This is a genomic window from Mucilaginibacter sp. P25 (genome assembly GCF_050859465.1).
Lineage (GTDB): Bacteria > Bacteroidota > Bacteroidia > Sphingobacteriales > Sphingobacteriaceae > Mucilaginibacter > Mucilaginibacter gossypii.
In genome coordinates this window covers 2,758,038-2,988,723 of sequence record NZ_CP193937.1, presented here as the reverse complement: position 1 = coordinate 2,988,723, position 230,686 = coordinate 2,758,038, and the positions used below count along the sequence as shown (strand labels likewise).

Genomic DNA, 230,686 nt, shown 5'->3' with positions numbered 1-230,686 from the left:
CCCGTTATCATGGCATCCAGAAAGTTATTTTGATGGCCCTGTAAAATTTGATGGCCCTATAAAAGGGATCACCCATCAACATGGTACAGTGTATTTTATTTCACAAAATGCCGTTGTTGTAATATCAAATCAGTTCAAACGTCTAAAAGGTTATAGATTCAAGCCTATACGCATGACATCTCTTACCTGGTATAAAAACAGGCTGCTGATAGGTTCACTTTATGGGTTATACCAGTTAATGCCCACTACTGATGATATTACCTATGTGCGGATATTGGCCGATAAAGGAATAAATGTTGTTAAGAGCCTGGCATCAAATAATGATGTATGCGCCATAGGTACCGAAGCTCAGGGGATGTTTTTGCTGGCCGGCGAAAAAATTGTTCAGTTTAGATCTCCTGCTATTTTTTCAGGCGATATCCGTAAACTGGTATGGACAGATGACAATACTTTATGGGTCTGTACCGCAAACGGTGTAAGCATTATCAGCTTCCATAATCATTATCAAAATTACCGCATAAGTTTGCTCAATACCAGTAACGGGCTCCCCTCTGATAACGTTGCCGATGTAGTGCAGAACGGGCATGATTATTACATAGCCACCGATCAGGGCATAGCCGTTACTCAAAATTTAGGAAATACGAGCCTGCCTAAACCGGTGTTGATTAACGACGGGATACCCGGAACTCAAAGCAGCTTTACTTACGGCAGGCCTGTTATATTTAACTGCGTTGCCCTATCCTACAAAAGCATGGGTAAAATACAATACCGCTTCAGGCTTAAGGGGGTTGATAAAAATTGGAGCGTCGCGCCTTCCGGCGAAAAACGGTTCGACCTGCTGCCCCCGGAAACTATGAGTTAGAAGCCGTGGCTGCCGACCGTTTTAACCAGTTAAGCCAGCCGCTCATTTTTAAATTTGACGTTATGCCTTTATGGTATCAACAGTTATGGCTGCAGGTGGTGGCTGTATTAAGTGCCATAATCATCGCTTTCCTGCTGGTACGGAAATATTATCAATCCATCATCGGCTTACAAAAAAAGGACTATGAAAATGCACTTGCCCTGCAGCGCGAACGACAGCGGATCAGCAGTGAGGTGCATGATGATTTAGGGGCAAGCATCTCCGGCATTAAGCTCAGGACCGAATTGCTCAGCCGCAAAACGGCCGATCAGCCCGCTTTTAAGGAGATAGACGCTATTCATGAAGCCATCACCGATATATCTACCCAGGTAAGGTTAATTATCTGGAGTCTTGATGCCGAAAACGACGAAGTAAGCAACCTGGCAGGCTTTATTCATAAACAAGCCATTAAAATATTTGAATACAGCAATATTGACCTTCATGTAAATACCTCCGTTAGCGAAACCCCGGTTACCATCAGCGGCGAAAAAAGGCGCCAGATATACCTCCTTGTTAAGGAAGTATTAAACAATATTGTCAAACATTCGGAGGCACAAAATGCGTTTCTGGAAATCAACCTTTACAAAAACCGGCTGCAGATCAACATCCGTGATGACGGGCGCGGATTTGACCCTGATGTGCGCAAACACGAAACCATGGGCATCCGGAATATTTACGCCCGGGCAAAAAGATTGAACGCCGAACTCAAAATTGATACCGCCCACGGTAAAGGCACCTCCATCAGCCTTAAACTAAACCTTTAGCGTATACCCCATAATAGGTATTAAGAAACCCGGGATAATTTAGGAAATTAGCATTTTATATTTACTGCAAAGCATGCTCCAGATAATTTTGTTAGAGGATAATTTACACTACCGGCGTGGGCTGGAACAGATTATTCATGATATGAGCGGCGTAACTTTAATTGGTTCTTATCCCAATGCCGAAGCCGTATTAAAAAAATTGATCTGCTTAAACCGGATATCTTTATAGTGGATATAAACCTCGAAGGCATGTCGGGCATTGAATTTATACGGCGGGCCAAGCCCTTTGTCCCGGATGCCGAATTTTTGATGTGCACCATCAACGACGACAACACCAATATTTTTGAATCCTTAAAGAGCGGCGCAACCGGCTATATGCTCAAAGAATCTTCGGCCGATGAGATCAGGAATGCCATTATCGAAATCGCGGCCGGCGGTTCGCCCATGAGCGCCTATATCTCGAGAAGGGTCATAGCATCATTCAATGCCGACGCCGATAAACCGCCTGCCCCTGCTGCCGAAAGCCTTACGGACCGCGAGGTTGAAGTACTTAACCACCTAGCCCGCGGCCTCCAGTACAAGGAAATCGCCGACCGCCTTGATATCTCTACCGGAACCGTTAAAAAACACATCCGCAATACCTACATCAAACTGCAGGTACAAAATAAAGTAGAAGCTATTAATAAATTTCGCGCAATCTGATATACCACTTTTTCAGTATTGCAGGGCTTAATGGTTAATGCTAATTTAGCGCTATAAAGAAACTAAAAGGCCTTGTTAAAATTAACTTCCCTGTTGGTGATCTTTAAAGCCTAAACCTTATCACAATTGAAAGATCACACCGTGAAAGATGTCATCTAATTAAATCCTAAAACTACTGCCGGATTTTTTTCTAACAGGACCAATAATTATCACTGCTTTAATCTGCACATTTGCACATCTGTAATTGGCATACCTGCAATGATTATATCTGTCCCGCTCCGTATTATCGACCTGCATGACGACGGTTTCCACCCACTGGTTGAAGTCGTATTGTTTGAAAAAACTTTTATCATGGTGCTGGACACCGGCGCGTCAAAAACTGCTTTTGATCAAACGGTGCTTTCCGAAGCCAATGAAACCATGAACATCTTAGCCAGCGATAAACTCTCCACGGGCCTCGGCACCAATACCATGGAATCTTTTACCGCAACAGTAAGTGACCTCCACATCGGCGACTTGCCTATAGCCGAATTTGAAGTAGCTGTACTTGATCTTTCCACTATTAATGCCGCATACGGCCAAATGGGGCACCCGCAGGTACTGGGTGTTTTGGGCGGAGATATTTTAATGAAATATAAAGCCGTTATTGATTATGGGAAACGGGTGCTAAAACTAAAAAAATCTGTCAAGCAAACGCGGTACCTTATCTATCCGAAGGTAAATTTTAATTGATCAACAGGGTTTGTTCCCAAAACACCCGCTCGGTTAAAACAAAGCTATAATTGCCATAATAGTCAAAATGACAATTATAATTTCGATATTAATCAAATAAAAAGATAATAATTCCTAAAAAGAATATTTTTTTGTTATTTTCTATTATTAAATCCATAACATTTTATTTATATATTGCGTATAAGTTAAAAGCGCTGGCCGGCTGCTGAAATTAATTCTTCTTTTACATCTAAAACGTAACGAAAACAATGAAAAGAAAACTATTATTAGGGATCGGACTAAGCGTGCTTGTCGGAATCTCTGTACTATTCTCCTGTTCAAAAGACAAGGCTGCAAAAACTACAACTACCAGCCCAACCGCTATCCCGGATGATGTACTGAAAAGCATTACAAACTTAGGGTTCAGCACAGATGAAGTGCGCAGGCAGGGCGATGGCTATCTTGTTGAAGGTGATATCCTGCTCACTAAAGCCAATTTAGCCGAAGCAAGCACCAGCCCTACTTTAAGAATTGCCGATGTTGAGCAGTACCGTACCACAAACCTGGTTAAAAATCTGCCCAGAACAGTAACCGTCTCAGTTACAAACCTGCCTACTGTTTACCTTAACGCGGCTACCGCGGCAGTTGCACGTTACAATGCTTTAAACCTCACGCTTAAATTTCAAATGGTTAGCAGCGGCGGCACAATCGACATCATCGGCTTTAACGAGGGGCCAAGCGGTGGTTATATCACCTTAGGTTCATCAGGCTTCCCGACTTCATCGGGCGACCCGTATAACCAGATCCAGATGAACACCAACGAACAAGCTTATGGCACAAACCCTGATCTGGGTTATGTAACATCAGTTATTCAACACGAGTTGGGCCATTGTATCGGTTTCCGTCATACCGACTATATGAACCGCGCGTTCAGCTGCGGCGGCCGACATGTAAACGAAGGTTCGGCAGGCATAGGCGCTATCAACATTCCGGGCACACCAACCAAGGCGGATGCCGGCTCTTGGATGTTAGCCTGCTCAAGCGGTACCGACCGTACGTTTAATGCCAACGATCAGATAGCTTTAAATTATTTATACTAATAACGCCTATAGTTGTTTTTACATTTCAACTAAATAGCTTTATCAATAAAGGGGATGCTGCAGCTCCCCTTTATTGGTTTGATCACATTACCGCCTATGACAAAAAGAATACCTGTTACCGTATTACTCCTTTTTTTATGCTTTAAAGTGTCATGGTCACAAAAACACATGAGCGACGAGGCAATTGTTTCACTTTATAATGCAACATCTTTATCTCCGCAAAAAAATTCCAACCAGTATTACCTTGTAAAATTTAAAGATCCAGCACATATCGATAACCGGAAATACAATATCATCAAACGGGTTTCCTATAACTATTATGTAGTATCATCAGCCTCGGCTATCAAAAGCGATGCTAATATTATAAATAACAGCGCCGCTTCCCCCATCTGGAAAGCTTCGGATAACCTTGCGAAGAACTGGAAGCAGCATCCGGCACGCACACAAGCCGTTGAGGTTGCCGTTACCGCTGTCAATGACACGGTTATCAACCACATCCAACAATCCGGAGCCATTACAGGTCAAACCGGCAACCTAATACGTCTTAACATCAAATTAGAAAACCTGCCTGCCTTACTTCAGCAGGACTATATATTATTTGCCAATGAGGTGCGCCAACCTCATGCAGAACTTGCCATTAGCGATATTGATCTTGGTTTAAATACCATGTCGGCCATAGTGGCTAATTTTCCGGGCATAACCGGCTCCGGCATTAACATTTCGGTAAAAGAAGACCGCTATGATAATGATCTCGACCTGTTAGGCCGTAGCTTTACATCCTTTAAAGCCTCTGATATCACATCGGGCCATGCTACCACCATGGCAACACTCATAGGCGGCAACGGCAACTCATATATCAAAGGCCTGGGAGTTGCTCCTAAGGTAAATTTCACCTCATCATCTTTTGCGCAATTAATGCCCGACAGCACTACCATTTTTAAATCATTCAGAATTTCGGTACAAAACCACTCGTACGGTACCGGCATTGAAAATTATTATGGGGCCGAAAGTGCCGCTTACGATCAGCAGATTTTTGAAAATGATTCGCTGGTGCATGTATTTTCATCGGGCAATATCGGCAATTCGGCACCTGAAAGCGGAGTTTACAGCGGTATAAGCGGGGTAGCCAATCTCTCCGGCGACTTTAAGCAGGCTAAAAATGTATTGGTGGTTGGCGGTACCGGCAGGACGGGTGTCCCCGAATCCTTAAGCTCGGCCGGCCCAGCATACGATGGCCGCATCAAACCCGAATTGATCGCGGATGGTGAAGATGGCACGTCTGGCGCGGCAGCCCTGGTATCAGGCACGGTAGCTTTGCTGCAACAAGCTTATAGAACGCAATACAAACAGATGCCATCTGCCGCGCTTATAAAAAGTGTACTCATCAACTCGGCCGATGAAACAGGCTCATCCGGCCCCAACCATAAAACAGGCTATGGTTCGTTGAATGCATTGGAAGCATTACGCACCATCAATGAAAAACGCATTTTTACCGGTTCGGTTAGCAATGCTACACAAACAGACTATTCCATAACTGTCCCAGTAAATTGCAGGGAGCTTAAAGTTTCGTTAGCCTGGAATGACCCCGCAGCAGCCGTTAATGCACCATGGGCATTGGTAAATGATCTCGATCTTACTGTCACCACACCATCCGGGCAGCAAATTTTACCATGGGTGCTCAGCAGCTTCCCCTCTGCCGATTCGTTATCTGCCCCGGCAAAAAGACGAACAGATACCTTAAACAATGCAGAACAGGTAATTTTACAAAACCCGGCAGCCGGCACATACATAGTGCATGTTAAAGGCAGAAGGATTACTAACAGTGCTCAAAAATTTCATATTGCTCATCAGGAGACCATATCAAACCTGTTCGAATGGATCTACCCCTCGGTTGGCGACCAGCTTTTTGCCGGCGAGGATAATTACCTGAGATGGCAAAGCTCTTTCAATACCACATCGGGCACAATAAGCGTTAGCTACGATCATGGCCAAACCTGGCAGGCCATTAATAATGCCACCCTTGAAAACCGCTATTATACCTGGACAACGCCCGATGTTTTTACCAAAACCATGCTTAAAATGGATATCGGGGGGCAAACTTTTACCAGCGCGGAGTTCAGCATTTCAAAGCCTTTAACACTTGATATAGGGTATAATTGCGTCAGTGGCACACTCCTGCAATGGAAACCCCAGCCAGGAAGCATAGGCTACAACATTTATACAATTAAAGATAACCTGCTTCAAAAACTTGTATCAACAGCCGATACCAGCATCATTATACCCGCGCAACAACAAACTTCAACTTATTTTGCGGTGAGCGCCACAGGTAATAGCTTTGAAGGCCTAAAAAGTTATACCATTAATGCTACCACGCAGGGAGTTGGCTGCTATGTAAAAACACTACTTGCAAACGTGGTTAACAATACCATTGTGCTCAACCTGCAGTTGGGCAGCGTTTATAATCTTAAATCCATCACCTGGGAAAAAACAACAGCTGCGGGCCAATACGTTACTTTAAATACAATCCCGCTTAGTACAGCGGTGGATTACATATACGCCGACAATAATCCCCGACGGGGCAAACAATATTACCGGGCAAAACTCACCACAATTAACGGCGATATCATTTACTCCAACATAGCCGATGCTGTTTATTTACAGCCCAACCAATTTGTTATATACCCCAACCCTGTTGCCGGCCAAATCAATATCATCAGCGGCGATATCAATAATTACGAATTTAAACTATACAGCATCGACGGTAAGTTAACCCTGGTTAAAAGCATCAATGAATTACAAAACACCATCCCCGTAAATCTCGTGGCAGGCGTGTATGTTTATACCATCGAACTAAATGGCAAAGTAGTTTATAACGGTAAGCTGATAAGTAAAAAGCCCTCCGGTTAACCGGAGGGCTTTATATACTTGTTTATTGAAAATTATTGATTAACAAACCTTTTAGCGTTTACTTTACGCTCGTTTTCGGTTAAGTAGATTTTACGTAAACGCATGCTTTGCGGCGTAACTTCGATGTATTCGTCAGCCTGGATATACTCCATCGATTCTTCTAACGAGAATTTGATAGCCGGTGCAATACGAACGTTGTCATCACTACCTGATGCACGCATGTTGGTTAACTGTTTACCTTTAACAACGTTGATCACCAAATCGTTATCGCGGATGTGCTCACCAAGGATCTGACCTTCGTAAATATCAACACCCGGATCAACGAAGAAACGGCCACGGTCCTGCAGTTTGTCAATTGCATAAGCAGTTGTGTTGCCTTTTTCCATCGAGATCAATACACCGTTTGAACGGCCAGGGATTGGCCCTTTCCATGGCTCGTAAGCTTTAAAGCGGTGCGCCATGATAGCTTCACCGGCAGTAGCAGTTAATACGTTGTTACGTAAACCGATGATACCGCGTGAAGGAATTTCAAACTCTAAGTGTTGTAAATCACCTTTTGGCTCCATGATCAACAGGTCACCTTTACGTTGTGTTACCAGTTCAATTACTTTACCGGCAACTTCGCCAGGTACGTCAACTATCAGGGTTTCAACCGGCTCACATTTAACGCCGTCAATGTGTTTAACGATAACCTGCGGCTGACCTACCTGTAACTCGTAACCTTCACGGCGCATAGTTTCGATCAATACCGACAAGTGAAGGATGCCACGGCCATAAACCAGGTATGAATCAGGCGATTCAGTTTCAACAACCTTAAGTGCCAGGTTTTTCTCCATCTCTTTGTACAGACGGTCGCGTACGTGGCGTGAGGTAACAAATTTACCTTCTTTACCAAAGAAAGGTGAGTTATTGATGGTGAACAACATGTTCATGGTTGGCTCATCAATTTTGATCACCTCTAATTGCTCAGGGTTTTCAAAATCAGCAATGGTATCACCGATATCAAAACCGTCAATACCAACTACAGCACAGATATCGCCCGATTTTACTTCGGTAGCTTTTACTTTACCCAAACCTTCGAAAGTGTAAAGTTCTTTGATCCTTGATTTCTGGATAGTGCCATCACGTTTTACCAACGACACCGGCATGTTTTCTTTGATAGTACCGCGGGCAACACGGCCGATAGCAATACGACCTACGAAAGATGAATAATCTAACGAAGTGATCTGCATTTGCAGTGTTCCTTCAGCGATAGGTGCAGGCGGAATGTTTTCCAGGATAGCATCCATCAACGGGAATATATCTTCCGTTGGTTTTTTCCAATCTGTGCTCATCCAGCCTTGTTTTGATGAACCGTAGATAACCGGGAAATCCAGCTGCTCTTCGGTAGCTTCAAGGTTGAAGAATAATTCAAAAATCTGTTCGTAAACTTCTTCAGGGCGGCAGTTCTCTTTATCAACTTTGTTTACAACCACAATTGGCTTAAGGCCTAAAGCCAAAGCTTTTTGAGTTACGAAACGAGTTTGAGGCATGGCACCTTCAAAAGCGTCGCAAAGTAATAATACACCATCGGCCATTTTCAATACACGCTCAACCTCGCCACCAAAATCGGCGTGACCAGGGGTATCAATAATGTTGATCTTAACATCTTTATACCTTACAGATACGTTTTTTGAAACGATGGTAATACCACGCTCACGTTCAAGGTCATTGTTGTCAAGGATTAACTCTCCGGTTTGCTCATTGTCCCTGAAAATGGCACAGCTGTGCAGGATTTTATCAACCAAAGTAGTTTTACCGTGGTCAACGTGCGCGATGATCGCAATATTTCTGATTTTTTGCATGAAAATGCCTCTCTAAATTTGGCGCAAAGGTAAGGTTAAATTATGAGATTATAAAGCATTTAGCGGTTATTGTTTACAATTAACATTGAGTTTACCAAAGTAAGCTTGCAGGGCAGGCTTTGAAGGGTTGATCAGCGGAAATGATCGTAAGATTTTCAGAGATAGCCTGCGAGATAACAAGGCGGTCAAAAGGATCTCCGTGATGATGAGGCAGAGATATTAATTTACTTAAATGATAAGATGCTATATCAAGAACCTCAAATTGCTTCCCTATCAAATAGCTATAAAAATTCCCATAACCAATTTCGATATTAAGCTTTTTTAAAGCAACATTGATAGCCATCTCCCATAGTGATGCCATGCTTATATATCATTGGTTATCGGGGTTTTCAATTGATTGCTTGACTGTATTAGATAGTCTGTCATCAGAAGCTTGACACCAAAGAATTGCTTGTGTATCTATAAGCAATTGCATTACATATAATCTTTAAAATCCTCAAGCGGTTCGTCAAAGTCTTCCGACACCCAAATTTTCCCTTTTAAACTTCCATATCCTCTTATAGTTTGATCGCTGTTTACCAATTCAGCATTAGTAATTTTTTTCAAAAGCCTATCCACATCTTTCTCTATCTGAGTTTGTAAATCAGGGGGCAATTGATCAAGCTTTTTTATAGGTGCAACACTAACCATGTTCTTAAACTTAATTAAGCTGATTTACAAAAACTATACGTTATCTTCCAAAAGCCCAAACCAAAAACTTAGCCATCGCTTTTCGCCAGGTAGCTGTATCATGGGTACCTCCTACTACTTCAACATATCGAATTTCTTCAGGACGTTTAAAGCCTTTAATCTCCATTTCTTTAATCAGGTCGATGGTATCGTCAATGGCATCAATAATGCCGTTTTTATTTCGATCACTGGTTTCATCTTTAGTGCCGGTTTGCAGCCAGGCATTGATAGCCGGCTTGGTTTTGGTTTCCCTGATCACCTGGTGCATCAGCCTGTCGGCATCGGTATAGCCTTTGGCCAGGTCTTTTCCCCGCCACCAAAACGAACCTGAAAAAACGCCCGCTTTATCAAATAACACCGGGTTATTCCAAACAATATCAAAAGCAGATAAACCACCAAGCGAAAAACCAGCAAAAGCTGTTATATCAAACTCATTAAAGCCTGTCAAAGCTTGTAATTGCGGCAGCAATTCTTCTTTTATAAATTGAGTATATAAACCAGCCTTAGCACCCCGGCCTTTAAAATCGGGTTTACCGGCAATGCCATATTCATCCAGGCGGCTATCTCCGGCATGGATAGCTACGATCAGCACCGGCTTAAGGCGATTGGTGTTATATAATGTTTCGAGCGTGGTTTTTAATCCGAGGTTTTCAAGCTCCTGTCCGTCATTAAGCAGCAGCAGGTTTAGCGGTTCGGCGATATCACTGTCTTCCGGCTTTAGGATGGTTAAGGTCACTTCCCGCTCAATCAGCGCAGAGGTTATATTTATTTCATGTTCGGTTATCGTCATTTCAGTATCAAGCCAGCCCGGGTACATCTCTTTCTAAATTAAAATTAAGGGCGCAAAAATAAGTTATACTTTTTACTTTTTGACAGCTAAGGATTAATATTATCAGGCTGTTGCCTATTTCAAACAAACCTCCTAACTTACAGTCATTATAAAAACCACACTGCTTTGACCGAAAAATTTCACCGCTGGCACTCCCCCAACACCAATACCGACCTTGAAATGCTGGTATTCGGCGACCGCGGTTATCCTGTGATCGTTTTCCCTACTACCAAAGGCCGCTACTATCAAAACAAAGATTTTGGCCTGATCGGGAGTGTAAAATGGTTTGTTGATAATGGCCTGGTGAAGATCTATTGCCCCGATACCATCGACGACCGCAGTTGGTACAACAAAAGCATTCACCCGGCCGACAGGGCCAAAACTTATGCAGGGTACGATCGCATGTTGGTAAACGAGCTCATCCCCTGGGCCATGCACGAAACAGGCGTTGGCAACGTAGCTCTTGCCGGCTGTAGTTTTGGGGGCTATCATGCCGCCAATTTCGCATTCAAACATCCTGAAAAGGTTAGGCATTTGTTTACCATGGGCGGCGCTTTTGATATCAAAATGTTTACTGATGGTTATTATGATGATAACATTTTTTATAACAACCCGGTCGATTTTTTGCCGGGCAGCAACCATCATGACCTTTGGCAAATGAATATTGTTCTCGGCACATCCGAGTATGACATATGCAAAGGATATAACATCCAGCTCTCAAACATTTTAAAACAAAAAGACATTAAACACTGGCTGGATATCCGCCCCTTTGCCAATCACGACTGGCCCATCTGGCGCGAAATGTTCCCGCATTATTTATCAACGATTAAATAGAAACAAGAGATCAGGATTCAAGAAACAAGAAAATAAAAGGCAAGAGTTTAAGAGACAGGAAAAAAATGAAAAAATAAAGAGCAAGACTTACATCAACCTGAAACCCAAAGAAAAACAAACATATAAACACCTACTATCATGAAAAAAATCGGTATCTTATTCGGACAGGAAGATTCGTTTCCGCAGGCATTTGTTGACCGTGTAAACCAAAAAGCAGAAAAAGGCATCAGTGCCGAGTTTGTACGGCTCGATAAAGTAATGCAGGCCGAACCGCTTGACTATGCTGTGATCATCGACCGGATTTCGCAGGATGTGCCTTACTATCGCGCAGCCCTAAAAAATGCGGCTATTTGCGGTACAGCGGTAATCAACAACCCTTTTTGGTGGAGTGCCGACGAAAAGTTTTTTAACAACGCCCTTGCTGTAAAAATTGGAGTGCCTGTACCTAAAACCGTAATTCTGCCATCAAAGGAACTTCCTGATGATACCACCAATAAATCATTCCGCAACCTGGCCTACCCGTTAGATTGGAATGGCATTTTCAACTATGTAGGTTTCCCAGCCTATATGAAACCTTTTGACGGCGGCGGTTGGAAAGAAGTTTATAAACTGGAAAATGAGAAAGATTTTTTCAGCAAATACGATAAAACCAAACAGTATGTAATGATGCTGCAGGAAGAGGTTGTTTTTGACGATTACTTTCGCTGCTATTGCATTGGCGGCAAGCATGTGCGCATTATGCAGTATGAGCCGCGCAACCCTCACCACCTGCGCTATGAGCATGGTAAAGCACCTGCATCTAAAAAGCTATTGGACACCATTAAAGATTATGTCATAAAACTAAACCAATATTTAGGTTACGATTTTAATACAGTGGAGTTTGCTGTACGCGATGGCATACCTTACGCTATTGATTTTTGTAACCCCGCCCCCGACGCCGAAGTTACCAGCGTAGGCCAGGAAAACTTTGAATGGGTGGTTGAAACAGCCGCCGATTATGCCATTGAACGCGCAAAAAAACAAAAAGACGGCTTTGACAACCTTACCTGGGGCGAATTTGTAAAAACTTCGGCAGCAAAAATGCCGTTGGTAGCAGTTGCAAAAAAAGCGGCCGTTAAAGCAGATGTTTCCGTGGCTATGGTTGACCATGCTATTGAAGACGAGGGCAAACCGAAGAAAACCAAAACAACCAAAGCACCCGCAGCAAAAGCAGCTATGGCAAAAGAACCGGCGGTAAAAGCTGCCGCAGTGAAAGAAACGGCAGTAAAAACCGCTGTGGTAAAAGAGCCTGTTGCCAAAGCTACAGCCGTAAAAGAAAAAGCAGCGCCTAAGCCTAAAAAGGCAGCTAAGAAATAAATAAAAGGTTGTCATTTCGAACGAGGAACGAGGAGAAATCTCGTACGCGCGATAAGCTATTCGTATAAGATTTCTCCCTACGGTCGAAATGACAACCGTTTTTTTAAGTAATAACCCTAACCAATTATGAACGAATTTACCTTAGGTGTTGAAGAAGAATTTATGGTGATTGACCCGGTATCGCGGGAGCTAAAATCGCATGAGCAAAAAATTGTGGATGCAGCCCAAAAAATCCATGAAGACCAGGTAAAAGCCGAAATGCACCAGGCCGTGGTTGAGGTGGGTACCCATATTTGCCGCAATACCCAGGAAGCCCGCAAGGAGGTAAGTAAGCTTCGTACCACGGTAGCGCAACTGGCGGGTGATATTGGTCTGCGAATTGGCGCCGCGGGTACACACCCGTTTTCGCACTGGCAGCATCAATTGATTACCGATAACCCCAGGTATTTTGAAATTGTGGATGAGATGCAGGAGGCGGCCCGCTCCAACCTCATTTTTGGTTTGCATGTGCATGTTGGCATCCAGTCGCGCGATATGGCTATTCACATTGCCAATCAGGTGCGCTATTTTTTGCCGCATGTGTATGCCCTTTCAACCAATTCGCCATTTTGGGAAGGGCGGAACACGGGCTTCAAATCATTCCGTACCAAGGTTTTTGATAAGTTTCCGCGCACCGGTATCCCCGATTATTTTAGCAGTATAGAGGAGTATGACCGCTACATAAAGCTGCTCGTAAAAACCAATTGCATTGATAACGCCAAAAAAATCTGGTGGGATATCCGGGTACATCCTTTCTTTGAAACTATTGAGTTCCGCATTTGCGACTGCCCTATGCTGGTTGATGAAACCATTGCGTTTACCGCTTTATTCCAGGCTTTATGTGCCAAATTGTACAAGCTCAGGGCGCAAAACATGAAGTTTATTAACTATTCGCGCGCGCTCATTAACGAAAATAAATGGCGTGCAGCCCGGTACGGTATCGACGGCAAAATGATAGATTTTGGTAAGGAAATGGAGGTAAACACCCGTTCGCTGATTTTGGAGCTACTTGATTTTGTAGATGACGTAGTTGATGAGCTTGGCTCACGCGATGACCTTCAATATGTACACAATATCCTGGAGCATGGCACCGGAGCCGACAGGCAGCTGGCTATTTATCAGCAAAACAATAACTTTGCTGACGTGGTGGATTATATCACCTCACAAACATTGAAGGGGTTGTAAGCCCCCTCAGCGACTATATAACAACGTCATTTCGATAAAGCAACCGTGGCTGAGCCGATGGGGCAAAAGAGAAATCTTATACACCATACAAATACATAATTGCTCAGCGCATATTGTATAAGATTTCTCCTCACAACCAACGCTTAATCCCAACTGGTTCTGTCGAAATGACAATTATTTTAAATTGGTAAATACGGAATCCTAAAGCAAGGATAATATTAGAAAGATGCAGCAGATGACTGAGAAACCGGAAATAAAAGTAGCCATACTTGACTTGTATGATGGGATAGCGAACGAGGGAATGCGTGGTTTCCAGGATATTTTAAAACGTTACAGGGCTGAACACAATTTAAATTTAAGTTACCAGATCTTTGATGTACGCCGTAAATGCGAGATGCCGGGCACCGGTTTTGATATTTATATTTCAAGCGGAGGCCCGGGTAACCCATTGGAAACAGAAGGTACCGAATGGGAGAAGAAATACTTTAACCTGGTTGATAAGCTGGAAGATCATAACCTGTCCAACAACAGCAACAAAAAACATGTGTTCTTTGTGTGCCACTCGTTTCAGTTAATGTGCCGTCATTACAAGCTGGGCGATATCAATATGCGGCGCTCCCCGTCATTTGGCGTACTGCCGGTAAATAAAACCGGGCTTGGATTAAACGAGCAATTATTTAAAGGTTTAGGCGAACCATTTTATGCGGTTGATTCCCGCAGTTGGCAGGTAATCAACCCGGATGAAAAACGCTTTAAAGAGCTGGGTATGCAACTGGTGGCTATAGAAAAAGAACGGCCGCATGTTGATTTGCCAAGAGCGATGATGGCCATCAGGTATAATGATTATTTCTTTGCTACACAATTTCACCCCGAAGCCGATGCCGGAGGGATGAAGGGGATGTTGCTTCGCGAAGAAAAAAGGACGAAGTGATCAGCGAGCACGGAGAGGTTAAATATCATGAGATGCTTGAACGCCTCGACGATCCGGATAAAATAACGTATACTCAGCGTACACTGATCCCTAATTTTTTGGATATGGCGGTTAGCCCCACCCAACCCTCCCCTAAAAGCAGAGGGCTTTTAGAGGTTAAAGAAGAATAAATAGTTTATTATAAATTATAATAAGAAAATCTCCCATGAAAGGGAGATTTAGAGGGGCTAATCATGAATCCATCAATCAGAAAAGTATTCAACGAAAAGTTTAGCACAGGAAAGTACAGCCAGTTTCTTGATAAACTCAATAGTGACTTAAAAGAACCCGTTCCTTTCCGTGTTGCGGAAACCCCCGTTTTTTTAACTGCTGATTTCCGTGATAAGCTTATCTCCGCCGGCAATGATATTGTTGATACTATCCTCAAGCCCAATTTCAAAGAACTTACAGAGCGGGCCATACCTGATTTTTGGCGGGTATCCAATGAAAATGATCATCCTCATTTTATCGCACTTGATTTTGGGATCTGTAAAGATGAGCAGGGTAATATCGTGCCAAAACTTATTGAATTGCAGGGATTTCCTTCACTTTACAGTTTCCAGGTGCATCTGGGAGATATTTATCAGGAGGTTTATGATATCCCCGCGGATGAAACCATCTTTTTTGGGGGACTGAAGGAGGAAAGTTACCTCGATCTGCTCAAAAAAACTATTCTTGGCCCTTACCAGTCCGATGAAGTTGTATTAATGGACGTAAACGCCCCAGAACAAAAAACAGCAGTTGATTTTTATCTCACACAAAAATACATTGGTACGCCGGTGATATCGTTGAGCGACCTGATCCAGGATGGCAAAAAGCTTTATTACATGGCAGGCGATCAAAAGAAGCTAATTAAGCGCATCTACAATCGCCTTATTTTTGATGAAATAGCCGGTGATCCGGATATTTTTACCAAAGTGGCAGATATCAGGCAGCCCCTTGAGGTTGAATGGATTACACACCCCAACTGGTTTTATCGGGTCAGTAAATTCACCATGCCTTTTTTAACAGGCAATTACATTCCCAAAACTCAGTTTTTGCACCAATTAAAGCAAATCCCTGCTAATTTGGAAAACTATGTGCTTAAACCATTGTTCTCCTTTGCAGGTCAGGGTGTGATTATCGATATTAGTAAGAAAGACATAGAAACCATTACAGATCCTGAAAACTGGATCTTACAGGAAAAGGTGAATTACGAGCCTGTTGTGCAATCGCCGGAAGGCGGTGTAAAGGCCGAGATCAGGTTGCTTTATCTCTGGCCCGATGGGGATAAAAAACCCACACTTGCAATAAACCTTGCACGGTTAAGCCGTGGAAAAATGATAGGCGTACGTTATAATAAAGATTACAACTGGGTTGGCGGCACGGTTGCTTTTATGCCCCGTTAAACTTTGTACTAATTACCCTGTCTGTACGTATATATTAAATAATGCTTAATTTTGTCTTTATGAATATGCAGATCATCATTATCGCGATACTTTTTGCAGGCGCTGTTTTTTACATTGGCCGTATGATGTACAGGGCGCTTACTACTAAAAAAAGCTGCGGCGGCAATTGCAAATGCGGTGTTGATTTTTCAGGTATCGAACCCGGAAAAACCACCAAATAATGGCCAATTCTTATTTCATACAATCTTCATAAGTAACCTATACTTTTAATAAAGTAATTTTTCTTAATGTCATCAAGCAAGCAAGTTTTTCAGGCTGATAATCCCGGTAGGTGGAACCGTTTTAAATGGTTGAGCCGTGTACTACTGGCTGCATTGATTATTGGTATAATAGCCGTTATTGTTACCATCCGCTCAACCTATTACCCCGAGCTTCCCAACCTTAACCCTGCGCCCAAAAAAATGACCAGGGAGGAGCTCGAGCAATTAAAAAAGTCAACGAAGTTCAAATCGTTCAAAATTCAAAAATCTGAAATAGAAGCACTTGAGAGGGCTAAAAAATTACACCAGCTTAAACAACCTAATAATAAAGACCGTATAAACGCCGCTTTTTATCGTGCGTGGGAACCTCAGGCTTATAACTCGCTGGTGGTGAATATTGGCCACCTGGATATGGTAGTGAGCGAAGGCTTTTCTATATTACCTAAAACTGATACCGTTGTAACCAAGCTCGATACCGGGCTGATGAACCTCAATAAAAAATACAACAAGCCGATTATTGTATCACTGTCAAACTACGTAAACTACAACAACACACATGGCGGCTATGATACTAAAGATGTAGACCGTATTGTTAACAATAAAACGCTTCGTAGTAATTTTATTAACAGCATAGCTAACTCGCTTACCAAAAACAAGTTGAAGGGTGTCAATGTTGATTTTGATGAGCTAAGGGACCGAAACAGTAAAAATTACATAGCCTTTCAAAATGAGCTTTATACAACCTTGCATGCCAAAGGTTTCCTGGTTACTCAAAACGTAGTGCCGGAGGATGAAAGTTTTGATATCACAAAGCTCCAGCATGTAAACGATTTCCTGTTCATCATGGCTATTGATGAACATTATGAAGCAACCAATGCCGGCGATCTTTCAAATCAGCGCTGGGTTGAGCAAATCCTCGATGATGTATGTTCGAAAGTTCCGTCAGAAAAAATAATTTTAACATTCGCAGGCGGCGCCTATGACTGGCCCGAAGGCAGTGTAGGTAAAACTATAGGTTATCAGCAGGCTATCAGTACGGCCGAAGAGCAAAAAAGCAAAATCACCTTTGATCCAAATTCGGCAAATTTACACTTCACTTATATGGACAAGGACAGCCTTGACCATACCATTTACTTTACAGACGCGGCAACAAACTTTAACGTAATCCGCATGGCCGACGACTGGGCTACCGGTGGCGTGGCTTTATGGCGTTTAGGTGCCGAAGATCCGCGTTTGTGGACATTTTTCCAGAAAAACCTGTCGATAGACTCATTGAAAAAAACAGGTGTGGATATGCGGAAACTTACATCTGTAGGTTTAAACAACCGTGTAAATGTTGACTACGATGGTGATGGCGAGGTGCTTGACCTCATTACCACGCCTACCACCGGGGTAATTAATGTAAAAATGGATACATCTACGTTTACCATTCTCGATCAGCATTATATAAAACTTCCCACTAAATATGTGATCCGCAGGTATGGTTATGCTCCCAAGAAAGTAGTTTTAACTTTTGATGATGGCCCCGACCCCGATTTTACCCCACGTATTTTAGATATCCTTAAAGCCGAAAAGGTACCGGCAGCATTCTTTGTTGTGGGTTCCATGGCCGAAAAAACATACAGTTGCTGCGGCGCGAATACGAAGAAGGCTATGAAATAGGCAATCACACGTTTTTCCACCCCGATATTTCAACCATCAGCTTAAAAAGGGTGATCCTGGAGCTTAACTCCACGCGCAAACTTATTGAATCGGTAACCGGCCGAAGCACCATCCTGTTCCGCCCGCCATTTAATGCCGATGCCGAGCCGCAAACCCTTGCCGAGGTTATTCCGGTTGCAGAAAGCCGCCGTCAAAGCTATATTACCATCGGCGAATCTATCGATCCCTGGGATTGGCAGCCCGGCGTTACTGCCGATAGCATTATTGCCCGCACCATAAGGCAAAAAGATAACGGATCAATGATATTACTGCATGACGCAGGAGGTGATACCCGTGAAGAGACTGTTAAAGCCCTTCCTGCAATCATTCATTACTTTAAATCGCAAGGATACCAGTTTACCACTATTGCCGATGTGCTGGGTAAAACTAAGGATGATCTGATGCCGCCGATTAAACCGGATCCTAGCACAGGCATTTTCGGGCCCGCCTATGATGTTTTTATTCATGGTTATTACTATGTAAACTGGGCGCTGATCTATATATTCCTGTCGGCCATATTCCTGGCTATTGGCCGCATTGTGCTTATTGGTATTTTGGCTGTAAGGCAGCGAAGCGTGGATAAAAACTCCAAAAAGCTTAATCGCAATACCGATGTGATGCCTGCCGTGAGCATTATTGTGCCGGCCTATAACGAGGAGGTGAATGCAGTTGCAACAATACAAAGCTTGCTTAAAACTGATTATCCATCATTCGAGATTATTTTTGTTGATGACGGATCAAAAGATAAAACATTTGAGGTTGTAGAATCCGCCTATAAAGGTAATCCGTTCATCAAGATCCTAACCAAACCAAACGGAGGTAAGGCATCAGCGTTAAACTTTGGTATCACCCATGCCCAAAATGATTTTGTGGTTTGTATTGATGCCGATACCCAACTCAAAACAGATGCGGTTTACCAGCTCATGACCTACTTTACCGATGAGGAAATTGGCGCGGTTGCCGGAACCGTTAAAGTTGGAAACGAAACAAATATCATTACGCGCTGGCAGTCGATAGAGTATATCACTGCGCAAAATATGGACCGCCGCGCGTTCGACCTCATTAACAGTATTACCGTTGTTCCCGGGGCCATTGGGGCATTCCGTAAATCGGCCATTTTCCGTGCGGGCGGCTTCACTTACGATACCCTTGCCGAAGATTGCGACCTTACCATGCGCATACTTAAACAAGGCTACGTGGTGCGTAATTGTGCCGAAGCCATTGCATATACCGAAGCGCCCGAAACAATAAATATGCTACTGAAACAGCGTTTCCGCTGGAGTTTTGGCGTAATGCAAAGCTTCTGGAAAAACCGGGATGCATTGTTTAACAAAAAGTACAAGTTTTTTGGAATGGTGGGGATGCCTAACATCCTGATTTTCCAAATCATATTACCGCTGTTCTCCCCTCTGGCAGACTTGATGATGCTATTCGCCCTGTTCGGTGAGAAACCCGAAAAGATGCTGCTTTATTACGTAGCATTTGTGGTGGTTGATTTTATAGTGGGTATCATCGCTTTCCGGATGGAAAAGGAAGACTACAAGAAACTCATCTATATCATTCCGCAGCGTTTTATGTGGCGGCAGTTAATGTATTACGTGCTGTTTAAATCGCTACGAAAAGCATTGAAAGGCGAATTGAGCGGATGGGGAGTGCTTAAGCGCACCGGTAATGTGAAAGTTGATGGCTCGGGAAGCAAAAAAGCACAGCCGATATATATGGTAATTGGCGTAGCGATAATTGCGGCAATTGTGTATTTATTGTATAAGCATTACAGTTAAACAAACAGCCTTTGGCTTACAAATACATAGACTGAGTTTGCTGCGTGCAAACTCATCAAAATTGGTGACCAACTAAAAACTTTAGTTCGCTACCAGTTGTTTATATCTCTGAGAAAAGACGTTATAACACAGTTAAAACCTTATACCGATTTTACCGATCTGATTTTTGATTGCCTCGGACAATCAAAAATCAGACATTGTTAATCTGAATAAAGTCAATGAGTTGAAATTTTTTTTGAAGAGCTAAAACACAATATAGTAGTAAAAAAAGCCATAATAAAGGTATAGCCATGGAGAACAGCTTCATTAATGCCTTATTTAAGTGCCGTACTCCTTTTCAATCAAACAAACCGCATAAGCCACAACACCTTCTTCACGGCCTATAAAACCCATTTGCTCGTTTGTGGTAGCTTTAATGGAAATATCTTCTTCGCTAATAGCCGCAGCTTCGGCTATGTAAGTTTTCATTGCAGGGATATGCGGGTTGATCTTCGGAGCCTCAAGGCATACCATAGCATCGATATTGCCAATAACAAACCCTTTTTCTTTGATCAGGGCAACAACATGCTGTAAAAGGACCAGGCTGCTAATACCTTTCCATCTGTCATCCTTATTTGAAAAGTGAAAGCCTATATCGCGCAGGTTTGCCGCCCCCAGCAGGGCATCGCAAATGGCGTGTAACAATACATCGGCGTCTGAGTGTCCATAAGCACCGGCATGGTGCTCAAGTTTAACTCCGCCCAAAACGAAGGGGTGATTTTCTTTTAACTGGTGTACATCAAACCCAAAACCTACCTTAATTTTACCCATTATCTTTTAGAAGCATTTGTTGTACCGCCAAAATTTGCCGACAAAGTGAAGCGCAAAGTATTGGCCAGGGCACTATTTTGCTGGCTGGCTGCCAGGTACGAAAAATCAAAATCAAAAACACTGTACTTAAACCCAATACCCATGGTAACATAATGCCTGTCGCCTTTGTTGGGGTTTTCATAAAAATAGCCTGCCCGTACAGCAAACTGTTTGTTGTACCAATATTCAACACCCGGCGAAAAGCTGATCTCTTTCAGCTCTTCACTGAAACCACCCGGTGCATCGCCAAACGATTGAAAAAGACCCGCCGGCACCGATACATTATCATCCTTGCCTTTGATGATCTTACCATCCTGATCGCGCAGCGGCGGGGTTGGTACCAGCAGTTTGTTGATGTCAAAGGTTGCTGTAAACTCATTAACATCATCTAACTGCCAGGTGTTAGCCACACCTAATTTCAAGTTGGCCGGCAAAAAATACTTGTTGCCCACATCGCTGTAGCTGATTTTTGTACCAATATTTGAAATGTGTGTTCCAAATGCAAAAGTATTGCCATCACCATAAGGCGCTGTATAGTACAATGAAACATCTGCAGCAAAGGCATTCCCCGCCTTTGCTGCCTGGCTTGAGCCAGTAGCGAATGAGATACTTGATATATTAGAATGAATGTATCTCGCAGTAAGGCCTAACGAAAAATTATCCCCAAACTTACGGGCAAATGAAACATCGAACGAATACTCGTTTGGTGTGTAAGTACCCTGGTCGTTTGTATTATCGTCGGTAAGCTGAATGGAACCATAATTAAAATACCTGAGCGAAGCGCCTATTGTATTCCGCTCATCAATTTTATGGGCATAACTCAGGTATGATAAGCTGATATCAGGAACAAGGTGCCTTAACCAGGGGCTGTATGATACAGACAACGCATCATTACTTTCTAAAAATGCAAGCTTTGACGGATTCCAAAAATTTGCATTTACATCCGGCGACAAAGCCACGCCTGCATCCCCCATAGCCCCCGAACGCGAATCAGGTGAAATATTTAAAAAAGGCACTTCGGTAGGAATTGCATTGATATTACTTCCGTTAGGATTTGTTTGCGCAGTTGCAGCAAGTGGCAATAAAAATGGGGTAATAATAGCAAGGCCTCGAAATGTAAAAAACTTCATTTGTAGGAGTTAGGTTTTAACAATTTGTATTTTATAAATATAGGACCATGACTTGCTTCACATTTTCAAGTCTGCACTTTTGCTGAAAGTTAAATCAAAAATTTAAATCAACGCAACTAATTTCATTAATTTTTCGTTAAAACCCCCGATAATTGTAGTATTTATTTCTAAATAATGGTTCATTAGCATAAGCACTGTATCCATTTTTTTATAAATTTACCACTTAATATAACTGTAAAAATATGAAAATACTTTTTACTAAAACTGCTCTGGGATTGTTGGCTTTAGGTGCCGTGATGAGTAGCTGCAGTAAACGTGAGCAATCACAAAAAACGGGTATAACTTATAACGATAAAAACAACGGCGGTTATGAGCGTTTCAGGCAAAGCCATCCATCTCCGGGCCCAGGACTGGTGCCTATTGAGGGTGGTACTTTTGTTATGGGAGGCAGTGCCGACCAGGACATAACTTACGATTATAATAATGTACGCCGCAGGGTTACCGTACCCTCTTTTTACATGGACGAAACCGAAGTATCAAATCAGGATTGGCTTGATTACCTGCATTGGATAAACATTACTTTCCCGCAGGATCGCGAGTTATATTACAATGCGGTGCCTGATACATTGGTTTGGCGCCATCCCTTATCTTATAATGAGCCATATGTAGATAACTACCTGCGTCACCCTGCTTTTCAGGATTATCCTGTTGTAGGCGTAACCTGGGACCAGGCACAGGATTATTGCTCATGGCGCACCGACCGTACCAACGAAAATATTTTACGCGAAACCGGAAAAATGGTAGCGTGGAAAGATATGGGCAAAAAAGGTGGTGGCGGTGACGCCGGCATTGCAGCGAACGGACAACCTTTTAATACTGATATTTACCTGAACGGCCAGATGACCGGGGCAGGCATTGATGGTAAAAAAATGATGCCTAACCTGAGTCCTAATGCCCAGGCAGGTACAGGTAAGGGCGGCAAAGCCGTTAGGCCTGTACGTATGGAGGATGGGATCCTTAAGCAAGCATATCGCTTACCATCAGAGGCCGAATGGGAATATGCAGCATTGGCCCTTGCAGGAAACACCCAGTTTGAAAACATCGATGATGGCAAAATATATACATGGAACGGTATGGGTGTACGTTCGGCAAAAAAGAAAACACGCGGCCTGATCATGGCAAACTTTAAACGCGGCAACGGTGACAATGCCGGTGTTGGCGGTTACCTGAACGATAAGGCAGACATTACCGCCCCTGTACGTTCATATGCACCTAATGATTTTGGCTTATATAACATGGCGGGTAATGTTAACGAATGGGTTGCTGATACTTACCGCCAAACATCATTTGAGGAGTTTGAAGATTTTAACCCTTTCCGCGGTAATGAGTTTTCAAACAAACGCCTTGCAGATCCAAGCAAAGGACTTTATGCAAAAGATAAATACGGCAAGCCAATTAAAGATCCGGCACATGCTAATAAGAAGCTAAAATACAGCGAACTTTTAGCTTTACAGCAACAGAATAATACCGTCGCGCAAAGCGCCAATCCAAACGCGCCCGTTGCAACTACTCCTCAAACAGGTTCATTGCCGGCTGATTCATTGCTTCCTAAAAACTCGGGTAAAGCTTACAATCCGGATGCGAGGGGCGAAAAAGACGAAGTTAATAAAGCTCTTTACGGTGCAACCACGCTGGTTAACGACCATTCTAAAGTATACAAAGGTGGATCATGGAACGATATGGCGTTTTGGCTAAATCCAGCTACCCGTCGTTTTATGGATCAGGACGAAGCGAGTGCAGAGGTTGGTTTCCGCTGTGCAATGACCTTGGTTGGCGCTCCTGAAATTAACCCTAATGGCAAACCACATTACCCGGTTAAAAAAGCTAAGCCGTTTAAAACACGATAGTTTTTATAACAGATATTTGAAACAAATAAGGCCTTTCAGTAATGAGAGGCCTTATTTGTTTAACCAAAAATGCATTATCACCAATCAGTATAGATCTTGCTCAACAATGGGCTATCCGTCAATCGGCTCAACCCATTGACTTCGCCAGGCCGGGGCTTCGAAGGGATCGGCAAAGTACTGTGTTTCATGTATTATCTTGTCCTCACGAAACTCCATAATGCTTACCGTGTAGACCGGCTTTTCCTGGTAGTTGATCATATACTCCGTGATCCAGGTATCACCTTTTCCCAGAATCCTCTTGACACGGAAACCTGATGGTTTACCGGGATGATGCCCGCGCAAGGCCTGGTAAATTAATGCGCCCAAAAATTCGCTCGCCTGATTGAGGATAATCACAAATAACATCATCATGGTAGATCTCATGTTCTGCGTTGATATCACCAGCGGCCGAGGCCTGCCAATGAGCATTCAGGGCTGCAAGTATTTGTTGTTCGTCCATGGTATTGGATTTTGGATATCTTGATTAACAAAAAATCCCGGTGATTGATAGTCACCGGGATATAAATATCTAAAAGAATACAATTGTTATTGATACCCTTCGTTTTGTGTTAAGTTGGGGTTAGCATCACGCTCACGTTTTGGAATCGGGAAGACCAGTTTTGGCGAGTTCCACTCAAAAGTATCTGCCACATTTCCGTCTTCATCTGTAGTAACTGTGCTCCCTTTGTAGCGTTTTAAATCAAACAACCTGAAACCTTCAAAAGGGAGTTCCACACGGCGTTCATTCTCTACTGCATCACGTAACGCCTGCTTACCGCTTGCAACAGTTGTATTGGCTAATCCGGCCCGGTTCCTTACAACATTCAAATCAGATTTAGCACCTGTAAAATCGGGGGTAGTTTTTTGCGACCTGGCTTCTGATCTGATCAAATACATTTCGGCAAGCCTCATCACAATCACGTTGCCAAATTTATTGTTAAATTTAGCGGTGTAATTATCCCCATCATTATAAAACTCATCAGCCCTTGCGTCCCCCGGTTCATATCGGGCGAAGTGCTGGTCGTTGATTACGGTTTCACCCCTGCCTGCAAAATCAGCACTTGCAAATACCTCGTTTAATGCATTGAAACCTGATTGAGGTGATATCTGGATAGCAAACACATCTTCGCTTGAGTTGAATACGCGTGTCGCCTGTTCATAATTTTGGAACTCGTCCTTAAAAACAGGTACCAAAGAGTATAAACCTGAACTTATTACCTTAGTAGCTTCCTGTTCGGCAAGTTCAAATTTTTCCTGTGTGAGATATATCCGCGCGAGCACCGCTGAAGCATCGGGTGAGTTAGCGAATGATGTTTTATACGTATCCAGTTTTGCTTCGGCGTCTGTAAGATCTTTTATGGCTTGTGCATAAACTTCAGCAACTGTGTTGCGTGAAGGCTTCTGAATACCAGGGATTGAAGTTGTTGGAGTTAATATTATTGGTACAGCCGGATTTGAAGCCGGCGTTCCATCATTCCATGCTTTAGCAAACACCCTTGCCAAATCAAAATAGATCATCCCCCGCAAAAACTTGGCTTCACCCTCCACTCTGTCCTTATTGGCAGCATCAACCAGATTTAAGTTGGCCAAAACGTTGTTGCACACGTTAATAGCATTATACCCGCTATCCCAAACACCTTCAACAAAAATATTATTAACGGTTATCGCTTTATTTGCCAGTTCGGTATATTCTGAAAAAGTTCCGAAATATGAAAAGTCGCCATCGTCAGCTAAAAAGTCGGTGGTTGATTGAAACCGGCCTCCATATAGGCCCCTTAAGCCGGCGGCCGTATAAGCACCAACAAGTACGCCCTGAACATCTTTTGAAGTTTTAATTGCAAGGTCCTGCTCAACAGAATCCTGGGGTTTTATATCCAGTTGCTTTTGGCAGCCGGAACTATATAGCATTGCTAATGTACTCAATGCTATAATTGTATATTTAGTTTTTTTCATTGTTCTTCAGCTTAAATTAAAATCCCACGTTTATACCAAAAGTTATAGTTTTAGCCTGAGGTGCTGCATAAAAATCATACCCTTGGGTAATATTTCCCGAAAATGCATCCGAATTCAGCTCCGGGTCCCAGCCTTTGTATTTTGTCCAGGTGGCCAGGTTAGTAGCTTGAGCGTAAACTCTTAAGCTCGATAATTTAATCTTGCTTATCCAAGCTTTCGGGAAGTTATACCCTAACACAACATTTTTCAAACGCACATATGAACCGTCGTCCAGGAACCTTGAGCTCGGATTAACACCATTTCCACCAAACAAACGAGCTTGGGGTACATTGGTAATTTGTCCGGGCTTAGTCCAGGCCTGCAGCTGATCACGGGTTTGGTTATCAAAACCATTATTAAAACCAACTGACATGTACTGGCCACCGCCGTTATAAATTTGGTTCCCATTAACTGATTGTATCAGAAAACTAAAATCTATACCCATGTAACTGATACTGTTATTTAAGCCTGCGATATATTTAGGATTCGGATTACCAACTACAACAGGAACCGCCTGGTTATAATCATTAGTTTTGGTACGGTCTCGTTTACCGTTGCCTAAATCGGCATTTTTGTAATATAAGGCATCACCATTTGCAGGATCAGCACCGGCAAACTCCGGCGCTACAAATATGCCCAAAGGCTGACCCTCCATAGCGCGGTTAACAGCATCACCACTACCGGTTATTATCTGTCCTTTAAGGTCTGTAATTTTATTGCGGTTGAATGAGATATTAAAGCTTGTATTCCAGGTTACTTTACCCACAAGATTTTTTGAATCTATTTGGATTTCTAACCCCTTGTTCTGCAATTTGCCAAGGTTTTGTGTAATGGTAGTAAATCCGGAAGTTGCCGGTACCTGTACATTCAACAGCAGATCTTTTGTTTTCTTCAGATAAACATCAAACTGCCCTGCTAAACGACCTCCGAGGAAAGCTATATCCAAACCTATATCCGTTTGAGCAGTAGTTTCCCACTTTAAATCGGGGTTTGGTAATTGTGTAGGCCTTGCACCGGCAACACCAGCGTAGCCAAACTCTGTATACAGCCCCCGTGCAGGGAAATTGCCTATTTCGGAATTACCTGTTAAACCATAGCTACCCCTTAATTTTAAATCGGATATCAGCCTCTGCTTTTTCATGAAACCTTCTTCAGAAACTATCCACCCAACAGAACCTGCAGGAAAGAAACCATATCGGTGATCAGCGCCAAACCTCGAAGATCCGTCGATACGACCACTTACTGATAACAGGTACCTATCATGGTATTTATAATTAGCCCTTGCAAAATAAGATAGCAATGAATAAGCTGTTGAAGAAGACAAAGCGCTGGTGATACTTGCCGAACTGGTTAATTTCTTGTAAGCATCACTTGGAAATTGTTCACCATTTAACGAATTCAGATCGTTTTGCTGTCTTTGGTAAGTCATACCGCCAACCGCGTCAATAGTGCTCTTTCCAAAATCTTTTAAGAAATGCAAAAAGTTATTGGTATTGAAATTAATAGAAGTTATGGATGAGTTAAAGCCTACTCCATTATTAGTACCTGAATTACGCGCTGTCAAGCTACCTGAATAATTATCCTCAGTTGAATTTAAAATATCAACTCCAACTTCACTCCTGAAAGTCAAAGACGGTAATATTTTAATCTCTCCAAAAACATTACCGAGATTTCTGTAGTCAGTAGTAATGAAATAGCTATTCTCGGAATTTAACAGCGGATTAAAATATACCGGAAAATTACTATTAGGTAATCCCGTAGCCGGGTCAAGTTGACCACTTAATAAACCGGTACGCGGATCAATTACTGGCGTTATAGGCGACAAGGCTACGATTTGCTCAGGAGTAGAAAAAGCATTGTCATTATCCAAACGATGGTTTTGCGTACGCGAAACACTCAAATTAGCCCCAATTGTCAACCAGTTGTTAGCCTGGTTCTCGATATTTGTACGTAGGCTGTATTGATTGATCTGGTTTTTCAGTATCCAGCCTTTTTGATCATTATACGTGCCAGATATGTAAAACTTTGTTTTTTCAGTTCCTCCCGAAAACACGAGGTTATAGTTTTGAACGGGAGCATGTTGGGTAATCTGATCCTGCCAATTGGTATTTACACTTGTATTTGCATAATCTGTATTTCCTGCTGCATACCTGATTAAGCGGGTCTTCGCATAACTTTCCAAACCACCCGCAACAGCAGCTGATTGAACAAGATTTAGATATTCTTTTGAGTTTAAAAATTCACGCTCACGGGTCGGCTTACTAAAACCATAATATTGGTTATAAGTAATTTTTGTTGAACCTGCTTTACCCTTTTTTGTGGTAACCAAAACAACACCGTTTGATGCTCTGGAACCATATATAGCTGCAGCAGAAGCATCTTTTAAGATATCAATAGACTCAATATCATTTTGGTTCAAATCCACAAGTGGATTGGTGGATGCTCCGTTACTTGAAAAATCATCTACGGTGATCGGTAACCCATCAACAACGTATAATGGCTGGCTGCCCGCTGATACAGAAGATGCACCACGTACCCTGACTTGGATGCCCTGCCCTAATTTACCATTTTGGGCCTGGATATACACACCAGGGCTCCGGCCTTGTATAGCCGATTCAAGGCTTGGTACAGGAATATTCTCTATATCGCCGCCCTTAATTTTTGAAACAGAGCCTGTTAACGAACGCTTGCTTTGTGTACCATATCCTACAACTACAACTTCGTTAAGCACTTTTGAATCGGTGGTTAACTGCACATTTACGTTGGCTCCATTTATTGAAACTTCATGAGGGAGGTATCCCAAAAAGTTAAAAGCCAAAACTTTGGCGGTAGCAGGTACACTTAATTTGTAACTTCCATTAATGTCGGTTTGGGTGCCCACTCCTGTTACGCCTTTTACGGTTACGCTTACTCCCGGTAAGGGCGAGCCGTCTTTCTGGTCGGTTACTTTACCTGTAATAACCCGGTTTTGAGCAAAAACCATAGCCATACAAGAAAACAGTAACATGACTGTTAGTAGATGTTTCTTCATAAAAGTTAATATTGTTAATTAAGAAAGTAAGTTCGTAAAAAAATGTGCAGAAACAACAAAAGCCTTAAAATTACGTTCAGTTCATTGCAAAAATGTTATTATCGCATATTTAAGCGATAACACTTAGTTAAAACGACATTAAGATTTGCCCTTTTTCAACTTTATCTCCTGATTTTATTAATATCTTTTCTACAACAACATCGGCCGGCGATTTAATAATATTTTCCATTTTCATGGCTTCAAGCACAAAGAGATTATCACCTTTTTTTACGATATCTCCTTTATTTACAAATACTTTTAAAACCAAACCTGGCATGGGGGCTTTTATTTCACTAATCCTGGCACTGTTTAAATCACTAAATCCAAGCTTATCAAGTAATATATCAAACTGATCTTTAGCGGTAATATGATAAATATGATTATTAACCTTTACTTCAGCAGTTTTTTCGTCACCGTTAAAATTAACTATCTCGACATTGTATGAGCGGTTGCTTTCAATAACATGATAGATTCCCGGCCTTAACTGTTTAATATCGGCTTCACTTTTAAACCCGTTAATAAGTAAGCCTGCAGCAACGGTTCTTTCAGCTTCAATACTGTAGCGTTCATTAATACTCAATTTATACATAGGATTTGGATTTGAGGATAAGCGGTTTATTTATTATTTGTTTAGGGGATTGGTATAAAGCTAAACATATTATATATAAGCTGAAAGCAAAATGCAAAAAGCTTATTATTATTCAATTGCTTTATATAAAACCTTTAATAAATCCCGTATAATTTCACTTGCAATACAGCAACGAGTAAATTAAACCCTAAACTGATAGTGCTAAAAAGAATCACCGTATGAAAGCTTCAGGTAAGAGCAGCTACTATTGAGTAAAAATATACTGAATTAAATTTGCGCCCATTTTAAGAGCTTTTTGGCGGGCTTCCTGGGTATCGCCGGCATAGGTACCATAATCCTCCCAGCCATTGCCTAAATCGCACTCATAGGTATAAAAGCAAACCAGTCTGCCCTTGTATATCAAACCAAAACCCTGGGCGCGCTTGCCGTCATGTTCATGAATTTTGGGCAGGCCGTTCGGGAAGGCATATTTTTGATGGTAAATGGGGTGATTTACCGGCAACTCAACAAAATCGAGCTCAGGAAACACCTTTTTCATTTGCGGCCGAATATATTGGTCGAGCCCGTAATTATCATCGATATGCAAAAAGCCGCCGCCGGTGAGGTATTTACGCAGGTTACGGGCTTCCTGATCGGAAAAGATCACGTTACCATGCCCTGTCATAAAAGTGAAAGGATAATTAAATAAAGAAGCACTGCCTACTTCAACCACCTCATCATCATCATCAAAATTGGTTTTGAGGTTTTCGTTACAGAATTTGATCAGGTTAGGTAACGCTGTACGGTCGCCATACCAATCACCGCCACCGCTGTATTTGAGGCGTGCAATTTTATAGGCAGGGGCATTAAAGCTGCTCATTGCTATAGCTGCAAATAAAACAACCAATGCTAACCTTATTTTTTTCATCACCTGTTTAAAAAATTCACCTCAAAGCAAGCCTCCAGCGCAGCCGTTTCCGTACGCAGGCGACTTGTACCTAAAGATATCGGTTTAAAATCGTTTTGTAAAGCCTTATCAATCTCAGCCGGAGCAAAATCCCCTTCCGGGCCTATCAATATTAAATAACGCCCCTGCGGGGTTATTTCGTCTTTCAGATTAAATTTCTCTCCGGGCTCGCAATGAGCAATAAATTTTTGCCCCTTAAAAGGTTTATCAAGTAGTTGATTTAGCGTTACAGGCTCATTTAATATGGGGTGATAGGCCTTAAGGGATTGCTTGATAGCCGCCGTAATAATTTTATTTAAACGCTCTGTTTTGGCTTCCTTACGTTCCGACCGCTGGGTGATAATTAATGACACCTCATCAATACCTATTTCTGTAGCTTTCTCTAAAAACCACTCCAGGCGTTCGATATTTTTTGTTGGTGCTACCGCAAGATGCAGGTAATGGTTACGTTTTTCAAACTCGGTGTTTACCGATGTTATTTTTAGAATGGTACGCTTAGGGTGTGCATCATGGATCTGAGCTGTATATAAGCCTCCTCTTCCGTCAATCAATTGTACCTCGCTGCCTGTTTCAAGGCGCAGTACACGTATGGCGTGTTTGCTTTCCTCTTCGCTCAGAAAATATTGGGGATGCGAGGCATCAATATCAGGTGTATAAAAAAGTTGCATTATGAATAAGCAGATTAATGTAAATCTACTGCATCTTCTTCATTTATCAGTAATTCGAGTTTAACTGATTCTATATTCTGGTCAGATTTTTTCAACACGGTGATATTGTACCCGTTGGATTCTTTTTGCTCACCAACATCGGGGATCTTTCCGAAGATATCACCAAGCCAGCCCGATACGGTATCAAAGTCGCCATCTTCAGGTAAATCATGCGGTAAATGCTCATTTACATCATAAATAGATGCAAGTGCATTTACTATAAACTCACGTTCGTTTACCTTTTCAACAATTGGCTTTTCTTCATCATACTCATCCTGGATCTCTCCCACCAGTTCTTCAACAATATCTTCCAATGTAACCATGCCTGCCGTGCCGCCAAACTCGTCAAGTACAATAGCTATCTGGATACGCTTTTGCTGCAATTCGGCCATCAGATCGTTGATCTTTTTGGTTTCGGGGATGAAATACGGTTTGCGGATAATATCTTTCAGTACGATCTCTTCATTACGGGCCAGTAGTGGCAAAATATCTTTGGCGTGTACAATACCGATGATCTTATCTATCACATCGTCATAAACCGGCATCCGCGAATAACCTTCGTTGATGATCATATCCAGCAGCTCTTCTTTGGTTGAAGCGATATCGACTCCCGAGATTTTGGTACGCGGTACCATGATGTTTTTTACCACACGCTCGTTAAAATCAAACACGTTCTGGATCAGTTCGTGCTCATTTGAGTCAAGTGCGCCGGTCTCTTTACCTTGCTCCAACAAGTATTGCAGTTCTTCCGAACTATGATGGGTTTCACTGCCTTCAACGGTGCTTATACCCAATAATTTCAGAATGAAATTTGCAAAATTATTAAGTACCCATATAAATGGCCTGAAAACTACAAAGAAGAACCTGAGTGGCAATGAAACAGCCATCACTGTACGTACCGATTTTTGGATAGCTAACGATTTAGGCGCAAGCTCACCAAAAACAATGTGCATGATGGTAATAACGCTAAAAGCCAGGATATGACTGGCCGTGATATAACCGGGAGAAAGGGTTATGCCGACGCTCAGGAAAGCGCGGATAACGATGTTAGTGGCAACCTCCTCACCTACAACACCGAGCGCCAGCGAAGCAATGGTAATACCCAGCTGTGTGGCAGCCAGGTAACCATCTAAATTATGCAATATGCCCCGGGCAACTTTGGCTACGCCACTGCCGCCTTTGGCCCTAATTTCAATTTGCGAACCCCGAACCCTTACCATGGCAAACTCCGCGGCTACAAAAAAGCCATTGAGTAAAACCAAAAACATGGTAGCGAAAATGTAAAATAAACTAATCTCGTAATGTGCGGGGTCCATTTATTTATGATTGATACACAGGGAACGTAGACTTGTACAGCTCCAAACTCTCGGTTATCACTTTATGCGCATAACGTACACCTAACAAATGTTCGATGGTTACGTTTTTGCCTTCCAATTTTTTGTAGTCTTTAAAAAAGCGAACAATTTCGGTCATGGCATGTGGAGGCAATTCGTTTAAGTCGTTAATATAATTTACCGACATGTCATTTTTAGCCACTGCAATGATCTTATCATCCTGCTCACCATTATCAACCATGTGCATTACACCTACTACCTTAGCCTCAATGATAGACATAGGGAAAACGTCAATTGAGCAAAGTACAAGGATATCCAAAGGATCTTTATCATCGCAATAGGTTTGAGGGATAAAGCCGTAGTTAGCCGGGTACATTACAGATGAAAATAATACACGATCGAGCTTCAGTAAGCCTGACTCTTTATCAATTTCATATTTCGCTTTTGATCCTTTTGGAATTTCAATAATAGCGTTTACTATTTCAGGGATATTATCACCTGGTGAAACCTGGTGCCATGGATGCAGAGTACTCATTTATCTTTATTATATAGTATATAAAATTATTAACTAATCTATTTTTTCGTTTTTTTCACGAAGTTTCTTTTTAACATAAGCAATAACCAGCGGAATTGTTGTAATTACAATCAGTCCCAGTACAATGTATTGCAGATAATCCTTCAGTTGAGGGAACCTTCGCCCTAAAAAAACCGCCCAGCGTAAATACACATACCCAGGCTACGCTGCCAATAAGGTTATAAACTGAAAATCTTTTTACATCAACCTTAACAACACCTGCAAATATAGGAGCAAATGTTCTAACAATAGGGAAAAATCTCCCTAAAATAAGCGCCATCCCTCCATGTTTGTTGTAAAACTCACTGGCCAGTACTACGTAGCGCCGCTTAAAAAATAGTGAGTCGTTTTTATTGAATAATACCGGCCCCGTTCGGTAACCAAACCAATAGCCTGTAAAATTGCCTAATACTCCGGCGCCTATCAATGACAATACCAGCGTAGTTATAGAAACATCAACTTTACCAGCGGCACACAATAAACCAGCCATAAACAGCAGGTAATCGCCGGGCAGAAAGAAACCAAAGAATAAACCGGTTTCAGCAAAAACAACAATAAGCAAGAGATAAAAACCACCCCTGCTTATTATGGATTGTGCGTCAGTTAAATTTTGAAGGTATTCCCAGAAACTTTCCATTCACTATATCTGTAAAACTACAAATATTATATCAATTTGCAGTTATCAATACCGATTATATGAAACGGGCTATAAGATCGGGATAAACACCAATAAGGATTGTGGCGAGAGCTGAAAGCGCGAATACTACTTTATAATAAACCGGCACAGTAAGCTCTGCGCGTTCTGTCGGTACGGAAGTACATGGCGATGATGACCCTGAAATAGTAAAAGATACTAATGATAGCGTTAATCACAGCTATAATAACTAAACCGATATGATAACGGCTTACCGCTCCCGAAAACATGAAGAATTTACCGATGAAGCCCGCAGTAAGCGGAATCCCCGCCAATGAAAGCATGGCTACAGTTAACACAAAGGCAAGGAACGGGTTCTTCTTACCCAAACCATTAAAGCTTTCAAAGTTATCACTTCCACCTTGTTGCTGTACTAATATTAAACCGCCAAACGCAATGATTGAAGCTATCGAGTATGCTGTCGCATATACAAATACCGAATTACCTGAGGCAGCGCCTAATGACACGATTGCAAATAATAGGTAGCCGGCGTGAGAGATACTTGAAAATGCAAGCATCCTCTTAAAGCTTTGCTGATACAACGCGGTGATATTGCCTATAAATAAGGTAATGATAGTAATTACAAGTATTATTGGTGTCCAGAAGTCAGATAATGGCTGGAAACAGGCAGAGAACAAACGCAGGAAGGCTGCGAATCCCGCTGTTTTAACTACTGTAGACATGAAAGCCGTGATCAGCGTAGGCGCACCTTCGTATACATCCGGTGTCCAGAAATGAAAGGGGGCTGCACCTACTTTAAAACATAAACCTACAATGATCAGGGCTATGCCTGTATAAAACATAGGGTCGATATGTGGATGGTTAATTACATACTCCCTGATAGTATCGATATTGAATGAACCCGACGATCCGTACAACAGCGCCATACCAAACAGCAGGAAACCGGTTGAAAAAGCACCCATCAAAAAGTATTTCAAAGCTGCTTCATTTGAAGCGAAATCGCTCTTTTTAATACCCGCCAGGATGTATAAGCTCACCGACATGATCTCGATGCCGATAAACAGCATCACAAGGTTATTAAACGATACCATTACGATTATGCCTGTCAGTGAAAACAGGATAATAGCATAATATTCCGCCGTGTGCCTGCTGATACGCTCAAAGTAACCTTTTGACAGCAACAGGATCAGGATAGTAGATATAATGGTAACGCTTGAAAATACAACCGAGAAATTATTGAACAACAGCATGCCGGTATAAAGCGGCTCAGCTGTATCTTTTGAAGTCCATTGGCAAATTGCAAAACCCAAAGCAGCCAGCAATCCTATAACAGTAACGGGCAGCAAAGCCTTTTGCGCTTTATATAACCCTAAATACAGCAGCACTATAGGTAAAACAGATATGATGATTATAGTATTCATTCTTTTCTTTAAAATCTTAAACCTACATTGTAAACTTTGAACCTATCTGATTTACCAGTTGCGTTACCGCAGCTTCAGAGATATGCAGAATAGGCTGAGGATAAATTCCCAATACAATAACCAGGGCACAAATGATGCACAACGTCAACTTTTCAGTACCGCTAACATCAGCAAAAGTCGCTGTAAGCGGGTTGGTTTCGCCCTGCATTACGTTTTTATAAAGGCGTAACATGTAAACCGCACCAAAAATGATGGTAAGGCCCGCAACGGCAGCCAGTACCAGGTTTACATAGTGCAGTACGCTAAAATCAAATACACCTTTCAGCAACAGGAACTCGCCGATAAAACCATTGGTAAGCGGTAATCCCACTGTACCTAATAATATGATCAGGAAACCTATTGCAAATTTAGGGGCTACCTTCGCGATACCGCCAAGCTGATCTATCTCACGGGTGTTCAGCCTGCGGCTGATGATGTCCCAGATAAAGAACATACCAACAACGTTAATACCGTGGTTAAGCATCTGAATCATGGCGCCCTGAACACCGGCAATATTCCAGGCAAAAATACCCGCAGCAATCAAGCCAACGTGTGCTATTGATGAATAAGCCACCAAACGTTTTCCGTCTTTTTGTTTAAAGGCGATAATAGAAGCATAAACTACACCTATAACCCCAAGGATCATGGCCAACGCCTGGAAATGATAAAAGCCAAGCGGGGCATTAGGGATCATCCAGCGGATAGCACCGTAAATACCCATTTTAAGCATGATACCTGATAACATCATGGTACCGCCAGATGGAGCTTCGGTATAAGTATCAGGCTGCCAGGTATGGAAAGGGAACAAAGGCATCTTGATGGCAAAGGCCAGAAAAAATGCCCAGAAGATCCAGCTCTGATGTTTAACATCCAAAGTCATTTTATAAAAATTGTGGATGTCGAAAGTTTTGTCTGGAGATTGGAGGTACAGGTAGATAATGCCTACCAGCATGAACAACGAACCGGCAAAGGTGTAGATGAAAAATTTAATGGTAATACGGATGCGGTTTTCACCTCCCCAAAGGGCACAAATGAAGTAGATCGGGATCAATGCCGCTTCCCATCCAACGTAAAACAAAAATCCGTCGAGGGCGGTAAATACAACCAGCATACCAGCCTGCATAAACAGGATGAGACCATAAAAGGCACCTTCATTTTTGTATTGATGCTGATAGGTTGTTAAAATAATTAATGGTACAAGCACCGTGGTTAACAAAACCAGGATCATACTGATCCCGTCGATACCGGCACTGAAGTAAATTCCAAAACTGCTGATCCATGGCACATCAATTACAAACTGGGTTGATGCATCCGGAACAAACTTGCTTAAAAATATAAGCGCTATTACCAGTTGGGCAACAGAGAAAAATAATGCAGCATGTTTAGCTATCCCGTTTTTAAGTAGGGCAGTTATAACAGCGGCAACTATTGGCAAAAAAGTAATATACTAACGGTCATTTTTATGTTGCTAAACGCTTATCGTTTATATTTTAGTTAATCCAAATACGCTATATACTAATACCGCGATAATTCCCAGTACCATTACAAATATGTAGAACCCTACGTTACCGGTTTGCAGCAGGCGCAGGCCTTTACTGGTTTCAATTGTTCCTCTGCCAATCCCGTTCACCAAACCATCGATACCTAAACGCTCTATGATGTTATAGAAGAAGGTTGAAAGCCAGTCGAGTGGTTTGCGAACAATCAGGTCATAAAGTTCATCAAGGTAAAACTTGTGGTATGATAAGCTGGTCAACGCCGGACGCTCTTCAGTATCGGCAACAGGCACACTACCATTTTTAGCATATTTAACATAAGCATATGCCATAGCAGCTAAAGCCAATACTACCGAAGTACCCATTAAAGCATACTCAAGTGATTCGGACAAATGATGCTCGCCCAAAATTTCGTTTGATTTATGGAAAACAGGCTCAAGGAAATGTGCCAGTTCATGATGTCCGTGTAATACTTCCGGCACACCTATAAAGCCTCCTAAAATTGAAAGGATAGCTAATACGATAAGCGGAATAGTCATTGTTGGAGGCGATTCATGTAAATGATGCTCCTGCTCATGAGTACCACGGAACTTTCCGTAAAATGTAAGGTACATCATCCTGAACATATAGAATGAAGTTAACATAGCGGTTAATACACCTACGGCCCAAAATATAGGGCTATGCGCGTAAGCATGTGCTAATATTTCATCTTTTGAAAAGAAGCCTGCCAACGGAGGAATACCGGCAATAGCTACAGTACCAATCATCATGGTGGTAAATGTAGTTTTAATCTTGCCTTTTAAGCCGCCCATTTTGCGCATATCCTGTTCGCCGCTCATAGCGTGGATCACAGAGCCTGCACCAAGGAATAATAAAGCCTTAAAGAAAGCATGTGTTAACACGTGGAAGAAAGCACCTGTATAAGCACCAACCCCCAAACCTAAAAACATATACCCTAATTGAGATACAGTTGAATAAGCCAATACCTTTTTAATATCTGTTTGCGTTAATGCAATAAGAGCCGCGATAAGCGCCGTGGCCAAACCTACATAAGCAATGATCTCCATTGTATCCGGAGATAAAGTGTAGAATATGTTTGAGCGGGCAATCATATAGATACCGGCTGTAACCATGGTAGCAGCGTGGATCAAAGCCGAAACCGGAGTTGGGCCGGCCATCGCATCAGGCAACCAGGTAAATAACGGCAACTGCGCAGATTTACCGCAGGCACCAATGAATAGTAAAATGGTAATTATAAACAGTGGACCAGCGCCTGATTTCATAACAGCTGCCTTCGGGAAGATCTCTGCAAACTGGATGCTACCGAAAACATAAATAATGGTGAAGATGCCTAATAAGAAACCAAGGTCACCGATACGGTTCATTACAAACGCTTTCTTCGCTGCATCTGCATAATCAGGGTTGGTAAACCAGAAACCGATCAGCAGGTATGAGCACAAGCCTACGCCCTCCCATCCAATAAACATGATGAGGTAGTTTGAACCTAAAACCAGCAGCAGCATGAAAAAAACGAACAGGTTGAGATAAGCGAAAAATTTCCCGAAACCTTCGTCGTCATGCATGTAGCCAATAGAATACAGGTGGATCAGGAAGCCAACACCTGTAATAATCAGCAGCATGATAGCGCTCAACTGATCTATAAGGAATGCAAAAGGAAATTTTAATGCCCCAACCGCAAACCAGGTAAAGTAGTTGACATTAATAGGAACTCCGGTTGATTTTACCTGGAAAAAAGCTGCAATGCTTAAACCAAATGATACCAGTACAAGCAAACTGCCAATAAAGCCAATTACACTTTTTGATAATGAATTACGGCCAAGTCCGTTTATAACAAAACCGGCTAACGGTAGTATTGGAATAAGCCAGATATATTTATCCATGTTCGATGTTGTACGTTTTACGCGTTACGTTATACGTTTTTAATTATCTAATCGCTATTGCGGGAAAGAGGCAACAACGTTTGTTTTATTACTAATCAGCTATTACAATTCCGAAATTGAAACTCCGAAATCCGAAATAACTGTTACCATTTTAACCTGTTCAGTACGTTGATATCAATTGAGTTTGTATTACGATAGATCATCACGATAATAGCCAAACCAACTGCAACTTCAGCAGCGGCCAGCGCCATGATAAAAAACACGAATACCTGCCCGGTTGCATCACCCCTGTATACCGAAAACGCGGTAAGCAAAAGGTTAACCGAATTAAGCATCAACTCAACCGACATGAAGATCACGATGGCATTACGGCGGATCAATACGCCCATTACGCCTATAGCAAAAATGATTGTGCTTAACAATATGTAATGATTAAGCGGCACGGCGTGCATAGTATTTGTTAAACTTTCCATTATGCTGCTTTAGGTTCTTTTTCTTTAGTAGCCAATAATACCGCACCTACCATAGCTGATAAAAGCAATACAGATGATATTTCAAATGGCAATAAAAATTCGTTGAACAATACTTTACCTAAGTTTTTTACAAGGCCCAGATCAGGGTTCTGTAACAATACCGGGTTTGATGCGCCCATCAGTTTAAGTGAAGATGCAACAGCTACAGCCAAGATGCCGCCGCCAAAAACACCAGCTATTTTAACCATGAAAGGCTTTACAGGCTCCGACTCCTTGTTAAGGTTGATGAGCATCAGCGTATACAGGAACAATACCAATATAGCGCCCATGTACACGATGAAGTTTACAATCGCCAAAAATTGAGCGTTAAGCAAAATGTAGTGAATGGTGAAAGTAAAAAAGGTAAGGATCAGATAAAGGATACTATGTACCGGATTTTTGGCCGAGATTACCAATATCGAAAAGAATATGGACAAAAATGCGATGAAGTAAAATGTACTCATGTTTTTATTTACAAAATACCTTTACCCTTTTAGGCAGGGCAAAGGTATAAAACTTCTTTATTGATTTAAGGGTGCTTCTACTAATTTGTCTTTACCGTAAATAAAATCCTTCCTTAAGTAGTCGGCAGGTACGATATCACCGTCAAGATAAATAGCTTCCTTAGGGCAGGCCTCTTCACATAAACCGCAAAAAATGCAGCGCAGCATGTTGATTTCATAAACAGCAGCGTATTTCTCTTCGCGGTACAGGTGCTCCTCGCCTTTCTGGCGTTCGGCAGCTGTCATGGTAATAGCTTCTGCCGGGCACGATAATGCGCAAAGGCCGCAGGCTGTACAACGCTCCCTGCCATCCTCATCGCGTTTAAGCGAGTGCATGCCGCGGAAATTCTCTGAAAATTCACGCTTTTCTTCAGGATAGCTGATGGTTACCGGCTTTTTGAAAAAGTGTTTCATTGTAGTGGATAAACCGCCCACAATGGCCGGCAGGTAAGCACGCTCTAAAAAATTGAGTGGCTTAACTTCCAGTACTTTTCGTTTATTGCTTAATGATTCCATTTTTTAAAAACTCCAATCTATTTAAGTAATGTACTAATCACGCCTGTCAGCACGATGTTGGTGATGGCCAATGGAATTAATATTTTCCAGCCAAGGTCCATCAACTGGTCATAACGGAAACGCGGGATAGTCCAACGCACCCACATGAAAAAGAAGATAGAGAAGAATATCTTACCAAATAATACAACAACGCCAATAAGCGGTGCAATGGTTGGTCCGGCCTGAGCCGCAACCCAATCCATACCAGGGTAATTGTAACCACCCCAGTACAGGGTAGCCATTACTGCCGATGAAATGAACATGTTGATATACTCGGCAAACAGGTAAAAACCTAATTTCATTGATGAGTATTCGGTGTGATAGCCACCTACAAGCTCGGTTTCGCACTCAGGTAAGTCAAACGGTGAGCGGTTGGTTTCGGCAAAAGCACACACCAGGAACAGCAGGAAGCCAAGTGGCTGTCTCCAAACATTCCAGGCAAAACCATGTTGTTGCTCTGCAATTTCCTTAAGACTTAAAGTACCGGTAAGCATCAGCAATGCGATGATGGATAAACCCATCGAAATTTCATAGCTGATATTTTGTGATGCAGCGCGGATAGCGCCTAATAATGAGTATTTATTATTGGAAGCCCAGCCGCCAATCATAATACCATAAACGCCCAATGATACCACACCAAAAATGTAGAGTACACCTACGTTAATATCGGTAACCTGCAGATCAAACGTACGACCGCCAATTTGGATAGCCGATCCCCATGGAATAACAGCCGAACCGATGCAAGCAGTTAAAATAGCCAGTGAAGGGCCTACAATGAACAGGAAGCCGGTTGCATTGGTAGGGATGATCTCTTCTTTCAAAAACATCTTGCCACCATCGGCAAGGGGTTGTAAAATCCCCCAGGGACCGGCACGGTTCGGGCCTATCCTATCCTGGAAAAATGCAGCAACTTTACGTTCGGCATAGGTTGAATACATAGCCACAACCAGGCTGATAGCGAAAATCACAACGATCAGTACGATCCTGAATATTAAATCGGTAGTTTCCATTATAAGCGGGTCTCCCTTTCAAATTGTTCTTTATTAGCTTCCATCAGTACTGGGTTGGTTTTAACAACCGGCAGCGGTGTAAACTCGTAATGGTTAGCGCTGATCACAGAGTGATGAGATACTTTACGTGGGCCTTCAATAACCCAATCGGCAGTTTTCTTTTTATCGAATCGGCAGGTATTGCAGATAAATTCCTCAACTTCACCATAAACATCTTTACGGCCAGTTACCCTGATCACATCTTCGCCTTTATACCAAAGTGTTACTTTACCGCAGCATTTATCGCAATCGCGGTGTGCTTCAACAGGCTTGGTAAACCAAACACGGTTTTTAAAGCGGAAAGTTTTATCAGTTAAAGCACCTACCGGGCATACGTCAATCATGTTACCCGAAAAATCGTTATCAACAGCTTTGCTGATGTAAGTGGAAATTTCAGAATGATCGCCCCTGTTCAGGATGCCATGTAAACGGGTATTGGTAATTTGATCGGCAGTAAACACACAACGGTAGCAAAGGATGCAGCGGGTCATGTGCAGCTGAATTTTGTCACCTATGTCGATCTTTTCAAATGTACGGCGGTCAAATTCATAGCGAGTTTTAGCTGCTCCATGCTCAAAGCCCAGATCCTGCAAGTGGCATTCGCCGGCCTGGTCGCAAACAGGGCAATCAAGCGGGTGATTGATCAGCAGCATTTCTACCACGCCTTTACGGGCTTCAATAACTTCTGGCGAAGTAATATTTTGTACCTCCATCCCATCCATAACACCGGTACGGCATGAAGCCACCAGTTTAGGCATAGGGCGCGGATCTTTTTCTGATCCTTTGGTAACCTTAACCAAACAGGTACGGCATTTACCGCCGCTACCCTGCAGCTTAGAGTAATAGCACATTGCAGGCGGAACAATATCACCTCCTATTTGCCTTGCAGCGTTCAGGATACTTGTTCCGGGTTCTACATCAACGGTTATTCCGTCTATTGTTACTTTCATTGACATTTAATAATAACGTCGTTTGTTAATTTCTAAAATTCTTCGCCTCTAAATCAATTTTAAAAGCTAAACCACTATGTCATTGCGAGGCACGAAGCAATCTCGTAGCTATTCTTTTCATGCGACGAGATTGCCACGCTCCGCTCACAATGACATATAGTTATATATTTACGCCGTCTCCACAACCTTCAACGGATCAGCATAATGTGCTAAACCATAGTTTCTTGAAGTTGCTTCACTTGCGTTAGTTACATGCCATTCAAACTCATCCCTGAAATGCCGGATAGCACTGGCCACAGGCCATGCTGCCGCGTCACCCAGCGGACAAATGGTATTTCCCTCTATTTTCTTAGATACATCTACCAGCAAGTCCATGTCGCTCATTTTGCCATGGCCATATTCCAAGCGATGTAATACTTTCTCCATCCAGCCAGTACCCTCACGGCAAGGCGAACATTGTCCGCAACTCTCGTGGTGATAAAAACGGGCGAAATTCCATGTATTACGTACAATACAGGCATCTTCATCATAAGCGATGAAACCACCCGAACCCAACATGGTACCGCTTACGAAACCGCCATCTGACAATGACTCGTAGCTCATCAAGCGGGCTTCGTTATTGATAGTTTTCAGGATGAGGTTAGCCGGTAAAATTGGCACTGATGAACCACCGGCAACAACAGCTTTCAGGCGTTTGCCATTGGCGATACCACCGCAATACTCATCAGAATAAATAAATTCTTCAACAGGTACACCGAGTTCAATTTCATAAACCCCAGGTTTTTTCAGGTTACCACCTGCAGAGATCAATTTGGTACCTGTACTTCGACCGATACCTATTTTAGCATATTCGTCGCCACCCTCGTTAATGATAGGTACAACCGCTGCTATAGATTCAACATTGTTTACCACTGTAGGGCAACCATATAAACCGGCAATAGCCGGAAACGGTGGTTTAATACGAGGGTTACCGCGTTTACCTTCCAATGATTCCAATAAAGCAGTTTCTTCACCGCAGATATAAGCACCACCGCCTGGCTGAACGTAAAGCTCAAGATCGTAACCGGTACCTAATATATTTTTACCTAAAAAGCCTTTTGCTTTTGCTTCAGCGATAGCTCTTTCCAGGATCCTTACCTGTGGCATCATTTCGCCGCGCAGGTAGATGTATGATGTATTAGCACCAAGCGCAAAACTTGATACAATCATGCCCTCAATCAGCAAGTGAGGGATATAAGTCATCAGGTAGCGGTCTTTAAAAGTACCAGGTTCCGATTCTGTCACCATTACAAACCAGGTAACGCGCAACGCCTTCGGGCTTAGCCAAAAAGCTCCATTTCATACCGGTAGGGAAACCCGCACCGCCACGACCGCGTAAGCCCGATTTTTTAACCTCCTCAACAATCGCCTCAGGCGACATGGTTTTCAATGCTTTCTCCACAGAAGCATAGCCACCTTTTGAACGGTAAACATCAAATGTGTTAATGCCGGGTACGTTTATATGTTCTAAAAGTAATTTCCGTCCCATAACTTAATTCTTAGCTTTCGCTTTTAAATCACTGATCAATTTATCTACCGACTCGTTGGTCAGGTTTTCATAAAAAGTATACTCAGGGCCAATTTGCAATACAGGGCCAAAACCACAGGCAGCAAGGCACTCCACCCCTCTCCAGCTAAATAAGCCGTCGGGAGTAACTTCACCTTCTTTTACACCAAGGGTTTCCTCTATATGATCCATGATCTTTTCGGCACCTACCAGGCAGCAACCGCTTGTGCGGCAAACTTCCAGCACATACTTGCCCTGCGGGCGTAAAAAGTACATGGTATAAAATGTAGCAACCTCGTATACCTCAATAGGCAGGATGCTTAAATATTCGGCAACCTTATCCATCGCGGGCGCGCTTACCCAACCAAATTCGGCCTGTACCAGGTGAAGGATCGGCAGTAAGCCCGATTTTTGCTTCCCCTGCGGATAACGGCTAACTATTTCATCAAATTTGCTGATCAGTACCGGCGAAAATTCAACCGGTTCCTGAGCTTCGTCAACTCTAAGCATCTAACTCTCCGGCTATAACGTTTAAACTACTCATGTTAATAATAGCATCTGATAATAACATACCGCGGCTCATTGGTGCATACATCTGGTAATTGATGAAGCTTGGCCTGCGGAAATGTAAACGGTACGGTGAGCGGCCACCATCATTAACCAGGTAAAAGCCCAGCTCGCCGTTAGCACCCTCAACCGAATGATAAACTTCGGTAGTTGGGGTTGGAATTTCGCCCATCACAATTTTAAAGTGATAGATCAAAGCTTCCATGTTATTATATACTTCCTCTTTTGGAGGCAGGTAAAATTCAGGTACATCAGCGTGGAAAATATCGCTTGGTTCTTTATCAAGTTTGGCTAAAGCCTGTTCAATGATCCTTAAGCTTTGCCACATTTCTTCGTTGCGAACCAAAAAACGGCTGTAAACATCACCATTGTCGCCTACCGGCACTTCAAATTCAAAGTCTTCGTATGATGAATATGGGTTCATAGCCCTTACGTCGTAATCAACACCGGCAGCACGTAAAAGCGGCCCGGTCCAGCTGTAGCTCAAAGCGGTTTCAGCGCTAACAGCAGCTACGTCCCTGGTACGGTCAACAAAGATCCTGTTACGGTTAAACAGGCTTTCAAACTCTTTAAGGGTTTTAGGAAAGTTCTTTAAAAATGCTCGCAGCTTATCAAAGGCACGGCTGTTGAAGTTACGCTCAAAACCACCGATACGGCCAATGTTGGTTGTAAGGCGCGATCCGCAAACTTCTTCATATATTTCATAAATAGCCTCACGGTGCTCCATCATGTACAGGAAGCCTGTAAACGCGCCGGTATCCACACCTAATACACCGTTACAAATGATATGATCGGCTATACGGGCAAGCTCCATCACAATTACGCGCAGGTAATCAACGCGCTTTGGAGTTTGGATATTTAACAACTTTTCAACTGTCATATGCCAGCCCATGTTATTGATGGGTGATGAGCAATAGTTTAAACGGTCGGTAAGCGGGGTTATCTGGTAAAAAGGCCTGTGCTCGGCAATTTTTTCAAATGCGCGGTGTATATAACCAATGGTTGATACACCGCTAACGATGCGTTCGCCATCAAGCTGAAGCACATTTTGAAACACCCCGTGGGTAGCAGGGTGAGTTGGCCCCAGGTTAAGGGTTGATAGCTCGCTTTGCGGATCGTTATCTGTATATACAGGATGATTTTGCATCAGTATTATTAATTAGAGTCAGGAATTTTTAGAGTCAAGAATCAAGAAATAAAGAGTCAAGACGGGAAACTTCTCCCCCTTCTTACTTTCCTATTTCTTGTTTCTTATGTCTCAATTTCTTGTTTCTATCTATGTATTATCTTCCGAAATAGAAATCCTTCTTGTCAACACGGTTAGGATCTTCCAGCGGAAACTCCTTACGCATTGGGAAAGCGGTCATATCATCTACGTTCAAAATCCTGCGCAAATCCGGGTGACCGTCAAATAGTACACCAAAAAGGTCATAAGTTTCGCGTTCCATCCAGTTTGCACCATCCCAAAGCACCGTAGCAGTTGGGATATGCACATCAGCATCGGCCAAAAATACCTTGATCCTAATGCGGGTATTGGTAGTGAGGCTATGCAGGTGATAAATAACGCCTATCGGCTTTTCCTGTTCAGGGTAATGAATACCTGTAATATCTGTCAGGAAAATGAATTTAAGGGCCGGATCCGTTTTCAGAAAAGTAAGCAGATCAATGATTGTTTCACGACCAGTTTCAACTGTAAGCAGTTCATAAGGTTCACCAACAACCGTTACTGAAGTATCAAATTTATCGGCTATAGCTTTAATAAGCTCTTCGTTAGGTATTTTAGCCATTATTGAATTCCGTATTTAGCTAATAACTCCTGGTACTTAGGCTCATTTCTGCGGCGCAGTGATTCCGTTTTAACCAGTTCCTGAATATTCATAAAACCATCGATAATAGCTTCTGGCCTTGGCGGGCAACCTGGTACATAAACATCTACCGGGATCACCTCGTCAATACCCTGTAAAACCGAGTAAGTATCAAATATACCACCGCTTGAAGCACATGCCCCAACAGCCATTACCCAACGGGGTTCGGCCATTTGCAGGTATACCTGACGCAGTACAGGAGCCATTTTCTTGGCTATGGTACCCATAACCATTAATAAATCGGCCTGTCGTGGTGAAAAACTCAAACGCTCGGCACCAAAACGTGAAAGATCATAGTGAGATGCCATGGTGGCCATAAACTCAATACCGCAGCACGAAGTAGCAAATGGTAAAGGCCATAATGAATTTGAGCGTGCTATGCCTATTACTTTATCAAGCGAGGTAGCAAAAAACCCGGCGCCTTCAACTCCGGCAGGGGCATCAACTAATTGAATATCACTCATTGAACTAAATTGATAGAAAAACCATCACCACTAAATGTGGATAATAGCAGCAAATTTACAATAATAACGATGTAAAAAGTACACTACAGGTATAGAGCGGGTATATTTAGAATCAATCTAAACTTAATCCCAATCTAAAGCTCCCTTTTTTATTACGTAGATAAAACCCAGCAGAAGTGTCGCCATGAAAATAAACATTTCAATAAGACCGGTAGTACCTAAAGCCTTGAAATTTACCGCCCAGGGGTACATAAAAATAACCTCCACATCAAACAGCACAAACAAAATGGCTACCAGGAAATATTTAATGGAAATTGGTGTACGGGCATTACCCACCACCTCAATACCCGACTCAAAAGGGGTCAGCTTATCTTTTGTTTTTCTTTTGGGCCCTATTTTGTGCGTTACAAACATTGTTGTTACCACAAACCCTAAAGCAACCACCATTTGAAATATGATGGGTAAATAATTAACCGGTAAACTTTGTGCTTCCATGCTGCAAATATACTAATGCCTTAATAATAAAAAAGTGTGATTTATAAGGTTGTTAATCATTTCTGCAATTCAGTACTAATCTTGATAACAAATTATTGTTCCAGGTCAATTTTTTAAATTGGGCAAACAAAAAAGGCCTCTTTTAAAAGAGGCCTTTCATATCAATTAAAGTTTATTTATTTGCTTTTACCGGCTCCACCTTTGCGTTGGAAGAAAGCTACCGCCTGTTTGTTGGTCGGATCATTTTCTCTGGCTTTGGTAAAGTTTTCGGTCGCTTTAGCATCGTCTTTTTCTTTGTACTCATAGTAAGTACCTAAGTAAGCATAAGCATTGGCAAGGCTCTTTTTAGCTTTTTCGTCCGGGGCACCTTTAGCAGTTACCAGCTCAATGTATTTTTCATAGAAAGGTTTAGCGTATCCGTTAATGTTATTACGATCTTTTTCTTTCATATCGTTGACATAAGCACGGTACAAGTAGCCATCAGCTGTAGTTGGGCTTTTTTGGTTTACGTAGCTGAACGCTGAATCTGCCCTTACAAGCAGTGAATCGGCATTTGGTTTCTTTTCGTCATAACCAAAGTAGTAGCTGATACCTTCGTAAAAATAATCAGTCAATTTTACGTTACGGCCGGCTTTCAAAGTAACCTGGCGATACGCATCACCTGCCTGCTCATATTTTTTCTGATGATATAATGCTTTGGCAATTTCACCGTAAACATCAGTTTGAGTGCTGTCAAGCTCTAAAGCTTTTTTCAAAGTATTGATACCAACCGAATCCTGCCCTGTAGCCATTTGCAAACGACCCTGATATAAATAGTCACGCGGGATGATACGTTTTGGATCAGCTTTCTGAAACCAGGTATTGATTGCAGTTAAACCGTTTTGATAATCTTTGTTTTCGTAAGCAGCGTAAGCCAAATAACGATAAACCCTTGCATTGGTGCTCGCTGATTTTGACAAATCAGTAGCCACCTGCTGTAAAGTTTTATAATCACCTGCAAGGATCAGGAAGTCGGCATAACGCATTTGAGATTCTACCGACTGATCTGTTAAGCTCAGGTATTGTTTGTAGTGATCAACAGCTTCCTTAATTTTAGCAGAAGCCATTTTAGGGTCAGTTAATGACCAGCGCAGGTCGGTTTCAGCCCACTCGCGGTAAGCAGGGCCATAGTTGGCGTTGATAGCCAATGCGTCTTTAAATTGCTGCTCAGAGCCATCAAAGTTATTAGCAAATTTATACAATACACCGGTTGCAACCTTAGCAGCCGGGTTTTTAGGATCAAGCGTAGAAGCGTCAGAATAGTTTGAGTACGCTTCGTTACTTTTTAACACAGAGCGGTAAGCATCACCTAAAGCGATAAGCAAATCAACATCTTTCGCATTAATAGCTTTTCCTTTAGTCAGTACTGCAATAGCAGCATCTGCATCAGCGGGCGCAACTTTTTTATCGGTGGTAGTAGGCAGCAAATATGATAAACCTACATACGTGTAAGGTTTTGCGTCCTTACCTGCCAAAGCTACAGCCTGATTAAAGTTGGTTGTTGCTCCGGAATTATCCTTATCCAAACGGGCAACAGCACCTAAACCGGCATAATTTAATGCTGATTTTGGATTTGCAGCAATACCTTTATTGAAAACGACTTTCGCCGAATCAGCATAGTCCTGTTTAATGTACACCCAACCCAGATAAAAAAGTTTTCGTCTTTAGTTGGCTGAGTAGTAGTAAGCGTTTTGAGCATCGACTCTGCTTTCTGATATTGTTCGGCGTCAATAGCTTTTTTGGCGTCGGCAAGACTTTGCGCAAAAACTGATGATGAACCTAAAAATACCAGTCCTAATGAAGCCTTAGCTATTTTACTGATCATTTTCATCTTTATTTAGTTATAGTTTACTTTTTTAAAATTATCTCTCTCGGGGGAATTGAATCAGGCAGTAAACCCGATTTCAGTATTATCCGTTGCCCCACATCACTGGCCAGGAACGTAACAAATCCCGCTGCCAAACCATTCTTACTTGAGCAATTGATCAAATATAAACTCCTGCTCAAGGGATACTGTTTTAAGACAAGTGATTCTTGCGAAGGTTTAAAATATTCATTAGGATACTGTTTGTTTCCTTCATCTCTAACCCCTACAACTTTCACTTTTTCAACATAATCCGCATACTCTTTTTCCGGGTTATTAATCCAGCTAAAGCCTATAATGCCTAATGCGTCAGGATGTTCGCTTACATACTTAATAACTTCGATATTTGATTTAAGCGCGTATATATTCTTTTGCTTAAACTCCTTATTACCAGAGAAGTCCTTCAAATACCTTACCAAACTTGAGTTCGGATTATCAAAAACTATAGTTTTATTTCCGTTCCCCTGGCCTTTAAGCTCCTTTTTTAATTGAGCGACAGTAATAGCGGTATCATTTGATGACTTATTAACTATTAATGTAATTGCATCAACCGCAAAAGGTACTACCTCAACACTCAACGTACGGCGCGTTATTATATTACGCTCCGCGGTATCAAGCGTGCGCGATAATACCGCAAGCCTAACACTGTCGTTTAACAACATATTTACAGCCTGGTTTTCTGTTTTATAAATAAATACCGGGTCGGCGTTGGGGTACCGGCTTCTGTAAACATATTCTTCCTGTGCTACTATAGGCGAAAAAGATTCATCGGCTACGAAAGTTGCTCTTCCGGCGTTGAAGCTGTCGGTTGGTACGGATTTTACTTGTTTTTGCTTACAAGCCTGTAAAGCGGCTATTAAAACAATTAAAACCAATACATATACAACCCCTAATTTAATCTTCATACTGATCCTTCTTAAACAATCTCGAAAACCTCAAAATCGCGTATCCTATAATAAACGCACCGAAAAGTAAACGTTGATAATGTTCCAGTTGCAGCGGGAGCGCGTCCCAAAACATGATCATGAGACCTAAAACCACAAAGCAAATAAATGCAGCAGTTCCTAAAATAAGCAAAAACCGCCTTTTGGGCGATTTTTGCTCTTTATTGTAATTAAATGGCATTACTTATTCTTCAGATGCTAAAGTAAAGCTGATTGGAACACTGTATTGTACACGAACCGGACGACCGTTTTGTATACCCGGTTTCCATTTTGGTGAATTTTTCAATACACGAACCGCTTCTTCGTCGCAACCGCTGCCGATGCCTCTTACAACCTTAATATCGGTTAAAGAACCATCCTTTTCCACAACGAATGTACAAATTACACGTCCTTGTGTATTGTTTTCGCGGGCTACGGCCGGATACCTGATGTTTTTGCTCAAATACTGACCAAATTTCTCCAAACCGCCAGCAAATTCAGGAACTTGCTCAACGGAAGTAAAGATCTGGTTAGGATCGGCTTCCACAACCTGCTTAACGTCTGAGTTACCTACCGGCTCATCAATTCTAATGTCTGCGTTAGGATCACCTTTTTGGTCTTTTTGACCCGGATCGGCAACAGCAAGTTCTTTTACTGTTGGTGGATCTTTCTCCTTAACCTCGTTATCTGGTTTTACAACCGGAGGAGGGAAACGTACCTGGTCTACCTTTGGTTTTGGTGGTTCAGGTGGCGGCGGAGGTGGTTTTTTGGTTTGGTCAACCGGTGGCGGAGGTAACAGAACCACGTCTGTTATCTTCACTTTTTCGTCTTTCGCTGGGATAAGACCTTTGATCTTGTTGATGATAGTTGGCAAAGAAACTATAAATACAAAAACCACAATAGCAATGATCAACGACTTGCTGGTGTTTTTTGAATTCTCTTTCCTTAGCTCGTAAGCGCCATAGGCTTTATTACGATTACTAAAAACAACGTCGATCCATTCCTGCTTTAGTATGTCTAATTTTGATCCTAACATCTGTTAAGGCTTTAATGGAAGTTTATAACGTTATTTAATATTATTTATTATCGTTGTACAAGCCGTCTTTTTTAAGCAACTCAATCTCCGGCGCTGTTATATCAACGATACCATAGCTTTGGATATTGGCTATATTGATCTCATCAAGCGTGCTAACCATATTTTTATATTTTGATTTATCGCTTGGTTTAATCACAACAAACATGTATTTGCCTGTTTTTTGCTGTACTTCTTTGCTTTTTTCAATTAACGTTTTACGTAACCCGTTAGGGCCAAAATTGTCAATTGTGGGCGCTGATTTTCCCGGCTCGCCGATGTACCACTCCAATTTATCGTCGCTTCCCAATAAAATGGTCATCGAACGTGAAGCGGCAATATCCATCTGATCTTTTGTTTTCTCATCCTTATCAGGCATGGCCAAGTCCATCGCTTTTGGTTTAGCGAGTGTAGTGGTCATGATGAAGAAGGTGATCAACAAGAAAGCCAGGTCAACCATCGCGGTTAAATCTACACGGGTTGATTGCTTCTTACTGCGAACCTTACCGCCTTTATGTTTGCCTCCCCGGAGGTATCTAATTCTGCCATGGTCTTTTATTTTTTGGAGCACCACCGGCGCTGCCCAAATCCGTAATTAAACTAAACTTGTTAACTTTTTGCTTTTGCAAAATACCGATAACATCCTTTATAACCGGATATTCCTCTTTGCTATCACCTTTAATAGCTAAACGAAGTTCCTTGTTATGTAAGGCTTTGGTAGCTATACGGGCCTGGCGAATCCAGTTGGTAAGTTCTGCCGAAACAGAGTCTCTCGGGATACCCGGCTGTGCATATTTCTTTTGCTGATCAGCAGATAAAGCAATAAACTGTTTCAACTGGTTCATTGGCACGCCAAATGAATTGATAGAAGAAAACCTTGTTTGCTCTTCAGGGGTAAAGGTCATATGATATATCGAACCCATCTGGTTCAACATTTCCTTGCGGATATCAACACCTTCAACACCAAAGAAAGCTTTTTGATCACCTACAGATACTGTAGCAAAATCAGACTCAGGCACTGGCTGCTGGATTGAAGACTTTGGTATATCAATAGGTACCGGATCCTCGGTTTTTACTTTTGCGGTCATGATGAAGAAAGTAAGCAGCAGAAACGCCACGTCGCACATAGCGGTCATGTCAATTGCGGTGCTCTTTCTTGGAACTTTTATCCTTGCCATGTTAAATTTCTTAAAAATATATAGTGTTTCAGTATTAACTATCTTGCCCCTAACTTATTGTGCATGAGGCATAGCACTAATATATTCTTACTTGTTTTTGTGAGATGAAGCAAATGTTTGTACAATGCTAAATCCTGTTTCTGTCAATAGCATAAGTCAACTTATCAATTTTTGACGTAAATACGTTGTACATAACAATTGAAATAGCTGAAGTACTGATACCAAATGCAGTGTTGATCAAGGCTTCAGAAATGTGAGCTGATAATTCAACCTGGTTAGGTACACCGGCAGTTGCTAATGAAGAGAACGCTTTGATCATACCCACAACCGTACCTAACAGACCGGTTAACGTACCGATAGATACCAAAGTAGCGATGATAGTTAAGTTTTGCTCAAGCATTGGCATTTCTAAAGCAGTAGCTTCTTCGATATCTTTTTGGATAGCTAAAGTTTTTTGATCAACGTCAAGGTTTGGTTCAGCTTCCATTTCGCCGTATTTTTTCAGTGCTGATTTGATAACGTTAGCAACAGAACCTTTTTGTTTGTCGCACTCTGCAGAAGCACCTGCAATGTTACCGGCATTTAAAAGAGATTGGATTTTCCTTACGAAGCTATCAACACTACCAGTACCTGAAGCTTTGCTGATAACGATGAAACGCTCGATAGAGAAAACGATAACCATTAATAAGAAACCCATGATCACCGGTACGATAACACCACCACTGTGAACTGTGCCGAAAATGTCTGTTGGGTAAGCGTTAACATCACCACCTTTAAAGTGGCTTGGATCACCTAAAATGAATATAAAGATACAAGTTGTAACAATAAGACAGATTGGAATGGTTAAAGAAGCAAACATGCCAGATGCACTTGAGCTTTCTTTCTTAACAGGAGTAGTTGGTTTTGTTGGTGCGTTTGCCATTACTTTTGAATTTTTAGTTTTTGTTTTTGTTTATTTTATAAGTTAGTTAAAATGCGCTGTTTGTTGGGAATAACAAAAATAGAATTTTATTGAATTAAAAAAACCATTTATGTTATTCTTTACAATTTTTTAATACAGAATATCATTCTGTGTATTGTTGGTGAATATAAACGCAACATTACAATTTTATTGTGTGTTACCAACACAATTATATGCAATGAAAACCATTTTTTTTAAAAATAGCAAGTGATAACACATAAAATTTGTGTTACCAAGCTAAAATAGCCCGTTTTTTTAAGTTTATAAAAGGTATCTGTACCTTTTAACTATGATGCAAGCTTTGTAACAGATAGTTGTGCACTTTGTTTAAAAATGCTTCTTTCAAATAAGTTTGTTAAACTACCGGTTTATAATTGTTTATTTTTTCTCAGATCACCCGCCGGCTTTTTTAGCTTTATAACCGTCGGTTTGTAATAATAGCAGTATTTTATCCCTGAAATCGCCCTGGATCAGTATTTCGCCATCTTTGACAGAGCCACCAACCCCGCATTTCGATTTCAATTTTTTCCCCAACGCTTCCAGGTCAGCATCGGCGCCAATAAACCCCGCAATGCGCGTAACCAGTTTGCTGCCTCCTTTACGGTCAAGATATATTTTAACATTTTGCTGCTGTGGCGGCAATGTTTCGGCCCCTCCCCCACCGGTTTCCTGGTATTGAAAATCGGGGTCGGTTGAGTAAACTACGCCTGTAAAATTTTTCTTAGCCATATTGATCAATTTTTAAATGACGGGCCAACTATAACCTTTAATGATTTTGGCAATATATTAATATCTATGCCCGTACCCGCCACCTGGGGTTCGCCATCCAGGTGAATAGGGCCGGCGTGCTCCCTTTTTATCAGGATCTGCTTACCGCGGATAATTTCTACGTATTTTGAGCTTTCGGTTGCTTTAATCAGCATGCGCATGCTCATCTCCGGAAACCTCCACAGCGGAAAAGGCTTTATCACGCACACATCCAGCAAACCATCCTGCAGGCTTGCTTTGGGCGATATATGCACATTATTGCCGTATTGCGAAGAATTGGCTATACTGAGCATAAATGCCTTATAATCATATTTCTTTCCGTCGATATCCAAGTGATAGTTTTGCGGCTGGTAGCCAACCACCTCTTTTATCGACGATTTTATATAACTGATAAAACCGCGCTTTTTACCATGCGAAAAGATCTCGCTGATGTGAGCGTCAAACCCCATGCCTGCCATATTAAAAAACGGCTGCCCGTTAATCCTGGCCGAATCAATAATTTCGGTACGGCCCGAGGCAAGATTTTTAATGGCATCCCTTGTATCCATAGGGATCCCTAAAAACCTCGAAAGCCCGTTACCTGAGCCAAATGGTACTATACCAAGCGATGTATCTGTATCCACAATGGCCGAAGCCACTTCATTAACTGTACCATCCCCCCAACTGCAACCACTATATCAAATTTGCCAATGGCTTCGGATGCGATAACCCTTGCATGTGCCACGCCGTCACTAAAAGCGATAACCGGCTCAATTATACCGGCATCAATAGTATCTTTAATCAGTTCAGGCACCCCGTCCTTCTTCTTCCCGCCCGAAATTGGGTTTATTATAAATAACGCTTTCCGTTTCAACTATATATATTATTTCAATCTTCAAAAGTAAATGTATTTTCGGCTTTGTGAAATTTGTTTTATTTTTACCGCCCGAATGTGGACTGATTTAATGCTCCCCTTTACACCGGAGCCGGATTGCAACCACGTAAAAAAGTGCTAAAACCATGCTTCTTTTTACTGCCCGATCCGCCTTAAAACCCTCCCAGTCGATTTTTACTTTACTTATTTAAATTTTATGTCATATTTATTTACTTCAGAGTCTGTATCAGAGGGTCACCCGGATAAAGTGGCCGATCAGATCTCGGACGCGCTGATTGATCATTTTTTAGCATTTGATGCCGAATCGAAAGTTGCCTGCGAAACGCTGGTAACCACAGGCCAGGTTTTTTTAGCCGGCGAAGTAAAATCAAAAGCCTATCTCGACGTACAAAAGATTGCCCGCGAGGTGATCAACAGGATCGGGTATACCAAAGGCGAATATATGTTTGACGGCAGTTCATGCGGTGTGCTATCGGCCATCCACGAACAATCGCCCGATATTAACCAGGGGGTCGATCGCACCGCCAAAGAAGAGCAGGGTGCCGGCGACCAGGGCATGATGTTTGGTTACGCCACCGTTGAAACCGACAACTACATGCCGCTTGCCCTTGATATAGCCCACGCTTTATTAATTGAGCTCGCAGCCATCCGCCGCGAAAACAATGAGATCAAATACCTTCGCCCGGATGCAAAATCGCAAGTTACGCTTGAGTACAGCGACGACAACAAGCCGCAGCGTATTGATGCCATCGTTATATCAACTCAACACGATGATTTTGACGACGAACCGGCCATGCTTGCCAAAATCAGCGCCGATATCATCAGTATCCTGATTCCGCGTGTTAAAGCTAAATATCCTAAATACGCCCATTTCTTTAACGACGATATTAAGTACCACATTAACCCAACCGGTAAATTTGTTATCGGCGGGCCGCATGGCGATACCGGCTTAACCGGTCGCAAAATTATTGTGGATACCTACGGTGGTAAAGGTGCACATGGTGGTGGTGCTTTCTCGGGTAAAGATCCTTCAAAGGTCGACCGCTCGGCTGCTTACGCTACCCGCCACATCGCTAAAAACCTGGTTGCCGCCGGTTTGTGCGATGAAGTGCTTGTACAGGTATCCTACGCAATCGGCGTAGCGCAACCAATGGGTATTTACGTAAATACTTACGGCACCGCCAAGGTAGACCTGCACGACGGCGACATTGCCAAAAAAGTAGAAGGCATTTTTAACATGACCCCATACGCCATTGAAACCCGCTTTAAACTGCGCAACCCTATTTACAGCGAAACCGCAGCTTACGGGCACTTCGGCAGGCCAAACGAAATAGTTACCAAAACTTTTGTTGGCCACGACGGCAGCAAGCTCGAACGCGAAGTTGAGCTGTTTACCTGGGAAAAGCTTGATCATGTTGATAAGGTTAAAGCAGCCTTCGGGTTGTAATTAATTACACCTATATAATATACGCAATAGCGACGGGCTTACCTGTCGCTATTGTTGTTTAAGCCCCTCTATATCTCCCCCGGGTTGGGGAGAATTGAAGTCCCTCTCCGCCGGAGAGGGATTTAGGGTGAGGCTCCTTCCTAATTAAATTATAAATACATACATTTATCACCCAAAATCCCCCGAGCCAATTAATGCCCGCTAACACCCGAAACGCCATAACCGCCATCATAAACTTTGCTGCATCAGTCATGATAACTGCATGGTTCATTGAACAAAAGTTTGGTTATGTGGTTACACCCGAGGCTATATTGTTATCCAACGTTGTTGCATGCAGTAAATGGGTGATCATGGTTATAGCGGCTATCATCCTGCTCGAAACCAATAAATGGGTCTTCATCAAGCGTATGAGCTTTGCCAGCCTGACGGGAAGCTGCGCCATGTTTTCTGTTTATGCGTTCAGATATATACCCGTAAGCAGCTGGCAGCAATTCACCTACGCCATGGCTTTTGCCCTGCTGGTAATGACCATATTCTTTTTTAAGGCAGTTATAAATACCCAGCTATCGCTTAAATGGTTTGCGGCATGGTTGGTTTGCCTTGTTATAAGTATTGTATTACAAGTTAAAGTGGTGTTTAGCCTGCACCCCGGAATTGTAACAAATGAGGTGTCCCATTTTTTTGATTCCCGAAAAAAAGTGAAATTTCCTAACCCCTTCTTTTTTTAAAAAACCGGGTGTCCCATTTTTTGAAAGCCGAAACGCGAAACAGGCTTTTCATGAAACACCTTAAAAATCAACTATTTAGCATTTTTGGTGAAACATAGTTAAATATTTGATTATCAACAATTAAAGCTTTTTACCAGTAAATTTAACCGCTCATTAAAGCAGTAGTTCAACCGCGTTTTCATCTTTTATTTTTCACGTTTTTTTGCTGTTTTTTGGGCATTTTTATTTGAACCCTCCATTTTACCGGCAGGTACTGACAAAACAGCGCCACCAATATTGCAAAAACCTAAAGCTAAATTTGGGCCTCGCACAACCCTCTCCTTTGGAGAGGCCTATGAAATTTCCCCGGGGGCATTAAGTCAATAGTTCTGAGTCGGAAGCCATAAGTCGGGGTTATGCCGTAAGTGTTCGGAAGGTTTTTAATTCCCTCCGCTGGGAGCATAGCCGTTAACTTAAGAGGTTAATTCAGCTTAACGCATCAAACTCCCCTCTCGAGAGTAATAGCCCATGAAAAGGCAGGAATAATTTGTATATTTATGATAATGAATATCATAGAGACGATTAAGCGTTTTCCAGATCAGTCCAGTTGCATAGACTATCTTGAAGGATTAAGATGGCAAGGATTGCCAGAATGCCCGTATTGCAACAGCAAACGGAGCAGCAAGCGCCAGGAAAGCCAACGGCATATTTGCAATAGCTGTAACCGCAGCTATAGCGTTTTGGTCGGCACTGTTTTCGAGGGCACCAAACTTCCTTTGCCGCAATGGTTTTTGGCTATTTCATTAATGCTGAATGCGAAAAAGGGGTTATCTGCACGTCAGTTAAGCAGGGATCTGGGATGCAATCGTAAGACAGGCTGGTATTTGCAGATGCGGATACGGGAAGCCATGCGGGACGGCGGGGATGGCGGTTTGTTTAAGGGTATTGTTGAGGTAGATGAGACTTATTTAGGTGGTAAAAAAGCCAATCACTCAAAGAAAAAGCGGCAGGAAAGGCGCGATAATAATTTGCAGGTCACCGGCATGCAGGATAAACAGCCCGTGATTGGGTTATTGGAGCGGGATGGCCGTCTAAAGCTTCAGGTCATAGATAAGGCACATGGGAAAACGCTCAAACCCATTGTTGAACAATCAGTGAGCACAGATGCTACTATTGTAACGGACGGCTTTGGTGGATATGCCGGTTTAAATAAAATATTCCGTGAACATCAGGTATTAAACAAGGAAAAAGAAGAGTATGCCCGGGGAGAGTATCACACCAATACGATTGAGGGCTTTTGGACATTGTTAAAACGGGGGATATATGGTCAATACCATAAAGTATCGCTCAGACATTTGCAATCATACCTGAATGAGTTCACATTTAAATATAACAATAGAGGCAATAACCAGGTGTTTAACTTTTTAATTAACAAAATGGCTACTGCCTCTTGATGGGCTATTACTCTCAAGAGGGGAATCGCGCAATCCTTCGCTTTTTTATTTCTTCTGAACACTTATGCCGCTTTACCCGGGAACTACGACTTTGCCCTAAACACCAAGCTTTAATTTATCAACGACATAACGCTATGATTGAAAAAAATGGACGACCACTGGTTGTGGAAATGATCCGCGCCGATGTGCGCGAGGCGGCGCGAAGAGACGCTAAAAGAGGGATCCGCCCGAGAGTTTATGACCCTGACGCTATCCCTCCCGATGCTTTTATTATTCACCAGGCCAGTACATGGATGGAGATGGAACGCGAACGCCAAACGCCCCGGATGCTGTTCGGCGAATTTTGGCTTGAAGGTGAGCTGTGTATCCTGTTTGCCGATACCAACATGGGCAAAAGTTTACTGGCCGTACAACTGGGCGACAGCATTACCCGCGGCAAAGCCATCACACCTTTTAAAATGGATGCCGAACCCTGCCCGGTCCTCTACATTGATTTTGAACTAACCGGCAAACAATTTGAACAGCGCTATACCGACGGCAGCACCACCCACACCTTTCACGAAAATTTTTACCGGGGTGAGTTTAACCAGATGACCGGCCTGCCGCAAGATTTTAAAACTTTTGATGAGTTTATAACCCACGCGCTTAGTCGCGCTATTAAACGTACCGATGCCAGGGTGCTCATTATTGATAATATTACCTGCCTGCGCAACGGTACCGAACGCAGCAGCCAGGCCCTCTCGCTCATGAAACAGCTCAAACTGCTTAAAACCCGGCATGGCCTCAGCATCCTGGTGCTGGCCCACACCCCTAAACGCAACCCTTCACTGCCCATTACCCGTAACGACCTCCAGGGCAGCAAAATGCTCATCAACTTTGCCGACAGCGCCTTTGCCATGGCCGAAAGCCAAACCCTGCCCTGCTACCGCTACCTCAAGCAGGTGAAACAACGCAGCACCGCTGAAATGTACGGCAGCCATAACGTATGCCTCGGCCGGCTGGAAAGGCTAAACGGCTTTTTGCAGTTTGTATTCTCCCATACCGATAACGAGGTTAAACACCTGCGCCGTTACAGCCAGGTAGAACGCCAACGCCGCGCCGCCGATGTGCTGGCGCTTCATAAACAGGGCCTGAGTCAAAGGCAGATTGCCGGCAGGCTGGAGATGAGTTTATCGGCGGTTAATAGGGTGTTGGGGGTGGCGGAGGGATGATGAATTTTTCTAATTACGCTCCCGCAAGCTTTCCTATGCTATCGCAAGCATCCTCGCTTGTGGGCTTTATGCCATTCTCTGCAATGTGAGCACAGACGTGACGCTTGCTGTAACGGGGTTACTTACACTATATTGCGGTCAAAGATTGACCCTTGACCGGACGATGGAAATTCACTCAGGCATATCCCAGCACATTGATCTGGGCGGGCGTAAAGAAGATCACCGGATGGTCATTCTCCTGCTGCAGCAACAACTGAGAAAAGATGATCTCTTTTTTGAATACCGCCAGCAATAAATGGAAATCGAAGAGTAGGTAGGGATCATTGATGTGCAACAGAATCTCTGGCTGCAATACCTTCGGTGCGTTGTCAGAAAGGATATCGAACAGATCGGCCCGGATAGCGGAAAGGATCACGGAAGGTGAAACCTGGCATCTGCTGATATTGCCGTATTCGTTGGTCATCTCCAGTTGGAGCAACTTTTCACCTGAAAATGAAAACACCCTGCCTGTAAGCTCCTCGGTGACACCCGCGACGATGACTTGGCTGATAATCTGGATGATCTCCGCGTCCGAGAAGGGTAGATTGCGCATGCCTTCCCAAGCCCGACTACAGCACAATTCAATCTTTTTCAGGAAATTACCAACAATTCCTATTATCGGATCGAGATTGAATTTTACCGGCTTCGTCCGGTCGACCTTCCTTTTTTGGAATAGGTCGGCAAGCTGTTGCCCGATGCTTTCCTGCTGTGCCGCAGCCTGTAGTCCATTATCATAGCTCAGTCGCAACCGGACCCCTTTACCGGGATTCCAGCGTTCCACCAGCGGAAGGTCCCAGCTTTTGAATTCCGCCGAACGCCAGCTTTTATGCTTTTGCTTCCTTTTGAAATAGTGATCGAATTCCAGCCCGCCAATATGACTGATCGGCATATTGATTTCTTCGGCGAACTTTCTCATCCGCTTGCCGCCCTTGATGAGTTCCTCCATATTAAAGTAATGATCTAATAGTTGCTCCAGTTCGCTTTTGCGCTGCGGATAGATATGACCGTTGCGGATAGCGGCGTAAGGTTCACTATAAGGGAATAGGATCCGGTCGAAGTCGTAAAAGAATTCGACATGGCTGTACGGCGTGAACATAAAACAACCCTGCTGCGCTTGGAGGCGCCACAGATTGTCGACATCGATTCGGGCGATATAAGGGGTGATCACCTTCTCCTCCTCAAAATATCCCTTCATACCCGACATGAATAACGTCCAGTCCGCTTCATTCAGGCAGATGAGCACGGCATCTTTACCCGGAATATTGTCTTTGGAATTCGTTGCAAAATAGGCGGCCACTTCCGGGCTATCGGTGAAGTCGATATAGTTCGTCTTGAGGCCGTAGTGTTGTGCCACCGCCCAGAACCAATCAATATCAGCCTTGTATTTCCTGAGCGCGGGGCTTGAATCAAAGAACAGGAACAACCGCTCCAATTGCTTTTGGATCTCCGGATCGGGGTCTGGCAACAGCCTGCTCAGCGAAGACATGACCGGCCAGTTCTGGGCCTGCCCGCGGAAAAGATCATAGGTTCCGGCAACTTTAAATGCTTGTGCCATTTGCAGGGCCTCCGTTAAAGAAGCCGCTTGATATATCTCACTCATATAAAATTCAGGTGAGTCGAAGATACAAGCTTTCGCTTATATTCTTTGTGAATAACTGTATTAACAGCAATCATTTATCCATTCCCTAAAATACCCCACATGCTAAGTAACAAGCAATTCCTCGTCGTTATGTCCTTAATACTTAGCAACACCTCTTATCTCACTAAGCTTTATACTTTTCCATTAAGAGTAGCGTATTAATATAACATGCCTAAAGCATTAAAATAAAAACACTTGTAACCTTGTAAATGTTAAATTTTATAATGAGATTTAGTGCATAAACCTTAAAGCCATGAAGATTACCTCAACTTTGCCACTTCCTTTGTCAGGCAACATTTCTATGCTGTCAATAACGGAAAATACCTTTCCTCCACGCCCTCCCCATTTCCGATCGAGAAGTAGTATTTAGTTACTTTTTAATTAATTAACCGGCCAACAATTCACGGGCATACATGTTACTAAAGTGTTGACTAAGAGTAAACAAATAGTATATAGTTACTTTGAAAGACCAAATATTTATTAGATTTGCACACATTAACTGATCAAGACTTTAATGCAATTATTATTAGAAGGTGGTAATCCTTTGTCAAATTTACCATCTTGGGATACAATTTATAAGCAGTATGGGCCGTTCTTAGGATTATCTGTTTTTTTTAATTATAGTACTCTTTTTACAATGGTGGTGGTATAAAAGCAATGTAAAAGATAAAAAAGAGGAAATTGACAGACTTGTTAAAAGGACAACCGAATTAGAAGCAATAAATTTAAAATTGATTGCACAATTAAGATCGAAAGGAAAATAAAGTTATGACAACAGTTACTATTTACGCTATTTTTCTAACCCTAATAGCAGGTTACATAAATTTCAGGCTAAAAAACAAGTATTACATAGATAAATCGATCTATCAATTTCGTCAAAGTAAACACGAACTTACAATGTATATGTTCGAAAATGCTGAAACTATAGATAAGACTCTATACCAGGAATTGAAAGACTTATTACACGTTCATAATCAATCAATTGATCATTTCTCCAAAATACATAAGAAGTTTTTTCCAATTGCTAAGGTAGTAATAACAAATACAATTTATTCCGAAGCAAAATTCGAAAAGAAGATAACCAATTCTAAAACAGAGGAATTTAAAAAGAGTTATGCTAAAGGCGTTTATTATTCACTTGAAACTGTTCCTTTTTTTAAAATGCGACTTCTCTACCTTTTAATAAAAGGTATATTAAAACTATTAGTATTTATCGGGTTATACAGAGTTAAAAATTGGATAAAAAAACTTGATCTGTTCAAGCAAGCAGAGAGCAAATTCGATTCGAGTTGTATGGCTTAAATACTTTTTTCTATCCATGTAAATCATAGGGTAAGTACCATATTCCTTGATATGCACTTCATTAATAAGATGATTGCATATCAAGGAAATATTCATTAAAATATCCAGCCAGGTTCCCTGCTGCCGAAGCCAAATTCGAGACATAGCATATTTACCACAAGGCACAGCCATGCGGTAGCAAAAAAATCGGGAACGCTGCCGCAAGGTTGTGCCTTGTAGCCCGCATGCAAGGTATAAAACAACGCATCTGCAATAAAGTATCAGCCATGCCTCCCCGCCACCGCAAGCAAATCCTAACATAAGCAATAAATATACGTCGCTAAACCGGCGGTTGGTAAACTGCCCAAAAGGTATATTGTCCCGGGCAGGCCCTTTAGCAACATATCAAAATCAGCAGGCTTTATTCCATTCGCATCTGCAGAGAGATTTAACTGTTGCCTACCGAAGATGGCGTAACGCCAAAACGTTGCTTAAATGATCTGCTGAAGTGGGCTGTGGTTTCAAATCCGCTTTCAAAAGCCACGTCGCTTATCGTTTTTTCACTGTACATGCTCAGCAGGCTCCTGGCGTATTGCAGACGCTTTTCTAATAACCACTTGCCGGGCGTACTGTTAAAGGTTGCCTGAAAATCTCTTTTAAATGCCGAAAGACTGCGGTTGGTTAATTGAGCAAATTGCTCCAGTTTTAAATTGTAACGGTAATTGTCTGTCATTACCCTTTCCAGGCTTATTGCGCGGGGCTCGTTCACCAGTGAGCAAAAGTAGGAGAGCAATTCGCTGTTAACGGGATTATCCGCTATAGTTAGGATCAGTTCCTTAAATTTTAATTCTAACAGGGATTGCGCGGGTTCCCTGGCTTCGGCGAAGTAGGAAGCCATGGAATGAAAGAAACCCGCCAGGGTTTCGCTGGAATTCAAAGTGATCACCTGCCTGTGCCCGGCGCTTTTCACAGGCGCGCTAAATTTTTGGCCGAGGGTTTGGCAAATAAACTCGTCGGGAATAAAGAAGAGTACCAGGCAAAATCCTTCGTCAAAAAATTGTTCAAGTACGAATGCCCCTTTCCTGATAAACACGCAGCTACCTGCACCAATATCGTACGATCCTTCGGCGGTATGCCAAATCTTCCGACCCTCCACTACGTAAAACAGGTAATTGTGTTGGGTCCAGAGCGGCGAAAATTTGTTCTTCATCAGGCGTGCTTCGGCGGGGCAGCTGAATATAGTGATCAGCGACTCGTTGCAATTAAACTGACGATAATAGTTGGGGTGTTGCAGCACCCTGTCGTACAAATTATTCATAACGCAATACTATAAGCTAATTTAATTATTTTGAACTTTTAGGTCATTATTCTGGGCTTTTCAGACAAAAATATTCTTATCGCTCTCATTAACTTTGTTTCAATATCATAAACATAACACAATACAAATCAAAAACTTAAACCCATGAAAAATATGAATCCAAACAAAGCACTATGGGAAAAGGGTGATTTCACCCAGGTAGCAGCTACCATGCGCGAAAGCGGCGAGGAACTGGTTAATAAACTGGGAATAACCAAAGGGATGAAGGTACTTGACCTGGGTTGCGGTGATGGTACAACTGCTATACCGGAAGCCAGGCTGGGCGCAGATGTTACCGGCGTTGATATAGCCGCTAACCTTGTTGCAGCAGGTAACGCAAGGGCAAAGGCCGAAGGACTGGGTCAATGCAGGTTTTATGAGGGAGACGCGACCGACCTTCACGAATTAAAAGATGGTTCGTTTGACACTGTGGTTAGCATTTTCGGAGCAATGTTTGCTCCAAAGCCTTTTGACGTAGCTAAAGAAATGGTGCGCGTAACCCGGCCCGGCGGCAGGATAATCATGGGTAACTGGATACCCGGCGACCCTACCCTGGTAGCACAGATCCTTAAGATAAGTTCGGCCTATACGCCGCCACCGCCCGAAGGTTTTGTAAGCCCGATGTTATGGGGTATTGAAGCAAACGTTACAGAACGTTTTAAAAGTGCCGGTATAAATGAAGAAAATATTTCTTTTACCAAAGAATCCTTTACGTTTAAGGCTCCTTACGCTCCGGCCAACTTTGTTCAGGTTTTCAAAAACTATTATGGCCCAACCATGAACGCGTTTGAAGCTGCCGAAAAAAACAACAAAAGTGACGAACTGCAACATGAACTGGAAGCTTTGTTCAATGACCAAAACACGGGCGGGGAGCAAAATACTAATATAAAGGCTACCTTTTTGAAAGTTACGGTAGTTAAGTAGCACGGCTAAGCTTAATTTAAAGGCATCACATTTTTGTGTTGCCTTTTTTGCTGGTGAGAAGCAGAAATGATTTTACGACACTCAGCACATTCCCCACAGCCTTTCGCTGGCGCACGCGTGTCGCGTGTGTCCCGCATGCTAAGTAACACGTCATGCTTGCCTATATATGTGCCTGCATGCTCGATAATCCATTATCCCTCGTCATCTGCATATCTTTATAAGCAAATTAGATACACGCGACACGCGTGCACCAGCCATAAACATGCTTTCAGCAAAATCAATTATGTGTATTAATATTTGAACCTTATTATTGTAGCTTTATACACCTAAAACATCCATGAGTCGCAAATACAAGTTTTTGAACAAAGAAGGATTATACTTTGTAAGTTTTGCCACAGTTTATTGGATTGATGTATTTATCCGATCTATATACAATCAAATTATTATTGAAAGCCTTACCTATTGTCAAAAGAATTTAGGCATGGAACTATACTGCTGGTGTATTATGCCAAGTCATATCCATTTAATTTACAGCGCAAAGAACAACAATCCTGAAATTATTTTAGGTCGGTTTAAAGAATACACGGCTAAACAACTTATAGCAACAATTACATCAAACATCCAGGAATCACGAAGAGACTGGATGTTGTGGATGTTTAAACGCGCTGCTTCAAAAAGTAGTAATGTTAAACAGAATCAATTTTGGCAACATCATAATAAGCCGATCGAACTTTGGACTGCAGCGGTAATTGAACAAAAGGCCGATTATATTCATAATAACCCTGTGGAAGCCGGTTTTGTTACCGAACCTTCATATTGGCGATATTCAAGCGCGATAGATTATGTAGATGGCAAGGGTTTAATCGATATTGAGTTTTTATAAATAGTACATACTTGCAGTCAGGATACACGCGGCACGCGTGCACCAGCGTTCAAAGGTTATTTCTTCAACAAAAAGGCTAATCATCTCTGATCAGCCTTTTCACATAATTACCCCGTTTAGTCTATTACATTTAACATTCATTTTCCTTTGTACTGTGCGCAACAAAAAAACCGCATAATGCACTTGCGCTTAATGCCAATAATAACGTAATCATAGTGTTTAATTTTAGGTGAATAATTAATTAATACTATAATTAGTACGTATAAAACGGGCTATGGTTTTATTAAAAAGCTTGTTTTTAGTACATTCAAAGCACTTTTATAAATCTCATCGCTTGAAGGGATAAACATTATTAATTTATTATTATTACCAGCAAATTTTCGCTACAATTAAAAACATATTTCACTATCAATACACTATTTAGCCGTTAATTGTTATTCATCAACATTTTTTGCCTCTCCCTTCTTCTTGTTTTTCTCTTCACTTTTCTTCTCTGCCTCCTCTTTAGCTATTTGGGCGTTCCGTTCAAAATAATATTCTGTCAAGAATGTCCTCCATATCGCCTTTGCGGTAATCTTTGTTCTTGATTTTTTCCACCAGTCTCGGCTTATCGCTCACTATATCGCTCATAACTTCAATAAAATGTTGGCGGTCGAGCTCAGTAACGTTGTCGGGATCCGGGCCATAGTAATAAGTTCTGTCAAGATTGGAGTAAAACATGGTGGCTCCGCTACCAAAGCCTCCCACAGCAGTTTGATTATAACGCAGGCGTACATATAGTTTGGTTGGCCTATCAATAAGCACCAGCAAAATAGGAAAAAGCTCAAGGTCTTTATTATGCGATACTACGAAGCTATCTATCCCTATTACAAAAGCCCGAAACTGCGCAGTTTTAATCTTTTGTTTATCGCCATCAACAGTAACACGATACAGAAAATCATCACCTACGCCTTTGAAAAGACTACGATTAGGGACATTCCATCTAATAAAGCCGGTTATTTTGTTGTTTTGCAGGTCGTAATAGCTTCCGGGGTTCCATCGGCTAAGTACGCTTTTTTGCTGGGCACCTGCATCCATAAAGGCAGCACACAGTAACAGGAGGGAAAAAATTTGCGCATAAAGCTCAGGTGTTGTTGGTATACAATGCTGTGAAAATACACAAATTACCAATAGCACCCAATAACGATATTACCTGATTTTTCGACCAACAAAAATCATATCTTTAAAATAATTAATTTACCTGGACTTATCTTCCTGCTATGGAACCTATTGCACCAGCCCAAACTATTAACCAGATTATTGAACAGTTAGAGGCCATTATTGCCGATGCTATAAAAACCGACAGCCGCGCCGGATATTTTGCAGCCCTGTACCATAAGGTTACCTGCAAGGTAAGGGAAGGCATCCAGAACGGTGAGTTTGAAAACCCTGCCCGTATGGAACAACTGGACGTGATCTTCGCCAACAGGTACATTATGGCTTATCATTGCTGGCAGCAAAAACAGCCCTGCTCACAGTCGTGGGAGTTGGCTTTTAGCATTTTTGATAAACCGTCGAGACTGGTACTGCAGCACCTGCTCATTGGCATGAACGCGCATATCAACCTTGATTTGGGTGTTGCTGTTGTAGAAGTGGCGCGAAATCTCAACCAACCGCTAACCGAGGTCCATAATGATTTTAATTCCATCAATACTATACTTTCGGCGCTTACTTACGAGGTGATAAGCGAGCTGAACCGGATCTCGCCGCTGCTGTCACTGGCGGGCCTGCATGCGCAAAATAATTCTATCCTCATCCAGTTTGCCCTTGGCAATGCCCGCGATGGCGCCTGGTGCTTTGCCGAAGACCTGTTTACCCGTAACGGGGATGCTTACCCTAAGCAGATTGCCAGCAGGGATAGTGATATCAATAAACTGGGACTTGGCATTGTTAACCCGGTTGGGATGCTGCGTATTACCGTATGGATCATTCACCTGTTTGAAAAACGGGACCCATCCAAAATAACTGAGATTTTGAGTACTTATAAAAAGACTTATTTGAAGGTGAACCCAACTCCCTCAACCTGACAAAGTCAAAATCTATCTCACGTTATTATCTTACCATTCTCTCCACTCGCTGGCTAACCCCTCACCTCCGCCAAAATCTTTAGGATTGAGGCCGCAGGCTATAGTAATTTGATCGACCAGTGCACAAAGATCCTCCCGCTCGCCGGTTTCAATCAGGCTATCGTCTTCAGCGCTTAAATTATTTAATGTCAACACCGCCTTTTTAAAAGCGTTCACCTTCTCAGCACTTTGCGAATGTTCGCCAAGCCTTATTAAATCGCTGATCAAATTATCAAAAATAAGTTTAAACCTATTGCAATTTTCTTCAGTGTATTGTTCAAATCCTTCATTAAATGCTTCGCGCCATCGCACAAACGGGTAATCTGCCTTGCAACTTTTTAATTTTTCCTGATAAGTCATGCTGGCAGAATTATATCGAACCTTGTGTACAGATCCCATATCTGTTTTACTTTTAGTATTTGAATTGCAATTACACAACAGCTGAGCTATAATTAGCAGGAAGAAAACTTTCATTGTTTTGATAAGGCTTTAGATAATACATAATTAAGTAAATTTAAGATGCAACGCAAACTTGCAAATATAATTAAGACACTAATTGGTATTTTTTGTGACCTGCAGGCGCAAACAGACTAACTTTTTGACTCGTCCAAAATTCACTATCTTTGCCGCTCAACCGGTGATAATCACAACAATCGGTGACATCATCAAAAGGAAAGCAAAGTGGAACAGCAAACAATAACAACCTGGGAAAAAGGCTATAACAATTACGGGCCATGGCTTAAGGAAAAATACAAAGGCCATCGCGTGTTTAAAGTAATTGTTGATGGTGGTTTTACCTGCCCCAACCGGGATGGGTCGAAGGGTTACGGCGGTTGTACTTATTGTAATGTTGATTCATTTACGCCTTCCGTAAGCCGTAACGCCCCCACAGTACGCCAACAGGTTGAGGAAGGTATGGAACGTGCCCGTAAAGGCAACAAGGCTGATAAGTTTATTATTTACTTTCAGCCCAATACCAACACCTACGCGCCCGCTCATTACCTCAAAATGCTTTACGACGAAGCCCTGAGCTACGGCACCAAAGATATCGTAGGCCTTTCGGTAGGTACCCGGCCCGATTGTATCGATGCGGAAAAGATTGCTTTATTGGAAAGCTATACCGATCGTTTTGATGTTGACCTGGAAATGGGGATGGAAAGTATCTATAACGATACCCTGAACCAGATTAACCGCGGCTGCAGCCATGAAGAACTGGTAAAAGCCCTGAGTTTGGTCGAAAATTCAAAACTGGACATTTGCGTGCATACCATTTTCGGTTTCCCTGGGAAACTAAAGAAATGATGCTGAAATATGCCGACGAGATCAACCGTTTTAAACAGATCAAGTTTGTAAAATTCCACCACCTTCATATTGTTGAAGGCTCGGTAATGGGCGTAAAATACAAACGCGAACCCTTCCACCTGTTTGGTATTGACGAATATGCCGATTTTCTGTGTGAGCTGTTACCGCTTGTTCGCCCTGATATCGTGATCCAGCGCCTCTTCGGTCTCAGCGACCGCGAACTGCTCATCGCTCCCAACTGGGGTTTGAAAAAATCAGAGATCCAGTATTATATTGATCAAAGAATTTTGAGCAGAGGTGTGGTGCAGGGAAGTGGTCTGAACCTTGATTTATAGGATTTGAGGATTGTCAGGATTTTTTATGCCGTGGTAGTTTTTCAGAAAAAACGAGGTTTGTGCGATTCCCTCTCTGCCGTTGTTGGTGTTGTCACCAACAACATTTAGAATATGATGTATTGAACAAATAGAAGTTGTTGGTGACAACACCAACAACGGCGAGAGATTACTCGGATTTTCAGGTAAAATCCATCAATCCGGCAAATTCCCCAAATCCCGGTTCTGGTTTAACGAATAAGCAAATCAATGCTCTTCCCCCTGCAACTAAAAACTGCCACTGCAACTTAAAATATCACCACTTGTCAGCTGTTACTTTCTAAACATTGGTATCCCTTTTGCAAACATTTACGTATAATTAAATTCATCTGAAAGTTAAATACGTCTATTTTGTCACAAAGAGCACAATCCAATTATATCCCGGCGTTAACCGGTGTAAGGGCCATGGCGGCTTACCTAGTTTTCATATCGCATTTTGCCTATGTGTTTGATGAGAAATTTCCCCACTCTGTGCAACGTTTCTTTAACGAGTTCCATATCGGGGTTACTATTTTCTTTGTGCTTTCGGGCTTTTTGATCGCATTTCGTTATTTTGATAGTTTTAAATTAACAAAAGCCTGGTTTCTGCAATACCTTAAAAACCGGGTGGCGCGCATCTATCCCATGTATGCCTTGCTTACCATTGGCGCGTTCATAGCTTATCATTTTACCCAAAACCAAACAGTAACAGCAGGACAAAACCCGGTGGTTATGTTTTTTATGAATATCGTTTTTGTGCGCGGCTTTTTTGACCAGTTTAAGTTTACGGGCATTGCCCAGGGCTGGTCGCTCACGGTTGAAGAATGTTTTTACTTTTCGGCGCCATTTATTTTCCTTATCGCCACTAAATACAAAAAGTTTTATATCCAGCCTATCGCGGTTACCGGTTTAGGGGCTCTGCTTGTACTCATCTTTAGTCATGTAAACTGGTTCGGCTTCTTCGGCAACTTTACGTTCATGATGCTGTACACCTTTTTAGGCCGATGCTTTGAGTTTTATGCGGGCATTCAGCTGGCGCTCATAGTACGCAAACAAAAGCTGGATGGTACAAGCAAAAGAAGTTCACTTACCTGGGCTTTTTCCTGATCTTTTTTGCGTGTGGATCATGTCTACGTTAACTATCCCGAAAGGATATGAAGCCGGTTTGCATAATCCCTGGGGCATTATAACCAATAACTATCTACTGGCTACCTCGATTGCAATCTTCTTTTATGGCTTGCTTACCGAAACTACCCTCCTTAAAAAGTTTTTAGCACACCCTTTTATTGAACTGCTGGGCAAAAGCTCCTACATATTTTACCTGATCCACTTAGGCTTTATGTACAATTTTATCCATCAGGGCATGAACAGTCTTAACGATTATGTTTTTGAGCTTTATGATAAATGGGGTGTCGACTGGCATTCGCCTTTTGAGTATGATAGTTTAAACCTTTTGTACGCCTTTATCGTTTTAAATATGGTTTCCATAACGCTGTTTAAATTAATTGAAGAACCGCTTAATCACTATATCCGCAAGTCTGATTTCCTGATTAAAAACCAAGCACGCAATCCCGAAAATGAATCAGCTAAGATCAAAGCCTAATTACAACATGCTAAAAAACGCTAACAAACTACTGATCATTACTTTCGCTTTACTGACCTGGTGCGCCGCCCTACCGGCCATGGCCCAGGAAACTGAAAAAGACCCAGCGGAGAATACCGACAAAAGCAGTGGTGATGATGAAGTATCAACGGTATTAACTATCAATAATAAGGATGGTATATTCAGTTCAACCGCCTCGTTCAGCTTTGAAATTAAAAACACTTATGATACTAACCAGGAAGGTAGCATATCATACAATATCACCACCGAAAATGGGCAAATTGTTAAAACCCTGTCAAAGCCGGTAAACCTTAGCAAAAAAAGCACTTCCAAATATGATTTTGAGGTGCCTAACCTAAAAACAGGTTTTTACAAGGTTAACATGATGATCAATGTGAGCGATTATGACGATACCACCCGTCGCGCTTTTGGGATCAGGCCGGATGAAATCCGGTCGCAATATGCCCGGCCGGCCGATTTTGACCAGTTTTGGCAAACCGCCAAAGATGAACTGGCCAAAGTGAAACCCAATTACAAAATTACCGAAGCACCATCCATGAACACCGAAAACCGCAAGGTTTACGAAATAGAAATGAAATCGCTGGATAACCTTACCATCCGCGGTTACATGACGGTACCCATCAGCAAAAATAAAAACAAAAAGTTTTCGGTATTGCTTGGCTTACCTGGCTACCAGGTAAAACTATACCCTATAGTAGGGTCAGACCCCGACCTGGTAATCATCACGCTTAATACCCGTGGGCAAGGTACCAGCCGCGATGTGATCCACACCGAGCGGGATGCCTTTATCTCCTACCATATTGAGGATAAAAACAAATACGTAATGCGCGGTGTAATTATGGATTGCGTACGCGCTGTTGATTTTATTTACGCGCAGCCCAATTTAAGACACGATCAGATCCTGGCAACCGGCGGTAGTATGGGCGGTTATTTATCCCTTGCGCTTTCAGGCGTCGATCATCGTATAAACCTTTGCTCGGCACAAAACCCCATCATGAGCGATATCCGCAATTTGGTGGGCGCTGTTGAATGGCCCATTAACGATATTAAAAAATATGTTTTAAGCAAACCCGGCGTAACCTTTAACCAGGTATTAAACAATCTTGATTATTACGATGCAAAAAACTTTGCAACAACTATAAAATGTCCAACAATTTTAGGCTTGGGCCTTTTAGACCCCTACGTACCGCCCGCCAATGGTTACGCGGTATTTAACTCAATGAATACTGATAAACACGTAATGGTATTTAAAAACCTTGCACATGAGGTGAGCCAGGTATACAAAGATTATGAGGGCCGTTGGATGCGCGATACCTTCGGTTTGTTTTAAAACTTTTAAAATCTTAAACACATGACCTTGAAAAATACTTTATCAAAATATTTGCTTATTGGGATAGTAATATTCGCCATTGCTACGGGTAAAAGTTATGCCGGAGGGTTCCCGGTAAGGCCGGGCAGGATCTCACTATCGCCATCGGCAACTTACTTTTTGCCAATAAAGCCTGGGATGCCGACAGCCATAAAGGTGCCTTTGCCAATAACGGTAAGTTCAGTTCATGGAGCTATTCTTTATATTCGGAAGTTGGTTTAAGTCGCAGGTTTACCCTGTCGGTACTGGCACCTTATGTAATGAATACCTTTAGTACAGATCTGGGCACCAGCAAAAGTTCAGGTTTCCAGGATCTGGAAGTGGGTATCAGGTACTACCTGGCCAATATCAATTATAAATATTACTTCAGCTTACAGGGTACGGCTATTTTACCCATGTACACCAACACCGCGCTGGGCTATAACCAAAAAGGGGCCGAACTTAAACTGGCCTTTGCAGGCAGCGGGCATTTGTTTGGTAAAAACTCATTCTTCATTCTCGAAAACGGTGTACGCGAATATTTTGGTTACGAAAGCGTTTTCCAGGACAGGTACAATGCCACTTATGGCTTAACGCTTGATAAAAAATTCCGCGAGCAAATTTCCTTAAGTGTAGGCGGCTTTTATGCTACCAGTATCAATAAGGATTTTAACGTAAACCCAAGCGCCAGTAAAAATTTTGCCTTTAACCAGGTATCGCTAAGCTACGGCCATGCATTTGCCAAAAGCCTGTCGCTGTTTTTAACCGGCGGCACCTTTATTACCGGGCGCAATACCGGCGCGGGCACCAGCTTTTCGGCATCACTTAATTACCGGATAGATACGAAATAGCCCCTATAAAAGCGGAAGGCAAAAGCTTAAAGCGATAGTTGTCATTATCAAAAAACCTCTGCAAATTATGCTATGCTAAATCTGCAGAGGTTTTTTCCATTTCAAACAGGTTTAATATTTCATCCCAATTGTGAACCCGCACATGTTGGCGTTCGTGTTTATTGTGCTGCGCATTAAACATGATGGCCTTGCCGTTGCAATAGTCAAGGTTTTTACAATGGTCATCTATCATGTAATCGGTATGAATGATGCTTTTATCGCCACACAGCACAATATTACGCCAGCTGATAAACGGGAAATGCTCCTGAAGCCATTCCAACTTTTCGAATAACGACAGCGGAAATTCCGTAGCGGCCGATACGATGTATATCTCGTAATCTTCCATCAGCTTTTTAATTGCCTCAATAGCGCCCGGCATAACGGGCAGTGTGCGGAAAAATCCGGGTAAATTCAACGAAGCCTTCGTTGTAGCATCCAATGGAAAAGCCTCGGCATGTGATAAGCCATCAATAGCCTCAAGGGTTGTAGTGATGCCGTACAACTGTTCATAATATTTGATCAGCTGCGGCTCGACATCGGCCATAACGCCGTCCATATCGATGGCGATAGTTTTTCTTGTTTGCAATTTCATGCAGCAAAACAAAACATTATTGCAATATTTTGCAAATAAATTATAACTTTGCATTATATTGCAAACATGGTAAGAGAAGAAAGACTCCAGATTATTTTAGATCACGTATCAAAAGATAACAAAGTTATGCTTGCCGAACTGAGCGAAAAACTCAATGTTTCGGAAGATACTGTACGCCGCGACATTAAAGTATTGGCCGATCAGAAGTTATTAACAGCAGTAAGGGGCGGCGCGGTCGCCCACTCTCCCATTCCGCACCATTACCGCGCGAGGGAAAAGCATGACATTGCCTCTAAGAAAGTCATCGCATCAAAAGTGTTGAGCTTTTTAAAAGACGGACAGGTTGTACTTTTTGACGGCGGTACATCAACCTTAGCTGTGGCTGAAAGCCTGCCAGATGACTTGAGGATCACCGTAGTTACCAACAGCTTTCCGGTTGCAAGCGCGCTTGAAGATCATCCAACGGTTGAGGTGATATTTGCCGGTGGGCGTCTGTATAAATCGTCCTTTACTACCATCGGCCATGAAACCATCAATGCCTTCCGGAATATCCGGGCCGATCTTTGCATTTTCGGGATTTGCAGTGTGCACCCTGCCATCGGCATCACCACCAGGGATTATGAAGAGGCCGAGATCAAGAAAACCATGATAGAAGTATCTAAAGAAACTATCGCTTTATCCACCTTAGAAAAAATAAATAAAGCCGATTCTTATTACATAGGCCCGGTAACAGAACTGGATACCATCATTACCGATGTATCTCCAGACAATGAAGAACTTTCGGCATACAAGGAAGCAGGCATTAATATCATCTAATATAAAACAACAACGTGAAAAAGAGTTTACTACCGCTAACTTTAGGCGGCCTCGGCATAGGCACTACCGAATTTGTAATGATGGGGATGCTGCCTGATATTGCCAATGATTTTCACACCAGCATTCCGGTTGCAGGACACCTTATTTCGGCCTATGCATTAGGCGTAGTCATCGGAGCACCGCTACTGGTTGCCTTTACCAGCAGTTATCCGCCTAAAAAGATTTTAACAGTATTGATGATCATTTTTACGGTATTCAACGCATGTTCGGCATTTGCCCCTAATCATTACGTTTTGCTGTTTTCGAGGCTATTGGCCGGATTGCCCCACGGGGCGTTTTTTGGTGTGGGCTCGGTAGTGGCCACCCGCCTTGCCGAAAAAGGAAAACAAGCCCAGGCCATATCCATTATGTTTGCCGGGCTTACCATAGCCAATCTGCTCACCGTTCCGCTGGGTACTTATATTGGTCACCATTATTCATGGCGTTATACTTTTGGGATGATTGCAGCGATAGGCTTATTAACGTTAACATTTATCCAACTTTGGTTGCCGCAGCTGGCTCCAAATAATGCTGGAAACATCCGCTCGGAGCTTTCATTTTTCAGAAAAAAACAGGCATGGCTTATCATCGGTCTTACTGCTATTGGTACCGGTGGGCTTTTTGCATGGATAAGCTACATAGCCCCGCTCATGACCGAAGTTTCCAAATTTTCGGCAAGTAGCGTGCCTTATGTTTTGATTTTGGCAGGCCTTGGGATGGTTGTAGGGAATTTCGTTGGCGGTAAACTGGCGGATAAAGCTTCCCCTGTAAAAGCCTGCTTAATACTGATGATCACTATGGCCATATCGCTGGTTGTAATCTTCTTTGTTTCGCAAAATCAAATCCTGTCGCTCGTTATGACATTCATAACAGGTGGTCTTTCAATGGCAGTTGGTTCACCGATACAAACACTAATGATCAATACCGCCAAAGGCGCCGAAATGCTTGGCGCAGCTGCTACACAAGCTGCTTTTAATATCGGTAATGCATTAGGAGCTTTCCTTGGCGGCTTACCCATAGCCTGGGGACTGGGATTTACCTCGCCCGAAATTGTTGGCGTGATCATGGCTACAACCGGTGCATTCTTTGCGTTAACACTCAGCAGGCAAAAGGTTGAGCTTGCTGAAGAGGAAGCTGTGTTGGTTGGTGATTAATTGAGGATTAAATTATAAATCTACCGCGGGCTTTCAGCCCGTGGTTACCATGATTCCGGCTTTGAGCCGGAGAGTGGTAAGCTGAAAGCTTACACCATGCTATACCACGGGTTACGCTGCGCTAAACCCGCGGCAGTTACTTATAATTTCCCAAACATCTCCTCAATCACCTTGGTACGATAATCAAATATCTGCTCCACCTTCCCTTTAACAAAAACAGTGTTTGCAAATCTTCCTATTGCGCCATAAGGAATAGCATAATGTAAAAGATCAGTCATGTGTACACCGCCATCTATTGCTTTAAAATGATGCTGATGATGCCATAATGCATAAGGGCCAAAACGCTGTTCATCAACAAAATATTTTTTCATCAACATGCGTGATCTCTGTCATCCAGTCCATTTTAATACCTAATAACGGCGAGATCTTATAAGTAATGATCATTCCGGGGTACATTTTCGTCTCAGCGGTATAATCAGATGTTACTACGAAGCTCATATCACTGGGTGTGATTTTAGCTAAATTTAATGGCGACGAAAAAAATCCCAGGCTTGATCAAGGCTGATCGGAATGGATTGTTCTTTTTTAAAACGTATGTTCTCACTATGGGATAAAAAATAGTTATAAGTTGAGTTTTGATTTAAAGCTGCTATGTTTCTGTGCGATCACGTCGTTCCTAACAGCAATCGCATTTTATTTTAATTTACCTTTCTTCCTTCCCTATCGGCAAATCCCTTCTTGACCATTCGCTCCATGAGCCCACGTAAAGCTTTGGGCCGCTGATGCCCGCGTAATCCATGCCCAGCAGGGTATGGCAGGCTGTAACACCCGATCCGCAGTGAACTATAACTTCGCTGTGCGCTACATCGCCAATTGCGGCATCGTAGGCCTTACGCAGCTCATCGGCGGGTAAATACTTACCGTCGGCACCGAGGTTGTTGATATAAGGCAGATTTAAAGCACCGGGGATATGGCCGGCTATCAAATCCAAAGGTTCTGTCTGGCCCAGGTAGCGTGGTGTTTCGCGTACGTCAATTACCAGTCGTGAGGGATCCTGTGCAGCTTCTCCAGCCTCCGCTATCTCAACAGTATTTGCATATTCGTGTGTCACCGGGTACGGATCAACGGCAACCGGGGCATAAACTTCAGTGCTCAATGCTATACTTGCATCTTTAGCAGCCTGTAAGCCGCCATTTACTACCTGTACGTTTTCATGACCAATTGCCCGCAGCATCCACCACAAACGCGATGCGCTAAACGCTCCCGACTTGTCGTCATAAACCACTACGTGGCTCTTAGGTGTGATGCCCCAGTTGCCCAGCAATACAGCAAACTCCTGTATATTAGGCAACGGATGCCTGCCGCCAAAGGCCGGGTCATCGGGTTTAGTGGTAAGGTGCTGATCAAGGTCGGCGTAGATGGCGTGGTTTAAATGGCCTGCCAGGTAACGCTGGTAAGAGTCCTGCCCTCCGCGGGCATCAATAAGAATAGTATCCTGTGCGGCTAAAGCCGGGTCGTTGATTTCAATAAGTGGCGACATAGGTATATCTGATATGTTTTAATATCAAATATAGATACACGCTTTGGGTTTCGGCAAATTTACTGCACTATTTTATTGGCGCAGTATGAGCTTGCAAAAGCCTCGGGCTTGGCCTTAAACACAAAACCCATGCTCAGGATGTAACCCATAGCCTCGTGCAGGGCCGCGTTACTTTTAAACATCGGGTTGGTGTTAATGTCGGCATGTACCTCAAGCTCCACATCATACAGGTCGAGCAAATCACAAAGCTTGTAAGCAATGTCGATAGACTTTTGCACTTCGCTCAGCATCCTTTCTTTAATGCTCATTTTTTGCGAAGTGCGTTCCTGGTGTATGAACATAAAAGCGCCGCGTTTTTCGCGCAGAAACACGATCACCGTCGCAAAATCCGTTATGGATCCTTTAACTTGTGAGTCGGTGCCGATACATACTTTAAGCTTGTTACCGAGGAGGGCTTCGCGTTCAATTGCCTTTTCAACCTCTTCCATAATGGGCGATTGGATTACTTCGCCGCTGAATTTTCTCCAGGTCATAAAAATTATTTTAGGTAAATTTTAGGCGACCTCTTTTATGGGTCTATAAAAATAAGCGATAACGTTTCATATTAACGTAAATAACATGTGATTTATTTGTTAACATTTAGCTGATTATTAACAGATTAATTGCATTTCGGATGTCGGATTTTGGATTTGGGAATCTTGGAGGATGAATTTCCCCTATTCATTTGTGTCCGCTTTTACTAGTCGAGTTTAGCGATAGCATAACTTCGTCCCAAAACAGGGCAAGCATTCTGCTTACGGAAGCGGAAAAGTAAATTGATAGTATAGTTAGGCTGAAAGCTTAAGACATTTTTCGTCCCCTCAGGGTCTCTCGCAGAGGACCCTGAGGTTGGCAATCATATTTAGATTCATAAATATATTTAACTATGGCTACCCGAACTTTACACAATGATCCCGGCGAGACCTGGTTTATAACTTTTACCTGTTATAATTGGATTCCTTTATTCGAAATCACACAATCGTATAAAATGCTATATGATTGGCTTCGATTTATAGCAGAGAATTACAAGGTGCAAACTCATGTTTTTGTATTGATGCTTAATCATGTTCATCTGATTATTAAAATGCCCGATACAGAAGTAGGGCTTAACAAAATAATTAGTAATGGCAAAAGATTTATGGCTTATGAACTTGTAAAAAAGCTAACAGCATCAGGCAAAATCGACCTTCTTAATCAACTTTCGGCGGCATGTACCGAAAAAGAAAAAAACAAAGGACAAAAGCATAAAGTTTTTGAACAGTCATTTGATGCCAAGCCCATATACTCTACGGCCTTTCTCTATCAAAAAATAGATTATATTCATCATAATCCGGTATCCGGAAAATGGTTATTATGCGATGATTTTATTAAATACCCACATAGCAGTGCAGCCTTTTATCATTCTGCAAAGCCTCATGAATTTTTAACCATAATAGATTATCGGGATTTTTGGACAGACATAAACCATGTGAGACCGGTGAGGCTACTTTAAACATAGCAGCTGGCATGGCGTAGATCATCAGGGTCCTCTGCGAGAGACCCTGATGGGACGGAAAACTTCGTCCAGGCGAGGGAAAAGAAACTGTTGGTGACAACACCAACAGCGGCATTCAATATCAATTAGGGTAAATAAAAAACCCGAAATCGAAACTCCGAATTCCGAAATCAGGACAGCGCAGCCTTGATCCTGTTCTCGGCTTCCAATACCAGGTCGCCAATCGGGGTTTTACCGGGCTCAATGGGTTCAAGTACCGTCCAGGTCATGGATATAAAAGTATTAAGCGGATAAAAGCCGTATTGTACAACTTTCCAGCTATTTTTTATGGCGATAGGCACCAGCAATGCCTCAGGGCATTTTTTCAGCAGCATGGCAACACCTCCCGGCTGAAAAGACCGTACTACGCCATCTTTGGAGCGGGTGCCTTCCGGAAAGATCACTGCCGACCAGTTATTGGCTTTCATCCGCTCACCTAAACTTGTCATTTCGGTCATGGACTGGCGGGAGTCTTTCCTGTCGATATTAGCACCGCCGCCGTGTTTCAAATTATAACTTATGGAGGGGATCCCTTTGGTAAGCTCTATTTTAGAAACAAACTTGGCGTGATACTTACGCAGGTAATAAATAAGCGGGGGGATATCGAGCAGGCTTTGATGATTGGCTACAAATATAATTGGCCTGCCCATCGGCAAATTTTGTTTATTGATGAAAGTCACCGTATCGCCAATGATATAAAAAGTGCGAAACAGGCATAAGTTCAGGATATCAACCGAACGTTTGTGCGCGGCATAGCCAAAAAAACGAAAGCAGATCCACTGGATGGGCTGAAAAATAACCAGGGCTAAAAAAAGGCAATTATGGCAATAGGCGACAGGATATATCCTAATAACTTTTTCATCAGTAGGCGAAGTTATATTTTTTTCGGCAAAGCGGTAACTTACAAACGGTTTTCTGTTAGTAACAACTGTACTTTAAGCACTGCGGCAACAGTCATGGCATCAGTAATTTCGCCATTACAAACCATGCGGTACATTTCAGCAAAAGGCACTTTTTTGATAATCAACTGCTCGGTTTCTTCAGGCTCGGCTTCAAACTGTTCAAGACCGCGGGCCAGGTACAATATACTGAGTTCATCGCTTACCGAATTACTGAGGTGCAAGCGCTGGATCTCTGTCCACCGTGAAGCTTTCAAACCGGTTTCCTCCAGTAATTCACGTTTGGCTGACTCAAGCGGGTCTGTTCCCTCAGGACCGCCGCCTTCGGGCATTTCCCAGCTGTACAGGTTTAACGTGAAACGGTATTGGCCCACGAGGTAGGTATTTAGTTCTTCATCTAAAGGTAAAATACCTATGGCCAGGTTTTTATAGTGTACTCTGCCATAAATACCGGGATTACCAGCAGGGTTAATCACCTGGTATTCGGTAACGTTGATCCAGGGGTTATCGTAAATGTCTTTTTGAGATGTTATTTTCCAGGGATTATCTTCAGGATGATGCATGGCCTAAAAATAGACATCTTTTTATTAAAAAAATATCATTTCGACAGAGCAGCGCAGGTTGTGAGTAATGGCGCGAAACAGAAATCTTCTACATCAGGCTTTACAACTAAACCTGTAAAAGCCGGGCGCAGAAGATTTCTGCTCACTCATGACACACAAAACCCATCCCTGGTTTGTTCGATTTTTTATCTACTCCGTTACATACTCCAGTTTCACCTGCACGTTCAGGTCTTCATGCATCCGGGCAAACTGGCGCGGGTTGCGGGTAAAGTCAGGATCAGTGTCCATATAAATGTTGGTGATCTTAACCATTTCGGGGTGTTTATCAGTACCTATATTATAGGTAAGCCCCTCGCCGCTTTCTAAACTTTGTTTAAGCTCAAGGTATTGCTTACCGGTTACAATGATCATTTTTTCGGCAGTCATGGATACTATTTATATAAATGGATAAATTACTCAAACCGTGAGTTGATTTGCCCTGTAACATACCGGCGATACAAAATTATCGCTTACCGGGTTCTGTAACGGTTTATTATATTTACCTCAAATATAACTCATATATATCCGCATAAATGATCAGTATTAAAAAATTATTGCCTTTTGCTTTATTATTAAGCGGTACTGCAGCATTGGCGCAGCAAAGCCTACCCATAGCTGTAAACCTGCAAAAAACCTACACCAAAGGAACACGCACCACAACCGGAGCACCCGGCAAAAACTACTGGCAAAACACGGCCGACTATAAGATCAAAATAAATTTCGACCCCAAAACCCGCTTGTTGAGCGGAACAGTTGGTATTGATTATGTTAACAACAGTCCCGATACGTTAAAAAGGGTGCAATTTAAGCTCTATCCCAACTTGTATAAAAAAGGCGTGGCACGTCAAATGCAGGTTTCGGCAGGTGACCTTACCGATGGGGTGCAGATCAAAAGCCTTAGCATAGATAATAAAACACCCGACAGCGCTAAAACCCGCCGTATCAACGGCACAAACATGACGCAGCGTGTTCCCCCTATTGCTCCAAAGCAAAAAGTACATTTTGATATCAGCTATGCATATACATTAAACAAGGGCTCACATATCCGTACTGGTCAAGTTGATACCGGTGCATTCTTCATTGCCTATTTCTTCCCGCGCGTAGCAGTTTATGACGATATTGATGGATGGAACGATTATCCATACGTTGGCTCACAGGAATTTTATAACGATTTTTGCCATTTCAGCGCGGAGATCACCATACCCGGCGACTATAAAGTTTGGGCAACAGGCGATCTGAAAAACGCCGACGACGTTTACGACAGCAGGATCATTAAACGCATCGCCAATGCCGGCGCAAGTGATAAGGTAACGGATATCATTACCGAAGATGATATCAAATCGGGCAACATCACCAAAAATAATCCAACTAACACCTGGAAGTTTGAGGCCGATAGCGTTACCGATTTTGTTTTTGCTGCCAGCAACCATTATTTATGGAAAGCATCGAGCCTGGTGGTTGATCCGAAAACCGGCAGGCGTACCCGTGTTGATGCAGTGTTTAACGAAAAGCATAAAGACTATTATGCGGTAGTTGATTACGCCCGCAAAACGGTTGAGGTGATGAGCTACAAATTTCCGAAATGGCCGTATCCATACCAGCATGAAACCGTTTTTGATGGGTTAGACCAAATGGAGTACCCGATGATGGTGAATGATAATCCGCTGGAAGATAAGGCCGATGCCATTGAGCTTACCGATCATGAGATCTTCCATACCATGTTTCCGTTTTACATGGGTATTAACGAAACCAAATACGGTTGGATGGATGAAGGCTGGGCAACCATCGGCGAATGGCTGGTAAGTCCGGAGATTGATCCTTCCATAGTGGATCCATATGGTGTTGCCGCTGTTGAACAAAGCGCCGGCCACGAGGTTGATGTGCCGGTAATGACACTTACACCAATGCTCACAGGCCCTGCCGGTTTTACCGACAGCTATCCCAAACCAGGCCTGGGCTATTTATATGTAAAAGATATGCTTGGCGATGAACTGTTTACCAAAGCCCTGCATTACTATATTACACAATGGCATGGCAAACACCCTATGCCTTACGATTTTTTTAATTGTATGAACACCGGTTCGGGCGTAAACCTTAACTGGTTTTGGAAAGCCTGGTTTTTTGATAATGGCGTAACGGATCTGGCCATCAGCAAAGTGACTAACGCCGGGTTAAAATATGCTGCCACAATTACTAAAGTTGGCAGTAAGCCCATCCCCGTTAACCTAACCATTAGTTATACCGATGGTACTACCGAACTTATACACAAAAGTATTGCTGTTTGGTGTACCGGTAACAAAACAACCACAGTTAATTTCACTGCAAAAAAAGCGGTTAAAAAGATTGTACTTGGTACTACCTATGATCCAGACAGCAATAAAAAGGATAATGTGTGGGTAAGTGCTAAATAATTGAAAGCTAAAAGCGGAATGCACAAAGCCGAAAGCTAATAATGTGATAAACAAAAAAAGCGTCATTGCGAGGTACGAAGCAATCCCCAATAAGCAGAGCAGCTATGCAGATTTGCCCTGTAAAGTCGGCGATTGCTTCGTACCTCGCAATGGCGATCTTCTTACCGTCCCATCAGGGTCTCTCGCAGAGGACCCTGATGTATGCGCCATGCAGATTTACTATATCCCCTGCTTTTGATACGCCCTCAGCAGTTCATCCACATCAATCCCATTAATTTTCATACCGTTCAAATCGCAATCGGTAATATCAACACCACTTAAGTTGCAATCGGTTATTGTGCTGCCCTGCAGGTCGCAGTTCTCAAATTTAAGGGGGCGTTGTTTCGCAGCAGGATCATAAGCCGGATGACCTTCGGGCGGCATACCTATATCATGGATATAAGCTCCTCCAAGTTGGGCATATTTTATTTCCAGATCGCTTAGGTTGGCATCTTCAATTTTAAGCCCAGTTATACAAACATCCTTAAAGCTTGCATTGTTCATCATCATTTGCTCAAAGCTTGAACCATTAAGCAGAGCGCATTTAACATCAAGTACCTTTTGAGTTTCTTTTATAACAATGATTTCGGGGTTGTTATTTGCTGAGTTTTCCATGATTCATTATTGATTTATTCAAAGATGCTGAAAATGAACGCCAAAGCAAGGTTATACACGCGACAAATGACGGGTGTATTTGCGACAAATGAATACTCACTATCTCGTTTAAAATTTAGGCTAAAGCCAGCTCGGTTCACTAAATACCCGTTGGTTAAAACCAACGGCAATGAATCAAAAACAGACATAAAATATCATTACAACTTCATTGCCGTCACTTTTAAGTGACGGAGAATTAAATGAAGCTTCGGCTTTAGCCGAACCCGTCACTCAGGCTTTGGATTTCCTCCTTTCAATTTGTAACTTCAATTACTTATTTACCACTCATGACCCTGCTCCACCAATTCAAATTGCAGTTACTTATTGTATTATGCATTACTTCTGCTCATAGCATTTTTGGCCAGCAAAAAAACCAGCCTATCACGCATGCTAAATGGTTGATCGGCAGCTGGAAAAATCAATCGGCAAAAACAGTGGATATTGAAACATGGAAAAAGCTTAACGACAGCACCTTTATCGGCAGAAGCTATTCGTTGACTGGTGCAGATACGGTATCATCCGAACATATCCGTATGGAGCAACATAAAGGCCAGCTTTACTATATCCCAACGATAAAAAATCAAAACGATGGAAAAGCGGTAATTTTTACACTTACTTCATCAGATAATAACCATCTGGTATTTGAAAACCCGGAACATGATTTCCCGCAAAAAATAACCTATACCCAAATCACTAACGACTCGTTGGTGGCCGAAATATCGGGGACAAAGAAAGGCAGACAAAAGGCAATACAATTCCCGATGAAAAGGGTCAAATAAGAGAGGAGCAGCTTTATATCTATTGCAAAAATTCGGCTATATCACGACCATAAAATTCTTTGAACAGTTTCCGGAAATAGGCCGGTGTTTCAAACCCTGCTATATAAGATATTTCGGCCACGGTGCGGTATTTACCACTATTGATTGCCTCCATCGACATCAGTAAACGGATTCGCCGGATATAATTATTGGGAGTAATACCCGTGGTGTTTTTTATGCGCCGGTGCAGTTGCCTTTCACTTAAACCCATTTCGTTACTTAACAATACAATGATCAAATCAACTTTTCCAATATATTTTCTTACCAGCGTTTCAAGCTCATAAAGCCAAAGCTGATCGGCAATAGAAAGTTCACTGATTGGCTTTAGATTATGTGTACTTAACTCCGCCCCTCTTTCAATTTCGTTATTTTTTACCGATACGAGTGATACTTTGCTAAATTCTTCCAGTTTCTTTTTGTCGGTAATATTCCTGGCAATAGCAAAAACCAGCTGCTGTTTTTGTACTGGCATCGAGATCCATGAAAGCCATACTATTTCTCCGCTTTTGGTTACATACCTGTTTTCAAAATTATACAGCGGATTGTTTTTCTTTATACTCTCACGTTTACTGGCGGTGATACTTCTGTCTTCGGGATAAACAAATGAATCGATAGGCCTTGCAAACAGTTCGCTTTCGGTATAACCTAAAGTTTTTGAAACAGCCGGGTTAATTTTTTTAAAGTAACCATCAAACCCGGCAACACATAACCAATCGGGCGACAAGCGAAAGAAGTATTCCAGATCAAAAATCTCATTGAAGTTTTCCATATAAATTTCAGTTCCCCTTGTACGGGAACGCAACACATTTGGTAATTAAAAGCAATATAGCCACAGGTTGTGAAAAGGCAAATTCAAAAGAAACCATTTTTTATGATACCCATAAATATTAACATAAACTGGCAGGATTCTTTAGCAAAATGTCAGTAATGTTAACTTTTCCAAACCGGATTTCACATGTTTAAAGCGAAACAGCCGCTATATCCCATTATGCAAAACCTTTGTTATTCATAAACCGGTAGCAATAGTACAACTGAGTGTTTTTTCATATTATTACGGGTAATATGAAAACCCTATACCAAAACACAATTAAACTCATCCCCTTTACTTTACTGGCCTTATCATTACAAAGCTGCATCAAACAGCCGGGAGCATGGCGAAACGACCAGATTCCCGGCGGTAAACGCGACGATTTCCACAAACTTAACGAACAACTGCTCCATGATCTCCGCACCGGCAACAGTGATGATATCAGCAATATGGAATCGCGGGAAATGCTGGACGACAAGTCAAATCTCAGACAAATAGAGTTGGTAGGCAACGCCGTTAAAACTGCCGACTATGATATTTACGACGAATATTACATTGTAAATAAGCACCGCAGTACAGATACAATAGGCAATGCGTCGGCAGGCATCAACAGCTATAAAATGATCTATAATGGTATTACCCATGAAATGTACATGGCGCTTTTTTTGCCAAAGGATAAAAACCTGCCAAACCAGGAAATGATTACCGCCCTGTATGCCAAATACGATTATGGCTGGAAACTAACCTCGGTAAATGTAAATACTTATAAAATTAACGGTAAAACAGCCCCCGAGCTTTATGAGCTGGGAAAAAGAAATACAATAAACAGCATTTTGCCGATGCCCGTTTAACCCTTGAACTTGCTTTACAATGTACCGCCCCTAACGACTACTGGCATTACGAACACGATACCGATGCAGGCAAATTATTCCAGGATGCTGCCGAGGCAACAGTAAAACAATACCGTTTCCCGGTAGTAATTGATGGCGTTGCAGGCGAACCGCGGGTATTCCGGATTGGCAATCAAAAAAACAGCCATGGCTGGTTCCCGGTAATTTATTATACAACCAAAGTAAACATTGCCGATACCAACGCAGTAAAAAGCGAGAATGTGCAGATCGGGAAAGTTATTGACAAACTACTACCGGGTATTACTGAGGATAAGGATTATATTTTCTACTCTGCCTGCAGCAAACTACCGCTGGGTGCCGCAACACGTGTTGAACATTTTGATATGACAGATAAGCTGCGGTAATAATACAAAAGCGTCATTGCGAGGAACGAAGCAATCTCAAACTATGCAGGGCCGACCTGCTAATCGGGGATTGCTTCGTTCCTCGCAATGACGCTTCTTTTAACTAATAACATTACTGGTCGAAGTTACGCTACCGCTAAACTTCGACCTAAAACAATGGAAGCATCCTGCTTCCGAAACTGCGACTATTAATTACTTATTAAGTTAAGCTGAAAGCTTAACCCATTTTAGGTCGAAGTTACGCTACCGCTAACCTTCAACCAGTTCATAAAACGAGAAAGGGAACGACAAGCCGTTCCCTTTCTCGTTTTTATAAGTATCTTATCAAATCGCTTCCAACTGCAGCACCACACTGGTGTGATAAGCGTTGTTTCCGGGATTAATACCCACATTCATCAGGAAATCACCGGTAAAAGTTAAATCCTCTTTGCCTAAAACCGAACCCGCGCCCGGATAAAGGTTAATCTCTTTTACACGGTATTTTTTATTAGGGTCGAGGCCTTTCAGGCGTACAGGTACTTTGCTGCCTGATCCGTAACGGTTATTCACCAAATAGTTGAACATTACTGCCTTTGATTTATCGTCGCTTACATACATGATAGATGCCGCGTCGTTATCCCATGGCGAAGCTAAGCGGTACTGGTCGCCGTGCCAGATCACATCTTTTAATGCATCATAGTTTTTCAACGCCGACTGACAGAAACTCAGCTCGCTTTCACTTAATTTGCCTATCACAATATCAAAACCCATTTTACCCATCATGGCCACATCCACACGGAATTTGATGGGTTGTTTGCCCCAATCGGTAACGTGGTTTGAGCTGGTGATAGCCGGATAGAAGAATGAATACTCCCACTGGATAAATACACGCTCCAGCGGATCGGTGTTATCGCTTGGCCAAAACTCTGTAAAGTATTGCAGTGCACCATAGTCAACCCTGCCGCCGCCGCCCGAGCAAAGCATCAGAGGCACTTTAGGATATTTGGCACGAACGCGTTTCAATACATTGTATAAACCATTCACATAATCAACATAAATGTGCGACTGGTCTTTTTTCAAATAAGCTGAATAAGCGTTATAAATAACCGCATTACAATCCCATTTGATATAAGCCAGGTCGGGATTTTTGGCGAACAGGTTATCAACCACGCCAAATACAAAATCCTGTACTTTAGGGTTGGCCAGATCAAGCACCAACTGGTTCCTGAAATACTTTTCAGGACGGTTCGGCTGTTTAATTACCCAATCGGGATGGGCTTTGTAAAGGTCGCTGGCAGGGTTAACCATTTCCGGTTCAATCCAGATGCCGAATTTTACGCCATTGGCCTGCGCTTCTTTTACCAACGAACTGATGCCATTTGGAAGCTTTTGCTTGTTTTCCTGCCAATCGCCCAAACCTGCATTATCGCCGTTACGCGGGTGGCTGTTGCCAAACCAACCGTCATCCAACAAAAACAGGTCGACACCCAGCTTTTTTGTATCTTTTAACAAGCCTGCAAGCTTGCTCTCATTAAAGTCAAAGTAAGTCGACTCCCAGTTGTTCAACAATGTCAGCCTTGAACCATTACCATCAACAATTTTGTATTGGCGTGCCCAGCTTTGCAGCTTACGGCTGGCATCACCCTTACCGTGGTCGGAGTAAGTGTAAAGGAAAGCTGGCGTAGTAAATTCAACACCTGGTTTCAAATGATACTCGGAAGCAGCATTGTTAATACCTGCAATAATTTTCAGGTTATTGGCCACATCCAGTTCAAAATCAATCCTGAAATTTCCCGACCATTCCATAGCCCCGTAAAGCACTTTGCCTTCGTCTTCGGTAGCAGGTTTATCCATTGAGATGGCGAACATCGAATGTTCATACAGGTTGGCACGGGTACCCAGTTTGCTGTCGATTGTTTTAATACCGTGGGTTAAACGGGCTTCTTCGGGCTGCATTTCCATAGCCCAGTTGCCGTGGTATTGCTTCAGCCAGAAACCGCCGGTAGTATTACCCTTCAGGTTTAAATTGGCCGACGCATATTTATCAAGCGTTACTATCCCCTTTTCGTTATGTTTTATCACCGACCATTGCTCAGTTACATCTTCTTTAAAATAGGTTTTGTAGTACAGCTTTACCTCAAAATCATAAACAGGATCTTTCATGGTTACTACCAGTAATGAAATATCATCATCAACCTTGCTTACCGCATGGCTTACGTAGGTTAGGTTTAATGATTTATTACCATCCGCATGAGTAACTGTAATAGCCGGCTCACCAAGACTGGCTGAGCCTGATGGTGTGTAAGCATCGTTTTGTACGCCCGAATCATCGGCTTGTTTGTACATTTTTGAGATGCCTGCATACTCGGCTGTATTGGCAAGCTTTGCCCCCAGGTATACCATGTTCAGGTGCTTTTCGGCATCGGTTTGTAATACAATAGCGTTGTGCTGTGTTTCAACAGGAATGATTACTTGCTGCGCTGCTGCCCTGCCGGCAAACAGCATTGAGCCTGCGAAAAGCAGGCCCAGTGGTAAAGTTTTTGTTTGAGTAGTTCTCACGTGTGATTTTTGGGTTTAACCGGCTGCTTCGGTAATTTGGTTTATCATGTTTTGATGTATCCTCGCCCCAAAATGCCCGGCATCCAGTTTCAGAACCTCGGTAAAGGCCTTTTGTGCCTGCTCAAAATCACGTAAACCGAGGTATCCCAGTCCCTGTAAAAAATAGCAGTGCACGCGGTTCCTTACCTGCAGATCATCTTCAAAAATGAGCAAATTTGGCAGCGAGACGGCAAAGTAATCAATTTTTACGTTATCATCCATGTGCCCGATACCATAATTAAGCAGTTTTTTGAAGATTCGTTCGGCCGATGTACTGTCACCCAGACATTTTTTTGCCAAACCCTGATAAAAGATCTTATCCGGCTGCTGATCGTTATAAAAAACAGCCGCTGTCGGATCTTCCAAACCTATGGCTGCCTGCTCAAAATAGGCCTTTGCCTGTTCCGTTTGCTGCAGGCCTTCATGGGCCTGGCCCAGCCAGTAAAAGATGTCATTTTCCTGTGTGCCGAATAGTTTGCCCTCGCCTAAATTATGTGGGTAGGTTTGTGCCTGGGTCAGCTGTTCAACAGCTTTTTGATATTTACCATCGCGGATGTTTTGCTTGGCCATTTCAACCAAAGCTGCAACATACTGGCCGGATGCTTTGCCTTCGCCGCCCTCCCATGGGTGGAATGTTCTTTGCATCACCTGTTCAAACGCGGTTTGGTGCTCGCCTAAAAAGTTATACAGCGTTGCACGCTCTAAATAAACATCATCACGAAGTTTGGCAGTCTCCAGGTTAGCTTCAACAAATTTCAGTCGTGCTTCTGTAGAATAGTTCAGCTTTTTGTAAAGCTGGTCGAGTTCCATCAGTACACGGGCATCGGCGGGATCCAACGCAAAGGCTTTTTCAAAACAAATTAAAGCTTTTGCCGGGTCATTACGTTTATTATAATAGGCTATACCCAGATTCCTGAATACGGTTGGGAACGTATCGTCCAGTTTTGCTGATGTTTCCCAGGCCGCGATGGCATCATCATATTGCAGTTTATCATAAAACAGGTTACCTAAATAATAAGGTGCTTTGGCATCGGTGGGCACAAGCTCAGCGGCCAGTTTCAGTATGCTGATCTCTTCCAGCCTATCGGGGAAGCACAGGTACGAATCGGCAGCTGAGGCCTGTTTAAAACATGCAGAAGCCTGTTCATTATTGCCAAACCTGTACGCAAAGTAGCCCAGGTAATAATACACCATCGGACTGGTAGCATCACCGTTCACCGCATAATTCAACAAATCTGCAGCTTCCTGGTACAGGCCGGCATTGGCGTAATCAAGTGCGTATTCAATGTAATTTTGGTAATAACCGCGCGATAGTTTAATGAGTTCATTAAGGGTGGCAGTGCCTTTTTCTTCATCACCAAAAGCTTTGTAAGCATAAACCAGCTCAAACAGAGCGCCCAGGTTAAACGCATCCCTTTTTATTGCCGCTGTAGCTACCTCGACAGCATCTTCAAAACGCCCGAGCTTACGGAAAGCCGCCGAGCGCAAAACATAGGCTTTACTGTTATTGGCATTTCTATCTAATGACGACAGCGAGTGATCAAGCGCCAGTTCGTAATCGCCGTTTTCCAGGTCGATCTGTGCTACCGAAAAATAGCCGCTATCTTTCCAGGCATTGCTCCAGGTAGCTTTATAAAACGCTTTGTACGCATCCTCTTTTTTGCCGAGGAATTTCAACGCCAAACCTAAATTGTAATAACACTCGCTATCGTAAGGATTAGGGTTACGCTGGGTGATGGTTTCAACCGCCTTGCGGAAATAAGGCTCGCTTTTAGCAAACTGTCCGCGACGCAAATACCATAAACCTAAAGCATTATTATTGCGGATATCTTTTGGATCACGGCGTAAAGCTTCCTCATAATAAGGCACCGGGCTATAAGTAGCATGGCGGTACTGCTCCAGGTGCTGGCCCGTTAAAAACAACTGCTCGTTATTTTCTACATCGGCAGGCAGCAGGGCCGGACTGGCAGCTTCAGGGATATTGTTAAGCTTATTGCTTGCCGCATCATATTTAATGAGTTCTTTGCCCGCTGCCGAATGTACGGTAAGCAGCAAAAGGTTCTCGTTAATATCCTTAACGGCTATCTCGCGGGTATAAACTTGTTCTGGTACAATGCAAACTTTTTCGCTCAATAATACTTTGCCATCATGCTGCAGTTTGATGTTCAGGTTGTTTTGCTCGCCGGTTACGTAAACTTTCAATAGTAGTTTGCCCTCTTTATAATCAAGTGCCAGCAGGATATCTTTGGTAGCATTTTTTACTACGCCAAGCTCGCGGTATGGCATAAAGTATTGGGTAAAATGTTTTTCCTCGTGCGGCATCAACCAGGTAAAATCGGGTTGGTTATCGGTAAACATACCTGTCATGAGCTCAATGTACGGGCCATCCTCGTCGGTTAGGTTCCTGTCCCAGGCCAGGCCGAAATCGCTGTGGCCCCAGGTCCACTGTTTTTTGCCAGGCGATACATGATGATTGGCTACGTGCAGCAAACCAGCCTGACTGTCATGCTCATATCCGCCCACAAAATCGTAATTGGAGTTGATAGCCATGTACGACGTTGGCACCGGGATATTTTTATACCTTGAGATATCTGTACCCGGCGAATAATCAACTTTATAGTAAGTACCCGTAGCTATCGGGAATGTTGATACGTCGCGCTTACCATGGTCAAACACCGCGTTCAGATCCGGCGGAAAAACCGACTGGTAATCGTCATTAACTTTCACCGCCGGGTTTGCCCACCATAAAAAGTTTGCGGCAGGGCCGAGCGGTTATAGAGCTTCGCTTTTATTTCGATGTAAGCCTTATCCGGGTGCAGCGTAAAACCGGCCATACCTTTGGTATGGAACATGCGCTCCACTTCATTAACCCAAACGGTTTTGCTGCCATCGGCATTTTCTTCAATTTTATAATCAACCGGTTCAAAAGTGCTTGGGCGATGGTGCTGTGGCCAGTTAAATTCAATACCGCCCGAAATCCAGGGGCCGGTTAACCCTACCAGTGCCGGCTTAATCACCTGGTTATAATAAATGAAATGACGGCCCCTGATTTTGTCATAAGCCATCTGGATACGGCCGCCAAGCTCGGGCAGGATGAGTACTTTGAGGTATTTATTTTCGAGGTAAAGGCCTGCGTATTCTTTATCTTCTTTTTCGTCGTAAATTTTTTCGATAACCGGGTTAGGGTACACCTTGCCGCTGCTACCCTGGTAAACGCGCTTTTCAAAAAACATGGGGTTTTTATCGGGCTTCCCTATACCGTAGGTTGGGATAACTACCTTCTCTTCCCAAACATTTACATACAAATTATTCATGTGGCTTATGATTATTAATGTCTTACTAAATTTTCTTCTAACTCTTCAAGGGTTTGGCCTTTGGTTTCTTTCACTTTTTTAAGTACAAACAAAAAGCCTAAAAAGCAGATCACCGCGTACATATAAAATGGCCCGTAAGTGCCCAGCACCTTAGCCAGTATAGGGAAGGTGAACACCAATATAAAATAGGCAGCCCATAACGATACAATGGCCACTGTTGATGCAGCGCCACGGATCTTATTAGGGAAGATCTCTGAAATAAGTACCCAGGTTATAGGTGCAAGTGAAAGCGCGTAAGTGCTGATGGCCAGCAACACAAATATGGATACCAGCCCGGCCGCCAGGTGATTTTGCAGCAGGTAAGCCAATACAATATAAAATATGGATAAGCCCAATGAACCAATGAGCATCAACGGCTTACGGCCGAGCTTATCAACCTGCCACATAGCCAGCAAGGTAAAAACCAGGTTAACTATACCAATGGATACAGTTTCAAACAATTGCTGGTTTAAGCTTGAACCCACCGAGGCAAAAATGGTTGAAGTATAGTTAAACACCACATTGATGCCACAAAACTGTTGAAACACAGCCAGCGTAATACCTATCAATACGGCAGGGCGTACGCTTTTTTCAAATACGGCGCGGTACGATTGCTTTTTTGCGCCGGTAAGCGATTTTTCAATAGCCTGCTGTGTTGAAGTCACAAACTCTTCGGAGCCTATTTTGTAAAGTACCTTTTCGGCATCAGCGTGCCGACCGGCCTTGATCAGCCACCGGGGGCTTTCGGGCAGGGCTATAACCCCTAATAAAAATACCGCGGCAGGTACCGTGCCCAAACCAAACATCCAGCGCCAGGCATTATCGCCGCTGTCGGCTAAAAAATAGTTGCACAGGTTGGTGATCAGGATGCCCAATACCACGGTAAGCTGGTTGATAGCTACATTACGCCCGCGCACCTGTGCCGGGGAAATTTCGGCAATGTACATGGGGCAAAGCATTGATGCCATCCCTACCCCTATGCCCGCTGCAAAACGCAGAATGATAAAATAAGTGAACCCGGTTGAAAAGGCAATACCCAGTGACGATACCGCGAAAATAAACGCCGCAACCATGAGACCGGGTTTACGGCCGTATTTTTCGGCAATGCGGCCGGCTATGATACAGCCCACGATACAGCCCAGCGCCAGGGAACCGGTAAGGAAGCCCTCCCAAACAGGGTCAAGCGCAAACTCCTTGCGGAGGAACGGCAGCGCACCCGATATTACGGCAAAATCAAAGCCGAACAGGTAACCGCCCAGTGCCGATATAAAGGAGATCCCTATAATATAGCCGCTGTTAAATTTTACTTCTTTTTTAAAATCGATGGTCATTTGATATTGGTTAGTTTCTTCTCTCTGTATAAATTTACTTTAATTAAAGTCCGTTATTAAACAAGCTTTGGGCTTTGGGCCTTCTGCCTTTTGCTTTTAGCTTCATATGGTGCCAAACTTGTATAAAATACTTTGATTGTATACATCGCCTGCCCGCAATACAGCCTGCGGAAAATCAGGATGATTGATGCTATCCGGATAATGCTGACACTCCAGGCACAACGCATCAAAAGGTTTCGCCCCCTGGCCAGTATGTATAGGCGTAGTGCTGCTTAAATAATCACCGGTGTACAGGAACACGCCGGGATAATCCGTATAAACTCTAAGAGCACGGCCCGATGCTCTCGTCGGTTAAAAGAGCGGCATAAATTAAGCCGTTCTCCCCGGCTCCCCTGTTGATAATGTAAAACAGGTTAAGGCCTTCAACATGGTTTTCATCTATATTAAATTTATCGCCCAGCTTGTTATTATTGAAAGCCTTTTGCCCGGCTGGTATAATTGCCCCGCTCGGCGTATAGTCTTCGTGCAAATCCACAATACTATCCGATAGCAGGGTAAGCTTGTGGTTATAGATCTTACTTTTAAATGCCGATAAATTAAAGTAAGCGTGATTGGTAAAATTTGCTATCGTAGCTTTGTCGGTAGTAGCTTTATAATTGATCAGCAACTCATTATCATTGCTCCAGGTATAGATAACCATAAGCTCTAACTTACCGGGATAACCCCCATCGCCATCAGGGCTGGTCAGGGTCATCATTACACCATTATCAAAAGCTTCGGCAGTAAACACCCTATAGTTAAAACCGCTTTTACCGGCATGGTTGGAATTTTTACCTTCATTGGCATCCAGGTGAAAAGTTTCGCCTTCGAGCTGAAATTTTACCCTGCTGATACGGTTGGCGTACCGGCCTATGGTTGAGCCGATGTAGCAGCTATCGGTTAAATACCCGTTCAGGTCAGGAAAACCAACCACCACGTTTTCAAAGTGCTGCAGCCTGTCGGGCACCACAACTGATACAATGGCCGCGCCGTAATTGGTAAGTTCAACATAGGCCCCGCTCTCGTTTTCAATTTTGAAAAGATAAACGTTATGACCGTTATGCTGCCCCCATAAACGGGTTGTGGTGTTAACAGCCATGTACGTTCAGATATTTAAATTGTTTGTTCATAAGTTATCCGCTTCATTAAACAGCCAGGTAATTTGCCTGACTTGTTTTAGCCCTAATTGGTTTTGGTAAACCTACTATGAAACAGGTGTTAAAAAAATGGATATTCTTTAAAAAGTGATGGATAATACTATCATTTACTGACAGCTATTAAAATCTTGCCGGGATAAAAAAATAAATACCTTTAATCGCCAGTTATACAGCAGCGTTATGAATGCGATAGCCGAACCAAAAAAACGGATCAAAGAAGGTTTTATCGGTCAAAAAATGATCGTATTGCCACCAAACATAAAAAAAGCCATCACCAGCAATGCTTTGATCAAAGGCTTTTACCTTACCGCTATCGGCTATTATCCCAAGGCGGCCTTTCATGACCGTGAACGCCGTACAGGCAGTAACGAATATATTTTTCTTTATTGTGTTGATGGAGAAGGCTATGTTTATTTGGGGGGCCAGGGCCACACCCTTAAACCCAATACTTTTTTCATTATCCCCCGTAATGTGGCACACCGTTATAAAAGCTCGGAAATCAATCCCTGGAGCATTTACTGGGTACACTTCAGCGGGCTAAATTCGCACCTGATCTATGAGCGCTCGCTCGAAAACGGGCAGCCTGCGGTACAATCCGTTCCCTACGACAACAGCCGGATTAAGCTGTACGAACAGGTCTACGCCGTGCTTGAACACAGCTATCATGAAAAAGAAATGGAGATTGTTAACATCAACCTGCTCAATTTTATCTCCTCGATGGTGTATTATAAGCAAACCAACCCGGTTGATTATGATAACGATTTTGTGAGCAACTCTATCGCTTATATGAAAAAACACATTAGTCAAAAGTTTGAAGTGATGCATTTGGCGAAACAACAGGGAATTTCAGCATCACATTATTTGCGGCTGTTTAAACAAAAAACAGGCTCATCACCTATTAACTATTTTAACCTGCTCAAGATTCAAACCTCCTGCCAGTACCTGTACTTTACCGACAGGAGCATTAAGGAAATTTGCTCAGAGCTGGGCTTTGACGACCCTTATTATTTTTCAAGGCTGTTTACCAAACTGATTGGCATGTCGCCGTCAAAGTACAGGAAAACACATAAGCGATAGGCCAGCGCGGATTTTGGTTAAAGCCGGTGGCGAGAAATGCCAGGGAATGAAACAGATGACTTAGTTACTCCTCATCCTTTCACTCTCCTCTTTTGAACCGCTTTCCGGTTTCCCCGGCCGGCCGGTCTTGTACTACCAAACGACTTTGAATAAGTAAGTTTAATTACCGGGAAACGTCTGGTTTCGGTATTGACAAGTACATTGCTCTTTATGTCAAAAGCCTCCCGTGTAAGTGTGCCGTACCGCACATGGATCTGCGTAGCACTGAACACATCGGCCACTGATAACTGCAGGCTGCCACCGTTATTTTTCAGCTCTTTTTTGATCCCGGCATTGATCAGCCCAAAACCATCAACCCTCGTTGTGCCATTATACGACAGGGAATTGTACTGCCCCGATACCTCTGCCGAAAAGCTGCCGGGCAGCTTAAACAACTGGTTAAAATTAAAGGAATATCCGAAGTACGATTTGGTTAACGGATGTAAAGTATAATCCTCCTTAAACTGCCTTAGGCCGCCAACAAAGCTATAGGTCATCTCCCACCAGTTACTTACTTTAAACGGCGCATTGGCCTGCAAGGTAAAGTAGTTTTGATACGGCAGATTTTGTGGCGAAATGAACAAAATATCGTGCGCTGGGCTTTCGCTGAGCTGATAGCGGGCTATGGCATTATCATCCCGGCTGTAAAGCAGGGAAAAGCTATAGTCGCCATAGTTATAGCCCAGTTTTATATTATTGGTGATGGTTGGTTTAAGAAAAGGATTGCCGGTGTAAACCGCCGTAGGGTCGCTGTATGCAAAGTATGAGGCCAGGTCGTCATATGATGGACGGCTGATCCTTTTGGTGTAAGACAGCTGCAGTTCGGATCGGTCACCCAACTTTTTGGTGAACAGCACTGTGGGGAACAGCTTTCCCAGTTTACGGTCTACAATGTTGCTGCCGGTTTGTGGGTTATCCATATTGGTATAGGAATATTCATAACGTACTCCTGTATTAAGGCTTATGCTTTTACCAAGCTGCCAATTAAGGGACAGATACGCCGCGCCAATATCTTCCTTCATGTATATGTTCGCAGCGGTCTGCATATTACGCTCCCAGGCCCCATTATTAAAACTTTCGATACCCGATGAGCTTGAACTGCCGGTATGCGCTCCTTTAATACCTGTTTCCAGTTTTAGTAAGGGTGATAGCTGGTTGGCATAATCGGCTTTAAACACGCCTACGTTGATGGCCGTATTGGCAAATCCGCGTTGCCTTTGCGCGCTTACACTGTTGTTGGCGTACACCTGCTCGCCATATTTGTTTACAAAGGACGTATTAACTTCGCTTGGACTGTTATTTCCATAATGGATATAATCGGCTTCCATGCTTATCTTCTCCCCTTCCTTCAGCACATGTTCAATATTGAGCGAGCTGGTGAGGTTATCCCAGTGCGCGTTCCCGTTAATATGCCCAATATACCTGAGCAGTGAATCGGGCAGGATCTTATACCCCGCGTTACTGTATGTATAAGTGGGCGAATGGCTGTTGTTATAGCTCAGGTTACCGCTTATGGTAGTTTTAGGATCCAGCTTAATATCAGTACCCAGGGTGGCATTGTGATTATTGCTGATCCTTTTGGTTTTTGTGTAAAATTCTACCTCGGCATTACCTCCGATAAAAGGCATGTACTGACTTCCGGTAATAAAAAGATCGGTATAGGTCCGGTCGTGCTGAAACGTGTAGGAGCCGTACAGATTGATATTTTTAGTATTATGACTGAGGTTGATGCCGGCAGTGCCTTTTTCGCCCATGCCGTAACCGCCAGTTAAGGAATAGGAGCCGTTTGTTCCCTGCTTTTTGCTTTTCTTCATTACAATATTGATGATGCCGGCACTGCCTTCAGCATCGTATCCGGCGGGCGGGGTGCTCAGCAGCTCTATTTTTTCAATATTATCGGCACTGGTACCATTAAGCAAATTCATGACCTGGGCAAGCGGCATACGCACCAGTTTGCCGTTGATCATTACTGTAGCCCCGCTTTTACCGTTCAGGGCAATACCATTATCCCGGTGATCGATAGTTACCCCCGGCAATCGTTCCAGCACCTGCAGGGCCGTACTGCCTTTGGTAAGCACACTGCTCTCAACATTTACCACTAAGCCATCGCTGCGCTGCTGGTACAATGGCTTATTTGCCCGCACTACCACCTCGCCCAATTGCCGGGTGTCCTCCTTCATCACAATAACAGCAAGATATTTTGCATCCTTGTTCCCGCTGATTTCAAAAGGCGATGAAAACCAGGTTTGATAGCCGATACTGCTTAACCGCAACCGGTAATTACCGGAAGGGGCATCCGCAATATTATAGCCTCCCTGTTCATTGGTAAGCATACTTTTAACTGAAGATGAATCTGCAGTTCTGACAAGCGATACAGTGACATATGGCAAGGGCTGGCTGCCGGCTGTGGTAACCCTGCCCGACACCTGGGCATTTACTATTTGTGCCAGGCAAATAAGTAACAGGCTGATGCATAAAGTTTTCATATGGCGTGTGTAACCTTTCTGGAGGTTATGCCGGCAAATAAAAACAGTGCTTTAAACTTTAAAAAACATGAATGATGAGTGACATGAGATAATTGATGAGATACGCAGAAGCGGGTTAATCGGTTTAAAACCAAAACTATACTGCCTTTTTTACGGCTTATAAGTTAAAGCCTGCATTTGGTCAATTATTTGTGCAGGTTGATATAATAACGAAATATAAATCAGTGCAATTGCTGTATCTTTAGGTAGGATATTGAAAATTTCTACAAACCTGTTCCCCCTCTGGGAGATTTTAGAATTTAATAAACATGTATTAATTGAAGGACAGATGCACCAGAGGTGCAAAAGGTTTGTAGCTCGTAAAGTTATAGAATACCCTTTGCCCCAGAGGGGCAAAACACGACGATTTGCTGGTTAAACGACAAGCAATTTGTGGGTAAACTTAAACTCGCAGAGGACCCTGATGCCTACGCCACGCAGGTTCGCTTTTTTCAATTCGGGTAGGGCGGCGGCCCTCAGGGTCCTCTGCGAGAGACCCTGAGGGGACGGGGAAAATATATTGGGTATTGAGAGGTGTCATCCTGAACCTGTCGATGGACATGCGCAGAGGCCCTGCTCGTCATGCTTCGAGGATCTACCCATGACACCTGTTTTTTATTATTATGATATTTAACATGAACAGTTTATCCGTTGATACATTAAACCAAAACTGGCTGTTTAAATACAAGCTGTACCACATCCCATTTTGGTGTGTGTACCATTATTTTTGGTTTACCATAGCGGTGGCTAACCCTGTGGCAGCGGCCAAATCCATGTTTTTTTCGGCTTATAGTGTCAAGATCCTGGCTTATGTAGTTTTCCAGGCGCTGGCGGTATATTTTAACCTTTACCTCTTAATGCCGCGGTTTATGAAAAAAGAGCGGCTTACCCAATATGTAATTTATCTTTCGCTAACCATCATCGGCACATCATCGCTTATTAACGGCGGCTATTATTTAAGTGCTTTTTTTGCAGGCTGCTCAGTAAAAAAATGTTTGGCGTTGATCCGGGCAATTTTATGAGTTTCTATAATACTTCCTTCCCCTCTACCGTAGCCAGTATGACTTTGGGTATGAGTATCAAACTCACCAAAAACTGGCTGCAAACCCAGCACCGCCAGCAGCTGCTCGAAAAAGAGAAACTGGAAACCGAACTTAAATTCCTGAAATACCAGTTTAACCCGCATTTTTTGTTCAACAGCATCAACTCCATATTTTTCCTGATCCATAAAAACCCCGGTATGGCATCGGCATCATTGGCCAAATTTTCTGAATTACTGCGGTACCAGTTGTACGAGTGCAACGACCAGCAAATCTCTTTAGGAAAAGAGCTTAGCTATCTCGAAAACTTTATCGAGCTGGAAAAGCTTCGGCAAAACAATAATGTGCATGTTGCCTTTGAAGCAGATGAGCCGATGCCCGGTCATTTAGGCATAGCCCCCTTTATATTAATGACCTTTGTAGAAAACGCGTTTAAGCATGTATCCAAAGAGGCGGAACACCCTAACTGGATTGCGATTAGATTGGGATTGAAAAACGATCAGCTCGATTTTCATGTTGCCAACAGCGCATCAAACGACCCGGGAACCGGGCTTGTGAACTTTGGGGGTATCGGCCTGAAAAATGTAAAGCGCCGGCTTGACCTGATTTACCCCGACCTTCATAAGCTGGAGATCCAAAATACCGGAGACCGCTTTGAGGTACACCTGCAATTAACTTTAACCGAACTGGAACAATCATCCGCAACCTTTCAAATGGCCTCACTATGATGAACTGTGTAATAATAGATGATGAGCCCTTAGCCCGCGAAGGATTAGCCAGCTATGTACGCGAGGTTGATTTTTTGAATTTAACCGGCACCTGCGAAAACCCGCTCGAACTGATCAAGCTACTTGACCACCAGGCTATCGACCTAATATTCCTGGATATCCAGATGCCGAAAATGAACGGTATTGATTTTTTAAAGATCATGCAGAAACCGCCGATGGTGATCATCACTACAGCCTACCCCAGCTATGCGCTTGAAGGCTTCCAGCTCAATGTGCTCGATTACCTGCTGAAACCCATCACGTTCGACCGCTTTTTTAAATCGGCCAATAAGGCTAAAGATTATCACCGCCTGCTTAACAATTGGGCCCAGCCCGGCGCACCAAAAACGGAAGCTGATGAAGGTTACTTCTTTATCAAATGTGGTAATAAATACGAAAAGATTTACTTTGATGAGATCCTGTACGTTGAGGGGATGCAAAACTACGTTACCATATTTACCGCCAAAGGCAAATATATCACGCTGCTTAACCTCAAAAGCCTTGAACAAAATTTAGATAACAAACTCTTTATCCGCGTACATAAATCATACATCGTATCAACCGGTAAAATTGATGGTATTGAGGGAAATGATATTTTTATCGGTCAGCACCGCATCCCTATAAGCCGCAATTACCGCGAGCAGGTGATCCGACAGGTTGTTGCTAATAAACTGTGGGATAAAATAAAATTTTCGTGATATATTTATATATCGTTTTTAACCTTTATCCTGCTTAAGCCATGGCCAAAAACACCAATAAAACCACGGAAACCGCAGCAAGCGTAAGCGATTTCATCAATACCATTGCCGATGAAGCCAAACGGGCCGACAGCTTTAAGCTGACCGCGCTAATGGAAGAAGCAAGCGGTCACAAAGCAAAAATGTGGGGGCCGGCCATTGTAGGCTTTGGCAGTTATCATTACAAATATGAAAGCGGCCGTGAGGGTGATGCCCCGCTTATAGCCTTCTCGCCCCGTAAAAATTCTTTAACACTCTATCTTCCAGGCTTTGAGAGCAAGGAACAATTGCTGCAAAAATTAGGTAAGCACAAGCAAAGTGGCTGCTGTACGCATATTGTTAAACTGACCGATGTAGATAATACTGTACTCAGGCAATTACTCAACGAATCATTTAAACACGCGGAAACAACGCGCTGCAAATAGAGATCATTATAAGAAATTGCTTTCTACCTCGCTATGGTGCCTTACTTTCTCAATTTTAAATTCAACACTGATAGTAACGCCCGCCTTATTTTGAACTTTAAAAGTGCCACCCAGTTGTTTACTTAAGGCCTTCATCATTTCCATACCCAATGAGGTTACTGTTTTAAGATCAAAGCCTGCCGGCAGCCCTTTTCCGTTGTCGGCAATGGTTAATATCACTCCGTCTTCGCCTACGCGGTTCAACGCGACGACGATCTGCCCGCCTTCACTGCTAAAGGCGTACTTGATAGCGTTGGTTATGGCTTCATTAAGTATCAGGCCGAACGGAACAGCCTGGGTCAGATCGAGATAAATGGGTTCAACCACCTGCTCAAACCTGATACGACGGGTTACCGAATCAAAACAATCGGTGAGGTTGCGGATCAGATCGGTTACGTATGATGGCATATAAATGCTGGCCACATTATCAGCACTATACAATTTATGGTGTATAAGCGCTATGGCCTGCACCCGGTTTTGGCTTTCAGTGATGGCTTCAATGGCCGCGTTGTTTTCCAGGTATGCCGATTGCGTGCTTAACAGGCTCATCACAATTTGCAGGTTATTTTTAACCCTGTGATGTACCTCTTTTAGCAACCATTCTTTTTCATTAAGTAATTTTTCCTGTTTACTGTTCAACAGCTGCAATGATTGGTTTTGCTTGTTAATTTCGTTTTGCTGAGCCTGTAACCGTACATTGCTGCGCTGCTTTAAACGATAACGATTATAACCAACCCCCAGCGAAAGCAACAACATTACCGAGCCTCCAATAAGCAAATTACGATCGGCCTGTGCTGCTAAAAACCGGCTGCGCTGCAACTGCTCATTGTTTTTAAGCAGTTGGATATCCTTAGCCTGCAGTTGCAGGTCTTTATTCTTCTTATCCGTATCAAACTCAATTTGCAAAAAGGAGGTGTGCTTGGCATTGTTAACCAGGTAAACCGAATCGGTAAGCATTTTGTAGCGCTGATAATGCTTAATAGCACTTTGGTACCTGCCCATCCCCGAGTCGGCCTTAAACCAGTTGAGCTGGTTCTGTGCCAAAAAAGGCAGCACCTTTGTTTTTTGATAAAAACTTTCATTTTCCTGCAAGTAGGGATACGCTTTATTATACTGCCCTATGGCGATATAATAATTAATATATGACCTTAACATCTCGGTATAATTTGCCCCTGCATCTTTTTTTAGCGCCTCCATTTTGTCGATGTACACTTTGGCCATTTTATACTGTTTAAGCTTCAAATAAACCAGGCAAAAATCATAGTAGTTTTCAAATCTTTCCTGCGTTGTTGTAAACAGGTTCATATTTTTGAGCAATTGCAGCCGTGCAAGCGCTTTTTCGGGCTGTTCCATTTTATAGTAGCTCATGGCCAGGTTACCGTTTATTACAACTATTGAAGCTGTGTCATTATATTTTTGGGCAATTTTTACAGCCTTATCAAAATAAATTATGGCATCGCCAAATTTATGCAGCGTATAATACGAAAGGGCAAACCGATTGTATATTGTACACATTTGCAAACTGGTATCACCGCGACCTTCGGCAAGCCTCACCGCTTTCAACTGATACTTCAGGGCGTTATCAGCATCTCCCTGGAAGGTAAGGCAGCCGCCAAGCAGGTTGTACAAACCATCCAGGTCTTTTTCCCTATCGATTGGTATATTGCCAATGCCGTGCGCAGGTTTTTAACAGCAATATCATACGATCCTTTTATGCTTTGCAGATCGGCCATATCTACGATAGCTGTAGCTTCCCTGTCCTTTAAACCCGCTTGCCGAAAAATATCAATGGCTTTTTGATAATAGGCTATTTTTTTATCCAGGTCCTGGCCTTCATTTCCATAATGCTGCCCAATAATGACATAAGCTTCGGCCATACCCGGCAAATCATCTATCGACTTAAAAAATCAAACCCCTCTGGGCCAATGCAGCACCGCCTTTATGATCGCCTTTTTTATTGCTGATCATTGCTGCCATCAACGCAGCGTTCCCCTGCCCTTTAACATCATTAAGCTGAATGCTTAATTGTTCGGCTTGTTTCATAAACCGGTAAGAGCTATCTGTTTCCTTTGCTCCCGCGCCCGATTTGAGCAGGATAACACGGCTTAAAGCAAGCAACAGCTTCACTTTGCCGGTATCAGCTTTGCTTTTTTGAATTTGCGATTGCAACGAGGCTGAAGATTGCGCACACAGCTGTCCTGTCACGCAAACAACAGCAACACATAGCAGTAAAAATTTAAATTTCATGATAAAGGGGATAACCATTAAAACGTGCTGCCGTCTTTTAAAAACAGAACTTAAAATACAATAAAAAATTCAATAAATGCCTTATAGATAACTATTTGGCATAACCATAAATAAAATACTAATTTATTACTAATCAGCCATTCAGAAAAAATTAAGTTTATTTGGTGATGTTGTAGTTCAGGATATAAGGCCATTCACTAATTTCCCCAACACCTTAAAACTATCTTCAACCACCCCGTCAAAAGCTAACCCAAAACTAATGCGGATAAAATTGGTAAACCGCCCGTCTACACTAAAGATCTGGCCGGGAGCTATGCTGATGCTTTGCTCTATTGCCAATTGGTACAGTTCAAAGGCATTTACCTTTTTATCCAGTTCGACCCAAAGCGCATAGCCGCCTTGTGGCCTGCTAATCTTTGTACCTGCCGGGAAGTGTGTTGCGATAGCCTGCGTATACCGCAGGCACTGGGTATATAACGCCTTCCGCAAATGCCTCATGTGCAGGTCATATCGCCCGGTTTCAAAAAAATGACCAATAGCTGCCTGTGTAGGTGTGGCCGAGGCTATGGAATGCATCATTTTAATATTCAGCACCTGTTCTTTAAACCTGCCCGGAACGCACCAGCCTACCCGGTAACCAGGCGCTATTGATTTGGATACCGATGAACAAAGGATCACCCAGCCATCCTTATCATAACTTTTGCAGGTGCGCGGACGGCTTTTTCCAAAATAGATCTCACCATAAATATCATCCTCAATTAAGGGAACTTGCTTTTCAGCAAGCAGGCGCACCAGTTGCTGCTTACGCTCATCGGGCATGCAAACCCCTATCGGGTTACTAAAATTGGTAACAAACAGGCATACTTTTACTGGCACTTCATTCATAGCCCGTTCCAGGTATTCCAGGTCGAGGCCGGTATCGGGGTTCACCGGAATTTCCAATACTTTCAGGTCCAGGCTGAGCATCACATTGAAAATCCCGAAATAAGTAGGGCTTTCAATAGCAATGGTATCGCCGGGCTTGGTAAGCGCCCTTAAGCAAAATATTAAAGCTTCCAGGCAGCCCTGCGTTGTGATCACATCATCTTCGGTAATATTACCACCCCAGTTAAAGGCGTTTTTAGCCGCCTGTTTGCGCAAAGCAATATTACCCTGCGGGTTTTCATAAGTGATATTACCCGATGGACTATTACGTATAGATTCCATCATGGATTTACTGAGCTTTGCCAGCGGAATCAGGCTGAGCGGCGGCGATGAGCGCGAGAGCTGCAAAACGCTGTCTTCCGACATGTTGCGGTAAACCATCGCAATCATTTCGGCAACGCTGGCCTGTTTAACCTTTTTAAGCGGTGGTTTGGTTTCGGGCACGCTGGTAAAACGGGCGGGCAGGTATTTTACATAGTAGCCCGATTTGGTACGTGCCTCTATCAAACCCAGGTTTTCCAGCTCAACATAGGCCTTATAAGCTGTACTCATGCTAATACCCTGCTCCTGGCTCAGCATCCTTACCGACGGCAGCTTGTCGCCGAGCTTAAGCAGATTTTGCTTAATCTGCTTTTCAATCCGGGCAGCAATTTGTGCGTATAAAAAATCGTAATCCTCAGTATGAGCAATGCTTTCCATGCAAAATCTGTTATGCTCAAAATTAACAAAACTACATCTGTTTTTCTATTTCCGAATGTTTTTATTTTGTAATGATCAAATAATTAAGCACATGGAACTACAGGTTATCGATTATCAGCCACAACATGCCCCCTATTTTGAAAAGTTTAACAAAGCATGGCTTGAAGAGTATTTTAGCGTTGAACCTTTTGATAAATGGGTACTGGAAAACCCCGACGAGGCCATCATTAAAACAGGCGGCAGCATTTACTTTATCACTTCGAAACAAAAAATTATTGGCACCGTAGCGCTGCGATATATAGAAGACGGTGTTTACGAGCTTACCAAAATGGCGGTGGATAAAGACAGTCGCGGAGCTGGCGCCGGTCAGTTTCTATGTCAAACCGGTATTGATAAAGCGCGTGAACTGGGTGTAAAAAAGCTGGTACTATTTTCAAACAGAGTGCTTGAAAATGCCATCCACATTTACCGTAAGCTGGGCTTTACCGAAATCCCAGTTGAGCCCGGCACCTACAAACGAGCGGATATCATGATGGAAATAAATTTCACAAATAACTAAACCTGATGGAAAATATACTAAGCGAACAGGAAGTACAGCAACTAAGGGCCGAAACCCGGGGCACAACAAAAACCATCCACTTCAATAATGCAGGCTCGTCCCTGCACCCCGATGTGGTGGTTGATACCGTGATAGATTACCTGTACGAAGAAGCGCAAAACGGCGGCTACGAAACCGAGTACACATACCGCGAAGAGCTTGAAAACACCTACAACCTCATAGCCCGACTCATCAACGCCCGCAAGGATGAAATTGCCATTGTTGAAAACGCCAGTATTGGCTGGTGGCTTGCCTTTAACGGCATTGATTTTAAACCCGGCGATGAGATCATTACCTGCGAAATGGAATATGTAACCAACCTGATAGGTTTGCTGCACGCTAAAAAAACCCTGGGTGTTGAGTTTAAAGTAATCCCCAATGATGAGCGGGGTAATTTCCGGCTGCAGGCTTTGGAAGATGCCATTTCTGACCGGACAAAACTGATAGCCGTAACCCACATCCCCTCAACCGCAGGGAGCATGATCCCGGTAGCAGAGATAGGCAGGATAGCGCGCAAACACAATATTTTGTACCTGCTTGATGCCTGCCAAAGCGTGGGCCATGTGCCGCTGGATGTGCAGGAAATAGGCTGCGATATGCTGGCCGTAACCGGCAGGAAGTATTTGCGGGCGCCGAGGGGTACCGGCTTTCTGTATGTCCGCAAAGAAATTCAGGATAAGCTGAAGCTGTTTTTCATGGACGGCTTCACTACCCAATGGGTAACCGAAACTGATTTTAAACCGCGCAATGATGCCCGCCGTTTTGAGGTGTATGAAAAAAGCCGCGCCTTAACTCTTGGCCTTGGCAAGGCGGTTGAATATGCACTCAACATAGGTGTTGAGCGTACCTGGCAGCGGGTGCAATATTTAGCCAGCTTATTACGCGAAAAACTAAAAAATATTAACGGCGTAACCGTTCATGATTTTGGCGATGAGTTATGCGGCATCGTAACTTTTTCGGTAGATGGCATGGAGGCCGCAACGGTAAAAAACAAGCTGGCCGAAAAGCACATCAATGTATCAGTTGGCAAGGCGGTTTCAACCCTCATTTATATGAACAAAAACAAACTGGGCAATATCGTAAGAGCTTCAGTACATTATTATAATACCGGGGAAGAGATTGATATCTTATGCGAAGTTTTAGAGGAGTTGGTTAGAGTGAGTGTTTAACATTCGCACGATTAAGCGCCCCCGCTATTGTTCGTGTTGTCACCAACAATAGCGGGTTATAGTTCAAGCGAAAAACGCTTAAACTCGCTTGATAAAAGCTGTCAACAAACGGCAGCATCTATTGATGTTTTGTAATTTTTGAGCGCAAACTCGGCCTCATAAAAGTCGTTGTCGCTATAAAAAGCAGAGTATATTTATATTAGTGCCATAAATCATTGGCCATTGAAAGCAATCCGCGATAAAGCAGGTGAATTTTTACTTGGGTTACAGGATGTACGGGAAGATATTCTATGTACGCCTGCCCAGTTTTCTGAATATACCGTTTACCTCGTTCCTGAGGGGTCGGGTATCTTTCATGCAGATTTTGGGGCATTCCCTTTTACAGGCCCGGTGTTGTTGTTTTCAACCCCGTTGCAGATTATTTATGTAGACGAGTGCCGCGCAATAAAAAGCAATATCTTACAATTTCACAGTGATTTTTATTGTATCGAGTACCACCGTGAAGAAGTAGCCTGCAATGGGTTACTATTTAACAACATCTATATTGATCCAATAGTTGCGCTTACTCCGCAGGATGTAAAAGTGTTTGAGCTGTTACTGATGCAGATGAACGACAGATTTATGCAGCCGCAACCATCCGAAATTGTATTGCGGGCCTACCTGCAGCTTTTTTTGGCCAAGGCCAGCAGCATAAAAATAAATGGCATCAGTACCGGTGAGGATAAACCTCAAAAAGATGAAATAATGGAAAAGTTCCGGACGTTGCTTAACCAGCATTATCTTGACCTGCATAAACCATCAGATTATGCCTCGTTACTCGCCATATCTTCTGATAATTTAACCCGGCGTTGTACCAAATACTTTCGCAAATCACCATCACAGCTTATCCAGGAACGGCTTATCCTCGAAGCAAAGAAACAGCTCCATTTAACCCGGCAAAGCATCAAAGAAATTGCCTATAACCTTAAATTCCAGGATGAGTTTTATTTTAGCCGGGTATTTAAAAAGTTCACCAAGGTATCGCCCCAAACTTTTCGCGATAAAACAGGCATCTCCATCGTCGCGGATTTGTACAAATAAAACCCCGTTCTCGTCCATGTTTGCGGGGCTCATAGCGTTGTAGTTTTGCTTTATCAAAAAACAACAACATGAAAACTTCAATCATAAATACCATAGCCGGCCTTGATCAGCTTGGCAAAAAAGCAGTCCGTTTCGGCATCGTAGTCGTATTCCTTTGGATAGGCGGCCTTAAATTTTTCACTTACGAAGCCGATGGCGTTGTGCCCTTTGTGGCCAACAGTCCGGTGATGTCATTCTTTTACAACCATCCAACAGAATACAAAAAACACATCAATAAAGAAGGCGAACTGATTGCTTCCAACCACCAATGGCATATCGAAAATAATACTTATGGCTTTTCTATTGGTCTGGGTATTTTCCTGGTAACACTGGGCATACTGGTTGCACTTTATAAAGTTGTACCAATACCAAGTATGATTGCCAGTATCCTGGTATTTATCATGACTTTGGGCACGCTTTCCTTCCTGGTCACTACGCCCGAAAGCTGGGTACCACATTTAACCGATAACCAATGGGGCTTCCCATACCTGTCAGGCCGCGGTCGTTTGGTTATTAAAGATGTCGTGATCCTTGGCGGTGCCATCATCACTATGAGCGAAACCGCGCAACTTTATCTTAAACGTAAAACAACAAGTAAATAATATTAAACCATAATATAATCATGAAAACTATAAATGTTCCCACCCGCGAACAGGTAAGTGCCGAAGCGCAGGTAATGTTTGATACCTTCACAAAACGCGTTGGTAAAGTACCTAACCTTTATGCCACCATGGGCTATTCGGCACCTGCACTTAAAATGTTTATGGATATGGAAGATGACATGAGCAAAAGCGTGTTTACCCCCAAAGAAAGGGAAGCCATTGCCCTCATTGTTTCTGAGTTAAACGGTTGTGCCTATTGCTTAGCCGGTCATAGTATGCTGGCCATGAAACGCGGCTTTACTAAAGAACAAACCCTTGATATCAGGAGAGGCCATACAGCTGATGACAGATTGAATGCCATTATCGGTTTAGCCAAGTCAATTGTTGAAAATAAAGGTAAAGGCGATGAAACCATAGTAAATAACTTTTACGAAGCCGGTTTTGATGAAGCCGCTTTGATGGACCTTATAGCCTTTATTACCATACGTGTGTACACTAACTACGTATTTGCCAACACCGAAGTTCCGGTAGATTTTCCTGCCGCTGAGCCTCTTAACTAATATCTAAAACATTTCATCATGAAAACCACAGAAGAAGTAAAAGGACAGTTAGCCAATAAGTTTTTAACAGGACTAAAAAATCGTGATTGGGAGCTCATGCGCTCGGCCCTTGCCAATGATGTTACCTGGACCCTGCCGGGAACAAGTTTGCTTTCGGGTCCTGCTGTTGGTGCCGATGCCGTGATTAAACGTGCCGGTCAGCTGCGTGATTTTGGGGTAATGGTTCAATTTAACCATATTTTATACGGATTGGATAGTGTAGCCCTGTCGCTTCACAATACTGCCAGCCGTGGCGATTTGATCCTGGATGAGCAGGTTGCCATAGTTTGCGATATTACTGACAATAAGATTAGCCGGATAACTACCCATTTGAGTGATGTTGAAGGGATCAATGAGTTTTTTATTGAAGGGGTGATTTAACGTCATACAGCATATCATAAACTCATTTGTGTTCCATCAGGATCTCTCGCAGATTTAAGTTTACCCATAAAATCAATAATCAAATTGGGTAATCCTGATAAGTTGAACCACTCTCGGGTTCGGGTAAGGGCTGTGACGTTTTGTACAAACCTGTTCTCCTTCTGGGGGATTTTACAATTTAATAAACATGTATTAATTGCCCAAGGACAGATGCGCCAGAGGAGCAAAAGGTTTTTAGCTCGTAAAGTTACGTTCCATCAGGGTCTCTCGTAGAGGACCCTGATGTCTTCGCCAAGCAAGTACGCCTGTTTGGCGCATTGGGGTGTGATGGTTTATCCGGACAGTTGATCTGTCATGATTTATAAAAGTAAAAATAAATAACTTGTTGTTTGTTTGTGGTGTTGAAATGTGGGAAACTCGGAGAGTTTTCCATATTTCAACACGTTTTTCTTTTTTTGCTTCTTTTTTCTTTTTATCGGGCCTCCGCTTTTTGTGGATAACTTGCCTTTCGCTCAAACGCCATCGGGCTGATATAGCCTAAGGCTGAATGTCTTCGGATAGGGTTATAGTACATTTCAATATATTCAAATATCTCGCTGCGGGCATTTTCTATATTTTCAAAAGAGCCGTCCTGCAATAGCTCGGCTTTAAACCGGGAGAAGTACGATTCCATAAAAGCATTGTCATACGGATTGTCCGTATCGCTCATGCTTTGTAGTACATGACACCTGGCAAGCCATCGGCGGAATATATTCCCTGCATATTGTCCGCCACGATCTGAATGAACGATCAACCCCTTATCAGCTTTACGATTGCTATAGGCCTTCTGAAACGCCTCCAGTACAAGGGCCTCTTTCATGTGGTGCAACAACTGCCACCCGATCACTCTGCGGGAAAACAGATCCATCCATACCGCCAGATAGCACCAGGATCCTTCTCTTAGCGGGATATAGGTGATATCGCCAACCCATATCTGGTCTATCCCTGATGGCGGTAACCTGTCTTTCAACCGGTTGGGGCTGATTGGATATGGATGTCGGCTATCTGTTGTCCGGGGCACAAATGATCTGGGTTGAATCGCTTTCAATCCATTTTGATGTAAGATACGCCGTACCCGGTAATGACCTATCTTTAATCCCTGGTCTGACAACTCCGGGACTAACCTACGGATACCATAACGGTGTTTATGTAACCGGAAGGCTTCAACTACCTGCGCTTCGATCTTCTTTTGAACTGAGCATTCAGCCTGCTCATCCTGCTTACGATAGGCATAGTAACAGCTCCTGCTCACCGATAATACATCACACATCCTTATCACCGGAAAAAACAGCTCCTGTGATAAAATAAAAGCGTACACCTGCTTTAAGTTGTCCGGCTGAAAATGCCCAATGCTTTTTTAAGATATCCCTTTCCTGCTCCACTTCTCGCAGACGTACCTTCATTCGTTCATATTCTTCTACCGATACAATCGGCGTTTCTGACCCTGGCGATTTCAGCGCCGATGATCCCGTTGTTTCTTTATAACGGCTTTTCCATTTGTGGATCAAATTCTCCCTGATCCCCAACGAAGCGGCCACGTCCACAACCGAACGACCACTAAAAACCATCTTCAATACATCCGACCTAAAATCCGCATCGTAAACACGGCGGCTTGACTTTTTCTTGTCCATTGATTTGCTAAGTTAAGCATCTCGACTGTCCGGCTTTACCGATGCATCTCACATGTTATGTTATTGTCTCCCGTCACAGTCTGTCCCATCAGGGTCCTCTGCGAGAGACCCTGATGGGACAGAAGCCTGAATTGCTTCGTGCTTCGCAAATGACGCTTTTTTTGAATTGTATCTAAGTTATCTTTGAGCCTAATCCCTGCACCACACATGAAATATTTCATTGTCCTTTTATTTATCTTTTTCATTGGCCAACACAGTTTTGCACAAACTCATAAAGAGCAAATTGCTGCCTTCAGGCAAAATTATAAGGATGATTTTTTAAAAGACCCGCGATCTCCGCTTAAACAGGATGACCTGCAATTTTTAAGGTTTTATGATGCCGATAGTATCTACCGCGTAACTGCTAAAGCTGAATTATTGACTAATCAATCAACTTTTATTATACCTACCTTCAGCGGTGCAGGTAGCCAATATGTACGTTATGCACAACTTTCGTTTAAGCTTAAGGGTAAACCAATGCAGTTAACCATTTATAAAAGCATCGCCCTGTCGCAAAACCCTGCTTTCAGCAATTACCTGTTCCTGCCTTTTACCAATGCTACAAACGGCTCTGAAACCTATGGCGGAGGCCGCTATATCGACCTTACCACCAAAGACATTAAAAACGGATCGATTGTTATAGATTTCAATAAAGCCTACAACCCATACTGCGCTTTCAGCAGCGGCTACTCATGCCCTAAACCGCCTGACGAAAACCGGATTGATATGGCTGTTGAAGCGGGTGAAAAAACTTTGGGAAAGGGCATTGATCCAAATCTGCATTAAATAAGCACATTAATTGTTTTTACCTTATAAAGATACCTGCATCGATGTGCGCTCCCGGTGATGAAGATGAAAGGTTCAGGTAATCTTTTGGTATGCCTCTGGTTTGTACTTCGCTCAGGGCAACTTTTCCAACTTTTTGGATATTTTGTTCTATAGGTTTATTTAGCCGGTCGGGCTTTCCAGATCGCCAATATAAACAGTGCCGTTAGTGCCGTTCTGCATTTATAATACGATAATTTCTTTCTTTTCTTCAGGCGTCCCGTAGCGGGTAAACATTTCGGCCATAACGGTGGTTGGCCTGGCAATCAACACAAAAAACATTACCGGTAACGAGACTGTTACACCCTAAACAAAACCTAACCGGTAAATTTGAACAAAGCCTCCGGAAATATGAACCAAATCAGCAAAGAAGATATCAAACAGGAAGTGTTCGACCTGTATGATGATTACGCACATAGCCGCCTCGACAGGCGCTCCTTTGTGCAAAAGCTCTCCATGTATGCAGTGGGCGGCCTGACCGTAACCGCATTAATGAGTTTCCTGATGCCCGATTATCAGGGTGCCATACAGGTAAAATCCGACGATCCACGTTTAAAATCGGGCTATATTAATTACCCTTCGCCCAAAGGCGGCGGTACAATTAAAGGCCTGTTATCAGAGCCCGCAGATGCAAAGAAGAAACTGGGTGGCATAGTGGTAGTTCACGAAAACCGGGGCTTAAACCCTTATATTGAAGATGTGGCGAGAAGAGCTGCCCTTGCAGGGTTTATTACCCTTGCACCCGACGCCCTAACACCGCTTGGCGGCTATCCCGGCAATGATGACGAAGGGCGTACCATGCAGGCCAAACGAAATAAAGGCGAAATGGAGGAAGATTTTATAGCTGCCTATGAATACCTGAAAAACCATAAAGATTGCAATGGTAAGGTAGGTGTTGTAGGCTTTTGTTTTGGCGGAGGAATTGCCAATATGATGGCTGTACGTGTTCCCGATTTGGCTGCCGCCGTTCCATTTTATGGAAGTCAGCCGGCTGTTGAGGATGTCCCTAAAATTAAAGCGCCGCTATTGCTGCATTACGCGGCCCTGGATACCCGGATTACAGATGGCTGGCCGGTATACGAAAAAGCGCTTAAAGAGAATGGCAAAAAATACCAGGCTTATATCTATGAAAACGCAAACCACGGCTTTCATAATAATACAACTCCACGTTATGACAAAGCCGCGGCAGAACTGGCCTGGAAAAGGACTATAGATTTTTTTAATGAGAATTTAAACTAAAGACCTGAAGTTTCAGGTCTTTAGTTTCGCAGGATCATATTGTGAAGATACCTTATTCTTTGGGGGTATCTTCTTTGTCTTCCTCTTCCCGTTCTACCGTTATAGTACATTCTGTAACCAGTGCGGCCAGGGTACCTACGGCAGCAAAAACCGGTGCCAGGATCATCCCGAAAAGGCCAACACTTAACGGAAAAGTCATTAGCTCTTTACCGTGCTTGTCTGAAATGGTGATCCTGCTGGCTTTACCTTCGTTAATTATCTCTTTTATCTTTCCCAATAACGCTTCACCGTTAATTGAAAATGTTTCTTTGGTGCTCATGTTTTTTCTAAGTTTTTATATTTAGATGAGCATACCAGCGGCTTGTTACAGGTTTGGCTAAATATGCCAATAGCAGGTGGAATATTAATTTCCTTACTGCAAAGGCTTCTCAATTGGTTACAAAAAAGCAAACCCGTCATGTCGAATTTATTTCGGCACCCCATTTCCAAAGTAAGCGACGGACAGGTCTGCAAGAATTAATTGTGAAACCTGGCAAGCGTGAATATCCAGTGAGGTATCGAAATAAATTCGGCACCTACGTATGTTTTTACCTTTAAATGTTATTAAACACTTACCTCCACCTTCTTCCCGGTTTTAACAGCAAGGTAAATGGCATCAATAATTTTAAGGTCTTTCACTCCTTCTTCGCCGTTTACCGGTACAACGGGCTTTTTATTATTAAATATAATCTCGCACATTTCATCCATCTGTACGGTTTGGTGTGTGGTAACAGGCTGGTTAAGTTCGCCCAAATGGGTGCGGCCTTTAATTGGCCCGTAGCCGGTAGAAGGCTGCATTTCGGCAAAGCCTTTTTCTCCATCAAGAAAAAATCGGTCGAGATTGTTCATATTGTAGGTTGACAGACAGGACGCAACGGCCCCGCTTGGGAAGCCGAACTGGAACTGGATGGTTTCATCAACCCCCTCTTTAAATTTCACTGTATCGGTTTTAGTTTCCTGGGCGGTAACCCATATCGGTTCTTCACCGGTCATATAGCGGGATCCGTTGATGGCATAGATCCCAATATCCATCATAGAGCCGCCACCGGCAAGCTTTTTATTCAACCGCCATTGTGTGGGATCGCCGATGGTAAACCCGCATTGCCCCTGAAAAAACCTGATCTTCCCAAACTCGCCGTTTTGCCTCATCCTGATCACTTCAAGTGTTTTTGGTTCAAAATGCATCCGGTAGCCAACCAACAGCTTTACATTGGCCTTTTTACAGGCATCAACCATCTCCTGCCCCTCTTTGGCATTCACGGCCATTGGCTTTTCGCATATAGCGTGTTTACCGGCTGCAGCTACCCTGATCACAAAATCGTGGTGCAAGCCATTGGGTGTAATAACGTATACCGCGTCGATATCGGAGTTATTTTTGATGTTGTCGAAATTCTCATAGTTGTAGCAATTTTTTCGGGGATGCCATATTTGCTTTGCCATGCTTTAACTTTTGATGGGGTTCCGCTAATTACCCCAACCAGTTTAGCTTTGGTACATTTCCGCATAGCTTCTGCAACTATGGTTCCATAGCCTCCAAGTCCCATAATAGCCACGCGCAATACCGGGCCGTCATAAACCTGTTCGGTTTTATCTGTTCCTGCCGCCCATCCTGAGTATGGCACAAGTTGCAGGGCCAGGGCCGATAAGCCCAACTTTTGTAAAAAATCACGACGAGAATTCATAGGTATGTTTTTTGGTTTATGACAATTTACATATTTCCGGGTAAACTGCACCTACGTCATCTGATTTTTACTTAATCTGCCCAATGAACATTTCTGGGTTAAGGAATAAAAAACGCGGGATTGCGCATTTATCACATCCCCTTAGGTTGATTTAATGGTTTAACTGCCCAGTTATTTCCCGGTTGATCGTTCAGATATATTTCGAGCTTACCGCCTTTGCTGATATCGTTGTAACGGATAAAATTATTAGGCATTATTTTACCATTCAATTTTACCGAGCGGATATACATTGATCTGGGGCCCGGTTTATGACAGATGATCTCGAACTTTTTGCCATTTTGAAGCGTGATAGCAATTCTATCAAACAAAGGTGAACACAACAGGTACTCACCCGAAACCGGGTTTACCGGGTAAAAACCCATCGCAGCGAACAGATACCAGGCCGACATTTGGCCGGCATCATCATTCCCTCCCAAACCACCCGGACCATCACTGTATTCTGTCGCCAGGATCTTGCGTACGGCGGCTTGCGTTTTCCATGGCGATGATGTGTAATTATACATAAAAGGGATCTGGTGTCCCGGCTCATTGCCATGCCAGTATTCGCCTTTTTCAAACAGGCTATCTAACGACTGTTCCAGTTTCTTCGCACCACCCATCAACTTTGCCAAACCGGGTACATCCTGCGGTACATAAAAGGTGTATTGACGTGCGGTACCTTCTGTAATATAAGTCGCCTTTTTATCAGGATCAAAGGGGATATCCATGTACCATCAGCATGCTTGCCGCGAACAAAGCCACTTGTAGCATCAAATACATTGGCATAATATTTTGCCCGTTTGGTGAGCGTGATATAGTCAGCAGATTTTTTTAAAGCTTTTGCAAATTGCGCCAGCGCGTAATCATCATAAGCATACTCCATTGTGCGGCTTACCTGTTCCATTTTATGAAAGGCATCGCGTACGCTATCTTCCAAGGGGATGTATCGGTATTTTAAATAACTACCCAATGCCCTGCGGCCCTTGCCTTCTACATAGTCGACCCGGTTGGCAGGTAGTTCAAACGCGTTATGCCTTAAAATTTGGTAAGCTTCTTTAGCGTCAAGATCAGTGATCCCCTTTAAATATGCCGAACTGATTACAGAAGCCGTATGATCGCCGATCATTTCGGATGTATAGCTATTCCAGCAGGGGAAAACAGGCATCCACCCGCCTTGTTTACCTTTCAAAATCAGTGATTTTGCCAGGTTATTGATTAAAGATGGGTTCAGGATCTCAAACAGCGGCAACTGTGCCCGGTAAATATCCCACATCGAAAAATCATCATAATAATTGCCGCCTGATAATTGTTCAATTTGATAATCGCCGGCAAAACGGGGGTATCTGCCATCAACATCATTAAAAAGACGCGGATGCTGCATGGCATGGTAAAATGACGTATAAAAGATCCGTTTATCCTGCTCATTTTTAGTTGAAATGTTGATTTGCCCTAAGGCCTTTTCCCATTTTACCCTGCTGCTTTCTACCATCTTATGAAAATCAAACCCCGGCATCTCGGCCTGCAGGTTTTTGCGGGCGCCTTCCAAACTGGCAAACGAAGTGCCTATCCTGATCGTTAGCTTTTCGCCTTTATTGAGCTTAAATCCGGCATAAACCCCTGTACCAGCATCGTTTTTGATACTATCTGCAATAAATATTTTATCGCCATCAAAAGTGCCCGTTTTACCTAAACTCCGTTCAAACCTGATCACAAAGAAACCGCTGAAACCTGCGCTTTTCCCCCATCCCTGGTAAATACGGTGAGCAGGATTATAACCCGATATTTCGCCTTTTTGTTGATCCACTTTTACAAAGCCTTCATGATAATCGCTATTAGCTTTGATCAATAAATAAAGGCTGTCGGCCTGCTGCATGGTAAACTGCATCATGCCGCAACGCTCTGTGGAGGTTACCGCAGCATTCACTTTATACTGATTAAGATTTATGCTATAAAGGTACGGCGACGATAGTTCATCAACATGTTTAAATGCAGCACTATAATTAGCTGTTGTTAGCTTGCCTGTGATGGGCATAATGGTAAAGCTGCCATAGTCCTGCGTACATGAACCGCTTAACCAGTGCGAACCACGGAGGCCGTTGAACAGGCTGTCTTTATAATAATATGGAGGTACGCACTTGGTTTCGCCGCTCTCGGTTTCGGGTGTCCATTGTGTCATGGCAAAGGGGGCAGTAACCGCGGGAATAGTGTTGGCAAACCGCGTATCAGCCGCCTGTCCATGTTTTAGTGCGGAAGCTGTAGTGGCAATAGCTGTACCGGCCATGGGCTGTACATATCTAACCAGGTTTTGGGCAAAAACCGGCCACGGAAACAACAAGAAAATTATATAAATAAACCGGTTTGCAATTTTGGAGATGAACTTCATTTTCAGACAGCGTATTAACAAGAAAATTTCAGCAAAATACAGCAATCATTGCTAATTGTTACACGCACGAGCAAAATAATGAGGTATAAACAACCTGGCCATACTGTAAACCGTAAGGATTAGTCGTTACTGCGCTCCAACCAGCACTGCCACTTCCAACTAATTTCAGATAATGGCAAATCTGGCGGGGAATATGTCCAACTGAAGTCACCATTTGCCCGGTTCATGCATCAACCACTTCCATAATCCTGGTACTGGTGTACTTTTGTTATGCCCGACGATGAGGAAAGCATCTAAAGGCGAAATATTAATCAAACCAATCCGAAAAACATGAACAACGAAACAACATTCAGCCGTCGCCGCTTTCTGGGTATCTCCGCATTAACAGTTGCAGCAGCAGAGTTAGGCGGTCTCGGTATACTTAAAGCCGAAACCAAACAGGCAGATTCACCGGCACGGCAAAACAATACTCTTTTTTCTACAGCTTCTTTCGACTCGATCAAACAGATAAATGCAGGCCTGCTTAATATTGGCTACGCAGAAAGCGGCCCGGCAAACGGACAGCCTGTTATCCTGCTTCATGGGTGGCCATATGATATACATAGCTATACTGAAGTATCAGCCATACTTGCCAAAGCCGGCTACAGGGTTATTGTGCCTCATTTGCGCGGCCATGGCACAACACAATTCCTTTCGGCACAAACTTTCAGGAATGGGCAACAGGCAGCAATAGCTACCGATGTTATCACGCTGATGGACGCCCTGAAAATAGACCGTGCAATTATTGGCGGGTTTGACTGGGGCGCGCGTACAGCAAATATCGTGGCAGCATTATGGCCCGAGCGCTGCAAAGCAATGGTTTCGGTAAGCGGTTACCTGATAGGCAGCCAGGAAGCAAATAAAAAACCATTGCCGCCCAAAGCAGAACTATCATGGTGGTACCAGTTTTATTTTAGTACCGAGCGCGGCCAATTGGGCTACGAGGCAAACAGGCGTGACTTTAACCGGCTCATCTGGGAAACAGCATCACCTAAGTGGAAATTTGACGACGCTACTTTCGCGCAAACCGCCCCGTCTTTTGACAACCCCGACCATGTTGCTATCGTGATCCATAATTATCGCTGGCGCCTGGGCCTTGCCCAAGGTGAGGCAAAATATGATGACATGGAAAGAAAATTAGCAACCGCGCCTCCTATAACTGTACCTTCCGTAACCCTTGAAGGCGATGCCAACGGTGCTCCTCATCCTAAGCCTGCTGATTATGCTGCCCGCTTTAAAGGTAAATATGCACATCACACTATTACCGGGGGAGTAGGCCACAACCTACCGCAGGAAGCCCCTAAAGCTTTTGCTGACGCCATTATAGAAGCCGAAAGTTTTGCCAGATAAATAATCCCTCTTTTGAAATAACACGGTAACCAGGATAGGAAATGTTAAAAACGCATTTCCTATCCTGGTTTTTTGTTTACTTAAAAGCAGGTGCTCACACCTTTCTGCCTTTCTAAAACCCTTTTGCACCTCTGGTGCAAACATCGTTGAGCTCAAGTGCTTTAACCCGACAAAGAAGTGCCTGAACCGGACATTTCAAACATTGAAAAATTAGGCCCGGGCATTGCATGTTAATCCATTTAACTGCAGGATAAAACCCGTCTTTCCGCCCCCGTCGTGTTTGGTTTATACGCCTATCACCAGGATCGCTACAACCATTATCGACAGGACAAAAAGCTTTATGTCAGGCTTCAATTAGCATATTGAAGCAGTTTGTATCAATGACATATGCAAGTTGGGGCCCGGATTGTCCGGCCGGCAGCTCGGTTTGTCTGCTTCATCCCGAAAGTGGTTAGATCTCCGTTGATTTTGCCACAATTTTGAGCCATCAAACAACTCAAAACTACATATCATGACAACAAAAACAGTAAAAACAATCTATTGGATAGGAACAGCAATGACTTCATTATGGTTTGCAGCAAGCGGATTTGGCGAGCTGACCAAAAACCAGTTTGTGTGGGATATCACCTTAAAACTGGGCTATCCTCCACACTTTATTTATATTCTTGGTGTCGCTAAACTATCGGGAGTAGCAGTTCTTTTAACACCTAACATATTGCTTAGATTAAAAGAATGGGTATTTGCAGGTATTTTCTTCGATATTATATTTGCTTTTTTGTCTAAAATCGCTGTGCTCGGTTTTCCTGCCACCATAGATGCCATCGTTGCATTTATCATGGTAACGGTTACCTACCTGATGTTCCGTAAACTTTATCCGGCTACATACACAGCTCCTGCCGCTGCATAAAATGCTAAGTTGCAGCAGGCCGATTCATAATACATCGGTTATTTCAGGCTTTAAGCAATCTCAAAAGAGGCTATCCCCATAGATAGCCTCTTTTGCATACACATTACCCTGCCGCATGATTATCCGGCAAGGGCCGGCGCTCTGCCGGTCGCTTAATCTTCAAGAACAGGGGCATCCTTTATTTTTTCCAATACCGAGGCCGGTAAATACGGTCTGCCGCCTGTTGCCGGCACACAGGTGCCCGTAAATACAGCTTTAGTCATTACCTTATTGTTGCATATTATCGATTGTTTAAAGTGCAACTTGGGTAAGCCCCTTTATCAGTATACAAGGTGCAGGTAACTTTAAATTCATCACCCTTTTTAAGTGATCTGAGAAAGCTGATGCTATAATTTGAAAGTACCATGTAAATGCCGTTTTTAGCTTCGGCTTCAAAATCAAACCCCAATATTTCCCTGATATAATCATGCCTGCAATATTCCATATAAAACGGATAATATAAACCATCCATGATCTCCTGTACATCTATATGCTCATCTTTGGCAATATATGTTTTTGAGTATTCCATAATAATTAACCTTTTTGTTGGATTGCAAAGCTATTGAACCTTTTGGTTTCAGGAAACGGGAGATCTGAATTTTAATAGATCAATCCGGGCTTTTTCAATGTAAACTGGGGCGCTCAATTCCTTGTTCGAAAGTAAAAATAATAATGATTATCAATGCTTTTATATAATATTTTGTCAGAGTACTTTGATATTTAAACATATATTACCCATTACATCTTCATGGTAAGACTGTATTGTATTATTGATACAGTTTAGCCACTTCAGATAAGGCATCTTGTATATCATTTGATTGCGACTGAGCCAAATAGAAGTTAAACTCCATTCGCTCAATCATTGGATGAAGAAAATTAACGTTCTTAATTTGTCCGTCGTTATTCTTAATGAAATCTTCAAGCGCAGTTTTTACTTTGGACAGGTTTTCCTCAGAAGTTAATCCAAGGTTATATAAAGTGTCAGAAACGATACTATCAAAACGATTAAAGTCATCCTGCTTAAATTCTTCCTGATTGGCTTTTTTAAGTAATTCCAATAAGATAGGGAGAAATTCAATGTCCTTGATTTGACGCATTATCTGCGATTGATGATAAAAATCAAAATTTGGACTGGCAGTTTCAAGAAGATAGTTTAAATAGGAAGCTGTACCCTCCTTATCGCCTTTCTCTGTTAAGTAAGTGGCGGCACGAAACTTTTCTTGTGGCTGAAGATAACCATTAGTTAACTTTTCACTTAAAAACTTCCGCAAATCGGCATCGATAGCTGTGTAGTCTTTGATTTCACGCACAATGTCCCACAACATATCGCTGTTGGGCGTCATTTTTAATCCAACCAATAACAGTTCCGGGTTGCCACCCTGTTGCAAAAATATTTTTAATACCGCTCGTCGAGAATATTCAGATTTGCGATTATCAAACAAACTGTTAATAATACTTCCGATCGTATTTGGAATGTTATTTTCGAGCGCATATATCGCGTTATTTCGCCAAGACTGATCGTATTCAATCCCTGCTAATAAATTATCATGTACCCGGGCTTGTACCGCATCTTTACCCAACTGATTTTCAATTGCACTAAATTCTAACCCTTGATATTCGTTGTTTCTAACTTCATCGAACAAAGTAAAGTCAAGTAGCTTCTCTGCGACTACAGGGATTTTATAATTTTTTATAAACGCCCATAGTACCATCGCTAACTTACTGTAAGTAGTACGGTTACTACTTTCAACTCTGATCGCGTTAGCAATATCTGTATTCACAATTACGTGTTGTACCCAAGCTGTAATTGTCTCTATCTGTTCTTCGCTAACTAAAATATCTGGCCGGCTGTTAATCTTGTCTTTAATTTTTGAAAATCTATAATTAGCAAAACGTTCTTCATCGTTCACAAATTTCAATACCGATGCTAAATCAGCACTTTGTTTATCACGGGTAAACTCTATTAATAATTCATGAATAGCTTCGGGAACGTGATAATTTCTATCATTACGATTATATTGAAATTGCCATAAGGTATCCCAATCCAAGTCAGTAATTTCATTTGTCTGAAAAAATTGAACAAGTTCATTGGTGAAAGCGTCTACATTAAAATATAAGTCAAAGCTCTTTTGCTCATTTTCTAACCGAATCTTAGCATAATCAATATCATTAAAATTGTTGAGTACCTGCGTTTCTTCATTCAATTTCTCAGTAAGATATTCCAATTCAGCGTTCTTATCCGTTCGGTATATATTCCACCGAAGATTATTATAGAATTTTAACAAATCTTCATTAGTGGCGTTGTGTGTGTTATATTGGTCAATGACATAATCGATATTTTCTTGATTAACTAAATGCCTCAGTAGTAAACCTTTTTCGTAATCCTCGATTTTCTTATCGCTAAAGATCCGCTGAAAAACAGCATTAGTTTGCCCGGTTTTTTGAAAATATACTGATATGGCTTGCGCGGTAAATTCTTCTGAATGCCGGCCATAAGCTAGATAAGTTCTGTAGACATCTTCAGAGAGTTCAGGGTGGGCTTTATAGATGCTTGCAGCCCTCCCGATTAAATTTTCAAGTATTTTGTTTTTCTCAAAAAAGTTTATGATGCGACGGTCATAAGGGTTCTCAAACAACTCAAGTAATTTTTTAATGTTCGCAGCATCTTTAATGTTAGTTAAACCCTCTCTTAACAGTATATCTTCGTCCATCAAACTTACTTGTCCACGATCGTTTGGGTCTAATTCATCCACAAAACCACTTATAAAGTATTCTACATAATCATCGACCATACCAGTTTCAATGATAACCCGGTATAAGGCTGAACGAATATATTGATTACTGCGTTTGCCGAACAGTTTCATCAATTCGGCAATCATTTCTGCATTTACTACCCCCAAGGAATCTAACGCATAAATACCGCTGTGTACGATATGTTGATCGTCTGTATTTTCAATAATATGTTGCCATATCGCATCCTTTGTTTTGTTGAGATAATCGCCGCTCAGCTTAAAATACTTAAGAATATTCATCGCGTTGAAGCGGGTTGTATGTGCATTTTCGTTGTTATTAAGTTCAGCAACCAAAAAATCAACCGCGTCGTCACTTTCGCCAAATGTTGCTAACTCTAGATCGGAAAATTTATTAGAGCGCAACCACACACGTTGCGCTTTGTAGTGATTGAAAATCGTTTTAAAAATCTCGAACCTTGTAGCTGAACTTACTTTGTCAGGTTCTACACGTACTAACACTTCAGGTTCAATGGTCAATATCCAGTCGATCAAATCATTCCGCTTGGCGTCTGGTAATAAACTTATTAGAAAAAATAATGTATTTAACCAACTTGGTTTGATACGCTCGTTTTTGAAGGATAGAAAAGTCTTTATACGCTCCAAATCGAAAGCTAGCAGCGCTTTCGCCGCAAGGAACTCTTGAATATTATTATGTTCAAAACCCCAATTATTCGTGCCATCCTCCATGCTACGGAATGCTGTTGAAAATTTTACCAATTGCAGATCTTCAGGGGTTGGCAGCACTTTCAATAGTTCATTAAATGAAAGAAAATTACGCCCTAAATATTCCATACAAAGCGCAATCTTTTGAAGTAGCTGTAAGATATGTTCCTTATGGTCTTTCAGGTTGGTGGTTAATTCAAAATGTTGTTGATCCAGCGTAATACGTTCGTCTAATAGTATATTAAGCAAATCAACACGATTAAGAGCCAAATCGCCCCGTTTCTTAAATTGCTCTAATAATATTCTTAAGAAGAACGGTTGGCTCGTGAACTCCTGGAACCCACGATCATAAGCTCCCTTTCTAAACGCTTGATAGTCCAGTTGATATTGTTCTTCCGCAAACCCTTTTGTTTGCGCGTCACTAACTTGTGCCAGAAAATAGATGCCAAAATCAGGCAAAGTACCACCCGAATGCTTATCCGGTAAATGATAAAAATTGGTTCTGCAAGACACTACGATATGTGCATTTGGAAAGTCTTCTATAAAACTTAAAATTTTCCTGACTGCCGTGTTAAAATGCTTAGGCTGAACTTCATCCAATCCATCCAAGATTATCAGTGCGGTATTTTCTGGAATATCAGCCCAACCAGTTGGAAGAAAATCCCGGATATCTTCTTCTACATAAGTATTCATCCGACTGTAGACAGGTATAAATGGAGTTTTTTCGGTAGCATAAAAGTGAGCCAATTTTGCTAATTCGGTTGATTTTCCTGAACCAGCATTACCTAATAGAACGACTAGTTTTTTTCCTTGACCAACTTAATTAATTCCAGGTCACCAGTTCGTTCTATGTAAGCTGTTACAGGATCTTTCTGTCCCTCAAACGATAATAATATCCGGGGTATAGTCGTGTCTATTTTGGGTGCCTTAGTGATAAACTCTGCAGGATTTCGTAGAGTAGCCGGCATAGCTTCAGATGAGTGTGTACTTAGAAATGCGGCTTTTTCATTGATAAGCTCTTGCTGATCTACTTGTTCCGCGCGGTTCATTAAAATCGTAGAGATCTTATTATAAAAATCATGCGTCGGTGTAATCGGGAATTTCATAACCCACCCCAAATTGCAAACCTCTTCATAAAACTCCTGAACCTGCAAAAGTTGTCTGGTTTCTGAAGCCCCGCCTTTAATAGCGCTCGGCGCTTTGAATAAAAGGTAAACATTTATGTTTTCGCCTGCCTGCTTACGTTGATAAGCAAAGCGAAATTCTTCTTCAGTACCGCTTAAATAGGCTTTACCTGTTAGTGGATCATCTGCTCCACTTGGAGTACCAAAACGCATCCATAACAGACCAATATAAATATCATAGTCCGAGAAAATCATATTGATTTGTTCTTGGGGTCGGCCATCCATATCGGCAACAATATCCCTGAAATCTAACACCCGAAACCTGACCTTCCGTTTGTTATTCATATTGAAGTTATTCAGGTTCTCACAAATCGCTTTAATAGTATCTTTCTCCGGTGTAACATCACTAGGACAAGAGACAAAAACTTTTATTTCGAGGGTATCGACCATGACAGGTTTACATTTCTGGTAAAGATAGCTGTTTTGGGATGTTTCTAACTATCTCCTAAAGTTCAGTATACATCCACACATTGTTATTAATCTATGAATGGTTAATTTTAGGTTTTCGCGCGTAAAAACGTAATTAGCGATCATTTACGGAAAAAAGAAGGGCAAGCGACCGTTTTTCGTGCTTGCCCATTAAGGCTCCTGAGGCTGGGCTCGAACCAGCGACCCTCTGATTAACAGTCTATGGGAGGTGCTTTTCGATGCTTTGTTTTATATTTAAAAAACTATATATCAATTATTTACAAAAAAACCATTTTGCGCTATTTTGCTGTTTTTTGCCGTTTTTTGCTCATTTGTGTGAGAAATGTGTGAGAAAAAAAACGCCATTTTATGGGAAATTTCGCTAAATTCGCATGTTTCAAAAAAAGTGTGTGAGAAAAAAGGGCATTTTACCTAACTTTGATAGAAATGGCAGTAAAAGTTAACTTATATTTAGATGAACGGAAGGTTGAAACCGGGAAAAAAGCACCGGTAAAAATCAGGTTATATATCTCCCGTACCGATATTAGGCACTACCATACCGACATACACCTGACGGCTCAACAGTTCCAACAATCCTATCTAACCGAAAAACCTAAGAAAGCATTTCAGGAGATTAAAATAACTTTAGATGCCATAGAAGCAAAGGCGAATAGAATTATTACTAAAATGGATGGCTTGTTTATCCTTGATAAATTTGAACGGGAAATGTTTCGCTCTCAAGCCGCCACTACAGACGTGTGCGCCTACTATCAGGACTATATAGATGAACTGATGAGAAATGGCCGTGCAGGTACGGCCTCGAATTACCGATTAAGCCTAAAGTCTCTATTGGAGTTTGCGGGTAAGGATAATAGGCCAGCCTCTACCCTTTCATTTTCCCGGGTTACAGTTGATTTTTTGAACAGGTATGAGAACTGGATGGTAGCCGCCGACAAATCCAAAACTACTGTAGGTATATACTTACGGCCATTACGAGCTATCTTCAATAAAGCTATGGAAGAAGGCAACATAGCGGCTGAACTTTATCCTTTCAAAAAATACAAGATCCCTACAGGCCAAAACATAAAGAAGGCATTAAGTAAAGAGGAATTAAAAAAATTATATACTGCTCCAGTTGAGCCAGGCAGCCCGAAAGAAAAAGCAAGGGACTTTTGGTTCTTCAGCTATCAATGTAATGGCATGAATTTCCGGGATATTGCAGAATTGAGGTATAAAAACATTAACAAAAAGTCTATTTCCTTTTTGCGACACAAAACGCTTCATACCACAAAAGACAAGCCGAAGCCCATTATTATTCCTTTAACAGAAACGATTAAAGAAGTAATAGAACGCTACGGTACCCGTCCTTTTTTACCCGACAATTATGTATTTCCAATTTTAACTAAAAAAATGGATGAGGCGGAGAAGTTAAGGGTAAACCAAAACTTTATTCGGTTTGTCAACCAGCATATTCAAAAACTGGCGAAGGACTTGGAATTGGATGCCGATATATCTACCTATTACGCACGGCATTCTTTTACAACGGCTGCTATTCGTAATGGTGCTAAAATGGAGTTGATACAGGAAAGTTTAGGCCATCGCAGCTTGAATACCACGCAAAACTACTGGGCTGGTTTTGAGGATAATGTAAAGCAGGAAATCGCTGATAAGCTGATGGATTTTAGATAGCCCCCGCGCAGTGCGGTTTTTATTTTTCATCCGCATAAGTCCCTTAGTCGGGGAATGAACCCACCATGCTATATTTAACGCTTAAACAACCAACAGCGCGAGCCGGGTAAATAGTCAAGGCCGGGCCACCGCTGAAAAGAAAAACACATTGGCCCGCTTCCATGGCCTTTACTTTTCATCCCGGCGGTGGGCTATATTCGCGGATGTGGTGAATATGGAATTTGCTATGCAACAGCCCTGCCACCATTTGCTGCCTGCACAAACAAATGATTAAATACATTTTTGCACTTAAGATCGTAAACCATTTTATCGTAGCTATCGGGCAGGTTTTTATCCAGTATATCTTGAATCACAGACTTTACTTGTAGCTGTGTTTGATAATCCTTGTGCCAATCCTGTAAGAGTACTGTTGGCTTCTCGTCATATAGCCTGGTTAGAAGGTGCTTGGCGGCAAGTTTCACCTTCTGCTCTTCATCCTTAGTCAAGTTTTCCTTTTTCAAGAGATCAAAAATTTCAAGCTCACTTTCTGATAAGCCTTCTTTAGTTGCCCTTAACTCTTCAGCTTTAAGCTGCTCAACAAAGTCCATCAAATCATTAAAGTAGTCTTCCGTTAAGGCGCCTCCTGAATTATACCGGTCAATAATTTGTTGGAGTTTTTGGGCAAAGCCTATTCGGGTAATGTTCATCGACATCATCATTTCTAGCTTTTTCGAAATAAAGTCACGGAGGTCGGCAATCTCGATGTGCTTATAGACAGCATCTTTAAACTGTTCTTTAAGTTTATTTATATCTAATTTACTTAAGTCAATCTGTTTCCAAGCTTTGATTCCGTAGGTAGATTCAGGCTCAGCTACCGCATTTTTAATATTTTTGAATTCTTCATTAGCAACAATGCTCTCATCAAGTAATTGTCCAATCCTTCTTTTTGCATTATCTAAATTACCACGTTCGACTTTTCCATCTACTACAAGACGTAAATAGGTTACGACAGCAACTAATGGGAAGTCCTTTCTTTTGCCTAATATCTCTGGACGACAAGCATCATACAATGCCTCAATGGTATTATTGTAGACGACAAATTGCTTTTTACGATCATCATTAGCTACAATAATATCTGCATACTCATCAAACTTAGCTAACTGACCAAACACTTGATTAGAGTCTACTATATCTTTTAAATCGACTCCAATGCTTAAACAAAACTGGGTACACTGATCAATGGCATCCTGTAGTAATACGTACAATTGATCTTTTTCTTGCACCGGGGCATCCTCTTCAGGTTTGTCGTCATTAAAGCCGCCTCCATAAGAAGCAAATGCTTTTCTAAGATTTTTAAATACATTATAGTAATCAACGATTAGTCCGTTCTTTTTAGGCTTGTCGTTTATTAAATAGTCTGTAACGCGGTTAGCCCTGGCAATTGTTTGCATCAAGGCATGATCCTTCATAGGCTTATCAATGTACAAGGTAGAAACAGTTGGCGCGTCAAAACCGGTAAGCCACATACTACATACAAACACAAGTTGCAGTGAGCTTTCAGGTTGTTTGAAATTCCATTCCAAATCAAAACCATTGTCATCAACCGCGTTCATGCGCTTACGATGTGCTGTAATGTCTAAGCCGTTTCTCTCAAACTTCTCTTCTTCGCCCGCTTCCTCGCTCACAATAACGGCCATATCTGTTTTGCGCATCCAATCGAGAATTCGCCTTAGCGCTGCTTTCTCATTTTGATCAGTGGCGGAGGAGTTGATCTGTGTAAGCAGCGAGCGCTTTTCTTCTTCCCATAACCGTTTTACTTTGTCATACATCTTCACCGCGGTAAACTTATCGAGTGTAATCACCATACCTTTACCAAGATAGCCTCGACGTGGAAAGTGATATACGATATCTTTAGCTATTGTTTCTAGCCTGTCATCACTCTTTAATATGGACAATTCTTGTCCAAACTCTTGTTCAAGTCGCAGTTGTTCGGCATCAGTTAAATTTTCCTCGCTCACAATGTCTGCCAAATCCTGATCTAAGTCGTCGTTTTGTAGTAGTACTTCGGGCACACGTTTGTGGTAAAATAATGGAACAGTTGATCCATCGTCTACGCTTTGTTTAAAGTTGTACTCAGAAACGGTGTCTCCGAACCAATTGTTAGTAAGCGTTTTACTACCTAATAAAGGCGTACCTGTAAACGCCATATATTGAGCGTTAGGTAAGCCGGTACGCATATTTTCGGCCAGATCTTTATACTGGGTGCGATGTGCTTCGTCTACGATAACTATAATATCATTACGAGTGCTTAAAATGGGATAAACCTTCCCCTTAGCATACCTAAATTTTTGAATGAGCGTGAATATATAACGGCGGTTGGTTTGCAATAATTCCCTTAATTCTTCACTATTTTTAGGACGACATTTATCCGTTTTCTTTATTGCTCCAGCGTCTAAAAAGTTCTTGTATATCTGACCGTCCAGATCGTCACGGTCCGTTACTATCAGAAATGTGTAATTGCCTGTAAACTTTCTGAAGACTTTGCGGGTAAAGAATATCATACTGAAACTTTTGCCGCTGCCCTGGGTGTGCCAGAAAACACCCAGCTTGCCCTTATTTTCTACATCAGTATTATTCTGATCATGTTGCAAACGGGTAGCAAAATTATTAGTGGCATTGTTTACGCCTAAAAACTGGTGGTTTTTAGCGGCAATTTTATAGCTGTCTTTATAGTAAATCAAAAAGTTTTCAAAGTAGTCCAGCAGACGCTTTTTGTGGCATAAGCCCAATACAGCATAATCCAGGCTGACGCCGTAACGTTCAATTCTTTCTTTGTCTGGGGTGTCCTTTTCGTCATTAACCCGTAGCCAGTTAAAGAAATGGCCGTAGCCAGATGTAGCACTACCGACTTTGGTTTCCAGTCCGTTGCTTAAAATGCAAAGCGCGTTATAATTAAACATTAGTGGAATATCCTTGCGGTAATTAGTTAAATTATCTTCATAGGCGTTGCGTACGGCCACTATGCTGTTTTTTAACTCAATAAATATAAGTGGAAGGCCGTTCACAAAAAGTATTAGATCAGGGCGTCGTCGTATATATTGCCCCTGTAGCCAAAGCTGCGAAACGATCAGATAATCATTTTGCGTTTCATCAACCAAGTCGATAACTTTAATGGTAATAGGTTCTTCACGGCCCTGATCATTTTTAACGTTCAGCCGAATGCCATCGCGCATCAGGTAGTAAAGTTCCTGATTCGCTTGGAAAGGACTGAGGTCAGCCCGTGTTTTGGTTAATTGTTCAACGGCAAAATCAATGGCGTGCGCAGGTGCATCAGAATTACATTTTATGAGCTGTTGCTTTAGGATTGATTCAATAACAACTTCTGTTTCCATTGAACGACCCGTTATATCTTCAATGAAGCAGTTTAGATGCCTGTACCCAAGCTGATTAACGAACACATCAATAATGGCCTTTTCTATTTGATCTTCAGAAATAAAATTAGTGATGTAAGTTTTTGCCATTGATTGAGGTTGCTTATTGTTCAGTAATTAAGGCCGTAAACAAGTAGTTTGCGCAACGATTGTGTCGATCCACTGCTGTTGTTTCGCTTCGCTGAAAAAACGAGCAGGGGTTTCCAGTTTACAAAATCTGATGCTTCTTTCACGGCAATAGTTGGCAATCAAAGTAATTTGCGCCCGCATATTAGGTATGCCATTAAAGGTTTTTCGGGTAAAATAAATAGCCTTTAAGTTGGGCAGACCGTTTATCAGCCGAATGATATCTTTCCACTCGCTTACACGACCATCAATAAAATCATCATCCACGTTACCTTGCATGCCTTCGGGAATGTCAAGGCTATGAACAATGTCTGCAAAGTCTATTTTATAAGTTTCCATGAACTGCTTTTTGCTTAACAACGGTTCATCCTTAAGTGATGGCAAATTCCAGCACATAGGCAATAAGCGCCATAAGAAATTGCGCTGACGGCCATAAAAGAAATCTGGACCGGCAGCGATATCTGGGTTAAAGGTACCTAACATCAAGATTTCGGTTCTCGGGCTGGCCTGATGATCTCTAAACTTATGTAATATTATAGGCATTGTACCTCCTCGGCTATTTTAAGTTTTAATTTGCCGCTAATTAGACGAGGCAATAACCGGTCACGAATCTCGTTGAGTTGAGTGTTTTTTTGCAGTAGGTTTTCAATCTGTTTGAATATTGGGTTTACAATAATGTGAAATCGATTAAGGATATCTTTTTTAGGCAATAGAATATTTATTTTTTTAAATGTCCCCTTAGTAATTTCGAGAAATGTTGACCCACTGGCAAGTAATTCAAACGTCTCTTTATTTGAAACAATCCAGTGGTATAAAAAAGTATAAGGTATCCTATCATTGGGTAAACAGGTAATAAAACCTTGATTTGTACATCCCGCAGACGAGTTAATCCCAACAGCACCTATTGTTGCCCTGCTCGTCATCATTATAGAGTATGGGGGAAACAGCTTTGCTGAACTTCCTTTCAATCCCTTTTCTGAAATAGTGCTTTTAGATCTTTCTAAAAAAATGCCGTTAGAACTGGTAATATCTGTTGGGGTAAACCAGTTGACAGTTCCGTTCCAATACTCTTCTTTATCCGTTGAAGGAGTGCCTCCACCGACAACGTCAAAAGCTTGAGAAACCTTTTTTATCTCCCAGCCATCAGGTATACCTTTCTCGAACTTTGTTGATTTATAACCAGGAAATCGCATTCTCACAAACCATTCTTTGTAAAGTTCCCGTGCTGTTTTTTCAAGGGATTGTATGCGTTGGTTGTTGACTTCGATTAAGTTATCATAAAAACGTAAAATAGATGCTATACTTTCCTGTGCTGTTTTATCTGGATAATTGAGCGGAATTGACCGAATCATTTCTAAACTTAAAAAACCTTGTGCAGAGCCTCCTTTTATTGCGTCCACATAATTTTGTACTGCATCAGTTTTCAGATAATAGTATAAAAAATGTGAATCAACTTCTTCGTCAGGTCTTATAATAGCTACGCTACTTGAAATTCCGAATTTGTCATTTTCAGTAACTAAGTAAGGAGCGCCAATTGAACCTATAATACTTAATATTAAATCTCCTGGCATTGGTTTAGTCAATGCTTTCGAAGATGCCTTAAAGTACTTCTGATAGTCAAATTCTGATATATAATTTACCGACGTTAAATCTATTCCTTCTTGCTTGAAATTTTTTGAGGACAAGTATGGAATACCTTCAGTGACTCTTTTAATGCTAATATGTGCACCATCACCGACTAAGCATTTGTTACCGAGCTTTTCTTGTGACTGCATACCTAAATAAATAACGATAGAATGTTAATATCAATCAAACTTTCTAAATCTTTAGCCTGGTGATTCAAAGCTTCCAATGTCTTATGTCTTTTTTTAATTTCAGCCATAAATTCTTCTTCGGTCAGTCCGTCCTCCTCAATTACCACCCCAACGTAACGCCCTGGGTTTAAACTGTAATCCTGCTCTGCAATTTCTTCCAAGCTAGCAGATTTACAGAGACCAATTACATCTTCATACACACCGTTTGGAAAACGTTCATTTAACCAGATGATATGGCTTTGATAATACCCGGCTTTGTCTGTCAATTCTTTATAGGCCTTTTCTTTTTCTTCTTTTTCCCGTTGCGCTTTAGTGAGTATAGTGCCTGCTTTACCTAAATCCGCTTTTAACCGTTTAGCATCACCTACACCTGCCGATATCTGTTCCTGTAGGTCATTCCACACTTGTTTAGCTTCCTCGTATACCTCTACAGCATCTGCTACTAATGGTGCTAAGTCATCCGCTTGTGCACCGAAATCTTCTACCTGCTTTTGGTATTTGGCCAGCAGTTCCGTTAATCGCTCCGTTTCACCTCGGTGAAGCCTTACAATTGTAGCGATGTTTTGTACTTGCTCTTCAGTAAATTCCCGCAATGCCCTGGTAACCTGCCTGAATATGTTTCGGGCGTCAATAAACAACACTTTTGCTTCAGCACCTTGCTTAGACTTGTCGAAAAACCAAAGCGTTGCCGGCAAGGTAACGGTGTAAAACATATTTTTAGGCAGCGTTAGCATACAGTCAATCACGCCGTCTTCTATCAAATTTCGCCGTATGTCAGCCTCACTATTACGCGCGTCGCTGGCACTATTGGCCATAACCAACGCAGCTCTTCCCTGTGATTTTAATGAAGATGCAAATAAGCTAATCCATAAGTAATTTGCGTTGGGTACTGTATCTACTTCTTTTTCTTTTTGCTTACTGCTGCTTTTAGTTTTGTTTTGAGGTATGCCATAGGTGTTAAAACGCCGCTGATCTTTTACCCGGTTCAGATTTACATCATTCACGTTGAAAGGCGGATTGGCCATCACAAAATCAAAGTTCTCAAAACTATCATGTGGGTCGTCATAATAACTATTAGCAGGGCTTATTACTCCACGTAAACCGTTTACCGCAAGGTTCATCCGGGCAAGCTTTACCGTTTCCGGCGTGCGCTCAACACCATAAACTACCAGATCTTTACTATCGGTATCATGCAACTCTTCACGCCGACGGTCAACAAAGTAGGAGCTTTGCACAAACATACCGCCACTACCACAGGCAGGGTCGAGTATCCGTCCACGGTAAGGTTCTATGATCTCCACCATCAGCTTTACTACACTGACAGGTGTAAAGAATTCGCCGCCACCTTGCCCTTCAGCTAATGCAAATTCAGCCAAGAAATACTCGTACACCTTACCGAATACATCGCCAGTAGCATCTTCTGGTATATCCTTAAAATACTTCAAAAGCGTTTTAGGTAGGGTTTTATCCTTGTCGTTAACCAGCTTAAAGTATTCGTCTTTAGGTAAGCTATCCTTTAGTTCAGGCTTGTAAAGCTCAATTTTCTCCATTGCCGTTTTAATGGCTTTGGCTATATCTTCTTTCTCCGGCAGGTTAAGTAAGTAATCATACTCGGCCTCGGGTGGTAAATAAAAGCCACACTTCTCAATAGCTATCTCCGGCTTTTCTCTCTGTCTCCGACTATTTTGCTGCGCTAGCAATTCCTGCTCAATAGCAGGTTTTACCTTATTGTATTTAATTGAGGCAAAGCGAAGAAAAATTAAACCCAAAATGGGTGTAGCGTACTCACTTGCCTTCAATCCGCTGTCTACACGTAGTTTATCGGCTGCTTGCCAAAGGCTGTCTTCCAGTTGTTTAAGTTGCTCTGCTGTCATAAATATTTAGGATACCAAGTTAAACAAAAAGATTACTTGTTTAGAAGGGCGGAATGCAATGAAAAATATTGAATTAAATATTAGATATTGTACATTTATAAACCTTATCACTCGAATGTACAATCTAATCACCCCCAAAATTCAATCAAGGAATATTTCGATTGGAATTTTATCGCTGATTTTTATTGAATGTATTACGAGTTAAGCAAACAACCGATTTAATTTACAATCATTCAATTTAACAATGGGACTAAAACCTTATGACAGAAAAATCAGTCAGATATTTAATAACATCCAATATGATGTTGATTTTTATCAACGAGAATATAAATGGAACGATGATTTAGAATATAAACCAGTTTCATCCTTATTAAAGGATATTTTTTACCGGTTTGATCTTGAAAAGTATAATCCATCTCAGGAAATTAATCAAGAAAGTACGGATAAACTAGAATGGTATTATTTAAATACCTTCATGACCAACTTAATTAAAGGTAAAAAATACATAGTTGATGGCCAACAACGCCTCACCACTTTAACACTAATATCTATAGGCCTTTATCATCTGAGCTTAAAACATGACTTGGCAGATCATCTGGTGGATGCCCTAAAGAACTCTATTGTAGGCAACACGGAGTTTGGAAAAACATTTTGGATGGGCTTTAAGGACCGCCATAATGCGCTAAATGATGTACTCTTTAATAGTGTTGATTTTAAGCATTCTCCAGAAAATGTTTCAGAACGAAATATTCATAAAAACTATGCAGTTATACTTGAACAGCTAGATGCCAGATTACCAACTCCACATAAGCTACAGACTTTTATTTCATATTTCCGACATAGAATTTACCTTATTGAGGTAGAGATTGATAAGGACAAGGACGTTGCTATGGTATTTGAAGTTATAAATGACAGGGGTATTCCTTTGAAACCCTATGAAATATTAAAGGGTAAAATTCTTAGCCAGATTGATATAGCAGATAGGGAAAAGTATATAAATATATGGGAAGCTCAAATTGAAAAAATTCAAGCCTATGGCGAAAATGAGATTGATGAGTTTTTCGGGTTTTATTTTAGGAGTAAATACGCGGACACTGCCGAACACTATACCAAGCTAGATAAGAATCGCTATCATAAAACAATATTTTTAGAAGAGTATAATGCCAGGATAGAATTGAAAGATAACGAGCAAAATGCAAGATTTTTTGTTGAACAAACATTGCCGTATTTTACCGATGTATATGTTGAAATGCTTGATTATTATAACAATTACCGAGAGGATTTTGAATCAATATATTTCAATCAATTAAATAACATGGATGGTCAATTTGTATTGACACTATCGTCTATAAAATTAAATGATCCGAATCGCATTGAAAAAATGAAAAAAATTCCGCAATTTTTTGATGCTTTATTTTCTCTAGTAAATCTTACAAGCAGTTATAAGTCTAATGAGTTTAACGTGAATGTGATGACGTTAACACCTATTGTAAGGCATATTGAGATAGGTGATGCCCAGGATGCTTTTAACAAGCAGTTGTTAAGCATATTAAAAAAGAAGTATGACAGAGACACTCTTGATGAGGCATTTAAATATGAGTTTTTTAAAAATGTTGGCTATAACAATTTGGGAAATAGCTTTTTACGATACTTTTTCGCTCGTATAGATCACTATATAAGTGACTCTTCTGATCTAAGTGAGTATGCAAATTATTATCAACTTGTTGTACAGTCAAGAGGCGGCGATGTATACCACATAGAGCATATAATTACAAATAACGAAAAGAACTTAAAAATTTTTGAGGATGAAGAGGATTTCAATTTTCAACGCAATCGATTAGGTGGTTTATTATTGCTTAAAGGGCGGGATAATCAATCCTCCGGTATGGAGTTGTATTCACAGAAGCTAAAAACATATAACGTTACTGGAACATATTTCGCCCGAACATTACTACCTGATATGTATCATAAAAAGGTGGCATTTTCAAGATTTATAGAAAAAGAGGGATTAAATTTTAAAGCTTATAAAACCTTCGGGAAGGAAGAAATTGAAGAAAGACACTTTCTATTATACGAAATGGCAAAAAAAATATGGCCATCATAATTCTGATAAATTATCCCTTTTAAATATTCTAACATGCCATTAAGTACTAATTCGGTATTCCATTTTACAAGAAGTATAGAATCTATTAAGAGCATATTGGCTTCGAGTTTTCGGATTAAATACTGCATCGAAAAAATTGAATCTAAAAGTGGCGTAATACAATATGCTGTTCCAATGGTGTCATTTTGCGATATACCTTTATCCCAAGTTACAAGTCATATAGATAAATATGGTGGATATGGAATTGGTTTGCATAAGCGTTGGGCCAAAAGAAGGGGGTTAAATCCTGTTTTATATTTGGAAAAGCATTCAACAATTTTAAACGACGTATTGATAAAAGCCAAATTTGATGGTAGCAATAATCCTGTCGTACAGGAATTTTTACGTTACACAAAGAACTACGAGGGGCAATTAATAAGGGAAAATCATGTTACGCAAAAGAAATATAGATTTCATGATGAGAGAGAATGGCGCTTTTGCCCTAAAAGAACAGATTTGCGAGAAAATGAATTGATTATTCATAATACTCATTACTACAGGGATAATAAGCAATTAGTTAATGAGCGACTTCTTTTTTTAGGACTAAAGTTTTCAATTAAAGACATTTCTTACATAATAGTAAAAGACGATGATGAGATTTTAGAAATTATAGAATATTTTGAAAGTAATTACTTATCCGATAACCAAAATGATGTCAAAATATTGACATCTCGTATTATCACCTCGAAGCAGATAAAGTCAGATTTTTAGATAGTATAACGATGTTTCTCAAAAAAGGTATGATGTGAGCGATAGCGAATTTCATTCCTGCAAGGGCGGCGAGGCTGGCGGCGGAATGGAACCCGGCGCGGTAGCGCGTGGTGCAATGAAGCCACCTGCCGCAGCCACTTGGCTTCAATTGATATTAAATATTCTTTTAAACAGCAATGATAACTCTTCTTTCACCTGATTGTATGGCGGCAATTGTTCATGTGGTATTTGATGAGCAAGGCTATTTTTCCAGGCTCCTGTAAGTTTTTTATCTACATCATCATTTAAAAATTGGTCTATGCCGGTAAATTCCAAATTTTTAAATTTCATCTTCTCATGAAATGCACCAACTATTACTGGCCATTCAACAGCTGTAAGCTTATGGGATAGATACCATATATCAAAATAATCTCGGGGTGCAGAATAGGAACGTTGTATTAACGCTCTCAATTTTTCTGACATTACTTCTTGCAAATCATAACAGGGAATGGGTTGATCCGCCAAAGCCAATTTATCAGAATACGTATGTGTTATAGGCCGAAAGCTAACCGGAAATAGCATTTTTTCATATAGAATGATCTCTATTTTTACACTGGTTGCCCATCTTTCCGGGGGAGGTGGTGCCTGGTTCTTTAAATGATCTGCACCCCAAAACTTAATGATCGCTGCATATCCGGTAGGCATGTCCTTATGTTTCAATTCTTTTATATAATCAATAAATAAAGGAATTTCTGTCCTTTGTGTTATCAGTTCGGTTATTTCCCGTAATAATTCCCGGTCTAATACAAAGTCAGGGTTTACAGACGTAAAGTCGAGGTCTTCTGAAAATCGATAATCAGGTATATAACACTTTTTCAAACAAGTGCCGCCTTTAAATACGAGACTATCCCGGCATAATGGGATAGAGAATATGGCATCAATGAAATGACCTAATACCCAATCCTTATCCACCGTACTACGGGATACATTCTCATGCAGCGCAATTTTCTCTATTTCCTTCTTTAGTATCATTAATATTGTTTGTCTATTAGATTAAGTAATTCATCTTTGCTGATATTTAATCTCAGCCTCCAACTTGCTACAAATTCGCCTTTTTCTGTTCCCTGCGGATCAAAAAGGTTATACTTATCATTGATTTGTTCTTTTGCGAAATCAATAAATTTATCCATCAACGGCTTTTCAAATAGCTCTACCAAAAAACCTATTCTTTTAGTAGCAGCATTATTGCCAACTTGTCGGCAATAATTGATCATCTTATCAGCAGTAATTTCTGCCTGAGATAAAGCCCTTATTAGTTCAGCATAACCACCGGAATATTGTGGTTGATCGAAACAGTCTATGATGGTCTTTTCAATATCCGTTATAGGATATTTTGTATTGCCATAGCCGTTGTACATAATGCCAGTACGCTTACCAGGATTTATTGTGACAAATTTATAAGAGGTTCCTAAAAGGGCCTTATCGGTTTTCCTCTGCGTGGTCTGGATAAATATTGTGTTAGAAAATTGCTCGGTTAACCCGTGTAGATTTAAAGCCGACCAATAAGCAACTGCACTGTTTTTTACCACAAACGTGCCGATCACATTTTCATCCCGGAAATTAGCCTTGCAAAACTTCCCCCGTTCTATTCGGGAAAGCAGTTCTTTATGAACTAAATTTTCAAGAACCTCATTGAGGTTAGCAAATTTTCTATTGATTTGACCCTCAATTTCATCAAATTGAAATAGCTCAATTTCATAGTCATCCAGCAACTTCATAAATTCAAGTTGTTGCTGCGTAAGGTTGGATGATATGTAAACGCTATGTGCCATATTACTTCTAGTGTCATTATAAGACCTAAAAAATGGGTCTTATCGTTACATTAAAAGTAAATATACAAAGTTCTTTTAAATACCAAACATTATTTAGAGAAGTCATTGATAATAAGCTGCCGCTTTTGTGACTGCTTGTTACTCAGGCAATATATTACACCTTCTATAGGGGCAAAAGAAACCTCATAGGGGTGATAGGGCAATTGCCACATAGCCAGCGAGTATAGTTACAAAACAACCATGACTGAAAAGTCCGATTTTAGTTTTTTTAGCATCTGACCCCAGACATCCCTATTATTTGACCTAGCTTTTTAAATAACTTATTTATATCGGTTTTAAATTGGAGTGATATTAAAATAAATTGACACAAAATTTACCATTACAATAATTTTACTGAAATTTATTAGTAACCTATTATTATATTTGCAATATAATTTGCAGCCCGCAAGATAGCAAACTTTGTAAAGTTTGTTTTGGGCCTTACAGAAAGACTGGCTGTGATAATGCCATAATCTTGCCTTCTGTATTGTTTCGATGACCCAACTCCGAAGCAATTTTTTCAATATTTGCCTCAATTAACCCCTTTATTTTGGTTTAAAATCACGATTTTTACCCTTAAAGTCAACCAACTGACCCCACCATTCCTTATTTACCACGTATAAGCAACCAACAGCGCGAGCCGGGTAAAAAGTTAAGGCAAGCCAGTAAAATACAAAACATAATTGTCCGCTTATATAGCTTTACTTTTTATCAGGCGGTGGCTATCGCTGTTCCAGTGAATGAAGAATGTCCAAAAAGAAAGTGGATTTGCATAGCCGTTTTATTCCTGGCGATTTAAATATTGGGAATATTCAAATAGATCATCTATTAGATGAGTTATAAAATCATAAAACAACAGCATATCCTTTATATCGTCCTGCTGTACCCACTCGGCGGAATTGTAAACCCATCCCCGATACAATTGCCATATTATTTCTTTAAGCTTCTCGGGTGGGTAATTGATAAAAATGTACCTTATCCCCAAAAGCATTTCCCTAATCTCTCCCGGTGATAATTCTTTAAATTCGATATCAACGTTTTCCATAGATACTTCATTTAACTATTTCATTGGAAATCGTTTCAAAATTGTAAGGGACAGCCTTTTGAGATTTAGGATCGACAAATAGTACCGGGTAAAATGAACTAACCTTAGCAAGAAAGGTGTCATGAAACTGTTTAAAATGCGTTTTAAGCACTGTTAACCTTTTGTTATTGGATAATACCCACATCAGCAAATCATCGTCCTGAACCGATGGCATAAGGTAACAAAGCCCGGTTTTGTTGTCAAATACAAAAAAATGCGGCTTATAGTCAAATTGCAGGGTGCTACCGTTTACGGAAACTACTGCAACAAATGAAAAATGATCCTGGTGAAATTTTAAGAGGAAACTTAAAACGGGACTTTCCAAACTGTATTTACAATCCCTCATGTCTGCTTTACGTGGTTTATCCTTTAGATATTTAAGCCAATAGGTATAATAACGATAACTGTATTTTTCGTTCAAAAGTAAAGGAATTGCCTGCTGCCATAAGGCAAACGTAGCTTGCTTTGCATCCGGTAATCCAGTCTTTTTTCCTCACAGGGCAGATCATCATACCTTTTAGCAATAGCGTATTGATTAAAACTGATTTCATTGAGTTGCTGCTGGTTGGAAGTATAAACGATTTGGTTTACCGGCTTATCTTTTCTGCTAAATTGCTGAAAGCTTAGCACAAACCTGTCGTCCTTACTCGTTAGTCCTAAACAGGGTATCAGTGTAGGTAGATGAGCACTGAAATAACCGCCAAAGCTATAAGCTAAACAATAGGCTATGACCTGCCGGCTACCTGTAAGTTCCTTTTCGGGCGACATCGGCCTTTCCTGTATGGTCAGGTGTTTGTTATCGGTAAACCCGATGTCGGGCCGGAAAATATTGCCATACCTTAATTTCGGTTCAACAAATATCCGCTCATTGCTAACGTCTACTTTGAGAAATTTTTTCCTGATGTTTTCATCGGATTCATAACCCGGCCAGTAGTACATCTGAAAATCCAAATAATCCCGCCACATGATTCTGTTTAGCCCCATATAAGCATGATAACAAAGCTTTTCATCCGGCATTCCGCATGTACAGGCTATATGCAATTCGTTTAACCCAGTATGCATGTAAAGCATATTTTCGGAACCATCGTTTAGATTTAGCTTGACTGATACCATACCATTTGCATAGCTTTTAAATTCATAGTGATTCCCCATAAAAGCTTTTCTGCCCTTTGGTACAGGATAGTATTTATCCAATATCTCCCTTGTTAAACGCTGGCTGCCTCGTTCAAATGGAATGGTATAAAAGAAAGTGCCGGGAGATAAGATCGTACCCAACTTTGTTTTTTTAGCTGCCATGATTTGAGATTTAAGTTTAAAATTCAATCCTATTCAGGGACATTGATAACCGCCGTCCGTAAGTCATTTATCCGGTCAATGCAGAGTTCCTCGGTAAGTTCTATCAGTGCCCTTACCTGTGTACAAAGCATATCCGCATCCAGACTGGTCACTTTGTATTCATCCCGGTATCGGGCATCTGTGTAGCTTTTAAGTAACAGTTGGAACAAACGCTGGTCTTCCGTAGTCTTGCGTGGAAATAAGGCGGCGGGTTCGCCTGAAAAACAATGGCATAGATTCAGCAGGCGGGCAAGATTGTGTATATCTGACCGATAAGCCATAAATACCCGGATCATGGCGATACAAGCCTGTTCCACGGCCTGATGCAGCATAAAAATGGTATTGTTGTAATATTCCTTTTCAAAACATTCACCTGCCGCTTCCATGAAGCCTAAAGCCATACAATACCGGTGATAATAATGCTTTTCCGCTTTTGCCAGCGTGGTGGCAGGATTTAAATGCGGGTAATCAAGGTTTAACCGCAGGCCACTGGCGGTATATAATTGCATCCCGTCACGGCAAACAGCGGTAAAAAAACGGCTGCCCTGGCTTATCGCATTTGTTATCGTTTCGAGGCCATGCACGATGATGGTAATACCTGCCTTATCAAAATGGCTGTTTACATAGTCCTGTACTTCGTGCTCTATACGGGTGACCGCTGTCGTAATCATGAGCAAAAAGTAATGCGTATTACTTTGCTTTACATCTTCAATAAAACAGCTGGTTGTCGCCTTAGTATCATTCAGGTAGCCAAAGCAAATGATATATCCTGTTTTATATTGGCTTACCAATGGTTTAATGAGCCCTTGCAGTTCCCTCCACTGTAAAGGAGAGAGATTGACATGCTTTCTTTCCATAGCATTTATTGGTTTTTTGCGCTATACTTTTCCAGAAATTCTTTTACTTCTTGTTCACTTTGGGTAAGGCGTTCCTTTAGGCGTTCAAGAAATGCGCTATCATCGGTTACAACGCCATCGTTTACGACGATATGAGGGGAGAAATCCTGTAGGTCCGGTACAGTTGTTCTTTCGGCACCTATATTAATAGTGCTTTTATACCCGGTGTTAAAGTAGATATTGATGTTATTAATAATGACTTTCATGGTGAATTTGCTTTACGTTATATTCAAATTTCGGCACGTGTAAAGCGGTACCGAACCCATAGCGCGTGTATTTTACTTATACGACCGTGTTGTTTACCGCCAATGCTCGGCCGCGTTCAGGTGAGCCGAAAGAGGTGATGAACACGCAGGCCATACTCAACTGTTAAGCAACCAGCAGCGCGTAGCCGGGTAAAAAGTCAAGGCCAGGCAAGCCGCTAAAGAACAAAACACTGCTGCCTGCTCCGTATAGCCTTTACTTTTATCCCAGCGTGGGCTATCTTCGCTGTACAGGTGAATATGGAATGTGTCCCGTAAAAGGGCGGTGGCCGGGCGCAAATCTGTTATGAGGAACGAATTTCAGTTTTGCGGTGCGGCGGAGAGGCGGACGGCGGAATGGAACCCGGCACATAGTGCGTGGTGCAATGAAGCCGTCTGCCGAAACGCATGGTATTCTACTTGGTGCCGATATATACAGTGCCCCTATTATTATCAAAAAGAAAACTTTGTATATTTGAAACTATGGAAACATCTACCAAACCAACCAATACCCATATCGGAAGAAAAATAAGCCGCATCCGTGAACTGCGGGGTATAAAGCAGGAAACACTCGCCTCTGAATTGGGTGTGAGCCAGCAAACTGTGTCCCGCATGGAGCAAAGCGAAACTATCGAGGATGATGTTTTAGCTAAAGTGGCCGGGGTACTAGGGGTTTCAGCCGAAGCTATAAAAAATTACAGCGACGAAGCGGTGATCTACAATATTCAGAATAATTATGAAGGCTCGCATAATCAAGGTGCTAATGTGGGTCATCAATTTAATTTCAATCCAATAGAAAAATTGGTTGAACTCTTTGAAGAAAATAAGAAGCTTTACGAGCGTTTGTTACAAGCTGAAAAGGAAAAGAACGAAATCTTAAAGGGGAAATAATCATCTTCCAGTTCAACTTTTATACCTCAAAAAGCACTTTTTTAAGTAAAGTCTAAGGTCTTTCTAATTACTTCTGTTTACCAAAAACGCCTCATAATTGATAGTGCTGGGCTTAAACACATGCCAAGCATCATCTTTTAATCCATACACATCAAAATCCTTACTAGTTTCCTCCCACAAACCGCTATCCCCATTTGATATACTCTGGTATGTGCAGTTGTACTGCCCTTTGCATAAATATAATGGTTACCATAGTGGTTACAAAACTCGACAATAGTGTTTGCCACGGTAGCCAGAACTATATCCCTGTCTTCGTTATTATTAACCACAACATCATCTGTTTTTCCTGAGTTTGGGTCTTGATCGTCAAACCCTAAATTATAAATTGGCGGTACCGAATTGGGAATTTTTGTAAACATGACAATTTTTTCAATCCATCCTTTGGGCCCGTCACTATAAAATCCATAGTCTTGAAAGTCATTATTGTTAACATATGGATAGCGTTCTAAATCATGGTATTACATTCAGCGAATGACCAGTTTTCAAAAATAGTAATTTGTATTAGTCGTGTAGCTGATAAACTATTTAGTATGTTTTTTGCTTCCTTTTCATTTCATTTTAATCTTTCAAGTTTATCATTTCAGGGTTCCCGCCTCAACGCTTTCAAGCTGTCGGCCTCCCTTTCCAACTGCTTAATCCTTAATTCCGTTGCCTGTATTTCGAGGTAACGTTCTATACTGTCAGTTCGGTATTGATTGATCGCTGATATATTCAGACTGTCCAGCTGGCTTTGTAATTTCTGCCTTTTAGCGCTGTCTGCAATCAAATAGTTCCAGTACCATGCTTTACGATAGCGGCTGTTCTGGCTGTCCTTATACAAATTGTGAAAGCCGAACCAACTAAGCAAGCCAATGATCATTGCTAAAGCAGTTAAGTACATACTACGCTTAGCCATCGTCTTTAAAAAGCCTTTCCCGGCATCCTCCGGCAATACCAAAATTCTGTTTTTGGAAAACAGCTCAAGCAATACCTGTAAGACGGCTGTTCTAGTGGCGGTCAAACCGTCACTGGCAATTTTGGAAATGGCTAAAGTACTTGGTGGGGGTACGGTGACCTCGATCTTCTGATATTTCTTTTCAAAGCTGCTGATCAGCTTTTGTGTATGATTATCCATTTCTGCAATAAGCGCATTCTTTTGATCGATCTGCTGTTGTTGCTCTTTTATAAAATTTTTGATCTCCTTTAAGTCTGTGGCATGCTCGTTCAACACGGATGTTAAGGTGATCTCATCAATTGGGGTTTCTTCATTTGGTTTCATGATGTCATCATTAAATGGTTCATAATTCTGTTCATTGTAGATTAAGCATAGTTTATCGGCCTATACTTGGGGTATGCTGATGTACTTGTTGTTGCTGTTGTTCCTTTTCCTGCTGTTGCTGTTTCTTTAATTCCTCCTGCTGTTGTCTTAGTAGCTGCGCCTGCCTGTTTTGCTCCTGTTGCTGTCGTAAAAGCTGTTCCTGCTTCAGTTTCTTCTCAATATCCATCAGGGCGTAGCCGACCTGGCTGCCTTTAAAGCGTACATGCTGTGCATCCGTAAAAGCGATACCCCGGCCTAATTCTACTTCGTAGCCGCGCTGCTCCATATACTTTTTGACCTGCTGCACATCTTTACTTTGTTTGATCGCCGTTTGCAGATGCTTCCTCAGGGTTTCCTTACGGTTGTCAACACGCTGGCTTTGTACAACCCTTTGCTCCGGCTTTAAAAACTTGTTCGGACTTAACACCTGCTCTAATTTGTATTCCAGTTCCATCTTCCGGGCGAACTCGGCAACATGCTTATAGCTGTTGCTGTCACTGGCTGTCTTGCCGTCAAAGCCGATGCGGTTAGCGACGATATGCAGATGCTCATGATCGGTATCTTTGTGCGCCACCACCACATACTGGTGATCTTTAAAATCAAATTTTTCTGCCAGCATCTCCACCATGTCGATTTTATCCTGTAAGCCTAACTTCCCGACATCGCTGTGGGCGAAGCTTAATGAAAAGTGAAACACCGGCTTTGATTGGTCAGGGTTTAACTTGGCTACTTCGATCATTTCCCGCACCAGTTCAAGCCGGGTGCCAAAGCATTGGTTATAGGCGATGACCTCGACCTGCTTCTTTTCAAGTTCCTGCATTTGTAGTTCTTTGCTTTCTTGCCGCCTGCCCTCAAAGAGGTAATGCAATACGCCCCGGAAACTTTTACCTGTACCTACTTTTCCGATCATGATACATAAGCGTTAATGTTCTTCACCAATGCCCGCAAGCTTCGTACATCCTGGTTGAGCATAGCTCTTTCCAATGTGTTCAGGTCGTCGCTCCGGTTGCGCCTCCTGGCAATTTGATTGAGGTTGGCGGCAATGTGATTGAGCGTACCGCGCATTTCTAAAACGGGCTTGGGCAGGGTTTTGACCCTGATTTCTATCCGCGTATTCAAGCCCAGGTTCCGCAGGAAGACCGATGGGTTTATGCCCACCCGTTTAGCATTTGCTTCAATAATTCTTTTCTCGATGAGCGTACACATTACGCTCACGGCAGTGCGCCGCTTATGCGGTACTTTCGGCCTGCCGCCTTTATTAACCCGTCCCGTAAGGGCCAGTGCTTTGGTGTTTGTTATTTTTTTAACCGTACTTTCCATAAGCTTTAATTCGTTAAAAAATCCTTAAAAAAATCCCCCCGAATGCGATAGCATGAGCGGGAGCCAGCAAGTTTCGGCATGGCCGAAACATAGCTGGCTCCGCTTACAGGCCAAAGGCCTGTTGCGCTGCCCGGCTGTATCGCTGTAGCGACACGCCGGGGTTGTTGATGCAGCACCCAAAGGTGCTGTCCCGCCAAAAGCGGCCTACCGCTTTCGCTGTTCTTTGATAATCGCTGTTGCGATTATCGGGCTGTTAAAACGCTGGCACCAAAGGTGCCGATCGTTTTCTCCGGCGACTTGTCGCCGGTCTGTTTGTATACCCGCTTGTGGATGCTGATTGACCGATTGTTTTTTGCCAATGACACCGTTGGTGCCTCGACAGTACGCAGCCCATCAGGGCGGGTGTATCGGTCTGCGTTCCAAAAGACGTTCCCTTTTTGATGGGCTTTTTATCGCTTGTGATGCCGTCAATTCAATGGCATAGCCATTGATGACCAGGCGGTTTTAATGCGCTACATCGGCCTTAAAATGCTTTAGCTTTTTTATTGCTGATTGCCAGATGCTGTACCGCCTCTTCCCTGATTTCTTCTGCTGTTTTTTTACGGCCTGACTTGATCCATTCGGTTAATTCTGAACGATAGAAATACAGACGCTTTCCTCGCTTATTCACTGGGATTTCTTTGCGGCATACTTTGCTATAAACGGTCGGGACGGCCAAGTCTAAAAATGCTGCTGCCTGTGTTATGGGCATAAGCTCTTCCTGCTCCGGCGACTGTTCTTGTCGCTGAAGTAAAAGCTGTTCGATGTTGTCAAGCTTTTCCTGAATCTGTGTTACCGCCTTGGGTAACTGGTCAAAGGTGAGGGTATCTTTCATTGCGCATTAATTTTGTTTAATGCTGCAATTGTAGGGGCTTGTTTTGCAGGGTTACAAGGGGGTTACTGGTAACCCCACTGCTACCCCCTCGTTTTTTTGTTATTTTTTGTTCCGGGGAACCGGTAGGATGAGAAATTTATCTTCTTTCTGCTCGATTTTTAGAATTGGAGATTTGCAAGGCCGCATGTTGGTCGAGATCAGGTCATTCAAATAGCCCTCTGTAAATTCACTGGTTTTACCCTTCGGGGACAAGTATAGGAATTTGGGGGCTAACCATTTTTCGAGGTCGGCTTGCTGGCATCCTACGATTAAATTGGCATCATAAAGTTGTTTAAAGGCATCTGCCAGCTGATTTCCATTGCCACGGAATATAAGGGGAGATTCTGACGTTTGATCGTTAAGTAACAGTTTTTTTAACTTGACATGATCTTCTGTAACAAAGTAGTCTTTAAGTACCTCATAAAATTGGCTTGACATACCGGCAGCAAAAGTTGGATAACGTATGGCACTTTTATTTGGTTCTGCGTTTGCCTGATCTTCATCAGAAAGGCGGTCATTTACATTTCCCTCTACAGGAAAGCCATTGGCCTTGCGAAACTCTTCATAGGTTATTTGAGGCTTAGGGGGATTCAATCGCAATTCGATATCACGGATCAGTTCTCTTAAAAACGTTTCACGTAGCTTGATCGAATCAGCCAGGTCTTCGACAAACGCGCCGGTTATTCCAATGTCAGAGCTACTGCTTTGAAGATTGTGGACAATAAACAATTTGTCAAGGTCAATGGAAAAAATATAGTCGTCTTTATAATCTTGCAGCCATTCACTATGATGGTTGTGCCAATTCTTCCAAAGGAGTTTAATACGCTCCAAAACTTTCTGTAATTGTTCCAGTTGCAAGCCCATTAGACCCTCTTCCAATGTCAACAGGTCGATTAGCGCCATGTCTTTGAGTACCCTTAATTCGCTTTTATAAGAGAAAGAATCATAATAATTCGTTTCACGGGTAATATCATAAGCATTCCCTTGCTGTCTTTTGATTTTATTAAAATCACTTGCGTCAACAACCTCCTGCTGGGTTACTCTAAGATTAAAAGTTTGTATGCGGGTTAGAAATTCCTTTAGATGCTTCATATCATTGCACTTTCAAATATAAATTTACAATTTAAATTTTCTATTGATTATGGTGCGTTAGACTTTTCTAATAAGATACTCTTATACAATAATTTTTCAAAAGAACTTTTGCAGATTCTATTTAATAACTGGTGAGATTAATTTACTTTCAATTCTTTTTAGTGAAAAGTCTACATCTCTTGTAGCTTCTTCGAACGCTTCATCAGAATTCTCAAACGATGCAAAAACTAAGATTTGCTGGTCTTTATACTTTGAAAGCTCCTGCAAAAATGTCCTGAAATTTTCAATAGACATATCCTGTTGTTTCGGTTCGTCCAGTATTAATAACATTGGATGATTGGTTTTGAATTCAGTAGCAACCTTCAGTATGGAAGTAAAATAAGCCCATAAACATCTGATAAAATCACTGGCAGACGAATCAAATTTGATGTTATAGTACAATTGCTCCCCAGCAATTTTTTGCGCTACAGGAAGATAACTATCATGTGAAATCCGAATTGCCTCGAAAGGTTTGCTCTGATAGTTAAATTTTTTCAATAAGGCTATGAAGTGATCTTTTAATGAATTAAGTTTTCGCTTATCTTCTGTAGAGAAAAATCTTGTGGTAAATCAGTTTCATTTGATAAAATCCTTTCGTAGGCTTTTGATAATACCTTTAAATCTTCTATTAGTGCATTAAATTCCTCAATTACTTTACCTAAAAATTCAACACGTTTTCTAAGGTTTAAACGCTTCTCTATTTCTACAATTGATGGTAATCTCTCATCCTGGGTAAGTTCCTGTTTCAAGGTTCTTATAGACTGCCTAACGTCAGCAATTTGTGATTGATATTCAGAAAGTTTTTTTGTTTTTCTTGGATATTTCTCTTTTGTCCGTCCACATAGACTTCAATCATTTTCTGCTGAGCCTCAATGTATGCAATATTGTCTTCCAATCGCATTGCAGTTTGGTGGATTTCAATCGGGAGAAGTGAATCCCTTATTTCCTGGTGACAGGTTGGACAAATATCGGAAGCCGTTTCCGCTGGAAGATCAAAGCCGAGCTTTTTAACTTTTAAGGCACCTTTATTTTTTCTCAAATCCTCCTGAACGGCTTCTAACTGCTTACCATACTGTTTTAGCTTGTCATTGTCATAATTTAGTTCCGGAGACAGCATTTCGTAGTTCAGCGAAAGTTGATTTAATTGGTTACCCAAGTTGCTGAGTGCAACCTGATTTTCATTAACTTTACTACCTACGGTCGATATTTCTATCTTATTCAACCCCTCAAGCTCTCTTTTCAATCGCTCATTATAATCAACAAGGGTTACCTGCTTGTCTTCTGCATCGTTAATTCCGATGAAAATTTCACCGGCGAAGTTTATAATTCGTGGGGTAGATTCCAAGCCCCTTAAACTCCCTCCGCTCTTTTCGGCAAGCTTAGAGAATTGTAAATAGAGGTTCTGCCACCGATTAGTCACATTTTGCTTCTCAAAGTTGAGTACTCGTTTCTTTTTTCGTTTTCAAATACATCAAGAGCCAGAAGAAATTCCACTACCCTGCTCTCCGTATTACGCATTGAATAATAGGGCATAGTCGCAAAAAAATCAGACCATCCCGATTTTTGTTCTAAAATGAAAGCAGGGGCAATTTGCTGTATGTACATTTTGGCAAATTCACCTTGTGTGTTTACCGTTTCAGGTAAGCTCCATTTAAGGAATTCTGCCAGATATAAATGAAATCCATAAATGTCATCTGTTGCACCACCCTTATCGTGAATAAACATTGGGCGGCTGTTTAGCGCTTTGTTTTCACCTGTTATCAGTGCGCCATCGTAAACATCCACCAGTTGTGACTTACGTCCAGGGGTTGTAACTCCTCTTCGAATCGTGATAATACTTTCATTTTCAATTTCCAGATATACATAGGATTGGACAATTTGATGGAATTTATCCTTTGGAAATTCAACCTGATCTTTTAATGCAGATTGCATTGTCTTTTCGTTCTTGCCACCAAGAAGTTCCTCAAAACCAAGCGCGTAGATAATGCTCTGAAACAAACTGGACTTACCAGAACTGTTATCACCTCTAATAATGTTCAGGCCATTGTCAAACTGAAACTGAGCGCCGTACAACCCACTTGTTGTATTTACTTCTAATTTAACTGCTTTAATTTTCAACATAAAAAAGGGACCACTGTTTAGTCATTGTATTAATTCTACTGTCAGTAATGGTATTTTTGCCTAGAGATTTTAAAAAAGCTTTCTCATCAACCAAAATCTCATTATCACTCATTATCATATTGAAAAATTGCAACCCCTTTTCAGCTGACAACTGATAATTTTTTCCGTCTACGATATCACATATTTTCTCAGCTGTTGCCAGTTGCAAGGCCCTATTCAGAGCCGGTTCAATTCCCCAAACGGAAAATTCACCTACAAAATTTTTACTTATGTAATCCGCAAGCAGAGCCGTATGCTTTTTTGAAGCCAACGCCCAAGAAAACAAGTGTAATTTTAGCAAACTTGCTTTGTCGCTCCTACAACATAATTTAAGTATCAGCACTATTATAGCGATCTTATACATTGGCCGATAATCAGCTGGAATAGGTATCGGCCGCTTAGTAAACGAAAGTTTTTTTATAAATAGCTCTTCCATTATTCAAAACTTATGGGGCAACGCAATATCCAGTCAGACATCACATAATCTGTTAACCGATCTATCATAATATCATCTAAGTAGGAAAACGTCTCCTTTAATTTATTCTTTAGTTCGGTTTCAATATCATCATAAAGTTTATTGTTATCTCCGCTGAAAACCGCGCACTTATCCTCAACACGTTTTTCAAACTGGGAAATAACCTTTACAAATTTTTCGTACTGATCCTGAAAACTTTCTTTCCATTTTCGGACCATCAAATCGCCATTTAGAAAATTGGCAACCGTGTTTTGGGTTAGTTTATTGACTTTATTGTCAAATGTCTGCGAAGTGGACGGAACTCGTTGTTCATGCTTTTTAACTGCGGTATCCACCAGGCTTATTTCTTTAGTTTTCCAATCCGCAATATCTTCAGATGTCGACTTAGCGGGATCGATATCAAGTTTCTTTTTCCTTGATTCTAACACAATTGGTATTTGTTCAATAAAAAAATCGATGTCATGTACCAATACATCAAAATCATCAGCCAACAAATCATCTTTCATTTGCCTGTATTCTTCTGCCTTAGTTTGACAATGCTTAACCAAATCTTTTTTCTTATATTCGGGAGTTACAAATATCCATTTCGATATCTTAACACCGTTAAAGTACCCCTGTAGTTGGCTTTTATAGGTAATTAGTTTTCCCAAATCAGCGGTAATCTTATCTCGCTGTACTTCGTAAAGTTTGTCAGGATTGTAATCCATATCAGGGCAATAACACTGGAAAACAACGCCAGATCTGGTAAAGCCTTCTATTCCTAAATCACCTTGCCAGGCAGGCATTTCCTGATAGCCGTCGCTTTCATATTTGTGCTTAAAGCATAGTTGGCAGAAATCTTCCCAGCTGTCGCCATTAAAAGTGCCGTAAATGGTTTTATACATTATAGTGAAGAGGTTTATACTTAGTATTTGGAAAATTAGTATAATATTAAATGCTATCCTAATAATCGGTAAATTTTCATTCATACCAACTTGATGTACGCAACCTCACAAAACGCGCTATGTCTGATCATTCCGCAATGGGTTGACGATTATTGATACCAAATATCCGTTTATCAGCGTACTTAAATCGCCAATAAATCAAGCGCCATTAATTCTGTTCAATGCAAAAACTTCAAAATTGTGTGAGAAATGTGTGAGAATAAAAAAACCCAACTCGCCAGAGTTGGGTTAAATCATTGATTTTCAGGCTCCTGAGGCTGGGCTCGAACCAGCGACCCTCTGATTAACAGTCAGATGCTCTAACCGGCTGAGCTACTCAGGAATCTAATCCGGTTTGGAGTGGGGCAAAGGTAAAAACTCAACGGATATTTCACAATTTTTATTAAAAAAAAATTAAAATATTTTTCACGGGCTTTTTTAGCCCCTGATTATGTGCTACTTAAAACCCAAAGACACACTGCGGCATTTTTTAGCGATGGCAATTCTTTCTGCAGAGCCCCTTTTTTCTGCCGCCAGGTTTCTGAAACTGCTTAAATTATATTTTCTCCAATGAAAATTGGCATCGCAAACTGGCATCAATGAATGATTATCCCTTAATTTTCACAATATTTGCGGCAAAAAAATATAAATATCTTTACATGAGTTTGTTAGTTATTGGCACTGTGGCGTTTGATGCCATTGAAACCCCTTTTGGTAAAACCGATAAAATTGTAGGCGGCTCTGCAACCTTTGCAAGTTTGGGCGCTTCTTACTTTTATGATAAAATAAAAATTGTAGCGGTTGTTGGCGATGATTTTCCGCAGCACGAGATTGAGGACCTACAAAAGCACAACGTTAATACCGAAGGCCTGCAGGTAAAACAGGGCGAAAAATCATTTTTCTGGAGCGGGCGTTACCATAACGACATGAACAGCCGCGATACCCTGGTAACCGAGCTTAATGTATTGGAAGCTTTCGATCCAATTATCCCTGATAGTTACCAGGATTGCGAATACCTGATGCTGGGCAACCTTTCTCCACAAGTGCAGCAAACTGTCATAGCGCGCCTTAAAAACCGCCCTAAGCTTATTGTAATGGACACCATGAACTTTTGGATGGATATTGCCCTTGATGAGCTTTTAAAAACCATCCAGCTGGTGGATGTGCTAACCATTAACGATGCCGAAGCCCGCCAGTTATCAGGCGAATTCTCATTGGTTAAAGCCGCCCGCAAAATATTAACCATGGGCCCTAAATACATCATCATTAAAAAAGGCGAGCACGGTGCATTGCTGTTCCATGAAGATAAGATCTTTAGTGCCCCCGCCCTTCCATTGGCCGAAGTATTTGACCCCACAGGCGCGGGCGATACTTTTGCAGGCGGCTTTATTGGCTACATGGCCAAAGTAGGTACCATTAATTTCAACAACATGAAAAACGCCATCATTTTTGGCTCGGCCCTGGCTTCATTCTGTGTTGAAAAATTTGGTTCAGAAAGATTAAGAAACCTTAGCGAAGAGGAAATAGCCGCCCGGATCCAGGAGTTTGTAGGCTTATCTAAATTTGAATTGTAAGATAGCTGCTTAAAAACATCAATTTTCAATGTAGAGACGCATCACACGCATCTCCCGTTTGCAATTCAAGATGGATAGTAACGCTCTTAAAAGCAGCTTGCCCTATGAGAAACGCATGTGATGCGTCTCTACAAAAAAGAACTTTTATAAAGCATTTTAGGGTATGTTCAGAAGAATCTCTAAAATACAAAAAATAAACCCTCTATATGTTTTACATACAGAGGGTTTACAAATAATATAATTGTAAATCAATAACTACAGGCAGAATAACCGGGTTCCCTATCCTTTCAACACTTCCCTGCTAATCACTATCTTCTGGATCTCACTCGTGCCTTCGCCTATGGTACAAAGTTTGGCATCGCGATAAAACTTCTCAACAGGGAAATCCTTGGTATAACCGTACCCACCGAAGATCTGAACAGCCTCGGTGGCCGTACGCACTGCCGTTTCTGAGGCAAAATATTTGGCCATGGCCGATTGTTTTGTGACCGGCAGGTGGCGGTTTTTCAGATCGGCAGCCTGCATGATCAGCAGTTCGGCTGCTTCAATTTCGGTAGCCATATTGGCCAGCTTAAATGCTATCCCCTGGAAATTACCAATGGGCTGTCCAAACTGGCGGCGTTCTTTGGCGTAAGCAACCGCCGCTTCAAAAGCACCTTTTGCAATCCCTAACGAAAGCGCCGCTATCGAAATCCTGCCGCCGTCTAACACGTTCATAGCCTGTTTAAAGCCTTCTCCTTCAACACCCAGCAAATTTTCCTTTGGCACACGGCAGTTATCAAAAATAAGCTCCGTGGTTTCTGAGGCACGCATACCCAGCTTATTTTCTTTTTTGCCATGAGTAAAACCCGGCGTACCTTTTTCAATCACCAGCGCCGAAATCCCATGCGAATCGCCTTTGTTGCCTGTACGTACCATCACTACCGCCACATCGCCCGATTTACCATGGGTTATCCAGTTTTTTGAGCCATTCACTACATAATGGTCACCATCCAAAACGGCGGTGGTGTTCATACCCAGCGCGTCCGAACCGGTGTTGGCCTCGGTTAATCCCCAGGCACCAAGCCATTCGGCAGTGGCCAGTTTAGGCAGCCACTTCAACTTTTGCTCTTCATTGCCAAAGGCAAGGATATGTCCCGTACAAAGCGAATTATGGGCGGCAACCGATAAACCTATAGCACCGCAAACTTTGGCTATTTCACTGATCACGGTTACATATTCAAAATAGCCGAAACCCGAGCCGCCATATTGTTCAGGCACAAAAACGCCCATCATGCCAAGCTCGCCCAATTGTTTAAATAAGTCGACAGGGAAAACCTGGGCTTCGTCCCATTCCATTACATGAGGTTTGATATAACGTTCGGCAAAGTCTTTGGCCATCTGGCCAACCATTTGCTGATTTTCGTTCATGGCAAAATCATACCCATCTGTTGAGGGGGTATCGGTTAACAAAGTATCCATACATTTATAATTGGTTACTACAAAATAACGCATAAAAAACGAGATTGGTTTGCCCGTAAAAGCCTGCAAATCAAGAACAATTTGGTATTGGGTATGAATTATAGGTTTAGTTAAAATAGAGTGGTTTCGGGAAGAGGAAACTGATGAAAAATATTTTTCAGGAATTGTTGGAGCAGGGATTAACCTGGCAGTCCCATAGGGGCTTTTGAAGCTTTAAGTCAGCCGATAGGCCAGGTGGTACATCACTTTGCAGGTGAAATACCGTCAATTTTTATGAGCTAACCTAATCTCCAAACCTCTGATGAGGCGGGAAGCCTGATAAAAATGACTGGACAATTTTTTCATTCATCCTTATCAGGCTTTTCTTATGTTAATCATCATCGTCTGCTTTTTGAACGGCCTTTACAAAGGCTGCCCGTACCGGCGTGGGCACAATTGTATTTTCTCCTTTAATCGCTTTCCATATCATGTTGTTCATGATCTCGTCGGGTACCCGGTCAACTGCCGAAAAATCAAGCCCCTGGCCATTGCTGCAAGCTTTGTGCCCTTAGGATTAAGTTCATTAAGGTTAATATTTGAACGCAGGCTGTTAAATGGTTTGGTATCGGGCGTTCTATTAAAACAACGCCACATGGCTGTAGCCGATGCATCATATTGCGTCATAGGCGGCAGCCCGAGAATCAGCTCGATAGTACGCAGCACCGACGAAGTGGAATACATGGTGTGGTCAACAAAATTACGTTTTACAAATCCCCCGCCATATAGGCAGGTGAACGATGGGCGTCAACGTGATCAGGGCCATTCTGTGCATCATCTTCAAGTATAAAAATCACGCTGTTTTCCCATATCGGGCTTTTACTGATATGCTCCACCAGCCGGCCAACAGCAAGATCATTATCCGCCACATGGGCAAAGGGTGTCGGCCTGCCCGGGGTGGTGCCCTCCGTATGATCTGACAGCATCCGGATGGTATTTAGCCGCGGCAAGGCATTGTTGCGCATCAGCGAGTCAAAATCATGTTCCCAGGCCTGGTACCGCAAGGTGTCAGGGTCACGCAGGTCGCGGGTGGGATAGGCTTTTGTAAAATGGTCTTTCAGGATAGGTATCTGCGGCGTATTATCTGCATTGATAAACTCGCCGTAAGTACGGAAAGTTACGTTGAACCGGTTGGCCTGGTCCCAGATGTAGAGCTTATTTTTTGCAGTGAGGCCTACAGCACCCGGGCCGCGGCCGCCATAACTGGTAGGCCAGTTTTTTTCCATATAATCAGTAGCGTACGCGCCCAGGCTCCAGTTATGCCCGTCGGCGCTAACCTCACCGTCTACATAAAAATTATCCAGCAGCACAAAGTTTTCGGCCAAAGCGTGATGATTGGGCGTAATCCGTTTGCCAAACAGCAGCAGGCTGGTATCGCCATTGCCTTTCGGCATATCTGACAGTACCTGGTCATACGTCCGGTTTTCCTGGATAACATAAAAAACATATTTGATTGGCGATGCAGCTCCTACTTTAGCCGGAATGGGATTGCCCTCTTCGCTATAAGCCCCTGTTTCCTGTTCCCGGTGATAAGGTGTATTACGAACTACTGCCTGCGAATAAACCGCCAGCTGCTTATCTGTTGGCGTGGGGATGATGCTCAAAGTACCCATTAATAAGCCGCCGCCGATATATTCTGTACGTGCGGGCCTGAACGGATCGCCTCCATGCAGTACAACGGTTTGACTTTTGGCTGCCGGGTTAGGCCCATGCGGATTAGGCAGCGACGAAAAGCCTTTAGCATTGGCTACGTACAATTTATCATCAATAACACGCACAACGCTGGGATACCAGCCCGTGGGCACAAAACCAAGCGACTGACTGGCACCTGGCTTTGTTACATTAAACACGGCCAGGCAGTTATTATCGGCATTGGCAATGTATAATGTTTTGCCATCCTTACTCAGGGCTACCGAGTTACTGGTGGTACCGCTAAGCGGCGTAGGTGATACTGCCGTGTTCAGGGTTTCAAGTACTTTACTTTTGCGCACGTCAATTACCGATACTGTATTATCGTTGGCGTTGGCTACATACAGGTATTTTCCATTCCGGGAAATGCACAGGTCATTGGGGTTATCCCCTACCGCAATTGCATCTGTGAGTTTATTTTCTTTTGTATCAAATACAGCTACCTTATCGCCACCCCAAAGACTGATGTACAATTTTGACATATCCGGCGATAACAGGCAGGTATAAGCCTCTGTGCCCAATTTAACCTGCTGAATGACTGTTTTTGTTTTGAGATCGATAAGGTACAGGCTGTTATCCAGTTTGGTAACTACATATAAAACACCGCGCTTATCATCAAGGGCCAGCCCGGTAGGTGAAATGGATACCGAATTGGGCTTTTTGCTCCATGCTTCGCCCAGTTTTATGGTATCAGTCGCCAGCAGCTTATCATTATTGATGGCGTAACGAATAATCCAGTTATTGTCACCTCCTGAGGCGTAGAGTGATTGCTCGTCTGCACTAAAAACCAGGCCTCCCCAGGCTTTGCTGATCAATACTTTGTCCAGTTCACGATCTGTACGTGCGTCTAAAAGCTGAATGGTTTGAACACTCTGCCCATTATTGGTAACCGCGGCATAATGATGGCTTTTGCTCACAACGATATTCAGGGGCAGATCGCCCAGGGGAAGGCTCTTGCCAACAGGTGTTAATGACCACCCATTGGGCAATTTTACCCGTTTATTTTCAATAGCGGCAAGCTCTTGCGCCCGAACGAACCTGCTGCAGATAAGCAGCAAAACGATTAGGCAGAGCATTTTTTTAGTGACATAAGATAATGATATGCCGGTAAAAGTAGACCACCAATATTAATACATTATTAAATCATGGGCGAAGATCACCAGCTTGATTGTAACAAAATGAATGGAAATCAGCGGGCGCTAACCGGTACCAACTTTACCGGTCAAAAAACGGCGCAGCTCAGGCACGTGCCGGGCCGGTAAAAACGAAAAAGGGGCACCCCTGCCCCTTAATCTATTAACTAACCTTATGAAGAATGAATTGTATAAAAATGCTGATTAATTTGCAGTGCCGTTTTTCACGTCGATCTTAAACGGAGCGGGCTCAGGAAGCCAAAGCTTACCATCCCCGATCTGAACAGGCATCCATAAATACCGGGAATTCCATTGTTCTTTCGGCTTCCAAATATCCCCCAGGAACAATACTGTCGTATCCTTCTTCCCGCTAACTTTGAGTAATAAGGTAGATTGCGAACCATATGTGTTTTTTCCTTCGGCGCTATGTCTTTAAACTCCGACCACGGGCCTTTCAGGGTTTTTGCTGTTGCATACCGGTTAGGATTGGGCTTCCAGCCGGTAAGCGCGGAGCCTATTGCGTAATAAAGGCCATTATAATGCACTATAGCCCCACCTTCCATATGCTCGGCTATCAGGCACATCTCCCGGTCAATGCTGAGGCAATCCTCCGAAAGCCGGACGATATGAAACCCGAGCGGACGGTCTTCGAAAACAAGATATGGCGTACCATCATCATCTATAAACTGGCCAATATCCCGGCTTTCATGCTCCAGGGGTCTGAAGCTTTTCAGGTATTTAAAATTACCATCAGGGCGGTCGCTTACGGCGATGCCAACCCGAGCAAACTTATAAGTTGCATTGTCAAGATGGAAATACATGACATATTGCCGGCTCTTTTTGCTGTAGAAAACTTTGGGCCTTTCCAGAACCCAGCGCTGCCCCAGGTTTTCGGGATCGGTCATCTGAACAACATCACCTTTGAATGTCCAGTTCGTCAGGTCTTTTGACGCATAACAGCTAACATAACGTTTATTTGAATCCAGTCCCCGACGTCTTTCTTCTCCATACCAGTAGTATGTGTTCTTTATTTTTATAATCCCTCCGCCATGCGCCTGGATATGTTCTCCCCGGTTATCGGGCCAAACTTCTCCGGGGTTTATGATTTTTTGATGCTGTGCATATACCTGGCCTGTAATCAGCAAAGTCATGACAGCCATGGTTATTCTTTTTAAAAGTATTTTTTTAATCATTCGGTGTTTTTTGAAAGTCAGGAAATCTTATATAATGTTTTTATGAAAGCACCAGTTCGGTTGTGGCTATCTTACTGCCTTCAGAAAGTTTAATACGCAGTTGATTGATGCCCCGGTGTACATGATTAACTACCGACTGATATTGTAACCCCGTTACTTCAGCAATCTGATCGTAATTCCAATTATCAAAATATCTTAAAAAGATCATCTCCTTCTGGCGCCTTGGCAAGGTATTCAAGGCAAGCGCAAGCATGTGCTCCACTTCTCTCCCGGTTTCTTCCAAAACAAGCACATCTTCCCTCGAAAAAACAATATCGATATCATGGCTTGCGGATAAGCCTACAAACTCGGGCCGCGAGGCCTTTAAAAAGTTAATGGCAAGTGACCGTGCCGATTTAAAGAAATAGTATTTAACATTTTTAATAGGTCCAAATGTTATCCTCCGCTCCCACATTTTTATAAACAGTTCCTGTAAAACATCCTGGGCTGCATCCTCATCTTTAATAATTTTATAGAGGTAGAAATACAAACCGGAATACAGTTCGTCATGTATCCTGCCAAAAGATTTGACATTTCCGTGGAGGGCTTCTTCCCACCATGTAGTTAGCTGGTTACAATTGTTCATATTGGCTTTAAAAACTGGTTTCTCTTTAAATTGGTCGTTGCCGACTTTAGGAACCTAAGCTGAAAACCGATTTACATAATCGATTAAGTAAGTTTGCCTATGGTTCTAATAACTGGTTTATATAAGCTAATATGAATAGATTTTATTCGGCAGATGGGACTCAAATTGGTCATTTATGCGGTATAAATTCGGCAATTTATCAATTTACTCAATTGATTAAGCAATGGAGAGAATACACATAAATAACTCAATATCAGTTAATTGTGTTTTTATTTTTCTTAAATACAGGTCTTTTTTGCTTAAGAAAGTCTGATGGGTTAGCGCCGAACAGTTTAAAAAACTGATCGCGGAAGTATTTAATGCTGTTAAAGCCTGTTTCAATGGCCACTTCATTAACATTCATATCCGACTGGATCAGCAGCTCAGCCGCCTTTCTGAGGCGTATGTAGCGGATGAAGCTATTAACGGTATGACCCGACAGCGATTTAATTTTGCGGTAAAGATTTGAATGGCTCATGCCGATCTCTGAAGCCAGTATTTTGATATTGAAGTTTTCGTCGGTAATATGCTGCTCAACTATTTCGATACATTTTTCCAGGAAGTTTTTATACTCATCCGAAATAGTGACGTTAACCGATTTCAGGGTAATGGTATTATAAAAATAGCTTTGAAGGTTACTCCTGTTTTGCAGCAGATTGGCAATACGCGCAACCAGTACATCTTTATCAAAAGGTTTGGAAATATAGTCATCGGCGCCGCTTTCCAGTCCTTTGATCTTATTTTCGGCAGATGAACTGGCTGTTAGTAAAATCATCGGGATATAGCTCAATTGCTGGTCCTGCTTAATGGTTGAGCAAAGTTCAATGCCATTTAAACCAGGCATCATTACATCGCAGATAATAAGATCGGGTTGCTTTTCTTTCGCTTTCTGTAAACCGGTCAAACCATTATCTGCCTCGTAAACCCTGTAACGGCTTTCAAGAATGGAACAAATGTAAGCCCGGATCTCGCTGTCATCATCAATAACCAGGATCCTTTGCTTGTCGGTAAAAATCTTATCAGCTTCAAAATCAATATCATTAATTTGGCTGGCTTCAGCTATCGCCGGCTGGTCTTCCACCATTTCACGAAGCAAAGGCGATAAATCAGCGGCATCGGCTGCCGCTGCCACATCCGGCGAATAATGAGCTTTACCCTTTAACAGGGTTAAACAAAAATCAGAGCCCTTACCCGGCCCACTTTCAAACGTTAATGAGCCGCCGTGATCTATGGTAAACTGGCGGGCCAGGAATAAGCCGATCCCAAAGCCTCCTTTTGCCGCCTGTCCATGCGTATTTGACCTGTAAAACTTTTCGAAGATATGCTTCCCCGCTTCCAGAGATATTCCGGGTCCATTGTCAATCACATTGATCACCACCTCATCCGGTCCCGATTGCAGGCCAACACACACGGCTTTCCCGGCCGGCGTATATTTAATAGCATTGGATATGAGGTTAAACAGGATAATCTCGATCTTTTCCCTGTCTCCGTAAATCAGTACCGGCTCTTCCGGCACGTTTAATTCAAAACTGATACCCGAAAGCCTGGCCTGCTGCACAAAACATAAAAATACCTCCCGGCAAACAAGGGTAATGTCCATTGGCGCAATTTGCAGGATCCCAGCGCCCGAATCGGCCTTACGAAACAGCAACAGCTGATCAACAAGGCTTAACAGGCGCCTTGAATTACGATAAACAATATTAAGTTCCGCACGGTTCTCAGGGCCAATTTTCGCAAGCAAATCCCTTAAGGGGTTGATGATGAGCGAAAGGGGCGTACGAAACTCATGAGAAACACCCGTGAAAAACTCTACGCGCCTGTCATTCAATTCGCGTTCCTTTTCCTGCAGGTCGCGCTGGTGTGCAGCGGCGGCATTGGCCAGTTGTACTTCATATTTAAGCCGTGTTTCCCTAAACCTATAACGCAGGTACCAGTAAACAACTGCCGCAAGCAACATCGCATAAATCAGGTAGGCCCAGACGGTACGATACCAGGGCGGCAAAATAATGATATGAAGATGGATTTCCCGGCTAATCCATTGCCCTTCGGCATTAGTACAGTTAATTTTTAATGTATACGTACCGGGCTCTAAACGGGTATAAAGCGCATTACGTTGCCTCCCTGCGTAAATCCATCCCCTGTCCCAGCCCTGGAGCATATAACGGTAACCGATCCTATCCTGCGCGGTAAATTCGATAGCTGCGAAACTAACGGCTATTGATGCCTGATCGTAAGGAACCTCTAACGACCGGATAACATTCCCAGCATCCGTCTTCACATAGTCCGGATAAGTACTTATGGGCTTATTGTTAATTTTAATATCAGTTATAACAATGTTGGGGATATCATGCAGGGGCAGGATTGCCTGCGGATGAAATATCGTGACACCATTGATCCCCCCAAACGCAAGCTGACCATTGTTTAGCCTTAAGCCCGCGTTAAAGTTAAACTCATTGCTCGCCAGGCCATCGCTTTCAAAAAAATTGGTAAAACTAACGGCTTTGGGATCAAATCGGCAAAGCCCGTTGTAAGTGCTTAGCCACAAACGCTTTTGCGCGTCTTCCAAAATGGCCAGTACCGTATTATTACTAAGTCCGTTACTGGTGGTATAGTGGTGAATGATTTTTTCCTTAGACGTTGAAAAATACAACAAGCCGGCTTCTGTACCCAACCACATGTCGCCGTTGCCTGCTTTCTGCATTGATCTTACCGCTTTACCTACCGGATAAAACTTACGTGAGTTGCTTTTTTGATCAATCTTATAAACCCCTTCGAAATTTCCAGCCCAAAGGTTTCCAAAATGATCTTCGCCCATTGAAAGGATATTGGTCAGTGCCGCGTCATACAACCTGAATTGGTTATTATGCTTATCATATAGAAACAGCCCGTCCTGTAAGCCGCTGGCCCAAAGATTTCCAGCATGGTCCAGGTACAGGCACCAGAACACTACCCGGCTGGCAGCTCCCTGCCTGTCTACACCCCGAAATATAGTGAATGTATTGGAACCCGGCTGGTACAGGTTAATGCCGCCCCCATAAGTGGCAACCCAGATCCTGCCTTCCCTATCCCCGGCAATACTGGTTACAAAGTTTGAGCTTAGGGTGCCGGGGTGTGAGGCATCATGGCGAAAATTAGTAAAGCGATGGGCCTGCCGGTCCCAAATGCTCAATCCGCCGCCATCGGTACCTATCCACAGCCTGCCATCGGGTGCTTCATATAACGATTTAACAAAGTTACTGATAAGGCTGTTGGCGTTCAGGTCATTATGCCTGATATTTATAAAACGTTCTTTTACCTCATCAATAACATTTACTCCGCCCCGTAATGTACCTATCCACTTTCTGCCTTCGCGGTCTAAAAATAAAGCATAAACAGCATCACTTGAAAGTGAGTGCTCGTCACTCCCCGCAGGCAGATAGGTAATCTTGTCGCGCCCTTTATCCATGATCTGGATCCCGCCGCCATCGGTACTCACCCAAAGTGTACTATCGGGCATGACTTGCAGGCTCGTTATCCTGCCCGATTTGAAAGGCCCGTTAAACTCATCAAAAAGACGGTCATATTGCCCAGTTTTGAAATCATAATGGTGCAGGCCCTGGGTTGTGCCTACCCATAAACCATTGCCTTCGGGATAAATACAGGTAGCGCCGGTAACCGAAGTGTTCAGTAACTTCAAAGTACCGTGTACCGCATCATACGTAAAAAGGCCCGCGCCGCTGATCAGCGCAAAGATTTGGTCGCCTGGCCCTACATACAACGCGCTAACGTTATAACTCTGTACAGCTTTTCCGTTATCATAGTATGGTATAACATGGCCGGTTCGTTTGCCCTTATCAATAACGATAAGGCCGTTGGAAAGGGTGGCAATGAAAATACGCCCGGAGCGGTCCGTTTTAATGTCCCTTACAAAAGATGTCACGGGTGTTTCTTTGCCGCCCAAAATTGCATACGCCGGAGAAAACTCTTCAGTTACCGGGTTTAAGATACTTATGCCCTGGCGCGTACCTACCCATAAATTATTGGCCGCATCCTCTGCAATACAATTAATAAAATTATGAATAATTGAATGTTGCTTTTCGGGCTGATTGCGGTAAATACGGAAGTCATATCCGTCAAAACGGTTCAGGCCGTCGTAAGTGCCAAACCACATATAGCCTGAATGATCCTGGAAAATGCACCGTACTTCGCTGTTGGAAAGCCCGTCTTTGAGGCCAAGCCGCTGTATATTGGGTAAAGCAAGCGCCGCGGCATTGCTATTTAAAATCAGTGTTCCTAAAATAATTACACAACACCAACGTGCGGCTGCTTTAAAAGGCCGCATACAGGAGGATGCCGGTTGTTGAATACTGCTCAATTTGAATATAAGTGCCGCGAAACATTTGGTTCGTGTTTCAAAAACTGTCCCGCCAGGTTAAACATTACTCCTGGCGCTTCTTTTTAGGTTCCTGATTTATTTTCTGAACAATTGAATTCCAGCTTTTTTTGATCGTTTGTTCGTCTGCTTTCGGATTCTTTATCTGAAATAGCTCTAAGGGTTCCGCTTCGTTTCGCTTTTTTTCATAAATCGATACACTATCATGTCTGCACCCTGTAACATTTTACTCAAAACAAAAATATAATTATCTGACAAATAAAGAACAAGGATTATATCCGTGCCCCAACCGATCATTTTTCTCAATATTCCCTGCTGTTTATCATTAACAAAAAGGGCTTCCTTTCAGAAGCCTTATTATAACCAACTTTGCTAAACCGGACGGTTTATTAGGGGAGAGTTATAACAAAGACAATCCCAAACAGGTTTGATACTCATTTTTTTTAATTTTTTTCGGATAAATTAAACCGGTAACCTTACGGATGAATCCCTTATGATCAGTTTGGTTTTCAATAAAATATTTTGCGAATCGATTATGTGGTTATCCTGAAGCTCTTCCAATAAAATTTTGGTAACCCTGAGCCCGATCTCTTTAATTGGCTGGGCAACAGCAGTTATGGCCGGGTTAAAAAGGGCAAAATTGTTAATATCATCAAATACAGCAACACCGATGTCCCTGGTAATTATCAGTCCTGATTCTTTCAGGGCCTGCAGGCCGCTTAAGGCGAGATAGTTGGTCGCAAAAAAATGGCATCTATATCCTTTTTACTTTTCAGGAGGCTTTTAAGGTTCTGGATGGTTTTGTGTGGATCTTCATTATATATAATTTCTTTTAGGATAGGCGGCAGCCCGTGTTTTTGGAGGGCCGCGTGATAACCGTTAACACGTTCGTTCATTTGATCCTGCCCGGCCGCAAGCGTAACCATGGCAATGTTACGGAAGCCGTTATCTATCAAATGTAAAACCGCAGTCTCGCTGCCGCGAAAGTTATCGACAAGTACTTTGGAACATTGCAGATCAGGCGAGGCGCGGTCGAACACCACTACCGGGTAACCTTCCTTTACAAGCTGGTTGATATCATCTTCCAAACCTGCAGTAGGCGCCAGGATGTACCCATCTACCTGGTAATTTTTAAAAGTTTGCAGCAGGTCGCGGGCAATAACGGTCGAATTTTCAGAACTGCCATAAATAACGCGGTAACCTTCTTTATAAATATGCTCTTCCACAACCCTCGCAATGGCCGAAAAAAAGGATCGCTGATATCTTCCACAATCATGCCCACCGTTTTACTTTTTCCCGTCCGCAGGCTGGCTGCCAGCCGGTTTGGCCGGTAACCTACCTTTTCAACAAACCTCAGTATTTTATTTTCCAGCGCCACGCTGATGCCATATTGCCTCGCCTTGCCATTAAGAACATAGGAAACAGATGCTTCTGACACTTTTAACGCGGCAGCAATATCTTTCAAAGCCAATTTTTTCTTCATTTCGCCCAAAGCCGGGTCCTCCTTAAGTCAAACTAACACAATCATTAATAATGCCGCACAACAACATCTCCGCCCCCTACTTTATTTGAGGTCTTATGATAACGGCCTGGCCCCCTTTTGCATCCAGGTCAACAACAAAAGCATCATTGTGCCTGAGCTCAACCTTTTTTACCTGTATGCCGCCCTGTCCGTCATCGCCATAAACAGTAGCGGTGTATACCTGATTTTTTTCCAGGAAATCGAGCTTGAAGCTTCCTCCCCATTTCTGAAGACCTGCAGCGCTGCCCAGGTACCAGGTACGGCCCTTACGACGTGCTACGGTAATGCCTTCGCCTATCTCTCCCTGCACATATTTACTTTCATCCCATACGGTGGGCACATATTTAAAAAATTCAATATCCGCCTCATCCCGGTAATCCTGCGACCGCCCGTACCAGAAAATCGCCTGGAGCGGGTCAAAGTATACAATGGTCAGGGCCATTTGCTGAGCTTTGCTTACCCGGATATTTTTACTGTAATCATTCACCCTGTTGGGGTAGCAAAAGGTAAAATCGGCAGGGCCGGCCAGGTAACGCGTAAACGGCAATACGGTATTATGGAAAGCATCGGGACTGTTTTCGTCGCCCCTGATCCCTTCCTGGCTCAGCACATACGGGTACCGGCGACTCAAACCTGTGGGTTTATAATGATCATGTACGTTAAGTACCATGCCATAATCATTTACTTTTTTACGGCCGAATCAAGCCAGGCAAGGCCTTTCTGCGTGCCGCCATCTACAAACCCAAACTTTAGCCCGCTAACTCCCCACTTTTTATAAAGCGGCAATATGGTATCTATCTTAGCTTTGAGCCCCACATAATTTACGTATAAAATAACACCGATGCCTTTTTGCCGGGCATGGGCAATGATATCCGGCAAGTGGAAATCAGGCAGGTATCTGGTAGGATCAGAAGTAGTTCGAAATTCGGCACCGTACCAGCCTGCATCAACTAAAATGTATTGAAAGTTCATTTTTTGAGCAAAATCAATTCCATCAAGAGCGCCCTGCGTATTGATAGGTACCCTGAAAACCTTTCCGGGTTTTACATAATCGGGTACCTCATTACTAAGCGGTTTAACCAGTTTAAGATTAAGCTGACTAAACGCGTGCAAACCTATGGCAGTACTACTGCAACTGATGGTTCGCCAGGGAGTAATGAGACTATCGGTGAACCGGATTAATGAATCCTTCCGAACCGATTGAACGCGATGGTCGCGGTAAATGGTATCCGTATAAAATTGTAACGACAGGCTATTGGGGCGGCTGCCGTGAACCAATACGCATTTGGTGTAATTGCGGTTATCGGCTTCGCCGATACTTATATATGACTGTGCGGCTGTAAGCGTTGAAGGAAGGTCACTGGTACCCGGCAATGAATCGACCATAACCGGCCGGAAAACAGATTCTTCGTGATACTGGTAAATGCGATAGCTTGTTGCAAGGTTAAACTCCGTTAGCTCCGATTTAAGTTGTACAATACTATCACCAAGCTGCTTACAGACATACCTAAACGCCAGGCTTCCATCATATACCCTTACGATTATATCATAATTACCTATGCCAGAGGTGCAATGAAGCGTGAGCTCGTTACAATGGTTTACCAGGCTGGCATCCTCCCCCAGCGGCCACAAAAACTTTTCATTGATTTCTTTTTTGGCCGATCCCTTTAACGTGATACCCTGAACTAATGAAGAACCGGTAGTTTCGATCCCCAAACGCGACCAGTTAACAATTAACCGTGTATTGAAAATTAACCGATAATACAGCTGCCCTTGCTCATCCAGTGAAAATTGCGCCCGCGTACGGTTATCTGGTGAATAAAGCAGTGCAACAACCTTTTGCTTTGCGGACACAGCATTATTGCAAAAGGGAGAAAGGGCTATAAAAAAGGCAAAAAAAGGTATTTATTCTTCATTGTTCAGGATACAGGGCAACAACAGTAATAAGGACAAGCAATGCTATTAAATATACTCAAAGAGATTAGTGATTTAGTTCAAATTGTTCCTAGGTATCTCATTAGGGCACATTATCTCCGGCAAATGCAGTTATTTTTTCGATATAGTTTTTTTATTGAGTATGAGAATCCGCCTTTATTGTCTTCCTCTATACACTATAAAAACTTCTATGAACAAATTCCTGGCACTGGCATGTGCAGTCGTATTTTTATTAAAAACAGTCAAGGCAGAAATCATAACTTATAAAGCACCCGAAAGTAACTTAGTTAATCATACAATTAAAGTAGATGTGCGGCAGGGTACAGGCAACTGGCAGCCCTTAGATGTATATAACGCCGATGTTGCGGCTCGTTTTGACACGCAGCGCATTATTAAAAAAACCGCTTTTACTTATTTTGATTGTTCCGGTTCAGTAAAGCTCCGGGTTAAGCTAAACCTGGGGAATATCAAAGAAGTAAGGATCAGACCTACCGCATACGGCATCAAGCCCGAGGTTAAAGGCAACGTTGTAGAATTTGAATTAAGCGCTTCGCAATATGTTTCGTTAGAGGTAAACGGCAACATTTTTGAAAACCTGCAGATTTTTGCCAATCCTATAGAAAGCAGCCGTCCCACAAAAGCCGATGCGCAAACACTTTATTTTGGCCCGGGCATCCATAAAATCGGCCGGATGGTGATCCCCTCGGGTAAAACCGTGTATGTGGCCGGCGGCGCTATTGTTGAAGGCTCATTTGTTATAGATCATGCAGAGAACGTCAGGATCTGCGGCCGCGGAATCCTTACACAACACCCGGTACAGGACGACAGCGTTAAACCACAAAATACTACAGGAACACCCTCAAAATTAAGGAACGATCATTTGATCATCCAGTACAGCAATACCATCAGTATCGACGGGATCATTGAACTCCCAACGGGTTATTCTATTTTGATGGGCGAATCAAAGCATGTGAAAATAAGCAATTTCAAAGCTTTTAGTTCTACCGGTAATGCCGATGGCATAGACATTTTCTGTAGTCAGGATATTAAGCTCGATCATATATACATGCGAAACTCTGACGATTGTATCGCTATTTACGGTCACCGTTGGAATTATTATGGCAATACCTCCGATATTACAGTTAACAACGCCATTTTATGGGCAGATGTAGCCCACCCGCTACTGATAGGCACCCACGGCGATACTGACCACCCGGACACATTACAGAATATCCGGGTTCAAAATATGACCGTACTTGACCATAACGAAAACCAGCTTGATTACCAGGGCTGCATATCACTTAATGCCGGCGACAGCAACCTGATCAGGAACGCCAGTTTTGAAAACGTGGAGATTGAGGATATCCGCAAGGGGCAACTGTTTAATTTAAGAGTGATGTACAACCGAAAATATAACACCTCTCCCGGGCTGGGGATCGAGAACATACTGTTCAGGAATGTTAATTATAACGGGACGCGGGCTAATATGTCTGTTATAGCCGGCTATGATGACAAACGCGGCATCAGGAAAGTTATATTTGAAAACCTGAAGATAAACAGCACCCTGATATTCGATAAGATGCCGGGCAAACCCGGCTTTTATAAAACAAGCGATATGGCTAACATATTTGTGGGTGAACATGTGGACGGGGTCCAGTTTCCGCGCAAGGATTGAGGGTAAGATTGACTACCTGTCCTTGTGTGCAATCTTTTATATCTCCACTAATATTTTTAAGGTATTAAATTGTGCGATTCCCTTCTTGGGAAACTACTGTTGTGTACACTTCTTTTCAACTAAAAGAAAATGTCATTTCAATAGAGCTGTGGAGGCCTGAGCGAGCGAGCAAAGGAGATCTTATACGATATGCCAAGTAACGTGAAAAGCTCGCGGACATGGTGTAGAAGATTTCTCCTCCCCCAACACACTTTCCCGACGCTACGTTCGTCGAAATGACACCGTTTTTCAATTGATAATAAATCATTGAAGGAGTGTACAGACAATAGCTCAAGAAAGGAATTGAAAGAATCTTTAATTACTTCTACAATACTTACCCATACACAAAGCAGCTTATTCCAAGCGCTTTAACGTCATAAAAATTTCAAAAAACACCAGTTTGCTGTGAGTATCATTTACAGCAGTCATTGTCTTTGGTGTGTCCGATTATAAAACTGTTTTGTTCCACGCTCTTACACGACTTCCAAACATACCGGAACGGCAGTAAATATGTTTACCTAAACAATTAAACCATGAAAAAACTTTTTACGCTTTGTAATTATTTGACAGGTACGCACCGGCAGATAAGGCTGCTGTTGTTTTCGCTGTCGATGTTTGTCACGATGGGTGTATGCGCCCAACCTTTTGTCCATCCTGGCGTGGCCTTTAACCGGGCCGATTTGGATCAATTGAAAGCCAACATTAGCCGCGAACCATGGCTATCCGGTTATAATGCATTTAAAAACGGCTCGCATTCACAATTGGGCTATGGGCAAAAGGGGCCTTTTGCAACTGTTACAAGGGCGCCAAACCTAAACAACAGTGCCTGGATTGAAGACATGCAGGCTGTTCACAACCTGGCCTGGATGTGGTGGTTTACAGGCGACTCAACTTATGCCCGCAAAGCTACTAATATATTGGATGCCTGGGCAGTAACCAATACTACATGGGGCGGCGGAGAATCAATGCTGGATATTGGCGACTATGCGCAGTATTGGGGCGTAGGTGCTGAAATCCTTCGTTGTACTTTTCCCGGTTGGACCGCAGCCAACACACAGCACGTAAAAAATTATTTTGCTAATGTTTTATTCCCTACTTCCTGGGTACCAAGCCCCTTGCGCGACGCGAATAAAGGAGCCCTCCAGTTAAAAATAGCTCTTGCCGCATCCGTTTTTTGTGATGATGTAACCCGGTTTAACCAGGCGGTGGAAGTGTACCGGATGGATGCCGGAGGAGGTATGCGCAATTCGTTGCCCGGTGGCGAAGTTGGGGATTCGGGCCGCGACGACCATTGGCGTGTGCAGGCAGCCGCACTGGCCTGGGGTGCAGAAGTTGCCTACAAGCAAGGTGCAGATATGTTTGCCGAATTGGATAACCGGGTATTGGCTATCGGTGAACTGTATCATAAATACGCTTTTGACGGAGCAACAATGACCTTTATCCCGCTGGGAGGGTATGCAAGTTATTGGACTAACTGGGGTATTCAGCCCGGAGCGAGGGTTGGCGACATGACTAATCTTATTTACAGCGCTTATGCTGTACGCAAGGGAATACCTACCCCTAATACCGACAGGATGAGAGCCGCATTAATGCAGCCCGGTGCCACCAATTATTCTCCTGCCGGCGGCAATTTCTTATACCTGAAATCATCAGATACATCTACCGCGGTTAAGTTGCCCCAGGTATATTATCCTGCTGATCATGTGCAGCCGGTGAGCAACCTTACCAATATTGATATCGGTAATACCGGGTTGGCGGGCAGCGCTGCCTACAATAACGGGGTTTGGACACTTCAAGGCGCCGGAACTTCTACCAGTAATGCTTTTAGCTTTAATTTTAAGAAAATTAGCGGCGATGCCGGACTGGTAGTAAAAGTTGAGAATATGTCGTTAAATACCGGTGGTTGCGGGGTCATGCTACGCCAATCGCTGGCGCCCGGTTCGGCTTTTTATGATATTTTCCTTAAAGCGACAGGCGGTGCCGGAAACCACTACCAACCCAAAGCCCCCTGGTGGTTAAAAATTGAGCGTGTAGGCACCCGCATATTTACATACCATTCGCAGGATGGCATTAGTTGGACCGGTCTCGGTTGCTGGTATTCTGCAACAGGTTTCCCCACGGATTTGTATGCCGGATTTTATGCCCTTTCCAGTAATAACTCGGCGCTAAATATAGCCACGTTCAGTAATGTAGCCTATAGTCAATCTGCACCTGCCGGGTCTCCGGAGATTAGCAGTGCTACCACAGCCACAGCTACCAGTGGTGGGCCTTTCAGTTATAACATCGTAGCCAGTGCTAATCCATCTTCTTATAGTGCCAGCGGCTTGCCGGCAGGGCTTAGCATTGATGCGGCCACCGGTATCATCTCGGGTACACCTACCGCGTTAGGGCAAAGCGAAATTACCATAGCCGCCACTAATGCCAGCGGCACCGGCACGGCAACCCTCATGCTGAATGTGGTCAATAACCAGGCGCCGGCAGCGCCCGCTTCAGCTGCGGCGGCGGTTGTTAACGCTACACAAATTAATATTTCCTGGGTAGCTTCAGCCAATGCTACCAGCTATTCGGTAAAACGGTCGTCATCATCCACCGGGCCGTTTACCACTATACAATCAGGTATAACCAACACATCATATATTGATGCCAGCCCTGTACCCGAGGTAAACAATTATTATGTAGTGACCGCGCTTGCCGGAACATTGGAAAGCGGAAACTCAAATGTTATTTTTTCATCAGTACCACCGGCTGCCCCGGCGCAGCCTGCAGCTGTTAATAAAAACAAGGAAGTTGACTTGAGCTGGAATGCAGCAGCAGGTGCGGCTACTTATAATGTAAAACGCGCTACGATAAGCGGCGGTCCTTATACTACTGTAGCCAATGTTTCAACTACGGCATACGCGGATCTGAATGTAAGCAACGGAAGCCCATACTACTATGTTGTTTCATCTGTGGGCCAAACCAAAGAAAGCTCCAATTCGGCCGAAACATTTGGCGTACCCGGCTCAAGCACTTCAACATGGAGCCAGCAGCCCGAGTCCGACTCGCTTACCCTGGCCAGCAACTGGCAGGAAAACGCGACACCGGTTAATCCAGCCATTATTACTTTTCAAAATAGTGCAGATACCGTACTGACCAACGACATCCCAAACCTCGTAGCCTCGAGAATCCAGTTTAATGCAAACGCCAGCAACTATACCATTGACGGCGCAGCAATTCATTTGCGAAATGACCTGGTTAATAACAGCTCTGGGTATCAAACCCTGAAGATGCCTGTAACGCTCGATACGTTACTCAATGTAAACACCCCCAATGTAAGCGGCACCGTATCATTAATCGGGCAAATAACAGGCACAGGCAGCCTGCTCAAGAACGGTATCGGGTTCCTGTACGCAGGAGGCAATAACACCTACTCCGGCGGTACTATCCTCAACGGGAACGGGCAAAGCTGGCCGCCAGTTTATGGGATGGAAATATCCGGAACAAGTACAGGAGCGCCCTCCGCCCCTACATCAGGCCCGCTCGGTACCGGAAAAATAACCATGAACGGCGGCGCGCTTTTTTCGGCGAACGGTGATGCTACCTTATACAACGATATTGAAATCGCTGCCGGAAAAACCAGTTATTTTTACCAAACCAGCAACGCATTGAACCTTTACGGGCGGCTTACCGGCAGCGGAACAATTATTCAGGATGGTAACGTATATGCCGGTTTACATTTGTTTGCCGATAACAGCAGCTTTACCGGGTACTTTGTATCCAAATTACGCAGCGGCAACTCACGTACCCGTTTTGAAGTGCCGCAATCAGGCAGCGCGAATGCATCATGGAACCTCGACGCCAACGGCAATGATTGCCAGGGCATCATGTTCCCTACCGGCACCATCAGCTTTGGCTCATTGAGCGGCAGGGGCGCCATCCGTACAGATGGTGGCGGCAGCCCAACCATCAGCATCGGTGCACTGAATATAACTACCAGCTACGGCGGAACGATGACCGGCAGTATGAACGTAGAGAAAGTTGGAACAGCTATTCTGACATTTACCGGTAACCAGGCTTATTCCGGAACAACGACGATAAAAAACGGCACTTATTTGCTCAATAACGATCCTAACAGCGGCACATTCACCAGTCCGGTGGTTGCAACGGCCGGCACGTTTGGCGGCAGTGGTAAAAGCACATCATCGGCTACTATCGGTACCGGTTCGGGTACAGGAGCGGCATTGGCACCTGGTAACCAGTCCATTGGCACCATAAAAGTGGGCACCCTCACCATGAATGCCGATGCCACCTATAGAGTAGAATTAAGCACCAGTTCGGCCACCAGTGATAAGGTAAGTACAGCCATTGTTAATTTAGTGAACCAGCCTAAACTACAGATCACGGCTATCGACTCGACCAGCCTGGCCCAGGGAAGTTCGTTCACTATCATTGATAACACCGGAAGTGCGGCAATATCCGGTACATTTAAAGGTTTGCCCGAACTTGCCCCGATAACTGTTGGTAATTTCACGCTTCGCATCAGCTATAAAGGCGGTACGGGCAATGATGTGGTGCTCCTGGACGACCGGCCATTACCGGTAATTATCACCAGCGCGCCAACGGATACCACGCTGATAGGAAAACCTATGACTTATACGGTAACAGGAATTAAGTCGCCCAACCATTTTTCGGCCAGCGGATTGCCGGCTGGGTTACAAATTGATTCTTTATCAGGCAAAATTTCAGGAAAACCAACAGAATCAGGCACCTTTAATGTAAGCCTGTCGGCAGGCAACGGCAGTACAACAGGTACTTCCACATTGGTACTCACGGTACTTAGCAGTGCTGTAAACTCTTTGACAGTTGCCGCGGGCGATGCCAAAAACATCCTTGAATGGCAATCACTTCCAGGCTACAGTTATAACGTTAAACGTTCAACAACTTCCGGCGGGCCATATACCGCACTTGGCTCGGTTAGTAACCTTACCTTCACCGACAGCAATGTAAGCAATGGCACAACCTATTTTTATGTTATAGCCCCTGCAGACAGCACCGGCGAAGGTACCCAAAGCACAGAAGCGGTTGCTAAACCCAATGCCGGGCAACGCGACTTTTATCAATTTGATGAGGAAAGCAGTAGTAAAGGCATTGATGCCTGGGGCGCCAATCATGCTGCACTCGCGGCAACAGCAAGCCGTGCTGCGGGTAAATATGGAAAATCTTTGCTGCTTGATGGTTCTGCGAACGCTTATGCAACATTGCCTGCCGGTATTTTCAGTACCCTGAACGATTTTACCATATCTGCCTGGGTGCGGATGGACGCCATAAGTACCTGGATGCGTGTTTTTGACTTTGGCTCAAGCACTACCCAATACATGTTCCTTACTGTACAGGCCGGTGTTACCAACGGGCAGTCAACCATTCGTTACGCTACTAAAAACGGCTCGGCTGCAGAACAGAATATCAATTACAATTACACCTTCCCATTAAATACCTGGACCTACCTGGCGGTAACGCGGGCGGGCACTACTACCACACTTTATGTAAATGGTACATCGGTTACCTCCTCAACAAACATTACCATCAAACCATCGGCGCTCGGCAGCACCACACAAAATTATCTGGGCAAATCGCAGTTTGCCGATCCGATGTTCAAAGGCTCCATTGATAATTTCAAGATCTACGGCAGGGCATTAAGCAGCACCGAAATTGCTGCCGATGTATTGGGTGATCAAACAATTACCTTCGCGTCCCTCAGCGGAAAAACATTTGGCGATGCCGATTTTGTGCCCGTTGCAACAGCTTCATCAGGTTTAGCGGTTTCCTACAGCAGTTCAGATACTACTGTTGCCAGTGTGATCAATGGCGCCATCCACATTAAAGCGGCCGGAACAACAACCATCATTGCATCCCAGGCCGGAAACAGCAGTTTTAAAGCAGCTACTTCTATTAATCAAAGCCTCACCGTTAGCCAAAAAGCACAAACCATTACGTTTAATGCGATCCCTGGAAAAACAGTTGCCGACAGCGATTTTATGGCCGGTGCTGTAGCCAGTTCTGGCCTTGCGGTAAGTTATAGCAGTTCGGACAGTACGGTAGTTCAGGTAGCGGGCACAAAGTTGCACATCACCGGTGCGGGTACGGCCGTGATCACCGCCTCGCAGGGTGGGAATGCTAATTACCTTGCGGCATCACCGGTTACACAAACCTTAACTGTTAACAAACTGAGCCAAAGCATAAGTTTTGCCGCGTTGCCTTTAAGCAGGCCTGGCGATGCAGATATCAGCCTGAATGCGACAGCTACTTCCGGGCTTACAGTTGTTTACACCAGCTCAAACTTAAACGTAGCTACGGTAATCAATAACAAGCTGCATATTGTAGGTGCGGGCAGCAGTACTATCATAGCGCAGCAAGGTGGCAACGCTCGTTTTGACACGACAGCCTCAAGCAAAGCCTTCACCGTATTGCCATACAATGTCCAGGTACAATACTCCGACGGGGATAACAACCAGCCTGTAAACAATCTCATTAAGCCATTTCTGAAAATTGTTAACCAGGATTCTGTCGCCATTAATTTAAACGAGCTGACCATGAGGTATTGGTTTACCGCGGAAAATTATGCCGGGATCAATTCATGGATTGATTATGCCCAAATGGGGAACAGTAACGTTACCATGAAATATGTTCAGTTACCCAACCCGCGCACAGGCGCCCTGGGTTATATTGAATATGGTTTCCTGAATAACGGCCAGCTCAGCGCAGGCGGCAATTCCGGGGTTATTCAGTCGAGGTTTGCAAACCAGGACTGGTCAAACTTTTCGGAGGCCGATGATTATTCATACCTGCCATACACCGGGAGCTATGCCGCAAACAGCCATATCACCCTTTACCGCAACGGGCAGTTAATTTACGGTACCGAGCCGGCTGCAGTTACAGCTACCACGGCTTTTACTGTATCTTATCAAAACCAAAATCAAAGCACATCCGGAAATACGATCAGTACCTACCTGGTGCTTAACAATACAGGAAACGTGCCTGTCAATTACAGCGATCTTTCCATTCGTTATTGGTTTAGCCGCGAAGGCACAGCAGGATTGAATTTCTCGGTAAGCTATGCCAAACTGGGCAACAGCAAAATCAACAACCGGTTTGTTACTTTAAGTCCCCCTTTAACCGGGGCAGACACCTATCTTGAATTAACCATCGATCCATCGGCCGGTTCGCTTTACCCCTTAAGCAATACCGGTAACATTCAATACCAGGTTAATAAAACAGACTGGTCGGCATTTAACGAGGCCAATGATTATTCGTTTGCTGCCAAAGCTGCTATGGCGCTTAACAGCCATATTACTGTTTATTATAAAGATCAGCTGATTTATGGAACGGAACCTACATTGCTCAGCAGCAATTCGCTGGCTTCAACCTTAGGTCAAAAAACCGGCATTGTACAAGATAACAGCGCACCTATCGGTACTGTTCAAAACAATGTGATCTACCCAAACCCGGTGGCTGCACGCAGCTTCAACATTAAACTAACGCCCGACCTGGAGCAGAAAGAGATCAACCTGGTTATCCGGGATAATTTTGGCAAGGTTATGCAAAGCGGCAGGTATCGTGGTTTTGGCGGTAACCTTGGGGTTCAGTTAACCCGCTCGTATATGACCGGTGTTTACTTTGTTCAGATCAACAATCTGGCACCATTGCGCATGATAGTAAGCCCATGATTTTAGCTAAAAGCAGAATACACAAAGCTTAAAGCTAAAAATGTCATGTCCTGAAAAAAGAGACCAAACTTTAAAACGCAAAAAGGGATGGCAGTGTTGCCGTCCCTTTTGCTTTTACAGGAATTCCCTTTACCCCAGACAGAAACGCCTGATGTATTGCATATTAATACTCTGTAGCCCCAATATCAAAAGCCGTACCCGATGGGCGTACAGCATTATAAAAATCAAATTTTATGCCGTATGATAAAACGTTTGCCCCCTGATCGATAAGCGGCGATGACGGTTGTAAATGAAAATCATCTCCGTTATAATTTACAAACCCGCAAACGCTTACATCTGTATTTACATAATTATTTGATTCGGTAAGTTTAACGCTGGTGCTTTTTAAAATTATCGGCTGTACCGATGCCGATTGTATGATAGCATTATTAATAACGGTATTCATGGGGATAGTTTCAGAGTTTAACTTTATACCGCCTAAAACAGAGCCCACAATGGTATTATTGATAAACTGAAAATTCGGGCCTGGCGTATACCGTGAATCAGCAAAAATACCGTAAGCCTTTGAGTCAATAATATAATTATTGAATACCTGGTTATCCCCAAGACCAAGAACAATGATACCATTGCCTGGTGCATTCTTAACCAGGTTGTTATAACATTGACCGCCGGTACCTTCTCCTATCTGTATGCCATTATTTTGATAAGAAGCAAACGGACTTATCCCCGGGTTTTTAACGGTGTTACTATAGATCATGCATCCCGACGTAGCACTGCCAACCTGGATCCCTTCGGCACCGGTAGAGTCAACAAGGTTTTTGTAGATCCTGGCATTCACGACATCATGAGGTAAAACCGTACCGCAGGAAGTTGAAACGCCATTCTGATAAAAAGAATTTCCTATATAAAGGCCTTCCCCTCCTGTTTTGTGAACGTAATTATCATGAATTATTACATTACTCATGGTAAAATTGCCTCGCCAGGTTGCAGCGTCGCATGTTGGATCGGTTTTTGCCATGATCCCGGCAAACCCGCTGTTACGCACCTCAACATTCGCGATCTCAAAATCCGAGCTCAGATAGTCCATCGTCATACCGATATTGCCGCCGTTCATATCAAACCCGTACTTAATTGAGGAAACGCCATTTCCCATTACCTTAAAGTACTGGCAGTTTTGTGTCTTAAATGCATACGAGGCGGTAGTTTCTGTAGTGAATGACACCCTTCCGCCCTGGTTAACAATTAAGATTGGAGCGGCGGCTGTTCCTTTAAAGTTTTTAAGCAGCAAAGCCCCACGTTCACCGGCGGGGATATATATTATAGCCCCCGCCGGGATATTTGTCCCGTCAACCATCCACTCGGTAGTTTTAACGGTGTAAGTATAGGTAGTTACCGGCTTGGTTTTCAAACTTTGCAGTTTTCCATTCTGCTCCGGAATTGAACTTGCCGGTGTCTCAATTTTGTTTATACTTTTTGAACACGCGAAGCATGATATTACCAGCATACCAGCTATCATGCTTAGTAAGTAATTGTTATTTCCCATTTATTAATCTGAAAGAGTTTTGATAATCAACCATTCCCTGTTGTGCGGAACCGGCAGTTCTACGTTATTTTTTTACATATTGTTGCCCGCACAATTAAATCACCCGCTTGCAGCGTTCTGGGGCTTCGGTAATAAACAAGAATTGTAAAAAAGAGGGTTGCTTTAATAGCACATGATTGCATGGGGCCATCGCCGATGCAAAAGGCTTGCAGCTTATAACTGAGTGGAATTACCCTCCCGGACGCCCGTATGATTATATAAAGACCATTGCCGCTGACTTAGCCTGATAGTCCATCCTGGTAAGATTAAACCTGTTTTACTTTACTGCGCTTAGTCTGCTGATATTCAGTGGGTGTTGTACCGAATTGCTTCAGGAAATTACGGCCCAGGTGTGATTGAGAACTGTAACCTACCATGTTGGCTACTTCGTAGATCTTATAATCACCTTCTTCCAGTAATTGCGCGGCAGCCTTGAGGCGGGTGATATTGATAAGCTCGTTAATAGTAAGGTTGGATATAGCTTTAACCTTGCGGTACAGCGTTGGCTTACTCATGTTCATGAGGTTAGCTATCTGCTCAACATCAAGCTCGGCGTTTTGGATGTTTTTGTAGATAACACCGTTTAGCTTATCCAAAAAGCTTTCATCAGGTTTTGAGTAGGCCATCGACTTGATATGTGCCAGCGGCGAGCTCGCAAAATGCTCCTTAATTTTATTACGGTTAATAAGCAGGTTAGCTATCTGCACCTGCAAATGTTCGGGCGAAAACGGTTTTTCGATATAAGCATCTGCGCCAACCTCCAGGCCTTCAATTTTACTTTGCAGGGTATTTTTTGCAGTAAGCAGTATAATGGGTATGTGGCTGTAATCGAAATTGGTTTTAATGGTTTTGCATAGTTCAAACCCGTCTATTCCCGGCATCATTACGTCGCTTATAATAAGCTGGATGTTCTCGATGGCGATCATATCCAACGCTTCCTGTCCGTTAAGGGCTTTAATAACCGAATATTTGTCGCTCAGATCATCCGAAATAAAATCAAGTATTTCCGGGTTATCATCCACTAAAAGTATAACTGGTTTCATAAAGTCAATATTCTCCTCTCTGTTACTTAGGTCAGCCTGCTCATATTCATCGGGGGTAATATACAGGTCGAATTCTTTTTCCTGGTGAACAGGCAAAGTAAGGTTAAATATATTAAAATCGTTAATAGATTTATTCAACACTAATAAACCTTTATGCAATTCGGCCAGCGAGCGGGACAGGGAAAGCCCTATTCCTGTGCCAATTTGCTTTTCAGATTCTTTCATCCTAAAGAAAGGTTCAAAGATCTTTTCACGCATTTCATAAGGGATCAGGTGCCCGCTGTTCCTTATTTCGATGGTAAAGGTGGGGTCGTTTTCCGCATGATCGAGCAGTTCGATCTCTACAACCGATGTACTGTATTTAATAGCGTTGTTGATGAGGTTACTTATAATTTTGGTGAATGCCTCAATATCAACATAAGCATACACCGTTTTAACCGGATGTATAAAGGTATAGCTGAGGTTCTTTTGTTCGGCCATAGGTTTAAACCGCAAAAAGGTATCGGCAAGCAGATCCATAATATCGGTTTTAACAAAGCTTAGGCTGAAGCCATTGGTTTCGGTTTTTCTGAAGTCGAGCAATTGGTTAGTAAGATCAAGCAGCCGGTTGGTATTCTTTTCCATGATCTTCAGGTTGTTCTGAATATCCGGGACTTGCTCCGCACGCCTGATCACTTTTTCCATTGGCCCTTTAATAAGCGTTAAAGGTGTACGGATTTCATGGGCCACATTAGTGAAAAATTCGATCTTGGCATTATAGATCTGCTTCTCCTTGTCGTTTTCAAGGGTTTCGATAATACGTTTGTTTTTCTCGCGGGTTTTACGGTGATAGCTTCTGAGCAGGTAGTAACCTGTTAGTAAAAACAACAGGCAGTAAGCAATGTATGCCCAAACGCTTTCCCAAAAAGGTGGCGCTATATCAATTTCAATACTTGTTTCTTTTTGGGTCCAGGTGCCGTTATTGTTTGCCGCTTTTACTACAAAGGTATAATGACCGGGCTGCAGTTGCGTAAAGTAAACTTTTCGGTTGCGTTTAAGCTCGGTCCAGCCTTTATCCAAACCTTTCATCGTGTATTTATATTGGGTCATTTCGGGCGATGGAAAGCTCAGCGCAGCGAAATCAATACTAAATGAGGATTGGTTATAATTAAGGTTGATCTTTTTTGTGGTTATGATAGATTGTTTTAATAGTGAATCGGCACCATTAACAGAGATCTCTTTATTGTGCACCTGGAACCCGGTTATATAAACCGGGGCTACAAAGTAATTTTGCTTAAAACTGGCAGGGTTAAAGCTAACCATACCACGTACACAACCAAAATACATGGTACCGTCGGCATCTTTAAAAGACGAGTTGTAGTTAAACTGGTCACTCAACAAACCGTTGGCTTTTGTATAAATTTTGATGCTTCCGGTATTATCATTAAAGCAAACCAGCCCCCGGGTAGTGCTGATCCATAGATTTTTATGGCTGTCTTCTTCAAGCCTGAAAATGTAATTACTCGGAAAGCCGTTATTGGTGTCATAAAACTTATAGCTATCGGTGTCGGGATCGTATCTCCATAAACCCAAACCTTCGGTAGCAAACCATAATTTATGGTTGCTGTCCTCAAAAACACCGTTAACCGTGGTGGTGTTAAGCACGTTTTTAACGGGGTACCGATAGTTTAGTTTAGTGCTTGTGTTGTTTGCCGGATTGTAACAGTAAATACCATCCCTTACCGTGCCAACCCATATTTTACCCATATGGTCTTCGGTTATGGCGTAAATGAAATCATATGGGGGCAATTTATCTATCAGGGTAAAATCCTTGCTTGCCAGGTTATACCTGTAAATGCCACGGGTAGTACCAACAAAAATGAGCCCGCCGCGGGTTTTGCAAAAGCAAATTATAAAGTTGCTTTTGAGATCATTATTTCGGTTACCGGCCAGGTAAACGCGTTCAACCTTGCCGGTTTTAATGTTCATGATATCCAGTCCCCGTTCAAAAGTGCCTATAAACAGTTCATTGCCTAAGGCTAATATACCGTGGATGTTGGTATTGGAGATGCTGGCGCTTCCGCCGGGGGTATAATGCGTCCAGGTATTATCCGGAGCCAATTTGTTTAATCCGTTGTCTTCGGTCCCCATCCACAGGTTGCCGTATATGTCTTTAGTAATTTCACGCACCACGTTTCCTTTAAGGGAATTTGGCTCAGTGTCAGGGTAAAATTTGTTAAAGGTTGAATACTGTTTAGGGTAATAATTGAGGCCGCCAAAGTAAGTACCAGCCCAAACACCGCCTTCCGAATCTTTCCAGAGGCAATAAACGGCATTATCCGATATAGAGTAAGGATCATTGAAATGCTTTCTGAGATTAAGGAATGTGCCCTTTACCGAGTCATAAATAAATACGCCCGATTCAGTGGCTATCCAGTATTCAGTGTCGCTGTATTTTAAAAAATCGCGTACATAAACAGCCGTTTTATCGGGATTGTAGTTAAGCAGGTCTTTATAGGTATAGGTTTCAACATCAAACTCCTTAAAACCATGGCTATTGGTACCTACAAATATTTTGTTGTTACCGGCATAATAAATCTTCTCAATAAACTTTGAAGTCACTTTATCAGTTGGCTTAAATACGTTGTAAGCGGTAAAAGTGCGGCTCGCCTGGTCCAGTTTCTCCACTGCGCCCGTTGACGAAGATGCCCACACTGTACCATTAATGATAACTACAGACGTAGCCTCAAAATGCTGCGAAGGCCAGTAATCTATTCTTTCGCCGGTTTTAGTGTTATATCTTATTAATGAAGCTCCGGCCACAAACCAGCAATTATCATGTTCATCAAAGGTGATACTGCGCACACCGTTAATGTTTGCTGTATTGATATGTGTAAATGTTTCGGACAGGGGATCATACTTATCAAGGCCCTCGTCGGTACCTATCCAAAGTGTACCTTCTTTATCAAGGCACAGGGTATGCACCATATTGTTGGAGATGGTGCTTTTATTCGCGGGGTTATGTCTGAACGTTTTAAAGGTGTAACCATCAAAACGGTTAAGGCCGTCTTTAGTGCCAAACCACAAAAAGCCGCGCCTATCCTGCATGCTGCAGTAGACAGTATTATGCGATAACCCATGCTCAACCTGGTAATGCTTGAAGTAGTAGGTCTGCGCATTGCAAATACCGAATGATACTGTAAAAAATAATAGAAATATGTATAGTGGTTTCAAAATAATCAGCTTAACGCAAATATAACCAATCTGTTGCAGCGTTTCCCTTCTCCCGAAAATTGATACTTTTTGACTAAGTATTGATATGATTTGGTTAAGCGCCGGGCCCAAAATCCTTTTTCTTTACAACATGATTTTAGATATGTCAATTGTACATTTTTAAAATCAAAACTTAACCAATTAATAGATCATTTATGAGAAAATTTTTACTACTCAGGCATGGGGGGAACCCTCATGTGCAGTGGCCGCCCAGTAAATGGAGCCCCAAAGTAATGCTAATCGCTTTTTTCATCATGACCGGTTTCCTTTTTTCATTTAGTGCATCCGCACAAAATAAAATTAAGGTTACAGGTAACGTGACAGACACCACCGGCCTGGCCCTGACAGGCGTAGCGGTAAGGGTGCAAGGCACGCAGGGTGGAACAACGACAGATGCGCAGGGTAACTTTTCAATCAATGTACCTAATGCAAACAGTACATTAACGTTTACTTACATCGGGTTCGTCAAACAGGAGATTGCCCTGCAAGGCAGAACAACATTGAAAGTTCGGCTTCGCGAAACAAATTCTTCCTTACAGGAAGTTGTTGTTACCGGCTATGGATCGCAGAAAAAAGCCTCTATTACAGGTGCTATCTCCAGTGTAACCAGTAAGGATATTGATCGTGTGCACGCGGGTTCAACGGTTAGTACCACGCTTGCCGGTAAAATTCCGGGTGTAACCTTCAGGCAGTCAGAAGGCAGGCCGGGTGCCAGCGCCGCCATCCAGATCCGTAATATGGGCGCGCCTCTATTCGTAATTGATGGTATCCAGCAGGACGAGGGTCAATTTAACAACCTTGCCCCTAACGACGTAGAAAGCATCGCGGTACTAAAAGACGCATCTGCTGCAATTTACGGTGTACGTGCGGCAAACGGTGTTGTTGTGGTAACAACCAAAAAAGGTTCGGGCGAATCAAGGATCAACATCGATGCCTATACCGGTTACCAAAATTTTTATCGTTTCCCTAACGTATTGACCAATTCGTATGATTACATGCGTTATTTAGCTGATGCACAGGTTAACAGCAACGGTTCAACTACTATTACCCAGGCCGATCTTGACAAATATAAAGCCGGTACCGAAAAAGGTTACCAAAGCTTTAACTGGCGCGATTATGTTTTGAAAGCCAATAATAATGCCCCTCAAAACTCAGCCAATATTAACTTTACCGGTGGTACCGATAAATTAAACTACTATGTATCGGCAACTAACCTGCATCAAAACTCTCAGTTAGGTAAAGAATACCTTTTTAATCGTTCAAATATTCAATCTAACATATCGCTGAAAGTAGCCAACGGTTTAAAGGTAAGCATGGACGTTAACGGCCGTATCGAAACCCGCGAAAATCCTGGCGTACCGGGAGGTGATGATTACTTCCTTGCCCGCTTTGCCGTTTTAAGAAATACGCCGCTTGAGCGCCCTTATGCTAACGATAATCCGGCTTACTTGAATGATATCGGTCACACCGAGTCAAACTATGCTTTCCTTAACAAAAAGCTATCGGGTTTATATCACAGTGATTGGCGCGTTTTACAAACCAATTTTGGTGCGGAATACCAGGTGCCTGGTGTTAAAGGCTTATTGGTAAAAGGTTTGTACTCATATTATATTGCTGATTATTTGTTAAATAACCAGGAATATACTTATAACGCGTATACTTACCGCCCTGCAACTGATACTTATGATGTAACCGGTGGTAGTACCAACCCTTGGCGCGAACGTGAACAGAAAAAAGAATTTGCTAAAACTTACCAATGGCAAATTAACTACAACAATACTTTTGGTAAACACACCATAGGTGCTACGTTTGTTTCTGAACGTATTGAGCTACAGCACCTGCGTAACTGGATCCACGCTTCACCGGTATCAAACAACCTGCCGCTTATTTACTTCCCAACCGCAGATCAGTACCAGGACAGCGACAACAAAGAAGCCCGTACAGGTTATATCGGCCGAATTGATTATAACTACGATAACAAATATTATCTGCAATTATCTGGCAGAAGGGATGCTTCGTACCTGTTTGCTCCTGATAAACGCGTAGGTTACTTCCCCGGTGGATCTATCGGTTGGCGTATTACCCAGGAAGGTTTCATGAAGAAGCTTCTTGGTGAAAACAGCTTCCTGAACGATTTGAAAATCCGTGCATCGTATGGTGTATTGGGTGATGACCGCGATCCTAATAACGCTAATAACCCGATCGTAACCCCGTATGCTTACCTGCCGGGTTACAACTATAACGCAGGTACCGCTATTATTGACGGTAATGCTATCGTTACTTCAACTGATAAAGGTTTGGTAACAACCAATATTTCATGGTCAAAAAGTAAAATGACCGATGTGGGTATGGATTTCACCATGCTTAACAACAGGTTGAGTGGTGTTGTTGATTATTTCTACCGTAAACGTACTGGCTTGGCTGGCCCGCCATCTAAATTGGTGTTGCCGCTGGAAGTAGGTTATACATTACCTGCAGAAAACTCAAGCAGTGATTCACAATCAGGTGGTGAGTTTTCGTTGAACTGGAACGACAGGATTGGAAAAGTAAGCTATAACATCGGTGGCAACATTTCTTACTCCCGTCAGAAATCAATATTCAGGAACGAATATTTTGGTAACTCATTAGAGCAATATTTTGGCTCGGCGATAAACCGTTACGCTAATATCGATTGGGGTTATACAGTTGTTGGTCAGTTCTCATCAATCGAACAGATTAACAATTACAAAATCAATAACGATGGTCAGGGTAACAGGACAATGCTTCCGGGAGATTTAATGTATAAAGACTGGAACGGCGACGGTAAAATTGACGGTTATGATACACGTCCTATTGGTTACGGTTATGGTAAACAGCCAAATATCAACTTTGGTTTAACATTGGGCGCTGCCTATCATGGCTTTGATTTTCATGCAGATTTTTCAGGCGGTGCAGGCTATACCTGGTTCCAGAACTGGGAAACAAGGTGGGCTTTCCAAAACAATGGAAACCTGAATACCATATTTGAAGACAGGTACCACCGTACAGATCCGTTTGATATAAACAGTGCGTGGGTGCCGGGTAAATATCCTGCCAACAGGGTTAACCCGGGTACTACCAACAGTGACTATGATCGTAACTCAACTTTTTGGCTGCACAGTGTAAAATACCTGAGGGTGCGTACATTGGAGTTAGGTTATTCATTACCTACCCAACTGCTGGCAAAAGTGAAGATCAAGAGAGCGCGTTTTTATGTTAACGCCTACAACATGTTCTCGTTTGATAACCTGAAACAGTTTGGCGTTGACCCTGAAACAACGGATGATAACGGGTTACAATTCCCACAGAGCAAGGTGCTCAACTTTGGTGTTAATTTAACCTTTTAATTGATTCCTCAAGTTTAAACCAAATGAAAAAAACAACCATTATATCAACATTTGCACTCCTGTTAGTTACAGGTGCCTGCAAAAAAGACAGTGCCTTTTTGGATGTACCGCCCAAGCAGGTGGTAACTTCAGATGTCGCATTCTCCGACCCTAACCTTGTACTTTCCATTCTTGCTGACCTATATAACCGTGTTTATGATTTTTCTGGCCTGGATAACGGCTGGGCATCATTTGCTGATTTCAGCGAATCGTTCCCTTCAGAAAATGGCAGCTATTATATAGTACAGCGTACAGGCTGGGATTTTGGCTCATGGGGTACATGGGATTATAAATATGTTCGTGATCTGAACTTATTTATTGAGCGCGCTACTGCCGCTACCAAGTTAACAGATGCACAGAAAAACCAGTTTATTGCCGAAGGCCGTTTTTTACGCGCTCAGTATTACTTTGAGCTGGTAAAAAGAATGGGCGGGGTTCCATTGATCACCAAATCGCTTAACTACGATTTCTCTGGCAACGTTGAAGCTTTACAGATCCCACGTGCAAAAGAGTCGGAAGTTTATGACTTTATCATCAGCGAGGCAGAAGCAATAAAAGGTTTATTACCGGTTAACGTTTCTGAAAAATCAAGGGCTACCCCTGCTGCTGTATTGGCTATGGAATCAAGGGCTGCTTTATATGCTGCTTCAATAGCTAAGTATGGTGCCACAACACCTCAGGTTTCATTGCCTGGCGGAGAAGTAGGTATCCCGGCCAGTGCTGCTACCGGTTATTACACTAAAGCGCTTGCTGCTGCTAAAGAGATTATATCTGGCACAGCTGGTAATTATTCGCTTTACAAACAATTACCTGATTTAAGCGATAACTTTGCCAACTTGTTCCTTGATAAAAGCAGCTCGGAGTCCATCTGGGTTGAGGATTTCAAGGCCAACGGTGGTAAAACACACGGCTTCACCACCAACGACCAACCTTTCTCAATTTCAGACGAAGGTTTGGACGCAGGCAGGTTAAACCCGTCATTAAACCTGGTTGAGGCATTTGAAAAGCTTGACAATACTTATGCCCCAATGGCAACTAAAGACGGATCAGGTAACCCTATTTACTATACCGATCAGTTAGATATGTTTGCTGGCAGGGATGCAAGGCTTGCCGGTACTGTATTATTGCCTAATGGATTGTTTAAAGGTAAACGTACCGAGGTATATGCAGGTTATCAATTAGGTAACGGTACTGTTATATCAAGCAGCGATGCTACTATTACACAGGATGTTCCGGGCTTGGGTAAAGTACAGGTTGTAGGTAAAGATGGCCCGGTTAACGGCGCAGAATTCCGTACTCAAACCGGTTTTTATATCCGCAAATACCTTGATCCAACTGTAGGTTCTGGTCGCCGTGGCCGTGGTAGTGATGTTAACTTTATCCGTTACCGCTACGCCGAAGTATTGCTGAACGCTGCCGAAGCAGATGCCGAATTAGGTAATTATGCAGAGGCTTCAGGCTACTTAAACCAAGTGCGTGTAAGGGCTGGCCTTACTACTCCATTGGTGCTTACCGCAGCTAATTATTTTGACCGTATTGTTCATGAGCGCCGTGTTGAACTTGCTTTTGAAGGTCATACTTTATTTGATATGAAACGCTGGAGAATTGCTGATGCCGTTTGGGATGGTAACTCAATGTCAGTTGCTGACTTGGTTACTAATATTGGTAAGGCAACTAAACGTAGTACGCAACCATTTGGCTTGTGGCCATATAAATATTATAATCCTGGTGATGTTAACAACGGAAAGTGGATATTTAAGGAAACAAAACCATCGCCGGTTACAGGTTCAAACAGGTTCCTGTTGGGTAACTACTATTCACGCATTGGTGACGATGTTATAGCAGCAAACCCGAAAATTGTTAAACAACCAAATCAATAAGAGTTAAAGAAAAGTGTTTATGAAAATCAAGTTTCATCATATTTTAATCGGGCTTTTTCTTGCTGCCTCGGGCTGTAAGAAAGACAATTACGATGCGCCCACATCAAGACTGAGCGGCAGGTTGGTTTACAAAGGAGAAGCTATAAACGTTGAGTATAACGCTGTCCCTTACCAAATATATCAACCAGGTTTTGCAACAAAATCGGCCATACAGGGAACCTTTGATCCCGATGGTAACTATGCGCAGTTATTGTTTGATGGTACCTACAAATTCACTATCCCTGCAAACCAGGGCCCCTTTATGTGGAAAGAGTTACCGGCCGGCACCCGCGATAGTTTAACCGTAAACCTAAAAGGCAGCCAAACAGTTGATATTGAGGTAACCCCTTATTACCTGGTACAAAATGCCAAGTTTACAGCAACCGGCAGAAAAGTAACAGCTACTTTTGATATACAGAAAATAATCACTGATGCTAATGCAAAAAACATCGATCGTGTTTATTTATATGTTAACAAAACACAGTTTGTGTCAGGTGGTTACCGTATAGGTGATGGCGATCCGCCATCAATTGCAGGTTCTGCCATTACAAGTATGACCAACCTGAGTTTGAGCTTTGACGTGCCTACTATAACTCCTACTCAGAATTATGTATTTGCACGTATTGGTTTAAAAATTGCCGGTGTTGAAGATCTTGTTTTCTCACCAGTGTCAAAAATAACCATACAATAAATTACCGGCCCCTGCCGTTGCGGTGGGGGCCATTTTTATATCCCTGCATAATTTAAATTAACATAATATCCTTACACACCATTTAACTGATGAAGAAACTATCGCTTTGCCTGTCTCTTTTTATTTCTACCTATTTATCTGCCAATGCACAGCAAGGCGAATGGCATTTGATAAAAGACAGGATCACAACCCCCTGGGCCGAAAAGGTTGACCCTAAGGCACCCCTACCCGAATATCCGCGCCCGCAATTGGTACGCGGCAACTGGCAAAACCTCAATGGTTTATGGAACTATGTCATAGTGCCTAAAGCAACCACAGGGCCTGCAAAATATGAAGGAAAGATCCTGGTGCCTTTCGCGGTCGAGTCGGCGCTATCTGGTGTAGGTAAAACGGTTGGTAAGGATAGCATGTTGTGGTATAAAACCACCATCAACTTAAACAAAACATTAAAAGGTAAAGACGTACTGCTGCATTTTGGTGCGGTTGACTGGCGTACCGAAGTATTTGTAAACGGAAAAAGCGCCGGTATCCATGAAGGCGGCTTTGATCCTTTTACATTTAATATTACCCCTTTGTTAAAAGGCGGTTCAAAGCAAGAAATTACCGTAAGCGTATGGGACCCAACAGACGATGGTCCGCAGCCGCGTGGTAAACAAGTTAAAAAGCCCGAAGGGATCTGGTACACTCCTGTTACCGGTATCTGGCAAACCGTTTGGTTGGAAGGTGTAGCTAAAACACACATTGAAGCCACCAAACAAACCCCTAACATTGACGATCACACACTATCGGTATCTGCCGAAGTTTCAAATAGCCAGCCGGGCGATAAACTGAAGATCAGCGCCTGGAGCGGCAAAACCCTTGTATCCGAAAAAACGATTGATGCCAGCGAAACCGCCGTGCTGGATATCAAAGATCAGCACTTATGGTCAACTACCGATCCGTTTTTGTATGACCTGAAAGTTGCCCTTATCCGCAATAACAAAGCGGTTGACGAGAATAGGCAGCTACTTTGCTATGCGTAAAATTTCGCTTGGTGCCGATGCTAATGGTATCCAGCGTATGTTGCTGAACAACAAATTTGTATTTCAATATGGCCCGCTTGATCAGGGTTGGTGGCCTGATGGTTTATACACCCCGCCAACATATGAGGCCATGAGCTTTGATATTGATAAGCTTAAGGAAATGGGCTTTAACATGATCCGTAAGCACATTAAAGTTGAACCTGCACGTTACTATGCTTACTGCGATAAAACAGGTATGCTGCTTTGGCAGGATATGCCGAGCGGCGATTTAGGTAACCATTGGGAAAATCGCCCGGGTGTGCTTGACGGCGCTACCGATCAGCAGCGTACTCCGGAATCTGAAGGCTACTACCGTAAAGAGTGGAATGCAATCATGAACTCATTATACAACTACCCATGCATTGTGGTATGGACACCGTTCAACGAAGCATGGGGCCAGTTTAAAACCGTGGAGATCACCGAATGGACGATGAAAAAAGACCCATCACGTTTGGTGAACAGTGCCAGCGGTGGCAACTTCTACGATACCGGTAACATTGTCGATTTGCATAACTATCCGCACCCTGCTATGCCACGTCCCGAGATTTTCGGTAAAACCAAAGCCGTGGTACTTGGCGAGTTTGGTGGTTTGGGCTGGCCGGTTGACGGCCATACCTGGCAGGCTAACAAAAACTGGGGGTATCAAAACTTCAAAAACGGCGACGACCTGTTTAAAAGATATTCAACCTTTACCGACAGGTTACAGGAGTTGATTAAGGTTGGTCTTTCGGCAGCAGTATATACACAAACAACAGATGTGGAGGGCGAAGTGAACGGCTTCATGACTTATGACCGTAAGGTTATTAAAATGCCTGTTGAATTGTTACAAAAAGCCAATAGCAAATTGTATGATCCTGCCCTGGTGAAATAATATCTTTACGTAATGACTATAAAAAACAGTATAAAATTAATACGCAGGGAAGTTTGTCTTTCTGTGGCCATGATCTGTGCGGGCTTTGCAACTGTGAATGCCCAGGGCGTGAAAGCAACCACAGTAACAACGGTTGATAACAAAGGCGCGAATGCTTTTTATATAAACAACCGCGCCCCCTTGCAAAGACAATATTTTACCAAATTGCCTACAGGTAGCATTGAAGCCGGCGGCTGGCTAAAAAAATGATGGAGCTGCAGCGCGACGGCTTAACAGGTAACCTGGGCGAGATCAGCGTATGGCTTTCAAAAACCAACAATGCCTGGCTTAACAAAGAGGGCAAAGGTGAATATGGTTGGGAAGAACTTCCCTACTGGCTAAAAGGTTATGCCGATATAGCTTACACGCTGAAGGATAAAAAGATGATTGCCGAAACCAAATTTTGGATTGATGCAGTATTGAATAATCAGCGTGACAACGGTGATTTTGGTCCAGCGGTTGAACATAACGGTAATCGCGACCTTTGGACTAACATGCCGATGCTTTGGTGCCTGCAATCATATTACGAATACACCAAAGATCCCCGCGTTATCCCTTTCATGACAAAATACTTTAAGTATGAGTTAGCTACGCCTGATAATAAATTTTTGGAAGATTACTGGGAAAACAGCCGCGGCGGCGATAACATGCTAAGCGTTTACTGGCTGTATAACCGCACCGGCGATAAGTTTTTGCTTGACTTAGCTACCAAACTTGACAAAAATACAGCCGACTGGCGCCAGGCTAATAACCTGCCCAACTGGCATAATGTTAACGTAGCTCAGTGTTTCCGTGAGCCGGCAACTTATTACCTGCAAAGTCATGATAAAAAAGATCTGGATGCTACCTATAACGATTTCAAACTGATTCGTGATATCTATGGCCAGGTTCCGGGCGGTATGTTCGGTGCCGATGAAAATGCCCGTAAAGGTTATGATGATCCGCGTCAGGCAGTAGAAACCTGTGGTTTGGTAGAGCAAATGACATCCGACCAGATGTTATTGGGCAATACCGGCGACCGTTTCTGGGCAGAGAATTGCGAGGACGTAGCTTTCAATACCTTCCCGGCTGCCTTTATGCCCGATTATCGTGCTTTACGTTATCTAACTGCACCTAACATGGTGGTGAGTGATGGTAAAAACCACCACCCGGGCATTGCCAATGAAGGTCCGTTTTTAATGATGAATCCTTTTGGTAGCCGCTGTTGCCAGCATAACCATGCCGCAGGCTGGGTATATTATGCCGAAAACAGCTGGATGGCTACTCCTGATAATGGCGTTGCCGCCTTGCTTTATACCGAAGGTAAGGTGAACGCAAAAGTTGGTAATGGCACTGCGGTAAGCATCGCAGAAACAAGCCACTATCCTTTCCAAGATCAGATCAACTTTACGGTTACTACACCTAAAGCAGTTGATTTTCCGCTTTACCTGCGCATACCTGAATGGTGCAAAGGCGCATCGGTAAAAGTTAATGGCGTCGCTGTAGATGTAAATACCTCAACAGGCTATTATATCCGCTTAGCTAAAAACTGGAAAAATGGCGATAAAGTAACGCTTCAGTTGCCAATGCAGCTTAAGGTGAAGGAATGGGCTAAAAACAAAAATAGCGTAAGTGTTAGCTATGGCCCGCTTACCTATTCTTTGAAAATAGAAGAGCAATATACCAAAGGAGATAACCTGAAAGATGCTCAGGGCGATTCGCACTGGCAGCCGGGCGCCGATCCTCAAAAATGGCCTTCTTACAATATCTACGCTGCATCGCCATGGAACTATGGTTTGCTGATAGATGAGCAACACCCTGAAAAATCAATAGAGGTTATTCACCGCGCATGGCCAAAGGATAATAACCCTTTTACCAACGCTAATGCGCCTATTGAATTAAAAGCTAAGGGAAAACAGCTACCCGATTGGAAAATTGATGAAACGGGCTTATGCGGTGTATTGCCGCAAAGTCCGGTGAAAACAGCAGAACCTTCTAAAGAGCTTACGCTGGTGCCGATGGGTGGTGCAAGGTTAAGGATCTCGGCTTTTCCGGTTGCTGAATAATGAAAAATGCATCCATGATAAAAGGAATACTATGCGGTTTAATGATGATGGCTGGTTTTGCCGCCCTGGCACAGGATGCTGAGGTTAAAAATCAGCCCCCATCACCGCTGTACCGCGACCCGATTTACGATGGCGCTGCCGATCCTGTTTTGGTTTATAACAAAGCCGAAAAAGAGTGGGCAATGTTATATACCCAGCGCCGGGCCAACGTACAATCGCCGGGAGTAGCATTTTGTTACGGTACCGCTATTGGTGTTGCCACTTCGAAGGATCACGGGCATACCTGGGTTTATCGTGGTGCGCTGAACCTGGAGCATGAGCGAGGTCAAAACACTTTTTGGGCACCCGATGTGGTTTTTGATAAAGGCGTATACCACATGTTTGTAGTATATATCCCCGGAGTGTACAGCCAGTGGGGCGGCGATTCGCACCTGGTACATTACACCAGTAAAAACCTTTGGGACTGGAAATACGCGGGCCCGCTGAATTTGCCGGATCATAATATCATCGACCCAACACTAATGAAACTGCCCGATGGCAAATGGCACATGTGGTACAAGGATCAAAAGCTGGGCAGCATCACCATGACTGCCGAAAGTAATGATCTGGTAAACTGGAAAGCTGATGATAAACCTGCTATTGAAGGCCGCGCACATGAAGGGCCAAAGATCTTCCGGTTTAAAGATTATTACTGGATGATTACCGATGAGTGGCAAGGTCAGCGTGTCTACAGATCAAAAGATGCCAAAACCTGGGAGCATCAGGGCTTGGTGCTGGATAAGCCTGGTCATCGGCCGGAAGATACACCAACAGGAGCTCACGCCGATGTGATAGTAAGTGAAGGCCATGCTTATATCATTTACTTTACCCACCCCGGTCGTAAAAAGCATTTTGAAGATGGTGGGCTTGATGCCGATGGTGCCTACAGCTATACAACCAAGCGCACATCCATCCATGCTGCCGAATTGGAGTTTAACGGCGAAACATTGATTTGCGACAGGGATAAGCCATTCGGTTTTTGGTTGGCCGATGTCAAATAACTATCGACAAAAATATAGAAAATATAATTGGTTATGCGGCAGATATTCATTTGGTTAATGGGTGTGTTTGCCCCGGTGATGGTTCTGGGGCAACACTATGCCGTTAACAATAAAACCATTGCCTGGGATCAAACCACCTTAAAACAGGTGGGGAGCAAAAACGGCAATTACGCCCGCATGATCCAGTTGAGTAATGGCAACCTGTTTTGTGTTTATGAAAGTGCCGGAGGTATTGAATGCATTACAAGTACTGATTTAGGTAAAAGCTGGAAGCCTCCTGTAATAATTGCCCGGCCAGTGCCGGGCGTAAACATGGCAGTGCCCGAGATACTGGAGTTGAAAGATCATTCATTCCTGGCATCATACAACCCTCGCCCACACAAAGTAAACGGTGCTTGGGATACAACCAAACACTTTGCCATCTGCACAAAAAAGAGCTACGATAAAGGCAAAACCTGGACGGATGAACGCCTGATTTATCAGGCTCGTTATAATTTTGATGATGGCTGCTGGGAGCCATCGCAGATTCAATTGCCATCGGGCGAGATCCAGTTGTTCTTTTCAAACGAGGGTGTCTACACCAAATCAAACGAGCAAAATATTTCCATATTCCGGTCGAAGGATAACGGCTTAAGCTGGACAAAACAGCCTCAAATTGTATCTTTCAGACCGGGCCATAGGGATGGTATGCCGGTACCAGTCATCCTGAAAGGAAAAAATGAAATTGCTTTTTCGATAGAGGATAATGCCGGTGCAACTTTTAAACCGTCTATCATCCGCAACAGCATCGGCCAAAATTGGAAAAAAACGGTTGGCCCCGATGATACCGAACGCACATACGCGCTCACACCCAAATTGCAGGATACAGTTTACGCCGGAGCGCCTTATTTAAGGCAACTGCTCAGCGGCGAAACAGTACTATCCTATCAAAGTACGCAAAACCGCAACCATAACTGGGAGCAGGCTTGTATGCAGGTAGCTTTAGGTAATAATGATGCTAAGGATTTTGTAAGCGTACCAACGCCGTTTGATATTCCGCTTAACAAACACGGATTGTGGAATGCGTTGTGTGTGCTTAATGATGACACCATCATTGCACTTACATCAACCAATGCCTTTGGGAAAGGGACGGAGATATGGATGATAAAGGGAAGAGTGATAAAGAATAAATAAGCAAATCTTAGCCGCCGGTCGGCTCCAGCCGAGCGGCAGTTATTAAGCGGCCTCTGGCCGCCGAATTTGGAGCAGCAGGCCAGTTGGGATAATTGCCACTCGGCTGGAGCCGAGCGGCGGCGTGTGTAATAAAAAGTAAAAGGCAAGGGAATGTGCGATTCCCCTCTTGAGAGGGGCGGAGGGGTGTGTTTAACAAAGCGACGAATAAACGCTGAAGAAACACACCCCTGTCATCACACTATCCTATGCGCCCCCTCTCAAGAGGGGAATTAAAAAAAGGAAAGAATTAAACTATTAAACATTTATAAATGCAAACAAAATTAAAAGTATTGGCGCTTGCTTTAGCAATGCCATTGGGGATGAGGGTAATGGCGCAGCAAAAAGCGCCGGCGCAGGTATGGTCGCAGGAGAAGGCAAAAACATGGTATGCGCAGCAGCAATGGCTGGTTGGTGCCGATTTTATTCCAAGTACGGCCATCAATCAGTTGGAAATGTGGCAGGCCGATACTTTCGATCCAAAAACGATAGATAGGGAATTAGGCTATGCACAGGGCATCGGCATGAATGTGATGCGCGTATTCCTGCACCATTTAGCCTGGAAACAGGATCCGGAAGGTTTCAAAAAACGCATGGACGAGATACCTGGCTATTTCAAGTAAACACGGCGTAAAAACCATGTTTGTATTTTTTGATGACTGCTGGAATAAAGTACCTAAAATAGGTAAACAACCAGAGCCAAAACCGGGTATTCACAATTCGGGATGGATGCAGGATCCGGGACAGCCTGCATCTGATAACGCAGCCAACTCTCCTGTGCTTGAAAAATATGTAAAGGATGTATTGAAGCGCTTCGCTAATGATAAACGCATTTTGCTTTGGGACCTGTACAACGAACCGGGCAACTCGGATAAAGGGAACAAAACCTTACCTTTACTTAAAAGTGTGTTTAAATGGGCAAGACAGGTAAATCCGAGTCAACCAATTAGTGCCGGTGTTTGGCGTTGGGACCTGGAGGATTTGAACAAGTTTCAGATAGCTAATTCGGATGTTGTAACCTATCATGATTATACGCCTGAAGGTGATCATCTGAAAACAGTACAATTTTTGAAAATGAACGGTCGCCCTTTAATTTGTACCGAATATATGGCCCGTCCGCGCAATAGTCTGTTTGGCACAGTATTACCAATGCTAAAAAAAGAAAATGTGGGTGCTATAAACTGGGGGTTTGTAAGCGGCAAAACCAATACTATTTACGCCTGGGATACCCCAATGCCTGATGGCAAAGAACCTAAACTCTGGTTCCATGATATTTTCCGTAAGGATGGTACTGCCTACATCCCGGAGGAAACAAACCTAATCAAGAAATTGACCGAAAGATAGTTTCAGATGTGCGGATTTCACATGTGCGGATGTACAGATGATTTCCGAATGCTGAAACCACCGTTTTAAATAGAGACGCATCCATTCCTGTTCGTCTCCCGCGTTAACCTATCACACAAATCTGCTTATCACCTGAAATGCAGGTTTATTACAGACTTACGAAGTTTTAAAAACTTCGTAAGTCTTGTTCCGAGTTATAAACCAATGACACCTATGAAAAAGTTTTTTAATTATCTGATGCTGGGCCTGCTCGGCACTATGACCGCCTGCCGCAGCCATGCGCAGCAAGTTGAGCCAGCTAAGCAGTCAGCACCCTATAGCGGCCTTATCCACGTTGTGCTTGACAGGGATTTCCCCGATCCTACAGTGATCAGTTATAATGGCAAGTATTATGCCTACGCAACCCAATCGCCGGGTGGTGAGGGAAAGATGATCAATATCCAGGTGGCCTGGTCAACCGATCATGAACACTGGACATATGCGGGTGACGCTTTGCCTCAAAAACCTTCATGGGCTTCTAATACCCAAAACTTTTGGGCACCGGATGTTTTCTTCGATGCCAAACTCAACAAATTCGTCATGTTCTTTTCCGCCGATCCCAATGAGTTGACCGGCAAATGGATGGGGATAGCCTATGCTGATAACCCGCTTGGGCCTTTTATCGATAGAGGCACGCCATTTATGAAAGGCCCAAGTTTTCACTGTATAGATCCTAAAGCTTTTGTTGACCCTAAAACCGGGAAACATTTTCTTTACTGGGGATCGGACTTCCAGCCTTTGAGAGTACAGGAAATGAAAGATGACTGGTCGGACTTTAAAGAAGGTTCACAGCCAACAGTTGTGGTTGAGCCGGGCAAGGATAAAAGTTACAGCAATTTGGTTGAAGGATCATGGCTTGATTATGATAACGGAACCTATTACCTGTATTATTCGGGCGATAATTGTTGTGGTGCCGGTGCCAATTACGCGGTTATGATAGCGAAGGCCGATAATCCGCTTGGCCCGTTTTTAAGGTTGGGTGAAAGTGATAAAACCCTCAATAGCGCTATATTGGTTAAAGATGCTGTTTACACGGCTCCTGGTCATAATTCTATTTTTACCGACGAAAAGGGAAACAAATTTATAGCTTATCATGCAATTGAAATAGCCCATAAGGAAAAGGGAAGGGTAATGTGTACCAGCCCTATCAAATATCAAAACGGCTGGCCGGTAGTAACTAAATAAATACAACATGGTTCATCAATTAAAACATCTTGCACTTTGCGGATTACTGTCGCTGGCTTTTTTTAAAGTTCAGGCGCAGGTATCAGGTAATAAAAACTTTAAACCGGCAGCCGGCGTAAGTGTAATGGCAAATACCGCAAACGTAACGGTAACCTGGCCGGCAGGGATTAACAGCAAGGCTAAACTTGTTTTAAATTTAAAAAATGGCGAACCGCTATTTACCAGCGTACAGTTAAGTAAAAGAGGTATTTACAAGCCGATAATTGAAAATATCGATCCGCAGTTTATCCTTACAGAAGGTAAGCGTGACCTCATCTCTCAAAACGGCTGGAACATCTTTTTTGATAAAGTACCGCTGAAACCTCACCATTCATACAAAATAGATTTTCATAAAAAGGGCATCAGCGTAAGCAACAAAGGCTCGCGCACTATAATTACACTGCCCGGATTAGAAGCTCCCAATTTTAAAGGCGACCTGGAGATAACCCTCTATAACGGCGAGCCCATGTTTAATGTGGCCGCGATTGTATCTACACAAATTGACTCGACAGCTATTTTGTATGATGCCGGTTTGGTAGCGAAAACCAACCCGGTTAAAGCTGTCAATTACAGTGATGTTTATGAACACCTGCAAACAGAAGATGTCAGTAAGCCTGATACTGCTAAAAATCTTGCTGTAAAATACCGTACTATCATCGGGAGCAACGATAAGGGCAGCATAGCCGTGTTTCCCGCGCCGCACCAGTATTTTTATCCTTTGGATGAAGCCTTTAATCTCAAATTTGTATGGTATGGCAGTAATTATCGCAACCTGCTTCCGGGCTATGGCCTTGGCATCCGGCAGGAATTGCAGGGCGATAAACGGTACGTTCCCTGGTTTAACGCGCCTCCGGGAACTAAACAACGACTCAACTTTTTTGCCTGCTGGGTAATGATGGTGCCGATAACCTGCTGAATAAAGTAAAGCAATTCACCCATGATGACAGTTACAAGCCGCTACCGGGTTATAAAACCATGGCAAGTCATTTTCATAATGAGTTTATCATGAGCGTGGTGCTGGCGGGTAAGCCGGTCCCGGACAGCCCGTCGTTTGTGAAAGTGCTGAAAAGGCAGGGCATCAACATCATTCATTTGGCTGAGTTTCATTACACAGCGCACCCTAAAGGACCGGACGAGCAGCGCCTTAAAGAATTAAAAGCGCTGTTTGATCAGTGTAGCCACTTGTCTGATTCTAATTTTTTACTGCTGCCCGGCGAAGAGCCTAATGAATTTTTTGGCGGCCATTGGCTGGCATTTTTTCCTAAGCCGGTTTACTGGGTCATGTCGCGCAAGGCGGGTACGCCTTTTGAAAGTACCGATGCCGAACATGGCAAAGTTTACCACATTGGTGACAAAGCCGATATGCTGAACCTGCTTAAAGCGGAAAATGGTTTGGCTTGGACAGCGCATGCCCGTACAAAGGGATCAACCGGTTTCCCGGATGCTTATAAGAAGGAAGATTTTTACCTGTCCGACAGATTTTTAGGAGCTGCCTGGAAAGCTTTACCGGCCGATCTGTCCGAACCGCGTTTGGGTAAACGGGTATTTGACCTGATGGATGATATGAATAATTGGGGGCTGAAAAAGAAAATACTCTCTGAAGCCGACCTCTTCAGTATCGAGCCAGAAAACGAAATGTATGCCCATCTCAACGTAAACTACCTGAAACTTGCCAAACAGCCGCAATATAAAAATGGCTGGCAGCCGGTGCTTGATGTTTTGGAGCAAGGCAAATTTTTCTCTACCACCGGCGAAGTTTTAATCGAAGATTTTACAGTAAATGGCCATTCATCAGGAGAAACTATTGCCCTCCCGGCTGACGGCAAATGCACGGTGAACTTTAAAACCAGCTGGACATTCCCGCTCAACTTTGCTGAAATCATTTCAGGAGATGGGAAGCGGGTTTATCGTGAGCGCATCGATCTTACATCAACGCAGGCCTTCGGCACAAAAACATTTAATAAAGTGCTCAATATGAAAGGCCGCAAATGGGCACGATTGGAAGTTTGGGATGCCGCCGTTGATGGTGCTTATACGCAAACGGTTTGGTTGAAGTAAAAACCTCAAACCAATGCCGCCGCTCGGCTCCAGCCGAGTGGCAACTATCAAAACGGCCTCTGGCCGGCGTGAATCCACATGGCTGACATAGGCCAGAGACCTGGAAATAACTGCCACTCGGCAGGAGCCGAGCGGCGGCGGGTGATTTTTCCTCCGCCGTTGTTGGTGGTGACAACACCGGCAACGGCATAGCTACAAGATTGCCGCGTCGCGCCAGATGCTCTCACCCATGCGGCTCCTCGCAATGACATAATTTTATTTTACAGGGACTTTAACCAACGCCCGTTCTGTAAAGAAACTTTTAAGGGCTGCTATTTTCCCGGTGCGGATGAGATAGCTAATGAATAAGGCAATTAACATAAATTTTTACTTAACAATACTTGCAAAACGTTGATAAAAGGCGGTAGGGCTGTCGGCATGCTTTGGCTCATATTTGCCTGCAATAAGGGGGATATAGATTACCCTGCGGCGGCTTGCTTCACCAACTACGGTTGACTGGGCTACGCGGTGCCACAAGCGGCCATCATGTATGGTCAGGTCGCCCGCAGTGGGGATAATAGCTACCTCATTTTCGTCGGTATCATGGTCAAGGAAATACTTTTTACGGAAAAGCATCTGGTAAAGGTTTTGCTTATGTGTGCCGGGCAGGATGCGTAAACCGCCATTCTCCGGTTTTAAAGTGCTCAGGTGAATCCCAACATTCAGCATCGGGTTTAACTTTTGGCCATGAAAAATATCGCGCAAACCGTCGGTATGCCAGCCCATTTTAGTAAAACTGCTTTCGGGGCCATTTACATAGTGGTTAAATACCATGCCGTCTTTTTCGTCGGTGCCCAGGCGCGAACCTTCACCTATGAGGTTAAGCAGTACCTCGAAACGCGGATCTTTGGTAAATTCATTTAACAGGTTATGGTGCTGATTGATAAAAGCAAAACGCTGCACAATAGGTGACCCGTCAAGATCTTTACCGTATTTGATGGGTACGCCGTTTACCTTTTCGGTGTTATTATTTATCCAGGTGTTTTCAACCTGTTTTGATGCATTGATGATGTCGGTAACAGTTTCGGGCTTGATGAAATTTTTGAAATGGATAAAGCCGTGCTGATTAAAAAAGCCTGTTGTTCGGGCGTAATTGTTGAGCCTAAGGTGAATTTTTGATATGACGCTGCCATGTGGTGGAAAGATATTATTGTAACCTAAAAATGGATTTGTAAACGCTGTTACCGCTTAAGCGGCAGGGTAAGAAAGGAGCAGGTCCTTTTAAGGGAAATTAACAACAACAGCTGCACATGACCCTTGTTATGAAGGGCATTCGCATTGGGCATGCAAATAATATGTTGCGCGTATTGTTCAATGTATATTAAATCTATCTTTTTAATAGATTAATACAAATGTAAACAAATTGTTAATCACTCCAAATATTTATGAAAATATTTTTTAATGCTTGTAAAGCCCTGCTGTTACACGTTCAATCAGATTTTTAGGGCCATGTGTTGCCGCTACGGCCGAAAGCTTGTTTAAAAATCCGGGTACTATTTCGGCCTTTTTGTTGAACATTCCATTTATCCCTATCGCCGCAACTTTATCGGGATTCATATTAAACTTGGCTGCCAGTTCGGCCAGGGCATCCATCCCTGCGCTGTGGGCAAAGCCTGTGTCTGTAGGGCCAGGGCAAAGGCAGCTTACTGATACCGGCGTGTCCTTAAGCTCGTATCTTAAAGCCCGACTAAATGATAAAACAAACGCTTTGGTGGCTGCATATACAGCCAGCGTTGGTACAGCCTGGTAAGCCGCGGTGCTGGATATATTGAGGATAAAAGCCCGCTGCTGCAATTTTAAAAGCGGGATAAAATGATAGGAGAGCTCGGTAAGGGCATTCATATTGACCTGCATCATCCGGGTTTGTGCGCTCAGATCCAGCTCATCGAAATTTCCCCACGCACCATGCCCCGCGTTATTTATTAATATCGATACAGGTACATCTAAGTTTTTAGCCCAGTCAAAGACCCGGAGGGCCGCACCTGCACCGGAAAGATCAATCGCGAGATAATCAGTCTGAACATAAAAGTCGGCTTTTATTTGGGCAGATAAAGCAATGAGGTCATTTTCTGACCGGGAAACCAGCAGTAGGTTATATCCTTTTTGAGCCAGCAATATAGCCATTGACCGCCCAATGCCTTTACCTGCTCCCGTAACTAAAGCGTACTGATCCATTATTTTTATGAGTTATATCTGCGATGCAAGTTTAAATAAAATAGTCTACTAAACTTGTAGACTATTTAAAATATTGTTACGTTTGTATTGATATGAAAACTATACTGCCCCGTTTTCGTTTTTTAAGCTATAACCAGCAAGGTTATTGTTGTTGCTGGTAAATCGTAACCGCTCCCCTACCCGTTATTATATCTGTAACACAACAATTATCACAAGCTTAAAATTGATCATGACCGCTTATCGTACAAAATATTTATTCAGCGCCCTTGTAGTCATTAGTTATATGTTATCTGTACTTCCGGCATCCGCCCAGCTCTTGGCTTCGGTGCGATACAAGCTTAACCTGTTGCCCGACACATCCGCCCATAGTATAATTGATGATAGCTATTCGTCCAAACTGCTTGCGGGGGTATCAAACAAACCTGTTATTGATAAAGCCAATGCGGTTTTTGAAACTGATCTGGAAAGTGAGCTGGATACCCATGCCGGTCGCAAAAAGGTTTTGAGCTATTTAAAAGAGCTATCGGCCAACAATACCGGCGAAAGTAATTATAACCAGGCCAAAGTTAAATCATATTATAAGCTTGCCAATGTATTTGCCAAGCTGCATTTGTATCCTTTGGCCATGAAGTGCTTTTTTAAAGCGATGGTATCTAAAAAGGTGGGGAGTGATCTTATACCCGCTGCGCCGGATTCTGTTATTGCTGATACAACCGGCCGGCAGTTACATTTAAACAGTGGCCTGTTGGCCATTAACGCGAATGACGATTCGGTATTTGTAAACACCCCGGTTCAATTAAAAGATAAAAAAGAAAAAAGAGCAAGTCTATCACTTATAACCGCATCCTGAACACATTTAATGATGGTAAAAAAGCGGCTGCTTACGCATTGTTATTTCATGTAAAACAACCAAAACCGGGTAAACCGACTGTATTTGTACGGGCCAACACCGGTCATACTTTTATCACCCTCATCAAGTACAACGCCGATTCAAGCTCGGTTTCTGTTTCCTTCGGATTTTATCCTAAAAAGGACAATATATTTTCAGCCACTCCATGGGAGCCGGAAACCTCGGGCACTTTCAAAAATGATGAGGCGCACAAGTGGGATGAAGTAATGGGCAAGTTTATAACCGAACGCCGGTTTAAAAGAATCCTGAAGCTCACCCGTTTATACGATGGGTTGGAGTATCACCTGTCAAAAAATAACTGTACCGATTTTGCTTTACAGGCAGCTTCCTATGCCGGATTTGGGGTTACCAACTCAAAAGGCTCATGGCCGCTGGGCCAGGGAAACAATCCCGGAACAACCGGGCAAAGCATTATAGCAGGTGGTATTTATGATAATGATAAAGCCGATCTTTTTATTGATTTTGATGAAAATCTGAAATAAAGGTTAAACAGATTTAAGCACACTTCCTTCCGTTCCAACCTCAAGTATGTGCCATAACCCGCATGTAAGGGCGAAATTGTTTCTTTGATGACCCACCGGAAAATCAAAGCAAACTGGATAGTCATAGTCTTTTACTTTTTCGGTAACGATATCATAAATGCTGTGGCCAAATTCTTCGCCTTCAATATCGGGCGTTAGTTGAAAGCCTCCTATAATTAGCCCGGCCAGGTGCGAAAGTTTACCGCATTGCTTTAGGTTCCAGAACATGCGGTCGATATTGTAAAGGCGTTCATGGGTATCTTCAACAAATAAGATTTTTCCATTCGTATCAAGGTCAGACGGCGTACCCGAAAGCGTCGCGATCAGGCTCAGGTTACCGCCAACCAATAGGGCTTCGGTTTTTCCGGAGCGGTTTTGGGGGCAAGCAGGTGACGAGATAATTAAGGCTTTCGCCGGTAAGCGCCTGCCTTATGGATTGAATAGTGGCTATCTGCATAGCATCGGCCTTTGCCCAGTCATCAGGAAAACTGTTGCACATTTTTGAATGCAGTGTTGCAATACCAAAATTCCGGTTGATATGGCAATGCAGGGCGGTAATGTCGCTGAAGCCGATAATCCATTTAGGATTTTTCTTAAACTGTTTGAAATTGAGTCGGTCAATGATCCTCACCAATCCGTAACCCCCTCTTGCACACATAATGGCTTTAATCTCGGGGTTATCCAGCATCTGCTGCAGGTCTGCCACGCGTTCTTCATCTGTTCCCCCGTATATAAAATCCTTTTTGCCGGTGTTATCGCCAATCTGCACCTTAAAGCCCCAGTTTTGTATAAGTTGTACAGCCGGCATAAGGTCGGCCAGGCTCATATATCCCGATGGACTAATAATGCCTATGGTATCTCCGGGTTGCAAATAAGGAGGGATTTTGTGACGGGCTTTAGTATAGGGATTTGTTGGAGTAACCGACCATGCCCCTGAGGTTGATAAAGCGGCGCCGGCCGTGACTAAGGAGGATATGAAGCGTTTTCGGTTCATTTTATACCTGCTGCATTTTGATGCAACAGCGTTTATAAAAGTATGAAAAAACGGGAGTATAAGTAATGAATACCTCGCAGGTAAAATTCATTATCCTATAATCTTTACATAACCCCTCACCTGCTTTTACCTAAAGATAAGTAAATTTGAATTTGATGAAGATAAAGCATATCCCATTTACCGGACTTAAATTATTTATAGGGTTAACCCTAATGCTATTGTCTCTCGTTTTCCAGGCTTGCCACACCTCCGGCCGTAAAAATGAAACTGACACCACAAACCCAAGGCTTGTTAATGCATCATCTGCCGGATTTAAAGTTAAAGCGGCCATTTCCTGTACCAAAAACGGGATGATCAGGGAAGACAGCATTTTATACATGCAGCAAGGCGGGGAGGCATTTAAACCCACAATAGTTAACTTGAATGGTACATCTGCCAATAAAGCTGATCAGGATATGGCATGGATTCCTGGTGGTACCTTTAGCATGGGTGGGGTTAATCCAAGGGGTATGACCGATGGCGGTATGGAAGCCATGGACGATGCCAGGCCTGTTCACCGGGTATTTGTTGATGGTTTTTACATGGATAAAACCGAGGTAACCAATAACCAGTTTGCCAAATTTGTAAAAGCTACCGGCTACATAACCGTGGCTGAACAAAAACCCACCGAGGCAGAATTTGCCGGTGTTCCGGCCGAAAAACTGGTTGCCGGATCGGTTGTTTTTACGCCTCCGCATCAAAAAGTGCAATTAGATGATATTTCGCAATGGTGGTCGTACCAAAACGGGGCCGACTGGAAACACCCGCTTGGACCGGGTTCTGACTTGATAGGTAAAGAAGATTACCCGGTAGTACAGGTAGCCTGGGAAGATGCTGCTGCCTATGCCAAATGGGCCGGAAAACGCCTGCCCACAGAGGCCGAATGGGAGTTTGCAGCAAGAGGAGGTAAAGCCGGTGAACTATATCCCTGGGGCAACCAGTTAAAACAGAACGGACGCTGGATGGCCAACACATTCCAGGGATCTTTTCCTGATCATGATGATGCCGAAGATGGTGAAACCGGCCTGGGGCCGGTAAAAAAATACCCGGCGAATGCTTACGGTTTGTATGATATGGCCGGCAACGCATGGGAATGGTGTGCTGACTGGTACCGAAATGATTATTACAATAGCTTTAATCCTAATATGGTTGCGCGCAATCCTAAAGGGCCTTCTGATTCTTCAGATCCGCAGGAGCCGGGGCAAAAAAGAAGGTTCAAAGAGGCGGCTCATTTTTATGTACCGACCAGTACTGCACCCGCTATATGGTAGGCTCGAGAGGTAAAGGCGAATATCGCTCGGCAACAAACCACGTTGGCTTTAGATGTGTAAAGGATGTTAAGCATGGTAATAATACGACACAGGACACCCAAAAAGCACTTTAATATTTTTCGTGATATTTATATATAAGAATTTATCGGGAACAATGGGTAACAAGTTCAAAAGCTTTCTGCTTTAAGTATTCCGCCTTCCGCTTCAAAAAGGGCATAAAAAAGAAGCACTCCTGATGGGCAGGAATGCGTTCTAACCAATTATAAACCTAAATTATGAGAAGAGATGTAAACCCGGAGTCGAACCGGTGGCGCTGCCTGTCAGCCATTCACATGATGTTACAAATATACGTGTAATCTTTACATTTATTGTCATCTTAATATGAAAATTTTATTTTCATTGGTATATTTTTATAGATAACGATTGGTTTATAGATAATTGGCAATGAATTGCAATAATTAAAAAACTGCCGGTTTTTTTGCAAAATATAGTATAGCTCTAACGTCTCTTCCGCTTAGTCAGTAAGACAATGCTGCTAAATTTAAGTGACAGGTGGCTGTACCCCTCCTGGCTATTGAGTTCGTCTAATAAAAACAATTGTCATTTCGAAACGAGGAACGAGTGAGAAATCTTATACGAGCTATAAACTTTGCATGGCAGCTTAGCACAATGTAGAAGATTTCTCCTCACTCTTGCGCGCTGCCCCACCAGTGTTCGCTCGAAACGACATCTTCTTCGATTCTCAATTAATATTTAAAAGATATACATACATCAACTGATTCTAAAGAGGGTTTCCTGGTTCTATGTCACTGCCAATAAGTATTCAGGATCAGGTCCTGCGGCTTTCAACAGTGTATACGAAGCTTTCGGCCTTGTAATAGCCAAGGTTATACTCCATGGGGCGCTCGCCCTGATCGTAAACAAATCTTTTTCTGAATAATACGGGGCTGCCGGTTTCAATTTCAAGCTTGCCGGCTATGAACTTATTAGCTTCCAGCGCACTGATTTCTTCTTTTGACAGGTTTGCTATCGTAGAATATTCTTCCTCCAGCATTTCATAAAGCGGGCGTTTAAAATCCTCTTCGCCTGTAAGGCCTATGCGCGGGTGAAAATAAGATATGAAATAAACAAAAGGGTTGTCGCTGCTGCCCCGTAGCCGCTCCATTTTCACAATTTTTTCTCTGTACTGATATCGAAAAAGCTGGCGGTGCTTTCATCAGGAAATACCCAGCTTACATGCAGCTCATAATTTTTTACGGTAATACCTCTCGCTTTCATTTCCTGCGAAAAACTGAGCCAGTTCATTGATTTTGAACTGATCCTGGAGTTGGCAACTTTAGTACCAAAACCCTTTTTGCGGATCAACAGTTCTTCGTAAACCAGTTTATTAATAGCCTGCCGCAGTGTTGTGCGGGATATAGCCAACTTTTTTGCCAGCTCTACCTCGTTAGGTAATAATTTACCCGCCTGGTAAACCGGATCTTTGATCAGTTCGCGAAGCAATTGCTCGGCCTGTATATGGAGTGGAATAGGGCTTTTATGGTCGATGGCTAATTTCATAATGGTTTTTACTAACCTTAATGAGGAAATATATGGCTAAAGATAGTAAAAAGGTTAATTATGTATTTACATGGTTTAAGGATGTGTTTTAATTTGCCAAACAGGATATCTATATATTGTATGGAACGTTAATAATTCAATGACTTTATTCTATTTCTATCAACCTAACTACGCAGCAATTATTGGTATCGATTATTTACTTTCAAGCTCCATAACTTAAATGTTCATACAAATGGTTATTTCATTGTTTAATATTATAAATTGTTCCATAATTACCCCTCGACTAAAGGTTCAACTGATGGAAAATAACCTTTTAATTACTTATAAATTCGCCTTGATTATGCCTTTATGAATTTGCTAAAAAAGTTACTTCCCATACTTCCGGCTACTTCTTAGTATGCAGTTTAGTTAATGCAAATTGCCCTATCCTATCGCCCTCATCTACACCGTTAGTTATGGATGGCATATAATGGATACCACCATAAAACCTGCTGATAGCGGCCTCCTCGGCCGCGGCTTTAAAGGATTTAAAATTGCGCGCGGGGATAGCAAATTCCATTTCTGTAGAGTCAATGAACGAAAATTCATCGCCAAATAATTTGCCTAACACGGCTGCTGATGCGGTAGATACAACACTGTGCCCGCTGGTATACTCGGGGAAAGGCGGCGTTTGCAGCAATGGCATCCAGCTTTGATCAATATACTGGTTAATGTAAGTTTCGGGCCTGATCACCTTGCTCCGGTATTTTTCGTCCCAGCAGTTTATAAAACTATCTGCAATAACTACAGCTATACAAGCATAAGCTTCAGCACTTTTCACATAACCGGCCTTAGCCTTACGACAAGCCAGCGCCGTGATATTGATCCAATGCCCTCCCGGCGAGATTTTTTTGTGGCAAACATAGTGTGCCCGTTGATATTCACCTTAAAGGGGTTATCATCCCAAAAAGTAGCAATGGTAGCCTCATCATCGGTGAGGTGCTTGCCTGTATCATATACTTCCATAGCCAGCTTGTAAAAATTACTACCGGGAATGTTGCTGAAGGTAAACGGATGAGCTGGTTTAAATTGCTGTGCCGAATCAAGCAAAAATGGGCGGATCTCGTTCCAGTGCGGTTCAATACCTTTCATGTAGGCCGGTGGGGTGGGCTTCCAGCTTGCGTCATCTGTTTGCACATCATATTTTGATAATGAGCGGGTATGTTTATAGTTATCCTTACCCGCCCATTTTATGATCCTGTCGGCAATAAGTTTACCGTACGCTATCGAGTTATCATACACACTATCGGGCATGCCGGTATTTTTAAACTCCTGCATCAGTTTGTCATGAAAACCCTCTATCCTGCCCTCACTCATCACCAGGATCTTACCAACGGTTAAAATAGCGTGCGATGCCGATAACGTGAAGCAATATTTTTTACCAGCTATAGGCTTAGGTACCGAGTCGAGCCCTTTCAGTTGCCCTTCAAGCGATTGGTAATGATCATCGCCATTTCGCGCAGCCTCGTATGCAGCCACACTGATATAAGCATAAATACGACTGGCAACCGGCGGCGAATAAATATCATGCCTTACCACATCAGTAACATCTTTTATAGACCGGTGGATAAAATCCGGGTTTTCGGCTGGTTTTTCCCAGCTTTTTTTGCCGCATGATGAGCAAGTTATAATAACAATAAGGGCAAAATATAGTCTCTTCATCATGATGAAACAGCAAAGGCTTGATCAGTTTAATTGGTCTGCCCCTCAAATCAGGGGTTCAGATCAAAGCTAACAGTTAATCAATATTTAAGTATGGCCCGATAGTAATTAACTAACTTTTGATACAATTTGCAGAAACAGGAATTGTAAAATCCGTTTTCTTTACACTGGCTTATTGCATTATAACCAATAAGTTAAAGCTTAACCAAAGCATAAACCATCAATCAATTATTAACCATATCTGCATGATAAAAAGTTTACCCCAGGCGTTTAAACTATCTACCTTATTGTTACTTTTTTTGGTGCCGGATGTTCAAAAAAGTCATCAGGCCCAACGCTCTTTAAGCTGCTCGATGCTTCACAAACCGGTATCGATTTTAAAAATACCATTACCGAAAGTGACAGCATCAACATCCTTAACCACCCCTACCTGTACAATGGCGCCGGTGTTGGTATCGGCGATTTTAATCATGATGGCCTGCCCGATGTTTACTTTGCCGGCAACATGGTTGCCAATAAATTATACATTAACAAAGGCTCACTTACTTTTAAAGATGTTACCGATGCAGCGGGTGTAGCCGGTAATGGCGACTGGTACGCAGGTGTATCAGTAGTTGATATCAATAACGATGGCTGGCCGGACATATACGTCTGCTCATCATTTAAAAGCGATCCCAACCATCGTAAAAACCTGCTTTTCATCAACCAGGCAACCAATAAAGATGGCGTGCCAACCTTTAAAGAATCGGCAGCAGCCTATGGCCTGCAGGACACCGGCTACAGTACACAAGCCGTATTTTTTGATTACGACCATGACGGCGACCTCGACATGTACCTGCTCACCAACTTTTTAGGCAAAGAAACGCCGGTGGCCTATCGCCCTAAATTAACCGATGGCAGCGCACAGAATAATGACCGCCTTTACCGTAACAATGGTAATGGTACCTTCACCAATGTAACCAAAGAAGCCGGGATATTGATAGAAGGTTTTGGCAACTCCGTTTCCATATGCGATGTGAATAACGATGGCTGGCCGGATGTTTATGTTGGTAACGACTTTATATCGAACGATGTATTATGGGTGAACAATAAAAACGGCACCTTCAGCAACCGCGCGGGCGAATATTTTAAACACACGGGCTGGTCGGTAATGGGATCGGATATGGTTGATATCAACAATGATGGCAAGGCCGACCTGGTATCATTAGAGATGCTGCCCGAAGAAAACGTACGTAAAAAAACCATGCTTGTAGGCGATAATTACATTACCTATATCAACAATAACAAATTTAAATACGAGCACCAGTACATCCGCAATGTGCTGCAGCTTAATCAGGGGCAAACACCCGCCGGCCATCCGCAATACAGCGAAATAGCTTACCAGGCCGGTGTTTATCAAACCGACTGGAGCTGGACACCTCTTGTGGCCGATTTTGATAACGACGGTTATCGTGACATGATGATCACCAACGGCTATCCCCGCGACGTTACGGACCTTGATCACGCCCTGTACAGTAACGATCAGGGCCGTACAGTTAAAGAGAATACTACTTTAGCTGCTGCCGATTCATTCCCCGTTGTAAAAACATCAAGCTACGCTTTCAGAAATGCGGGCGGGTACTTGTTTAAAGATCAGTCGAAAGATTGGGGAATTGTGAAACCTACCTTTTCAACCGGCGGTGTTTACGCCGATCTGGATAATGACGGCGATCTTGACCTCGTGATCAATAATATTGATGACGATGCTTTTATTTATGAAAACACCGCTAACAGCAAAACGCAGGTAGCCAAAGATCACAACTACCTAACTGTTGCACTACAGGGCGACAGCAAAAATATTGGCGGTATGGGTGCTACCGTCCGTATCTATTACAAAGGCAAGCAGCAGTTTTATGACCAGCAACCCTGTCGCGGCTATATGAGTACGGATGATGCCCGCGGGCATTTCGGTATAGGGGCCACTACATCTGTCGACTCATTGCGGGTACGCTGGCCCGATGGTAAAACCCAGTTGCTTACCAATGTTAAGGCAAACCAAACACTTACATTGCGGTACAAAAATGCCTCTGGTTATTTCCCGCCGGATGCTTTCGGCAAAATCATCCCGGTGTTTCAGGAGGCGAATAACCAAACAGGCATAAAATACGTGCACCAGGAAAAAGACGCTATCGATTATAATATACAGCCTACCCTGCCGCACAAGCTAAGCCAGTATGGGCCCGCTATTGCTGTTGGCGATGTGGATGGAAATGGTTACGATGACCTTTTTATAGGAGGCTCCGCCGGTAACAAAGGGGTATTTTTCATGCAGGATGCAAACGGTCATTTCGCTATGGATAACAACCGTTTTATGCACGAAGATTTTAAAGAAGAGGAAGACATGGGTGCATTATTGTTTGATGCCAATGGCGATGGCTTCCCTGATCTGTATATCGCAAGTGGTAGTTACGAATTCCAGAAAGGGCATACCACGGCTCAGGACAGGCTTTACATCAACGATAAAAAAGGTCATTTCACCCGCGACCTTGCCGCCGTGCCCGTGGAATATGATAACGGTTCATGTGTACGTGCTGCTGATTTTGATGGAGATGGCGATTTGGACCTTTTTGTAGGTTCAAGATCGGTTTCAGGCGCTTATCCTTCATCACCCGTTAGCCATTTACTCAGGAACGATGGCGGTAAATTTACCGATGTTACCAGCCAGTTTTGCCCCGACCTGATACATGGCGGCATGATCACCGACGCGCTTTGGTCGGATTTTGACAAGGATGGTAAGGCGGACCTGGTGGTGGTTGGCGAATGGATGCCGGTTACCTTTTACAAAAACACCGGCCATGGCCTTAGCAAGATCAAATCGGGCATTGATGATCATGTGGGCTGGTGGAACAGCATAGTTGCAGGTGACTTTAACAACGATGGCAACATTGATTACGTAGCCGGCAACCTGGGCCAAAACTCAAACTACAAAGCATCATTTGAACAGCCCATGACCATTATGGGTAAAGACCTGGATGGTAACGGCTCCTTCGATGCCATGATATTTTGCTTTATGAAGGATGAGGACGGCTCACAGAAACCCTTCCCCATGCATACCCGCGATGACCTCATCAGCCAGGTGATCTCCATCCGCAAAAAATATCCAAGCTATCGCGGCTTTGGCCATGCGACAATGAATGATCTTTGGAGCGAAAAAGACAAAGCAGGTGCTGTGGTACTTAAAGCTACAGATATGAACACCAGCCTTATCACCGGCAAAGGCACTGGTACTTTTAGTATCAGTGCATTACCGCAAGATGCACAAATGGCCCCGGTGTACGGCATAATAGCTGAAGATGTTGACCACGATGGCAACCTCGACCTGGTAATGACTGGTAACGACTTTGGTATGGAACCTTTTACCGGGAGGCACGATGCTTTTATGGGTTTATATATGAAAGGCAATGGAAAAGGCAGCTTTGCTCCGCTATCAGTAGCTAATAGCGGTATTTATATCGCGGGCGACGGTAAAGGGCTGGCAAGTGTACAATCGGCTAAAGGAGGCAGGGTTTTAGTAGCTACCCAAAATCAAGATAGCATTAAAGTATTCCGGAAAACGGGCGCTAATTCTGCCAGGCGATATATTAAATTAAAGCCCGATGATTTTTATGCTGATATTACGCTCAAGAACGGAGGCAAAAAGCATATTGAATTTTATTATGGATCAACCTATCTATCGCAATCGTCAAGGATATTGGAATTGGATGCTAATACAGCAGAGGTAACCATAACAAATTATAATGGTAGGAAAAGGAAGGGGAGCTGATAGTTATAAATCCATGCATATCCGTCATGTCTTACTGAGTGTTAAATCCGGTGGCCTGTGAAGGAAAAATGACAAAGGGGCCTGTCAGTCCGAGTGTTTAAATCCGGAGGCCTCTGAAGGTGAAATGGCAAAAGAGGGCCTGTCAGTCTGAGCCTGTCGAAGACTCGTGCGCAGAGGCCCAGCCCGCCATGCTTCGAGGGCCTACCCATGACACCCCTTTTATATTTCATGGGAAAGTTTTGGATCCGATGAATGCTAAAAAAGCAGTTGAAGACTTACGAAGCTTTGAACTTCATAAGTCGGGACGTCTATTATATTAAACTTACTGACACTTTCATTTAATAGAAACTGTGATACATAATAGCCAAAAGGAGGGGGATATTGGTAACTTAAACTCCAATCTTCCTCCTTTAACCAACCAACTCACTCACAATTTTTGCCGACAGCAAACACAACGGGATCCCTCCTCCCGGGTGTACGCTTCCCCCGCAAAAATATAAACCTTTATTTTTGAGGATTTATTGGCATGCCGTAAAAATGCTGCAAACCGGCTGTTGGAGCTGGTACCATAAAGGGAGCCCTGGTACGAAGACGTGCGGCTTTCGATACTCCGCGGATCAAGGATGCTTTCATTAGCAATAAGTTTGCGGATGTCTTTATTTAGCAAACGGCTTAACTTATTTAATACATTTTCCCTCGCCCCGGCTATCAGTGCATCCCAATCCTGCCCGGTGTTAGCAGGTACGTTGATCATCACAAACCAATTTTCGCAACTCTCGGGAGCATCGTTTGGTTTATATTTGGAGCTGATGTTAAGGTAAACGGTAGGGTCATGATAAATCTCCTTTTCCCGCCAAATGTGATTAAACTCGGCCTCGTAATCAGCACTGAAAAAAATGTTATGCAGGTCAAGCTCCCTGAACTGATACCGGATCCCCCAATAAAATATCAGGGCCGAACTGCTTCGCTCCTGGTTTAATATTTTTTGAGGATAAAGTTTGGGATAATTGCTTAGCAGCTTGTGATAGGTGAACCAGATATCCATATTGGATACCACAAGATCCCCTTCAATTACTCCATCATTCGTCTTGATCCCCCTTACTGTGTGACCTTGCAATGCAATTTCTGCTACCGGGTTATTGTAGTGAAATTTAATACCTAATGATTCGGCCAGCGCCACTAAGCAAGAAGTTATGTTATACATCCCACCCTCCGGAAAATAAGCGCCGAAATGCTGCTCCAGGTGCGGGATTACGTTCAGCGTGGCCGGTGCGCTATAAGGATTTGAACCATTATAGGTTGCATACCTGTCGAAAAATTGCACTATCCTTTTATCCTTGAAAAAGACCTCATTGGCCTTGTGCATAGTGCGAAAGGCATCTATCTTACCAAACTGAAATATTGATTTGACGGTATCCCAGCGCAGATAGGTTTTAAGCCGATGCAGGGAGCGCTCTAAAAAACGTGGTTGGTAACGTTATAAACCATACTGCTGTTATCAAGGTAATGCTTTACAGCTGCAGCAGGTTCTCCTGTCTTTTCCTGTATCTCATCACTAAACTTGCCTGCATTAGCGTAAGCGGTTAAACGCGTACCATCTTCATAAAAATATCTGCAAACAACATCGAGCTTTTGATACCTGAAATAATCAGACGGATTTCTTCCCGCCAGCTTAAAAAGCTCGTTAACATATTGCGGCATGGTAAACAGGCTCGGCCCGGCGTCAAAGCGGTAACTATCCTGCTCAAACTGGCTTAACTTACCACCGGGGTAACTATTAGCTTCATAAACTTCAACCTGATATCCTTTTACCGCCAGGCGGATAGCTGTCGCAATGCCCGCTATACCGGCACCAATAATTAAAGCTTTTTTGGGGAGAGGCATGGGGTAAAGATAACCGGGATTCGGGGGATTTTTAGGATTAACAGGATTTTTTCTGACCTGATTAGAAAAATCCAACTAATGTCAAATGTTATAAACTGCAATCACATTGATCGGATCTCTTTAAACCAGAGAAAAATCCTGTACTCCCAAAAATCCTATAAAAATCCCGGCGCAAAAACTACACATGATGAACGCCTTCGCCAATCTCTTCAATAGCTTTGCGGTTAAATGCTTCCAAATCATCAGGGCGGCGACTTGTTACCAGGCCCTTATCAACCACCACCTCTTCATCAACCCAATCAGCACCGGCGTTTTTAAGATCGGTTTGTAAAGATGGATATGACGTTAACCTTCTGCTGTTGATCATGCCTGTTTCTATCAGCAATTGCGGGCCGTGGCATATTGCCGCTACCGGCTTGCCCTCATCCAAAAACGCAGATGCAAAGGCAACGGCATCTTTATTTTGTCTCAACTTATCGGGATTAAGCACACCGCCAGGTAAAACCAGCGCATCGTAATCATCAGGGCTTACTTCATTAAGCTCTTTATCAACATTGATTTCGATACCCCAGTTAGTTTTATCCCAGGCTTTGATTTTTCCGCTTTTGGGTGATATCACATGTACTGTTGCACCTGCCTGCTCAAGGGCTTGTTTTGGGCTTGTTAATTCAACCTGCTCAAATCCTTCTTCGGTAAGGATTGCCACCTTACGACCGTTTAAACTTGCCATAATTTATAATTTATTAATTAATGATTATAAAATTTAAATACAATATAAATACAGGCAAAAATAAGGATGGTTTTAGGAATTTTAAAAGAGAAGATAGAATCTTGCTAATCAAGCTTAGAGCATATGAATTTCATTTAACTCAAGCATTAAAAAGTTGTCTGTTTGTAGGATTTTGAATGTTGCAGAAAGATCGCTCCATTCACCATTTATAGGCAAATCATAAATAACGTATCCTATTATTGTCATGTCATGTCGCTCATCAATCTTTCTAATAGTATAATCAAAAAAGTCTATATCTTTATTTGGATCGATGTTACCATTGATTATTGCGGATTCCGGAGACGTAACCTTATACTTTTCCTCTAACTGTCTCGTCAGGCAATCCATATCCGTTTATTATGTCTTTAATATTTGACGGGCTCCATTGATAATAAGGATCATGAAGAGTTAACTGATAAGCTTCATCGTATCTTCCGTTAGCTAACAATTCAATCCAACTAAGGACTGCCTTTTCTATTTCAATACGATCAATTGAATATATCTTAAGCGGCATGGTTAAATTCGAAATAGTTTAGCCTTGATTTTCCGTATGCTGCAACGCGTAGTTTATAAAGTTACTTGTCAGCCCATAATCCTCTGTCCCCTTACGGCGGATAAAAAAGAAATCACGCTTAATTTTCAATCCTTCAATAGGTACTTCAACCAAATCACCTTCGGCCAATTGACGGATAATTGATGGGCGCGGCATAAAGCCAAGGCATTGATCGGCCAGGAGGAAGTTTTTCAAAGCCTCGGTACCACCAAGGCGGATCTTTACCGACAGATCGGCCGGTTTAATATGCAAAGCAGACAAGGCTTTTAATACGGCATTCAACGTGCCCGAACCACGCTCTCTCACGGCGAGGGGTGTTTTTACAAACTGCTTTAGTGTTAATGACTTGCCTGCCAGCGGACTTTTAGCCGAGCAAACCGGGATCACCTCATCACTCATAAATGGTTTGTATGATACGGTAGTGAGTTTATTATCAACCTCAATTATACCAATATCAACCTCATGATTTAACAAAGCGTTCAGGATGTACTCGCTGTTACGGTTTACAAGCTGTACATCCACATTGGCGTACTCGCGCTGAAAACCAGAAAGTATCGAAGGTAAAATATACAGGGCAATAGTTGTACTTGCGCCCAAACGCAAATGCCCGGCAGCCTGCGAAAGATTACTTAACACCGAAAGATCATACTCTACCTTCCGCTCTATCTCTGTTGCCTGCTGTAAATACTCATTTAGCTTATTTCCGGCTTCAGTTAATAAGATACTGTTGCCTTTACGCTCAAACAGGGGCACTTTATATTGATCTTCAAGCGCCTTCACATGCTTGCTGATGGCCGGCTGTGTAATAAACAGTACCTGGGCTGCCTTACTGAAACTCAGGTTGGCGGCAACTTCCATAAATACACGGTGGGCAAAAGAGATCATGGGGCAAAGTTAATTTTTTACCCGTTCAAAGTACTTACCTGTAAATTTATATACGATATAGTCGCGGGTAACCTCTCGGTTTGCATTAACTAACGGACTATGGATGCTTTGTGTTTTAGCGTCATAATAAATAGTCGGGATCACTTTCATATTAACTACCGAAAGAAAGCTATAATCAAAATATAACTTACTATGCATGCCGGTTTGGGTTTTAACCAGTAACACGGTACCGTTTAACTTCCCGCTTTCGATAGTAAAAAACTGGATGCCCTGGGTAGCATCAACACTTGAACGTACCGAATTATATGCTGCCAGATAATAAACTTTGTTATTGGCCTTAAGCGTATAAATTTTGGAGTACCAGTAAACCGGGTTATGCTTTTTGCCAACGGAATCCATTTTAAGCGATGACGATACTTTGCCGCTAACCTTGTATTGCAAAACATTATCAAAATCATAGCCGGTGCTGCCCAACCTGGTATCCCAGGAATAAGTACGGAACAAACCATCAGCAGATGTGGCTATCACAACCCGCTCTTTCACCAGTTCGGTAAAGGGATAGTTTATTGTTCCGGGATATTTGGAGGTATAGTACTTCAGCTTAAAGCCAAAGATCTTGTTCATTTTTTCTAATGAATCAATTGCTTTCCACTCTTTTTTGTGGGAGCCGTAATAGTTTACCCTTTTAAAAATCCGTAACAGATCGGCCTCAATAGCCTGCGGACTTTGAGCAAACAAATTTGCTGAGTAAAAGCAGCAGCAGAAAACAATTATTAACTTAAAGGTTTTCATCGGTAAACAAGATACACAAAAAAGCAAATCCGGCAGACATTCTGTTACGATGATTGCCAGTTAGCTGTTTTTTAGCTTTTTATTTTTTCAAAATACCGTCCGTTGAATTTGTATTTGATAAATTTTGAAGTAACCTGTGCTTTGGCATTTACCAACGGTACATGTATAGTTTGCGTTGTTTGATCAAAAGTGATAGTCGGCCGTTTTTCAAACGGCAGATCAACCACTGATCCAAAATCATATTCATAAAAAATTTCATTATGAAAACCCGATTGCGTTTTAATGATCTTTACATCATTATTCAAAACACCGTTTTGAATGGCAAATAACCTGATCCCGGTACCGGCATATCTTGATGATTCAATAACTCCATAAATGCCAAAATAGTAAGTTTTATCGCCGGCTTTGAAAGTATATAAGTTTGAATAAAAAGGAGCGCCGCCGTCCCCTGGGTTGTTCATCAAAGATGACTTTGTTTTATCGCCGGCTTTGTATTGTAACACGTTGGCACAAATGTGCATAGTGCCTCCAGTCCATGTATCCCATGAGTAAATCCTGAACAATCCATCCGCCGAAGTGAAAATATCAAGTTGCGCTTTTTTTAGCGAGTTAAAAGGTAAGTTTATAGTATAAGGATAGGTTTCTGTATAACGTTTTAATTTATTACTAAAAGCATCATTGGCTTTAATAAGGGAATCGCCCGCATTTTCATTCCATTTGCCTTGCTGCTCGTCCCAATATTCAATCTTTTTAAATGATTTGAGTAAGTCGGCTTCAATAGCTTGCGGTGTTTGCGCGAAGAGTTTAACCGATGTGATAAAACAGAAAATAACAATCAGGTTCAAGGCTTTCATACCCCAATATTACAGCATAAAAATAGGGATAATCAAATGACTATCCCTATCCTATAATTTATTGATAATATCTTCTTTATTAATTTTCAGCTGTTCCGCAACGTCATTGATGATCGCCATAAGTGTTCCTAACTTTATAGGATCGTGATTTGGGATGGTAATATTCTTTACGCCATCATTAAGCGTAATCGATAACCTGATATGGCTTCCGGTTTGTCTTATAACCTCGTAACCATATTTCAATAAAACTTTGATCAGATCTTTTCCTGAAACATCACGGGGAGCTCTTGGAGACATAGGTATTTTCAGAAAAATTAAACGGTTATCACTTCCTCCTTAACCAAATGGAGCCGAATGATTTTAGGAAGCTTATCTTCATCAAAATGACAATGGACAGCATCGCGAATATTGGCTTTTAGCTCATCAAGCGTATCTCCTTCTGTAAAAATCGACTCGCCGATTGCCCTCGCGTTATAACCGCCCTCTATCGCTTCTTCAACAAGGAAAAATATTTCGTTCATATTCAAATTTAAGAAATATTCTTCACAAAAAAACCCCATAGCATGTGTGCTATGGGGCCTATATTTTCTCATTTACTTATGCCTCAACCGGCTGGCCAATCAAGTGCTGAGCAGCAAGGTACTCGGCAATTTGCACGGCATTAGTAGCTGCACCTTTACGCAGGTTATCAGATACTATCCAGCAGTTAAGTGTATTGTCCTGGGTTTCGTCACGACGGATGCGGCCTACAAATACCTCATCTTTATCATGCGCGTCGAGCGGCATAGGGTATTTCAGGTTAGCAGTATCGTCAACCACAACAATGCCGGGAGCGTTAGCTAACAGTTCACGAACTTCTGCCAGGTCAAAATCATTTGCAAACTCAATGTTAACCGACTCCGAGTGGCCACCCATAACCGGGATCCGCACGGTGGTAGCAGTTACTTTAATGCTATCATCGCCCATGATCTTTTTGGTTTCGAGGATCATTTTCATTTCCTCTTTAGTATAACCGTTTTCGGTAAATACATCAATCTGCGGGATCACGTTTAAATCGATAGTGTAAGGGTAAACTTTAGGGCCGTCGATACCTTTACGCTCGTTAAATAACTGGTCAACAGCTTTAACACCGGTACCGGTAACCGACTGGTAGGTTGAAACTACCACCCTTTTAATTTTATATTTATCGTGCAGTGGTTTTAAAGCCACTACCATTTGTATGGTTGAGCAATTTGGATTGGCGATGATCTTATCTTCGGCTGTAAGTACATCAGCATTTACTTCGGGTACAACCAGTTTTTTGGTTGGGTCCATACGCCATGCCGATGAGTTATCAATAACAGTTGTACCAGCAGCTGCAAATAAAGGAGCCTGCTGTAATGAAGTGCTTCCGCCGGCCGAGAAAATTGCTACGTCCGGCTTCATCTTAATCGCATCCTCAACAGAAACCACCTTAAACTGCTTACCCTTAAAAGTAATTTCTTTACCAATACTTTTTTCTGAAGCTACGGGAATTAATTCTGTAACGGGGAAGTTGCGTTCTGCAAGAACCTGCAACATTTTGGTGCCTACTAATCCTGTAGCACCTACTACTGCGACTTTCATTTTTTAAATTGTTTTTGAAATGTATCAGGCTGCTTCACAGCGCCTGTTTTTAATTAATTATGTGTTTTAAAAGTTAAACCCTCAAATATGCACATTTTTTTGCTATCCTGAAAATATAAAGTCTATGGTTTTTGTGGACATTGGGTGACTGGTTGATTAAGTTGATTAGGTGAGTGGTTTGTTTGTCTGAATCAAAATTTTCCCTTACTGGCGCAAGTCTTGAGCGAAGGCCTAATGGGTGGCTGACTTGTGACTTCTAAAAAACGATTAATTTGTCTGAACCGGAATTTTTAGAATTAAGTGAATACCATGCAAAATTTCAGAAATTCAAACAATTCGTTTAATTCGAGTTTCAGACAACATCCTGACAATCCTTAAATCGTAAAAATCCAGGTTCAGAATAATGGCGTTGCCTGCGGCCCGCGCTATACGCTTATACTGCACAGGCATTAGCCACAGGCCGGTATCGCTACTATCGCTAACGCAGCATCCGTAAGCATTAAACCAACAGGCAACACAAACAAAAAAATCTACGTAATCAATCCCCTAATCGGCGTAATCTCAAAAAACAAAACAACCACTCACTTAATCAACTTAATTAACCACTCACCTAAAAACCCTACCTTTGCGCGGTAAACTCAATATTGCATGAGCGAAAAGATCTTAGTGATAGGCGCCAACGGCCAGATCGGTACCGAACTGGTAATGGCTTTGAGAAATATACACGGGGCCGAAACGGTTATAGCTTCGGATATTAACAGCCCAACATATGCTATGCGTGGCAGCAGCGGGCCATTTGAATTAATCAATGTACTTGATAAAGACAACCTGCACCACATATTTGATAAGCACCGCCCAACACAAGTTTACCTGTTAGCTGCCATTCTTTCGGCAGTAGGCGAGCAAAAACCCAAAATGGCCTGGGACCTGAATATGACCGGTTTGCTGCATGTGCTTGATTTTGCAGTTGAGTTTAAAGTAAGTAAAGTTTTTTGGCCAAGCTCAATAGCGGTTTTCGGTCCGCATTCGCCGCAGCATAATACGCCGCAGTATTGTGTAATGGATCCTAACACGGTTTATGGTTTTAGTAAATTGGCCGGCGAGCGCTGGTGCGAATATTATTTTAATAAATACGGTCTTGATGTACGCAGTATCCGTTACCCGGGCCTGATCGGCTGGAAAGCCAATCCGGGCGGCGGCACTACCGATTATGCCGTACATATATTTCACCAGGCATTAAAAACGGGCAGCTATGAAAGCTTTCTGGCCGAAGGGACTGCCCTGCCCATGATGTATATGGATGATGCCATCAGGGCTACCATCAGTTTGATGGATGCACCTGCCGAACAGATCAGCATCCGCTCATCATATAACCTGGCTGGCATTAGCTTTACGCCCGAACAACTGGCGGCTGAAATCAAAAAACTGATCCCTAAATTTGAAATCAGTTACAGTAATAACGACCCGCGACAAGCCATCGCCGATAGCTGGCCAAAGTCAATAGATGACAGTTACGCGCAAAACGACTGGGGCTGGAAACTGGAATATGACTTACCAAAAATGGTGGCCGACATGTTGACCAATTTGAAAACGATAATTTAAGGTTAAAGGCGAAAGGATAAAGGTTTTTATCCGTCATTATATAAACAAATATTATATTTACCGCCTTGTCTTTATAAGGCAAAGCTTTGTAATACAACAAGGTTGATCTATCACTATCAACCATGAACAATGAACTAAAAAACATGGGAAGAGCATTTGAATTCCGCAAAGAAAGAAAGTTTAAGCGCTGGGCCAAAATGGCAGTGCAGTTTACCCGTTTAGGTAAGGAAATTGTAATGGCTGTAAAAGCCGGCGGCGGCGATGTTAACACCAATTCGCGCTTACGTACCGCGGTGCAAAACGCCAAGGCCGTAAACATGCCTAAAGACCGTGTTGAAGCCGCCATTAAACGCGCCAGCAGCCGCGACGAAAAAGATTACGAAGAGCTTGTTTACGAAGGTTACGCGCCTTACGGGGTTGCCGTGTTGGTTGAAACCGCTACCGATAATACTAACCGTACTGTTGCCAACGTACGCAGCTACTTTACCAAATACGGTGGCTCATTAGGCAAAACCGGCTCGCTTGATTTTATCTTTACCCGTAAATCAGTTTTCACTTTTGAGCCGGGCGACCGCGACCTGGAAGAGCTTGAACTTGAATTGATAGACGCAGGTTTGGAAGAAATATTTGTTGAAGCCGATGAAAATGGCAACGATATTGCGGTAATCCATACAGCTTTTGAAGATTTTGGTAAAATGCAGAAAGCGTTGGAAGAAATGGGTATCGAAGTAAAATCGGCCAAGCTGGAGCGTATCCCGCAGTCATTCCATGCTGTAAGCGAAGAGCAGGTGCCTGAAATTATGAAACTGATTGACCGTTTGGAAGAAGACGACGACGTGCAGGCTGTTTACCATAATATGGCGGAGTAATCCTGGTATCGGATTCCGGAATTTCGATTTCGATTTAGTTCCACTCAAACAATAAACACCATGTCATTGCGAGCGATAGCGTAGCAATCGCACAGAAGCATCATCGCTCTGTACAGCATGCGATTGCTCTCGTCGTTCCTCCTCGCAATGACATAAAGAAGAAACATCATGCCACTATTCAACACACGTAAAGGAGAAAAAAGTAAAGGTTACCTTTGCCAACGGCCTTCTTTTTGTAGAAACTGATGGTGGCAAGCCGCAGGCTTTCCCGTTGGAATGGTTTCCACAGTTATTAAACGCTACCGATGAGGAACGTGAAGACTGGAGCCAAACCGAAAAAGGCATCCGTTTTAACAAGCTGGCTGTGGATGTAACACTATAAGATTTGAGATATGAGACGTGAGATATGAGACAAGGCTCTAAACCTTCAATTATCTCAAATCTCATATCTAACATCTCATATCTAAACAAAAATGGTTTTTGAAGAATTTTTAAAGAAGAAAAGAATTGACCTTGTAGCGCTTGAACAGGGCGAACCGGCATTGTTTTCTGAATTTAAAGACCATTTTGAACAAATGGGCGAAAAAAGTTTTGACCATACCAAAAAATACTGGTTTAATAAACTAAGGCGGCGGTTCCCGGTTCCGCTTGAAGTTAAAACCGAAAAAGCACATATCAAAAACCCGCTTGCCGAACAAACCATAACCGAAAGTTTAACAGAACCCGCTACGCCGGGCAAAGTTGGCTTTACGCCGAAGTTCCGTCCGGCTGCACCAAAACCTGCAGCTCCAGCCGAAGAATCTATACAACGGGCAGTTGAACCCCCAACGTCAGAAGCTTCATCCCCTGAAACTGCCCCCAAACCAACGTTCAAGCCTCGCTTTAACCCGGCTATGGCAAAAGCTAAACCAGCAGTAAGCGAAGCATCACCTGAAAACGAAAAGGAACAACAAGCTGGGGCTCCTGCAACAGAAACACCTGCACCAACTGCCAAACCGGGCTTTAAACCACGTTTCAACGCTGCCATGGTAAAACCCAAACCAGCTGAAACAGAAACACAGGCAGAAGACAAAAAGGAAGACACTCCGACAACTCCACCTGCGGATGCACCAGCAGCTAAAATGGAATTTAAACCACGCTTTAATGCCAGTATGGTAAAACCCAAACCGGTAGAAAATGAAGCGCCTGCTGAAGAGAAAAAGAGGATGCTCCGTCTGAAGAGCTTCAAACGCCGGTAACCGAAGCACCTGCCCCTAAAGTGGGATTCAAGCCACGCTTCAACGCCGCTATGATGAACCCTAAACCGGCTGAATCGGAACAACCAGTTGAAGAGGCAAAACCATCAGCCGAGATTCCGCAACCAACGATTGAAGAAGTAAAACCGGGTTCTGAACCTCCCGCACCAAAGCTTGGCTTTAAACCACGCTTTAATGCAGCTGCAATGAAGCCGACAGTTCCTGAAGCCGAAGCATCCGCAGAAGATAAAAAAGAGGATACGCCAACTGAAGAACCTCAGTCGCCGGCTAAAGAAGCTCCCGCACCTAAATTGGGATTCAAGCCACGTTTTAACGCCAAAAATCTTCCCAAGAAATCAGAAGGGGACGAATAGGTCGATAACTTTCAACAAATTTATTGTCATTTCGAGCGAGGAGCGAGTGAGAAATCTTATACTCCCTGCTGAGCAAACATGCTTATCGGACTTGCGTGGTATATAAGATTTCTCTTTCGCCCCAGCGCTATTGCCCACCTCTGCTCAATCGAAAGGACATTTTTTTTAAAGCAATTTTCATTTTGTTTAGCGTGACCGCCCTGTATAGCATGCGATTGCTTCGTCTTCCCTCCTCAATGATATGATTTTTGTGTTACCCGCCTCTACTTACTATGCGAAAACAACCAATGCAACAGATCAGGCTCGTTGAACGCGTTGTCCCAACTATTGTGCCCTACACCTGGATAAAGCGTAAACCGCGGCTTGCCTCCCGCCTCTTTAATAGCATCAACCATTACCTGCGAATGATCGGCAGGTACTACCGGGTCATTATTACCGTGAAAGATCCAGAGCGGAACTTTTTTAGCGTATTTCTTTGCGTTCAGCGTATTATCGCCGCCGCAAATGGCAAAGGCTGCTGCAAATACTTTAGGTTCACGGCCAATGATTTCAAATGTCCCCATACCACCCATGCTCAGGCCCCCCACATAAACTTTATGCTTATCAACAAATGGTTTCTCCAAAAACTGGTCTACAAGCCCCATGAGCATGATCATAGCCATTGTTGGCGGTGCATCTTCCTGAAAAATGAATTTGCGCTTATTGGTTGCCGAATCCGTAACCTGCTTTACATTGCTCCAATAACTTTTTGCCGGGCATTGCGGAAAAACAACGATGGACTCGTATAACTCCCTGCAGCTGTCCTGCAAAAACCGTTGTGCCCCATAAGCCAGTTGCGACTCATTATTGTTTCCCCGTTCGCCCGAACCGTGTAATACAAACAATAAAGGGTACTTTTGACCCGGATTAAAATGCTTTGGAAATAAAATTCGGTATGGTAGTGTGTCTACTTTAAAAATAAAGCTGCCCCTGTCAAACGAGGTCAAATTTTGGGATCTGGCTAAAAAAGAGAATGCTAAGAGCAAGCTTAGCATTCCTGTAATTCGTATTACTTTAATCATGGGTTAAATACTTCTTTGTTTTACAACCGGCGTGATTGCCACCCGGGCTTCAAAACAAATTTAACCTCTTTAACGGCCTTTTGTTTATTTTTTATGCCGAATTAATTTTTCACGATAGCGGGGCTTTCAAAACCCAGTTTTTTCAAACCACCCTGAACCTCGGGGCAGCTCATGAAAAGTTTCCAGAGCAAACCGGTCCGGTAGTTTTCAATCATCACAATGATCGGGCCCTGGTCGATGGCCAAATAGGAGTTGGCGTACCAGTTATGCGATTCGCTGAAGGCATCGGTAAAGCCATACTCGCCCCAGATCTTATCGCCCAGGTCATAATAAAAATGGCGCAACGCTTTCATCGAATATTCCGGGGTGTATGGGAATGCGGATAGCGCGGCCGTAGGCGTAATTACGCCGAGGTCGTTAGTTGGCGAATGTGCATTGTACCCCTCAAAGTTATCGCTGGCAGTTAATCCCCAGCAATTTTCACCGTAGCCCTTAAATTTTTTAGGATTATCAACACAGTAAGCGTGATTGATCAGGGTGTGATTTTTGTTTTGTTCCCAGTAGTCGGCATATTCTGTCCTTTAATCCCTTAGGATTAAGGCCCAGGAAAGAATATTGCGAGAAGAATAGCGGACCGCCATAATCAAAACCAAGCGGCAGTTTAAAACCATAAAAAGTTCTGCCGTTTTTAAAGAAATCGCTTTGCGCCCAACCATTATGGTAAACATTGGCACTAACGGGGTAACGTTCGGCAGATGCGGCAAGCACGTAAGTGATCAAACATTCGTTAAAACCGTGGATCGGGAAGTTCATGGCCCAGCCATTGTTCGGGCTCCAGTGCCAGTAAAGGTAGTCGCGGCCATCGCGGGTAAACCAGCTCCATTCCATTTCGCCCCACATCCAGTTAATCACATCGCGGATTCGGCGTTCCTTAGGATCATCGGCAGTAAAATATTGTCTTGCACACAATAAACCCTGAAAAAGATAAGCCGATTCCACAATGTCAGCCCCATCATCTTTACGGCCAAAGCGGATCACTTTACCGGTTTCGCCGTTTAACCAATGTGGGAAAGCACCATGAAAAGCATCGGCCTTGTATAAAAAGTTAACGATCTTCACCATACGGTCAACCGCCTGCTCATGGGTGATCCATTTGCGGCTATCAGCCACAATGAGCGACATGATACCAAATCCCGAACCACCGGTAGTTACCACCTCGTTACCGTAATCAAAAGAAGTGTTGCTGCGCTCCCTGGCCAGACCGCTCACCGGGTGACCAAAGTCCCAGAAATAACGGAACGTTTGGCGCTGCACCACATCAAGCAAAGCACTATCCGTAAGGTTTTTGATAATACCTACAGGCTTAATGCCGTCTTCTGTTTTTTTTGTTTGCTTTTGGGCAAAAGCGCTCAGTACAAGCATCATTAACAAGGAGGATAATATTAGTTTTTTCATTTAATATATCATTAATCACATTATAAGTTTGGTCCTCTAAAGCCTAAATTCTTCATTCCCGTTTTTATTTCCGGCGCGCTCATGAAAAGTCTCCAGAGTAACCCGCTTCTGTAGTTTTCGGTCATAACCACGATAGGACCCTGGTCAATAGCCAGGTACGAATTGGCAAACCAGGGGTTGGTTAAGTTAAAAGCATCATAAAAGCCATATTGGCCCCATAACTTATCACCAAGGGTATAATAAAAAAGTGTAAGGCAGCCATCGATTGGGTTGGTGTATAAGGCAATGACGCAATTGCGGCAGTTGGCGCTATAACCCCTACATCATTAGTTGGTGAGCTTGCCGTATACCCTCCGTCAATATCGCTCGCTGTTAATCCCCAGCAGTTGGCGCTATAACCGCCATTACCCAGGGATTAGCCACACAATAGTTGTAATTGATCATGGCGTGAGCTTTGGTTTGCGTTTCGTAGTTGGCATAAGCATCTGTTAAACCTGTTGGGTTAATACCCAAAAATGAGTAATGCTCAAAAAACAATGGTCCTCCCCTGTCAGGCCCAAGCGGAAGGGTTACGCCATAAAAGGTTTTACCATTTTTAATACCGCCGCTACCTGCCCATCCCTGGTCATAAACTGTCTTTGGGATGTTGTGTGTTGTTGACGACGCTCCGAGTACATAAACAATAAGAGCCTCATTCCAACCGGTTATTTTCATGTTGATAGCCCAGCCCTGATCTGGGCTCCAATGCCAGTACAGCGCATTCTGATCATTTTGCCTAAACCAATCCCACTCCACACCATTCCATAAAGTATTGATGTCTGCACGCAATTGAGTTTCGGCTGCATTGGCCGAGCTGAAATATTGTCGGGCAGTGATTAATCCCTGCATCAGGTATGATGTTTCAACCAGGTCGGCCCCGTTATCCTGCGTGCTGAATGGCACTATCGCACCTGTAGCGCCGTTTAGCCAATGCGGAAACGCGCCATGAAACTTTTGAGCTTTGGTATTTAAAAAGCTCACTATTTTCTGCATCCGGGCCAGGCCGTCGGCGTAAGAGATATAGCCGCGGCTTATACCTGCAACAATAGCCATAATGCCAAAACCCGACCCTCCCGAAGTAACTACATCGCCCGATGAGTTACGTTCGCGGGCAAGGCCGCTGGTGGGATGGCCAAAATCATAAAAATATTTAAGTGTTTGCCTTTCAACCAGATCAAGCAATTGTTCATCGGTTATGGTCGGAAACTTTGCAGTACTGTCTATTGCGGTAGTAAGCTGTACCTCAAGTGCCGATTGCAGATTACTGCCTTTTGCAGATTTTAAAGCCGTTGAAACTTTAAGTGAGTATTGCGTAATGGGCAAAAGCCCCGTAGGCGTTATCACAACGGTACTATCATGATGCTGAAAAGCCACACTATAAGCTGCAGCTGCTCCGGCTTTAGTAGCAAGACTAACACTCCCCGTTACTGAAGCCTGGCCAAGCGGGGTTGAAAATGAAATAGCTATAGCCGGCTTTGCATTTACGTTTGTATAACTGAAACCGCTGGCCTGTCCATTAACTTTAAGTGTGCTGAAAGTAAATGACGATGACACAGGGATAACCGGATCGGGGTTGCTTTTTGAGCTTTTACCGCAGGCAAAAAACAAAACGATGGCTCCAAATACCAAATTGCTTTTAGTATTCATCATTGTAGAGAGGGTGTAAAAAGGTTGCCTGCCCCCAGGCAGGACAACCCAAATCAATCAACTGTGTGTTATCTTCCGGCAGCTTCGAGGTTGTACAGGGCCGAAACCTGCGATGCTGTAAGCGCTTTATTATAAAACCTGATATTATCTAAAGTGCCTGTAACATAGCCTGCCCAACCCTGTGCACCTGTATTTGCGGTAAGCGAAGGCGTGGTTTGAAACTGTAAAGTACCGAATACCATTTTCGCAGCCTTGCTCCAATCCATCGGTGCAAAACCGGTAACTGTGTTTTTACCAGCCTGCGCGCCGTTGTAATAAACATAAATGGTTGAGCTTGCCGCATCAAACGAAACGGTTACGTTGATCCATTTATTCCATGGATCATCTACGCTGTAGCCACCCTCCCAGCCATCAACACCGGCCGAGCTGCCTGCTACGTTAAAGGCATGCACCTTAAGTACACCTTTTGATGCCGAGCCGCCATTATCGAAAAATATGGCGAGGCTGCCCCAAAAACCGGCACCGCCGGGCTGATCATTTTGAATATCCATTAAACCTATGGCGGCGTTGTTCTGAGGCATATTCACCCAGATACTGGCAGTAAAACTTTTCAACGCTTTAATACCGGCAGGGGTATCATAAAGCGCGTAAGCGCTGGCTGCTCCTTTTAAGCCGTTACCGTTTAAACCTTTGGCAAAACTGGTTCCGGTGGCAACACCGGTACCACCTGCAATGCTATCGGCCAGGTTGGTTGTGAATGGGTAATATGCCACAAGGCTGGCCGGCTCGATATCTTTACTGCTGCTGTAACCGCCATAAGTTGGCAACGGTTTTGACGGCGCGTACGATTTAGCGTCGAAGCTTTTTTGGCACGATGTAATCCCGGCACACGCTACAGCACCGGCCAGCAGAGTTGCTTTTATTTTATTGTTAAGTAGTAATTTCATTGTTGCTGAATTTTTGATGATCAATAACCCGGATTTTGTGTTAAGGTGCCGCCACTAATGTCAATTTCATTTTGCGGCACAGGCCATACCTCATTTTTGCCAGCCTTCCAGCCTCGTGAACCAAATACGGCAGCGCCTCGTCCCTGGCGGATCACGTCAAAATAGCGGTCAAACTCCATAGCAAATTCAACACGGCGCTCTTTGTATATAGCGGCGCGTAAATCGGCCTGTCCTGTAACTGTTACCTTAGGCAATATAGCCGCGTTGCCGGCCCTTGCGCGGGCGCGAACCAACTCAAGCGATGCTAAGGCAGGTGCTGAGTTACCTAACTCATTATTGGCTTCGGCATTCATCAGCAACACATCAGCATAGCGCAAAACAATTTTATTTTGCTGACAGCCTTCGTTAAAACCAGATACATACAGGCCAAATGGCACGTACGATTTCTGATTGTACATCGGGTTATCGCCATCGGCCGGGATCTTATCACCTTCGGGCGTAGTTTCACCGCGGAAGATGATGGTAGCATCACGGCGTGGATCGCCTGTTTCATAGGCAGCCGCCAGATCGGCAGTTGGTACATTAAAGCCCCAGCCGCCGCCTGTTGAGCCACGTACGCCTTGTACCTGCGAATACTGAGAATTAGAAGCATCCGGGTTATTAGGTACCAGCATGCACTGTACCTCGAAAATGGATTCCTGGTTATTCTTGTGCGTAGTGCGGAACAACTGCTCATAATCAGGATACAGCGAATAACCCAATCCCATTACCTGGGTAGTATAGGTAACCACATCGGTCCATTTTTTTGATACAGGGCTGCTTTTGCATGTAAAGCAAGCGCGGCGCCTTTGGTAGCATGTCCTATATCGGCCGAAGCGTATGATTGCGGTAAAACCGATGCCGCATCATTCAAATCGCTTTCAATAGCTGCCCAAACCTGCGCCTTTGCAGTACGTGGAAGGTTGTAATCAGATGCATTTTTGGGTAACGATAAACGCAGCGGCACATCACCGAAAGCGCGTACCAGCCTGAAATAAGCATAAGCGCGGATAAATTTGGCTTCGGCAAGGTATCTTGCTTTCAGGCCCTGATCCATAGTTATGCCGGGCACGTTGCCCAGTATTTGGTTGGCGAAGTTGATGGTTTGATACTGACCTGCCCAAAAATCGGAAACCTGGCCTTCGCCTGCTGTAACCGTAAAATTGTGAAAGTTGTTCATAAAGGTAGCATCGGTAGGGCTGCTGCCTTTTTCTGCATCGTCCGATCCCATGCTTTCAACAGCTATCGGGGCAAAGGCGATGTTTTTCCACTCGCGCAGGTTTGCGTACATGGCATTTACGGCCTTGGTAGCATCATCCTGTGTTTTCCAAAACTGTGTGGCAGATTGATTACCCGCCGGGGCCACATTTAAGAAGCTTTTTTACAAGCCTGAAATGATATTGCGGATGCAACGAGGCCTAAAATAACAGCCTTTTGCAATAAAGTTTTTTTACTGTTTTTCATCTTTATATTGATTAAAAAGTAACGTTAACACCAAAATTGTAGGTTGCGTATAATGGATACACATTAGCATCGATACCCATATTGCCTATAGAGCCGCCAAC

The 230,686-nt window shown here is 42.9% G+C and carries 208 protein-coding genes, 1 tRNA gene and 13 pseudogenes (2 of these 222 only partly in view); 83 read left to right on the top strand and 139 right to left on the bottom strand.

The window, feature by feature from the left end:
* From ACRQ5D_RS15380 to ACRQ5D_RS15355, 6 genes are all read left to right on the top strand, one after another.
* Positions 1-862, top strand: the 3' portion of a protein-coding gene (locus tag ACRQ5D_RS15380) for a two-component regulator propeller domain-containing protein (protein ID WP_431199932.1). The gene continues 461 nt to the left of window position 1, outside the view; only the last 862 of its 1,323 coding nucleotides appear in the window; the start codon falls outside the window, past its left edge; the stop codon is at positions 860-862.
* A 5-nt stretch (positions 863-867) separates the two neighbouring features.
* On the top strand, positions 868-1,665 hold the full coding sequence (locus ACRQ5D_RS15375; protein WP_431199931.1) for a sensor histidine kinase: 798 nt from the start codon (positions 868-870) through the stop codon (positions 1,663-1,665).
* A 189-nt stretch (positions 1,666-1,854) separates the two neighbouring features.
* A complete protein-coding gene (locus ACRQ5D_RS15370) occupies positions 1,855-2,367 on the top strand; it encodes a LuxR C-terminal-related transcriptional regulator (RefSeq protein ID WP_431200793.1) in 513 nt (170 codons plus the stop codon).
* Positions 2,368-2,625: 258 nt separating this feature from the next.
* A complete protein-coding gene (locus tag ACRQ5D_RS15365; RefSeq protein WP_431199930.1) occupies positions 2,626-3,099 on the top strand; it encodes an aspartyl protease family protein in 474 nt (157 codons plus the stop codon).
* A gap of 248 nt (positions 3,100-3,347) precedes the next feature.
* Positions 3,348-4,178, top strand: a complete 831-nt coding sequence (locus ACRQ5D_RS15360; RefSeq protein ID WP_091175858.1) for a M57 family metalloprotease — start codon at positions 3,348-3,350, stop codon at positions 4,176-4,178.
* 96 nt (positions 4,179-4,274) lie between these two features.
* Positions 4,275-7,085: a S8 family peptidase gene (locus ACRQ5D_RS15355; RefSeq protein WP_176844587.1), complete on the top strand. Its 2,811-nt coding sequence runs from the start codon at positions 4,275-4,277 to the stop codon at positions 7,083-7,085.
* 32 nt (positions 7,086-7,117) lie between these two features.
* On the opposite strand, the gene typA is transcribed toward ACRQ5D_RS15355, so the two are convergent.
* The 4 genes from typA to ACRQ5D_RS15335 all read right to left on the bottom strand — a co-directional run bounded on the left by typA (position 7,118) and on the right by ACRQ5D_RS15335 (position 10,448).
* On the bottom strand, positions 7,118-8,929 hold the full coding sequence (gene typA / locus ACRQ5D_RS15350) for a translational GTPase TypA (RefSeq protein ID WP_091175853.1): 1,812 nt from the start codon (positions 8,927-8,929) through the stop codon (positions 7,118-7,120).
* Between the two features lie 91 nt (positions 8,930-9,020).
* Positions 9,021-9,290 carry a type II toxin-antitoxin system VapC family toxin gene (locus ACRQ5D_RS15345; protein WP_091175848.1) on the bottom strand — a complete coding sequence of 90 codons (270 nt, stop codon included), beginning with the start codon at positions 9,288-9,290 and terminating at the stop codon, positions 9,021-9,023.
* Positions 9,291-9,403: 113 nt separating this feature from the next.
* Positions 9,404-9,619 carry a type II toxin-antitoxin system VapB family antitoxin gene (gene vapB / locus ACRQ5D_RS15340; RefSeq protein WP_091175845.1) on the bottom strand — a complete coding sequence of 72 codons (216 nt, stop codon included), beginning with the start codon at positions 9,617-9,619 and terminating at the stop codon, positions 9,404-9,406.
* A 40-nt stretch (positions 9,620-9,659) separates the two neighbouring features.
* Positions 9,660-10,448: an alpha/beta hydrolase gene (locus ACRQ5D_RS15335; protein ID WP_431199929.1), complete on the bottom strand. Its 789-nt coding sequence runs from the start codon at positions 10,446-10,448 to the stop codon at positions 9,660-9,662.
* A gap of 165 nt (positions 10,449-10,613) precedes the next feature.
* Here ACRQ5D_RS15335 and ACRQ5D_RS15330 point away from each other — a divergent pair, with 165 nt between their 5' ends.
* The 9 genes and pseudogenes from ACRQ5D_RS15330 to ACRQ5D_RS15290 all read left to right on the top strand — a co-directional run bounded on the left by ACRQ5D_RS15330 (position 10,614) and on the right by ACRQ5D_RS15290 (position 20,001).
* On the top strand, positions 10,614-11,321 hold the full coding sequence (locus ACRQ5D_RS15330; protein ID WP_091175839.1) for an alpha/beta fold hydrolase: 708 nt from the start codon (positions 10,614-10,616) through the stop codon (positions 11,319-11,321).
* 138 nt (positions 11,322-11,459) lie between these two features.
* Positions 11,460-12,677, top strand: a complete 1,218-nt coding sequence (locus tag ACRQ5D_RS15325; protein WP_091175836.1) for an ATP-grasp domain-containing protein — start codon at positions 11,460-11,462, stop codon at positions 12,675-12,677.
* Positions 12,678-12,803: 126 nt separating this feature from the next.
* Entirely contained in the window at positions 12,804-13,901 is a 1,098-nt protein-coding gene (locus ACRQ5D_RS15320) for a carboxylate-amine ligase (protein ID WP_090533867.1), read from the top strand.
* A 235-nt stretch (positions 13,902-14,136) separates the two neighbouring features.
* Positions 14,137-14,832: a type 1 glutamine amidotransferase gene (locus ACRQ5D_RS15315; protein ID WP_432329443.1), complete on the top strand. Its 696-nt coding sequence runs from the start codon at positions 14,137-14,139 to the stop codon at positions 14,830-14,832.
* Positions 14,829-15,002, top strand: a complete 174-nt coding sequence (locus ACRQ5D_RS15310) for a hypothetical protein (protein ID WP_432329442.1) — start codon at positions 14,829-14,831, stop codon at positions 15,000-15,002. Before ACRQ5D_RS15315 ends, ACRQ5D_RS15310 begins: the two co-directional genes overlap by 4 nt.
* Positions 15,003-15,065: 63 nt before the next feature.
* Positions 15,066-16,259 carry a hypothetical protein gene (locus ACRQ5D_RS15305; RefSeq protein WP_432329440.1) on the top strand — a complete coding sequence of 398 codons (1,194 nt, stop codon included), beginning with the start codon at positions 15,066-15,068 and terminating at the stop codon, positions 16,257-16,259.
* Between the two features lie 41 nt (positions 16,260-16,300).
* Entirely contained in the window at positions 16,301-16,480 is a 180-nt protein-coding gene (locus ACRQ5D_RS15300) for a FeoB-associated Cys-rich membrane protein (protein WP_243770706.1), read from the top strand.
* 66 nt (positions 16,481-16,546) lie between these two features.
* A pseudogene (locus tag ACRQ5D_RS15295) lies at positions 16,547-18,255 on the top strand (polysaccharide deacetylase family protein); the annotation flags it as partial.
* Positions 18,256-18,480: 225 nt separating this feature from the next.
* Entirely contained in the window at positions 18,481-20,001 is a 1,521-nt protein-coding gene (locus ACRQ5D_RS15290) for a bifunctional polysaccharide deacetylase/glycosyltransferase family 2 protein (RefSeq protein ID WP_432329783.1), read from the top strand.
* A 318-nt stretch (positions 20,002-20,319) separates the two neighbouring features.
* Here the strand turns inward: ACRQ5D_RS15290 and ispF are convergent, their stop codons facing one another.
* Positions 20,320-20,811, bottom strand: coding sequence for a 2-C-methyl-D-erythritol 2,4-cyclodiphosphate synthase (gene ispF / locus ACRQ5D_RS15285; RefSeq protein WP_432329438.1), 492 nt, complete (start codon positions 20,809-20,811; stop codon positions 20,320-20,322).
* Entirely contained in the window at positions 20,811-21,980 is a 1,170-nt protein-coding gene (gene porV, locus ACRQ5D_RS15280) for a type IX secretion system outer membrane channel protein PorV (RefSeq protein ID WP_432329436.1), read from the bottom strand. The genes ispF and porV overlap by 1 nt, the downstream gene beginning before the upstream one ends.
* Positions 21,981-22,222: 242 nt before the next feature.
* Between porV and ACRQ5D_RS15275 the strand changes: the two genes are divergently transcribed.
* Positions 22,223-23,887 (top strand): SUMF1/EgtB/PvdO family nonheme iron enzyme, encoded by a 1,665-nt coding sequence (locus tag ACRQ5D_RS15275; RefSeq protein ID WP_432329434.1) that lies wholly within the window; start codon positions 22,223-22,225, stop codon positions 23,885-23,887.
* Between the two features lie 111 nt (positions 23,888-23,998).
* Here the strand turns inward: ACRQ5D_RS15275 and ACRQ5D_RS15270 are convergent, their stop codons facing one another.
* The 33 genes and pseudogenes from ACRQ5D_RS15270 to ACRQ5D_RS15110 form a co-directional block, all read right to left on the bottom strand.
* Positions 23,999-24,298: a hypothetical protein gene (locus tag ACRQ5D_RS15270; RefSeq protein WP_432329432.1), complete on the bottom strand. Its 300-nt coding sequence runs from the start codon at positions 24,296-24,298 to the stop codon at positions 23,999-24,001.
* Positions 24,299-24,472: 174 nt separating this feature from the next.
* On the bottom strand, positions 24,473-25,879 hold the full coding sequence (locus ACRQ5D_RS15265) for a RagB/SusD family nutrient uptake outer membrane protein (protein ID WP_432329430.1): 1,407 nt from the start codon (positions 25,877-25,879) through the stop codon (positions 24,473-24,475).
* A gap of 16 nt (positions 25,880-25,895) precedes the next feature.
* The gene (locus ACRQ5D_RS15260) at positions 25,896-28,925 is read right to left on the bottom strand and encodes a SusC/RagA family TonB-linked outer membrane protein (protein WP_223266284.1); all 3,030 of its coding nucleotides are present in this window, start codon (positions 28,923-28,925) and stop codon (positions 25,896-25,898) included.
* Positions 28,926-29,076: 151 nt separating this feature from the next.
* A complete protein-coding gene (locus ACRQ5D_RS15255; protein WP_091175814.1) occupies positions 29,077-29,577 on the bottom strand; it encodes a biotin/lipoyl-containing protein in 501 nt (166 codons plus the stop codon).
* Between the two features lie 244 nt (positions 29,578-29,821).
* A complete protein-coding gene (locus ACRQ5D_RS15250) occupies positions 29,822-30,484 on the bottom strand; it encodes a DUF4159 domain-containing protein (RefSeq protein WP_176844586.1) in 663 nt (220 codons plus the stop codon).
* Positions 30,484-31,191: a 16S rRNA (uracil(1498)-N(3))-methyltransferase gene (locus ACRQ5D_RS15245; RefSeq protein ID WP_091175812.1), complete on the bottom strand. Its 708-nt coding sequence runs from the start codon at positions 31,189-31,191 to the stop codon at positions 30,484-30,486. Before ACRQ5D_RS15245 ends, ACRQ5D_RS15250 begins: the two co-directional genes overlap by 1 nt.
* A gap of 14 nt (positions 31,192-31,205) precedes the next feature.
* Positions 31,206-32,546 carry a hemolysin family protein gene (locus tag ACRQ5D_RS15240; protein ID WP_091175810.1) on the bottom strand — a complete coding sequence of 447 codons (1,341 nt, stop codon included), beginning with the start codon at positions 32,544-32,546 and terminating at the stop codon, positions 31,206-31,208.
* Positions 32,547-32,550: 4 nt separating this feature from the next.
* Positions 32,551-33,099 carry an inorganic diphosphatase gene (locus ACRQ5D_RS15235; RefSeq protein WP_091175807.1) on the bottom strand — a complete coding sequence of 183 codons (549 nt, stop codon included), beginning with the start codon at positions 33,097-33,099 and terminating at the stop codon, positions 32,551-32,553.
* A gap of 70 nt (positions 33,100-33,169) precedes the next feature.
* A complete protein-coding gene (locus tag ACRQ5D_RS15230; protein WP_431199918.1) occupies positions 33,170-33,775 on the bottom strand; it encodes a DedA family protein in 606 nt (201 codons plus the stop codon).
* 55 nt (positions 33,776-33,830) lie between these two features.
* Positions 33,831-35,214: pseudogene (locus ACRQ5D_RS15225) on the bottom strand (NADH-quinone oxidoreductase subunit N).
* 22 nt (positions 35,215-35,236) lie between these two features.
* On the bottom strand, positions 35,237-36,697 hold the full coding sequence (locus ACRQ5D_RS15220; RefSeq protein WP_432329781.1) for a complex I subunit 4 family protein: 1,461 nt from the start codon (positions 36,695-36,697) through the stop codon (positions 35,237-35,239).
* A gap of 39 nt (positions 36,698-36,736) precedes the next feature.
* Positions 36,737-38,650, bottom strand: a complete 1,914-nt coding sequence (gene nuoL, locus ACRQ5D_RS15215; RefSeq protein ID WP_432329426.1) for an NADH-quinone oxidoreductase subunit L — start codon at positions 38,648-38,650, stop codon at positions 36,737-36,739.
* A 143-nt stretch (positions 38,651-38,793) separates the two neighbouring features.
* A complete protein-coding gene (gene nuoK, locus ACRQ5D_RS15210; protein WP_090533902.1) occupies positions 38,794-39,123 on the bottom strand; it encodes an NADH-quinone oxidoreductase subunit NuoK in 330 nt (109 codons plus the stop codon).
* Complete coding sequence (locus ACRQ5D_RS15205; RefSeq protein WP_091175794.1) at positions 39,123-39,626, bottom strand: NADH-quinone oxidoreductase subunit J family protein; 504 nt, start codon at positions 39,624-39,626, stop codon at positions 39,123-39,125. The genes nuoK and ACRQ5D_RS15205 overlap by 1 nt, the downstream gene beginning before the upstream one ends.
* A 57-nt stretch (positions 39,627-39,683) precedes the next feature.
* On the bottom strand, positions 39,684-40,181 hold the full coding sequence (locus tag ACRQ5D_RS15200) for a NuoI/complex I 23 kDa subunit family protein (protein WP_090533905.1): 498 nt from the start codon (positions 40,179-40,181) through the stop codon (positions 39,684-39,686).
* Positions 40,182-40,198: 17 nt separating this feature from the next.
* Complete coding sequence (gene nuoH, locus ACRQ5D_RS15195) at positions 40,199-41,230, bottom strand: NADH-quinone oxidoreductase subunit NuoH (RefSeq protein WP_091175791.1); 1,032 nt, start codon at positions 41,228-41,230, stop codon at positions 40,199-40,201.
* Positions 41,230-42,219, bottom strand: coding sequence for a 2Fe-2S iron-sulfur cluster-binding protein (locus ACRQ5D_RS15190; protein ID WP_371328329.1), 990 nt, complete (start codon positions 42,217-42,219; stop codon positions 41,230-41,232). The genes nuoH and ACRQ5D_RS15190 overlap by 1 nt, the downstream gene beginning before the upstream one ends.
* Positions 42,220-42,387: 168 nt before the next feature.
* Positions 42,388-43,747: pseudogene (gene nuoF, locus ACRQ5D_RS15185) on the bottom strand (NADH-quinone oxidoreductase subunit NuoF).
* 3 nt (positions 43,748-43,750) lie between these two features.
* A complete protein-coding gene (gene nuoE / locus ACRQ5D_RS15180; RefSeq protein ID WP_121224146.1) occupies positions 43,751-44,275 on the bottom strand; it encodes a complex I 24 kDa subunit family protein in 525 nt (174 codons plus the stop codon).
* Entirely contained in the window at positions 44,268-45,479 is a 1,212-nt protein-coding gene (locus ACRQ5D_RS15175; protein ID WP_189549459.1) for an NADH-quinone oxidoreductase subunit D, read from the bottom strand. The genes nuoE and ACRQ5D_RS15175 overlap by 8 nt, the downstream gene beginning before the upstream one ends.
* 136 nt (positions 45,480-45,615) lie before the next feature.
* Complete coding sequence (locus ACRQ5D_RS15170) at positions 45,616-46,119, bottom strand: NADH-quinone oxidoreductase subunit C (RefSeq protein WP_090533916.1); 504 nt, start codon at positions 46,117-46,119, stop codon at positions 45,616-45,618.
* A complete protein-coding gene (locus ACRQ5D_RS15165) occupies positions 46,119-46,661 on the bottom strand; it encodes an NADH-quinone oxidoreductase subunit B (protein WP_091175781.1) in 543 nt (180 codons plus the stop codon). The genes ACRQ5D_RS15170 and ACRQ5D_RS15165 overlap by 1 nt, the downstream gene beginning before the upstream one ends.
* 123 nt (positions 46,662-46,784) lie before the next feature.
* Entirely contained in the window at positions 46,785-47,156 is a 372-nt protein-coding gene (locus ACRQ5D_RS15160; RefSeq protein ID WP_090533920.1) for an NADH-quinone oxidoreductase subunit A, read from the bottom strand.
* A 176-nt stretch (positions 47,157-47,332) separates the two neighbouring features.
* Positions 47,333-48,832: a tetratricopeptide repeat protein gene (locus tag ACRQ5D_RS15155; protein ID WP_432329421.1), complete on the bottom strand. Its 1,500-nt coding sequence runs from the start codon at positions 48,830-48,832 to the stop codon at positions 47,333-47,335.
* A complete protein-coding gene (locus ACRQ5D_RS15150) occupies positions 48,751-49,026 on the bottom strand; it encodes a hypothetical protein (RefSeq protein WP_432329419.1) in 276 nt (91 codons plus the stop codon). Before ACRQ5D_RS15150 ends, ACRQ5D_RS15155 begins: the two co-directional genes overlap by 82 nt.
* 17 nt (positions 49,027-49,043) lie before the next feature.
* A complete protein-coding gene (locus ACRQ5D_RS15145) occupies positions 49,044-49,964 on the bottom strand; it encodes a PstS family phosphate ABC transporter substrate-binding protein (RefSeq protein ID WP_432329417.1) in 921 nt (306 codons plus the stop codon).
* Entirely contained in the window at positions 49,954-50,184 is a 231-nt protein-coding gene (locus ACRQ5D_RS15140; RefSeq protein WP_432329415.1) for a hypothetical protein, read from the bottom strand. Before ACRQ5D_RS15140 ends, ACRQ5D_RS15145 begins: the two co-directional genes overlap by 11 nt.
* A gap of 3 nt (positions 50,185-50,187) precedes the next feature.
* A complete protein-coding gene (locus tag ACRQ5D_RS15135) occupies positions 50,188-51,018 on the bottom strand; it encodes an energy transducer TonB (RefSeq protein ID WP_091175774.1) in 831 nt (276 codons plus the stop codon).
* A 40-nt stretch (positions 51,019-51,058) separates the two neighbouring features.
* Entirely contained in the window at positions 51,059-51,625 is a 567-nt protein-coding gene (locus ACRQ5D_RS15130; protein WP_432329413.1) for an ExbD/TolR family protein, read from the bottom strand.
* Positions 51,591-52,232: an ExbD/TolR family protein gene (locus ACRQ5D_RS15125; protein WP_431199916.1), complete on the bottom strand. Its 642-nt coding sequence runs from the start codon at positions 52,230-52,232 to the stop codon at positions 51,591-51,593. The genes ACRQ5D_RS15130 and ACRQ5D_RS15125 overlap by 35 nt, the downstream gene beginning before the upstream one ends.
* Before the next feature lie 87 nt (positions 52,233-52,319).
* Positions 52,320-53,154: pseudogene (locus ACRQ5D_RS15120) on the bottom strand (MotA/TolQ/ExbB proton channel family protein).
* A gap of 432 nt (positions 53,155-53,586) precedes the next feature.
* A complete protein-coding gene (locus ACRQ5D_RS15115) occupies positions 53,587-53,922 on the bottom strand; it encodes a translation initiation factor (RefSeq protein WP_091175766.1) in 336 nt (111 codons plus the stop codon).
* A 5-nt stretch (positions 53,923-53,927) separates the two neighbouring features.
* A pseudogene (locus tag ACRQ5D_RS15110) lies at positions 53,928-54,754 on the bottom strand (diacylglycerol/lipid kinase family protein).
* 277 nt (positions 54,755-55,031) lie between these two features.
* Here ACRQ5D_RS15110 and metK point away from each other — a divergent pair.
* The 4 genes from metK (at position 55,032) to ACRQ5D_RS15090 (ending at position 59,654) form a co-directional block, all read left to right on the top strand.
* Positions 55,032-56,282 (top strand): methionine adenosyltransferase, encoded by a 1,251-nt coding sequence (gene metK, locus ACRQ5D_RS15105; RefSeq protein ID WP_091175761.1) that lies wholly within the window; start codon positions 55,032-55,034, stop codon positions 56,280-56,282.
* Positions 56,283-56,476: 194 nt separating this feature from the next.
* A complete protein-coding gene (locus tag ACRQ5D_RS15100) occupies positions 56,477-57,010 on the top strand; it encodes a hypothetical protein (protein ID WP_432329411.1) in 534 nt (177 codons plus the stop codon).
* Between the two features lie 542 nt (positions 57,011-57,552).
* A complete protein-coding gene (locus ACRQ5D_RS15095; RefSeq protein WP_189549506.1) occupies positions 57,553-58,443 on the top strand; it encodes an IS1595 family transposase in 891 nt (296 codons plus the stop codon).
* Between the two features lie 134 nt (positions 58,444-58,577).
* Entirely contained in the window at positions 58,578-59,654 is a 1,077-nt protein-coding gene (locus ACRQ5D_RS15090) for an AAA family ATPase (protein ID WP_091176056.1), read from the top strand.
* Between the two features lie 175 nt (positions 59,655-59,829).
* Here ACRQ5D_RS15090 and ACRQ5D_RS15085 read toward each other — a convergent pair whose 3' ends face one another.
* On the bottom strand, positions 59,830-61,248 hold the full coding sequence (locus ACRQ5D_RS15085) for an FRG domain-containing protein (RefSeq protein ID WP_176844594.1): 1,419 nt from the start codon (positions 61,246-61,248) through the stop codon (positions 59,830-59,832).
* A 987-nt stretch (positions 61,249-62,235) separates the two neighbouring features.
* Here ACRQ5D_RS15085 and ACRQ5D_RS15080 point away from each other — a divergent pair.
* Positions 62,236-62,634 carry a hypothetical protein gene (locus ACRQ5D_RS15080; RefSeq protein ID WP_432329408.1) on the top strand — a complete coding sequence of 133 codons (399 nt, stop codon included), beginning with the start codon at positions 62,236-62,238 and terminating at the stop codon, positions 62,632-62,634.
* A 427-nt stretch (positions 62,635-63,061) separates the two neighbouring features.
* On the opposite strand, the gene ACRQ5D_RS15075 is transcribed toward ACRQ5D_RS15080, so the two are convergent.
* The gene (locus ACRQ5D_RS15075) at positions 63,062-63,931 is read right to left on the bottom strand and encodes a helix-turn-helix transcriptional regulator (protein WP_432329406.1); all 870 of its coding nucleotides are present in this window, start codon (positions 63,929-63,931) and stop codon (positions 63,062-63,064) included.
* Positions 63,932-64,075: 144 nt separating this feature from the next.
* Here ACRQ5D_RS15075 and ACRQ5D_RS15070 point away from each other — a divergent pair, with 144 nt between their 5' ends.
* Together ACRQ5D_RS15070 and ACRQ5D_RS15065 are read left to right on the top strand one after the other, a co-directional pair.
* Positions 64,076-64,894 (top strand): class I SAM-dependent methyltransferase, encoded by an 819-nt coding sequence (locus tag ACRQ5D_RS15070; RefSeq protein ID WP_091176044.1) that lies wholly within the window; start codon positions 64,076-64,078, stop codon positions 64,892-64,894.
* 337 nt (positions 64,895-65,231) lie between these two features.
* Positions 65,232-65,777 carry an REP-associated tyrosine transposase gene (locus ACRQ5D_RS15065; RefSeq protein ID WP_091176042.1) on the top strand — a complete coding sequence of 182 codons (546 nt, stop codon included), beginning with the start codon at positions 65,232-65,234 and terminating at the stop codon, positions 65,775-65,777.
* A 525-nt stretch (positions 65,778-66,302) separates the two neighbouring features.
* On the opposite strand, the gene ACRQ5D_RS15060 is transcribed toward ACRQ5D_RS15065, so the two are convergent.
* Positions 66,303-66,854 carry a hypothetical protein gene (locus tag ACRQ5D_RS15060; protein WP_432329404.1) on the bottom strand — a complete coding sequence of 184 codons (552 nt, stop codon included), beginning with the start codon at positions 66,852-66,854 and terminating at the stop codon, positions 66,303-66,305.
* 182 nt (positions 66,855-67,036) lie between these two features.
* On the opposite strand from ACRQ5D_RS15060, the gene ACRQ5D_RS15055 reads away from it, so the two are divergent.
* Positions 67,037-67,843 carry a DUF5995 family protein gene (locus ACRQ5D_RS15055; RefSeq protein WP_091176037.1) on the top strand — a complete coding sequence of 269 codons (807 nt, stop codon included), beginning with the start codon at positions 67,037-67,039 and terminating at the stop codon, positions 67,841-67,843.
* Positions 67,844-67,873: 30 nt separating this feature from the next.
* Here ACRQ5D_RS15055 and ACRQ5D_RS15050 read toward each other — a convergent pair whose 3' ends face one another.
* Positions 67,874-68,281 (bottom strand): hypothetical protein, encoded by a 408-nt coding sequence (locus ACRQ5D_RS15050; protein ID WP_431199904.1) that lies wholly within the window; start codon positions 68,279-68,281, stop codon positions 67,874-67,876.
* A 297-nt stretch (positions 68,282-68,578) separates the two neighbouring features.
* On the opposite strand from ACRQ5D_RS15050, the pseudogene ACRQ5D_RS15045 reads away from it, so the two are divergent.
* The 6 genes and pseudogenes from ACRQ5D_RS15045 (at position 68,579) to ACRQ5D_RS15020 (ending at position 73,357) form a co-directional block, all read left to right on the top strand.
* Positions 68,579-69,519 (top strand): annotated as a pseudogene (locus ACRQ5D_RS15045) (TIGR01212 family radical SAM protein).
* Between the two features lie 387 nt (positions 69,520-69,906).
* Positions 69,907-70,641 (top strand): acyltransferase family protein, encoded by a 735-nt coding sequence (locus ACRQ5D_RS15040; protein ID WP_432329402.1) that lies wholly within the window; start codon positions 69,907-69,909, stop codon positions 70,639-70,641.
* A gap of 19 nt (positions 70,642-70,660) precedes the next feature.
* The gene (locus ACRQ5D_RS15035; protein ID WP_432329400.1) at positions 70,661-71,137 is read left to right on the top strand and encodes a hypothetical protein; all 477 of its coding nucleotides are present in this window, start codon (positions 70,661-70,663) and stop codon (positions 71,135-71,137) included.
* 7 nt (positions 71,138-71,144) lie between these two features.
* Positions 71,145-72,488, top strand: coding sequence for an acetylxylan esterase (locus tag ACRQ5D_RS15030; protein ID WP_176844592.1), 1,344 nt, complete (start codon positions 71,145-71,147; stop codon positions 72,486-72,488).
* Positions 72,489-72,515: 27 nt separating this feature from the next.
* Positions 72,516-72,749 carry a hypothetical protein gene (locus ACRQ5D_RS15025; RefSeq protein WP_432329398.1) on the top strand — a complete coding sequence of 78 codons (234 nt, stop codon included), beginning with the start codon at positions 72,516-72,518 and terminating at the stop codon, positions 72,747-72,749.
* A 38-nt stretch (positions 72,750-72,787) separates the two neighbouring features.
* A complete protein-coding gene (locus ACRQ5D_RS15020) occupies positions 72,788-73,357 on the top strand; it encodes a hypothetical protein (RefSeq protein ID WP_432329396.1) in 570 nt (189 codons plus the stop codon).
* 70 nt (positions 73,358-73,427) lie between these two features.
* Here the strand turns inward: ACRQ5D_RS15020 and ACRQ5D_RS15015 are convergent, their stop codons facing one another.
* The gene (locus tag ACRQ5D_RS15015) at positions 73,428-73,988 is read right to left on the bottom strand and encodes a 5' nucleotidase, NT5C type (protein ID WP_091176060.1); all 561 of its coding nucleotides are present in this window, start codon (positions 73,986-73,988) and stop codon (positions 73,428-73,430) included.
* 66 nt (positions 73,989-74,054) lie between these two features.
* On the opposite strand from ACRQ5D_RS15015, the gene ACRQ5D_RS15010 reads away from it, so the two are divergent.
* A complete protein-coding gene (locus ACRQ5D_RS15010; protein WP_090533966.1) occupies positions 74,055-74,804 on the top strand; it encodes a DeoR/GlpR family DNA-binding transcription regulator in 750 nt (249 codons plus the stop codon).
* A gap of 14 nt (positions 74,805-74,818) precedes the next feature.
* The gene (locus ACRQ5D_RS15005; protein WP_091176029.1) at positions 74,819-75,997 is read left to right on the top strand and encodes an MFS transporter; all 1,179 of its coding nucleotides are present in this window, start codon (positions 74,819-74,821) and stop codon (positions 75,995-75,997) included.
* Between the two features lie 140 nt (positions 75,998-76,137).
* Here ACRQ5D_RS15005 and ACRQ5D_RS15000 read toward each other — a convergent pair whose 3' ends face one another.
* The 4 genes from ACRQ5D_RS15000 to ACRQ5D_RS14985 all read right to left on the bottom strand — a co-directional run bounded on the left by ACRQ5D_RS15000 (position 76,138) and on the right by ACRQ5D_RS14985 (position 78,070).
* A complete protein-coding gene (locus ACRQ5D_RS15000; protein WP_431199902.1) occupies positions 76,138-76,368 on the bottom strand; it encodes an SRPBCC family protein in 231 nt (76 codons plus the stop codon).
* Positions 76,349-76,495 (bottom strand): hypothetical protein, encoded by a 147-nt coding sequence (locus ACRQ5D_RS14995; RefSeq protein ID WP_431199901.1) that lies wholly within the window; start codon positions 76,493-76,495, stop codon positions 76,349-76,351. Before ACRQ5D_RS14995 ends, ACRQ5D_RS15000 begins: the two co-directional genes overlap by 20 nt.
* Before the next feature lie 205 nt (positions 76,496-76,700).
* Complete coding sequence (locus ACRQ5D_RS14990) at positions 76,701-77,537, bottom strand: sulfurtransferase (protein WP_091176024.1); 837 nt, start codon at positions 77,535-77,537, stop codon at positions 76,701-76,703.
* Positions 77,538-77,596: 59 nt separating this feature from the next.
* A complete protein-coding gene (locus ACRQ5D_RS14985; RefSeq protein WP_091176022.1) occupies positions 77,597-78,070 on the bottom strand; it encodes a ribonuclease H-like YkuK family protein in 474 nt (157 codons plus the stop codon).
* Positions 78,071-78,660: 590 nt separating this feature from the next.
* Between ACRQ5D_RS14985 and ACRQ5D_RS14980 the strand changes: the two genes are divergently transcribed.
* Positions 78,661-79,068, top strand: coding sequence for a hypothetical protein (locus tag ACRQ5D_RS14980; protein WP_431199900.1), 408 nt, complete (start codon positions 78,661-78,663; stop codon positions 79,066-79,068).
* 173 nt (positions 79,069-79,241) lie between these two features.
* Here ACRQ5D_RS14980 and ACRQ5D_RS14975 read toward each other — a convergent pair whose 3' ends face one another.
* The 3 genes from ACRQ5D_RS14975 to ACRQ5D_RS14965 all read right to left on the bottom strand — a co-directional run bounded on the left by ACRQ5D_RS14975 (position 79,242) and on the right by ACRQ5D_RS14965 (position 80,998).
* Positions 79,242-79,790 (bottom strand): lysophospholipid acyltransferase family protein, encoded by a 549-nt coding sequence (locus tag ACRQ5D_RS14975; protein ID WP_431199899.1) that lies wholly within the window; start codon positions 79,788-79,790, stop codon positions 79,242-79,244.
* A 221-nt stretch (positions 79,791-80,011) separates the two neighbouring features.
* A complete protein-coding gene (locus ACRQ5D_RS14970) occupies positions 80,012-80,572 on the bottom strand; it encodes an NUDIX domain-containing protein (RefSeq protein ID WP_091176014.1) in 561 nt (186 codons plus the stop codon).
* 189 nt (positions 80,573-80,761) lie between these two features.
* Positions 80,762-80,998 (bottom strand): hypothetical protein, encoded by a 237-nt coding sequence (locus ACRQ5D_RS14965; protein ID WP_091176012.1) that lies wholly within the window; start codon positions 80,996-80,998, stop codon positions 80,762-80,764.
* Between the two features lie 146 nt (positions 80,999-81,144).
* Between ACRQ5D_RS14965 and ACRQ5D_RS14960 the strand changes: the two genes are divergently transcribed.
* Positions 81,145-83,022 (top strand): M1 family metallopeptidase, encoded by a 1,878-nt coding sequence (locus tag ACRQ5D_RS14960; RefSeq protein ID WP_091176009.1) that lies wholly within the window; start codon positions 81,145-81,147, stop codon positions 83,020-83,022.
* A gap of 219 nt (positions 83,023-83,241) precedes the next feature.
* Here the strand turns inward: ACRQ5D_RS14960 and ACRQ5D_RS14955 are convergent, their stop codons facing one another.
* A complete protein-coding gene (locus ACRQ5D_RS14955) occupies positions 83,242-83,676 on the bottom strand; it encodes a pentapeptide repeat-containing protein (protein ID WP_091176006.1) in 435 nt (144 codons plus the stop codon).
* 326 nt (positions 83,677-84,002) lie between these two features.
* Here ACRQ5D_RS14955 and ACRQ5D_RS14950 point away from each other — a divergent pair, with 326 nt between their 5' ends.
* Positions 84,003-84,494 (top strand): DUF6265 family protein, encoded by a 492-nt coding sequence (locus ACRQ5D_RS14950; protein WP_091176002.1) that lies wholly within the window; start codon positions 84,003-84,005, stop codon positions 84,492-84,494.
* Positions 84,495-84,513: 19 nt separating this feature from the next.
* On the opposite strand, the gene ACRQ5D_RS14945 is transcribed toward ACRQ5D_RS14950, so the two are convergent.
* Complete coding sequence (locus tag ACRQ5D_RS14945; RefSeq protein ID WP_090533985.1) at positions 84,514-85,302, bottom strand: helix-turn-helix domain-containing protein; 789 nt, start codon at positions 85,300-85,302, stop codon at positions 84,514-84,516.
* 293 nt (positions 85,303-85,595) lie between these two features.
* Here ACRQ5D_RS14945 and ACRQ5D_RS14940 point away from each other — a divergent pair, with 293 nt between their 5' ends.
* Entirely contained in the window at positions 85,596-86,192 is a 597-nt protein-coding gene (locus tag ACRQ5D_RS14940; RefSeq protein ID WP_432329391.1) for a hypothetical protein, read from the top strand.
* Between the two features lie 260 nt (positions 86,193-86,452).
* Positions 86,453-86,596, top strand: a complete 144-nt coding sequence (locus ACRQ5D_RS14935) for a hypothetical protein (RefSeq protein ID WP_432329389.1) — start codon at positions 86,453-86,455, stop codon at positions 86,594-86,596.
* 324 nt (positions 86,597-86,920) lie between these two features.
* On the opposite strand, the gene ACRQ5D_RS14930 is transcribed toward ACRQ5D_RS14935, so the two are convergent.
* From ACRQ5D_RS14930 to ACRQ5D_RS14905, 6 genes and pseudogenes are all read right to left on the bottom strand, one after another.
* Positions 86,921-89,134, bottom strand: coding sequence for an alpha-galactosidase (locus ACRQ5D_RS14930; RefSeq protein ID WP_256337572.1), 2,214 nt, complete (start codon positions 89,132-89,134; stop codon positions 86,921-86,923).
* Positions 89,135-89,149: 15 nt separating this feature from the next.
* Complete coding sequence (locus tag ACRQ5D_RS14925; protein ID WP_432329779.1) at positions 89,150-91,459, bottom strand: tetratricopeptide repeat protein; 2,310 nt, start codon at positions 91,457-91,459, stop codon at positions 89,150-89,152.
* 99 nt (positions 91,460-91,558) lie between these two features.
* Positions 91,559-92,406 (bottom strand): annotated as a pseudogene (locus ACRQ5D_RS14920) (DUF5107 domain-containing protein); the annotation flags it as partial.
* Positions 92,407-92,501: 95 nt separating this feature from the next.
* Positions 92,502-93,887, bottom strand: coding sequence for a sugar porter family MFS transporter (locus ACRQ5D_RS14915; RefSeq protein ID WP_256337575.1), 1,386 nt, complete (start codon positions 93,885-93,887; stop codon positions 92,502-92,504).
* 72 nt (positions 93,888-93,959) lie between these two features.
* Positions 93,960-94,157, bottom strand: a complete 198-nt coding sequence (locus tag ACRQ5D_RS14910; protein WP_432329387.1) for a hypothetical protein — start codon at positions 94,155-94,157, stop codon at positions 93,960-93,962.
* A 22-nt stretch (positions 94,158-94,179) separates the two neighbouring features.
* Positions 94,180-94,995 carry an aldose epimerase family protein gene (locus ACRQ5D_RS14905; RefSeq protein WP_432329385.1) on the bottom strand — a complete coding sequence of 272 codons (816 nt, stop codon included), beginning with the start codon at positions 94,993-94,995 and terminating at the stop codon, positions 94,180-94,182.
* A gap of 238 nt (positions 94,996-95,233) precedes the next feature.
* On the opposite strand from ACRQ5D_RS14905, the gene ACRQ5D_RS14900 reads away from it, so the two are divergent.
* A complete protein-coding gene (locus ACRQ5D_RS14900) occupies positions 95,234-96,130 on the top strand; it encodes an AraC family transcriptional regulator (RefSeq protein ID WP_091175988.1) in 897 nt (298 codons plus the stop codon).
* Between the two features lie 71 nt (positions 96,131-96,201).
* Here the strand turns inward: ACRQ5D_RS14900 and ACRQ5D_RS14895 are convergent, their stop codons facing one another.
* Positions 96,202-98,655: a TonB-dependent receptor domain-containing protein gene (locus tag ACRQ5D_RS14895; RefSeq protein WP_431199896.1), complete on the bottom strand. Its 2,454-nt coding sequence runs from the start codon at positions 98,653-98,655 to the stop codon at positions 96,202-96,204.
* A 674-nt stretch (positions 98,656-99,329) separates the two neighbouring features.
* On the opposite strand from ACRQ5D_RS14895, the gene ACRQ5D_RS14890 reads away from it, so the two are divergent.
* From ACRQ5D_RS14890 to ACRQ5D_RS14875, 4 genes are read left to right on the top strand one after another with little or no spacing between them, the layout of a single operon-like run.
* Complete coding sequence (locus ACRQ5D_RS14890) at positions 99,330-99,716, top strand: hypothetical protein (protein WP_431199895.1); 387 nt, start codon at positions 99,330-99,332, stop codon at positions 99,714-99,716.
* The gene (locus tag ACRQ5D_RS14885; protein WP_431199894.1) at positions 99,713-100,462 is read left to right on the top strand and encodes a sensor histidine kinase; all 750 of its coding nucleotides are present in this window, start codon (positions 99,713-99,715) and stop codon (positions 100,460-100,462) included. The genes ACRQ5D_RS14890 and ACRQ5D_RS14885 overlap by 4 nt, the downstream gene beginning before the upstream one ends.
* Positions 100,459-101,199: a LytR/AlgR family response regulator transcription factor gene (locus ACRQ5D_RS14880; RefSeq protein WP_091175983.1), complete on the top strand. Its 741-nt coding sequence runs from the start codon at positions 100,459-100,461 to the stop codon at positions 101,197-101,199. The genes ACRQ5D_RS14885 and ACRQ5D_RS14880 overlap by 4 nt, the downstream gene beginning before the upstream one ends.
* Positions 101,200-101,240: 41 nt before the next feature.
* Positions 101,241-101,663 carry a DUF1801 domain-containing protein gene (locus ACRQ5D_RS14875; RefSeq protein ID WP_091175981.1) on the top strand — a complete coding sequence of 141 codons (423 nt, stop codon included), beginning with the start codon at positions 101,241-101,243 and terminating at the stop codon, positions 101,661-101,663.
* 6 nt (positions 101,664-101,669) lie between these two features.
* On the opposite strand, the gene ACRQ5D_RS14870 is transcribed toward ACRQ5D_RS14875, so the two are convergent.
* From ACRQ5D_RS14870 to ACRQ5D_RS14855, 4 genes are all read right to left on the bottom strand, one after another.
* The gene (locus ACRQ5D_RS14870; RefSeq protein WP_432329381.1) at positions 101,670-103,331 is read right to left on the bottom strand and encodes a histidine kinase dimerization/phosphoacceptor domain -containing protein; all 1,662 of its coding nucleotides are present in this window, start codon (positions 103,329-103,331) and stop codon (positions 101,670-101,672) included.
* Complete coding sequence (locus tag ACRQ5D_RS14865; protein ID WP_432329379.1) at positions 103,274-103,579, bottom strand: tetratricopeptide repeat protein; 306 nt, start codon at positions 103,577-103,579, stop codon at positions 103,274-103,276. Before ACRQ5D_RS14865 ends, ACRQ5D_RS14870 begins: the two co-directional genes overlap by 58 nt.
* Before the next feature lie 22 nt (positions 103,580-103,601).
* Positions 103,602-103,949 (bottom strand): hypothetical protein, encoded by a 348-nt coding sequence (locus ACRQ5D_RS14860; protein ID WP_432329377.1) that lies wholly within the window; start codon positions 103,947-103,949, stop codon positions 103,602-103,604.
* Between the two features lie 177 nt (positions 103,950-104,126).
* On the bottom strand, positions 104,127-105,572 hold the full coding sequence (locus tag ACRQ5D_RS14855) for a PLP-dependent aminotransferase family protein (RefSeq protein WP_091175976.1): 1,446 nt from the start codon (positions 105,570-105,572) through the stop codon (positions 104,127-104,129).
* A gap of 91 nt (positions 105,573-105,663) precedes the next feature.
* On the opposite strand from ACRQ5D_RS14855, the gene ACRQ5D_RS14850 reads away from it, so the two are divergent.
* The 6 genes from ACRQ5D_RS14850 to ACRQ5D_RS14825 all read left to right on the top strand — a co-directional run bounded on the left by ACRQ5D_RS14850 (position 105,664) and on the right by ACRQ5D_RS14825 (position 110,040).
* The gene (locus tag ACRQ5D_RS14850; RefSeq protein ID WP_091175973.1) at positions 105,664-106,131 is read left to right on the top strand and encodes a GNAT family N-acetyltransferase; all 468 of its coding nucleotides are present in this window, start codon (positions 105,664-105,666) and stop codon (positions 106,129-106,131) included.
* A 5-nt stretch (positions 106,132-106,136) separates the two neighbouring features.
* Complete coding sequence (locus ACRQ5D_RS14845) at positions 106,137-107,339, top strand: aminotransferase class V-fold PLP-dependent enzyme (protein ID WP_091175970.1); 1,203 nt, start codon at positions 106,137-106,139, stop codon at positions 107,337-107,339.
* Between the two features lie 222 nt (positions 107,340-107,561).
* Complete coding sequence (locus ACRQ5D_RS14840) at positions 107,562-108,419, top strand: helix-turn-helix domain-containing protein (RefSeq protein ID WP_432329375.1); 858 nt, start codon at positions 107,562-107,564, stop codon at positions 108,417-108,419.
* 68 nt (positions 108,420-108,487) lie between these two features.
* Positions 108,488-109,060, top strand: a complete 573-nt coding sequence (locus ACRQ5D_RS14835; protein WP_091175966.1) for a DUF417 family protein — start codon at positions 108,488-108,490, stop codon at positions 109,058-109,060.
* A gap of 20 nt (positions 109,061-109,080) precedes the next feature.
* Positions 109,081-109,620 carry a carboxymuconolactone decarboxylase family protein gene (locus tag ACRQ5D_RS14830; RefSeq protein ID WP_090534021.1) on the top strand — a complete coding sequence of 180 codons (540 nt, stop codon included), beginning with the start codon at positions 109,081-109,083 and terminating at the stop codon, positions 109,618-109,620.
* 18 nt (positions 109,621-109,638) lie between these two features.
* Positions 109,639-110,040, top strand: a complete 402-nt coding sequence (locus ACRQ5D_RS14825; protein ID WP_218134524.1) for a nuclear transport factor 2 family protein — start codon at positions 109,639-109,641, stop codon at positions 110,038-110,040.
* 472 nt (positions 110,041-110,512) lie between these two features.
* Here ACRQ5D_RS14825 and ACRQ5D_RS14820 read toward each other — a convergent pair whose 3' ends face one another.
* Together ACRQ5D_RS14820 and ACRQ5D_RS14815 are read right to left on the bottom strand one after the other, a co-directional pair.
* Positions 110,513-111,349, bottom strand: a complete 837-nt coding sequence (locus ACRQ5D_RS14820; protein ID WP_432329372.1) for an IS3 family transposase — start codon at positions 111,347-111,349, stop codon at positions 110,513-110,515.
* Positions 111,342-111,710: a transposase gene (locus ACRQ5D_RS14815; protein ID WP_431200280.1), complete on the bottom strand. Its 369-nt coding sequence runs from the start codon at positions 111,708-111,710 to the stop codon at positions 111,342-111,344. Before ACRQ5D_RS14815 ends, ACRQ5D_RS14820 begins: the two co-directional genes overlap by 8 nt.
* A 207-nt stretch (positions 111,711-111,917) precedes the next feature.
* On the opposite strand from ACRQ5D_RS14815, the gene ACRQ5D_RS14810 reads away from it, so the two are divergent.
* Entirely contained in the window at positions 111,918-112,535 is a 618-nt protein-coding gene (locus ACRQ5D_RS14810; protein ID WP_432329370.1) for a DUF1684 domain-containing protein, read from the top strand.
* Positions 112,536-112,757: 222 nt separating this feature from the next.
* Here ACRQ5D_RS14810 and ACRQ5D_RS14805 read toward each other — a convergent pair whose 3' ends face one another.
* Positions 112,758-112,856, bottom strand: coding sequence for a DUF2135 domain-containing protein (locus ACRQ5D_RS14805; protein ID WP_143020839.1), 99 nt, complete (start codon positions 112,854-112,856; stop codon positions 112,758-112,760).
* Positions 112,857-112,925: 69 nt separating this feature from the next.
* Between ACRQ5D_RS14805 and ACRQ5D_RS14800 the strand changes: the two genes are divergently transcribed.
* Complete coding sequence (locus ACRQ5D_RS14800; protein WP_091172280.1) at positions 112,926-113,813, top strand: dienelactone hydrolase family protein; 888 nt, start codon at positions 112,926-112,928, stop codon at positions 113,811-113,813.
* 52 nt (positions 113,814-113,865) lie between these two features.
* On the opposite strand, the gene ACRQ5D_RS14795 is transcribed toward ACRQ5D_RS14800, so the two are convergent.
* The 4 genes and pseudogenes from ACRQ5D_RS14795 to ACRQ5D_RS14780 form a co-directional block, all read right to left on the bottom strand.
* Complete coding sequence (locus tag ACRQ5D_RS14795) at positions 113,866-114,132, bottom strand: DUF4342 domain-containing protein (RefSeq protein WP_090534028.1); 267 nt, start codon at positions 114,130-114,132, stop codon at positions 113,866-113,868.
* 284 nt (positions 114,133-114,416) lie between these two features.
* A complete protein-coding gene (locus ACRQ5D_RS14790; RefSeq protein WP_432329777.1) occupies positions 114,417-115,196 on the bottom strand; it encodes a Gfo/Idh/MocA family protein in 780 nt (259 codons plus the stop codon).
* Positions 115,163-115,534 carry a hypothetical protein gene (locus ACRQ5D_RS14785; protein WP_432329367.1) on the bottom strand — a complete coding sequence of 124 codons (372 nt, stop codon included), beginning with the start codon at positions 115,532-115,534 and terminating at the stop codon, positions 115,163-115,165. Before ACRQ5D_RS14785 ends, ACRQ5D_RS14790 begins: the two co-directional genes overlap by 34 nt.
* Before the next feature lie 131 nt (positions 115,535-115,665).
* A pseudogene (locus tag ACRQ5D_RS14780) lies at positions 115,666-117,854 on the bottom strand (GH92 family glycosyl hydrolase).
* A gap of 432 nt (positions 117,855-118,286) precedes the next feature.
* Here ACRQ5D_RS14780 and ACRQ5D_RS14775 point away from each other — a divergent pair.
* On the top strand, positions 118,287-119,345 hold the full coding sequence (locus ACRQ5D_RS14775; RefSeq protein WP_091172275.1) for an alpha/beta fold hydrolase: 1,059 nt from the start codon (positions 118,287-118,289) through the stop codon (positions 119,343-119,345).
* 511 nt (positions 119,346-119,856) lie between these two features.
* A complete protein-coding gene (locus tag ACRQ5D_RS14770; protein ID WP_091172274.1) occupies positions 119,857-120,252 on the top strand; it encodes a DoxX family protein in 396 nt (131 codons plus the stop codon).
* A 280-nt stretch (positions 120,253-120,532) separates the two neighbouring features.
* Here ACRQ5D_RS14770 and ACRQ5D_RS14765 read toward each other — a convergent pair whose 3' ends face one another.
* The 3 genes from ACRQ5D_RS14765 to ACRQ5D_RS14755 all read right to left on the bottom strand — a co-directional run bounded on the left by ACRQ5D_RS14765 (position 120,533) and on the right by ACRQ5D_RS14755 (position 125,320).
* Positions 120,533-120,820, bottom strand: coding sequence for an acyl-CoA thioesterase (locus ACRQ5D_RS14765; protein ID WP_431199891.1), 288 nt, complete (start codon positions 120,818-120,820; stop codon positions 120,533-120,535).
* A 238-nt stretch (positions 120,821-121,058) separates the two neighbouring features.
* Entirely contained in the window at positions 121,059-124,493 is a 3,435-nt protein-coding gene (locus tag ACRQ5D_RS14760) for an NACHT domain-containing protein (protein WP_431199890.1), read from the bottom strand.
* 50 nt (positions 124,494-124,543) lie between these two features.
* Complete coding sequence (locus ACRQ5D_RS14755; RefSeq protein ID WP_431199889.1) at positions 124,544-125,320, bottom strand: hypothetical protein; 777 nt, start codon at positions 125,318-125,320, stop codon at positions 124,544-124,546.
* Positions 125,321-125,785: 465 nt separating this feature from the next.
* Between ACRQ5D_RS14755 and ACRQ5D_RS14750 the strand changes: the two genes are divergently transcribed.
* Complete coding sequence (locus tag ACRQ5D_RS14750; RefSeq protein ID WP_432329364.1) at positions 125,786-127,027, top strand: tyrosine-type recombinase/integrase; 1,242 nt, start codon at positions 125,786-125,788, stop codon at positions 127,025-127,027.
* A gap of 224 nt (positions 127,028-127,251) precedes the next feature.
* Here ACRQ5D_RS14750 and ACRQ5D_RS14745 read toward each other — a convergent pair whose 3' ends face one another.
* The 4 genes from ACRQ5D_RS14745 to ACRQ5D_RS14730 are packed head-to-tail and all read right to left on the bottom strand — an operon-like array spanning position 127,252 to position 134,251.
* The gene (locus ACRQ5D_RS14745) at positions 127,252-130,527 is read right to left on the bottom strand and encodes a type I restriction endonuclease subunit R (protein WP_413322014.1); all 3,276 of its coding nucleotides are present in this window, start codon (positions 130,525-130,527) and stop codon (positions 127,252-127,254) included.
* A 27-nt stretch (positions 130,528-130,554) separates the two neighbouring features.
* Entirely contained in the window at positions 130,555-131,049 is a 495-nt protein-coding gene (locus tag ACRQ5D_RS14740) for a hypothetical protein (RefSeq protein ID WP_432329362.1), read from the bottom strand.
* 47 nt (positions 131,050-131,096) lie between these two features.
* Positions 131,097-132,338 carry a restriction endonuclease subunit S gene (locus ACRQ5D_RS14735; protein ID WP_432329360.1) on the bottom strand — a complete coding sequence of 414 codons (1,242 nt, stop codon included), beginning with the start codon at positions 132,336-132,338 and terminating at the stop codon, positions 131,097-131,099.
* A gap of 2 nt (positions 132,339-132,340) precedes the next feature.
* A complete protein-coding gene (locus tag ACRQ5D_RS14730; RefSeq protein ID WP_413323111.1) occupies positions 132,341-134,251 on the bottom strand; it encodes an N-6 DNA methylase in 1,911 nt (636 codons plus the stop codon).
* 244 nt (positions 134,252-134,495) lie between these two features.
* Here ACRQ5D_RS14730 and ACRQ5D_RS14725 point away from each other — a divergent pair, with 244 nt between their 5' ends.
* Positions 134,496-136,355 carry a DUF262 domain-containing protein gene (locus ACRQ5D_RS14725; RefSeq protein WP_413323110.1) on the top strand — a complete coding sequence of 620 codons (1,860 nt, stop codon included), beginning with the start codon at positions 134,496-134,498 and terminating at the stop codon, positions 136,353-136,355.
* A gap of 33 nt (positions 136,356-136,388) precedes the next feature.
* On the top strand, positions 136,389-137,105 hold the full coding sequence (locus tag ACRQ5D_RS14720) for an abortive infection system antitoxin AbiGi family protein (protein WP_413323109.1): 717 nt from the start codon (positions 136,389-136,391) through the stop codon (positions 137,103-137,105).
* A gap of 144 nt (positions 137,106-137,249) precedes the next feature.
* Here the strand turns inward: ACRQ5D_RS14720 and ACRQ5D_RS14715 are convergent, their stop codons facing one another.
* From ACRQ5D_RS14715 to ACRQ5D_RS14685, 7 genes are all read right to left on the bottom strand, one after another.
* Positions 137,250-138,116: a nucleotidyl transferase AbiEii/AbiGii toxin family protein gene (locus ACRQ5D_RS14715; protein ID WP_413323108.1), complete on the bottom strand. Its 867-nt coding sequence runs from the start codon at positions 138,114-138,116 to the stop codon at positions 137,250-137,252.
* Positions 138,116-138,862, bottom strand: coding sequence for a type IV toxin-antitoxin system AbiEi family antitoxin domain-containing protein (locus ACRQ5D_RS14710; protein WP_413323107.1), 747 nt, complete (start codon positions 138,860-138,862; stop codon positions 138,116-138,118). Before ACRQ5D_RS14710 ends, ACRQ5D_RS14715 begins: the two co-directional genes overlap by 1 nt.
* Positions 138,863-139,736: 874 nt before the next feature.
* A complete protein-coding gene (locus tag ACRQ5D_RS14705) occupies positions 139,737-140,000 on the bottom strand; it encodes a hypothetical protein (RefSeq protein WP_432329357.1) in 264 nt (87 codons plus the stop codon).
* A 7-nt stretch (positions 140,001-140,007) separates the two neighbouring features.
* Positions 140,008-140,460: a hypothetical protein gene (locus ACRQ5D_RS14700; RefSeq protein WP_432329356.1), complete on the bottom strand. Its 453-nt coding sequence runs from the start codon at positions 140,458-140,460 to the stop codon at positions 140,008-140,010.
* Complete coding sequence (locus tag ACRQ5D_RS14695) at positions 140,457-141,335, bottom strand: hypothetical protein (protein WP_432329355.1); 879 nt, start codon at positions 141,333-141,335, stop codon at positions 140,457-140,459. Before ACRQ5D_RS14695 ends, ACRQ5D_RS14700 begins: the two co-directional genes overlap by 4 nt.
* A 29-nt stretch (positions 141,336-141,364) precedes the next feature.
* On the bottom strand, positions 141,365-142,231 hold the full coding sequence (locus ACRQ5D_RS14690; protein WP_432329353.1) for a HEPN domain-containing protein: 867 nt from the start codon (positions 142,229-142,231) through the stop codon (positions 141,365-141,367).
* Positions 142,232-142,236: 5 nt separating this feature from the next.
* Entirely contained in the window at positions 142,237-142,476 is a 240-nt protein-coding gene (locus ACRQ5D_RS14685) for a hypothetical protein (RefSeq protein WP_432329351.1), read from the bottom strand.
* A 519-nt stretch (positions 142,477-142,995) separates the two neighbouring features.
* Here ACRQ5D_RS14685 and ACRQ5D_RS14680 point away from each other — a divergent pair.
* Positions 142,996-143,403 (top strand): helix-turn-helix domain-containing protein, encoded by a 408-nt coding sequence (locus ACRQ5D_RS14680; RefSeq protein WP_112652177.1) that lies wholly within the window; start codon positions 142,996-142,998, stop codon positions 143,401-143,403.
* A 63-nt stretch (positions 143,404-143,466) separates the two neighbouring features.
* Here the strand turns inward: ACRQ5D_RS14680 and ACRQ5D_RS14675 are convergent, their stop codons facing one another.
* The 14 genes and pseudogenes from ACRQ5D_RS14675 to ACRQ5D_RS14610 form a co-directional block, all read right to left on the bottom strand.
* On the bottom strand, positions 143,467-143,553 hold the full coding sequence (locus ACRQ5D_RS14675; protein ID WP_432329775.1) for a hypothetical protein: 87 nt from the start codon (positions 143,551-143,553) through the stop codon (positions 143,467-143,469).
* A pseudogene (locus ACRQ5D_RS14670) lies at positions 143,541-143,852 on the bottom strand (DUF6934 family protein); the annotation flags it as partial. The gene ACRQ5D_RS14675 and the pseudogene ACRQ5D_RS14670, both read right to left, overlap by 13 nt.
* 191 nt (positions 143,853-144,043) lie before the next feature.
* Positions 144,044-144,721: a hypothetical protein gene (locus ACRQ5D_RS14665; RefSeq protein ID WP_432329349.1), complete on the bottom strand. Its 678-nt coding sequence runs from the start codon at positions 144,719-144,721 to the stop codon at positions 144,044-144,046.
* Between the two features lie 52 nt (positions 144,722-144,773).
* Positions 144,774-145,670, bottom strand: coding sequence for a relaxase/mobilization nuclease domain-containing protein (locus tag ACRQ5D_RS14660; protein ID WP_432329347.1), 897 nt, complete (start codon positions 145,668-145,670; stop codon positions 144,774-144,776).
* Positions 145,667-146,080: a plasmid mobilization protein gene (locus ACRQ5D_RS14655; RefSeq protein WP_432329345.1), complete on the bottom strand. Its 414-nt coding sequence runs from the start codon at positions 146,078-146,080 to the stop codon at positions 145,667-145,669. Before ACRQ5D_RS14655 ends, ACRQ5D_RS14660 begins: the two co-directional genes overlap by 4 nt.
* 523 nt (positions 146,081-146,603) lie before the next feature.
* Complete coding sequence (locus tag ACRQ5D_RS14650; RefSeq protein ID WP_432329343.1) at positions 146,604-146,954, bottom strand: helix-turn-helix domain-containing protein; 351 nt, start codon at positions 146,952-146,954, stop codon at positions 146,604-146,606.
* A 99-nt stretch (positions 146,955-147,053) separates the two neighbouring features.
* On the bottom strand, positions 147,054-148,085 hold the full coding sequence (locus ACRQ5D_RS14645) for a hypothetical protein (protein WP_432329342.1): 1,032 nt from the start codon (positions 148,083-148,085) through the stop codon (positions 147,054-147,056).
* 117 nt (positions 148,086-148,202) lie between these two features.
* Entirely contained in the window at positions 148,203-148,622 is a 420-nt protein-coding gene (locus tag ACRQ5D_RS14640; RefSeq protein ID WP_432329340.1) for a hypothetical protein, read from the bottom strand.
* Positions 148,623-148,642: 20 nt separating this feature from the next.
* On the bottom strand, positions 148,643-148,873 hold the full coding sequence (locus ACRQ5D_RS14635) for a hypothetical protein (protein ID WP_432329338.1): 231 nt from the start codon (positions 148,871-148,873) through the stop codon (positions 148,643-148,645).
* Between the two features lie 5 nt (positions 148,874-148,878).
* A complete protein-coding gene (locus ACRQ5D_RS14630; RefSeq protein ID WP_432329336.1) occupies positions 148,879-149,469 on the bottom strand; it encodes a hypothetical protein in 591 nt (196 codons plus the stop codon).
* 71 nt (positions 149,470-149,540) lie between these two features.
* Entirely contained in the window at positions 149,541-150,245 is a 705-nt protein-coding gene (locus ACRQ5D_RS14625; protein ID WP_432329334.1) for an ATP-binding protein, read from the bottom strand.
* Positions 150,232-150,720 carry a hypothetical protein gene (locus ACRQ5D_RS14620; protein ID WP_432329331.1) on the bottom strand — a complete coding sequence of 163 codons (489 nt, stop codon included), beginning with the start codon at positions 150,718-150,720 and terminating at the stop codon, positions 150,232-150,234. The genes ACRQ5D_RS14625 and ACRQ5D_RS14620 overlap by 14 nt, the downstream gene beginning before the upstream one ends.
* Complete coding sequence (locus ACRQ5D_RS14615) at positions 150,720-151,727, bottom strand: hypothetical protein (protein ID WP_432329329.1); 1,008 nt, start codon at positions 151,725-151,727, stop codon at positions 150,720-150,722. The genes ACRQ5D_RS14620 and ACRQ5D_RS14615 overlap by 1 nt, the downstream gene beginning before the upstream one ends.
* A 224-nt stretch (positions 151,728-151,951) precedes the next feature.
* Positions 151,952-152,025: transfer RNA gene (locus ACRQ5D_RS14610), tRNA-Asn, on the bottom strand.
* Between the two features lie 316 nt (positions 152,026-152,341).
* On the opposite strand from ACRQ5D_RS14610, the gene ACRQ5D_RS14605 reads away from it, so the two are divergent.
* The gene (locus tag ACRQ5D_RS14605; protein ID WP_091172319.1) at positions 152,342-153,256 is read left to right on the top strand and encodes a PfkB family carbohydrate kinase; all 915 of its coding nucleotides are present in this window, start codon (positions 152,342-152,344) and stop codon (positions 153,254-153,256) included.
* Between the two features lie 279 nt (positions 153,257-153,535).
* On the opposite strand, the gene ACRQ5D_RS14600 is transcribed toward ACRQ5D_RS14605, so the two are convergent.
* The 11 genes and pseudogenes from ACRQ5D_RS14600 to ACRQ5D_RS14550 all read right to left on the bottom strand — a co-directional run.
* Positions 153,536-154,717, bottom strand: coding sequence for an acyl-CoA dehydrogenase (locus ACRQ5D_RS14600; protein ID WP_091172317.1), 1,182 nt, complete (start codon positions 154,715-154,717; stop codon positions 153,536-153,538).
* Between the two features lie 474 nt (positions 154,718-155,191).
* Positions 155,192-155,437, bottom strand: a complete 246-nt coding sequence (locus ACRQ5D_RS14595; RefSeq protein ID WP_432329327.1) for a hypothetical protein — start codon at positions 155,435-155,437, stop codon at positions 155,192-155,194.
* A gap of 23 nt (positions 155,438-155,460) precedes the next feature.
* Positions 155,461-157,518, bottom strand: coding sequence for a bifunctional YncE family protein/alkaline phosphatase family protein (locus ACRQ5D_RS14590; protein ID WP_432329326.1), 2,058 nt, complete (start codon positions 157,516-157,518; stop codon positions 155,461-155,463).
* Positions 157,519-157,799: 281 nt separating this feature from the next.
* Complete coding sequence (locus tag ACRQ5D_RS14585; RefSeq protein WP_432329324.1) at positions 157,800-158,726, bottom strand: family 43 glycosylhydrolase; 927 nt, start codon at positions 158,724-158,726, stop codon at positions 157,800-157,802.
* An 82-nt stretch (positions 158,727-158,808) separates the two neighbouring features.
* On the bottom strand, positions 158,809-159,393 hold the full coding sequence (locus tag ACRQ5D_RS14580; RefSeq protein WP_091172259.1) for an RNA polymerase sigma factor: 585 nt from the start codon (positions 159,391-159,393) through the stop codon (positions 158,809-158,811).
* 253 nt (positions 159,394-159,646) lie between these two features.
* Positions 159,647-163,753 (bottom strand): hybrid sensor histidine kinase/response regulator, encoded by a 4,107-nt coding sequence (locus tag ACRQ5D_RS14575; RefSeq protein ID WP_091172258.1) that lies wholly within the window; start codon positions 163,751-163,753, stop codon positions 159,647-159,649.
* Between the two features lie 513 nt (positions 163,754-164,266).
* A complete protein-coding gene (locus ACRQ5D_RS14570; protein WP_432329774.1) occupies positions 164,267-164,488 on the bottom strand; it encodes a substrate-binding domain-containing protein in 222 nt (73 codons plus the stop codon).
* A gap of 35 nt (positions 164,489-164,523) precedes the next feature.
* The gene (locus ACRQ5D_RS14565) at positions 164,524-165,030 is read right to left on the bottom strand and encodes a substrate-binding domain-containing protein (RefSeq protein WP_432329322.1); all 507 of its coding nucleotides are present in this window, start codon (positions 165,028-165,030) and stop codon (positions 164,524-164,526) included.
* Positions 164,922-165,269, bottom strand: a complete 348-nt coding sequence (locus tag ACRQ5D_RS14560) for a LacI family DNA-binding transcriptional regulator (protein WP_432329320.1) — start codon at positions 165,267-165,269, stop codon at positions 164,922-164,924. Before ACRQ5D_RS14560 ends, ACRQ5D_RS14565 begins: the two co-directional genes overlap by 109 nt.
* A gap of 94 nt (positions 165,270-165,363) precedes the next feature.
* Positions 165,364-165,666: a glycoside hydrolase family 97 C-terminal domain-containing protein gene (locus tag ACRQ5D_RS14555; RefSeq protein WP_432329773.1), complete on the bottom strand. Its 303-nt coding sequence runs from the start codon at positions 165,664-165,666 to the stop codon at positions 165,364-165,366.
* 54 nt (positions 165,667-165,720) lie between these two features.
* A pseudogene (locus ACRQ5D_RS14550) lies at positions 165,721-167,180 on the bottom strand (glycoside hydrolase family 97 catalytic domain-containing protein); the annotation flags it as partial.
* Between the two features lie 271 nt (positions 167,181-167,451).
* Here ACRQ5D_RS14550 and ACRQ5D_RS14545 point away from each other — a divergent pair.
* Entirely contained in the window at positions 167,452-168,936 is a 1,485-nt protein-coding gene (locus tag ACRQ5D_RS14545) for a glycosyl hydrolase family 28 protein (protein ID WP_176844533.1), read from the top strand.
* Between the two features lie 572 nt (positions 168,937-169,508).
* Positions 169,509-176,678, top strand: a complete 7,170-nt coding sequence (locus ACRQ5D_RS14540; RefSeq protein WP_432329318.1) for a cellulose binding domain-containing protein — start codon at positions 169,509-169,511, stop codon at positions 176,676-176,678.
* A 163-nt stretch (positions 176,679-176,841) separates the two neighbouring features.
* Here the strand turns inward: ACRQ5D_RS14540 and ACRQ5D_RS14535 are convergent, their stop codons facing one another.
* On the bottom strand, positions 176,842-178,221 hold the full coding sequence (locus ACRQ5D_RS14535; protein WP_091172246.1) for a right-handed parallel beta-helix repeat-containing protein: 1,380 nt from the start codon (positions 178,219-178,221) through the stop codon (positions 176,842-176,844).
* 305 nt (positions 178,222-178,526) lie between these two features.
* Positions 178,527-182,516: a hybrid sensor histidine kinase/response regulator transcription factor gene (locus ACRQ5D_RS14530; protein ID WP_256337505.1), complete on the bottom strand. Its 3,990-nt coding sequence runs from the start codon at positions 182,514-182,516 to the stop codon at positions 178,527-178,529.
* Between the two features lie 194 nt (positions 182,517-182,710).
* Between ACRQ5D_RS14530 and ACRQ5D_RS14525 the strand changes: the two genes are divergently transcribed.
* The 14 genes from ACRQ5D_RS14525 (at position 182,711) to ACRQ5D_RS14460 (ending at position 199,499) form a co-directional block, all read left to right on the top strand.
* Positions 182,711-185,920, top strand: coding sequence for a SusC/RagA family TonB-linked outer membrane protein (locus tag ACRQ5D_RS14525; protein WP_256337504.1), 3,210 nt, complete (start codon positions 182,711-182,713; stop codon positions 185,918-185,920).
* Positions 185,921-185,943: 23 nt separating this feature from the next.
* Positions 185,944-187,839, top strand: coding sequence for a RagB/SusD family nutrient uptake outer membrane protein (locus ACRQ5D_RS14520; RefSeq protein ID WP_091172244.1), 1,896 nt, complete (start codon positions 185,944-185,946; stop codon positions 187,837-187,839).
* Positions 187,840-187,858: 19 nt separating this feature from the next.
* A complete protein-coding gene (locus tag ACRQ5D_RS14515) occupies positions 187,859-188,569 on the top strand; it encodes a DUF3823 domain-containing protein (RefSeq protein WP_091172242.1) in 711 nt (236 codons plus the stop codon).
* Between the two features lie 89 nt (positions 188,570-188,658).
* Positions 188,659-189,591, top strand: a complete 933-nt coding sequence (locus tag ACRQ5D_RS14510) for a sugar-binding domain-containing protein (RefSeq protein ID WP_432329314.1) — start codon at positions 188,659-188,661, stop codon at positions 189,589-189,591.
* Positions 189,557-190,501: a glycoside hydrolase family 2 TIM barrel-domain containing protein gene (locus tag ACRQ5D_RS14505; RefSeq protein ID WP_432329313.1), complete on the top strand. Its 945-nt coding sequence runs from the start codon at positions 189,557-189,559 to the stop codon at positions 190,499-190,501. Before ACRQ5D_RS14510 ends, ACRQ5D_RS14505 begins: the two co-directional genes overlap by 35 nt.
* 12 nt (positions 190,502-190,513) lie before the next feature.
* Positions 190,514-190,750 carry a hypothetical protein gene (locus ACRQ5D_RS14500; RefSeq protein ID WP_431199875.1) on the top strand — a complete coding sequence of 79 codons (237 nt, stop codon included), beginning with the start codon at positions 190,514-190,516 and terminating at the stop codon, positions 190,748-190,750.
* Positions 190,747-192,585, top strand: a complete 1,839-nt coding sequence (locus ACRQ5D_RS14495) for a beta-L-arabinofuranosidase domain-containing protein (RefSeq protein ID WP_431199874.1) — start codon at positions 190,747-190,749, stop codon at positions 192,583-192,585. The genes ACRQ5D_RS14500 and ACRQ5D_RS14495 overlap by 4 nt, the downstream gene beginning before the upstream one ends.
* The gene (locus ACRQ5D_RS14490; protein WP_431199873.1) at positions 192,585-193,625 is read left to right on the top strand and encodes a family 43 glycosylhydrolase; all 1,041 of its coding nucleotides are present in this window, start codon (positions 192,585-192,587) and stop codon (positions 193,623-193,625) included. Before ACRQ5D_RS14495 ends, ACRQ5D_RS14490 begins: the two co-directional genes overlap by 1 nt.
* Before the next feature lie 33 nt (positions 193,626-193,658).
* Positions 193,659-194,798 carry a sialidase family protein gene (locus ACRQ5D_RS14485; RefSeq protein ID WP_091172236.1) on the top strand — a complete coding sequence of 380 codons (1,140 nt, stop codon included), beginning with the start codon at positions 193,659-193,661 and terminating at the stop codon, positions 194,796-194,798.
* A 308-nt stretch (positions 194,799-195,106) separates the two neighbouring features.
* Positions 195,107-195,457, top strand: a complete 351-nt coding sequence (locus ACRQ5D_RS14480) for a hypothetical protein (RefSeq protein ID WP_431199872.1) — start codon at positions 195,107-195,109, stop codon at positions 195,455-195,457.
* Between the two features lie 16 nt (positions 195,458-195,473).
* Positions 195,474-196,178 (top strand): cellulase family glycosylhydrolase, encoded by a 705-nt coding sequence (locus ACRQ5D_RS14475; RefSeq protein ID WP_432329310.1) that lies wholly within the window; start codon positions 195,474-195,476, stop codon positions 196,176-196,178.
* A gap of 213 nt (positions 196,179-196,391) precedes the next feature.
* Positions 196,392-197,402, top strand: coding sequence for a glycoside hydrolase family 43 protein (locus ACRQ5D_RS14470; RefSeq protein WP_176844532.1), 1,011 nt, complete (start codon positions 196,392-196,394; stop codon positions 197,400-197,402).
* Positions 197,403-197,409: 7 nt separating this feature from the next.
* Positions 197,410-198,357: a hypothetical protein gene (locus ACRQ5D_RS14465; RefSeq protein WP_432329308.1), complete on the top strand. Its 948-nt coding sequence runs from the start codon at positions 197,410-197,412 to the stop codon at positions 198,355-198,357.
* Positions 198,358-198,416: 59 nt separating this feature from the next.
* A complete protein-coding gene (locus ACRQ5D_RS14460; protein ID WP_432329306.1) occupies positions 198,417-199,499 on the top strand; it encodes a hypothetical protein in 1,083 nt (360 codons plus the stop codon).
* 366 nt (positions 199,500-199,865) lie between these two features.
* On the opposite strand, the gene ACRQ5D_RS14455 is transcribed toward ACRQ5D_RS14460, so the two are convergent.
* Both ACRQ5D_RS14455 and ACRQ5D_RS14450 read right to left on the bottom strand, forming a co-directional pair.
* On the bottom strand, positions 199,866-200,549 hold the full coding sequence (locus ACRQ5D_RS14455) for a phytanoyl-CoA dioxygenase family protein (RefSeq protein WP_431200791.1): 684 nt from the start codon (positions 200,547-200,549) through the stop codon (positions 199,866-199,868).
* Positions 200,550-200,936: 387 nt separating this feature from the next.
* A complete protein-coding gene (locus ACRQ5D_RS14450) occupies positions 200,937-201,713 on the bottom strand; it encodes an SDR family NAD(P)-dependent oxidoreductase (protein ID WP_091172228.1) in 777 nt (258 codons plus the stop codon).
* A 229-nt stretch (positions 201,714-201,942) separates the two neighbouring features.
* Here ACRQ5D_RS14450 and ACRQ5D_RS14445 point away from each other — a divergent pair, with 229 nt between their 5' ends.
* Both ACRQ5D_RS14445 and ACRQ5D_RS14440 read left to right on the top strand, forming a co-directional pair.
* The gene (locus ACRQ5D_RS14445; protein ID WP_431199869.1) at positions 201,943-202,563 is read left to right on the top strand and encodes a hypothetical protein; all 621 of its coding nucleotides are present in this window, start codon (positions 201,943-201,945) and stop codon (positions 202,561-202,563) included.
* A 38-nt stretch (positions 202,564-202,601) separates the two neighbouring features.
* Positions 202,602-203,105 (top strand): hypothetical protein, encoded by a 504-nt coding sequence (locus ACRQ5D_RS14440; RefSeq protein ID WP_431199868.1) that lies wholly within the window; start codon positions 202,602-202,604, stop codon positions 203,103-203,105.
* A gap of 3 nt (positions 203,106-203,108) precedes the next feature.
* Here the strand turns inward: ACRQ5D_RS14440 and ACRQ5D_RS14435 are convergent, their stop codons facing one another.
* Positions 203,109-203,492 (bottom strand): hypothetical protein, encoded by a 384-nt coding sequence (locus ACRQ5D_RS14435; RefSeq protein ID WP_431199867.1) that lies wholly within the window; start codon positions 203,490-203,492, stop codon positions 203,109-203,111.
* Entirely contained in the window at positions 203,479-204,138 is a 660-nt protein-coding gene (locus ACRQ5D_RS14430; RefSeq protein WP_432329304.1) for a S66 peptidase family protein, read from the bottom strand. Before ACRQ5D_RS14430 ends, ACRQ5D_RS14435 begins: the two co-directional genes overlap by 14 nt.
* Before the next feature lie 155 nt (positions 204,139-204,293).
* On the opposite strand from ACRQ5D_RS14430, the gene ACRQ5D_RS14425 reads away from it, so the two are divergent.
* Together ACRQ5D_RS14425 and ACRQ5D_RS14420 are read left to right on the top strand one after the other, a co-directional pair.
* Complete coding sequence (locus ACRQ5D_RS14425; protein ID WP_431199865.1) at positions 204,294-205,448, top strand: formylglycine-generating enzyme family protein; 1,155 nt, start codon at positions 204,294-204,296, stop codon at positions 205,446-205,448.
* Positions 205,436-205,561: pseudogene (locus tag ACRQ5D_RS14420) on the top strand (hypothetical protein); the annotation flags it as partial. The gene ACRQ5D_RS14425 and the pseudogene ACRQ5D_RS14420, both read left to right, overlap by 13 nt.
* 716 nt (positions 205,562-206,277) lie before the next feature.
* Here the strand turns inward: ACRQ5D_RS14420 and ACRQ5D_RS14415 are convergent.
* The 4 genes from ACRQ5D_RS14415 to ACRQ5D_RS14400 form a co-directional block, all read right to left on the bottom strand.
* Positions 206,278-206,613, bottom strand: coding sequence for a UTRA domain-containing protein (locus ACRQ5D_RS14415; protein WP_431199864.1), 336 nt, complete (start codon positions 206,611-206,613; stop codon positions 206,278-206,280).
* 2 nt (positions 206,614-206,615) lie between these two features.
* Positions 206,616-207,008 (bottom strand): GntR family transcriptional regulator, encoded by a 393-nt coding sequence (locus ACRQ5D_RS14410; protein WP_431199863.1) that lies wholly within the window; start codon positions 207,006-207,008, stop codon positions 206,616-206,618.
* A 385-nt stretch (positions 207,009-207,393) separates the two neighbouring features.
* Positions 207,394-207,828 carry a vanadium-dependent haloperoxidase gene (locus tag ACRQ5D_RS14405; RefSeq protein WP_431199862.1) on the bottom strand — a complete coding sequence of 145 codons (435 nt, stop codon included), beginning with the start codon at positions 207,826-207,828 and terminating at the stop codon, positions 207,394-207,396.
* Entirely contained in the window at positions 207,825-208,712 is an 888-nt protein-coding gene (locus ACRQ5D_RS14400; RefSeq protein WP_431199861.1) for a hypothetical protein, read from the bottom strand. The genes ACRQ5D_RS14405 and ACRQ5D_RS14400 overlap by 4 nt, the downstream gene beginning before the upstream one ends.
* Positions 208,713-209,214: 502 nt before the next feature.
* Between ACRQ5D_RS14400 and ACRQ5D_RS14395 the strand changes: the two genes are divergently transcribed.
* Positions 209,215-212,511, top strand: coding sequence for a VCBS repeat-containing protein (locus ACRQ5D_RS14395; RefSeq protein ID WP_431199860.1), 3,297 nt, complete (start codon positions 209,215-209,217; stop codon positions 212,509-212,511).
* Between the two features lie 427 nt (positions 212,512-212,938).
* Here the strand turns inward: ACRQ5D_RS14395 and ACRQ5D_RS14390 are convergent, their stop codons facing one another.
* From ACRQ5D_RS14390 to ACRQ5D_RS14345, 10 genes are all read right to left on the bottom strand, one after another.
* Positions 212,939-213,877: a phytoene desaturase family protein gene (locus tag ACRQ5D_RS14390; protein ID WP_432329302.1), complete on the bottom strand. Its 939-nt coding sequence runs from the start codon at positions 213,875-213,877 to the stop codon at positions 212,939-212,941.
* An 89-nt stretch (positions 213,878-213,966) separates the two neighbouring features.
* The gene (locus ACRQ5D_RS14385) at positions 213,967-214,395 is read right to left on the bottom strand and encodes a phytoene desaturase family protein (RefSeq protein ID WP_431199858.1); all 429 of its coding nucleotides are present in this window, start codon (positions 214,393-214,395) and stop codon (positions 213,967-213,969) included.
* 178 nt (positions 214,396-214,573) lie between these two features.
* Positions 214,574-215,125: a type 1 glutamine amidotransferase domain-containing protein gene (locus ACRQ5D_RS14380; RefSeq protein WP_091172217.1), complete on the bottom strand. Its 552-nt coding sequence runs from the start codon at positions 215,123-215,125 to the stop codon at positions 214,574-214,576.
* Positions 215,126-215,239: 114 nt separating this feature from the next.
* The gene (locus tag ACRQ5D_RS14375; RefSeq protein WP_432329299.1) at positions 215,240-215,512 is read right to left on the bottom strand and encodes a hypothetical protein; all 273 of its coding nucleotides are present in this window, start codon (positions 215,510-215,512) and stop codon (positions 215,240-215,242) included.
* A 184-nt stretch (positions 215,513-215,696) separates the two neighbouring features.
* Positions 215,697-216,602, bottom strand: coding sequence for a LysR substrate-binding domain-containing protein (locus tag ACRQ5D_RS14370; RefSeq protein ID WP_091172214.1), 906 nt, complete (start codon positions 216,600-216,602; stop codon positions 215,697-215,699).
* Between the two features lie 9 nt (positions 216,603-216,611).
* Positions 216,612-217,394 (bottom strand): hypothetical protein, encoded by a 783-nt coding sequence (locus ACRQ5D_RS14365; RefSeq protein WP_091172207.1) that lies wholly within the window; start codon positions 217,392-217,394, stop codon positions 216,612-216,614.
* A 71-nt stretch (positions 217,395-217,465) separates the two neighbouring features.
* The gene (locus ACRQ5D_RS14360; RefSeq protein WP_091172205.1) at positions 217,466-218,248 is read right to left on the bottom strand and encodes a hypothetical protein; all 783 of its coding nucleotides are present in this window, start codon (positions 218,246-218,248) and stop codon (positions 217,466-217,468) included.
* A gap of 51 nt (positions 218,249-218,299) precedes the next feature.
* A complete protein-coding gene (locus ACRQ5D_RS14355) occupies positions 218,300-218,545 on the bottom strand; it encodes a type II toxin-antitoxin system HicA family toxin (RefSeq protein WP_091172203.1) in 246 nt (81 codons plus the stop codon).
* 17 nt (positions 218,546-218,562) lie between these two features.
* Positions 218,563-218,769, bottom strand: a complete 207-nt coding sequence (locus tag ACRQ5D_RS14350; RefSeq protein ID WP_091172201.1) for a 2-oxoisovalerate dehydrogenase — start codon at positions 218,767-218,769, stop codon at positions 218,563-218,565.
* A gap of 76 nt (positions 218,770-218,845) precedes the next feature.
* Positions 218,846-219,853: an aspartate-semialdehyde dehydrogenase gene (locus ACRQ5D_RS14345; RefSeq protein WP_090534105.1), complete on the bottom strand. Its 1,008-nt coding sequence runs from the start codon at positions 219,851-219,853 to the stop codon at positions 218,846-218,848.
* A gap of 648 nt (positions 219,854-220,501) precedes the next feature.
* On the opposite strand from ACRQ5D_RS14345, the gene ACRQ5D_RS14340 reads away from it, so the two are divergent.
* The 5 genes and pseudogenes from ACRQ5D_RS14340 to ACRQ5D_RS14320 all read left to right on the top strand — a co-directional run bounded on the left by ACRQ5D_RS14340 (position 220,502) and on the right by ACRQ5D_RS14320 (position 223,933).
* Complete coding sequence (locus tag ACRQ5D_RS14340; RefSeq protein ID WP_090534131.1) at positions 220,502-221,455, top strand: NAD-dependent epimerase/dehydratase family protein; 954 nt, start codon at positions 220,502-220,504, stop codon at positions 221,453-221,455.
* Positions 221,456-221,598: 143 nt separating this feature from the next.
* On the top strand, positions 221,599-222,324 hold the full coding sequence (locus ACRQ5D_RS14335; protein WP_091172198.1) for a YebC/PmpR family DNA-binding transcriptional regulator: 726 nt from the start codon (positions 221,599-221,601) through the stop codon (positions 222,322-222,324).
* Between the two features lie 214 nt (positions 222,325-222,538).
* A pseudogene (locus ACRQ5D_RS14330) lies at positions 222,539-222,706 on the top strand (DUF2442 domain-containing protein); the annotation flags it as partial.
* A gap of 91 nt (positions 222,707-222,797) precedes the next feature.
* On the top strand, positions 222,798-223,562 hold the full coding sequence (locus tag ACRQ5D_RS14325; protein WP_431199857.1) for a hypothetical protein: 765 nt from the start codon (positions 222,798-222,800) through the stop codon (positions 223,560-223,562).
* A gap of 50 nt (positions 223,563-223,612) precedes the next feature.
* Positions 223,613-223,933 (top strand): hypothetical protein, encoded by a 321-nt coding sequence (locus ACRQ5D_RS14320; RefSeq protein ID WP_431199856.1) that lies wholly within the window; start codon positions 223,613-223,615, stop codon positions 223,931-223,933.
* Between the two features lie 263 nt (positions 223,934-224,196).
* Here ACRQ5D_RS14320 and ACRQ5D_RS14315 read toward each other — a convergent pair whose 3' ends face one another.
* From ACRQ5D_RS14315 to ACRQ5D_RS14275, 9 genes and pseudogenes are all read right to left on the bottom strand, one after another.
* Positions 224,197-224,967 (bottom strand): prolyl oligopeptidase family serine peptidase, encoded by a 771-nt coding sequence (locus ACRQ5D_RS14315; RefSeq protein ID WP_218134494.1) that lies wholly within the window; start codon positions 224,965-224,967, stop codon positions 224,197-224,199.
* 128 nt (positions 224,968-225,095) lie between these two features.
* Entirely contained in the window at positions 225,096-225,527 is a 432-nt protein-coding gene (locus ACRQ5D_RS14310; RefSeq protein WP_432329771.1) for a glucoamylase family protein, read from the bottom strand.
* Entirely contained in the window at positions 225,505-226,449 is a 945-nt protein-coding gene (locus tag ACRQ5D_RS14305; RefSeq protein WP_432329297.1) for a glucoamylase family protein, read from the bottom strand. The genes ACRQ5D_RS14310 and ACRQ5D_RS14305 overlap by 23 nt, the downstream gene beginning before the upstream one ends.
* 20 nt (positions 226,450-226,469) lie before the next feature.
* Positions 226,470-226,810 (bottom strand): annotated as a pseudogene (locus tag ACRQ5D_RS14300) (glucoamylase family protein).
* 11 nt (positions 226,811-226,821) lie between these two features.
* Entirely contained in the window at positions 226,822-228,138 is a 1,317-nt protein-coding gene (locus ACRQ5D_RS14295) for a glucoamylase family protein (RefSeq protein ID WP_432329295.1), read from the bottom strand.
* Positions 228,139-228,203: 65 nt separating this feature from the next.
* The gene (locus ACRQ5D_RS14290; RefSeq protein WP_091172186.1) at positions 228,204-229,082 is read right to left on the bottom strand and encodes a LamG-like jellyroll fold domain-containing protein; all 879 of its coding nucleotides are present in this window, start codon (positions 229,080-229,082) and stop codon (positions 228,204-228,206) included.
* A 20-nt stretch (positions 229,083-229,102) separates the two neighbouring features.
* Entirely contained in the window at positions 229,103-229,873 is a 771-nt protein-coding gene (locus ACRQ5D_RS14285) for a RagB/SusD family nutrient uptake outer membrane protein (protein ID WP_431199854.1), read from the bottom strand.
* The gene (locus ACRQ5D_RS14280) at positions 229,849-230,487 is read right to left on the bottom strand and encodes a RagB/SusD family nutrient uptake outer membrane protein (protein ID WP_432329293.1); all 639 of its coding nucleotides are present in this window, start codon (positions 230,485-230,487) and stop codon (positions 229,849-229,851) included. Before ACRQ5D_RS14280 ends, ACRQ5D_RS14285 begins: the two co-directional genes overlap by 25 nt.
* A 109-nt stretch (positions 230,488-230,596) precedes the next feature.
* Positions 230,597-230,686 carry the final stretch of a SusC/RagA family TonB-linked outer membrane protein gene (locus ACRQ5D_RS14275; protein WP_091172180.1) on the bottom strand. 2,937 nt of this gene lie beyond the right edge of the window, so only the last 90 of its 3,027 coding nucleotides appear in the window; its start codon lies beyond the right edge, outside the window; the stop codon is at positions 230,597-230,599.

Excerpts from the sequence above, each read along its gene's own strand:
- ACRQ5D_RS15365 (WP_431199930.1), top strand. The coding sequence starts at position 2,626 with ATGATTATATCTGTCCCGCTCCGTATTATCGACCTGCATGACGACGGT.
- ACRQ5D_RS15360 (WP_091175858.1), top strand. The coding sequence starts at position 3,348 with ATGAAAAGAAAACTATTATTAGGGATCGGACTAAGCGTGCTTGTCGGA.
- ACRQ5D_RS15355 (WP_176844587.1), top strand. The coding sequence starts at position 4,275 with ATGACAAAAAGAATACCTGTTACCGTATTACTCCTTTTTTTATGCTTT.
- typA (WP_091175853.1), bottom strand. The coding sequence starts at position 8,929 with ATGCAAAAAATCAGAAATATTGCGATCATCGCGCACGTTGACCACGGT.
- ACRQ5D_RS15345 (WP_091175848.1), bottom strand. The coding sequence starts at position 9,290 with ATGGCATCACTATGGGAGATGGCTATCAATGTTGCTTTAAAAAAGCTT.
- vapB (WP_091175845.1), bottom strand. The coding sequence starts at position 9,619 with ATGGTTAGTGTTGCACCTATAAAAAAGCTTGATCAATTGCCCCCTGAT.
- ACRQ5D_RS15335 (WP_431199929.1), bottom strand. The coding sequence starts at position 10,448 with ATGACGATAACCGAACATGAAATAAATATAACCTCTGCGCTGATTGAG.
- ACRQ5D_RS15325 (WP_091175836.1), top strand. The coding sequence starts at position 11,460 with ATGAAAAAAATCGGTATCTTATTCGGACAGGAAGATTCGTTTCCGCAG.
- ACRQ5D_RS15320 (WP_090533867.1), top strand. The coding sequence starts at position 12,804 with ATGAACGAATTTACCTTAGGTGTTGAAGAAGAATTTATGGTGATTGAC.
- ACRQ5D_RS15315 (WP_432329443.1), top strand. The coding sequence starts at position 14,137 with ATGACTGAGAAACCGGAAATAAAAGTAGCCATACTTGACTTGTATGAT.
- ACRQ5D_RS15305 (WP_432329440.1), top strand. The coding sequence starts at position 15,066 with ATGAATCCATCAATCAGAAAAGTATTCAACGAAAAGTTTAGCACAGGA.
- ACRQ5D_RS15300 (WP_243770706.1), top strand. The coding sequence starts at position 16,301 with ATGCTTAATTTTGTCTTTATGAATATGCAGATCATCATTATCGCGATA.
- ACRQ5D_RS15290 (WP_432329783.1), top strand. The coding sequence starts at position 18,481 with ATGATATTACTGCATGACGCAGGAGGTGATACCCGTGAAGAGACTGTT.
- ispF (WP_432329438.1), bottom strand. The coding sequence starts at position 20,811 with ATGGGTAAAATTAAGGTAGGTTTTGGGTTTGATGTACACCAGTTAAAA.
- porV (WP_432329436.1), bottom strand. The coding sequence starts at position 21,980 with ATGAAGTTTTTTACATTTCGAGGCCTTGCTATTATTACCCCATTTTTA.
- ACRQ5D_RS15275 (WP_432329434.1), top strand. The coding sequence starts at position 22,223 with ATGAAAATACTTTTTACTAAAACTGCTCTGGGATTGTTGGCTTTAGGT.
- ACRQ5D_RS15270 (WP_432329432.1), bottom strand. The coding sequence starts at position 24,298 with ATGATGATGTTATTTGTGATTATCCTCAATCAGGCGAGCGAATTTTTG.
- ACRQ5D_RS15265 (WP_432329430.1), bottom strand. The coding sequence starts at position 25,879 with ATGAAAAAAACTAAATATACAATTATAGCATTGAGTACATTAGCAATG.
- ACRQ5D_RS15260 (WP_223266284.1), bottom strand. The coding sequence starts at position 28,925 with ATGTTACTGTTTTCTTGTATGGCTATGGTTTTTGCTCAAAACCGGGTT.
- ACRQ5D_RS15255 (WP_091175814.1), bottom strand. The coding sequence starts at position 29,577 with ATGTATAAATTGAGTATTAATGAACGCTACAGTATTGAAGCTGAAAGA.
- ACRQ5D_RS15250 (WP_176844586.1), bottom strand. The coding sequence starts at position 30,484 with ATGAAAAAAATAAGGTTAGCATTGGTTGTTTTATTTGCAGCTATAGCA.
- ACRQ5D_RS15245 (WP_091175812.1), bottom strand. The coding sequence starts at position 31,191 with ATGCAACTTTTTTATACACCTGATATTGATGCCTCGCATCCCCAATAT.
- ACRQ5D_RS15240 (WP_091175810.1), bottom strand. The coding sequence starts at position 32,546 with ATGGACCCCGCACATTACGAGATTAGTTTATTTTACATTTTCGCTACC.
- ACRQ5D_RS15235 (WP_091175807.1), bottom strand. The coding sequence starts at position 33,099 with ATGAGTACTCTGCATCCATGGCACCAGGTTTCACCAGGTGATAATATC.
- ACRQ5D_RS15230 (WP_431199918.1), bottom strand. The coding sequence starts at position 33,775 with ATGGAAAGTTTCTGGGAATACCTTCAAAATTTAACTGACGCACAATCC.
- nuoL (WP_432329426.1), bottom strand. The coding sequence starts at position 38,650 with ATGGATAAATATATCTGGCTTATTCCAATACTACCGTTAGCCGGTTTT.
- nuoK (WP_090533902.1), bottom strand. The coding sequence starts at position 39,123 with ATGGAAAGTTTAACAAATACTATGCACGCCGTGCCGCTTAATCATTAC.
- ACRQ5D_RS15205 (WP_091175794.1), bottom strand. The coding sequence starts at position 39,626 with ATGAGTACATTTTACTTCATCGCATTTTTGTCCATATTCTTTTCGATA.
- ACRQ5D_RS15200 (WP_090533905.1), bottom strand. The coding sequence starts at position 40,181 with ATGGAATCATTAAGCAATAAACGAAAAGTACTGGAAGTTAAGCCACTC.
- nuoH (WP_091175791.1), bottom strand. The coding sequence starts at position 41,230 with ATGGAAACTACCGATTTAATATTCAGGATCGTACTGATCGTTGTGATT.
- ACRQ5D_RS15190 (WP_371328329.1), bottom strand. The coding sequence starts at position 42,219 with ATGAAAGTAACAATAGACGGAATAACCGTTGATGTAGAACCCGGAACA.
- nuoE (WP_121224146.1), bottom strand. The coding sequence starts at position 44,275 with ATGCTTAGAGTTGACGAAGCTCAGGAACCGGTTGAATTTTCGCCGGTA.
- ACRQ5D_RS15175 (WP_189549459.1), bottom strand. The coding sequence starts at position 45,479 with ATGCAAAATCATCCTGTATATACAGATAACGATCCGCAAAGCGAGCTA.
- ACRQ5D_RS15170 (WP_090533916.1), bottom strand. The coding sequence starts at position 46,119 with ATGGCTAAAATACCTAACGAAGAGCTTATTAAAGCTATAGCCGATAAA.
- ACRQ5D_RS15165 (WP_091175781.1), bottom strand. The coding sequence starts at position 46,661 with ATGAGTGATATTCAATTAGTTGATGCCCCTGCCGGAGTTGAAGGCGCC.
- ACRQ5D_RS15160 (WP_090533920.1), bottom strand. The coding sequence starts at position 47,156 with ATGGAAGCACAAAGTTTACCGGTTAATTATTTACCCATCATATTTCAA.
- ACRQ5D_RS15150 (WP_432329419.1), bottom strand. The coding sequence starts at position 49,026 with ATGAAAATGATCAGTAAAATAGCTAAGGCTTCATTAGGACTGGTATTT.
- ACRQ5D_RS15145 (WP_432329417.1), bottom strand. The coding sequence starts at position 49,964 with ATGAAGATTAAATTAGGGGTTGTATATGTATTGGTTTTAATTGTTTTA.
- ACRQ5D_RS15140 (WP_432329415.1), bottom strand. The coding sequence starts at position 50,184 with ATGCCATTTAATTACAATAAAGAGCAAAAATCGCCCAAAAGGCGGTTT.
- ACRQ5D_RS15135 (WP_091175774.1), bottom strand. The coding sequence starts at position 51,018 with ATGTTAGGATCAAAATTAGACATACTAAAGCAGGAATGGATCGACGTT.
- ACRQ5D_RS15125 (WP_431199916.1), bottom strand. The coding sequence starts at position 52,232 with ATGGCAAGGATAAAAGTTCCAAGAAAGAGCACCGCAATTGACATGACC.
- ACRQ5D_RS15115 (WP_091175766.1), bottom strand. The coding sequence starts at position 53,922 with ATGGCTAAGAAAAATTTTACAGGCGTAGTTTACTCAACCGACCCCGAT.
- metK (WP_091175761.1), top strand. The coding sequence starts at position 55,032 with ATGTCATATTTATTTACTTCAGAGTCTGTATCAGAGGGTCACCCGGAT.
- ACRQ5D_RS15100 (WP_432329411.1), top strand. The coding sequence starts at position 56,477 with ATGCCCGCTAACACCCGAAACGCCATAACCGCCATCATAAACTTTGCT.
- ACRQ5D_RS15095 (WP_189549506.1), top strand. The coding sequence starts at position 57,553 with ATGAATATCATAGAGACGATTAAGCGTTTTCCAGATCAGTCCAGTTGC.
- ACRQ5D_RS15090 (WP_091176056.1), top strand. The coding sequence starts at position 58,578 with ATGATTGAAAAAAATGGACGACCACTGGTTGTGGAAATGATCCGCGCC.
- ACRQ5D_RS15085 (WP_176844594.1), bottom strand. The coding sequence starts at position 61,248 with ATGGCACAAGCATTTAAAGTTGCCGGAACCTATGATCTTTTCCGCGGG.
- ACRQ5D_RS15080 (WP_432329408.1), top strand. The coding sequence starts at position 62,236 with ATGTTCGAAAATGCTGAAACTATAGATAAGACTCTATACCAGGAATTG.
- ACRQ5D_RS15075 (WP_432329406.1), bottom strand. The coding sequence starts at position 63,931 with ATGAATAATTTGTACGACAGGGTGCTGCAACACCCCAACTATTATCGT.
- ACRQ5D_RS15070 (WP_091176044.1), top strand. The coding sequence starts at position 64,076 with ATGAAAAATATGAATCCAAACAAAGCACTATGGGAAAAGGGTGATTTC.
- ACRQ5D_RS15065 (WP_091176042.1), top strand. The coding sequence starts at position 65,232 with ATGAGTCGCAAATACAAGTTTTTGAACAAAGAAGGATTATACTTTGTA.
- ACRQ5D_RS15060 (WP_432329404.1), bottom strand. The coding sequence starts at position 66,854 with ATGGATGCAGGTGCCCAGCAAAAAAGCGTACTTAGCCGATGGAACCCC.
- ACRQ5D_RS15055 (WP_091176037.1), top strand. The coding sequence starts at position 67,037 with ATGGAACCTATTGCACCAGCCCAAACTATTAACCAGATTATTGAACAG.
- ACRQ5D_RS15050 (WP_431199904.1), bottom strand. The coding sequence starts at position 68,281 with ATGGGATCTGTACACAAGGTTCGATATAATTCTGCCAGCATGACTTAT.
- ACRQ5D_RS15035 (WP_432329400.1), top strand. The coding sequence starts at position 70,661 with ATGTCTACGTTAACTATCCCGAAAGGATATGAAGCCGGTTTGCATAAT.
- ACRQ5D_RS15030 (WP_176844592.1), top strand. The coding sequence starts at position 71,145 with ATGCTAAAAAACGCTAACAAACTACTGATCATTACTTTCGCTTTACTG.
- ACRQ5D_RS15020 (WP_432329396.1), top strand. The coding sequence starts at position 72,788 with ATGAATACCTTTAGTACAGATCTGGGCACCAGCAAAAGTTCAGGTTTC.
- ACRQ5D_RS15015 (WP_091176060.1), bottom strand. The coding sequence starts at position 73,988 with ATGAAATTGCAAACAAGAAAAACTATCGCCATCGATATGGACGGCGTT.
- ACRQ5D_RS15010 (WP_090533966.1), top strand. The coding sequence starts at position 74,055 with ATGGTAAGAGAAGAAAGACTCCAGATTATTTTAGATCACGTATCAAAA.
- ACRQ5D_RS15000 (WP_431199902.1), bottom strand. The coding sequence starts at position 76,368 with ATGAAAAAATATTTTGTTGATGAACAGCGTTTTGGCCCTTATGCATTA.
- ACRQ5D_RS14995 (WP_431199901.1), bottom strand. The coding sequence starts at position 76,495 with ATGAGCTTCGTAGTAACATCTGATTATACCGCTGAGACGAAAATGTAC.
- ACRQ5D_RS14990 (WP_091176024.1), bottom strand. The coding sequence starts at position 77,537 with ATGTCGCCACTTATTGAAATCAACGACCCGGCTTTAGCCGCACAGGAT.
- ACRQ5D_RS14985 (WP_091176022.1), bottom strand. The coding sequence starts at position 78,070 with ATGACCTGGAGAAAATTCAGCGGCGAAGTAATCCAATCGCCCATTATG.
- ACRQ5D_RS14980 (WP_431199900.1), top strand. The coding sequence starts at position 78,661 with ATGCCCGATACAGAAGTAGGGCTTAACAAAATAATTAGTAATGGCAAA.
- ACRQ5D_RS14970 (WP_091176014.1), bottom strand. The coding sequence starts at position 80,572 with ATGCATCATCCTGAAGATAATCCCTGGAAAATAACATCTCAAAAAGAC.
- ACRQ5D_RS14965 (WP_091176012.1), bottom strand. The coding sequence starts at position 80,998 with ATGACTGCCGAAAAAATGATCATTGTAACCGGTAAGCAATACCTTGAG.
- ACRQ5D_RS14960 (WP_091176009.1), top strand. The coding sequence starts at position 81,145 with ATGATCAGTATTAAAAAATTATTGCCTTTTGCTTTATTATTAAGCGGT.
- ACRQ5D_RS14955 (WP_091176006.1), bottom strand. The coding sequence starts at position 83,676 with ATGGAAAACTCAGCAAATAACAACCCCGAAATCATTGTTATAAAAGAA.
- ACRQ5D_RS14950 (WP_091176002.1), top strand. The coding sequence starts at position 84,003 with ATGACCCTGCTCCACCAATTCAAATTGCAGTTACTTATTGTATTATGC.
- ACRQ5D_RS14945 (WP_090533985.1), bottom strand. The coding sequence starts at position 85,302 with ATGGAAAACTTCAATGAGATTTTTGATCTGGAATACTTCTTTCGCTTG.
- ACRQ5D_RS14940 (WP_432329391.1), top strand. The coding sequence starts at position 85,596 with ATGAAAACCCTATACCAAAACACAATTAAACTCATCCCCTTTACTTTA.
- ACRQ5D_RS14925 (WP_432329779.1), bottom strand. The coding sequence starts at position 91,459 with ATGCCATACCGCGAGCTTGGCGTAGTAAAAAATGCTACCAAAGATATC.
- ACRQ5D_RS14905 (WP_432329385.1), bottom strand. The coding sequence starts at position 94,995 with ATGGCTGTTAACACCACAACCCGTTTATGGGGGCAGCATAACGGTCAT.
- ACRQ5D_RS14900 (WP_091175988.1), top strand. The coding sequence starts at position 95,234 with ATGAATGCGATAGCCGAACCAAAAAAACGGATCAAAGAAGGTTTTATC.
- ACRQ5D_RS14895 (WP_431199896.1), bottom strand. The coding sequence starts at position 98,655 with ATGAAAACTTTATGCATCAGCCTGTTACTTATTTGCCTGGCACAAATA.
- ACRQ5D_RS14890 (WP_431199895.1), top strand. The coding sequence starts at position 99,330 with ATGAACAGTTTATCCGTTGATACATTAAACCAAAACTGGCTGTTTAAA.
- ACRQ5D_RS14885 (WP_431199894.1), top strand. The coding sequence starts at position 99,713 with ATGAGTTTCTATAATACTTCCTTCCCCTCTACCGTAGCCAGTATGACT.
- ACRQ5D_RS14880 (WP_091175983.1), top strand. The coding sequence starts at position 100,459 with ATGATGAACTGTGTAATAATAGATGATGAGCCCTTAGCCCGCGAAGGA.
- ACRQ5D_RS14875 (WP_091175981.1), top strand. The coding sequence starts at position 101,241 with ATGGCCAAAAACACCAATAAAACCACGGAAACCGCAGCAAGCGTAAGC.
- ACRQ5D_RS14865 (WP_432329379.1), bottom strand. The coding sequence starts at position 103,579 with ATGGCCGAAGCTTATGTCATTATTGGGCAGCATTATGGAAATGAAGGC.
- ACRQ5D_RS14860 (WP_432329377.1), bottom strand. The coding sequence starts at position 103,949 with ATGAAATTTAAATTTTTACTGCTATGTGTTGCTGTTGTTTGCGTGACA.
- ACRQ5D_RS14855 (WP_091175976.1), bottom strand. The coding sequence starts at position 105,572 with ATGGAAAGCATTGCTCATACTGAGGATTACGATTTTTTATACGCACAA.
- ACRQ5D_RS14850 (WP_091175973.1), top strand. The coding sequence starts at position 105,664 with ATGGAACTACAGGTTATCGATTATCAGCCACAACATGCCCCCTATTTT.
- ACRQ5D_RS14845 (WP_091175970.1), top strand. The coding sequence starts at position 106,137 with ATGGAAAATATACTAAGCGAACAGGAAGTACAGCAACTAAGGGCCGAA.
- ACRQ5D_RS14835 (WP_091175966.1), top strand. The coding sequence starts at position 108,488 with ATGAAAACTTCAATCATAAATACCATAGCCGGCCTTGATCAGCTTGGC.
- ACRQ5D_RS14830 (WP_090534021.1), top strand. The coding sequence starts at position 109,081 with ATGAAAACTATAAATGTTCCCACCCGCGAACAGGTAAGTGCCGAAGCG.
- ACRQ5D_RS14825 (WP_218134524.1), top strand. The coding sequence starts at position 109,639 with ATGAAAACCACAGAAGAAGTAAAAGGACAGTTAGCCAATAAGTTTTTA.
- ACRQ5D_RS14820 (WP_432329372.1), bottom strand. The coding sequence starts at position 111,349 with ATGTGTGATGTATTATCGGTGAGCAGGAGCTGTTACTATGCCTATCGT.
- ACRQ5D_RS14815 (WP_431200280.1), bottom strand. The coding sequence starts at position 111,710 with ATGGACAAGAAAAAGTCAAGCCGCCGTGTTTACGATGCGGATTTTAGG.
- ACRQ5D_RS14810 (WP_432329370.1), top strand. The coding sequence starts at position 111,918 with ATGAAATATTTCATTGTCCTTTTATTTATCTTTTTCATTGGCCAACAC.
- ACRQ5D_RS14805 (WP_143020839.1), bottom strand. The coding sequence starts at position 112,856 with ATGTTTTTTGTGTTGATTGCCAGGCCAACCACCGTTATGGCCGAAATG.
- ACRQ5D_RS14800 (WP_091172280.1), top strand. The coding sequence starts at position 112,926 with ATGAACCAAATCAGCAAAGAAGATATCAAACAGGAAGTGTTCGACCTG.
- ACRQ5D_RS14795 (WP_090534028.1), bottom strand. The coding sequence starts at position 114,132 with ATGAGCACCAAAGAAACATTTTCAATTAACGGTGAAGCGTTATTGGGA.
- ACRQ5D_RS14785 (WP_432329367.1), bottom strand. The coding sequence starts at position 115,534 with ATGAATTCTCGTCGTGATTTTTTACAAAAGTTGGGCTTATCGGCCCTG.
- ACRQ5D_RS14775 (WP_091172275.1), top strand. The coding sequence starts at position 118,287 with ATGAACAACGAAACAACATTCAGCCGTCGCCGCTTTCTGGGTATCTCC.
- ACRQ5D_RS14770 (WP_091172274.1), top strand. The coding sequence starts at position 119,857 with ATGACAACAAAAACAGTAAAAACAATCTATTGGATAGGAACAGCAATG.
- ACRQ5D_RS14765 (WP_431199891.1), bottom strand. The coding sequence starts at position 120,820 with ATGGAATACTCAAAAACATATATTGCCAAAGATGAGCATATAGATGTA.
- ACRQ5D_RS14755 (WP_431199889.1), bottom strand. The coding sequence starts at position 125,320 with ATGGTCGATACCCTCGAAATAAAAGTTTTTGTCTCTTGTCCTAGTGAT.
- ACRQ5D_RS14750 (WP_432329364.1), top strand. The coding sequence starts at position 125,786 with ATGGCAGTAAAAGTTAACTTATATTTAGATGAACGGAAGGTTGAAACC.
- ACRQ5D_RS14745 (WP_413322014.1), bottom strand. The coding sequence starts at position 130,527 with ATGGCAAAAACTTACATCACTAATTTTATTTCTGAAGATCAAATAGAA.
- ACRQ5D_RS14735 (WP_432329360.1), bottom strand. The coding sequence starts at position 132,338 with ATGCAGTCACAAGAAAAGCTCGGTAACAAATGCTTAGTCGGTGATGGT.
- ACRQ5D_RS14730 (WP_413323111.1), bottom strand. The coding sequence starts at position 134,251 with ATGACAGCAGAGCAACTTAAACAACTGGAAGACAGCCTTTGGCAAGCA.
- ACRQ5D_RS14725 (WP_413323110.1), top strand. The coding sequence starts at position 134,496 with ATGGGACTAAAACCTTATGACAGAAAAATCAGTCAGATATTTAATAAC.
- ACRQ5D_RS14720 (WP_413323109.1), top strand. The coding sequence starts at position 136,389 with ATGCCATTAAGTACTAATTCGGTATTCCATTTTACAAGAAGTATAGAA.
- ACRQ5D_RS14715 (WP_413323108.1), bottom strand. The coding sequence starts at position 138,116 with ATGATACTAAAGAAGGAAATAGAGAAAATTGCGCTGCATGAGAATGTA.
- ACRQ5D_RS14710 (WP_413323107.1), bottom strand. The coding sequence starts at position 138,862 with ATGAAGTTGCTGGATGACTATGAAATTGAGCTATTTCAATTTGATGAA.
- ACRQ5D_RS14705 (WP_432329357.1), bottom strand. The coding sequence starts at position 140,000 with ATGGAAAACGTTGATATCGAATTTAAAGAATTATCACCGGGAGAGATT.
- ACRQ5D_RS14695 (WP_432329355.1), bottom strand. The coding sequence starts at position 141,335 with ATGGCAGCTAAAAAAACAAAGTTGGGTACGATCTTATCTCCCGGCACT.
- ACRQ5D_RS14690 (WP_432329353.1), bottom strand. The coding sequence starts at position 142,231 with ATGGAAAGAAAGCATGTCAATCTCTCTCCTTTACAGTGGAGGGAACTG.
- ACRQ5D_RS14685 (WP_432329351.1), bottom strand. The coding sequence starts at position 142,476 with ATGAAAGTCATTATTAATAACATCAATATCTACTTTAACACCGGGTAT.
- ACRQ5D_RS14680 (WP_112652177.1), top strand. The coding sequence starts at position 142,996 with ATGGAAACATCTACCAAACCAACCAATACCCATATCGGAAGAAAAATA.
- ACRQ5D_RS14665 (WP_432329349.1), bottom strand. The coding sequence starts at position 144,721 with ATGAAACCAAATGAAGAAACCCCAATTGATGAGATCACCTTAACATCC.
- ACRQ5D_RS14660 (WP_432329347.1), bottom strand. The coding sequence starts at position 145,670 with ATGATCGGAAAAGTAGGTACAGGTAAAAGTTTCCGGGGCGTATTGCAT.
- ACRQ5D_RS14655 (WP_432329345.1), bottom strand. The coding sequence starts at position 146,080 with ATGGAAAGTACGGTTAAAAAAATAACAAACACCAAAGCACTGGCCCTT.
- ACRQ5D_RS14650 (WP_432329343.1), bottom strand. The coding sequence starts at position 146,954 with ATGAAAGATACCCTCACCTTTGACCAGTTACCCAAGGCGGTAACACAG.
- ACRQ5D_RS14645 (WP_432329342.1), bottom strand. The coding sequence starts at position 148,085 with ATGAAGCATCTAAAGGAATTTCTAACCCGCATACAAACTTTTAATCTT.
- ACRQ5D_RS14625 (WP_432329334.1), bottom strand. The coding sequence starts at position 150,245 with ATGTTGAAAATTAAAGCAGTTAAATTAGAAGTAAATACAACAAGTGGG.
- ACRQ5D_RS14620 (WP_432329331.1), bottom strand. The coding sequence starts at position 150,720 with ATGGAAGAGCTATTTATAAAAAAACTTTCGTTTACTAAGCGGCCGATA.
- ACRQ5D_RS14615 (WP_432329329.1), bottom strand. The coding sequence starts at position 151,727 with ATGAATGAAAATTTACCGATTATTAGGATAGCATTTAATATTATACTA.
- ACRQ5D_RS14605 (WP_091172319.1), top strand. The coding sequence starts at position 152,342 with ATGAGTTTGTTAGTTATTGGCACTGTGGCGTTTGATGCCATTGAAACC.
- ACRQ5D_RS14600 (WP_091172317.1), bottom strand. The coding sequence starts at position 154,717 with ATGGATACTTTGTTAACCGATACCCCCTCAACAGATGGGTATGATTTT.
- ACRQ5D_RS14595 (WP_432329327.1), bottom strand. The coding sequence starts at position 155,437 with ATGTATTCCACTTCGTCGGTGCTGCGTACTATCGAGCTGATTCTCGGG.
- ACRQ5D_RS14590 (WP_432329326.1), bottom strand. The coding sequence starts at position 157,518 with ATGCTCTGCCTAATCGTTTTGCTGCTTATCTGCAGCAGGTTCGTTCGG.
- ACRQ5D_RS14585 (WP_432329324.1), bottom strand. The coding sequence starts at position 158,726 with ATGACTTTGCTGATTACAGGCCAGGTATATGCACAGCATCAAAAAATC.
- ACRQ5D_RS14580 (WP_091172259.1), bottom strand. The coding sequence starts at position 159,393 with ATGAACAATTGTAACCAGCTAACTACATGGTGGGAAGAAGCCCTCCAC.
- ACRQ5D_RS14575 (WP_091172258.1), bottom strand. The coding sequence starts at position 163,753 with ATGCGGCCTTTTAAAGCAGCCGCACGTTGGTGTTGTGTAATTATTTTA.
- ACRQ5D_RS14545 (WP_176844533.1), top strand. The coding sequence starts at position 167,452 with ATGAACAAATTCCTGGCACTGGCATGTGCAGTCGTATTTTTATTAAAA.
- ACRQ5D_RS14540 (WP_432329318.1), top strand. The coding sequence starts at position 169,509 with ATGAAAAAACTTTTTACGCTTTGTAATTATTTGACAGGTACGCACCGG.
- ACRQ5D_RS14535 (WP_091172246.1), bottom strand. The coding sequence starts at position 178,221 with ATGGGAAATAACAATTACTTACTAAGCATGATAGCTGGTATGCTGGTA.
- ACRQ5D_RS14525 (WP_256337504.1), top strand. The coding sequence starts at position 182,711 with ATGAGAAAATTTTTACTACTCAGGCATGGGGGGAACCCTCATGTGCAG.
- ACRQ5D_RS14520 (WP_091172244.1), top strand. The coding sequence starts at position 185,944 with ATGAAAAAAACAACCATTATATCAACATTTGCACTCCTGTTAGTTACA.
- ACRQ5D_RS14515 (WP_091172242.1), top strand. The coding sequence starts at position 187,859 with ATGAAAATCAAGTTTCATCATATTTTAATCGGGCTTTTTCTTGCTGCC.
- ACRQ5D_RS14510 (WP_432329314.1), top strand. The coding sequence starts at position 188,659 with ATGAAGAAACTATCGCTTTGCCTGTCTCTTTTTATTTCTACCTATTTA.
- ACRQ5D_RS14500 (WP_431199875.1), top strand. The coding sequence starts at position 190,514 with ATGACTATAAAAAACAGTATAAAATTAATACGCAGGGAAGTTTGTCTT.
- ACRQ5D_RS14495 (WP_431199874.1), top strand. The coding sequence starts at position 190,747 with ATGATGGAGCTGCAGCGCGACGGCTTAACAGGTAACCTGGGCGAGATC.
- ACRQ5D_RS14490 (WP_431199873.1), top strand. The coding sequence starts at position 192,585 with ATGAAAAATGCATCCATGATAAAAGGAATACTATGCGGTTTAATGATG.
- ACRQ5D_RS14485 (WP_091172236.1), top strand. The coding sequence starts at position 193,659 with ATGCGGCAGATATTCATTTGGTTAATGGGTGTGTTTGCCCCGGTGATG.
- ACRQ5D_RS14480 (WP_431199872.1), top strand. The coding sequence starts at position 195,107 with ATGCAAACAAAATTAAAAGTATTGGCGCTTGCTTTAGCAATGCCATTG.
- ACRQ5D_RS14475 (WP_432329310.1), top strand. The coding sequence starts at position 195,474 with ATGTTTGTATTTTTTGATGACTGCTGGAATAAAGTACCTAAAATAGGT.
- ACRQ5D_RS14470 (WP_176844532.1), top strand. The coding sequence starts at position 196,392 with ATGAAAAAGTTTTTTAATTATCTGATGCTGGGCCTGCTCGGCACTATG.
- ACRQ5D_RS14465 (WP_432329308.1), top strand. The coding sequence starts at position 197,410 with ATGGTTCATCAATTAAAACATCTTGCACTTTGCGGATTACTGTCGCTG.
- ACRQ5D_RS14460 (WP_432329306.1), top strand. The coding sequence starts at position 198,417 with ATGGCAAGTCATTTTCATAATGAGTTTATCATGAGCGTGGTGCTGGCG.
- ACRQ5D_RS14450 (WP_091172228.1), bottom strand. The coding sequence starts at position 201,713 with ATGGATCAGTACGCTTTAGTTACGGGAGCAGGTAAAGGCATTGGGCGG.
- ACRQ5D_RS14445 (WP_431199869.1), top strand. The coding sequence starts at position 201,943 with ATGACCGCTTATCGTACAAAATATTTATTCAGCGCCCTTGTAGTCATT.
- ACRQ5D_RS14430 (WP_432329304.1), bottom strand. The coding sequence starts at position 204,138 with ATGAACCGAAAACGCTTCATATCCTCCTTAGTCACGGCCGGCGCCGCT.
- ACRQ5D_RS14425 (WP_431199865.1), top strand. The coding sequence starts at position 204,294 with ATGAAGATAAAGCATATCCCATTTACCGGACTTAAATTATTTATAGGG.
- ACRQ5D_RS14415 (WP_431199864.1), bottom strand. The coding sequence starts at position 206,613 with ATGGAGCGGCTACGGGGCAGCAGCGACAACCCTTTTGTTTATTTCATA.
- ACRQ5D_RS14410 (WP_431199863.1), bottom strand. The coding sequence starts at position 207,008 with ATGAAATTAGCCATCGACCATAAAAGCCCTATTCCACTCCATATACAG.
- ACRQ5D_RS14400 (WP_431199861.1), bottom strand. The coding sequence starts at position 208,712 with ATGATGAAGAGACTATATTTTGCCCTTATTGTTATTATAACTTGCTCA.
- ACRQ5D_RS14395 (WP_431199860.1), top strand. The coding sequence starts at position 209,215 with ATGGTTGCCAATAAATTATACATTAACAAAGGCTCACTTACTTTTAAA.
- ACRQ5D_RS14390 (WP_432329302.1), bottom strand. The coding sequence starts at position 213,877 with ATGCACAAGGCCAATGAGGTCTTTTTCAAGGATAAAAGGATAGTGCAA.
- ACRQ5D_RS14385 (WP_431199858.1), bottom strand. The coding sequence starts at position 214,395 with ATGCCTCTCCCCAAAAAAGCTTTAATTATTGGTGCCGGTATAGCGGGC.
- ACRQ5D_RS14380 (WP_091172217.1), bottom strand. The coding sequence starts at position 215,125 with ATGGCAAGTTTAAACGGTCGTAAGGTGGCAATCCTTACCGAAGAAGGA.
- ACRQ5D_RS14375 (WP_432329299.1), bottom strand. The coding sequence starts at position 215,512 with ATGGATTGCCTGACGAGACAGTTAGAGGAAAAGTATAAGGTTACGTCT.
- ACRQ5D_RS14370 (WP_091172214.1), bottom strand. The coding sequence starts at position 216,602 with ATGATCTCTTTTGCCCACCGTGTATTTATGGAAGTTGCCGCCAACCTG.
- ACRQ5D_RS14365 (WP_091172207.1), bottom strand. The coding sequence starts at position 217,394 with ATGAAAACCTTTAAGTTAATAATTGTTTTCTGCTGCTGCTTTTACTCA.
- ACRQ5D_RS14360 (WP_091172205.1), bottom strand. The coding sequence starts at position 218,248 with ATGAAAGCCTTGAACCTGATTGTTATTTTCTGTTTTATCACATCGGTT.
- ACRQ5D_RS14355 (WP_091172203.1), bottom strand. The coding sequence starts at position 218,545 with ATGTCTCCAAGAGCTCCCCGTGATGTTTCAGGAAAAGATCTGATCAAA.
- ACRQ5D_RS14350 (WP_091172201.1), bottom strand. The coding sequence starts at position 218,769 with ATGAACGAAATATTTTTCCTTGTTGAAGAAGCGATAGAGGGCGGTTAT.
- ACRQ5D_RS14345 (WP_090534105.1), bottom strand. The coding sequence starts at position 219,853 with ATGAAAGTCGCAGTAGTAGGTGCTACAGGATTAGTAGGCACCAAAATG.
- ACRQ5D_RS14340 (WP_090534131.1), top strand. The coding sequence starts at position 220,502 with ATGAGCGAAAAGATCTTAGTGATAGGCGCCAACGGCCAGATCGGTACC.
- ACRQ5D_RS14335 (WP_091172198.1), top strand. The coding sequence starts at position 221,599 with ATGGGAAGAGCATTTGAATTCCGCAAAGAAAGAAAGTTTAAGCGCTGG.
- ACRQ5D_RS14325 (WP_431199857.1), top strand. The coding sequence starts at position 222,798 with ATGGTTTTTGAAGAATTTTTAAAGAAGAAAAGAATTGACCTTGTAGCG.
- ACRQ5D_RS14320 (WP_431199856.1), top strand. The coding sequence starts at position 223,613 with ATGATGAACCCTAAACCGGCTGAATCGGAACAACCAGTTGAAGAGGCA.
- ACRQ5D_RS14315 (WP_218134494.1), bottom strand. The coding sequence starts at position 224,967 with ATGCTAAGCTTGCTCTTAGCATTCTCTTTTTTAGCCAGATCCCAAAAT.
- ACRQ5D_RS14305 (WP_432329297.1), bottom strand. The coding sequence starts at position 226,449 with ATGAAAAAACTAATATTATCCTCCTTGTTAATGATGCTTGTACTGAGC.
- ACRQ5D_RS14295 (WP_432329295.1), bottom strand. The coding sequence starts at position 228,138 with ATGATGAATACTAAAAGCAATTTGGTATTTGGAGCCATCGTTTTGTTT.
- ACRQ5D_RS14290 (WP_091172186.1), bottom strand. The coding sequence starts at position 229,082 with ATGAAATTACTACTTAACAATAAAATAAAAGCAACTCTGCTGGCCGGT.